Annotated in this window: 225 protein-coding genes, 7 tRNA genes, 1 other RNA gene and 4 pseudogenes (2 of these 237 cut by a window edge); 111 read left to right on the forward strand and 126 right to left on the reverse strand. The window is 68.9% G+C overall.

All coding sequences use genetic code 11. The features are described 5' to 3' along the window. The 3 genes from topA to cspA all read right to left on the reverse strand — a co-directional run. A protein-coding gene (gene topA, locus AC5Y2S_RS02615) for a type I DNA topoisomerase (RefSeq protein ID WP_499953609.1) crosses the window boundary here: on the reverse strand, positions 1-1157 show its 5' portion. It extends 1645 nt beyond the left edge of the window; the window shows 1157 of its 2802 coding nt (coding positions 1-1157); the start codon lies at positions 1155-1157; the stop codon falls past the left edge of the window. 192 nt (positions 1158-1349) lie between these two features. Further along, on the reverse strand, positions 1350-1943 hold the full coding sequence (locus AC5Y2S_RS02620; protein ID WP_499953610.1) for a hypothetical protein: 594 nt from the start codon (positions 1941-1943) through the stop codon (positions 1350-1352). A gap of 124 nt (positions 1944-2067) precedes the next feature. Next, positions 2068-2271 carry a cold shock protein CspA gene (gene cspA / locus AC5Y2S_RS02625; RefSeq protein WP_007166602.1) on the reverse strand — a complete coding sequence of 68 codons (204 nt, stop codon included), beginning with the start codon at positions 2269-2271 and terminating at the stop codon, positions 2068-2070. 258 nt (positions 2272-2529) lie between these two features. Here cspA and AC5Y2S_RS02630 point away from each other — a divergent pair, with 258 nt between their 5' ends. The 4 genes and pseudogenes from AC5Y2S_RS02630 (at position 2530) to AC5Y2S_RS02645 (ending at position 9196) form a co-directional block, all read left to right on the forward strand. Continuing rightward, positions 2530-4857: a DEAD/DEAH box helicase gene (locus AC5Y2S_RS02630; RefSeq protein ID WP_499953611.1), complete on the forward strand. Its 2328-nt coding sequence runs from the start codon at positions 2530-2532 to the stop codon at positions 4855-4857. A 186-nt stretch (positions 4858-5043) separates the two neighbouring features. Continuing rightward, positions 5044-5928, forward strand: a pseudogene (locus AC5Y2S_RS02635) (PE family protein); the annotation flags it as partial. Between the two features lie 369 nt (positions 5929-6297). After that, positions 6298-7338 (forward strand): PAS domain-containing protein, encoded by a 1041-nt coding sequence (locus AC5Y2S_RS02640; RefSeq protein WP_499953612.1) that lies wholly within the window; start codon positions 6298-6300, stop codon positions 7336-7338. A 196-nt stretch (positions 7339-7534) separates the two neighbouring features. After that, complete coding sequence (locus AC5Y2S_RS02645) at positions 7535-9196, forward strand: PE family protein (RefSeq protein WP_499953614.1); 1662 nt, start codon at positions 7535-7537, stop codon at positions 9194-9196. Here AC5Y2S_RS02645 and AC5Y2S_RS02650 read toward each other — a convergent pair. From AC5Y2S_RS02650 to ssd, 7 genes and pseudogenes are all read right to left on the reverse strand, one after another. Beyond that, a complete protein-coding gene (locus AC5Y2S_RS02650) occupies positions 9193-9483 on the reverse strand; it encodes an Rv3654c family TadE-like protein (RefSeq protein ID WP_499953615.1) in 291 nt (96 codons plus the stop codon). The two genes, AC5Y2S_RS02645 and AC5Y2S_RS02650, sit on opposite strands and share 4 nt — an antisense overlap. 31 nt (positions 9484-9514) lie before the next feature. Further along, positions 9515-9790: a TadE family type IV pilus minor pilin gene (locus tag AC5Y2S_RS02655; RefSeq protein WP_499954336.1), complete on the reverse strand. Its 276-nt coding sequence runs from the start codon at positions 9788-9790 to the stop codon at positions 9515-9517. Between the two features lie 50 nt (positions 9791-9840). After that, on the reverse strand, positions 9841-10041 hold the full coding sequence (locus AC5Y2S_RS02660) for a DUF4244 domain-containing protein (RefSeq protein WP_499953617.1): 201 nt from the start codon (positions 10039-10041) through the stop codon (positions 9841-9843). An 18-nt stretch (positions 10042-10059) separates the two neighbouring features. Beyond that, entirely contained in the window at positions 10060-10653 is a 594-nt protein-coding gene (locus AC5Y2S_RS02665) for a type II secretion system F family protein (protein WP_499953618.1), read from the reverse strand. Beyond that, positions 10650-11406: pseudogene (locus AC5Y2S_RS02670) on the reverse strand (type II secretion system F family protein). Before AC5Y2S_RS02670 ends, AC5Y2S_RS02665 begins: the two are co-directional and overlap by 4 nt. Beyond that, positions 11403-12566, reverse strand: coding sequence for a TadA family conjugal transfer-associated ATPase (locus AC5Y2S_RS02675; RefSeq protein ID WP_499953620.1), 1164 nt, complete (start codon positions 12564-12566; stop codon positions 11403-11405). Before AC5Y2S_RS02675 ends, AC5Y2S_RS02670 begins: the two are co-directional and overlap by 4 nt. After that, on the reverse strand, positions 12563-13603 hold the full coding sequence (gene ssd / locus AC5Y2S_RS02680; protein ID WP_499954338.1) for a septum site-determining protein Ssd: 1041 nt from the start codon (positions 13601-13603) through the stop codon (positions 12563-12565). The genes AC5Y2S_RS02675 and ssd overlap by 4 nt, the downstream gene beginning before the upstream one ends. Positions 13604-14094: 491 nt before the next feature. Between ssd and AC5Y2S_RS02685 the strand changes: the two genes are divergently transcribed. Continuing rightward, entirely contained in the window at positions 14095-14952 is an 858-nt protein-coding gene (locus AC5Y2S_RS02685; protein WP_499953621.1) for an HAD-IB family hydrolase, read from the forward strand. 430 nt (positions 14953-15382) lie between these two features. Here AC5Y2S_RS02685 and AC5Y2S_RS02690 read toward each other — a convergent pair whose 3' ends face one another. Genes AC5Y2S_RS02690 through AC5Y2S_RS02710 form a run of 5 tightly spaced genes read right to left on the reverse strand, consistent with a single transcriptional unit; the run spans position 15383 to position 21186 of the window. Next, a complete protein-coding gene (locus tag AC5Y2S_RS02690) occupies positions 15383-16141 on the reverse strand; it encodes an oxidoreductase (RefSeq protein WP_499953622.1) in 759 nt (252 codons plus the stop codon). A gap of 34 nt (positions 16142-16175) precedes the next feature. Further along, positions 16176-17789: a dipeptide ABC transporter ATP-binding protein gene (locus AC5Y2S_RS02695; protein ID WP_499953623.1), complete on the reverse strand. Its 1614-nt coding sequence runs from the start codon at positions 17787-17789 to the stop codon at positions 16176-16178. Further along, positions 17786-18649, reverse strand: a complete 864-nt coding sequence (locus AC5Y2S_RS02700; RefSeq protein ID WP_499953625.1) for an ABC transporter permease — start codon at positions 18647-18649, stop codon at positions 17786-17788. Before AC5Y2S_RS02700 ends, AC5Y2S_RS02695 begins: the two co-directional genes overlap by 4 nt. Continuing rightward, the gene (locus tag AC5Y2S_RS02705; RefSeq protein WP_499953626.1) at positions 18642-19568 is read right to left on the reverse strand and encodes an ABC transporter permease; all 927 of its coding nucleotides are present in this window, start codon (positions 19566-19568) and stop codon (positions 18642-18644) included. The genes AC5Y2S_RS02700 and AC5Y2S_RS02705 overlap by 8 nt, the downstream gene beginning before the upstream one ends. A gap of 1 nt (position 19569) precedes the next feature. Continuing rightward, positions 19570-21186 carry a peptide ABC transporter substrate-binding protein gene (locus AC5Y2S_RS02710; protein ID WP_499953628.1) on the reverse strand — a complete coding sequence of 539 codons (1617 nt, stop codon included), beginning with the start codon at positions 21184-21186 and terminating at the stop codon, positions 19570-19572. Positions 21187-21282: 96 nt separating this feature from the next. Here AC5Y2S_RS02710 and AC5Y2S_RS02715 point away from each other — a divergent pair, with 96 nt between their 5' ends. Continuing rightward, positions 21283-21972, forward strand: a complete 690-nt coding sequence (locus tag AC5Y2S_RS02715; protein WP_499953629.1) for an LppU/SCO3897 family protein — start codon at positions 21283-21285, stop codon at positions 21970-21972. A 6-nt stretch (positions 21973-21978) separates the two neighbouring features. Here the strand turns inward: AC5Y2S_RS02715 and AC5Y2S_RS02720 are convergent, their stop codons facing one another. After that, on the reverse strand, positions 21979-22443 hold the full coding sequence (locus AC5Y2S_RS02720; protein ID WP_499954339.1) for a DUF4232 domain-containing protein: 465 nt from the start codon (positions 22441-22443) through the stop codon (positions 21979-21981). Between the two features lie 186 nt (positions 22444-22629). On the opposite strand from AC5Y2S_RS02720, the gene acs reads away from it, so the two are divergent. Further along, complete coding sequence (acs, locus tag AC5Y2S_RS02725; RefSeq protein WP_499953631.1) at positions 22630-24579, forward strand: acetate--CoA ligase; 1950 nt, start codon at positions 22630-22632, stop codon at positions 24577-24579. A gap of 10 nt (positions 24580-24589) precedes the next feature. On the opposite strand, the gene AC5Y2S_RS02730 is transcribed toward acs, so the two are convergent. Continuing rightward, complete coding sequence (locus tag AC5Y2S_RS02730; RefSeq protein WP_499953632.1) at positions 24590-25285, reverse strand: S1 family peptidase; 696 nt, start codon at positions 25283-25285, stop codon at positions 24590-24592. Between the two features lie 184 nt (positions 25286-25469). Between AC5Y2S_RS02730 and AC5Y2S_RS02735 the strand changes: the two genes are divergently transcribed. Further along, positions 25470-26000 (forward strand): phage holin family protein, encoded by a 531-nt coding sequence (locus AC5Y2S_RS02735; RefSeq protein WP_499953634.1) that lies wholly within the window; start codon positions 25470-25472, stop codon positions 25998-26000. Next, the gene (locus AC5Y2S_RS02740) at positions 26001-26978 is read left to right on the forward strand and encodes an alpha/beta fold hydrolase (RefSeq protein ID WP_499953635.1); all 978 of its coding nucleotides are present in this window, start codon (positions 26001-26003) and stop codon (positions 26976-26978) included. On the opposite strand, the gene marP is transcribed toward AC5Y2S_RS02740, so the two are convergent. The 4 genes from marP to nth are packed head-to-tail and all read right to left on the reverse strand — an operon-like array spanning position 26971 to position 30339. Beyond that, a complete protein-coding gene (marP, locus tag AC5Y2S_RS02745; RefSeq protein WP_499907613.1) occupies positions 26971-28164 on the reverse strand; it encodes an acid resistance serine protease MarP in 1194 nt (397 codons plus the stop codon). The two genes, AC5Y2S_RS02740 and marP, sit on opposite strands and share 8 nt — an antisense overlap. 11 nt (positions 28165-28175) lie before the next feature. Then, positions 28176-28973, reverse strand: a complete 798-nt coding sequence (locus AC5Y2S_RS02750; RefSeq protein WP_499953637.1) for an NUDIX hydrolase — start codon at positions 28971-28973, stop codon at positions 28176-28178. 29 nt (positions 28974-29002) lie between these two features. After that, positions 29003-29641 (reverse strand): TlpA family protein disulfide reductase, encoded by a 639-nt coding sequence (locus tag AC5Y2S_RS02755; RefSeq protein ID WP_499953638.1) that lies wholly within the window; start codon positions 29639-29641, stop codon positions 29003-29005. Between the two features lie 17 nt (positions 29642-29658). Next, positions 29659-30339: an endonuclease III gene (nth, locus tag AC5Y2S_RS02760; protein WP_499953640.1), complete on the reverse strand. Its 681-nt coding sequence runs from the start codon at positions 30337-30339 to the stop codon at positions 29659-29661. A gap of 161 nt (positions 30340-30500) precedes the next feature. Between nth and AC5Y2S_RS02765 the strand changes: the two genes are divergently transcribed. Both AC5Y2S_RS02765 and crp read left to right on the forward strand, forming a co-directional pair. Next, positions 30501-30896, forward strand: a complete 396-nt coding sequence (locus AC5Y2S_RS02765) for a hypothetical protein (protein WP_499953641.1) — start codon at positions 30501-30503, stop codon at positions 30894-30896. A 96-nt stretch (positions 30897-30992) separates the two neighbouring features. Further along, entirely contained in the window at positions 30993-31667 is a 675-nt protein-coding gene (gene crp / locus AC5Y2S_RS02770; protein ID WP_036465140.1) for a cAMP-activated global transcriptional regulator CRP, read from the forward strand. Positions 31668-31762: 95 nt separating this feature from the next. Here the strand turns inward: crp and AC5Y2S_RS02775 are convergent, their stop codons facing one another. From AC5Y2S_RS02775 to sp36, 3 genes are read right to left on the reverse strand one after another with little or no spacing between them, the layout of a single operon-like run. Beyond that, positions 31763-32557 (reverse strand): MBL fold metallo-hydrolase, encoded by a 795-nt coding sequence (locus tag AC5Y2S_RS02775; protein WP_499953643.1) that lies wholly within the window; start codon positions 32555-32557, stop codon positions 31763-31765. A 5-nt stretch (positions 32558-32562) separates the two neighbouring features. Beyond that, a complete protein-coding gene (locus AC5Y2S_RS02780; protein ID WP_499953645.1) occupies positions 32563-33018 on the reverse strand; it encodes a RidA family protein in 456 nt (151 codons plus the stop codon). 2 nt (positions 33019-33020) lie between these two features. Next, the gene (gene sp36 / locus AC5Y2S_RS02785) at positions 33021-33182 is read right to left on the reverse strand and encodes a Sp36 family protein (protein ID WP_007166633.1); all 162 of its coding nucleotides are present in this window, start codon (positions 33180-33182) and stop codon (positions 33021-33023) included. A gap of 77 nt (positions 33183-33259) precedes the next feature. Between sp36 and bagA the strand changes: the two genes are divergently transcribed. Together bagA and bagB are read left to right on the forward strand one after the other, a co-directional pair. Continuing rightward, positions 33260-34282: an ATPase BagA gene (gene bagA, locus AC5Y2S_RS02790; protein ID WP_499905069.1), complete on the forward strand. Its 1023-nt coding sequence runs from the start codon at positions 33260-33262 to the stop codon at positions 34280-34282. Then, positions 34279-35433, forward strand: coding sequence for an ATPase BagB (gene bagB / locus AC5Y2S_RS02795; RefSeq protein ID WP_499953646.1), 1155 nt, complete (start codon positions 34279-34281; stop codon positions 35431-35433). The genes bagA and bagB overlap by 4 nt, the downstream gene beginning before the upstream one ends. A gap of 358 nt (positions 35434-35791) precedes the next feature. On the opposite strand, the gene AC5Y2S_RS02800 is transcribed toward bagB, so the two are convergent. After that, positions 35792-36142, reverse strand: a complete 351-nt coding sequence (locus AC5Y2S_RS02800) for a WhiB family transcriptional regulator (RefSeq protein ID WP_499881476.1) — start codon at positions 36140-36142, stop codon at positions 35792-35794. 360 nt (positions 36143-36502) lie between these two features. On the opposite strand from AC5Y2S_RS02800, the gene ponA2 reads away from it, so the two are divergent. The 5 genes from ponA2 (at position 36503) to AC5Y2S_RS02825 (ending at position 42505) form a co-directional block, all read left to right on the forward strand. Continuing rightward, positions 36503-38929, forward strand: a complete 2427-nt coding sequence (gene ponA2, locus AC5Y2S_RS02805; protein WP_499953648.1) for a transglycosylase/D,D-transpeptidase PonA2 — start codon at positions 36503-36505, stop codon at positions 38927-38929. A gap of 138 nt (positions 38930-39067) precedes the next feature. After that, entirely contained in the window at positions 39068-40015 is a 948-nt protein-coding gene (locus AC5Y2S_RS02810; RefSeq protein WP_499954341.1) for a metallophosphoesterase, read from the forward strand. Further along, positions 40012-41124 carry an L-cysteine desulfhydrase Cds1 gene (gene cds1 / locus AC5Y2S_RS02815; protein ID WP_499953649.1) on the forward strand — a complete coding sequence of 371 codons (1113 nt, stop codon included), beginning with the start codon at positions 40012-40014 and terminating at the stop codon, positions 41122-41124. The genes AC5Y2S_RS02810 and cds1 overlap by 4 nt, the downstream gene beginning before the upstream one ends. A 53-nt stretch (positions 41125-41177) precedes the next feature. Further along, positions 41178-41251 (forward strand) — tRNA-Pro (locus AC5Y2S_RS02820). Positions 41252-41485: 234 nt separating this feature from the next. Continuing rightward, complete coding sequence (locus tag AC5Y2S_RS02825; RefSeq protein WP_499953651.1) at positions 41486-42505, forward strand: hypothetical protein; 1020 nt, start codon at positions 41486-41488, stop codon at positions 42503-42505. A 219-nt stretch (positions 42506-42724) separates the two neighbouring features. Here the strand turns inward: AC5Y2S_RS02825 and AC5Y2S_RS02830 are convergent, their stop codons facing one another. From AC5Y2S_RS02830 to AC5Y2S_RS02850, 5 genes are all read right to left on the reverse strand, one after another. Next, the gene (locus AC5Y2S_RS02830; protein ID WP_499953652.1) at positions 42725-43297 is read right to left on the reverse strand and encodes a restriction endonuclease; all 573 of its coding nucleotides are present in this window, start codon (positions 43295-43297) and stop codon (positions 42725-42727) included. Between the two features lie 61 nt (positions 43298-43358). Further along, on the reverse strand, positions 43359-44642 hold the full coding sequence (locus AC5Y2S_RS02835; RefSeq protein WP_499953653.1) for a cytochrome P450: 1284 nt from the start codon (positions 44640-44642) through the stop codon (positions 43359-43361). Between the two features lie 92 nt (positions 44643-44734). Continuing rightward, a complete protein-coding gene (locus AC5Y2S_RS02840) occupies positions 44735-45031 on the reverse strand; it encodes a DUF4193 domain-containing protein (protein WP_499953655.1) in 297 nt (98 codons plus the stop codon). A gap of 126 nt (positions 45032-45157) precedes the next feature. Beyond that, positions 45158-45430: a hypothetical protein gene (locus tag AC5Y2S_RS02845; protein WP_499953656.1), complete on the reverse strand. Its 273-nt coding sequence runs from the start codon at positions 45428-45430 to the stop codon at positions 45158-45160. Between the two features lie 64 nt (positions 45431-45494). After that, the gene (locus tag AC5Y2S_RS02850; protein WP_499953657.1) at positions 45495-45806 is read right to left on the reverse strand and encodes a hypothetical protein; all 312 of its coding nucleotides are present in this window, start codon (positions 45804-45806) and stop codon (positions 45495-45497) included. Positions 45807-45949: 143 nt separating this feature from the next. Between AC5Y2S_RS02850 and AC5Y2S_RS02855 the strand changes: the two genes are divergently transcribed. Further along, positions 45950-46642 carry an HAD family hydrolase gene (locus AC5Y2S_RS02855; RefSeq protein ID WP_499953659.1) on the forward strand — a complete coding sequence of 231 codons (693 nt, stop codon included), beginning with the start codon at positions 45950-45952 and terminating at the stop codon, positions 46640-46642. Here AC5Y2S_RS02855 and AC5Y2S_RS02860 read toward each other — a convergent pair. Beyond that, positions 46610-47116 (reverse strand): DUF6328 family protein, encoded by a 507-nt coding sequence (locus AC5Y2S_RS02860; protein WP_499953660.1) that lies wholly within the window; start codon positions 47114-47116, stop codon positions 46610-46612. The genes AC5Y2S_RS02855 and AC5Y2S_RS02860 overlap by 33 nt on opposite strands. Before the next feature lie 111 nt (positions 47117-47227). Then, positions 47228-47596 carry an STAS domain-containing protein gene (locus AC5Y2S_RS02865; protein ID WP_499953661.1) on the reverse strand — a complete coding sequence of 123 codons (369 nt, stop codon included), beginning with the start codon at positions 47594-47596 and terminating at the stop codon, positions 47228-47230. Positions 47597-47750: 154 nt separating this feature from the next. On the opposite strand from AC5Y2S_RS02865, the gene AC5Y2S_RS02870 reads away from it, so the two are divergent. The 6 genes from AC5Y2S_RS02870 to AC5Y2S_RS02895 are packed head-to-tail and all read left to right on the forward strand — an operon-like array spanning position 47751 to position 53351. Continuing rightward, positions 47751-48644 carry an STAS domain-containing protein gene (locus AC5Y2S_RS02870; RefSeq protein WP_499905086.1) on the forward strand — a complete coding sequence of 298 codons (894 nt, stop codon included), beginning with the start codon at positions 47751-47753 and terminating at the stop codon, positions 48642-48644. A 22-nt stretch (positions 48645-48666) separates the two neighbouring features. Then, a complete protein-coding gene (locus tag AC5Y2S_RS02875) occupies positions 48667-49056 on the forward strand; it encodes an STAS domain-containing protein (protein ID WP_066938003.1) in 390 nt (129 codons plus the stop codon). Then, positions 49046-49456, forward strand: a complete 411-nt coding sequence (locus AC5Y2S_RS02880) for an anti-sigma regulatory factor (protein WP_499905706.1) — start codon at positions 49046-49048, stop codon at positions 49454-49456. Before AC5Y2S_RS02875 ends, AC5Y2S_RS02880 begins: the two co-directional genes overlap by 11 nt. 46 nt (positions 49457-49502) lie before the next feature. Then, positions 49503-50075: a SpoIIE family protein phosphatase gene (locus AC5Y2S_RS02885; protein WP_499954343.1), complete on the forward strand. Its 573-nt coding sequence runs from the start codon at positions 49503-49505 to the stop codon at positions 50073-50075. Then, the gene (locus AC5Y2S_RS02890) at positions 50072-52288 is read left to right on the forward strand and encodes a SpoIIE family protein phosphatase (RefSeq protein WP_499953663.1); all 2217 of its coding nucleotides are present in this window, start codon (positions 50072-50074) and stop codon (positions 52286-52288) included. Before AC5Y2S_RS02885 ends, AC5Y2S_RS02890 begins: the two co-directional genes overlap by 4 nt. Before the next feature lie 43 nt (positions 52289-52331). Next, positions 52332-53351, forward strand: coding sequence for an iron-containing redox enzyme family protein (locus AC5Y2S_RS02895; RefSeq protein ID WP_499953664.1), 1020 nt, complete (start codon positions 52332-52334; stop codon positions 53349-53351). Here the strand turns inward: AC5Y2S_RS02895 and AC5Y2S_RS02900 are convergent. The 8 genes from AC5Y2S_RS02900 to selD form a co-directional block, all read right to left on the reverse strand. Beyond that, positions 53348-53548 carry a CDGSH iron-sulfur domain-containing protein gene (locus AC5Y2S_RS02900; RefSeq protein WP_499953665.1) on the reverse strand — a complete coding sequence of 67 codons (201 nt, stop codon included), beginning with the start codon at positions 53546-53548 and terminating at the stop codon, positions 53348-53350. The two genes, AC5Y2S_RS02895 and AC5Y2S_RS02900, sit on opposite strands and share 4 nt — an antisense overlap. After that, positions 53545-54228 carry a HemK2/MTQ2 family protein methyltransferase gene (locus AC5Y2S_RS02905; protein WP_499954345.1) on the reverse strand — a complete coding sequence of 228 codons (684 nt, stop codon included), beginning with the start codon at positions 54226-54228 and terminating at the stop codon, positions 53545-53547. Before AC5Y2S_RS02905 ends, AC5Y2S_RS02900 begins: the two co-directional genes overlap by 4 nt. A 109-nt stretch (positions 54229-54337) precedes the next feature. Beyond that, positions 54338-54892, reverse strand: coding sequence for a type 1 glutamine amidotransferase domain-containing protein (locus AC5Y2S_RS02910; RefSeq protein ID WP_499953667.1), 555 nt, complete (start codon positions 54890-54892; stop codon positions 54338-54340). Positions 54893-55071: 179 nt separating this feature from the next. After that, entirely contained in the window at positions 55072-56058 is a 987-nt protein-coding gene (locus AC5Y2S_RS02915) for an LLM class F420-dependent oxidoreductase (protein WP_499953668.1), read from the reverse strand. A gap of 95 nt (positions 56059-56153) precedes the next feature. Continuing rightward, a complete protein-coding gene (nrfD, locus tag AC5Y2S_RS02920) occupies positions 56154-57239 on the reverse strand; it encodes an NrfD/PsrC family molybdoenzyme membrane anchor subunit (protein ID WP_499953669.1) in 1086 nt (361 codons plus the stop codon). Next, positions 57236-58198 (reverse strand): 4Fe-4S dicluster domain-containing protein, encoded by a 963-nt coding sequence (locus AC5Y2S_RS02925; protein ID WP_499953671.1) that lies wholly within the window; start codon positions 58196-58198, stop codon positions 57236-57238. The genes nrfD and AC5Y2S_RS02925 overlap by 4 nt, the downstream gene beginning before the upstream one ends. Then, positions 58173-61478, reverse strand: a complete 3306-nt coding sequence (fdh, locus tag AC5Y2S_RS02930) for a formate dehydrogenase (RefSeq protein ID WP_499954347.1) — start codon at positions 61476-61478, stop codon at positions 58173-58175. Before fdh ends, AC5Y2S_RS02925 begins: the two co-directional genes overlap by 26 nt. Positions 61479-61535: 57 nt before the next feature. Then, entirely contained in the window at positions 61536-62528 is a 993-nt protein-coding gene (selD, locus tag AC5Y2S_RS02935) for a selenide, water dikinase SelD (protein ID WP_499953672.1), read from the reverse strand. Positions 62529-62627: 99 nt separating this feature from the next. Here selD and AC5Y2S_RS02940 point away from each other — a divergent pair, with 99 nt between their 5' ends. From AC5Y2S_RS02940 to AC5Y2S_RS02955, 4 genes are all read left to right on the forward strand, one after another. Next, complete coding sequence (locus AC5Y2S_RS02940; RefSeq protein ID WP_499953673.1) at positions 62628-63812, forward strand: RNA-guided endonuclease InsQ/TnpB family protein; 1185 nt, start codon at positions 62628-62630, stop codon at positions 63810-63812. A 68-nt stretch (positions 63813-63880) separates the two neighbouring features. Continuing rightward, positions 63881-63975: transfer RNA gene (locus AC5Y2S_RS02945), tRNA-Sec, on the forward strand. Positions 63976-63993: 18 nt separating this feature from the next. After that, entirely contained in the window at positions 63994-65283 is a 1290-nt protein-coding gene (selA, locus tag AC5Y2S_RS02950; protein WP_499953674.1) for an L-seryl-tRNA(Sec) selenium transferase, read from the forward strand. Beyond that, the gene (locus tag AC5Y2S_RS02955; RefSeq protein ID WP_499953676.1) at positions 65271-66965 is read left to right on the forward strand and encodes a SelB domain-containing protein; all 1695 of its coding nucleotides are present in this window, start codon (positions 65271-65273) and stop codon (positions 66963-66965) included. Before selA ends, AC5Y2S_RS02955 begins: the two co-directional genes overlap by 13 nt. Before the next feature lie 12 nt (positions 66966-66977). Here the strand turns inward: AC5Y2S_RS02955 and AC5Y2S_RS02960 are convergent, their stop codons facing one another. Continuing rightward, complete coding sequence (locus AC5Y2S_RS02960; protein WP_499953677.1) at positions 66978-69158, reverse strand: FUSC family protein; 2181 nt, start codon at positions 69156-69158, stop codon at positions 66978-66980. 97 nt (positions 69159-69255) lie between these two features. After that, positions 69256-69720 carry a GatB/YqeY domain-containing protein gene (locus tag AC5Y2S_RS02965; protein WP_499953678.1) on the reverse strand — a complete coding sequence of 155 codons (465 nt, stop codon included), beginning with the start codon at positions 69718-69720 and terminating at the stop codon, positions 69256-69258. A 142-nt stretch (positions 69721-69862) separates the two neighbouring features. Between AC5Y2S_RS02965 and AC5Y2S_RS02970 the strand changes: the two genes are divergently transcribed. Genes AC5Y2S_RS02970 through AC5Y2S_RS02990 form a run of 5 tightly spaced genes read left to right on the forward strand, consistent with a single transcriptional unit; the run spans position 69863 to position 75184 of the window. Next, on the forward strand, positions 69863-71095 hold the full coding sequence (locus tag AC5Y2S_RS02970; RefSeq protein WP_499953680.1) for a DUF7847 domain-containing protein: 1233 nt from the start codon (positions 69863-69865) through the stop codon (positions 71093-71095). A 12-nt stretch (positions 71096-71107) separates the two neighbouring features. Beyond that, entirely contained in the window at positions 71108-71761 is a 654-nt protein-coding gene (locus tag AC5Y2S_RS02975) for a DUF4129 domain-containing protein (protein WP_499953681.1), read from the forward strand. Further along, positions 71758-72897: a DUF4350 domain-containing protein gene (locus tag AC5Y2S_RS02980; RefSeq protein ID WP_499953683.1), complete on the forward strand. Its 1140-nt coding sequence runs from the start codon at positions 71758-71760 to the stop codon at positions 72895-72897. Before AC5Y2S_RS02975 ends, AC5Y2S_RS02980 begins: the two co-directional genes overlap by 4 nt. Then, positions 72792-73862: an AAA family ATPase gene (locus AC5Y2S_RS02985; RefSeq protein WP_499954349.1), complete on the forward strand. Its 1071-nt coding sequence runs from the start codon at positions 72792-72794 to the stop codon at positions 73860-73862. The genes AC5Y2S_RS02980 and AC5Y2S_RS02985 overlap by 106 nt, the downstream gene beginning before the upstream one ends. Beyond that, positions 73862-75184, forward strand: coding sequence for a DUF58 domain-containing protein (locus tag AC5Y2S_RS02990; RefSeq protein WP_499953685.1), 1323 nt, complete (start codon positions 73862-73864; stop codon positions 75182-75184). Before AC5Y2S_RS02985 ends, AC5Y2S_RS02990 begins: the two co-directional genes overlap by 1 nt. 10 nt (positions 75185-75194) lie before the next feature. Here AC5Y2S_RS02990 and AC5Y2S_RS02995 read toward each other — a convergent pair whose 3' ends face one another. Continuing rightward, entirely contained in the window at positions 75195-76187 is a 993-nt protein-coding gene (locus AC5Y2S_RS02995; protein WP_499953687.1) for a stage II sporulation protein M, read from the reverse strand. Positions 76188-76223: 36 nt separating this feature from the next. On the opposite strand from AC5Y2S_RS02995, the gene AC5Y2S_RS03000 reads away from it, so the two are divergent. Then, a complete protein-coding gene (locus AC5Y2S_RS03000; protein ID WP_499953688.1) occupies positions 76224-77090 on the forward strand; it encodes an RDD family protein in 867 nt (288 codons plus the stop codon). Here the strand turns inward: AC5Y2S_RS03000 and AC5Y2S_RS03005 are convergent. Then, positions 77087-77476, reverse strand: coding sequence for a hypothetical protein (locus AC5Y2S_RS03005; protein ID WP_499953689.1), 390 nt, complete (start codon positions 77474-77476; stop codon positions 77087-77089). The genes AC5Y2S_RS03000 and AC5Y2S_RS03005 overlap by 4 nt on opposite strands. A 211-nt stretch (positions 77477-77687) precedes the next feature. Between AC5Y2S_RS03005 and AC5Y2S_RS03010 the strand changes: the two genes are divergently transcribed. Next, complete coding sequence (locus AC5Y2S_RS03010) at positions 77688-78389, forward strand: PadR family transcriptional regulator (RefSeq protein ID WP_499905116.1); 702 nt, start codon at positions 77688-77690, stop codon at positions 78387-78389. Between the two features lie 86 nt (positions 78390-78475). Here AC5Y2S_RS03010 and glpK read toward each other — a convergent pair whose 3' ends face one another. Further along, positions 78476-80002, reverse strand: a complete 1527-nt coding sequence (gene glpK / locus AC5Y2S_RS03015) for a glycerol kinase GlpK (RefSeq protein WP_499953690.1) — start codon at positions 80000-80002, stop codon at positions 78476-78478. A 124-nt stretch (positions 80003-80126) separates the two neighbouring features. Here glpK and AC5Y2S_RS03020 point away from each other — a divergent pair, with 124 nt between their 5' ends. Both AC5Y2S_RS03020 and AC5Y2S_RS03025 read left to right on the forward strand, forming a co-directional pair. Continuing rightward, on the forward strand, positions 80127-81599 hold the full coding sequence (locus tag AC5Y2S_RS03020; RefSeq protein WP_499953692.1) for a glutamate-cysteine ligase family protein: 1473 nt from the start codon (positions 80127-80129) through the stop codon (positions 81597-81599). 7 nt (positions 81600-81606) lie between these two features. Beyond that, entirely contained in the window at positions 81607-82284 is a 678-nt protein-coding gene (locus tag AC5Y2S_RS03025) for a class I SAM-dependent methyltransferase (RefSeq protein ID WP_499953693.1), read from the forward strand. A 9-nt stretch (positions 82285-82293) separates the two neighbouring features. Here AC5Y2S_RS03025 and AC5Y2S_RS03030 read toward each other — a convergent pair whose 3' ends face one another. From AC5Y2S_RS03030 to AC5Y2S_RS03095, 14 genes are all read right to left on the reverse strand, one after another. Continuing rightward, positions 82294-83682: a PE family protein gene (locus AC5Y2S_RS03030; protein WP_499953694.1), complete on the reverse strand. Its 1389-nt coding sequence runs from the start codon at positions 83680-83682 to the stop codon at positions 82294-82296. A 264-nt stretch (positions 83683-83946) separates the two neighbouring features. Then, a complete protein-coding gene (egtE, locus tag AC5Y2S_RS03035) occupies positions 83947-85077 on the reverse strand; it encodes an ergothioneine biosynthesis PLP-dependent enzyme EgtE (protein ID WP_499953695.1) in 1131 nt (376 codons plus the stop codon). After that, positions 85074-86039, reverse strand: a complete 966-nt coding sequence (gene egtD, locus AC5Y2S_RS03040; RefSeq protein WP_499953697.1) for an L-histidine N(alpha)-methyltransferase — start codon at positions 86037-86039, stop codon at positions 85074-85076. Before egtD ends, egtE begins: the two co-directional genes overlap by 4 nt. Continuing rightward, positions 86036-86734, reverse strand: a complete 699-nt coding sequence (egtC, locus tag AC5Y2S_RS03045) for an ergothioneine biosynthesis protein EgtC (protein WP_499953698.1) — start codon at positions 86732-86734, stop codon at positions 86036-86038. Before egtC ends, egtD begins: the two co-directional genes overlap by 4 nt. Beyond that, on the reverse strand, positions 86734-88029 hold the full coding sequence (gene egtB / locus AC5Y2S_RS03050; protein WP_499953699.1) for an ergothioneine biosynthesis protein EgtB: 1296 nt from the start codon (positions 88027-88029) through the stop codon (positions 86734-86736). The genes egtC and egtB overlap by 1 nt, the downstream gene beginning before the upstream one ends. Continuing rightward, a complete protein-coding gene (gene egtA / locus AC5Y2S_RS03055) occupies positions 88026-89294 on the reverse strand; it encodes an ergothioneine biosynthesis glutamate--cysteine ligase EgtA (RefSeq protein ID WP_499953701.1) in 1269 nt (422 codons plus the stop codon). Before egtA ends, egtB begins: the two co-directional genes overlap by 4 nt. Positions 89295-89436: 142 nt before the next feature. Next, entirely contained in the window at positions 89437-90084 is a 648-nt protein-coding gene (locus AC5Y2S_RS03060) for a sensor domain-containing protein (protein ID WP_499954351.1), read from the reverse strand. Positions 90085-90223: 139 nt separating this feature from the next. Continuing rightward, complete coding sequence (locus tag AC5Y2S_RS03065; protein ID WP_499953703.1) at positions 90224-90643, reverse strand: hypothetical protein; 420 nt, start codon at positions 90641-90643, stop codon at positions 90224-90226. Positions 90644-90770: 127 nt separating this feature from the next. Continuing rightward, complete coding sequence (locus AC5Y2S_RS03070; RefSeq protein ID WP_499953704.1) at positions 90771-91154, reverse strand: hypothetical protein; 384 nt, start codon at positions 91152-91154, stop codon at positions 90771-90773. Between the two features lie 282 nt (positions 91155-91436). After that, on the reverse strand, positions 91437-92534 hold the full coding sequence (locus tag AC5Y2S_RS03075) for a DUF4185 domain-containing protein (RefSeq protein ID WP_499954353.1): 1098 nt from the start codon (positions 92532-92534) through the stop codon (positions 91437-91439). 37 nt (positions 92535-92571) lie between these two features. After that, positions 92572-93606 carry an aspartate-semialdehyde dehydrogenase gene (locus AC5Y2S_RS03080; RefSeq protein ID WP_499953705.1) on the reverse strand — a complete coding sequence of 345 codons (1035 nt, stop codon included), beginning with the start codon at positions 93604-93606 and terminating at the stop codon, positions 92572-92574. Further along, on the reverse strand, positions 93607-94872 hold the full coding sequence (locus AC5Y2S_RS03085) for an aspartate kinase (RefSeq protein ID WP_499953706.1): 1266 nt from the start codon (positions 94870-94872) through the stop codon (positions 93607-93609). Between the two features lie 85 nt (positions 94873-94957). Further along, a complete protein-coding gene (locus tag AC5Y2S_RS03090; RefSeq protein WP_499953708.1) occupies positions 94958-95971 on the reverse strand; it encodes a hypothetical protein in 1014 nt (337 codons plus the stop codon). 32 nt (positions 95972-96003) lie between these two features. Then, entirely contained in the window at positions 96004-96846 is an 843-nt protein-coding gene (locus tag AC5Y2S_RS03095) for a C1 family peptidase (protein WP_499953709.1), read from the reverse strand. Positions 96847-96912: 66 nt separating this feature from the next. Between AC5Y2S_RS03095 and AC5Y2S_RS03100 the strand changes: the two genes are divergently transcribed. Both AC5Y2S_RS03100 and leuA read left to right on the forward strand, forming a co-directional pair. Next, positions 96913-97422, forward strand: a complete 510-nt coding sequence (locus AC5Y2S_RS03100) for a DUF4185 domain-containing protein (protein ID WP_499953710.1) — start codon at positions 96913-96915, stop codon at positions 97420-97422. A 76-nt stretch (positions 97423-97498) separates the two neighbouring features. Further along, a complete protein-coding gene (gene leuA, locus AC5Y2S_RS03105) occupies positions 97499-99304 on the forward strand; it encodes a 2-isopropylmalate synthase (protein ID WP_499953712.1) in 1806 nt (601 codons plus the stop codon). A gap of 55 nt (positions 99305-99359) precedes the next feature. Here leuA and AC5Y2S_RS03110 read toward each other — a convergent pair whose 3' ends face one another. From AC5Y2S_RS03110 to AC5Y2S_RS03120, 3 genes are read right to left on the reverse strand one after another with little or no spacing between them, the layout of a single operon-like run. Continuing rightward, positions 99360-99923: a TetR/AcrR family transcriptional regulator gene (locus AC5Y2S_RS03110; RefSeq protein ID WP_499953713.1), complete on the reverse strand. Its 564-nt coding sequence runs from the start codon at positions 99921-99923 to the stop codon at positions 99360-99362. After that, positions 99923-100372, reverse strand: coding sequence for a hypothetical protein (locus AC5Y2S_RS03115; protein WP_499953714.1), 450 nt, complete (start codon positions 100370-100372; stop codon positions 99923-99925). The genes AC5Y2S_RS03110 and AC5Y2S_RS03115 overlap by 1 nt, the downstream gene beginning before the upstream one ends. Positions 100373-100418: 46 nt before the next feature. Next, the gene (locus tag AC5Y2S_RS03120) at positions 100419-101411 is read right to left on the reverse strand and encodes a DEDDh family exonuclease (protein WP_499954355.1); all 993 of its coding nucleotides are present in this window, start codon (positions 101409-101411) and stop codon (positions 100419-100421) included. A gap of 79 nt (positions 101412-101490) precedes the next feature. On the opposite strand from AC5Y2S_RS03120, the gene AC5Y2S_RS03125 reads away from it, so the two are divergent. The 3 genes from AC5Y2S_RS03125 (at position 101491) to AC5Y2S_RS03135 (ending at position 104195) form a co-directional block, all read left to right on the forward strand. Next, positions 101491-102720, forward strand: a complete 1230-nt coding sequence (locus tag AC5Y2S_RS03125) for a MurT ligase domain-containing protein (RefSeq protein WP_499953715.1) — start codon at positions 101491-101493, stop codon at positions 102718-102720. Continuing rightward, positions 102713-103417 (forward strand): type 1 glutamine amidotransferase, encoded by a 705-nt coding sequence (locus AC5Y2S_RS03130; protein ID WP_499953717.1) that lies wholly within the window; start codon positions 102713-102715, stop codon positions 103415-103417. The genes AC5Y2S_RS03125 and AC5Y2S_RS03130 overlap by 8 nt, the downstream gene beginning before the upstream one ends. 124 nt (positions 103418-103541) lie before the next feature. Continuing rightward, a complete protein-coding gene (locus tag AC5Y2S_RS03135; RefSeq protein ID WP_499953718.1) occupies positions 103542-104195 on the forward strand; it encodes a C39 family peptidase in 654 nt (217 codons plus the stop codon). 3 nt (positions 104196-104198) lie between these two features. Here the strand turns inward: AC5Y2S_RS03135 and recR are convergent, their stop codons facing one another. Next, a complete protein-coding gene (gene recR, locus AC5Y2S_RS03140; protein WP_499953719.1) occupies positions 104199-104810 on the reverse strand; it encodes a recombination mediator RecR in 612 nt (203 codons plus the stop codon). 12 nt (positions 104811-104822) lie between these two features. After that, entirely contained in the window at positions 104823-105173 is a 351-nt protein-coding gene (locus AC5Y2S_RS03145) for a YbaB/EbfC family nucleoid-associated protein (protein WP_499953720.1), read from the reverse strand. A gap of 98 nt (positions 105174-105271) precedes the next feature. Here AC5Y2S_RS03145 and AC5Y2S_RS03150 point away from each other — a divergent pair, with 98 nt between their 5' ends. Next, entirely contained in the window at positions 105272-106033 is a 762-nt protein-coding gene (locus tag AC5Y2S_RS03150; RefSeq protein WP_499905150.1) for an Rv3717 family N-acetylmuramoyl-L-alanine amidase, read from the forward strand. Here the strand turns inward: AC5Y2S_RS03150 and AC5Y2S_RS03155 are convergent. Beyond that, positions 106030-106467: an SRPBCC family protein gene (locus AC5Y2S_RS03155; RefSeq protein ID WP_499953722.1), complete on the reverse strand. Its 438-nt coding sequence runs from the start codon at positions 106465-106467 to the stop codon at positions 106030-106032. The genes AC5Y2S_RS03150 and AC5Y2S_RS03155 overlap by 4 nt on opposite strands. 127 nt (positions 106468-106594) lie before the next feature. Between AC5Y2S_RS03155 and AC5Y2S_RS03160 the strand changes: the two genes are divergently transcribed. Next, positions 106595-107938 carry an FAD-binding oxidoreductase gene (locus AC5Y2S_RS03160; protein ID WP_499953723.1) on the forward strand — a complete coding sequence of 448 codons (1344 nt, stop codon included), beginning with the start codon at positions 106595-106597 and terminating at the stop codon, positions 107936-107938. After that, the gene (locus AC5Y2S_RS03165; RefSeq protein ID WP_499953725.1) at positions 107935-109245 is read left to right on the forward strand and encodes a class I SAM-dependent methyltransferase; all 1311 of its coding nucleotides are present in this window, start codon (positions 107935-107937) and stop codon (positions 109243-109245) included. Before AC5Y2S_RS03160 ends, AC5Y2S_RS03165 begins: the two co-directional genes overlap by 4 nt. A 7-nt stretch (positions 109246-109252) precedes the next feature. Here the strand turns inward: AC5Y2S_RS03165 and AC5Y2S_RS03170 are convergent, their stop codons facing one another. From AC5Y2S_RS03170 to ffs, 3 genes are all read right to left on the reverse strand, one after another. Continuing rightward, entirely contained in the window at positions 109253-111049 is a 1797-nt protein-coding gene (locus AC5Y2S_RS03170; RefSeq protein ID WP_499953726.1) for a DNA polymerase III subunits gamma/tau, read from the reverse strand. Positions 111050-111176: 127 nt separating this feature from the next. Continuing rightward, positions 111177-112472, reverse strand: a complete 1296-nt coding sequence (locus AC5Y2S_RS03175; RefSeq protein WP_499953727.1) for an aspartate aminotransferase type Ic — start codon at positions 112470-112472, stop codon at positions 111177-111179. Between the two features lie 93 nt (positions 112473-112565). Continuing rightward, positions 112566-112662: signal recognition particle sRNA small type (ffs, locus tag AC5Y2S_RS03180), an RNA gene on the reverse strand. 66 nt (positions 112663-112728) lie between these two features. Here ffs and AC5Y2S_RS03185 point away from each other — a divergent pair. Next, positions 112729-112817, forward strand: a tRNA-Ser gene (locus tag AC5Y2S_RS03185). 102 nt (positions 112818-112919) lie between these two features. Beyond that, positions 112920-113708, forward strand: coding sequence for a lipid uptake coordinator LucA (gene lucA, locus AC5Y2S_RS03190; RefSeq protein ID WP_499953729.1), 789 nt, complete (start codon positions 112920-112922; stop codon positions 113706-113708). 19 nt (positions 113709-113727) lie between these two features. On the opposite strand, the gene AC5Y2S_RS03195 is transcribed toward lucA, so the two are convergent. Beyond that, positions 113728-114468: an enoyl-CoA hydratase/isomerase family protein gene (locus AC5Y2S_RS03195; RefSeq protein ID WP_499953730.1), complete on the reverse strand. Its 741-nt coding sequence runs from the start codon at positions 114466-114468 to the stop codon at positions 113728-113730. After that, positions 114465-114839, reverse strand: coding sequence for a hypothetical protein (locus tag AC5Y2S_RS03200; RefSeq protein ID WP_499953731.1), 375 nt, complete (start codon positions 114837-114839; stop codon positions 114465-114467). The genes AC5Y2S_RS03195 and AC5Y2S_RS03200 overlap by 4 nt, the downstream gene beginning before the upstream one ends. Before the next feature lie 119 nt (positions 114840-114958). Between AC5Y2S_RS03200 and AC5Y2S_RS03205 the strand changes: the two genes are divergently transcribed. The 3 genes from AC5Y2S_RS03205 to AC5Y2S_RS03215 all read left to right on the forward strand — a co-directional run bounded on the left by AC5Y2S_RS03205 (position 114959) and on the right by AC5Y2S_RS03215 (position 118640). Continuing rightward, positions 114959-115465, forward strand: a complete 507-nt coding sequence (locus AC5Y2S_RS03205) for a lipoprotein LpqH (protein ID WP_499954357.1) — start codon at positions 114959-114961, stop codon at positions 115463-115465. Positions 115466-115560: 95 nt separating this feature from the next. After that, entirely contained in the window at positions 115561-117297 is a 1737-nt protein-coding gene (locus AC5Y2S_RS03210) for a hypothetical protein (protein WP_499953733.1), read from the forward strand. Continuing rightward, entirely contained in the window at positions 117294-118640 is a 1347-nt protein-coding gene (locus AC5Y2S_RS03215; RefSeq protein ID WP_499953734.1) for a CHAT domain-containing protein, read from the forward strand. Before AC5Y2S_RS03210 ends, AC5Y2S_RS03215 begins: the two co-directional genes overlap by 4 nt. A gap of 3 nt (positions 118641-118643) precedes the next feature. Here AC5Y2S_RS03215 and AC5Y2S_RS03220 read toward each other — a convergent pair whose 3' ends face one another. After that, a complete protein-coding gene (locus AC5Y2S_RS03220; protein ID WP_499953735.1) occupies positions 118644-118997 on the reverse strand; it encodes a hypothetical protein in 354 nt (117 codons plus the stop codon). A gap of 44 nt (positions 118998-119041) precedes the next feature. Between AC5Y2S_RS03220 and AC5Y2S_RS03225 the strand changes: the two genes are divergently transcribed. The 4 genes from AC5Y2S_RS03225 (at position 119042) to AC5Y2S_RS03240 (ending at position 124913) form a co-directional block, all read left to right on the forward strand. Beyond that, positions 119042-120364, forward strand: a complete 1323-nt coding sequence (locus AC5Y2S_RS03225) for a hypothetical protein (RefSeq protein ID WP_499953737.1) — start codon at positions 119042-119044, stop codon at positions 120362-120364. Continuing rightward, a complete protein-coding gene (locus AC5Y2S_RS03230) occupies positions 120361-121506 on the forward strand; it encodes a hypothetical protein (RefSeq protein ID WP_499953738.1) in 1146 nt (381 codons plus the stop codon). The genes AC5Y2S_RS03225 and AC5Y2S_RS03230 overlap by 4 nt, the downstream gene beginning before the upstream one ends. A 37-nt stretch (positions 121507-121543) precedes the next feature. Beyond that, a complete protein-coding gene (locus AC5Y2S_RS03235) occupies positions 121544-122599 on the forward strand; it encodes an NAD(P)H-dependent amine dehydrogenase family protein (protein WP_499953739.1) in 1056 nt (351 codons plus the stop codon). A 169-nt stretch (positions 122600-122768) separates the two neighbouring features. Then, positions 122769-124913, forward strand: a complete 2145-nt coding sequence (locus AC5Y2S_RS03240; RefSeq protein ID WP_499953740.1) for a PPE family protein — start codon at positions 122769-122771, stop codon at positions 124911-124913. Between the two features lie 4 nt (positions 124914-124917). Here AC5Y2S_RS03240 and lipL read toward each other — a convergent pair whose 3' ends face one another. Next, a complete protein-coding gene (gene lipL / locus AC5Y2S_RS03245; protein WP_499954359.1) occupies positions 124918-126207 on the reverse strand; it encodes an esterase/beta-lactamase LipL in 1290 nt (429 codons plus the stop codon). Between the two features lie 263 nt (positions 126208-126470). Here lipL and AC5Y2S_RS03250 point away from each other — a divergent pair, with 263 nt between their 5' ends. The 4 genes from AC5Y2S_RS03250 (at position 126471) to AC5Y2S_RS03265 (ending at position 129673) form a co-directional block, all read left to right on the forward strand. Then, the gene (locus tag AC5Y2S_RS03250; RefSeq protein WP_499905169.1) at positions 126471-126644 is read left to right on the forward strand and encodes a CsbD family protein; all 174 of its coding nucleotides are present in this window, start codon (positions 126471-126473) and stop codon (positions 126642-126644) included. Between the two features lie 86 nt (positions 126645-126730). Further along, the gene (locus tag AC5Y2S_RS03255; protein WP_499953741.1) at positions 126731-127414 is read left to right on the forward strand and encodes a cutinase family protein; all 684 of its coding nucleotides are present in this window, start codon (positions 126731-126733) and stop codon (positions 127412-127414) included. Between the two features lie 19 nt (positions 127415-127433). Then, positions 127434-128420, forward strand: coding sequence for an SDR family NAD(P)-dependent oxidoreductase (locus tag AC5Y2S_RS03260; RefSeq protein WP_499953742.1), 987 nt, complete (start codon positions 127434-127436; stop codon positions 128418-128420). 89 nt (positions 128421-128509) lie between these two features. After that, entirely contained in the window at positions 128510-129673 is a 1164-nt protein-coding gene (locus AC5Y2S_RS03265; RefSeq protein ID WP_499953743.1) for a zinc-binding dehydrogenase, read from the forward strand. Here AC5Y2S_RS03265 and AC5Y2S_RS03270 read toward each other — a convergent pair. Together AC5Y2S_RS03270 and AC5Y2S_RS03275 are read right to left on the reverse strand one after the other, a co-directional pair. Then, positions 129657-130043 carry a PPOX class F420-dependent oxidoreductase gene (locus AC5Y2S_RS03270; protein WP_499953744.1) on the reverse strand — a complete coding sequence of 129 codons (387 nt, stop codon included), beginning with the start codon at positions 130041-130043 and terminating at the stop codon, positions 129657-129659. The two genes, AC5Y2S_RS03265 and AC5Y2S_RS03270, sit on opposite strands and share 17 nt — an antisense overlap. A 12-nt stretch (positions 130044-130055) precedes the next feature. Further along, complete coding sequence (locus AC5Y2S_RS03275; protein ID WP_499953746.1) at positions 130056-130760, reverse strand: SDR family NAD(P)-dependent oxidoreductase; 705 nt, start codon at positions 130758-130760, stop codon at positions 130056-130058. Positions 130761-130930: 170 nt separating this feature from the next. Here AC5Y2S_RS03275 and AC5Y2S_RS03280 point away from each other — a divergent pair, with 170 nt between their 5' ends. After that, the gene (locus AC5Y2S_RS03280) at positions 130931-131485 is read left to right on the forward strand and encodes a TetR/AcrR family transcriptional regulator (RefSeq protein ID WP_499954361.1); all 555 of its coding nucleotides are present in this window, start codon (positions 130931-130933) and stop codon (positions 131483-131485) included. A gap of 1 nt (position 131486) precedes the next feature. On the opposite strand, the gene AC5Y2S_RS03285 is transcribed toward AC5Y2S_RS03280, so the two are convergent. From AC5Y2S_RS03285 to AC5Y2S_RS03295, 3 genes are all read right to left on the reverse strand, one after another. Beyond that, a complete protein-coding gene (locus tag AC5Y2S_RS03285; RefSeq protein ID WP_499953747.1) occupies positions 131487-132689 on the reverse strand; it encodes a cytochrome P450 in 1203 nt (400 codons plus the stop codon). Positions 132690-132699: 10 nt separating this feature from the next. After that, positions 132700-133533 (reverse strand): mycofactocin-coupled SDR family oxidoreductase, encoded by an 834-nt coding sequence (locus AC5Y2S_RS03290; RefSeq protein WP_499953748.1) that lies wholly within the window; start codon positions 133531-133533, stop codon positions 132700-132702. A 78-nt stretch (positions 133534-133611) separates the two neighbouring features. Beyond that, on the reverse strand, positions 133612-133890 hold the full coding sequence (locus AC5Y2S_RS03295; protein WP_499953750.1) for a hypothetical protein: 279 nt from the start codon (positions 133888-133890) through the stop codon (positions 133612-133614). A 217-nt stretch (positions 133891-134107) separates the two neighbouring features. On the opposite strand from AC5Y2S_RS03295, the gene lysA reads away from it, so the two are divergent. The 4 genes from lysA to AC5Y2S_RS03315 all read left to right on the forward strand — a co-directional run bounded on the left by lysA (position 134108) and on the right by AC5Y2S_RS03315 (position 138893). Next, positions 134108-135445: a diaminopimelate decarboxylase gene (lysA, locus tag AC5Y2S_RS03300; protein WP_499953751.1), complete on the forward strand. Its 1338-nt coding sequence runs from the start codon at positions 134108-134110 to the stop codon at positions 135443-135445. 11 nt (positions 135446-135456) lie between these two features. Then, complete coding sequence (locus AC5Y2S_RS03305; RefSeq protein ID WP_499954363.1) at positions 135457-136263, forward strand: rhomboid-like protein; 807 nt, start codon at positions 135457-135459, stop codon at positions 136261-136263. A 111-nt stretch (positions 136264-136374) separates the two neighbouring features. Next, complete coding sequence (locus tag AC5Y2S_RS03310; protein ID WP_499953752.1) at positions 136375-138162, forward strand: PE family protein; 1788 nt, start codon at positions 136375-136377, stop codon at positions 138160-138162. Between the two features lie 236 nt (positions 138163-138398). Further along, complete coding sequence (locus AC5Y2S_RS03315; protein ID WP_499953754.1) at positions 138399-138893, forward strand: hypothetical protein; 495 nt, start codon at positions 138399-138401, stop codon at positions 138891-138893. A gap of 85 nt (positions 138894-138978) precedes the next feature. On the opposite strand, the gene AC5Y2S_RS03320 is transcribed toward AC5Y2S_RS03315, so the two are convergent. The 4 genes and pseudogenes from AC5Y2S_RS03320 to ligD all read right to left on the reverse strand — a co-directional run bounded on the left by AC5Y2S_RS03320 (position 138979) and on the right by ligD (position 142363). Next, positions 138979-139437, reverse strand: a complete 459-nt coding sequence (locus tag AC5Y2S_RS03320) for a universal stress protein (RefSeq protein WP_499953755.1) — start codon at positions 139435-139437, stop codon at positions 138979-138981. Between the two features lie 94 nt (positions 139438-139531). Then, a pseudogene (locus tag AC5Y2S_RS03325) lies at positions 139532-139609 on the reverse strand (hypothetical protein); the annotation flags it as partial. A gap of 223 nt (positions 139610-139832) precedes the next feature. Beyond that, the gene (locus tag AC5Y2S_RS03330) at positions 139833-141197 is read right to left on the reverse strand and encodes a PE family protein (RefSeq protein WP_499953757.1); all 1365 of its coding nucleotides are present in this window, start codon (positions 141195-141197) and stop codon (positions 139833-139835) included. 125 nt (positions 141198-141322) lie between these two features. Next, the gene (ligD, locus tag AC5Y2S_RS03335) at positions 141323-142363 is read right to left on the reverse strand and encodes a non-homologous end-joining DNA ligase (protein ID WP_499953758.1); all 1041 of its coding nucleotides are present in this window, start codon (positions 142361-142363) and stop codon (positions 141323-141325) included. Between the two features lie 25 nt (positions 142364-142388). Between ligD and AC5Y2S_RS03340 the strand changes: the two genes are divergently transcribed. Next, complete coding sequence (locus AC5Y2S_RS03340; RefSeq protein WP_499953759.1) at positions 142389-143471, forward strand: ATP-dependent DNA ligase; 1083 nt, start codon at positions 142389-142391, stop codon at positions 143469-143471. On the opposite strand, the gene AC5Y2S_RS03345 is transcribed toward AC5Y2S_RS03340, so the two are convergent. Further along, positions 143462-143875, reverse strand: a complete 414-nt coding sequence (locus AC5Y2S_RS03345; RefSeq protein ID WP_499953761.1) for a hypothetical protein — start codon at positions 143873-143875, stop codon at positions 143462-143464. The two genes, AC5Y2S_RS03340 and AC5Y2S_RS03345, sit on opposite strands and share 10 nt — an antisense overlap. Positions 143876-143964: 89 nt before the next feature. After that, positions 143965-144294 carry a hypothetical protein gene (locus tag AC5Y2S_RS03350; RefSeq protein WP_499953762.1) on the reverse strand — a complete coding sequence of 110 codons (330 nt, stop codon included), beginning with the start codon at positions 144292-144294 and terminating at the stop codon, positions 143965-143967. Between the two features lie 85 nt (positions 144295-144379). Here AC5Y2S_RS03350 and AC5Y2S_RS03355 point away from each other — a divergent pair, with 85 nt between their 5' ends. From AC5Y2S_RS03355 to AC5Y2S_RS03365, 3 genes are all read left to right on the forward strand, one after another. After that, positions 144380-144829, forward strand: coding sequence for a hypothetical protein (locus AC5Y2S_RS03355; RefSeq protein WP_499953763.1), 450 nt, complete (start codon positions 144380-144382; stop codon positions 144827-144829). A 40-nt stretch (positions 144830-144869) separates the two neighbouring features. Continuing rightward, the gene (locus AC5Y2S_RS03360) at positions 144870-145238 is read left to right on the forward strand and encodes a hypothetical protein (RefSeq protein ID WP_499953764.1); all 369 of its coding nucleotides are present in this window, start codon (positions 144870-144872) and stop codon (positions 145236-145238) included. Between the two features lie 117 nt (positions 145239-145355). Then, a complete protein-coding gene (locus AC5Y2S_RS03365; protein ID WP_499953766.1) occupies positions 145356-145514 on the forward strand; it encodes a hypothetical protein in 159 nt (52 codons plus the stop codon). Positions 145515-145667: 153 nt separating this feature from the next. On the opposite strand, the gene AC5Y2S_RS03370 is transcribed toward AC5Y2S_RS03365, so the two are convergent. From AC5Y2S_RS03370 to AC5Y2S_RS03390, 5 genes are read right to left on the reverse strand one after another with little or no spacing between them, the layout of a single operon-like run. Next, positions 145668-146897: a cytochrome P450 gene (locus AC5Y2S_RS03370; RefSeq protein WP_499953767.1), complete on the reverse strand. Its 1230-nt coding sequence runs from the start codon at positions 146895-146897 to the stop codon at positions 145668-145670. A 32-nt stretch (positions 146898-146929) separates the two neighbouring features. Beyond that, complete coding sequence (locus AC5Y2S_RS03375; RefSeq protein WP_499953768.1) at positions 146930-147835, reverse strand: haloalkane dehalogenase; 906 nt, start codon at positions 147833-147835, stop codon at positions 146930-146932. Between the two features lies 1 nt (position 147836). Continuing rightward, a complete protein-coding gene (locus AC5Y2S_RS03380) occupies positions 147837-148322 on the reverse strand; it encodes an NUDIX hydrolase (RefSeq protein ID WP_499953770.1) in 486 nt (161 codons plus the stop codon). Between the two features lie 6 nt (positions 148323-148328). Further along, positions 148329-149687, reverse strand: coding sequence for a WS/DGAT/MGAT family O-acyltransferase (locus AC5Y2S_RS03385; RefSeq protein WP_499905202.1), 1359 nt, complete (start codon positions 149685-149687; stop codon positions 148329-148331). 41 nt (positions 149688-149728) lie between these two features. Next, entirely contained in the window at positions 149729-150805 is a 1077-nt protein-coding gene (locus tag AC5Y2S_RS03390) for an SDR family oxidoreductase (protein WP_499953772.1), read from the reverse strand. Between the two features lie 153 nt (positions 150806-150958). Between AC5Y2S_RS03390 and AC5Y2S_RS03395 the strand changes: the two genes are divergently transcribed. Then, entirely contained in the window at positions 150959-151750 is a 792-nt protein-coding gene (locus tag AC5Y2S_RS03395; RefSeq protein ID WP_499953773.1) for a lysophospholipid acyltransferase family protein, read from the forward strand. Here the strand turns inward: AC5Y2S_RS03395 and AC5Y2S_RS03400 are convergent. Continuing rightward, the gene (locus tag AC5Y2S_RS03400) at positions 151747-152127 is read right to left on the reverse strand and encodes a DUF1330 domain-containing protein (protein ID WP_499953774.1); all 381 of its coding nucleotides are present in this window, start codon (positions 152125-152127) and stop codon (positions 151747-151749) included. The two genes, AC5Y2S_RS03395 and AC5Y2S_RS03400, sit on opposite strands and share 4 nt — an antisense overlap. A gap of 111 nt (positions 152128-152238) precedes the next feature. Between AC5Y2S_RS03400 and AC5Y2S_RS03405 the strand changes: the two genes are divergently transcribed. Then, entirely contained in the window at positions 152239-153330 is a 1092-nt protein-coding gene (locus tag AC5Y2S_RS03405) for an AraC family transcriptional regulator (protein ID WP_499953775.1), read from the forward strand. On the opposite strand, the gene AC5Y2S_RS03410 is transcribed toward AC5Y2S_RS03405, so the two are convergent. The 3 genes from AC5Y2S_RS03410 to AC5Y2S_RS03420 form a co-directional block, all read right to left on the reverse strand. After that, on the reverse strand, positions 153234-154727 hold the full coding sequence (locus tag AC5Y2S_RS03410) for a flavin-containing monooxygenase (protein ID WP_499953776.1): 1494 nt from the start codon (positions 154725-154727) through the stop codon (positions 153234-153236). The genes AC5Y2S_RS03405 and AC5Y2S_RS03410 overlap by 97 nt on opposite strands. A 92-nt stretch (positions 154728-154819) precedes the next feature. Next, complete coding sequence (locus tag AC5Y2S_RS03415) at positions 154820-155245, reverse strand: hypothetical protein (RefSeq protein ID WP_499953778.1); 426 nt, start codon at positions 155243-155245, stop codon at positions 154820-154822. 156 nt (positions 155246-155401) lie between these two features. Beyond that, positions 155402-156259 carry an SDR family NAD(P)-dependent oxidoreductase gene (locus tag AC5Y2S_RS03420; protein WP_499954365.1) on the reverse strand — a complete coding sequence of 286 codons (858 nt, stop codon included), beginning with the start codon at positions 156257-156259 and terminating at the stop codon, positions 155402-155404. Positions 156260-156352: 93 nt separating this feature from the next. Here AC5Y2S_RS03420 and AC5Y2S_RS03425 point away from each other — a divergent pair, with 93 nt between their 5' ends. Genes AC5Y2S_RS03425 through AC5Y2S_RS03445 form a run of 5 tightly spaced genes read left to right on the forward strand, consistent with a single transcriptional unit; the run spans position 156353 to position 160392 of the window. Then, complete coding sequence (locus AC5Y2S_RS03425; RefSeq protein ID WP_499953780.1) at positions 156353-157423, forward strand: NAD(P)H-dependent amine dehydrogenase family protein; 1071 nt, start codon at positions 156353-156355, stop codon at positions 157421-157423. Further along, positions 157420-157914: a VOC family protein gene (locus AC5Y2S_RS03430; protein ID WP_499953782.1), complete on the forward strand. Its 495-nt coding sequence runs from the start codon at positions 157420-157422 to the stop codon at positions 157912-157914. The genes AC5Y2S_RS03425 and AC5Y2S_RS03430 overlap by 4 nt, the downstream gene beginning before the upstream one ends. Beyond that, positions 157911-158684, forward strand: a complete 774-nt coding sequence (locus tag AC5Y2S_RS03435) for an SDR family NAD(P)-dependent oxidoreductase (protein ID WP_499953784.1) — start codon at positions 157911-157913, stop codon at positions 158682-158684. Before AC5Y2S_RS03430 ends, AC5Y2S_RS03435 begins: the two co-directional genes overlap by 4 nt. Continuing rightward, positions 158681-159286: a TetR/AcrR family transcriptional regulator gene (locus AC5Y2S_RS03440; RefSeq protein ID WP_499953786.1), complete on the forward strand. Its 606-nt coding sequence runs from the start codon at positions 158681-158683 to the stop codon at positions 159284-159286. The genes AC5Y2S_RS03435 and AC5Y2S_RS03440 overlap by 4 nt, the downstream gene beginning before the upstream one ends. After that, positions 159283-160392, forward strand: coding sequence for an NAD(P)H-dependent amine dehydrogenase family protein (locus tag AC5Y2S_RS03445; RefSeq protein ID WP_499953787.1), 1110 nt, complete (start codon positions 159283-159285; stop codon positions 160390-160392). Before AC5Y2S_RS03440 ends, AC5Y2S_RS03445 begins: the two co-directional genes overlap by 4 nt. Positions 160393-160409: 17 nt before the next feature. On the opposite strand, the gene AC5Y2S_RS03450 is transcribed toward AC5Y2S_RS03445, so the two are convergent. From AC5Y2S_RS03450 to AC5Y2S_RS03480, 7 genes are all read right to left on the reverse strand, one after another. Continuing rightward, on the reverse strand, positions 160410-161873 hold the full coding sequence (locus tag AC5Y2S_RS03450) for a hypothetical protein (RefSeq protein ID WP_499953789.1): 1464 nt from the start codon (positions 161871-161873) through the stop codon (positions 160410-160412). Between the two features lie 134 nt (positions 161874-162007). Next, a complete protein-coding gene (locus AC5Y2S_RS03455; RefSeq protein WP_499953791.1) occupies positions 162008-162979 on the reverse strand; it encodes an LLM class flavin-dependent oxidoreductase in 972 nt (323 codons plus the stop codon). A gap of 1 nt (position 162980) precedes the next feature. Continuing rightward, positions 162981-163460, reverse strand: coding sequence for a VOC family protein (locus tag AC5Y2S_RS03460; RefSeq protein WP_499953793.1), 480 nt, complete (start codon positions 163458-163460; stop codon positions 162981-162983). A gap of 16 nt (positions 163461-163476) precedes the next feature. Further along, positions 163477-164226 (reverse strand): SDR family NAD(P)-dependent oxidoreductase, encoded by a 750-nt coding sequence (locus AC5Y2S_RS03465; protein ID WP_499953795.1) that lies wholly within the window; start codon positions 164224-164226, stop codon positions 163477-163479. Further along, a complete protein-coding gene (locus tag AC5Y2S_RS03470) occupies positions 164223-165458 on the reverse strand; it encodes an MBL fold metallo-hydrolase (protein WP_499953797.1) in 1236 nt (411 codons plus the stop codon). The genes AC5Y2S_RS03465 and AC5Y2S_RS03470 overlap by 4 nt, the downstream gene beginning before the upstream one ends. A gap of 14 nt (positions 165459-165472) precedes the next feature. Then, the gene (locus AC5Y2S_RS03475) at positions 165473-166750 is read right to left on the reverse strand and encodes a sulfotransferase family protein (RefSeq protein ID WP_499953799.1); all 1278 of its coding nucleotides are present in this window, start codon (positions 166748-166750) and stop codon (positions 165473-165475) included. Between the two features lie 55 nt (positions 166751-166805). Beyond that, positions 166806-167192 carry a DUF2237 family protein gene (locus AC5Y2S_RS03480; RefSeq protein ID WP_499905227.1) on the reverse strand — a complete coding sequence of 129 codons (387 nt, stop codon included), beginning with the start codon at positions 167190-167192 and terminating at the stop codon, positions 166806-166808. Between the two features lie 314 nt (positions 167193-167506). Between AC5Y2S_RS03480 and AC5Y2S_RS03485 the strand changes: the two genes are divergently transcribed. The 3 genes from AC5Y2S_RS03485 to AC5Y2S_RS03495 all read left to right on the forward strand — a co-directional run bounded on the left by AC5Y2S_RS03485 (position 167507) and on the right by AC5Y2S_RS03495 (position 169435). Continuing rightward, positions 167507-167782: a hypothetical protein gene (locus AC5Y2S_RS03485; RefSeq protein ID WP_499953800.1), complete on the forward strand. Its 276-nt coding sequence runs from the start codon at positions 167507-167509 to the stop codon at positions 167780-167782. After that, positions 167682-168068 carry a hypothetical protein gene (locus tag AC5Y2S_RS03490; protein ID WP_499953802.1) on the forward strand — a complete coding sequence of 129 codons (387 nt, stop codon included), beginning with the start codon at positions 167682-167684 and terminating at the stop codon, positions 168066-168068. The genes AC5Y2S_RS03485 and AC5Y2S_RS03490 overlap by 101 nt, the downstream gene beginning before the upstream one ends. A 206-nt stretch (positions 168069-168274) precedes the next feature. Beyond that, positions 168275-169435: a glycoside hydrolase 5 family protein gene (locus AC5Y2S_RS03495; RefSeq protein WP_499953804.1), complete on the forward strand. Its 1161-nt coding sequence runs from the start codon at positions 168275-168277 to the stop codon at positions 169433-169435. A gap of 27 nt (positions 169436-169462) precedes the next feature. Here AC5Y2S_RS03495 and AC5Y2S_RS03500 read toward each other — a convergent pair. The 5 genes and pseudogenes from AC5Y2S_RS03500 to AC5Y2S_RS03520 all read right to left on the reverse strand — a co-directional run. After that, a pseudogene (locus tag AC5Y2S_RS03500) lies at positions 169463-169918 on the reverse strand (arsenate reductase ArsC); the annotation flags it as partial. A gap of 463 nt (positions 169919-170381) precedes the next feature. Next, entirely contained in the window at positions 170382-172976 is a 2595-nt protein-coding gene (locus tag AC5Y2S_RS03505) for a PE domain-containing protein (RefSeq protein WP_499953805.1), read from the reverse strand. A 314-nt stretch (positions 172977-173290) separates the two neighbouring features. Then, positions 173291-173380: transfer RNA gene (locus AC5Y2S_RS03510), tRNA-Ser, on the reverse strand. A gap of 29 nt (positions 173381-173409) precedes the next feature. Then, positions 173410-173868 (reverse strand): nucleoside deaminase, encoded by a 459-nt coding sequence (locus AC5Y2S_RS03515; RefSeq protein ID WP_499954367.1) that lies wholly within the window; start codon positions 173866-173868, stop codon positions 173410-173412. Next, positions 173868-174389 carry a tRNA adenosine deaminase-associated protein gene (locus AC5Y2S_RS03520; RefSeq protein WP_499953806.1) on the reverse strand — a complete coding sequence of 174 codons (522 nt, stop codon included), beginning with the start codon at positions 174387-174389 and terminating at the stop codon, positions 173868-173870. Before AC5Y2S_RS03520 ends, AC5Y2S_RS03515 begins: the two co-directional genes overlap by 1 nt. Positions 174390-174503: 114 nt before the next feature. Here AC5Y2S_RS03520 and AC5Y2S_RS03525 point away from each other — a divergent pair, with 114 nt between their 5' ends. After that, positions 174504-175442 (forward strand): prephenate dehydrogenase, encoded by a 939-nt coding sequence (locus tag AC5Y2S_RS03525; RefSeq protein ID WP_499954369.1) that lies wholly within the window; start codon positions 174504-174506, stop codon positions 175440-175442. On the opposite strand, the gene AC5Y2S_RS03530 is transcribed toward AC5Y2S_RS03525, so the two are convergent. Genes AC5Y2S_RS03530 through AC5Y2S_RS03550 form a run of 5 tightly spaced genes read right to left on the reverse strand, consistent with a single transcriptional unit; the run spans position 175405 to position 179452 of the window. Further along, positions 175405-176001, reverse strand: a complete 597-nt coding sequence (locus tag AC5Y2S_RS03530; protein ID WP_499953808.1) for a putative glycolipid-binding domain-containing protein — start codon at positions 175999-176001, stop codon at positions 175405-175407. The genes AC5Y2S_RS03525 and AC5Y2S_RS03530 overlap by 38 nt on opposite strands. Before the next feature lie 4 nt (positions 176002-176005). Continuing rightward, positions 176006-176752 (reverse strand): ABC transporter permease, encoded by a 747-nt coding sequence (locus AC5Y2S_RS03535; RefSeq protein WP_499953810.1) that lies wholly within the window; start codon positions 176750-176752, stop codon positions 176006-176008. After that, positions 176749-177435, reverse strand: coding sequence for an ABC transporter permease (locus tag AC5Y2S_RS03540; RefSeq protein ID WP_499953812.1), 687 nt, complete (start codon positions 177433-177435; stop codon positions 176749-176751). The genes AC5Y2S_RS03535 and AC5Y2S_RS03540 overlap by 4 nt, the downstream gene beginning before the upstream one ends. Before the next feature lie 2 nt (positions 177436-177437). Continuing rightward, entirely contained in the window at positions 177438-178529 is a 1092-nt protein-coding gene (locus AC5Y2S_RS03545) for an ABC transporter ATP-binding protein (protein ID WP_499953813.1), read from the reverse strand. Beyond that, positions 178526-179452, reverse strand: a complete 927-nt coding sequence (locus AC5Y2S_RS03550) for an ABC transporter substrate-binding protein (protein WP_499953814.1) — start codon at positions 179450-179452, stop codon at positions 178526-178528. The genes AC5Y2S_RS03545 and AC5Y2S_RS03550 overlap by 4 nt, the downstream gene beginning before the upstream one ends. 103 nt (positions 179453-179555) lie before the next feature. Between AC5Y2S_RS03550 and AC5Y2S_RS03555 the strand changes: the two genes are divergently transcribed. Next, on the forward strand, positions 179556-179909 hold the full coding sequence (locus AC5Y2S_RS03555) for a LapA family protein (protein WP_499953816.1): 354 nt from the start codon (positions 179556-179558) through the stop codon (positions 179907-179909). Positions 179910-180010: 101 nt separating this feature from the next. Here the strand turns inward: AC5Y2S_RS03555 and AC5Y2S_RS03560 are convergent, their stop codons facing one another. After that, the gene (locus tag AC5Y2S_RS03560; RefSeq protein WP_499953817.1) at positions 180011-181057 is read right to left on the reverse strand and encodes a phosphotransferase family protein; all 1047 of its coding nucleotides are present in this window, start codon (positions 181055-181057) and stop codon (positions 180011-180013) included. A gap of 35 nt (positions 181058-181092) precedes the next feature. Further along, the gene (locus AC5Y2S_RS03565; protein WP_499953819.1) at positions 181093-181701 is read right to left on the reverse strand and encodes a histidine phosphatase family protein; all 609 of its coding nucleotides are present in this window, start codon (positions 181699-181701) and stop codon (positions 181093-181095) included. Between the two features lie 77 nt (positions 181702-181778). On the opposite strand from AC5Y2S_RS03565, the gene AC5Y2S_RS03570 reads away from it, so the two are divergent. The 6 genes from AC5Y2S_RS03570 (at position 181779) to AC5Y2S_RS03595 (ending at position 187191) form a co-directional block, all read left to right on the forward strand. Then, positions 181779-182447, forward strand: coding sequence for a class I SAM-dependent methyltransferase (locus tag AC5Y2S_RS03570; protein ID WP_499953820.1), 669 nt, complete (start codon positions 181779-181781; stop codon positions 182445-182447). 70 nt (positions 182448-182517) lie between these two features. Continuing rightward, positions 182518-183549, forward strand: a complete 1032-nt coding sequence (locus AC5Y2S_RS03575; protein ID WP_499953821.1) for a phosphotransferase family protein — start codon at positions 182518-182520, stop codon at positions 183547-183549. Position 183550: 1 nt separating this feature from the next. Then, the gene (locus tag AC5Y2S_RS03580; RefSeq protein ID WP_499953822.1) at positions 183551-184315 is read left to right on the forward strand and encodes an SDR family NAD(P)-dependent oxidoreductase; all 765 of its coding nucleotides are present in this window, start codon (positions 183551-183553) and stop codon (positions 184313-184315) included. Between the two features lie 20 nt (positions 184316-184335). Then, positions 184336-185619: an acyl-CoA dehydrogenase family protein gene (locus AC5Y2S_RS03585; RefSeq protein ID WP_499953824.1), complete on the forward strand. Its 1284-nt coding sequence runs from the start codon at positions 184336-184338 to the stop codon at positions 185617-185619. Continuing rightward, entirely contained in the window at positions 185600-186220 is a 621-nt protein-coding gene (locus AC5Y2S_RS03590) for a TetR/AcrR family transcriptional regulator (protein WP_499953825.1), read from the forward strand. Before AC5Y2S_RS03585 ends, AC5Y2S_RS03590 begins: the two co-directional genes overlap by 20 nt. Next, the gene (locus AC5Y2S_RS03595) at positions 186220-187191 is read left to right on the forward strand and encodes an NADPH:quinone oxidoreductase family protein (protein WP_499953827.1); all 972 of its coding nucleotides are present in this window, start codon (positions 186220-186222) and stop codon (positions 187189-187191) included. The genes AC5Y2S_RS03590 and AC5Y2S_RS03595 overlap by 1 nt, the downstream gene beginning before the upstream one ends. Before the next feature lie 3 nt (positions 187192-187194). On the opposite strand, the gene AC5Y2S_RS03600 is transcribed toward AC5Y2S_RS03595, so the two are convergent. Then, positions 187195-189069 (reverse strand): alkyl/aryl-sulfatase, encoded by a 1875-nt coding sequence (locus AC5Y2S_RS03600; RefSeq protein ID WP_499953829.1) that lies wholly within the window; start codon positions 189067-189069, stop codon positions 187195-187197. A gap of 172 nt (positions 189070-189241) precedes the next feature. Between AC5Y2S_RS03600 and AC5Y2S_RS03605 the strand changes: the two genes are divergently transcribed. Then, complete coding sequence (locus AC5Y2S_RS03605; protein ID WP_499953830.1) at positions 189242-189715, forward strand: lipoprotein LpqH; 474 nt, start codon at positions 189242-189244, stop codon at positions 189713-189715. Here the strand turns inward: AC5Y2S_RS03605 and AC5Y2S_RS03610 are convergent. The 5 genes from AC5Y2S_RS03610 to AC5Y2S_RS03630 form a co-directional block, all read right to left on the reverse strand. After that, positions 189712-191226: a sensor histidine kinase gene (locus AC5Y2S_RS03610; RefSeq protein ID WP_499953832.1), complete on the reverse strand. Its 1515-nt coding sequence runs from the start codon at positions 191224-191226 to the stop codon at positions 189712-189714. The genes AC5Y2S_RS03605 and AC5Y2S_RS03610 overlap by 4 nt on opposite strands. After that, complete coding sequence (tcrX, locus tag AC5Y2S_RS03615; RefSeq protein WP_499878882.1) at positions 191204-191908, reverse strand: two-component system response regulator TcrX; 705 nt, start codon at positions 191906-191908, stop codon at positions 191204-191206. The genes AC5Y2S_RS03610 and tcrX overlap by 23 nt, the downstream gene beginning before the upstream one ends. Positions 191909-192056: 148 nt before the next feature. After that, positions 192057-192212 carry a hypothetical protein gene (locus AC5Y2S_RS03620; protein ID WP_499878122.1) on the reverse strand — a complete coding sequence of 52 codons (156 nt, stop codon included), beginning with the start codon at positions 192210-192212 and terminating at the stop codon, positions 192057-192059. Between the two features lie 35 nt (positions 192213-192247). Continuing rightward, positions 192248-192493, reverse strand: coding sequence for a hypothetical protein (locus tag AC5Y2S_RS03625; protein ID WP_499878123.1), 246 nt, complete (start codon positions 192491-192493; stop codon positions 192248-192250). Positions 192494-192579: 86 nt separating this feature from the next. Then, the gene (locus tag AC5Y2S_RS03630; RefSeq protein WP_499953833.1) at positions 192580-192993 is read right to left on the reverse strand and encodes an MmcQ/YjbR family DNA-binding protein; all 414 of its coding nucleotides are present in this window, start codon (positions 192991-192993) and stop codon (positions 192580-192582) included. A 99-nt stretch (positions 192994-193092) separates the two neighbouring features. On the opposite strand from AC5Y2S_RS03630, the gene AC5Y2S_RS03635 reads away from it, so the two are divergent. After that, positions 193093-193926 (forward strand): hypothetical protein, encoded by an 834-nt coding sequence (locus tag AC5Y2S_RS03635; protein WP_499953834.1) that lies wholly within the window; start codon positions 193093-193095, stop codon positions 193924-193926. Between the two features lie 12 nt (positions 193927-193938). On the opposite strand, the gene AC5Y2S_RS03640 is transcribed toward AC5Y2S_RS03635, so the two are convergent. Beyond that, a complete protein-coding gene (locus AC5Y2S_RS03640; protein ID WP_499953836.1) occupies positions 193939-194883 on the reverse strand; it encodes a class I SAM-dependent methyltransferase in 945 nt (314 codons plus the stop codon). A 103-nt stretch (positions 194884-194986) separates the two neighbouring features. On the opposite strand from AC5Y2S_RS03640, the gene AC5Y2S_RS03645 reads away from it, so the two are divergent. Genes AC5Y2S_RS03645 through AC5Y2S_RS03665 form a run of 5 tightly spaced genes read left to right on the forward strand, consistent with a single transcriptional unit; the run spans position 194987 to position 198160 of the window. Next, on the forward strand, positions 194987-195334 hold the full coding sequence (locus AC5Y2S_RS03645; protein WP_499953837.1) for a nuclear transport factor 2 family protein: 348 nt from the start codon (positions 194987-194989) through the stop codon (positions 195332-195334). 38 nt (positions 195335-195372) lie between these two features. Next, positions 195373-196371, forward strand: coding sequence for a phosphotransferase family protein (locus AC5Y2S_RS03650; protein ID WP_499954371.1), 999 nt, complete (start codon positions 195373-195375; stop codon positions 196369-196371). Positions 196372-196390: 19 nt separating this feature from the next. Beyond that, entirely contained in the window at positions 196391-196915 is a 525-nt protein-coding gene (locus AC5Y2S_RS03655; protein WP_499953838.1) for a hypothetical protein, read from the forward strand. Positions 196916-196953: 38 nt separating this feature from the next. After that, a complete protein-coding gene (locus AC5Y2S_RS03660; protein ID WP_499953840.1) occupies positions 196954-197574 on the forward strand; it encodes an Rv1289 family protein in 621 nt (206 codons plus the stop codon). 43 nt (positions 197575-197617) lie between these two features. Further along, positions 197618-198160, forward strand: a complete 543-nt coding sequence (locus tag AC5Y2S_RS03665) for a GNAT family N-acetyltransferase (protein ID WP_499953841.1) — start codon at positions 197618-197620, stop codon at positions 198158-198160. A gap of 21 nt (positions 198161-198181) precedes the next feature. Here the strand turns inward: AC5Y2S_RS03665 and AC5Y2S_RS03670 are convergent, their stop codons facing one another. The 4 genes from AC5Y2S_RS03670 to AC5Y2S_RS03685 all read right to left on the reverse strand — a co-directional run bounded on the left by AC5Y2S_RS03670 (position 198182) and on the right by AC5Y2S_RS03685 (position 200019). Then, positions 198182-198346: a hypothetical protein gene (locus AC5Y2S_RS03670; protein WP_499953842.1), complete on the reverse strand. Its 165-nt coding sequence runs from the start codon at positions 198344-198346 to the stop codon at positions 198182-198184. A gap of 863 nt (positions 198347-199209) precedes the next feature. Further along, complete coding sequence (locus AC5Y2S_RS03675; RefSeq protein ID WP_499954373.1) at positions 199210-199548, reverse strand: hypothetical protein; 339 nt, start codon at positions 199546-199548, stop codon at positions 199210-199212. A 286-nt stretch (positions 199549-199834) separates the two neighbouring features. Then, positions 199835-199907: transfer RNA gene (locus AC5Y2S_RS03680), tRNA-Arg, on the reverse strand. A gap of 20 nt (positions 199908-199927) precedes the next feature. Beyond that, positions 199928-200019 (reverse strand) — tRNA-Ser (locus AC5Y2S_RS03685). An 89-nt stretch (positions 200020-200108) separates the two neighbouring features. Here AC5Y2S_RS03685 and AC5Y2S_RS03690 point away from each other — a divergent pair. Then, positions 200109-201185 (forward strand): aromatic amino acid aminotransferase, encoded by a 1077-nt coding sequence (locus AC5Y2S_RS03690; RefSeq protein WP_499953844.1) that lies wholly within the window; start codon positions 200109-200111, stop codon positions 201183-201185. Beyond that, complete coding sequence (locus AC5Y2S_RS03695) at positions 201182-201643, forward strand: DUF4334 domain-containing protein (RefSeq protein WP_499953846.1); 462 nt, start codon at positions 201182-201184, stop codon at positions 201641-201643. The genes AC5Y2S_RS03690 and AC5Y2S_RS03695 overlap by 4 nt, the downstream gene beginning before the upstream one ends. A 12-nt stretch (positions 201644-201655) precedes the next feature. On the opposite strand, the gene AC5Y2S_RS03700 is transcribed toward AC5Y2S_RS03695, so the two are convergent. Next, positions 201656-202240: a TIGR03086 family metal-binding protein gene (locus AC5Y2S_RS03700; RefSeq protein ID WP_499953847.1), complete on the reverse strand. Its 585-nt coding sequence runs from the start codon at positions 202238-202240 to the stop codon at positions 201656-201658. 23 nt (positions 202241-202263) lie between these two features. Here AC5Y2S_RS03700 and AC5Y2S_RS03705 point away from each other — a divergent pair, with 23 nt between their 5' ends. Then, a complete protein-coding gene (locus AC5Y2S_RS03705) occupies positions 202264-203088 on the forward strand; it encodes a crotonase/enoyl-CoA hydratase family protein (protein WP_499953848.1) in 825 nt (274 codons plus the stop codon). A gap of 25 nt (positions 203089-203113) precedes the next feature. Further along, a complete protein-coding gene (gene lipE, locus AC5Y2S_RS03710) occupies positions 203114-204349 on the forward strand; it encodes a lipase LipE (RefSeq protein ID WP_499953850.1) in 1236 nt (411 codons plus the stop codon). Positions 204350-204353: 4 nt separating this feature from the next. On the opposite strand, the gene AC5Y2S_RS03715 is transcribed toward lipE, so the two are convergent. Then, positions 204354-204443, reverse strand: a tRNA-Ser gene (locus AC5Y2S_RS03715). Positions 204444-204480: 37 nt separating this feature from the next. Here AC5Y2S_RS03715 and AC5Y2S_RS03720 point away from each other — a divergent pair. Beyond that, positions 204481-205449: an NAD(P)H-quinone oxidoreductase gene (locus AC5Y2S_RS03720; RefSeq protein ID WP_499953851.1), complete on the forward strand. Its 969-nt coding sequence runs from the start codon at positions 204481-204483 to the stop codon at positions 205447-205449. Positions 205450-205562: 113 nt separating this feature from the next. Here AC5Y2S_RS03720 and AC5Y2S_RS03725 read toward each other — a convergent pair whose 3' ends face one another. Next, the gene (locus tag AC5Y2S_RS03725; protein WP_499953852.1) at positions 205563-206759 is read right to left on the reverse strand and encodes a cysteine desulfurase-like protein; all 1197 of its coding nucleotides are present in this window, start codon (positions 206757-206759) and stop codon (positions 205563-205565) included. Positions 206760-206881: 122 nt separating this feature from the next. Between AC5Y2S_RS03725 and AC5Y2S_RS03730 the strand changes: the two genes are divergently transcribed. The 6 genes from AC5Y2S_RS03730 to AC5Y2S_RS03755 all read left to right on the forward strand — a co-directional run bounded on the left by AC5Y2S_RS03730 (position 206882) and on the right by AC5Y2S_RS03755 (position 212444). Continuing rightward, positions 206882-208852 (forward strand): DUF6541 family protein, encoded by a 1971-nt coding sequence (locus AC5Y2S_RS03730; RefSeq protein WP_499953854.1) that lies wholly within the window; start codon positions 206882-206884, stop codon positions 208850-208852. Positions 208853-208864: 12 nt separating this feature from the next. Then, a complete protein-coding gene (locus tag AC5Y2S_RS03735; RefSeq protein WP_499953855.1) occupies positions 208865-209419 on the forward strand; it encodes a bacterial proteasome activator family protein in 555 nt (184 codons plus the stop codon). Positions 209420-209429: 10 nt separating this feature from the next. Next, positions 209430-210227, forward strand: coding sequence for a galactan export ABC transporter ATP-binding subunit Wzt/RfbE (gene wzt, locus AC5Y2S_RS03740; protein WP_499953856.1), 798 nt, complete (start codon positions 209430-209432; stop codon positions 210225-210227). After that, positions 210224-211132 (forward strand): galactofuranosyltransferase GlfT1, encoded by a 909-nt coding sequence (gene glfT1, locus AC5Y2S_RS03745; RefSeq protein ID WP_499953858.1) that lies wholly within the window; start codon positions 210224-210226, stop codon positions 211130-211132. The genes wzt and glfT1 overlap by 4 nt, the downstream gene beginning before the upstream one ends. After that, the gene (gene wzm / locus AC5Y2S_RS03750) at positions 211129-211959 is read left to right on the forward strand and encodes a galactan export ABC transporter permease subunit Wzm/RfbD (RefSeq protein WP_499953859.1); all 831 of its coding nucleotides are present in this window, start codon (positions 211129-211131) and stop codon (positions 211957-211959) included. The genes glfT1 and wzm overlap by 4 nt, the downstream gene beginning before the upstream one ends. A gap of 155 nt (positions 211960-212114) precedes the next feature. After that, positions 212115-212444 (forward strand): hypothetical protein, encoded by a 330-nt coding sequence (locus AC5Y2S_RS03755; protein ID WP_499953860.1) that lies wholly within the window; start codon positions 212115-212117, stop codon positions 212442-212444. Between the two features lie 25 nt (positions 212445-212469). Here the strand turns inward: AC5Y2S_RS03755 and AC5Y2S_RS03760 are convergent, their stop codons facing one another. Then, positions 212470-213222 carry an SHOCT domain-containing protein gene (locus tag AC5Y2S_RS03760; RefSeq protein WP_499953861.1) on the reverse strand — a complete coding sequence of 251 codons (753 nt, stop codon included), beginning with the start codon at positions 213220-213222 and terminating at the stop codon, positions 212470-212472. A 135-nt stretch (positions 213223-213357) separates the two neighbouring features. On the opposite strand from AC5Y2S_RS03760, the gene AC5Y2S_RS03765 reads away from it, so the two are divergent. From AC5Y2S_RS03765 to AC5Y2S_RS03795, 7 genes are all read left to right on the forward strand, one after another. After that, positions 213358-213897, forward strand: coding sequence for a 6-carboxytetrahydropterin synthase (locus AC5Y2S_RS03765; RefSeq protein ID WP_499953863.1), 540 nt, complete (start codon positions 213358-213360; stop codon positions 213895-213897). Positions 213898-214076: 179 nt separating this feature from the next. Continuing rightward, entirely contained in the window at positions 214077-214556 is a 480-nt protein-coding gene (locus tag AC5Y2S_RS03770; protein WP_499953864.1) for a GreA/GreB family elongation factor, read from the forward strand. 104 nt (positions 214557-214660) lie between these two features. Further along, complete coding sequence (locus AC5Y2S_RS03775; protein ID WP_499954375.1) at positions 214661-215026, forward strand: GtrA family protein; 366 nt, start codon at positions 214661-214663, stop codon at positions 215024-215026. A gap of 30 nt (positions 215027-215056) precedes the next feature. Next, positions 215057-216412: a decaprenylphosphoryl-beta-D-ribose oxidase gene (gene dprE1, locus AC5Y2S_RS03780; RefSeq protein WP_499953866.1), complete on the forward strand. Its 1356-nt coding sequence runs from the start codon at positions 215057-215059 to the stop codon at positions 216410-216412. Further along, positions 216413-217177, forward strand: a complete 765-nt coding sequence (dprE2, locus tag AC5Y2S_RS03785; RefSeq protein WP_499953867.1) for a decaprenylphospho-beta-D-erythro-pentofuranosid-2-ulose 2-reductase — start codon at positions 216413-216415, stop codon at positions 217175-217177. A 2-nt stretch (positions 217178-217179) separates the two neighbouring features. Continuing rightward, on the forward strand, positions 217180-219048 hold the full coding sequence (locus tag AC5Y2S_RS03790) for a galactan 5-O-arabinofuranosyltransferase (protein WP_499953868.1): 1869 nt from the start codon (positions 217180-217182) through the stop codon (positions 219046-219048). After that, positions 219048-222313, forward strand: partial view of an arabinosyltransferase domain-containing protein gene (locus AC5Y2S_RS03795; RefSeq protein ID WP_499953870.1) — the 5' portion only. Its footprint extends 1 nt past the window's final position; the window shows 3266 of its 3267 coding nt (coding positions 1-3266); its start codon is at positions 219048-219050; the stop codon is cut by the window's right edge — 2 of its three bases fall inside, at positions 222312-222313. The genes AC5Y2S_RS03790 and AC5Y2S_RS03795 overlap by 1 nt, the downstream gene beginning before the upstream one ends.

The following is a 222313-nucleotide window of genomic DNA, read 5'->3' on the forward strand; positions in this document are numbered from 1 at the left end:
TGGGCGTTCTTCACCTTGCGGGTGTACTGGCGCGGTGACGGCGAGACGTACTCCTCGCCGTAGAGCTGACGCGCCTGGTTGCGCGCCGCGCCGATCGCCGACTCCGACAGCGTCGTCGAGTCGGTGCGCATATAAGTGATGTAGCCGTTCTCGTAGAGGCGCTGCGCGATGCTCATCGTGCGCTCGGACGAGAACCGCAGCTTGCGGCCGGCCTCCTGCTGCAGCGTCGACGTCATGAACGGCGCGTACGGGCGACGGGTGTAGGGCTTCTCCTCCACCGACGTCACCGACAGCTGCGCGCCCCGCAGCCCGGTGGCCAGCTCCGTCGCGGCGGCCTCGTCCAGGATGACGACCTCGTTCGCCTTGCGCAGCTGGCCCAGCGAGTCGAAATCGCGGCCGGTCGCGACGCGCAAGCCGTCCACGTTGGCCAACCGCGCGGTGAAGGTCGGCGGCTGGGCCTGCGGGTCGGAGATGCTGGCGTCCAGCTGGGCGACGATGTCCCAGTACGACGCGCTGCGGAACGCCATCCGGTCGCGCTCCCGCTGCACGATGATGCGGGTGGCCACCGACTGCACGCGGCCCGCCGACAGCTTGGGCGCGACCTTCTTCCACAGCACCGGGCTGACCTCGTAGCCGTACAGCCGGTCCAGGATGCGGCGCGTCTCCTGGGCGTCGACCAGATCGATGTCCAGGTCGCGAGGATTTTCGGCGGCCTCCAGGATCGCCGGCTCCGTGATCTCGTGAAACACCATCCGCTTGACCGGGATGTTCGGCTTCAGGGTTTCCAGCAAGTGCCACGCGATGGCTTCGCCCTCGCGGTCACCATCCGTGGCCAGGTAGAGCTCGTCGACGTCCTTGAGCAGGCCCTTCAGCTCGCTGACGGTGTGCTTCTTCTCCGGGCTGATGATGTAGAGCGGCTCGAAGTCGGCGTCGACGTTGACGCCGAGCCGGGCCCACGGCTCGGACTTGAACTTGGCGGGCACGTCGGCCGCCGCGCGGGGCAGGTCGCGGATGTGGCCTCGGGAGGACTCGACGATATAGCTGGAACCCAGGTAACCGGCCAGTTTGCGCGCCTTGGTGGGCGACTCGACGATGACGAGTCGCCTACGGATCCCATTTCCACCGCTGACGCGGTCCTTTAGCTTCGGGTCAGCCAACTGCGCTTACGCTCCATCCCTTATCTCGGCCCCTTGCGAGACCGCCCTGCAGGAAGGATGACAGGCCAGCGTCCGAAATTCCGGTGAAATCAGGTACGCGAGCGTTCCTTCGCTTCAGGGCATCTGACAATTTCGCACCCTCGGGCGGGCCTGCGCAAACCGGCTTCCCCAAAAACGGGTCCTAAACCCCCGCTAGACGCGGGGCCACAGCGACAACGCGTCCGCGGCGTCCGGCGGTTCCCCCACGTTCTCTACCAGGCGCGACAGCCTGCGCCGGCCGCTGATTCGAAGCGCCGGACGGCCGCCGCGCGTCCCGATCAGGGTCGGCGCGATCCCGACGCGCATCAGCGCCGACGCCAGCGGGGAATGGGTGTCGGGCGCGTGCGGGTCCAGGCCCAGTAGATAGTGGTCGCCCTCCGGGCTGCCGGCCGCCAGCGTCCACGCCCGCAACTCTCGTGGCCCGGGCAGCCAGCGCGGGGGCACCGTCTTGACCGCGCCCCGGGTCCATTCGGCGGCGAGCGTGATCAAAGCGGGGGTCACGGCCGTCCTCACCAAGGGGGTGTCCTCGTCGGTGCGGCCAATCTCGGGCGTCAGACCCGCCTCGCGAATCATCTCGGCCAGCGCGCTGGCCCGCCACGGCTGGTCCACGACCACCGAAAGGCGGGCACCCTGGCTTTCAGACGAAGCCCCGACCACGACGATCTGGCCGGAGGACGCCAGCACCCCCGAGAGATCGGCGACCGCAGGCGGCACCGACTCCGCTGTGAAGAAGGAAAGCTGGCTCACGCCAACGACAGTAGGCCAGGTCGACCGTCCTCGCCTTCAGGCGCTCTAAACGGAAAGCGAAAACCCCCCGGCGAGTTCCGCTGAGCGGAGTTGCGCGGGGGGTTTCGTGGAGAAGCTGCTCGTCTCAGACGGAGCGGACTCCGGTGGCCTGGGGGCCCTTAGGGCTGTGGCCGATCTCGAACTCGACCTTCTGGTTTTCTTCGAGGGTGCGGAAGCCCGAACCCTGGATCTCCGTGTAGTGGACAAAAACATCTGCGGAACCGTCTTCGGGCGCAATGAACCCGAATCCCTTCTCCGCGTTGAACCACTTCACAGTTCCCTGTGGCATCTCTCGATCTTTCCTTTTCTTATGGGTGCGGGGCACCGCCTTTCGATGCCCCGGGCCAGCTGCGACCGCCATACCTCGCGTAGTCGCCGGAACTTCACCCGACCGATAACCTCGCAGGAACCGCGGCCGCAACGTTGTTCCTGCGAAAGTTTTACACGAACACAGAAGCTGCGACCGCAATCAGTCAACCATGTTCATCGCGTCCGCGACAGACTTGCGTCTTAACGGATCCTTAGTCGGATGCTTGGAGGGTGCCACGTGGCGAGTTTCGGCGCCGACCTGCTGGCCGTCGCGCTCGCCGGAACCGCGGCGAACGAGCGCCCGCTGCGCCACGTCGCCGAGCTGCCCGCGCGCACCGGCCAACCCCACGGCTGGCCCCAGTGGGCCGAGCCCGAGGTGGTTCGCGCGTTCGCCGAGCGGGGCGTCGAAGCGCCGTGGTCACACCAGTTCCAGGCCGCGGAACTGGCCCACGCCGGCCGCCACGTGGTGATCAGCACCGGCACCGCGTCGGGCAAGTCGTTGGCCTATCAGCTTCCCGTCCTCAACGCGCTGGCGACGGACCCGCGGGCCCGGGTGCTCTACCTGTCGCCGACCAAGGCGCTGGGCCACGACCAGTTGCGCACGGCGCATGCGCTGACCGCCGCCGTTCCCCGGCTGCGCGAGCCGGGTTTCGGGGTCGCGCCCACCGCCTACGACGGCGACAGCCCGGCCGAGGTGCGACGCTTCGCGCGCGAACGCTCGCGATGGCTTTTTTCCAACCCCGACATGATCCATCTGTCGATCCTGCGCAACCACGCCCGCTGGGCCGTCCTGTTGCGGGGCCTTCGCTTCGTGATCGTTGACGAATGCCATTACTACCGTGGGGTTTTCGGTTCGAACGTGGCGATGGTCCTGCGCCGGCTGTTGCGGCTGTGCGAGCGCTACTCGTCGGCGCCCACCGTCGTCTTCGCCAGTGCCACGACCGATTCGCCGGGCGCGACGGCCGCCGAGCTCATCGGCCGTCCGGTCGCGGAGGTCACCGAGGACGGCTCGCCGCAGGGGGCGCGGACCGTGGCATTGTGGGAACCCGCGTTGCGGACCGATCTGACCGGTGAGAATGGTGCGCCGGTGAGGCGGTCCGCCGGCGCCGAGGCGGCGCGGGTGATGGCCGACCTGATAGCCGAGGGCGCGCAAACGCTGACGTTCGTCCGCTCGCGCCGCGCCGCCGAGCTGACCGCGCTGGGTGCGCGGGCGCGGCTCGAGGATGTCGCCCCGGACCTGTCAGAGAAAGTGGCGTCGTACCGGGCCGGTTATCTCGCCGAGGACCGCACCGCGCTGGAGCGCGCCCTGGCCGAGGGCCGGCTGCGCGGCCTGGCCACCACCAACGCGCTGGAGCTCGGCGTGGACATCGCCGGACTGGACGCGGTGGTGCTCGCCGGTTTCCCTGGGACGGTCGCGTCGTTCTGGCAGCAGGCCGGCCGGTCGGGCCGACGGGGCCAGGGTGCGCTGGTCGTCCTGATCGCCCGCGACGATCCCCTGGACACCTACCTGGTCCACCACCCGGCGGCGCTGCTGGACAAGCCGGTCGAGCGGGTCGTCATCGACCCCGCCAACCCCTACATTCTCGGACCCCAACTACTTTGCGCGGCAACCGAAATGCCGCTGGATGAAACCGAGATCCGGGATTTCGGCGCCATCGAGGTGGCCCAGGGCCTGGTCGACGACGGGTTGCTGCGGCGGCGCAACGACAAGTACTTTCCCGCGGCCGGGATACAACCGCACGGGGCGGTGGACATCCGCGGGTCGGCGGGCGGCCAGATCGTCATCGTCGAGGCGGACACCGGGCGGCTGCTGGGCAGCGCCGGGGTCGATCGGGCCCCGGCCACGGTGCATCCCGGCGCGGTGTACCTACACCAGGGCGATACCTACGTCGTCGACTCCCTGGACACCGAGGACGGGATCGCGTTCGTGCATGCAGAGGATCCCGGGTATGCGACTTTCGCGCGCGAGCTCACCGACATCGTGGTCACCGGCAGCGGCGAGCGGTTGACCTTCGGGCCCGTCACCCTGGGCCTGGTGCCCGTCCGGGTCACCCATCGGGTGGTGGGCTACCTGCGTCGCCGGATGTCCGGGGAGGTGATCGACTTCATCGAGCTGGACATGCCCGAGCACGTGCTGCCCACCACCGCCGCCATGTACACCATTTCGCCGGATGCGTTGCTGCGCAACGGTATCGAGGCGCCGCGCGTTCCGGGGTCGCTGCACGCCGCCGAGCACGCGGCCATCGGCCTGCTGCCCCTGGTGGCCAGCTGCGACCGCGGCGACATCGGCGGCCTGTCCACCGCGATCGGTCCCGACGGGCTGCCCACCGTCTTCGTCTACGACGGCTACCCGGGCGGGGCGGGATTCGCCGAACGCGGATTCCGCCGGGCCCGCACCTGGTTGGGCGCGACGGCCGCCGCGATCGAGGCGTGCGAATGCCCGAGCGGATGCCCCTCGTGCGTGCAGTCCCCCAAATGCGGCAACGGCAACGATCCACTCGACAAGGCCGGGGCCGTACTTGTGCTGCGGCTGGTGCTCGCGGAATTGGGTGGCGAATCACCCTAAGAAGATCCGGTAGACGGCCGTCGGGTGGTTGGGGTCGGCGCCGCGCTAACCGGTCGGACGGCTTGGCATCGGGACTGGCCGCAGAGTTCCATCAGGCCAGCCATACGACCAGGCCAGCGGGTACGCTCCTACACAACCCGTCGCCGTCGGGCCCCGCACGTTAGGCAACCATTCGGGAGGTGCCCGATGTCGTTCGTCGCAGCAACGCCGGAGGCGGTGGCCGCGGCAGCCGCAGACCTGGCCAGTATCGGTTCGAACTTTCGCGAGGCCACCGCAAGCGCGGCGGCGCCCACGACAACGGTGCTGGCAGCCGCCGAGGACGAGGTGTCACTCGCTGTTGCGGCGCTGTTCGGCGCTAGTGGTGAGCAGTATCAGGCGTTGAGCGCCCGCTTCGCGGCGTTTCACGACCAATTCGTAGGGGGGTTGAGCGGCGGCGCCGCGGCATACTCGAGCGCTGAGGCCACCAACGAGGGGCTGTTAAACGTCCTCGCGGACGACTTTCTCTCCGTGATCAACGCCCCAACCGAAGCGTTGCTGGGGCGTCCGCTGATCGGCAACGGCGCCGACGGGGCGGCCGGCACCGGACAAAACGGCGGGGCCGGGGGAATCCTGTTCGGCAATGGCGGCAAAGGGGGATCGGGTACTGATGGCCTGGCCGGCGGCAACGGTGGACCCGCGGGTTTGTGGGGCAACGGCGGGACCGGCGGCCGGGGCGGCCCGACAATAGCCGCAGGGGCCAACGGCGGGGCTGGGGGCACCGGCGGGACCGGCGGGTGGCTGTTCGGCGCCGGGGGTGCCGGCGGTGCCGGCGGTGTTTCACTGCTTGCCAACGGCGGGTCCGGTGGCGCGGGTGGGGCCGCCCTATTGTTCGGCCACGGTGGAGCCGGCGGTGCCGGAGGAGCCGGTTCAGTCCAGGTAGTCGGCCCGATCGGCGGGGCAGGCGGAGCCGGCGGCAACGCCGGCCTGCTGATCGGTGACGGGGGTAACGGCGGTAACGGTGGGGCCGTCGGTGGCAGCGGTGGCCCTGGCGGCAAGCATGGGCTGCTGATCGGCCATGACGGGGCCAATGGGTAGTAAAGGGGTCGCCCCGGCGTGACAGGGCCTGGGCCCGCCACGCCGGGAGGGTTCCTGGACCCGGTGGGCTGCCGCTGGGGCTGAACGGGATTGACGTGTTGCCGTAGCGAATACACCGCGCGCTGGCAGGCGCATACTTAGTTGGGCGCGAATCACGCCAAGCAATACCGGGACGGCGACCGACCCCTCAACGGTCGACCTCCACGAACGTGCGTCGTGACGGGCGCCATTCCTCACTGCTGAGGAAACTTCAACGTACCACCGCGCCGCGCCGCAAATGGGCGGAAAATGCGATCTGTTCGCAATCCCGTCGGCGCCGGTCGAGCATCGCCATAACCGGCCGTCGCACCGCCGTAAAATGCGCACATGGCCCACGACTGGTTGCTCGTGGAGACGTTGGGGGGCGAGCCCGCCGTCGTGGCGCAGGGTCGCCAACTCAAAAACCTCATCCCGATCACGACATTCCTGCGCCGCAGCCCGCATCTCGCCGCCGTGCGGACCGCGATCGCCGAGTCGGTGCAGACCGGCCAGAGCCTGACCAGCATCACCACCAAGCGCGACCGCGTCATCCGCACCGAGCCGGTGATGATGTCCGACGGCCAGATCCACGGCGTGCACGTGTGGACCGGGCCGGCCGACGCCGACCCGTCCGAGCGGCCGATCCCCGGCCCGCTGAAGTGGGACCTCACCCTCGGGGTGGCCACCGATACCCGGGAGTCGCTGACCAATAGCGGCAAGAATCCCGACGTCGAAGTGACCTTCGGCAGGGCCTTCGCCGAAGACCTCCCCTCGCGCGAGCTCAACCCGAACGAAACGAAAGTGCTCGCCATGGCGGTCCGGGCCAAACCCGACCAAACCATCTGCAGCACATGGGATCTCACCGATTGGCAGGGCAATCCGATTCGGATCGGCTTTGTCGCGCGCACCATGGTGGAACCCGGGCCGGACGGCCGCGACCACCTGGTCGCCCGGGCGATGAACTGGCGATCGGAACTCAAGGGCCCGGTGGTATCCACCGACGATCTCGCACAACGGATCCTCAACGGACTGGCCCAGGCCGGAGTCCACCGGGCCCTCGTCGACCTGCAGAACTGGGCCCTGCTGAAATGGCTCGACGAGCCTTGCCCGTTCTACGACTGGCGGGGCCTCAGCACGGACAGGCCGAAGGTCCATCCGGACGACGAGCACCTAAAGTCCGCCATGACAAAGGAATTCGTTGACGGCCCCACGAGTCGGGTGCTGCGCATGCGGGGCCACGACGACGAGTGGGTGCCCGTGCACGTCACGGTCAACAGGGTGGAACTCGAACCGGACACCTTCGCCGGACTGGTCTCGCTGCGACTTCCGACCGAGGCAGAAGTAGCCGCCGCGCGACTACCAAACGCCGGGAATACCACCACCGCCTGATCATCCCGGCATGTCCGGCGGCCGTCCCGGGGAACACCGACCGACAAACTCCCGTGGAAGTCGCCGAAAATACCTTTGCGAACCACGGAATAATGCTTCGCGGACCGCCATAGAATGCGATCGTGCCGACCGTATGAGTCGGCGACGCCGACAGGTCGGCATGGCTTATGAGTCATGACGTACCTAGAGGTGTGACATGTCGTTCGTAATCGCGGCGCCCGAGGCGCTCGCGGCAGCGGCCGCGGATTTGACGAGTATCGGTTCGACGATCGGTGCGGCCAGTGCGGCTGCGACCGGACCCACGACAGCATTGGTGCCCGCCGCCGCCGACGAGGTGTCCACGGCCATCGCGGCGGCTTTCGGGGCCTACAGCCAGGGCTATCAGGCCCTCAATGCGCAGGCGGAGGCGTTTCATCAGCAGTTCGTCCAGGCCCTGACCGCGGGGGCCGCCGCGTACGCGGCCACCGAAGCCGCCAATACGTCGCCCATCCAGCAGCTGCTCAACCTGGTGAACGAGCCTTTCCAGGCCGTGCTCGGGCGCCCACTGATCGGCAACGGCGCGAACGGGGCACCCGGGACCGGGGCGCCCGGCGGGGCCGGCGGGATCTTGCTCGGCAACGGTGGAGCCGGGGGGTCCGGAGCGTCCGGCCTGCCCGGCGGGAATGGTGGGCCGGCCGGGCTGTTCGGGATCGGCGGGGCCGGCGGGACCGGCGGAGGCTCGACTACGGCAACCGGCGGGAGCGGTGGGGCGGGCGGGACCGGCGGCCTGTTGTTCGGCGCCGGCGGCGCAGGTGGGACAGGTGGGTTCGGCATCAACGGCGGCGCCGGTGGCACTGGCGGCGCGGGCGGGCTGTTCGCCGTCGGCGGGGCCGGCGGGCTCGGCGGGTTGGGCGGCGGCACGGGCGGCGCCGGCGGCGCTGGCGGGCTCGGCGGGTTCGGCGCCCGCGGCGGGGTCGGCGGAGCCGGCGGAACGGGCTTTGCCGGCGGGGCCGGCGGGACCGGCGGGGCCGGCGGACTATTGGCCGCCGGTGGGGCCGGCGGCGCCGGCGGGGTCGGTAACCCCTCCATTGGGCTCGGCGGGGACGGCGGAGCCGGTGGGGTCGGCGGGGTGTTCGGCGCCGGTGGCGTCGGCGGAGCCGGTGGGTCCGGCGGCATCGGCGGGGGCGCCGGCGGGTCCGGCGGAGCCGGCGGGTTCGGCGCCGCAGGCGGGGTGGGCGGTGCCGGCGGGGCCGGCGCGGTTGGCGGCGCGTTCGGGGGGCTTGGCGGGGCCGGCGGGGCCGGTGGACTGTTCGGCGCGGGCGGCGCCGGCGGCACCGGCGGCGGCGCCGACGTCGTCGGCGGGATTGGCGGCCGTGGTGGGTTTGGCGGGGCCGGCGGGCTCCTTGCCGCGGGCGGTGCGGGCGGGGCCGGCGGGTTCGGCGGATTCAACGGGGGACTCGGCGGCGCGGGTGGAAACGCCGGCATGCTCGGCGGTAGCGGCGGGGCCGGCGGTACGGGCGGCACCTGCTTGTCCGGCACGGCCGGGGCCGGCGGCGCAGGCGGCAACGCGGGCATGCTCTACGGCAACGGCGGCGCCGGGGGCGCCGGCGGCACCAACCGATCCGGCAGCCCCGGCGGCACCGGAGGTGCGGGCGGCAACGCCGGGTTGATCGGCAACGGCGGCGACGGCGGCGTCGGCGGTGACAGCGGGTCGGCCACCGGCACCGGCGGTCCGGGAGGGGCGGGCGGCAACGCCGGGTTGATCGGCAACGGCGGTAACGGCGGCAACGGCGGGATCAGCCTCAACCCCGGTGCCGGCGGAACCGGCGGCATCGGCGGCCTGCTGCTCGGGCTCGACGGGTTGAACGGGTTGCCTTAGGCGACCGGTCCCGCCCGCGCGGCGGCCCGCGCCGCCCCGGCGAAAGCGACACGCACGTCGACGGTTACCACGACGTCGAGATCGTCCACCGCGCAACGCGCGTCGTCGACTCGCATCTCGCGGGCCACGACCGTCGCGCGGGCGCACGCCGCCGCGGCGCCTTGGGGTAGCCCGGCCGCCGCGGCCAGTGCGGCCAAGTCCGCCGCGGCCTGCGCGCGATGGCGTGCCACCACGACCGAGCCGAGGTAGGCGCCCGCCCCGGCGACCGACAGCAGCACCGCCACCATCGCGGCGGCCAGTACCGTCGCCGATCCCCGCTCATCGGCCGGGTTCGGCCGCCGAGACCGCCCTGGCCCCAATGTCCAGCGAAGGCAACATTTTCGAGTGCGCGACGACGGTGGCGACGAGGAAATCGCCGTCGCGACGCACCTGGACCCGCGACCCGAGGGGCGCGATCCGGCGCGCGGTGTCGAGCGCCGAACGTTCGTCTCCGCGCGCGGCCAGCCGGGCCGCCTCGCGGGCGGCGTCGACGCAGCGCACCTGCATCGACACCGCGGTGACCCCCGCCAGGCACAGCGCCAGCACGACGACCAGCGTGGCGATCGCCAGCGCCGCCTCGACGGTGCTCGCGCCGGCACAGCCCGCTAGACCTTGGTGTTGAGCGCGCGACCGATGATGTTGGTCAACGCCGAGACGATCGAGTCGCCCGTGACCACGGTGTAGAGGATCGCGCCGAAAGCGGCCGCGGCAATCGTGCCAATGGCGTATTCGACCGTGGACATGCCCGACTCGTCGGTCGCCAGCACGGCCAGCCGCGCCAACAACGCACGAAACCTCTTGATCATCAATGTGTTTCCTTCCTTTCACAGCAGACCCGATTGCAAGACGTCGCCGGCCAGCCCCGCGACCACCGGGACGATGCCCAGGCACACAAACGCCGGCAAGAAACACAGACCGAGCGGCCCGGCGATCAGCACCCCGGCCCGCTCGGCGGCCGCGGTCGCCGCGTGCGCGGCCTCGTGGCGGGATTGGTCGGCCAATTCGGCGACGCCGCGGGCCAGCGCCGCGCCCGAGGACGCCGAACGGCGCGCCAGCCGCAGCAGCGCGTCGATGTGCGCATCGAGCGGGCCCGCCCGCGGATCCGGCGAAACCGACCACGCCACAGCGGGATCCGCGCCCAGCGCCAACAGGTCGGCGGCGCGGCGCAACACCGCGGCCAGCCTCGGCGGTGCGGACGGGGCGGTCGCCGCGGCGGCCGTCGACACCGCCATGCCCGCTTCCAGGCACACGGCCAAAACGTCGAGGCTGGAGGCGACCGCCAGCGGGTCCGCGCCGTGCCGCGGCCGCGGCACCTTCCGCCGACAAGCGGCCGCCCGGAGTCCGGCACGCGCCCGGACCACCGACGGGCCGGGGCCGATCCACAGCGCCACGGCCAGCAGCACCGCCGAGATGATCATGCGCCGAGCCGATCGGTGATCCGGTCCGACCACAGCAGCCCACCGCAGGCCAACACCGAGCCGACCAGCAGCAGCCAGCCCCCGGCGTGCCCGCCCAGCAGGAAGCTCAGCGGTCGCGCCCCGATCAGTTGACCCAGCAGCACACCCAGCACCGGAACGCCCGCCAGAATCGTCGCCGTGGCGCGCGCCCCGGCCATGCCGGAAGCCACTCGGGCCGAAAAGCGTTGCCGCTCGGCGATATCGCGCTGCGCGGCGCGCATCAGGGTGGCGATCGCCAGCCCCTGGTCACTGGCCAGCTGCCAGCACACCGCGAGCCGCTCCCACTGCGCCGGCAGCGCCGACGATCCCGCCGCGGCGCGCAGGCCCGCAGTGACGTCGGCGCCCAATCTGGCCCGCGCCGAAACCGCCCGCAACGCGGAACGCGCGCACCGGGTGCGAGCCCACCCGCAACTCGCCGACCAGTACGTCGAGGGCGGTTTCCAGGGTTCGGCCTTCGTCCACGGCCCGCCGGATCCGGCGGCGACGACGGTAACGCAGGCTCGCGGTCGCGCCCACCACCCCCGCGGCGAGGACCGCCGTCCAGGGCAGCAGGACCGCGGCCGCGATGAGCCCGCAGGCGACACAAGCCACCGCGCCCCGGGCAGCCAGGGGCCGGCGAACCCGCACCGGCGCGCGCAACCTGCGCCGCGGCGACGACGGAAACACCAGCAGCGCAAGCGATAACAGCAGCGCCGAAACCGCGAGGCCGTTCATCCCGGCATCCGGCCGCGCAGCAGACGGTGCAGATCGCCCGCATCGTCGCTCATGCCCCGATCCGCGTGCCACACGGTGACCGCCCGCACCTGCCCGTCGACCTGGCGCAGCACGGCTATCTCGCCGAGCCGGCGGCGACCGGTCCGGTCCCGCGCGACGTGGAGCAGCACCTGCACCGCCGCGGCGAGCTGACTGTGCAGTGCGGCCCGGCCCAGGCCGCCGAGGGCGCCCAGCGCCTCCAGCCGGGCGGGAACCTCGCCCGGATTGTTGGCGTGCACGGTGCCCGCGCCGCCGTCGTGCCCGGTGTTCAGCGCCGCCAGCAAATCGACCACTTCGGCGCCCCTGACCTCACCGACCACGATGCGGTCGGGCCGCATCCGCAACGCCTGCCGGACGAGTTCACGCACTGGGACCTCGCCGACGCCTTCGACGTTGGGGCAGCGCGCGACGAGCTTGACCAAATGCGGATGCCGGGGCGCCAACTCGGCGGCATCCTCGACGCACACGATCCGCTCGGTGGCGGGCACGGCGCCCAGCATCGCGGCGAGCAGGGTCGTCTTCCCCGCGCCGGTGCCGCCGCTCACCAGGAACGCCAACCGGGCGGCGATGATGTCGCCGATCAGCGCGGCGGCCCGGGGTTCGATCGCGCCGGCCGCGGTCAGGGCGGCCATATCCTGGGTGGCCGGACGCAACACGCGCAGCGACAAGCAGGTGCCGCCGGCCGCCACGGGCGGCAGCACGGCATGCAACCGCACCGCGAACCCTCCGGCGCCGATGCCGGTCAGCTGCCCGTCCACCCAGGGCTGCGCGTCGTCGAGGCGCCGACCGGCGGCCAACGCCAGACGTTGGGCCAGACGCCGCACCGCCGACTCGTCGGCGAAACGAATGCCACTGCGCCGCAGACCGTTTCCGTCGTCGACCCAGACCGCGTCGGGGGCGGTGACCAGGACGTCGGTGGTGCCGTCCGCGCACAACAGCGGTTCGAGGATGCCGGCACCGGTCAGCTCGGTTTCCAGCACCCGCAGGTTGGCGAGGACCTCGGTGTCGCCGAGCATCCCGCCGGACTCGGCCCGGATCGCGGCGGCCACCACGCTGGGTCGCAGCGGGACGGACTCGGCGGCCAGCCGTTCGCGCACCCGCTCGATCAGCGACCCGCTCATGCCACCCGGCCCGTCCGCCCCACCGGCAGGACGGCCAGCACCCGGCGGGCGGCCGCGGTGAGCGGTCCGCGCCGGCCCAGCCGCAGGCCCCCGCGCTCCAGCTGCCGGACCAGTTGCGGCTCGGCTTTGATCGACGCGAGCAGCGGCAGGCCGGTGACATCGGCGACCTCGGCCGCCCGTAACCCGCCTGGCGACGGGCCCCGCACGACCAACCCGAGATTGGGATTGGTCGCGGCGAGCGCCGGTCCCATGGCCGCGGTCGCCGCGCACGCCCGCACGTCGCACCGGGTGACCACGACGACGAGGTCGGCGGCGTCCAGCGCGGCGTGCGTCGCATCGGTGAGGCGGCGGGGAAGATCGCAGACCACGGTGACGCCACCGCGGCGCCCGGCATCGACAACGGCGTCCACCGCCGCTCCGCCCAACTCGTATCCGCGGCGAGTGCCGGAAAGCACGCTGATTCCGCCATGCCGCGGCAGCGCCTCGCGCACGGCCGGCCAGTTGAGCCGCCCGCCCTGCAGCGCCAGATCGGGCCAGCGCACACCGGGTGCGCTCTCGCCGCCCACCAGCAAATCGATGCCGCCGCCCCACGGGTCGAGGTCTACCAGCAGGGCGTCGCCGGCGGCCTGCGTCATGGCGACCGCGAGCACCGACGCGCCGGCCCCGCCGCAGCCCCCGATGACGGCGACGACGTCACCGCGCTGGCCGTCATCGCGGGCGGCTTCGCCGGCCTCGGCGAGCTCGTGGATCAACTCACGTTCGTTGTCGGGCAGTTTTAGAACGTGTTCGGCGCCGACCGCGACGGCCGCCGCCCAGGTCGACGTCGCGGGTGCGGCGATCGTCAGCACGCTCACGTGGGTGCGCCTCGGCAGCGCCGCCCGCCCGCACCGCTCCGCCGCGGCCTCGTCCAGCACCACCGCCGCGGCCGCCGACCAAGCCTTGCGGCCCACCGCGGAGCCGCCGGCGTGAACCACCCGGATCCCGACCGCGGCGGCCACCCGATCCAGTTCGTCGCGCAACTCCGCATCCGCCAGCACCGCCAGCACGCCCGAAGAACCCGCCGCTTTCGGGCGGATGGTGCTCGTCACCAACCCACCTTGCGGGGCCGTGACCTTGGCACACCAGTCCCAAAGCCGGATTTGTGGATAGAGACGCCAGTGTGTACAAACGCGTCGCCCGGGAGCTCAGCCTCGGCGCTCGGGACTCCTTCCCGCAACGCCCGGCGACCGGTGGATCGACGCCCGATGGTGGCGGGAAAACTTACCCCAGAAAAGGGACGACCCCCGCCAGGGGGGGAGGAGGCGAGGGTCGTCGTGTATCAGCCCCGGGGGGTCGGGCTGATGCACCCTCGGCTCAGGCCGAGTAATGCTTACTATACACATGACAGTCGGGACTAACGCAAGTAGTTGTTCGATCGAAAGGTACGTTGAGCCGCAAAAATACCGACGGTATGTTCTTGGCCCCGTCATGAGCGCCGTTTTGGGCCCAACGCCGGGGCGCCGCCGGATCGCCGACCTATGCTGGATCGGTGACCGTCTCCGACTCGGCCGCGCGGCAGCAAACCTCACCGGAAACACCTGCAACCCCAGCTCCTCGCGCGCGCACTGCCGCCTTCTTCGACCTGGACAAAACCATCATCGCCAAGTCCAGCACGCTCGCTTTCAGCAAACCCTTCTTCAACCAGGGTCTGCTCAACCGCCGCGCCGTGCTCAAGTCCAGCTACGCCCAGTTCATCTACCTGCTCTCCGGCGCTGATCATGACCAGATGGACCGGATGCGCATCCACATGACGAACATGGTCGCCGGTTGGGACGTCGAACAGGTCAAGTCGATCGTCAGCGAGACGCTGCACGACATCGTCACCCCGCTGGTGTTCGCGGAAGCCGCGGACCTCATCGCGGCCCACAAACTGTGCGGCCGCGACGTGGTTGTGGTCTCGGCGTCCGGCGAAGAGATCGTGGCGCCCATCGCCCGTGCGCTCGGTGCCACGCATGCGATGGCGACCCGGATGGTCGTCGACGACGGCAAGTACTCCGGCGAGATCGCGTTCTACTGCTACGGCGAAGGCAAGGTGCAAGCGATCCGCGAGCTGGCCGCCCGCGAGGGCTACCCGCTGGAACACTGCTACGCCTACTCCGACTCGATCACCGACCTGCCGATGCTCGAGACCGTCGGCCACCCCAGCGTGGTCAATCCCGACCGCGCCTTGCGCAAAGAGGCCGGCGAGCGCGGCTGGCCCGTGTTGATGTTTTCCCGCCCGGTGTCGTTGCGCGACCGGATCCCGGCGCCGTCGGGCGCCGCGATCGCGACCACCGCCGCGGTGGGCGTCACGGCGCTCGCCGCCGGCGCGGTCACCTACTCTTTGCTGCGCCGCTTCGCCTTTTAGCCGCGCAGCAAACATGCAATTCGCGCAATAGATTTTTGCTTCGCAATTAGGCCTTGATGTGCTAGAGGTCTAGTAGTACAAAGGAACCACGGAAGCCCGATGAGGCCAAGGTCGATCCGGAAGAGAAGGATCGTTCTCCCGAACCGGGCGCCCAGCACGGAACCCGGCACCCACGCGGAGTCATAGCCGCGATAATGGCAGAAGTGTTGCGGGCCTGCGTAATTGCGAGAAGTGAAAAGCATCGACGGCCCTTTGGGTGGGGTTGCAGCCGGAAACATCGCAAGATCGCCGAGGCCAACCCACGCAGCCCAGAAATGCACGCTTGGTAACCGAGCTCCGTGCTAGCGGGCGGCGGACCGAATAATTCGGGACGTCGCCCGCTTTACATTTGTGAAACAAATTCCCGGACGCCGATTTTGGTGTCCGCCGGCTACCGATTCTGCAGCGATTCGGCGATCGACAAAGCCTCCTGCGCGCCGGCCTGCAGCGCCCGGCAACACAGCACCAGCCAGGCGCCGACACCGTCCGGGGTGCCGTCGGCGAACCCGCGCGCGGCGTCGCGGTAATCCGCCGGCTGCCGCATCCAGCTCACCTCGGGTACCCCCAACCCGTGCGGGTCCAGCCCGCTGGCGATCGTCACCAGCCGCGACACCGCCCGGGCCACCACGCCGTCGGCGCTGCCAAACGGCTTGAGCGTCAGCAACTCTCCATGCGCGACGGCGGCCACCACCGGCGCCGGGGCGGACGTGCGGCCGGTCACCAACCCCGCCAGCAACTCCAGCCGCGGCCCGACGTCGGCGTCGGCCCGCGGGCGCCCGAGCCGATCGTCGTCGACCTGGTCGGCTGCCGCGAGCATGTGCAGACGGGCCAGCGCCTGCAGCGGCGCCCGCTGCCAGATCCCGACCAGCGGCCCTCCCCCGCCCTCCAGCGCCTGGGCCACCCGCAGCGCTCCGCCGAACACCGGCTCGCTCACCTGCGCGGCGTCCGCCAAATCGTCCAGCCGCACGGGACCGCCGTCGAGGACCGAGGACGCGCGCGCCGCCCGCAACGCCGCTTCGGCCGCGGTCACCGTCCAGCGACGCAGATTGGCCGGGTGGCGATGCGCGCGGCCGAGCGCCTCGCGGGCCCGGTCGCTGGCCTCGGCGACGCCGGGCAGCTCCAGCAGCGGGGCCAGAGGGTCTGCCGTCACAGCTTGCCAACCTATCGGGGCGGCCCGAACGCGCTCACGCCGGACGGGGAATGGCCTCCAGCAACCGGCGGGTGTACTCGTGGCCGGGCCGCGTGAACAACTCCTCGGTGGGCGCCTGCTCCACCACTCGGCCGGCCCGCATCACCAGGACGTCGTCGGCGATCTGCCTAATCACCGCCAGGTCGTGGCTGATGAACAGGTAGGTCAGGCCCATTTCGGCCTGCAGCTGGGCCAGCAGGTCCAGTAGCTGCGCCTGCACGAGCACGTCGAGCGCCGACACCGCCTCGTCGCAGACCAGCACCTCGGGCCGCAGCGCCAGCGCCCGGGCGATCGCCACCCGCTGCCGTTGCCCGCCCGACAGTTCACGGGGCAGGCGGCGCAACACCGACGACGGCAGCGCGACGTGGTCGACGAGCTCGCGCACCGCCCGCTCGCGCTGCTTGCGGTCGCCGACCCGGTGAATGCGCAGCGGCTCCTCGATGGCGCGAAACACCGAATACATGGGATCGAGGCTGCTGTAAGGGTTTTGGAACACCGGTTGCACGCGCCGGCGAAACGCCAGCGCCTCGTCCCGGCCCAACCCGTCGTCGATCCGGGTGCCGTCGAAGACCACCGTGCCCGACGTGGGTCGCAGCAGACCCAACACCATCCGCGCCAGCGTCGACTTGCCCGAACCCGACTCGCCGGCGATCGCCAGGGTGCTCGCGCGGCGCAACCGAAACGACACCGCGTCGACGGCGCGAAACTCCGCGCGCCGCCAGGGCGCCCCGTGCGAGTCCCGGTAGACCTTGGTCAACTCCGACACGACGAGGATGTCCTCGGCGGGCTCCTTCGCGGCAGGCGTGCGGGCCCGGGACGGGCCGGGTCCCAATGACGGGGCGGCGGCTACCAGCCGTCGGGTGTACTCGTGGCGCGGCCGGGACAGGATCGCTTGCGCGGCACCGGATTCCACCACCACGCCGCGATGGACGACGATCACCGTCTCGGCCCGTTCGGCGGCGAGCGCCAGGTCGTGGGTGATCAGCAGCAGCGCGGTGCCGAGTTGGTCGGTGAGCCCCTGCAGATGGTCGAGCACCTGCCGCTGCACGGTGACGTCCAGCGCCGACGTCGGCTCGTCCGCGATCAGCAGCTTGGGGCGTCCGGCCAGCCCGATGGCGATCAGCGCGCGCTGGCACATGCCGCCGGACAGCTGGTGGGGATATCGGCCGGCCTGTTTGGCCGGATCCGGCATGCCCGCCTCGGCCAGCAGGTCGACGGCGCGGCGCCGCGCGTCGCGGGTATCTGTGTTCGCCCGCAACGCTTCTGAGATCTGGAACCCCACCTTCCAGACCGGGTTGAGGTTGGTCATCGGGTCCTGGGGCACGTAGCCGATTTCGCGGCCCCTGATCGACCGCAGCAGCCGGCGGTCGGCGCCGGTGATGTCGCGGCCGTCGAACACGATGCGGCCGGCCGAGATTCGGCCGCCGGGCGGCAGCAGCCCGAGGACCGCGGCGGCCGTGGTGGATTTCCCGGATCCCGACTCGCCGACCACCGCGACGGTCTGCCCGCGCAGCACGGTCAGGTCCACGCCGCACACCGCGGGGGCGTTCGCGCCGAACCTGACCTCCAGGCCCTCCACCGACAGCAGCGGCGCGCCGTGGGTGCTCATGCGCGGTACGCCCGCGACGCCGGATCCAGGGCGTCGCGCAGCGCGTCGCCCATCATCATGAACGCGAGCACCGTGATCGCCAGCGCGCCGGCCGGATAGAACAGGATCGGGGAGCCGGAGCGCAGCCGGCTCTGCGCCAGGTTGATGTCGCCGCCCCACGACACCACGGTCGTCGGCAGCCCGACCCCGAGGTAGGACAGCGTCGCCTCGGTGACGATGAAGATGCCCAGGGCGATGGTCCCCACCGCGATCACCGGGCCCAGGGCGTTGGGCACCGCATGGCGCAGCAAGATCTGAAACCTGCTCAACCCCAAGGCTTTCGCGGCCAGCACATAATCACTGGCGCGAACCTCGAGCACCGCACCGCGGGCGATCCTGGCCACCTGCGGCCAACCGAACAGGGCCAGGATGGCGATCACCGTCCACACCGTGCGGTGGTGCAGGACCTGCATCAGCACGATGGCGGCCAACAGCAGCGGCAATCCGAAGAACACGTCGGTGACCCGGGAGACCACCGCGTCGACCCAGCCGCCGTAGAAGCCGGCCAGCGCGCCCACCGCCCCCCCGACGACGAACACCACCAGCGTCGCGCCCAGCCCAACGGAGATCGAGGCCCGCGCCCCGTAGACGGTGCGCGCGTAGATGTCGTGGCCCTGCAGATCGGTGCCGAACCAGTGCGCCGACGACGGCCCGAGCAGGCTCTGGGCGGGATCGGCATAGCTGGGATCGACGCCGGTGAACCACGCCGGAAACGCCGCCACGACAACGACGAACAGGATCAGTGCACCGGCGGCGAAGAACTTTGGCCGCCGGCGCAGCTTGCGCCAGGTCTCACCCCAGAAACCCGAGTGCTCAGCCATAGCGGATCCGGGGGTCCAGGGCCGCGTACAGCAGGTCCACCAGCAGATTGGCAACCAGATAGATTCCCACCAGCACCGTCACGATCGACACCACCGTCGGCGCCTCCTGCCGGGTGACCGCCTGATACAGCACACCGCCGACGCCGTGGATGTTGAAGATGCCCTCGGTCACGATGGCCCCGCCCATCAACGCGCCCAGATCCGCGCCCAGAAAAGTCACCACCGGGATCAGCGAGTTTCGCAAGATGTGCACCGTCACCACCCGGGGCCGCGACAACCCCTTGGCGGTGGCGGTGCGGACGTAGTCCGCGTGTGCGTTTGCGGCCACCGAGGAACGGGTCAACCGCACCACGTAGGCGAATGACACGGCGCCCAACACGATCCCGGGCAATAGCAGTCGCCCGAATGTCGCCCGCTCGCCGACGGTTACCGGCGCGATCCCCAGCCACACGCCGAACACAAACTGCGCCAGAAAGCCCAGTACGAAAATTGGGATCGCGATGACGATCAGCCCGGCGATGAGCACCGTGGCGTCGAAAATGCCCCCCTGACGCAAGCCTGCGATCACACCGAACCCGATCCCCAGCACCGCCTCCACCGCCAGGGCGATCAGCGCCAGCCGGATGGTCACCGGAAAGGCGTGTGCCAGAACCGAACTGACCGGCAAACCGGAATAGGCGCGCCCCAGGTCGCCGCGAAAGATGCCGCCGAGGTAGCGCAGGTACTGGACCAGGAAGGGATCGTCGAGGTGGTAGCGGGCGCGCAGTGCGGCGGCCACCGCGGGAGTGAGCGGACGATCCCCGGCGATCGCGGCCACCGGGTCACCCGGCAGCAGGAAGACCATGCCGTAGATCAGCAGCGTGGCGCCGAGGAAAACCGGCACCATCACGGCGATTCGGCGCGCTATGTACCAACCCATGTCAGGCCTTGACGATGTTCTCGTAGTCGGGCAGCCCGTTCCATGTCACCGTGACGCCCCGTACCGCCGGCGACCATCCCACCACGGCGATGTAATACCAGAGCGGCACGGCAGGCATGTCGTGCAGCAGGATTCGCTGCGCGGCGTTGGCCAGCACGTCCGCCTCCTGCAGGCCGGGCGCGGCCTCGGCGGCGGCCAGCGAGGCATCGAACTCCCGGCTGGAGTATCCGACGTCGTTGGATCCCGCACCGGTCGCGTACAGTGGGGCGAGGAACTCGATCATCGACGGATAGTCCCCGATCCAGCCCGCACGGAACGCGGTGTCGATCTGGCGGTTGGTGATCAGGGTGCGGTATCCCGCGAAGGTGGGGTGCGGCGCGCCGGCCGCGTCGATGCCCAGCACGTTCTTGATGCTGTTGGCGACCGCGTCCACCCATTCCTGATGGCCGCTGTCGGCGTTGTAGGCGATCAGGTAGCGGCCGCTCCACGGCGAGATCGCATTGGCCTGCGCCCAGAGCTGCCGGGCCCGGTCGGGATTGAAGTCCAACGCGTCGTTGCCCGGGATGTTCGGATCAAACCCCGGCAGGGACCGGGCGGTGAAATCGCGCGCCGGGCTGCGGGTTCCGTTGAAGATCTGCTGACAGATCTGCGGACGGTTGATGGCCGCCGACAACGCCAACCGGCGCAGCCGGCCCTCCTCACCGCCGAAATGCGGCAGCCGCAGCGGCGTGTCGAGCGACTGGCTCACCGCGACGGGACCGCTGGCGAAGTTACCGCCCAGGTCACGCTTGTAGATCGTCAGCGCGCTCGACGGAATCGTGTCCAGGACATCGAGATTGCCGGACAACAGGTCTGCGTAGGCGGTGTCCAGGTTGCCGTAGAACTCGAACCTCAGGCCCTTGTTGTGCGGCTTGCGGTTGCCGTGGTAACCCGGGTTGGGCCTCAGGTCGATCTTCACGTTGTGTTCCCAGGCCGGCCCGTCGGGTCCATCGGAAAGCTGGTACGGGCCGTCTCCGACCGGGTTGCGACCGAACGCCGCCATATCCCGAAATGCCCCGTCCGGCAACGGATAAAACGCGCTGTGGCCCAGCCGCAGCGTGAAGTCGACGGTGGGCGCCTTGAGCCGCACGGTGAATTCGAGATCATTGACCACCCGCAGCCCGGACATGCTGGTGCGCTTTGGCTCACCACCGGAAACCTCGTCGAACCCGTCGATCGGGCTGAAAAAGTCCTGCTGCAGTTGGGCATTGGTGCTCAGCGCCCCGTAGTTCCACGCGTCGACGAACGAGCGGGCCGTCACCGGCGAGCCGTCGGTGAACTTCCAGCCCGGTTTGAGCAGGATCCGGTAGTTGACGTTGTCGGTCGTCTCGATCGACTGCGCCACCTCCGGCGAAGGCTTGCCGGCCGCATCGTAGGACACCAGGCCGGCGAACAATCGATCGAGGATCCGCCCGCCCAGGCTGTCGTTGGTGCCGGTCGGAATCAACGGGTTCGGTGGCTCCCCGCTGTTGACCACCACCAGATCGGGGCTGAGCATGCCGCCCCCGCAGCCGGCCAGCGTCCCGGCCGCCAGCATTCCGGCGGCCAGGACGGCCAGCGCGGCAAGCATCCGACGCATGCCAGCGACCATAAGGCCTGCGACGCCGCCGACCGAACGGGCGCGCCTGGTCGGCGATCGGGAAGTCCCGCAACGCGTCGCCGCTAGGATGGCCCTGTGACCTCGCACGAAGTCGGCGTTCAGGTCGGATATCTGGCGGCGATCTTCGGCGTTCCGATTATCGGGGTGGCCTGTCTCATCATCGGATTGCGCCTGCGCAACGCGCGGGCGGTCACCAGCGGCACACCCAGTTCGCCGCGGCCCCGACCCACCAGGTGGGCCACCACGCTGATCGTCGTCGGCGCCGTCCTGCTTACTCTGGGCGCGCTGGGCATCGCGGGAAATCTCGTGCGACTGAACAAGCGGAGCCTGTTCGACACCGACAAGTCCATGCCGGTGGGCCAGTGCATCGACCAAAATGCTTTTCTTGCACGGTCTTTCAGCTCGAGCCCGGCCAACGACTGCGCCAACCCGGCGAAGACCTACCAACTGGCCTTCAAAGGTGCCCCCTCGGCGAACTGCCCGGACGGCAAACGCGATAACTCCGTCTATAGCCGCTACACCGACGACTCCGCCATCCTGTGCTTCGCGCTCAACCTCCAGCAGGGCCGCTGCTACCAACTGACCAACGGATCCCAAAACCTGACGCTGCGGCCGGACGACTGCGGCGAGCCCCAGCCGTCGCTGGACAGGGTCGTCCAGCGCATCGACGGCAGCACGGACACCACCCGATGCGCGCCCGGCGACAAGGCCATCGCCTACCCGGCCCCACCGCGCGTGTACTGCCTGGCACGCGCCGACGCCTAAGCGCGATCAGCCCGCGGTGACGGGATGGACCTCCAGCCGGCACGCGTCGATGGTGGCCGGCACGGTGAACACCTGCGTGATGGCCGGCGGACTGACGGCCAGGTCCGTGTAGCCGGGGCACGGGCTGCCGTCGGCGTCGACGGCCATGCCCTCCACGACCGCCTGGCCCTGAGTCGACAGCGACAGCGTGACGGTCGGCGGGACGTCGACGCCGGCGGGCAGCCCGCCCAGATACCCCCGCGGCGTCTGCTGGGCGTGGATGAGCGGCCCGCCGCTGCCCGAATCGACACCGGGGTAGCCGGTGAGCGTGCACGGGTCCGCCCCGCCGGCCAGCGCGAACAGCAGTGTCACGCCGCGATGGCCGACCGCGGCCTGCGTCGGGGAGGCGCTGACGGCGACCTGTTCCGACCAGCACGGCGTCGGCTGGTCGATGGCGTCGGACGGCTCGGCCCACGCAGCTGGCATCAGCATCCCCGTCGCCGCGTAAGCCGTTGCGGCCGCGGCGAAGCTGAGCGCGAGTCGGCGCGCCTGCGGTCCCGGCACATCGGTGATTATCCGGCATGCGGCCGTGTTTGACCCCGGATCGGGCAGCGGCTTTTCACCTGGAAGGTCTAGGCTCACTGACGGTTGACGCGCCTCGACGCTAGGAGGAAACCAGTGACCGCCACCCACACCGAGGGCCCGACGTCGTATCCGCCGTCGGCGCAGTTCGCCGAGCAGGCCAACGCGGGTGAGGAGCTGTACCGCGAGGCTGAGCGGGACCGGCTGGCGTTTTGGGCCAAGCAGGCCGAGCGGCTGTCCTGGTCGACGCCGTTCACGCAGGTTTTGGACTGGTCGGAGGCGCCCTTCGCCAAATGGTTCGCCGACGGGAAGCTCAACGTCGCCTACAACTGCGTGGACCGCCATGTGGAGGCCGGCCTCGGGGATCGCGTCGCGATTCACTGGGAGGGCGAACCGGGCGACAGCCGCAGCCTGACCTACGCCGACCTGCAGGCCGAGGTGTGCAAGGCGGCCAACGCGCTGACCGACCTCGGTCTGGTCGCCGGCGACCGCGTCGCAATCTATATGCCCTTGATTCCCGAGGCCGTCGTCGCGATGCTCGCCTGTGCCCGGCTGGGCGTCATGCACAGCGTCGTGTTCGCCGGGTTCACCGCGAAGGCGTTGCGGGCCCGGATCGCCGACGCGCAGGCCAAGCTGGTGATCACCAGCGACGGGCAGTTCCGCCGCGGCAAGCCGGCCCCGCTCAAGGAGGCGGCCGACGAGGCCGTCTCGGACCCCGACAGCCCCGTCGAGCGCGTTCTGGTGGTGCGGCGCACCGGAATTGACGTGTCGTGGAACGACGAGCGCGACCTGTGGTGGCACGACGCGGTCGACTCGGCGTCACCCGAACACACCCCGCAGCCGTTCGACGCCGAGCAGCCGCTGTTCCTGCTGTACACCTCGGGAACCACCGGCAAGCCCAAGGGCATCGTGCACACCAGCGGCGGCTACCTGACCCAGTGCTCCTACACGCACCACTACGTGTTCGACATCAAGCCCGAAACCGATGTCTATTGGTGCACCGCCGACATCGGCTGGGTGACCGGGCACAGCTACGGCGTCTACGGTCCGCTGTCCAACGGGGTCACCGAGGTCCTCTACGAGGGCACGCCCGACTCGCCGACCCAGCACCGGCATTTCGAGATCATCGAAAAGCACGGCGTGACAATCTATTACACCGCCCCCACGCTCATCCGCACCTTTATGAAGTGGGGCCGCGAGATTCCCGACGCGCACGACCTGTCCAGCCTGCGACTGCTCGGCACGGTGGGCGAGCCGATCAACCCCGAGGCGTGGCGCTGGTACCGCACCGTGATCGGCGCCGACAGCCTCCCGATCGTGGACACCTGGTGGCAGACCGAAACGGGCGCCGCGATGATCTCCCCGCTGCCCGGAGTCACCGCGGCCAAACCGGGTTCGGCGATGAGGGCGTTGCCGGGCATCTCCGCGAGCATCGTCGATGACCACGGCGATCACCTGACACCCACCATCCATCACGGCGAACACGTCAGCGGCTACCTGATCCTGGACCAGCCGTGGCCCTCGATGCTGCGCGGCATCTGGGGCGATCCGGAGCGCTACGTCGAGACCTATTGGTCCCGGTTCGCCGAGCAGGGCTGGTATTTCGCCGGCGACAGCGCCTATTACGACCGTGACGGCGCCATCTGGGTGGTGGGCCGCATCGACGACGTGATGAACGTGTCGGGGCACCGGCTCTCGAGCGCCGAACTGGAGTCGGCGCTCGTCGGCCACCACGGGGTGGCCGAGGCCGCGGTGGTCGCGAAGGCCGACGAGACCACGGGCCAGGCAGTCTGCGCGTTCGTCGTCTTGTGCGCCGAGTACGAAGTGCATGACGGAATCGTCGACGAGCTGCGCGCCGAGGTGGCCAAGGAGATCTCCCCCATCGCCAAGCCGCGGGAGATCCACGTGGTGCCCGAGCTGCCCAAGACGCGCAGCGGCAAGATCATGCGCCGGCTGCTGCGCGACGTCGCCGAAAACCGCGAGTTGGGTGACACCTCGACGCTGCTGGATCCCGGTGTGTTCGACGCGATCCGGAGCGCGAAGTAGGTAGGCCCACTCAGCCCGGCAGTGGCACGAACCCCGCGCCGGCGCGGTGCTTGGCGTTGATGTCGGCGAGGTCGGCGTTGATCGACATCACCACCGCCGGGGTGTGCAGCGGGATGTATTTGATGATGCACGACGGCAGGTTGTCGCTGAACGCCCCGTGAATCATGCCGACCAGCAGGTTGTTGACGGTCACCGGCGCCCCGGAGTCTCCGGGTTGGCCGCACACCTGCATCACGATGGTGCCCGGGTCCTGGCCCGGCCCCCAGGTGACCCCGCAGGAATTGCCGGTCGTGCGGCCCTGCTTGCACGCGACCTGCCCGAACGTCGGGTCCGGGCCGATGCCGCTGATCACAAAGCCGTTGTAGTTGGCCACCGGGGCCACCTTCGCGGGATCGAACTTGATCACCGCGTAGTCCAAAACGTCGTTGCCCGCGACCATCACGCCCACCGGGCCCCGATCCTGGGCGGCTTCCGCCGCGACCTGCGCGCCGGGACCCCCGCAGTGCGCCGAAGTGAAGCCGATCAGCTCGCCGGCGGCGTCGGTGCCGATTGTCGTCAGGGTGCACATCGTGTCCCCGTTGATGACGATGCCGGCCCCGCCGCCCATCGGGATCCGGTCGTCGGCGCCCGCCTCGGCGGGGACGCTCATCAGGGCGACAAGCACGGCCACCATCGCCGCCCGGTAGCAACGGTAGGCCGTCTGCAATGCAATACCCCCATCGAGCGGTCGGACATCCTGAGTGGCCTGGTCAGTCTAGTCGGCCAGGGTGGCGGATTCGCCAGCGACGACGACGCGGCCGGGCCCCCTGCCGCGGCGCTTCAGCTGGCCTCGTCTGGCACCGCACCGCATGGCAACATGAACCGCGACGAGAGAACCGAGAGGACGGTCCGTGAGCAAAGACGATCGCAACAACGGTGTGCCCAGCACGCTGACCACGATTCCGTTGGCCGACCCGCACGCCAAGCCGGCCGAGCCGTCGATCGGTGACCTGATCAAAGACGCCACAACCCAGATGTCCACCCTGGTCCGCGCCGAGGTCGAACTCGCCCGTTCGGAGATCACCCGGGACGTCAAGAAGGGCCTGACCGGCAGCGTTTACTTCATTGCCGCGCTGGTGGTGCTGTTCTACTCCACGTTCTTCTTCTTTTTCTTCCTCGCCGAGCTGCTCGACGACTGGCTGTGGCGCTGGGTGGCGTTCCTGATCGTGTTCGGGATCATGGTGGTCGTCGGCGCCGTCCTGGGATTGCTGGGCTTCCTGAAGGTCCGGCGCATCCGCGGCCCGCGGCAGACCATCGAATCGGTCAAGGAGACGCGCACCGCGCTGACCCCCGGGCACGACAAGGCCGCCACCGGCGCGAAGGAACTCACCGAGTCCGGCGGCGGCAGGCACGAAAAACCCGCGGATCCCTCGGGTTGGTAGATGCCGGCACCAGATCCGTCGGTCACCCGCATCGACGGGCCGTGGCGCCACCTGGACGTGCACGCCAACGGCATCCGATTCCACGTCGTCGAAGCCCTGCCCGACGGGCAGGGTGACGGCGTTCCGCCCGCGCAGCCGGCCACCGCGCGGCCGCTGGTGATGCTGCTGCACGGTTTCGGGTCGTTCTGGTGGTCCTGGCGCCATCAGCTGCGCGGGCTGACCGGCGCGCGCGTGGTGGCGGTCGACCTGCGCGGCTACGGCGGCAGCGACAAGCCGCCCCGCGGCTACGACGGCTGGACGCTCGCCGGTGACACCGCCGGGCTGATTCGCGCGCTGGGGCACTCGTCGGCGACGCTGGTCGGCCACGCCGACGGCGGGCTGGCCTGCTGGGCCACCGCGCTGCTGCATTCGCGACTGGTGCGCGCCATCGCGCTGATCAGCTCGCCGCACCCGGCGGCGTTGCGGCGGTCCACGTTGACGCGGCGCGACCAGGGTTACGCGCTGCTGCCGACGTTGCTGGCCTACCAGCTGCCCATCTGGCCGGAGCGGCTGCTGACCCGGCACAACGCCGCGGAGATCGAGCGCCTGGTCCGGAGCCGAAGCTGCCCCAAATGGGTTGCCTCCGAGGATTTTTCACAGGCGATCCGGCACATGCGGACGGCCATTCGGATCCCGGCGGCCGCGCACTCCGCGCTGGAATACCAGCGCTGGGCGGTGCGCAGCCAGCTGCGCGGCGAAGGTCGGCGGTTCATGAAATCGATGTCACAGCAACTCGGCATGCCGCTGCTACACCTGCGCGGTGACGCCGATCCCTACGTACTTGCCGACCCGGTGGACCGCACCCGGCGTTACGCGGCCCACGGTCGCTACGTATCCATCACCGGCGCAGGCCATTTCAGTCACGAAGAGGCGCCGGAGGAAATCAACCGGCACCTGATGCGGTTCTTCGAGCAGGTGTACGGGAACCCCGTCAGCTGACGCAGGACCCGGTGGCGACCTGCTGGGTGTCGCCGATCTTGGAGAGCTGACTGGACACCTCGTCGGCGGTCAGCACGAAGCCGGTGTCGGGGTCGTCGACCGCGGCGCCGAACACGACACCAAGCACGTGACCGTTGAGGTCGATCAGCGGACCGCCGGAATTGCCTTGCTCCACACTGGCTCTGATGGTGTACACGTCGCGGGTGACCGGCGCCGGATCCCGGTAGATGTCGGGACCGCTGAGCCTGATCGCCTCGCGGATCCTGGCCGGGGTCGCGGTGAAGTTTCCGCCGCCCGGATAGCCCAGCACCACAACGCTTTCGCCGCTCTTGGCCTCGCCCTGGGCAAAGGCCAACGGCGCCGCCGGCAGGTTCGGGACGGCGAGGATCGCGATGTCGACCGACGGGTCGTAGGACACCACGGTGGCATCGAGGGGGTTGCCGCTGGCGTAGATCTGGACGCTGTTGGACCCGGCCACCACGTGCGCGTTGGTCATCACCCGGTCGGGCGCGATCACGAATCCGCTGCCCTCCAACACCTTTTGGCAGCTCGGCGCGAGGCTGCGCACCTTTACCACGCTCGGCGCGGCGGTCGTCACCACCGGGTTGGTGGCCAGGGCGGGGTCCGGCGACGCAACCGGAATCACCGGGGTGCGGCTGAACGGCTCGAGCACCGCGGGCAGCCCGGAGGTGTTCAACAGCGCCGAGAGACGCTTGGGCACCGTCTTGAGCCAGGGCGGCGCGACCTCGTTGACCTGCGCGAGCACCCGCGAACCCCGGACCGCGGCGGCCAGTTCGGGTTGATCCTTGGACTGGGTCAGCGGGGTGGCCAGCAGCCACGCCGCGGTCAGCACCACCACCAGCTGGACGCCCACGCCGATGACCGAGTCGATGGTTCGGATTGCGCGGCTGTGGATCGCGCCGCGGACGGCCCGCCCCAGCACCACCCCGGCGACCTCGCCGACGACCACCAGCGCGAGGATCAGGAACAGCGCGGTGAACAGTTTGGCGCGGGGCGCGGCGATGTGGCTGACGATGTGGGGCGCCAGCAGCACGCCCGCGATGGCCCCGAGCAACACGCCGACAAACGACAGCAGGGAGCCCAGCGCCCCCGAGCGCCAGCCGGAGATGGCCGCGATGAAAGCGACCGCCAGCACGGCGATGTCCAGCCACTGCGACGGGGTCATCGAGTTCATGTTCATCGGGCGCCGCCCTCGTCGCCGACCAGCACCATCGCCTCGTCCAGCTCGAGGATGTTGGTGGTGTCCCAGGGCCGGGCCCAGCCGGCCACGTCGAGCACCGCGGAAATGACCTGGCCGGTGAAGCCCCACACCAGCATCTGGTTCAACAGAAACGCCGGCCCGGCCCAGCGGCGGCCGAGGTTGCCTCGGTACACCATCAGCCGGTTGTCCGGATTGATGAAGGCGCGCACCGGAACCCGCGACACGATCGCGGTTTCGGTCTCGTCGACGACGGCCACCGGCCCCGGGTCCGGCGAGTACGCCAACACGGGCACGACGTGGAACCGGGACGGCGCGATGAACGTCCGTTCCATCGTGGCCAGTGGATGCAGCCGGCTGACGTCGATCCCGGTTTCCTCCTGCGCCTCCCGCAGCGCGGTGGCCACCGGACCGTCATCGGCGGGATCCGAGGCGCCGCCGGGAAAGGCCGCCTGGCCGGCGTGGTGGCGCAATGTCGAGGCCCGCACGGTCAGCAACAGATCGGCGTCGTCGGGCACACCACCGTCGGCCGGGCCGGACTCGGGACCGGAGAACAACACCAGAACGGCGGCCTCGCGGTCGTCCCCGAGCAACGACCCCATCGACGCCGCGGCCTTGGATGCGGTCACCATCGCCAGTACGCCGGCCGGCAGCCGATGCCGGTACGCCTCGGGGATCTGGCCCACGTTGTTCACCAGTGGGCGCAACCAGGGCGGCGACAAGTCGGGTATCAGCGGAATGGTCCCCCGCGAGCGGGGAAGGCCCCCAGAACCCACGGGCGCCTCCCTCGGTCCAGTCAATCTGCCTATCCCGCGTCGTTTCCGACCGCAGCTGCGATCTCGTCGGCACTGGCGAAAGGTCGCGGCAGCATCTGCGCAACGCTACCGTCCGGCCGGAGGACGACCGTCGCAGGCATCACATTTACCACACGCAGCGCGGCCGCGACCCGACGACGGCCGTCCTGCAGGGTGGGCAGCCGAACCCCTAACTCCGCCAACCGCAGTAGCGCGGCCGTCTCGTTCTCGTCCTGGTGGACGGTCACCACCATCACGTCCGACCCGACCCGACGCTGATACTCGGCCATCGCGGGAAGTTCGGCCGCGCACGGCGCGCACCAATACGCCCAGAGATTGAGGACCACCCGGTGCCCGGCCAGCGCGCGCGCGACGTCGACGGCCGAACCGTCGGCGGCGCATTCCACCGTCACGCCGCGCAGCGCCTCCGGGCCGGGACCCGCGCCGGAAGCCGGGCACGGCGGCAGATTGGCGCGCTCGCGGGGACCCGCGAGCGCGGCGGGTGTGTCGGCGTCGCGGTGCTCCCGGGGAGCGGGCGCCTGCGTCGTCGCGGTCGGTGTCGAGTTGTCGCGCAACTGGGCCACCAGCGCCGCGCCCAGCGCCGCCACCACTGCCAGGATCGCGATGGTCCACCGGGTTGTCCGGGTCAACGTCGCGCGCCCCGGTATTACAGCCCCGCCAGGGCCAGCAGGTGCTCGGTTTCCGGGCCCTGGACGAGGGGCGCGGCGAGCAGCGGTTCGGTGGGACCCAGCCCGAAGGACGGGCAGTCCTTGGCGAGGATGCAGGCTCCGCACGCCGGTTTGCGGGCGTGGCACACTCGGCGCCCATGGAAGATGACGCGGTGGCTCAGCATGGTCCACTCCCGGCGTTCGATCAGCTCGCCGACCGCGTGCTCGATCTTGACCGGATCCTTTTCAATGGTCCACCGCCACCTGTGCACCAACCGTGAGAAATGGGTGTCGACGGTGATTCCCGGGATGTCGAAGGCGTTGCCCAGGATGACGTTGGCGGTCTTGCGGCCCACGCCGGGCAGGGTGACCAGTTCGGCCATGGTTGACGGGACCTCCCCGTCGAACCGTTCGACCAGGGCCTGCCCCAGCCCGATCAGCGACGACGCCTTGTTCCGGAAGAAACCGGTGGGACGGATGAGGTTTTCCAGCTCGGCGCGGTCGGCTTGCGCATAATCCAGCGCGGAGCGGTATCGCTTGAACAACGCCGGCGTGGTGAGGTTGACCCGCTTGTCGGTGCTCTGCGCCGAGAGGATGGTGGCCACCGTCAGCTCCAGCGGCGTCGTGAAGTCCAGCTCGCAGTGGGCGTCCGGAAAGGCTTGCGCCAGTGCGCGATTCATCCGCCGCGCCCGTCGCACCAACCCGACTCGCGTTTCTTTCGACCAGCTATCGTCGACGACACCGTCTGAAGCGGAGGGCGTTGACTTCGAGCGCCCGGATGCCTTTGCCGCTGTCACCTACGACAGAGTACTGATTTCGTGATCTGGCTGAGACCTAAGCCATGTTTACTCTCCTTGTGTCATGGTTGCTGGTGGCGTGCGTTCCCGGGCTTTTGATGCTCGTGACGTTCGGTCTGGGGCGGCTGGAATCCGAGCTCGCCCACGACAACGTCTCAGTCACCGATGTCGACGAATTCCTTGAGTATGCGGAGGCCGTCGACGTGCATACGCTGGCCCGCGAGGGCATGCCCGAGGCGCTGGAATACCTGCATCGGCGCCAGGCCCTGCGGCCGGTGGATGCACCGCCGGTGCGCGCGGCGATCGGACCCCGGCACGCCAAGCCGGTGTTTGCCACCGCCCTCGGTGACCGCGACGAGGCCGGTCTGCCGACGCGGATGGGGGCCCATTCGCATGTCAATCCGCAATTTGGGGGGACTAGACACGTCAATCGTGTGTAGCGTGGCACGTTGGACACAATTGGCCTACCTCTAGACTTGCGTCACACGAGCAGGGTTGGCCTGCCCGTATCACAATTGGAAGCTGAAGAGGCAACGGTGGACGAGATCCTGGCAAGAGCAGGAATCTTCCAAGGGGTTGAGCCCGGCGCGGTCACCGCGCTGACCAAGCAATTGCAACCCGTCGACTTCCCGCGCGGGCACACGGTTTTCGCCGAGGGGGAACCGGGCGACCGGCTGTACATCATCGTTTCGGGGAAGGTCAAAATCGGCCGGCGGTCGCCGGACGGCCGTGAGAATCTGCTGACGATCATGGGCCCGTCGGACATGTTCGGCGAATTGTCAATCTTCGACCCGGGGCCGCGGACTTCCAGCGCGACCACCATCACCGAAGTTCGAGCGGTGTCTATGGACCGCGACGCGCTGCGGGCGTGGATCGCGGACCGCCCGGAAATCGCCGAACAATTGCTGCGGGTACTCGCCCGACGGCTGCGGCGGACCAATAACAACCTCGCCGACCTGATCTTCACCGACGTGCCCGGCCGGGTGGCCAAGCAGCTGCTGCAGCTGGCCCAGCGTTTCGGCACCCAGGAGGGCGGCGCGATGCGGGTCACCCACGACCTCACGCAAGAGGAGATCGCCCAACTGGTGGGCGCTTCGCGGGAAACCGTCAACAAGGCCCTGGCGGATTTCGCCCACCGCGGCTGGATCCGTCTGGAGGGCAAGAGCGTGCTGATCTCGGACTCCGAGAGGCTCGCCCGCCGCGCCCGCTAGTCCGCTAGCCGTGTTCGCCGGGCCCTGCCCGGCCACCAGACGCAGAATCGCACTGTTGCCGCCTTTGGCGTGCGAGTCTGTGTCTGCTCGCGGTTTCAGTCGCGACGCAGGTAGTCCAGTTGCGCCTGCACCGACCATTCGGCCACATCCCAGAGCTTCTCGTCGACGTCGACATAGACGTATTCGACGATCTCGCGCGTGGTGGCCTCGTTACCGAGATCCCACAGCGCGGCACGCACCTGCTCCAGACGTTCGTGCCGGTGCGTGAGGTAGCCGGACGCGACGGATTCCAGGTCGGCCAGCTGCGGTCCGTGTCCCGGCAGCACCGTGCGCCGGCCCAAACCGCGTAGCCGCCGCAGCGATTCCAGGTAGTCGGCCAGGCTGCCGTCCTCCTTGTCGATGACGGTGGTGCCGCGGCCCAGCACGGTGTCCGCGGTCAGCACGGCGTCATCGAGCAGGAATGACAGCGAGTCGGCGGTGTGGCCGGGTGTCGCCATGACTTTGATCTTGAGGCCGGCCGCGTCGATGACCTCGCCGTCGGTGAGGTGACCGCCGAGGCCGCGCAGGAATCCGCTGCCCGCGGACCGGACCGTCGCCCCGGTCAGCTCCACCAGCTTGTCGATGCCGTCGGTGTGGTCGGGGTGCCGGTGGCTGATCAGGACCAGCGCGACGCGGCCCAGCGCCGCGATCCGGGCGATGTGCCCGTCGTCGTCGGGGCCCGGATCCACGATCACCAGCTCGTCGCTGCGCGGACCGCGCAGCACCCAGGTGTTGGTGCCCTCCAGCGTCATCAGGCCGGGGTTGTCGGCCAAGAGGACCGAGGCAGTGTCGGTGACCGCCCGCAACATGCCGTACGCGGGATGGGTCAACGACTCAGCGGTCTCGGTCACGGCCGTCAGCCGACCTCCACGATCAGCTCCACTTCCACCGGCGCGTCCAGCGGCAGCTCGGAGACGCCGACCGCCGACCGCGCGTGCGCGCCTTGGTCACCGAACACCTCGCCGAGCAGGTCGGACGCCCCGTTGATGACGCTTGGCTGGCCGTTGAAACCCGAAGCCGATGCGACGAACCCGACGACCTTGACCACCCGCGCGACGGTGTCGATGCCCACCAGCGAATGCACCGCGGCCAGCGCGTTGAGCGCGCACATCCGGGCCAGCGACTTGGCGTCCTCGGGGCTGACATCGGCGCCGACCTTGCCGGTCCGCGGGAGCTTGCCGCCCTCCATCGGTAGCTGGCCCGACGTGTAGACCAGGTTGCCGACCCGCACCGCGGGAACGTACGAGGCCAGCGGCGCAACCACCTCCGGCAGCGTGAGGCCGAGCTGCCCGAGCCGGGCGGACGCGCTCATCTCTACTTGGGGCGCTTCAGGTACGCGACGTGCTGCTCGCCGGTGGGTCCGGGCAGTACGGACACCAACTCCCAGCCGTCGGCGCCCCACTGGTCGAGGATCTGTTTGGTGGCGTGCGTCAGCAGCGGGACAGTGACGTATTCCCATGCGGTGGGTTGGCTCATGACGCGAGCTTATCGGTCGGCCGTCAACGGCTCTGGCCAGCCCAAGTGCGGTGCGGCGGTCGGGCTAGCATGCGAAGGTGGCATCCACTGAAAGCGGCGGTAGTTCCGTCGGTTGGCCCGCGCGCCTGTCGAAGGCGCGCCTACATTTCGTAACCGGCAAAGGCGGGACGGGTAAGTCGACGGTCGCGGCCGCGCTCGCCCTGACGCTGGCGGCGGGCGGCCGTAAGGTCCTCCTCGTCGAAGTCGAAGGCCGCCAAGGGATTGCGCAACTTTTCGACGTCCCGCCGCTGCCCTACGAGGAGGTCAAGATCGCCACCGCCGAGCGCGGCGGGCAGGTCAACGCGCTGGCCATCGACATCGAGGCCGCGTTCCTGGAATACCTGGACATGTTCTACAACCTGGGCATCGCGGGCCGCGCGATGCGCCGTATCGGCGCCATCGAGTTCGCGACGACGATCGCGCCCGGTCTGCGCGACGTGCTGCTCACCGGCAAGATCAAGGAGTCGGTGGTGCGCCTCGACAAGGGGGCCAAGAACCCGGTCTACGACGCGGTGGTCGTCGACGCGCCGCCGACGGGCCGCATCGCGCGCTTCCTCGATGTCACCAAGGCGGTGTCCGACCTGGCCAAGGGCGGACCGGTGCACTCGCAATCCGAGGGTGTGGTGAGGCTGCTGCACTCCGATCAGACCGCCATCCATTTGGTCACGCTGCTGGAGGCGCTGCCGGTGCAGGAAACGCTCGAAGCCATCGAGGAGCTCGCCGAGATGGAACTGCCGATCGGGAGCGTGATCGTGAACCGCAACATCCCCTCGTTCCTCGAGCCGCGCGATCTGGCGAAGGCCGCCGAGGGGGACGTTGACGCGGACTCCGTGCGGGCCGGCCTTCAGATGGCCGGAATCAAGCTCAGCGACACCGACTTCGCGGGCCTGCTCACCGAAACCATTCAGCACGCGACCCGGATCGCCGCACGCGCCGAGACGGCGCAACAACTCGACGCGCTGAAGGTTCCGCGGCTGGAACTGCCGGCGATTTCCGACGGCATCGACCTCGGCAGCCTATATGAGCTGTCGGAAACGCTTGCGCAGCAGGGGGTCCGATGAGCGTCACAGCGAAAACCCTTGATATGGCCGCCATCCTGGCCGACCGGTCCAACCGGGTGGTCGTGTGCTGCGGCGCCGGCGGGGTCGGCAAAACGACCACCGCGGCCGCCATGGCGATGCGCGCCGCCGAATATGGCCGCACCGTATGTGTTTTGACGATCGACCCGGCCAAGCGCCTGGCACAGGCGCTCGGGGTCAACGACCTGGGCAACGCCCCGCAGCGGGTGCCCTTGGCGCCCGAGGTATCCGGCGAGCTGCACGCCATGATGCTCGACATGCGCCGCACCTTCGACGAGATGGTGATGCAGTACTCCGGCCCCGAGCGGGCAGAGGCGTTGCTGAACAACCAGTTCTACCAGACGGTCGCGACGTCGCTTGCCGGCACGCAGGAGTACATGGCGATGGAGAAGCTCGGCCAATTGCTGAGCCAGGACCGCTGGGACCTCATCGTGGTGGACACCCCGCCGTCGCGCAACGCGCTGGACTTCCTGGATGCGCCGAAACGGTTGGGCAGCTTCATGGATAGCCGGCTGTGGCGGCTGCTGCTCGCACCCGGCCGCGGCATCGGCCGATTAGTCACCGGCGCAATGGGTTTGGCGATGAAGGGCATGTCCACGATCATGGGCTCTCAATTGCTCAGCGACATCGGTTCATTCGTGCAGTCACTGGAATCGACCTTCGGCGGTTGGCGGGAAAAGGCCGACCGCACCTACTCACTGTTGAAGCGGCGCGGCACACAGTTCGTCGTGGTGTCGGCCGCCGAGCCCGACGCGCTGCGCGAGGCGGCCTTCTTCGTCGACCGGCTGTCGCAGGAGGGCATGCCGCTCGCGGGGCTGGTGCTGAACCGCACCCACCCGACGCTGTGCTCCCTGCCGGTCGAGCGGGCGATCGACGGCAGCGAGACGCTGGACGCGCTCGATTCCGAGGCCGCCGCGCTGGCTTCCTCCGTGCTGAAGATCCATGCCGACCGTGCGCAGACCGCCAAACGGGAAATCAGGCTGCTCTCGCGCTTCACCGGGGCCCACCCGCACGTGCCGGTCGTCGGGGTTCCGTCGCTGCCGTTCGACGTTTCGGACCTGGACGCGCTGCGGGCGCTCGCCGATCAGATCACCGCCGTCGGCGACGACGCGGCCCGCGCAGCGGGGCGCTGAGAAGCCGGCGCATCCGAACCCCCGTCGGCGACGAGGCGGCCCGCGCTGGCGGGCGCTGAGAACGCTCCGTGAGCGCCCGCCGAGCGAATCAATTTCTTGAGCACCCGCCAGTCAGGCGCTCGCAGACGCTATTCGACACGTGCCAGCGTTGGTCGAAACCGGCCGATGCGTCGCTGTCGAATTGCTATTGGGCACAAGCCAGCTCGCGGTCGACACGAGCCAGAGCTATATTGAACACACGTTGACCAAGAGGTCCGATTAGAGCGGTAACAGTTTCGTAATCATGAAAACAGTTACTTTCAGGACCGTTAGTTCGCTTGCGCCCGGAATTGCCTGACGCATTCGTATAATAATCCGGTCAGCCGACGCTGCGGCCGCGGCGCTTCTCGAAGAAGTCCTGCCAGGAGATGACCTCGGGATGCTGCTTGAGCAGGGCCCGGCGCTGGCGCTCGGTCATCCCGCCCCATACCCCGAACTCGACTTTGTTGTCCAACGCGTCCGCCCCGCACTCCTGCATCACCGGGCAGTGGCGGCAGATCACCGCCGCCTTGCGCTGGGCGGCACCCCGAACAAACAGTTCGTCGGGGTCAGTGGTCCGACATAGCGCCTTTGAAACCCATGCGATCCGTTCCTCGGCGTCAACACTGTGTAATACGCCCTGAGCAGCCGCGATGTTCGTTCGACGCGCGGCTGGCCGTGAACCTGACACGAGCTGTTCCCTTCCTTCCGACCGCCAGTCGCGGCCGCCCTCCTCGGGTGCAGACCCTGCTGCGATCTACGCCACACCATGCAAATCGGTGTTATCTGAATCTCACCGTGTGTCTAAGTTAGGTGGTCAGGTGGCAATTGCGCAACAGTCTCATAACGCTTTTTTTGGGACGGGCGTGCAGTCTTGCCGAAAAGCATAAACCCGAGCGCGGCACCGCGCACTTTACCCTGGTGCCTCACCAGTGACGGCGGCGATAATTTTTTACCATCCCTCATGGTAAGTTCGCTGGTCACGGTGTGGGAGGGCCTTTGGTCATCGCACGGCCTGGCCAGGTGACCCGGGGCGGCTACCCTAGTACGCATGTCAGACCGTCCCCCGGCCGTTCTCACGGTTCTCAAGCTCGCGGGGTGCTGTTTGTTGGCCAGCGTCGTCGCCACGGCCCTGATGTTTCCGCTCGCCGGTGGAATCGGGCTGATGTCCAATCGGGCCTCTGAGGTCGTCGCCAACGGGTCCGCCCAGCTGACGCAGGGCGAGGTTCCCGCGGTGTCGACGATGGTCGACAAGAAGGGCAACGTCATCGCGTGGCTGTACTCTCAGCGCCGCTTCGAGGTGCCCACCGACAAGATCGCCAACACCATGAAACTGGCGATCGTCTCGATCGAGGACAAGCGCTTCGCCGACCACAACGGGGTGGACTGGAAGGGCACGCTGACGGGGCTGGCCGGATACGCCTCCGGCGACGTGGACACCCGGGGCGGCTCGACCATCGAGCAGCAGTACATCAAGAACTACCAACTGCTGGTGACCGCCCAGACCGATGCCGAGAAGCGCGCGGCGGTGGAAACCACCCCGGCGCGCAAGCTGCGCGAGATCCGGATGGCGCTCACGCTGGACAAGACCTTCACCAAACCGGAGATCCTGACGCGCTACCTGAACCTGGTGTCGTTCGGTAACGGCTCGTTCGGCGTGCAGGACGCGGCCCAGACCTACTTCGGCATCAACGCGTCGGACCTGAACTGGCAGCAGGCGGCCCTGCTCGCGGGCATGGTGCAGTCGACCAGCGCGCTCAACCCGTACACCAACCCCGATGGCGCCCTGGCCCGACGGAACCTGGTCCTCGACACCATGATCGAGAACCTGCCCCAGGAGGCCGACGCCCTGCGCGCCGCCAAGGCCACACCGCTGGGCGTGCTGCCCCAACCCAACGAACTGCCCCGCGGCTGCATCGCGGCCGGCGACCGCGCCTTCTTCTGCGACTATGTCCAGGAGTACCTGTCCCGCGCCGGGATCAGTAAGGAACAGGTGGCCAAGGGCGGCTACCTGATCCGCACCACGTTGGACCCGGACGTGCAGATCCCGGTCAAGGCGGCCATCGACAAGTACGCCAGCCCGACCCTGCCGGGCATCTCGAGCGTGATGAGCGTGATCGAGCCGGGCAAGACGTCCCACCACGTGATGGCGATGGCCAGCAACCGCACCTATGGCCTGAACCTCGACGCCGGCGAGACGATGCGACCGCAACCGTTCTCCCTCGTCGGCGACGGCGCCGGGTCGGTCTTCAAGATCTTCACCACCGCCGCCGCGCTGGACATGGGCATGGGCATCAACGCCACGCTCGAGGTTCCGGGCCGGTTCCAGGCCAAGGGCATGGGAAGCGGTGGCGCCAAGGGCTGCCCGAAGGACACCTGGTGCGTGGTCAACGCAGGTAACTACCGGGGCTCCATGAACGTGACCGACGCGCTGGCCACCTCGCCCAACACCGCGTTCGCCAAGTTGATCCAGCAGGTGGGCGTCAGCCGCACGGTGGACATGGCGATCAAGCTGGGGCTGCGGTCCTACGCCGATCCGGGTACCGCGCGCGACTACAACCGCGACAGCAACGAGAGCCTGGCCGACTTCGTCAAACGGCAGAACATCGGCTCGTTCACCCTCGGCCCGATCGAGGTGAACGCGCTGGAGTTGTCCAACGTCGCGGCCACCCTGGCCTCCGGCGGCGTGTGGTGCCCCCCGAACCCGATCGACAAGTTGATCGACCGCAACGGCAACGAGGTCTCCGTGACGACCGAGACCTGCGATCAGGTGGTGCCCGAGGGGCTGGCCAACACGATGGCCAACGCGATGAGCAAGGACGCCGTGGGCAGCGGCACGGCGGCGGGCTCGGCCGGCGCGGCGGGCTGGGACCTGCCGGTGTCGGGCAAGACCGGCACCACCGAGGCCCACCGCTCGTCCGGCTTCGTGGGATTCACCAGCCACTACGCGGCCGCCAACTACATCTACGACGATTCACCCAATCCGACGGATTTGTGCTCCGCCCCGCTGCGTCACTGCGGCGAGGGGGACCTCTACGGCGGTAACGAGCCGGCGCGCACCTGGTTCACCGCGATGAAACCGATCGCGACCAGCTTCGGCGAGGTGAAGCTGCCGCCGACCGATCCGCGCTACGTCGAGGGTTCCCCCGCTTCGCGGGTGCCCGCCGTCACCGGCCTGGACGTCGACGCGGCCCGCCAGCGCATCAAGGAGGCCGGGTTCCCGGTCGCGGACCAGACCAACTCCGTGAACAGCACCGCGAAGCTGGGCGAGGTGGTCGGGACGTCGCCGTCCGGCCAGACGATTCCGGGGTCGATCATCACGATCCAGGTCAGCAACGGCATCCCGCCGGCGCCGCCCCCGCCGCCCGAGGGCGCGCCGCCGGTGGTGGGGTCGCAGGTGGTCGAGATTCCGGGCCTGCCGCCGATCACGATTCCGCTGCTGGCGCCACCGCCGCCGCCCGGGGCGCCCCCTCCATAGGGGCCCGCATAACCGTGTTGTGGCGCAAGCTATACGCGCCGAGACCGCAACCGGCAGTAGGCTTCCTGCATGGCTGACGTTCGCCCGACTGCCCCGCTTCTCCTCGGTCCGCTACGCGGACCGCATCGTCGCGGGGCGATGCCCGTCCTGATGCGCACCGGCGCCGTCGCGGTCGGCTCGACCCTGGCCGGCATCGGTTATGCCGCGCTCGTCGAGCGCAACGCGTTCGTCCTGCGCGAGATAACCATGCCCGTCCTGAGCCCGGGCTCCACGCCGCTGCGGGTGCTGCACATCAGCGATCTCCACATGCTGCCCAACCAGCACCGCAAACAGGCCTGGCTGCGCGAGCTGGCGGCCTGGGAGCCCGACCTGGTCGTCAACACCGGCGACAACCTGGCGCATCCCAAGGCGGTGCCCGCGGTGGTGCAGACCCTGGGCGACCTGCTGTCGCGGCCAGGCGTCTTCGTCTTCGGCAGCAACGACTACTTCGGGCCCCGCCTGAAGAACCCGCTGAACTACCTGACCAACCCGTCGCACCGGGTCCGCGGCGAGCCGCTGCCCTGGCAGGACCTGCGGGCGGCGTTCACCGAGCGCGGCTGGCTCGACCTGACGCACACCCGCCGCGAGTTCGAGGTGGCCGGGCTGCACATCGCCGCCGCGGGCGTGGACGACCCGCATATCGACCGCGACCGCTACGACGCGATCGCGGGGCCGGCCAGCCCGGCCGCGAACCTCCGGCTCGGTTTGACGCACTCGCCCGAACCCCGGGTGCTGGATCGCTTCGCCGCCGACGGCTACCAGCTGGTGATGGCCGGGCACACACACGGCGGCCAGCTGTGTCTGCCGTTCTACGGCGCCCTGGTGACCAACTGCGGCCTGGACCGCTCGCGGGCCAAGGGGCCATCGCGCTGGGGCGCGAACATGGCGCTGCACGTCTCCGCCGGGATCGGCACGTCGCCCTTTGCGCCCGTGCGGTTCTGCTGCCGGCCCGAGGCGACCCTGCTGACGCTGATCGCCAGCCCGATGGGCGACCGCGATTCCACCAGCGACCTGAGCCGTTCGCAGCCGACCGCTTCGGTGCGTTGAGTCACCGGACCCGGATCGCGGTCCGCACCCTGCCACGAAGCTGGACCGACGACGCGATCCGGCTGATCCAGGCCGACGCGCGCCGCAGCGCCGACACCCACCTGCTGCGCTACCCGCTGCCGTCGGCCTGGGGTGGTGACGCCGACGTCGCGCTGTACCTCAAGGACGAGAGCACGCACATCACCGGCAGCCTCAAGCACCGGCTGGCGCGCTCGCTGTTCCTGTACGCGCTGTGCAACGGGTGGATCGGCGAGGGCACCACGGTCGTTGAGGCCTCCTCGGGTTCGACGGCGGTGTCGGAGGCCTACTTCGCGGCCCTGCTGGGGCTGCCGTTCGTCGCCGTCATGCCCGCGTCGACCAGCGCCTCCAAGGTCGCGCTGATCGAATCACAAGGCGGCCGTTGCCATTTCGTGACGGACTCGAGCCAGGTGTACGCCGAGGCGGAGCGCGTCGCCCAGGACACGGGCGGGCACTACCTCGACCAGTTCACCAACGCCGAGCGCGCCACCGACTGGCGCGGCAACAACAACATCGCCGAATCGATCTACGAGCAGATGCGCGACGAGCGACACCCCGTCCCGCAGTGGATCGTGGTCGGTGCGGGCACCGGCGGCACCAGCGCGACCATCGGCCGCTACATCCGCTATCGGCGGCACGCGACCCGGCTGTGCGTCGTTGATCCAGAGAACTCCGCCTTCTTTCCCGCCTACGCCGAGGACCGCCACGACATCGTGATGTCCGTCTCCTCGCGGATCGAGGGCATCGGCCGCCCGCGGGTCGAGCCGTCGTTTCTGCCCGGCGTCGTCGACCGCATGGTCGCGGTGCCCGACGCGGCGTCGATCGCGGCCGCCCGCCACGTCAGCGCCGTCCTGGGACGGCGGGTGGGGCCGTCGACGGGCACCAACCTGTGGGGCGCCTTCGGCCTGCTCGCCGAGATGGTCTCTCAGGGCCGCAGCGGCTCGGTGGTCACCCTGCTGGCCGACAGCGGCGACCGCTACACCGACACCTATTTCAGCGACGAGTGGGTCAGCGCGCAGGGGCTCGATCCGGCCGGGGCGGCCGAGGCGCTGGGCGAATTCGAGCGCAGCTGCGCGTGGTCGAGCCCATAGCCTGCGGTTTGGCGAGTCGGCGGGGCGGTGCGATACGCTGTCGTGGCTTCAAGCGGGGTGTGGCGCAGCTTGGTAGCGCGCTTCGTTCGGGACGAAGAGGCCGTGGGTTCGAATCCCGCCACCCCGACTGTTACTGGCCATCCGGCGTCAGCCTGAGCCACCACTCGATTCGCGAACGCGATATCGGATGCGCTATCGCATTTGAAAGTGCAGAGCACCCACCGGCGCTCATTCCCGTGCATCCGAGTAGCCGGCTACTCTATCGGCCGCGCATTTTTGGGTGAAGTATTCGTGAGGTCGGCGCCAACGGCCTGACCGCATGGCGACCGTCGGCTGCCACCTGAGCGGAAGGGATGGCGTCATGGGTTTGGATGAGCATTGCCGGAACGCGAAGTCCATATGGAGCGTGATTGTCGCCGCTCCAGCCGACGCCGCATTTGCGGGTCTGCTGACCGGCTTTATGATTTCCGCCATTGCCTTCTTGCTGGGCAGAGAACGGCAAGAGGACAAAATCCTTCACGCCGTTGCGCTATTTGCGCCCGGGTTGCTGGTTTTGGCGCTTGCCTGCAATCAGTTTGTCGGCATCGCGGCGGTAGCCCCGAATATGGGAAAGGACGCTGACCCGCAAACCACGCCGGAAGTTGTGTGCAGCGTTGCGTGGACCCAAGGGATGACGGCGCAGGGAATGCTGGGCGTTGGCTTCGTTGTCGCGGTCGCCGGGCTGGTCTGGATGATGGCTCACGCCGTGGACGGAAACATTGGCCGCGACACCCCGGAACGCGGCGGCCACGACCGCAGAACCCTAATCCATCTCGGCAACTTCCTAGTGTTCGTCGCCATTGCCACCGTATCGCTGCTGTTGATGAACGGCTCGCTCGGTTACTACGACATGATGGGCACCGTCGGCGTCCATCCACCGCGGCACTTGACGGCCGTGATTTGGTGGACGTTCGGGTCAGCGATGGTTGTTGACGCCGCGGTAATCTCCGTCAGGACCGTGGCATATTACCGCGTTCGGCATAAAAGAATCCATGGAGAGTGGAGTGACCGCGGCGAGTCCAAACGGGCGCGAATCTTGCGGCGCGGTTCCGTTATTCTCGTCGTGGTGTTAACGGCCGGAATGGCTTTGGTGGCGCCTTTACACGCCGGACTGGTCGCTCAAGAACACTCCGCGCCCGGCGGCGTAGCGGCATTCTTTGCGGTGGCCCTCGGCATGTTCCTTCCGTTCGTGATTTTCCTGTTTATTTCCGCTTCGGTGCCGGGACCCGACTTCTGGTACTGGGACATAATCTTTGATACCAAGGGAAGACGCGCAGCCACCGCCTCGAAACGCCGCAGCCGCCAGCCGGTTTCGGCCGCCACGAGTCGCCACGCAGTTTGATCTGACGCTCGACTCAGGGGAGAGCCCGTTGCACTCGTGCACAGCCTGGTCTCGACCCCCGGCGGAGGCCAACGTGCTCGCCGCCGCATACATGACACCGGTGCCGAATGGCGCTCACGCCAAGCGGTTTCGCGTCAAACCCGGGCTGCTGCGGCACAACCTGCCGGCCGACCTGGCGGCGGCCACCCTCTACGATCCCGACCAGCAGCACAAAGATTCTCACCGCCGACGATCGGCCCGCGCCCAGATCTGGACCTGCTCGCGCCCGACGAGGCGGCACCGGTGGGTGGTCGCCAGCTGGCGGGCCGCCTTGGTGAACCCCTGATTGGTCACCACGACCGTTTGGTTGCACCGGTGCTGCCGCGCGCCGGCCACCACCTGTTGGACCGCGGCCACCCCGACGGCCTTCGCCTGCCGCTTGCACTGGACCGCCATGCACGCGCCGTCCCGCTTCGCGATCAGGTCCACACCGTAATCACCAGTCGTGGCGGTGTGCGCGACGCTCCAGCCCACGGTCCGAAGCTGCGCCGCAACGAATTCCTCGAATTCGACGCCCGACATTTCATCGATGGCCGCCAGGTCCGACGCCGCGTACCGCAGGTCGCGCCTGAGCTGCCGCCCGACGCTGTAGCGGTCGCGCCGAACGCCGAGCCACAACAGGCCGACGACGGTCAGCGCGAGGCCGACCAGACCGGCCGAAAATCCCGCGTGGACGCTGCCGGTGGCCCGCTGGGTGAAATACCAAGGGGCAGCGAACCCCAGCAGGAGCAAGGACCCGGCGATTAGCTGCATGACTCCTCACGGTGGCGATGCGGACTCGTGTGATGAAAACGTAGCGGAGGGCTACGACAATTCAGCGGAGGCGAAACCGAACCCTGGTGCCGTGGCGCGGTGCGAGCATGATGGAGCGCCGCACGATCCGCTCCGGTTCCTCGTCGACGGCGCTGAACTCCCCTTCGCGCAGTAGCGTGTGCAGCACCGTGATCAGCTCGCGCATCGAGAACGCAGCGCCCAGACAACGTTTCACGCCGCCGCCGAACGGGACCCACGCGTAGGTCTCGGGTCGGGTGCCGAGGAATCTCTCCGGGCGGAACTCGTTGGGGAACTCGTAGGTGTGGGGGTTGCGGTTGATCGCGATGATGTGGACGACGATCCGCGTGCCCGCCTCGACGAGGTAGCCGCCGATCGGAAACGGCTGCGCCGCAACGCGGGCCGTGAACGGGGCCGGCGGCCGGACCCGCAGCGTCTCGTGGATCACCGCGGTCGTGAAGGCTTCCTCCCCGCTCAGGGCTTCGTCACGCACTCGCTCTAATGCATCGGGGTGGTGCAGAAGCAGGTCGAAGATCCAGGCCAGCGTCGTCGCGGTGGTCTCGTGACCCGCCAGCGTCAGGGTAATCAGGTCGTCGCGAATCTCGCTGTCCGACAGCTGTTCTCCATCGTCGCCGCGCGCGCACATCAGCAACGAGAGGATGCCGGGTTGCTCGCCCAGGCTCGGGTCTGCTCGCCGCCGCTCGATGAGCGGCATGACGACATCGTCGATCTCGCGGTCGGCCCGCGTCCGCTGCGGCCAGACTCGCAACGCCCCCAGGTGGCGCAGCGCGTATCGGGCCGTCAATTGCTCAGAGACGCCGAGGTTCAGCAAGCGCTCGAAGGGCCGGCCAAGCCGGTGCACCTCGTCGGGATCGTCGACGCCGAAGGTGACCCTGACGATCACGTCCAGCGTCAGCGCCCGCGCCGCCCTGAGCATTTCGAAGGGGCGCTCAACGGGCCAGCTGTGCATCGCCGCGCGGGCGGAGTTCTGCATGATCGGCACGTAACCGCTCAGCGCCGCGCCGTGCAGCGGGGGCGTCAAGAGTTTGCGCCGCCGCAGATGCTCGGGTTCCTCCTGCACGAACATCGACCCGGAGCCATAGATGGCCGCCGCCGGTCCCACGCCCTCGCCGCCGAGCAGCACGTCCGGCGGCGCGGTGAAGACTTGCTTGACCAGCTCGGGGTCGGACACGATCGCCACGTCGCCGAGGCTGAGGACCGGCATCGTCATGATCGGTCCGTATCGGCGGATCAACCGCAGCATCCGCCGTTCGCCGCCCACGAGATAGGCGATCGCATACGCCGCGGCGAACGCCGGTCGAAGCATGCGCGGAGCCGGCAGGCCGGGCGGACGGCTCAAGGGCACGCTGACGACAGAAACACGGCGGGCCTAGTTGGTCAAGGCCGCCCGCGCCGCCGTTACGCGCAGTCGGCGCAGACCGGAAGACCGGAGCTCGAGGCGCGCAACCGGCTGCGGTGCTGCACTAAAAAGCAGCTCGAACAAGTGAACTCGTCGGAGCGCTGGGGTATCACCGTCACCGACAGTTCTTCGCCGGAGAGATCCGCGCCGGGCAGCTCGAAGAGGACCACATCGTTGGGGTCCTCGTCGACAACCGCGGTGGGTGCTCCGGCGGTCGCGAGTTCGCGTAGGGCGGATGCATCCGGGGTCTCGACGTCGGATGCGCGGCGTGCGTCGTAATCGCTTGCGGTCGTCATAGGTGTTCCTTCCTGCTGAACGACGGGCGCACGCACTTGCCTGTACTCACCCGTGGCTCAGTCGATACCCCGCTCGGATGCTGATCACACCTAATCCGCCCAAAAAGATGTCCATTGCGGGCCGGCTCAGCAGGCGATCGGCGCCTTGGCGTGCGCGGCGGAGCCGTCGGCCCTCGGGCCGTGCAGAAACAATGCGACGTTGAAGGCCCGGCGCTGACTCCGTGACACCCAAGCCAGGCCGAACCACGGCGCCGCGACGGCGAGAAGCAGCGCGACGACCGCCGGCCCCACATGCCCGGTCAACAGGGCGATTACGCCGACCGCCAGGCCGACCGCCCAGATGCCGGCGGCCACCAGTCCCGGGATGCTGGGACGTGCTTGACGGGACGTGTCGAGCATGGGCCACTTTTACCCGGTCAGGCCGAAAATTAAACATTTCGGTTTCGTCTCGCCCGGGCAACGGTCAGCTGCTGGGCGGGGGCGCGGGCTGGTCGGAATTCCTTGCCTGCCAGCGCACTTCGGCGGCGCGCACTCTGCGGTGGGTCTGCGACAGCCAGGCGACGCGCGCGGCATCCGACACGGCGGCCAGCGGCACCACGACCGACCCGATCAGGACGTGCCCGGCCGCGAGCGCGCACAAGCCGATGGCCAGGGCGACCACCGCCAGGGCCGCCCACGCGAGGCCGGGCGCATTGGCGCCGTGCGTGAGCGATTCACCGGCGTGCCGCCGAGAAGTACGGTGGTGGTCAACCGGGTCAGTTTTCGGGGTGTCCAACTTCCCTCCTCATGAAAAAGCTTGGACGGCAGGGCGGTTCGTAAGGTAGACCGCACCGAAGGCTCGCCTGCGTCTACCCGCCGCCCCGAGCGGCCAAACGACGCCGGAGTGTCAGCGGGTCCCCGCGCGGGTATGCGGCGCGAATGCACAGAGCGCCCGCCGTCCTGTTCGACGTGGACGGAACCCTGGTGGACTCCAACTATCTGCACGTCTATGCCTGGCAGCGCGCGTTCGACGCCGAAGGCGTGCCCGTCGCGGCGTGGCAGATCCACCGCTGCATCGGCATGGACGGCGACACGTTGGTGCGCACGTTGTCCAACGACGCGCCCGAGCACGTGCAGGACCGGCTCAGCGACGGGCACAGCCGCCACTATCGAGAGGTCACCCCGCTGCTGGCACCGTTGCCCGGGGCGCGCGAGCTGCTGCGCCGCGTCGCCGGCCTCGGGCTGCAAGTGGTGCTGGCCACCTCGGCGCCCGACGACGAACTCGAGGTCCTGCTCAAGACGCTCGACTGCGATGACGTCATCGCCTTGAAGACGTCGTCACGCGACGTCGACACCGCCAAGCCGGACCCCGGCATCGTGCAGGTGGCGCTGGACCGGGCCGGCGTGGACCCCGAGCACGCCGTGTTCGTCGGCGACGCCGTGTGGGACGCCCACGCCGCCGCGGCCGCGGGACTGCCGTGCATCGGACTGCTGAGCGGCGGCATCTCGCGCGCCGAATTGGAGTCGGCCGGCGCGTCACCGATTTTCACCGATCCCCAGGATCTCCTCGACCATCTCGAATCCACTCGAATCGGCGCACTACATACCGCGAGTGCGCAGCAACAGCGGTAAGACCCACCAAAAGAACGCAAACAACGCCAACGCACAAACTCCCGCAATGAGACTGGCGCTACGTCCGGCGACCGAGTCGAAAACGATGATCGTCACCCCGGTCAGGGCCGTGCCGAGCAGGGCCAGGCCGGCGTACGCGCATCGGTGCGCCGCCGACACCAGGACCTGGAGGCGATGCCGCCGGAACAGCAGCCGGTGAATGCCGACCGGGGCGACGAGTAGCACCGTCGCGCCCACCGAACAACCGACCGTCGCCAAGTACGCGACCCGCATCGGTTCGTCGAGGACGTCGAAGCGTTGCTGGAACGGCAGCGTCAGCAGGAAACCGGTCAGCAGCTGCACGCCGGTCTGCACCACGCGCAGCTCCTGCAGCAGGCTGTTCCAATTGCGGTCCAGCCGCTCGATTTCGGTCTCGCCGCGCTCACTGCGATCCCACTGCTGGTCATCTTCGGGATGATCGACGTCGTCACCCATAGCACCGATCATTCCACCGGACGCGTTATTTAAGTCCCGGCTACCTACCCGAAGGGCGCGCACTTCTGGCAAAACTTCGCGCTGATGGGATCGATCCCCTCGGCGGGCGCGTCAGCGGTTGACGTTGCCGTCCCGGACGGCGGTCAACGCGTCGTCCAGCGTCGGGTACAGCGGGAAGGTCTTGTCCAGGCCGGTGAGGTGGATCGGTCTCCTGGTCGCCGGCCCGCGCGCGACGACGCCGAACTCGGTGGATTTGCCGAGTTTTTCGTACGTCGCGGCCAGGATCTTCAGCCCGACCGAGCCCAGGAATTCCACCGCGGAAAGGTCTATGACCAGTGCCGTCGGACCGTCCGCGATGACGGCGCTGATGGCCTGCTCGAGCGCCGGAGCGGTGACCAGATCGATTTCGCCGCTGACGCTGACCACGGACACACCATCGTGGTCGGTAACCAGCGTGGTAATCGAATCAGGAGCTGACAATGGCCATCCTTTGTCCGGGCCTTGAGTGTGGTGCAAGCCTAGCCTGCCATGCGAACCGCGAGAAGAATATGCCCTCGACACCTGCGACGCGATTGCCCAGGCTAGTCTCCCCATAGACATACTGCGGGGCGCGACGCGGCACACGGGAGGCCAGATGTCAGATTCGCCGTTGGATCTCGGAACCACCAGCACCGCCGCGCAGACGGTCAGCGAGGGCCTGTTGCCCCAGCTGGTCCAGCACCTGCGGCAGAACCGCACCGTTTTGCGCGAGGAATGGGCCCGCAGGATCACCGAGGCCGAACTTCTCACCGCGATGACGCCCGAGGAACTCTTCTCCGAGGCGACCGCCGTCTACGACAACTACGTCGAGGTGCTCGAGACCGGTAGCGTCGAGGCGCTGCAGGCGTACGCCCGCGACCTGTCGGAGCGCATCATTCCCCGAGGCGTGGAAACAGACGAGGTGCTCGGCATCGTGCTGCTGCTGCGTGACGTGCTGGCCCGCTCCCTGTTCGAGAAGTACCAGGCCGAGTTCGAGATGCTGAACCGGGTGCTGGACGCCTACGAGCCGGCGGCCAACCGCATCGCCAACACCGTGGGCGTGTCCTTCGTCCAGGAACGCGAACGCATCATCCGCCAGCAGCAGGAGGCCATCCGCGAGCTCTCCACGCCGGTGCTGCAAGTGCGCGAGCAGCTGCTGATCCTGCCCATCATCGGTGTGCTCGACAGCCAGCGGGCCCGCCAGGTCACCGAACAGCTGCTGCGCGCGATCCGCGCGAACCGCGCGAAGGTGGTCGTCATCGACATCACCGGTGTGCCGACCATCGACTCCACCGTGGCCAACCACCTGGTGCAGACGGTCGACGCCTCAGGCCTGATGGGCGCCAGCGTCATCATCACCGGCCTGTCCTCCGAAATCGCGCTGACCCTGGTCACCATCGGGCTTGACCTGTCGAAGATGAACGCCGTCGGCGACCTGCAGGGCGGCATCGAAGAGGCCGAACGCCTGCTCGGTTACGAAGTCACACGCACCGGCGAACAGACCGGATAACCACCATTAGCACGAGCACCGCATGCCAGTACCGATTCTGAAACAGGGCGCGATTCTGATCGCTTCGGTGCAGTCGGCGCTCACCGACTCCGACGCCGAACGTCTCCGCTTCGATCTGATGGAACGGGTCAGCAGGTTCCGCGCCCAGGGAATCATCGTCGATGTCACCGCCATCGACGTGATGGACTCGTTCGCCGCCCGCTCGCTGCGGACCATCGCCCACATGACCCGGCTGCGCGGCGCGGACACCGTGATCGTGGGTCTGCAACCGGAGGTGGCCTTCGCGATGGTGCAACTGGGCCTGGCGTTCGACGATATGAACACCGCACTGGATCTCGAAGAGGGCCTCGCACTGCTGAATCGCCAAGGCGGAGTGGGGAAGTCGACGATCGGGCGCGATGGTGGCGGGTGACATCGTCGTCGACATTCACAGCTCCGACGACATCGTCGCCGCCCGCAAGGCCGGACATCAGCTCGCACTCGATCTCGGATTCTCGCTGACCGACGTCACCATGATCGCCACGGCGATCTCCGAAATCGCCCGAAACATCACCAGCTACGCGGGGCGCGGCGCCGTCCGGATCACGGTGGCCGACCGGGAGGGGCGCCGGGCCCTGGTGGTGCGCGCCGAGGACGACGGACCCGGCATCGCCGACATCGAGCGCGCGATGGAGGACGGGTACTCAACCGGACGCGGGCTGGGGATGGGCCTGCCCGGCGCCCGCCGCCTGATGGACCGGCTGGTCGTGGACTCGAAACTCGGTCGCGGGACGGTCATCGAGATGTGGAAGTGGGTTCCCGCCCGTGCATGAGAACGGCCGGCTGGGTCCGATCGAGTGGGCAAGGGCGGGGCGCCCTCTGCCCGGCGAGTACACGTCCGGCGACCAGGGCATCGCGATCGGCATCGACGATGCCGCCGCGCTGTTCGGCGTGGTGGACGGCCTCGGGCACGGCCCGGATGCCGCGGCCGCCGCGCTGCGCGCCGTCGACACGGTCAAGCGCTCCAGTGCCGAGCGGCTGGAAGTCTTGGTCCAGCTCTGCCATCGCATGTTGGACGGCACGAGGGGAGTCGCGATGACGCTGGCGCGGGTGGACTTTGCGGCCGGGACGCTGTCGTGGACGGGCGTCGGCAACGTCACCGCCGAGCTGGTGGCCAAGGCGCCGACCGGGCTACAAGTCCGATCCAGCGCGCGCCTCACCGGGGGCATCGTCGGCTACCGGATGCCGGAAATCAGGCCCGCCCAGGTGGTTCCGATCCGCCCCGGTGACCTGCTCGTGATGAGCACCGACGGCATCGCCGAGGATTACCTGGACCACATCGACTTCGCGGCCACCGCGGTGGTCATCGCCGAAGGACTCCTGGGCAAGCACGCCAAGGAGACCGATGACGCCATGGTGCTGGCCGCTCGTCACCGGGGAGCCTCGAAATGAGCGGCAACCACGACTTTCACGCCGAGTACACCGTCGCGCTGCACGGCTACCTGGACGCGCGCGATGAGGACACCCTGGCCGTCGGCCACGAGCTCGGACGGCGCGCGCTGCAGGAAGACATCAGCGTGCTCGAAATCATCGAGCACCACTTCCGATTGGTCCAGGCGCTCGCCGAGCATTCGTCGGTCCACCGGCCCACCGCGCTCGAATTCCTGCTGCAGACGCTAGCCCCCCTGGACGTCGCGACTCGCGGATTCCTCGATGGCACACGGCGTTTCGCGCAGGAGCGGGCGCGCGCCGAGGGGCTGGCCGATCGCGACAGGTTCCGCACCGCACTGGTGAATTCGCTGCAGGAGGGCTTCTTCGTCGCCGATCACGAGGGCGCGGTGATCGAGATGAACAGCGCCTTGATCGAGATCCTCGGCTATCCCGCCGACGGGCTGCCATATCGGTGGCCGCACCCCTGGCTGGTCGACAAGAAGACCGCGCGCGAGCAGCAAGCACTCGTCCGCTCCAACGGCAGCGCCCAGTACGAAACTCCGATCCGGCATCGCGACGGACACCTCGCGTGGGTGATGGTCAGCATCAGCGCGGTCAGCGAGGTCGGCAACGACCGGGACGTCTACGTGGGCACCATCCGCGACATCACCGCGGAGCGGGCCTTTGCGGCCCGGGAGAGTGCGGTACTGCGGCTCGCGACGGCGGTAGCGGTGGCCAAGAGCGTCGACGAGCTGCTGGCCATCACCCTGGACGAATGCCGGGCGGCGATCGATGTCCAGCGGGTGATCGCCGTCTCGTGGCCGGGGGCCGGGGGCGAACCGACCGTCCAGGTTGCCGGCGATCCTCCCGAATCCTCCTGGCGCGAACTGGATCCCTGGCTGCGTAATACCTTCCAGGATGCCCGCCATCAGCTGCCGCTGACGGCCAAGACGGTCGATCGGCCCGAAAATCCTGGCAAGGCAGAGGGATTGGTGGCGGTGCTGTCCAACACCGGAGACCTCGCGCTGTGGCTGGAGCTGCGCACGCCCCGGTGGGTCAGCGCCGAGGACAGGCTGCTGGTCACGGTGCTCATCGGCCACCTGAGCCTGGCGATGCAGCACGTGCGCCAGTTCGAGAGCGCCCGCGAAACCTCGCTGACCCTGCAGCGCGCCATGCTACCCACCGTCCAGCCGCCCGCCGGCTTCGCCGTCTGCTACGAGCCCGCCGTGCCGCCCTTGGAAATCGGCGGCGACTGGTATGACGTGCTGCCGATCGGCGGCAACCGCATCGGCATCGTCGTCGGCGACTGCGTCGGGCGCGGCTTGCCGGCGGCCGCGGTGATGGGCCAGCTGCGCAGCTCGGCGCGCGCGCTGTTGATCAACGGCGCCCAACCGGCGCTGGTGCTCGAACAACTCGACCTCGCGGCGTCGCTCATCCCGAATGCCTACTGCACCACGGTCTTTCTCGCGATCCTGGATACCGAAACCGGCGTGCTGGAATACAGCAATGCCGGCCACATGCCCGCGATGGTCGCCGGTCCGCGGCCCGCGACCACGACCGTGGTGACCGACGCCGCCTCGGTACCGCTCGCGGTGCGCCGGGAGGAGCCGCGGCCGCAAGCCTCGCGGGTGCTGCCGGCGGGCTCGACGCTGATGCTGTACACGGACGGCCTGGTCGAGCGGAAACACGAGTCGATCGACATCGGAATCGCCCGCGCCGCAGACATTTTGCTCGATACGACGAACCTGCCCCTGGAGGCCGTCGCGCAGACGGTAGTCCGCGCGCTGGCGCCCCCGTCGGGCTATGACGACGACGTCGCGATGGTGATATACCGGCACCGGCCGACGCGGTTCCGACTCGAAAACGAGGCAGTCGCCGGGCAATTGGTCGACGTCCGGCATCGGCTGGCCACCTGGCTGCGCGCCGCCGAGATCCCGGAGGCGCTGGCCGCCGACATCGTGCTGGTCGTCAACGAAGCGTGCACCAACTGCGTCGAGCACGCCTACCGCGGACACCAGGTCGGCACGATGTTGCTCGAGGCGGAAGTGACCGATGGCCACGTCGGGACGCGGATCACCGACGCGGGTTCGTGGAAGACGCCGGCCGCCGAGCCGGGCAACAGCGGTCGCGGCCTGGTGTTGATGCGGGCCCTCAGCGACACGATGGAAGTGCACAGCAGCCCGGAGGGCACGACCGTCGGCACCACGTTCCGAATTCCCGAGCGCACCAGCTGACGGGCCGCCGTTTGCCCGGCCCGATTCTCGGGTAGTCATCGGCGTGACTCGCGCATCAATCACGGTCGAGCCCGCCCTGCCCGCGGCGCATGGACCGCTGTCGACGGCAGTCCGCCGCGCGCTGTCAGGGCCACCCGCACACGACAGCCTGATGCGCATCGGCGCGTCCGTGCGGGACTCCGACCCGTTCGGCCTCGACCTGCAGCTAGCGCTGTGCATGTGCTACGAGCTGCACTACCGGGGTTTCGCGGGCGTCGATCCCGCCTGGGAGTGGAACCCCGCGCTGCTGCGGTTGCGCGCCGAGCTGGAACGCGGGTTCCTGGCAGGAGTGCGACGCGACGTCGGCCCCATCGACCCCGGGCAGACCGCGCAAGCCGAAATGGAGGCGATTTCCGTCGAGCCCGCCGATGGTGACGGGCCGTCGTATTTCCTGCGCGACAAGGGAAGCTGGCAGCAGATGCGCCAATATTTCGTGCACCGGTCGCTGTATCACCTCAAAGAGGGCGACCCGCACGCGTGGGCGATCCCGCGGCTGATGGGCACCGCCAAAGCCGCATTCGTGGCCGTCGAGTTCGACGAGTACGGCGCCGGCCAGGGCCCGCGCCTGCACCAGCAGCTCTTCGCGGACCTGTTGACGGCGGCCGGGCTGGACGCGACCTATCTCGGCTACCTCGACGCCGTCCCCGCCGAGGCGCTGGCCGTCGTGAATCTCATGTCGCTGTTCGGGCTGCACCGTCGCTTGCGGGGCGCCGCGATCGGGCATTTCGCCTCGACGGAGATCACCTCACCGCCCGGGTCGCGGCGAATGGTGCAAGCCTTGGAGAGGATGGTCGCGCCGCCGGCCTGCATCGGCTTCTACAGCGAGCACGTCGAAGCCGACGCCGTCCACGAACAGGTGGTGCGCATCGACGTCGTGGGCGACCTCGTGGACCGGGAACCGCACCTCGACCCGGACGTCGTCTTCGGGATCCGCGCGCACGCCGCGGTGGAAAACCGCTTGGCGGACAAGCTCATCGAGGCGTGGAAGCAGGGCCGCACGTCGCTGCGCAGGCCCGTGGACTAGGCCTGCTTCTGCTTCTTGACGCCCCGGCATCGGCGATGGCTGGTGTCGCACAACGGATAGTCGTCGCTGCGCCGGCAGGTGCAGATCGCCACCATGAAGCGGTCCGACTCGACGACGTCGCCGCCGGGGGTTTCCACCCGCACCGGCCCGGAAACCAGTACAGGCCCGCCGGCCACCACCTGCACCCGCGTGGTCATGGCTTGTCCGCCCGGATCACCACGAGTTCCTCTTCGCGGCGCCCAAACGGGATGCGCCCGGTGTCCTCCAGCCAGTTGGCCCGCGCCGACATGACGGGACCGAACGGAATCCATTTGGACGCTATGACTTCGGCCCTCAGGCCGGCCCATTTCAAGCGGTCCAGGGATTGCTGGACGCCGGCGATCGCCGAGTGCACGAGCAGCAGGGAACCGCCGTCGCACAGCAACTTTGGCGCCGATTCGCACAGCGGGTCCAGCACCAGCCGCCCGTCGGGACCCGCGTCCCAGGCCCACGAGGGTTCGGTGCTCACGCGGGCCGGCTCGCGGTCGGGCGGGGCCGGGACATAAGGCGGATTGGCCACCACCACGTCGAACGGCGCCCAGTCGACGGCCTCGGTCCAAGTCCCCTTGCGGACGTCCACCTCCACGCCGGCCAGAGCGGCGTTGCCGCGCGAACAACGCACCGCGTGGGGGCAGGTGTCGCAGGCGGTCACGCTGGCACAGCCCATCTCGGCCGCGGCGATCGCGACGAATCCACTGCCCGTGCAAAGGTCGAGAACCCGCCGTCCCGGAATGAGCGCCGTGTGGTGCATCGCGTCGACCAGCAACCGGGAATCCTCCTGGGGCTGATACACGTTATGCGCGACCGAGATCGCCGGTTCTGGATAGATCGTTGTCAACGTGGGCCTTTCGGTCATCCTGGCAGAGATCGCCGCGGCGAGCACGGCCTGACCTGTGTAATGCCCGCAACCTTGCGGGTTAAACGGTGCGGTCGCGGATCAGCGGCGGCTATCCGCCAGCGCCGTGGGCGAATTGCTTGACGATGGTGTCGCAGAACGCCGGCAGGTCCGACGGCGAGCGGCTGGTGATCAGGTTGCCGTCGACCACCACCTCTTCGTCCACCACGTGCGCGCCCGCGTTGCGCAAGTCGGTGCGGATGCTGGGATACGAGGTCAGCGTGCGCCCCACGGCCACGCCGGCCTCCACCAGCGTCCACGGCCCGTGACAGATCGCGGCGACCGGCTTGCCGGAGACGACGAAGTCGCGGACGAACTTGACCGCGGCGTCGTCGAGACGCAGTTTGTCCGGGTTCACCGTGCCGCCGGGGAGTACCAAGCCGACGAAATCGCCGACCGACGCCTCCGACACCGCGCGGTCGACGGCGAAAGTGCCTGCGGGCTCGAGATCGTGGTTGCGGGCCTGGATTTCGCCCGGCTTCAGCGACAGCACCTCGACCTGGGCGCCGGCCTGCTCCAGGGCGGCGCGAGGCTGTTCTAGCTCAACCTTCTCGACGCCGTCGGCCGCCAGGATGGCAATCTTTGTCCCTTGCAACTCATTTGACATCGCGCTACCTCCTTTACCGTCGACTTCCTTCCTGCCGAGCGCGCGCAGGCACAAAACGGCTGCTGCACAGCGTGTTTGCGGGCCCCCGTCCGCCCGTGTTGGTCCGATCAACTCCCGGTGGTTGCCCGAGGCCCACGTTGGCACTCGGATACCCCGCCAGGAACGGCCCAAACTTGTCGTCAACCGGACGCGTCGCGCAGCGCGTCGAGCAAAGGCTGGGCGGCTTCCTTGAGGAAGAGCTCCTGCGTCTCGCCGCCGATCTGGACGAGCGCGATGTCGGTGAACCCCGCTTCCCAGTAGGGCCGGACGGCCTCGACGATCGCGTCCAGGTCGGGCCCACACGGGATGGCGTCGGCGACATCTTCGGGTCGCACGAATTGGGTCGCGCCGGCGAAGCCGGCCGGGGTGGGCAGGTCGGCGTTGACCTTCCAGCCGCCGCCGAACCAGCGGAACTGGTCGTGCGCGCGCCGGATGGCGGCGTCGCGGTCCGGGTCCCAGGCCACCGGGATTTGGCCGACCACCCGCCCGCCCCCGGCGAGGTTGGCGGCCTGGCGGGCGGCGTGCCACTCGCGGACGAGTTCCCCGTCGGGTTCCACGGCGATCAGGTGTTCGGCCAGCTTGGCGAACTTGTCGACGCCCTTCGCGCCGGACATCGCCACCCCGATGGCGACCGGAACCTCGGGCAGGTCCCACAGCCGCGCCGAGTCCACCTGGAAGTGCTCGCCGCTGAAGTTCACCAGTTGGCCGCCGAAAAGCTCGCGAATGATCTTGATGGCTTCGCGCAGCATGTCCTGCCGGCGCTCGACGGTCGGCCAGCCCCTTCCGACGACGTGTTCGTTGAGGTTCTCGCCGCTGCCCAGGCCGAGGGTGAACCGGCCGTCGGACAGGATCTGCACGGTGGCGGCCTGCTGCGCGACGATCGCGGGGTGATACCGCATCGTCGGGCAGGTCACGTAGGTGTAGAGGTCCACCCGTTCCGTGCCGTGCGCCACCGCACCCAGCACCGCCCAGGCGTTCGGCGCGTGTCCCTGCGAGGTCAGCCAGGGCGAGAAATGGTCACTGCACACCTCGAAGTCGAACCCACGATCTTCGGCCGAAATTGCATGCCGCACAAGGTCTTTGGGTCCACTCTGCTCGGTCATCAAAGTGTAGCCAAAATTCGTCATAGCGAAGGGGGTACCCGGTCCGTCGGGGGCGTAACGCCAGGGCGAAAAATCGGACTGAAAATCGCCCTCTCGTTACGCCCGCGGACCGTGAACGGCTAGTCCGCGGTGGTGATGGAGTCCCCGGTGACTCCGGCCGCCCGGCGCACCGCCAGCCTGCGCTTCTGCGGCTCGATCGTGTAGCGGGGATCGCGGGTCGACTCCAGCCCCGCCTCGAAGAAACCGAACCGCAGCATGGCCGACGCCGTCAGCAGCGCCACCCCGGACAGGGCGGCGACGCCGCGGTTCCGCCCGCCGAGCAACGCGCCCAAACCGCCTGCGGCGGCGAGCCATTCGCTGCCCGCCAGCAACCGGCCGGGCCTGCCGTGGTGCAGCGGTTCCCTGGTCACCGGGTCCATCCGGTGTTCGGTGAACCTGGCGGAGACCAGATCGCTCACCGCGCCGATGACGGCCAGCCTGCGGGCGGGCCCGGCCTCGGCGACCGGGGTGGTGATCATCGCCAATCCCGATGCGGCCAGGCTCGCCGAACTGGCGAACACGAACGGCAGGTCCCGATAGGCGGCGTTCCACGTCGGGGTGGCGGTGTCGCTGAGCAGCACCGCGGTGTAGACGGCAAGCGGCGGCGCGAGGACCGCGGCTTCCAGCCCGGCCGGTCCCTCGACGGCGCGCAGGACGGGCCGCAACGGGCCCAGCGGGATTCGCGCGCCTGTCATCCGGTCGATCTCGGAGACCGCGGCGACGCCGATCCCGGCGCTGAAGAGGCTCAGAATCCACGACCCGACGCTCATCGGCGAAGTCAGCTTGATCGTGCGCAGCATGTTGACGAACCGCTCGGGCCGGCCGAGGTCCTTCACCAGCGCGACCGCGCCCAGCATCACCGCGATCAGGGCGGACAGCCTGGTATTGCGGCGCAACTTGGCCCGACCGGTGAGCTGGGCGCCGGCCGCCAGCAGGCCCGACCCACCGGCGACGCCGCCCAGGAACAGGTATGCCGCCACTTCGTGTCCCCAGGGCGCGGGCTTGACCACCGGACGCCCGTAGTAGGAGCCGAACTCCGCTTCGGGGACCATCGGCATCTCGCGCGAGCCGTCGGCACCGCCCTTGCGCCCCTTGCCTTTCCCGTTGCGACGCCGGCCGCCGGTTGGCTCGGGCGGGCGCACGCTGTCGAATTCCGAGGTGGTCACTTGGTCCTCCAGAACGCCAGCACCGCGGCGCCGAACATGCCGGCCGCGGCCAGGCCGGCCCGTTTGAACATCTGCGGCAGGTCGGCTGTGCACACCCGCGGGTCGGGCGGCAGGCCGTAGACCTCCGGCTCGTCGAGCAACAAGAAGATCGAACCGGTGCCGCCCACCCCGTCGTGCTCATTGGCGCCGTAGAGGCGGGCCTCCGTCAGCCCCTGTGCGTGCAGCGCGGCGACCCGCTCCCGCGCCTTGACCACCAGGTCGTCGTGGTCGCCGAACTTGATCGACGTCGTCGGGCAGGTCTGGGCGCACGCCGGTGTCTGGTCCTCGACGAGGCGGTCGTAGCACAGCGTGCACTTCTGGGCCACCCCGGTGACGGGCTGCTCGCCCGGGGAGCCCGGTCGCTGCGCCGGCGTCGTGTACGTGCCGTCGCTGCGACGCTCGACCACGCCGAACGGGCACCCGGCGACGCAGGTTCCGCAGCCGTTGCAGACGTCGTCCTGCACGACGACGGTGCCGAACTCGGTGCGGAACAACGCGCCCGTCGGGCAGACGTCCAGGCACCCGGCATGCGTGCAGTGCTTGCACACGTCCGACGACATCAGCCAGCGGAACTCCGGGGTGTCCGGCGGGGTGGTGTCCGGGGGCGCGGGGGCGGCGGGCATGCCCAAATCGATTAGGGCGCGGCCGGATTCGCGCGCCTCCTCGATGCGGTCGCGGCCCTGCTCGACGAACGCCACGTGCCGCCACGTGCTGGCGCCCAACGCGCCGGTGTTGTCGTAGGACGAGCCCAGCAACGCCAGCTCACCATCCTGCGGGTTGCGGTTCCATTCCTTGCACGCCACCTCGCAGGCCTTGCACCCGATGCAGATCGAGGTGTCGGTGAAAAATCCCTTGCGCGGCTTGCGATCCGCCCATCCCGCGTCGCTGGCCGGGTCAGTCGGTCCGCTCAGCTGGCCCATCGGCTCCCCCTTCCCAGACGCCGTCGCTGACGGCCACATTGCCGGTCTCGGCGGTGGCGCCCGAGCGAGACTGGTATTCGGCGATCAGGCGCAGCAGTTCCTCGCCCTGGGGCCGGCGGCCGGGTTGGATGTCGCACGACCCGGCCTTCGATTCCTGGATCTGCACGTTGGGATCCAGTGTCACGCCGAGCAGGTCGTTGGCCGCGTCCCCGCTGACCACGGCGTCGCTGCCGACGCCCCAGTGGTACGGCAACCCGATCTGGTGCACCGTGTGTCCGCCGATGACCAGCGGGGCCATCCGCTCGGTGACCAGCACCCGGGCCTCGATCGCCGCGCGCGGCGAGACGATCGTGGCCCACCCGTACGGCTCGAGGCCGCGCTCGGCCGCCAGCTCCGGGGACACCTCGCAGAACATCTCCGGCTGCAGCTCCGACAGGTAGGGCAGCCACCGGCTCATGCCGCCCGCGGTGTGGTGCTCGGTGAGCCGGTAGGTGGTGAACACGTACGGGTACACGTCGGCCCCGGGTTCCCCGGCGCTGGGCGCGCTCAGATTGTCCTTGCGCGGGAACGTGATTCGCGCCGGGTTTCGCTGCTGGGGGTACAGCGCGTTGGCGACCGGCGACTCCTGCGGTTCGTAGTGCGTGGGCAGCGGCCCGTCCAGCACGCCCTTCGGCGCGAACAGCCAGCCCTTGCCGTCGGCCTGCATGATGAACGGGTCGTCGCCGGCCAGCGCGTCGGGGCCGCCGACGTCGGGGTCGGGCCGGGCGCCCGGCGCCCGGTCGGCGACGAAGTCGGGCACGTCATATCCAACCCATCGACCCATCCGCTCGTCCCACCAGACGTATCGCTTGCGCTCGCTCCACGGCCTGCCGTCCGGGTCGGCGGACGCGCGGTTGTAGAGGATCCGCCGGTCCGCGGGCCACGCCCAGCCCCACTCCGATTGGCTGGGCGACTCACCGCCGTGCGGCACCCGGCGCGCGGCCTGGTTGGTGGCGTTCGCGTACACCCCGGTGTAGATCCAGCAGCCGGCCGCGGTCGACCCGTCGGCGCGCAACTCGGTGTACGACGACAGGGGATCACCTGAGCCGACGTGATATCCGTTGATTTCGGCCAGCACCGCCTCGCCGTCGGGGTCGCCGTGCTCGTCGGTCGGGTAGTCCCACGTCAGGTCCAGCAGCGGCCGGTCCCGCTCGTCGGTCGAGCCGGCCAGGCGCTGCCTGATGCGCTTGCCCAGCTCGTAGAAGAAGGCCAATTCGCTTTGGCAGTCGCCGGGCGGCTCGACCGCCTTGTGGCGCCACTGCAGCAGTCGCTGCGTCTGCGTGAAAGACCCCGCCTTCTCCACGTGCGTCGCCGCGGGCAGGAAGAACACCTCGGTCTCGATGTCCTCGGTTTTCAGCTCGCCGGAGGCGATTTCGGGGCCGTCCTTCCACCAGGTGGCCGACTCGATCAGGTTGAGGTCGCGGACCACCAGCCACTTGAGGTGGGACATGCCCATGCGCTGCATCCTGCCGTGCGCCGAACCGACGGCCGGATTCTGGCCCAGCAGGAAGTAGCCCTCCACCTCGTCGGCCAGCATCGCGGTGACGGTCTGGTAGGTGCCGTGCGGGCCGGTCAGGCGCGGCAGGTAGTCGTAGGCCCAGTCGTTGTCCGCGCGGGCCGCGTCGCCCCACCACGCCTTGAGCAGGCTGATCGCGTAGGTGTCGGCGTTGGCCCAAAAGCCTTTCTGCCGTTTGGATCCCACCACGTCGAGGTAGGCCCGGAAGGTGTCGTGCGTCCCCGCCTTGGGCATCGGCAGGTATCCCGGCAACAGGTTGAACAGCGTGGGAATGTCGGTGGAGCCCTGGATGCTGGCGTGACCCCGCAACGCCATGATGCCGCTGCCCGGCCGGCCCACGTTGCCCATCAGCAGCTGCAAAATGGTTGCGGTACGGATGAATTGGGCCCCGAGGGTGTGCTGTGTCCACCCGACGGCGTATGCGAAGCAGGTGGTGCGCTCGCGCCCGGAGTTCTCGACGATGGAGCGCGCGAGGTAGTCGAAATCCTCGGCGCCGATGCCGCAGACGTCCCTGACCATCTCCGGGGTGTAGCGCGCGTAGTGCCGCTTGAGAATCTGGAACACCGTCCGCGGATGCGCCAGGGTTTCGTCACGCTTCACCCGCGCGTGCGCGAGCGGTGGACCGCCGCTGCCGTGCTCGTCGCCCGCCGCGCTTTCCGAGGCGGTGGCGCCGTGCGGGTGGCCGCCGCCCGCGGACTCGACCTGACCATTACCTGGTTCGTCGTACGCCCACGTCGACGTGTCGTACTGCCCGGTCTCGGGATCGAAACCGGAGAACAGGCCGCCGAGATCCTCGGTGTCCCGGAAGTTTTCGTTGATCAGCGTGGCCGCGTTGGTGTACGCGAGGACGTAGTCCCTGAACCACAGGTCGTTGGCGAGCACGTGGTTGATCAGCGCGCCGAGCAGGACCACATCCGAGCCGGCCCGGATCGGGATGTGCCGGTCCGACACCGCCGAGGTGCGGGTGAAGCGCGGGTCGACGTGGATCACGCGGGCGCCCCGGGCCCTGGCCTCCTCCACCCACTGGAACCCGACCGGATGGCACTCGGCCATGTTCGATCCCTGGATGATGATGCAATCGGCGTTGGCCATGTCTTGCAGTGATTGGGTGGCGCCGCCGCGCCCGAAGGAGGTCCCCAGACCGGGAACCGTTGAGCTGTGTCAAATGCGAGCTTGGTTCTCGATCTGGATCGCGCCGGCGGCCGTGAAGAGCTTCTTGATGAGATAGTTCTCTTCGTTGTCCAGCGTTGCGCCACCCAACGAGGCGATGCCCATGGTGCGGCGCAGCAACTGCCCCTTCTTGTCGATGTCCTGCCAGGTGTGGCGGCGGGACTCCAGGAAGCGGTCGGCGATCATGTCGATCGCGGTGTTCAGTTCGAGCGGCTGCCATTCGGTGGCTCGCGGCGCGCGGTACAGCACCTTCAGTTGCCGGCCGGGCGAATTGACGAGCTGCTCGCTGGCGGAGCCCTTGGGGCACAGCCGCCCTCGCGAGATCGGCGAGTCGGGGTCGCCCTCGATCTGGACCACCCGCTCGTCCTTGACGTACACCCGCTGCCCGCAGCCGACGGCGCAGTACGGGCACACGCTCTGCACCACCCGGTCGGCGGTGGCGGTGCGCGGGGCGATGGCGCGGGTGTGCTTGGAGGTCACCGCCGACCCGCGACCGAGCTTGTCCCCCGAACGCAGCTGACGCACGACGGGCCACTCCAGGAAAAGCTTGCGCATCGTCTTTTTTGGGGCCATGCCCCTAAGCCTAGTGCGCGCGGCCGAAACCCCGCCCGCTCAGCGGACCACGATCGTGTGCTCGCCGCGGGGCACCAGCTCCCCGATGACCGGTGCGCCGGGAATCTCGCCGGCGATCAGCAAACCGCCCGAGGTTTGCGCGTCGGCGAGCAGCAGGGCCTCTTCCTCGCCGACCGCGGACAGGTCGACGTGCGGCGCCACCCAGTCGAGGTTTCGCCGCGTGCCGCCGCTGACGTACCCGGCCGCCAGCGCCTCCCGCGCGCCATCCAGGTAGGGCACCGCCGCCGCGTCGATCACCGCGGTGACGCCGCTGGCCCGCGCCATCTTGTGCAGATGCCCCAGTAGGCCGAAACCTGTTACGTCCGTTGCGCATTCGACGCCCGCCGCCAGCGCCGCGGCGGCCGCATCGGCGTTGAGCGTGGTCATCGCGTCGATCGCCTGCTCGAAGCGCTCGCCAGTGGCCTTGTGCCGGCTGTTCAGCACGCCGATGCCCAGCGGCTTGGTCAGCGACAGCGGCCTGCCGGGTTTGCCGGAGTCGTTGCGCAGCAACCGGTTCGGGTCCGCGATCCCGGTGACGGCCAGCCCGTATTTGGGTTCCGGGTCGTCGACACTGTGTCCGCCGGCGAGGTGGCAGCCGGCGAGGCCGCACACGTCCATGCCGCCGCGCAGCGTCTCGGCCGCCAGCTCGAACGGCAGCAGGTCGCGGGGCCAGCCCAGCAGGTTCACCGCGACCACCGGGCGCCCGCCCATCGCGTACACGTCGGACAGCGCGTTGGTGGCCGCGATGCGGCCCCAGTCGTAGGCGTCGTCGACCACCGGGGTGAAGAAGTCCGTCGTCGCGATCAGCGCCGTGCCGTTCTCGAGACGCACCGCGGCCGCGTCGTCGCCGTGCTCCAGCCCGACCAGCAATTCGCCGAGCGGGTCGCGCGGGGCGGCCGACCCGAGTCCCCGCACGACGTCCTCGAGTTCGCCGGGCGGGATCTTGCACGCGCAGCCGCCGCCGTGGGCGTACTGGGTCAGTCGATAGCTCATCAGTTTGGCGGCGGGGAACCCCCCGGCTTCAGCCGTGGCATCGAGACGCCGCGTCCCTCCTTTCGACAGGTTGTCGGTAGTGCTCCCTAGGTTATTGATGTGTGCAGGTTTCGGTTGCTTCCCAGCTCTGAGCAGGCGGCAGCGTTGGCCGAGCATTGTCGTCATGCCCGGTTTGTCTGGAATCTTGCTGTGGAGCAGCAGCAGCACTGGCAGCGAGGCCGCCGAGCACCCGACTATAACGAGCAGTGTGCCCAGTTGACAGCAGCGCGCGCCGAATACGAGTGGCTGGCCGCCGGATCGCAAACCGTGCAGCAGCAGGCGTTGCGCGACTTCGCCCAAGCGATGCGCAACTTCTTCGCCGGCACTCACCGGCGTCCCACGTGGCGTAAGGCCGGTACGCATGAAGGATTCCGGCAGGTCGGACTCAAATTGAGCCATATCGAGCGGTTGAGCCGCCGTTACGGGCAGGTGTGGGTACCGAAGATTGGGTGGGTGCGATTCCGGTGGACCCGCGCCATTCCCGCCTCGGTGAAGTCGTACCGGGTCACGCTGGATCGATCAGGGCGCTGGCACATCGCTTTTGCCGCCATCCCCGAACCTGTCCCGGGGCCGAACGACGGCAGCATCGTTGGTGTGGATCGCGGGGTGGCGGTATCGGTTGCGCTGTCGAGCGGAGAGCTGCTGCGCGTTCCCGACCTTCGTGTGGGCGAGGCCAAGCGGCTTCGGCGATTGCAACAACGTCTGGCCCGGGCGCAGCGCGGATCGAATCGCCGGGCGCGAACCAAGCGCGCGATTGCGCGGTTGCGGGCCCGCGACGCCGATCGCCGTCGTGACTGGGTGGAAAAGACCACCACCGAGTTGGCGCGCCGCTTTGACACCATCCGAGTCGAGGGTTTGAACGTGCGGGCGATGACCCGCTCGGCACGCGGCACCCGAGACTGTCCAGGCACCCATGTGGCGCAGAAACGGGGCCTCAACCACGAGATCAGCCGCCAAGGGTGGGGGCTACTGGTGGCCCGGCTCAAGCACAAGGCCTCGGGGCGCCTCGAATTCGTCCCGGCAGCGTATACGTCGCAACGATGCTCCCACTGCGGGCACGTCGCCCCGGAAAACCGCAAGAGCCAAGCGGTCTTCCAGTGCGTCGCCTGCGATGCGGGACCGTGCAACGCTGACGTCAACGCCGCACGCAACATCGCCGCCGGACGGGCGGTGACAGCACGGGGAGACCTCGGCACCAGCCAGTCTGCGAACCGTGAACCTCAACTCTGTTCTCCTGCCACCTAGGTGCAACCGGGTTGGAATCCACCGGCTCAAGCCCGGGGGAGGATGTCAAAATTGTCGGCATGGTCCGAGGAGGCGTGTCCGGTCTGGTGACCGGCGCGGTCTTCAAAACCGTCGAACGGCAGACGCTGCCGCTGGCGGGTTCGATTCCCGTCCGCCTCCGCCATACTCCTTCGGACCTGACATGAGCGACGCACGCCGGCGGGTGCCGGGCACCGACGTCCTGCTCGCCGATCCGCGCCTGGTCGAAGCGCAGCAGGTGCTGGGCCGCGCACTGGTGAAGTCGGTGATCGTCGAGGCCCAACGGCGGGCCCGCGCCGGGGAGATCGAGCCCGAGCGCGTCGCCGAGCACGCGGTCGCCGCGCTGCCCGCCACCGCGTCGAGCCTGCGGCCCGTCGTCAACGCCACCGGGGTCGTCGTGCACACCAACCTGGGCCGGGCGCCGCTGTCGCGGGCCGCGGTGGACGCGGTGGTCGCCGCGGCCGGCACGACGGACGTCGAGTTCGACCTGGCGACGGGCCGGCGCGCGCGCCGCGGCCGGGGGGCGCTGGCCGCGCTGGCCGCGGCGGTGCCCACCGCGGGCGGCGTGCACGTGGTCAACAACAACGCCGCCGCGCTGCTGCTCACCGCCCTGACGCTGGCCCCCGGCAAGGAAATCGTGCTCAGCCGCGGCGAGCTGGTCGAAATCGGCGACGGGTTCCGCATCCCCGAGCTGCTGGCGTCCACCGGTTCGCGGCTGCGCGAGGTCGGCACCACCAACCGCACCAGCCTGCGCGACTACGCCGACGCGATCGGGCCCGACACCGGTTTCGTGCTCAAGGTGCACCCGTCCAACTTCCACGTCACCGGGTTCACGTCGGCCGTCGACGTCGCGGAGCTGGCGAATCTCGGCGTGCCGCTGGTGGTCGACATCGGCTCCGGGCTGCTGGCGCCGCACCCGCTGCTGCCCGACGAGCCCGACGCCACGTCGATGCTGCGCGACGGCGCCAGCCTGGTAACCGCGAGCGGCGACAAACTGCTCGGCGGTCCGCAGGCCGGCCTGCTGTTCGGCGACGGCGAGCTCATCGAGCGGCTGCGCCGCCACCCCGCCGCGCGCGCCCTGCGCGTGGACAAGCTCACCCTCGCCGCGCTGGAGGCGACGCTGACCGGCCCGCCGCCGCCGGTGGCCCAGGCGCTGGGCGCCGACGTGGCGCGGCTGCGGGCCCGCGCGGCATCCCTCGCCGCCCAGCTGCCCGACCACATCGGAGCAATGGCGGTCGACTGCGTCGCCGCGGTCGGCGGCGGGGGTGCGCCGGGCGTCGAGTTGCCCAGCGCCGCGGTGAGCCTGCCCGAGTCCTACGCCGCCGCGCTGCGCGCCGGCAGCCCGCCGGTCGTCGGCCGCCTGGAATCCGGCCGCTGCCTGCTCGACCTGCGCACGGTGGCGCCCGAGGACGACGGGCTGCTGGCGGCGGCGGTGCGGGCGTGTTCGTCGTAGCCACCGCCGGCCATGTCGACCACGGCAAGTCGACCCTGCTGCACCGGCTCACCGGCATGTGGCCCGACCGGCTCGCCGAGGAGCGGCGCCGGGGCCTGACCATCGACCTCGGCTTCGCGTGGACCGAGATTGGCGGCCGTCAAGTCGCGTTCGTCGACGTGCCCGGCCACGAACGGTTCGTCGCGAACATGCTCGCGGGCGTCGGCCCGGTACCGGCCGTCTTGTTCGTCGTCGCCGCCACCGAGGGCTGGATGCCGCAGTCCGAGGAGCACCTGTCGGCGCTCGACGCCCTCGGGGTCCGGCACGGGCTGCTGGTCATCAGCAAGGCCGACCTCGCCGATCCCGGCCCGGCCATCGAGCGGGCGCGCGAACGCTTCGCCGCCACCTCGCTCGGCGACGTGCCCGTCGCGGTCGCCACCGACCTCGAGCGGGTGCGCGCGGGGCTGGCGGCGCTGATCGACCGGCTGCCGCCGCCGGACCTCGACGCCGACGTGCGGCTTTGGGTCGACCGGTCGTTCACCGTCCGCGGCGCCGGCACGGTGGTGACCGGAACGCTGGCGGCCGGCACCATCCGGGTAGGCGACGAGTTGGAACACGCCGGCCGGCGCGTCACGGTTCGCGGGCTGCAATCGCTGGGCCGCGAGGAGACCGCGGTCGGCGGGGTGGCGCGCGTCGCGCTGAACCTGCGCGGCGTGGACCGCCACGACATCGGCCGCGGGGACACCGTTCGCACGCCGGGCGTGTGGCTGGACACCGCGGAGATCGACGTCGGGCTGCGCTCGGCCGGCGCGCTGCACCGCCAGCTGGTGCTGCACGTCGGGTCGGCCGCCGTGCCGGTCCAGGTGCGCCAGCTGGGGACCGCCGCGGCGCGGCTGCGCCTGGCGGGGCCGCTGCCGCTGCGCGTCGGAGACGTCGGGCTGCTGCGCGATCCCGGTGAGCACCGGATCGCGGCGGGCATCGAGGTGCTCGACGTCCGGCCGCCCGGGCTGCGCCGTCGGGGCGCTGCGCGGGACCGCGCCGCCGAGCTGGCGACCGGCCGGGCCCGTCCCCCCGACTGCGCGCGGGCGGGCGAACTGCGCGCCATGGGCCTGCCGGCGCGAGGGCAGCGCGTGGGCGACTGGGTGGTGGACCCGCAGTGGTGGGCGGAGCGGCGCGACCGCGCGACCGCGGCGGTGCGGCAGTGGGCGGACGACCACGAAGTCGCGGCGGGCATGCCGCTCGAGACGCTGCGGCAACGCGCCGGGCTGCCCGCCGCGGAACTGCTGCCGCCGCTGCTCGCCGGGACCGGCCTCGAGGTGTCCGACGGGCTGGTCCGCCCGCCGGGAGCGGGCCTGCCGGCCCGCGTTGACAAGGCGGTGCGCGCGATCGAGGAATGGCTGGCCGCCGAGCCTTTCCGCGCGCCGGAGGCCGACGAACTGGCCGACCTCAAGCTCGGCCCCCGTGAACTGGCCGCCGCCGTGCGCGCCGGGCGCCTGACCCGGATCGCCGACGGCGTGGTGCTGGGTCCCGACGCGTTCGACCGGGCGGCCGGCGTCCTGGCCAAGCTGCCGCAGCCGTTCACCGTCAGCGAGGCCCGCCGCGCGCTGGGCACCACCCGCCGGGTCGCCGTGCCATTGCTCGAGCGGCTCGACGACCGGCGCGTCACCAGACGGGCAAGCGACGGCACCCGGACGATGGCCTGATCCGGCCGCGAATCACTTGACGGCGGAAGTCGTTGCGGAAGAGCTACTTTCGTATTCGATAGCCGAAACCAGCTCGAGTTGGGCGAGGTTGGCCGCCACCGTGACGAGCGGCTGCGCGGCGTCGGCCGCCTCGTCCTGCCCGCCCGCTTCCGCGCGCAGCGCCCGTACGAATTCCGCGGCCATCTGACGGCCCGTCGCGGTGTCGCGCCCGGAGATCTGGTTGGCGGCGAACTCCAGGTGGGCGTCCAGCAACGCCCGGGTGGACGGGTAGGCCCCGGCCGGCGGCAGCGTCCTGATGTCGGCGATGATGTCCGCCGTCAGCCGCACCCAGGTGGCCCGGTTCGCCGCCCTCACCACCGGGCTGCGCAGGTTGGCCCCGTTGCCGGTCTCCGAAAGGTAGTGGCGCACAGCGTCATCGACCTTCCGGCTACCCACCACCGCATCCTGGCTCAGGGCGGCGAGGTAGGCGTCGTCGGCCTCGTCGGGCCCCTCCGGGCGGGTGTGGGTGACGCGCAGCACGGCGGCCTGGAGATAGCGCACGTTCACGTCGCGCGCGGCGTCGATCAGGGCGGACACCGCGGCCGTCGCCCCCCTGGGCCACAGCAACAGCGACACTCCCATGCCCACCGCCGCGCCCACCGCGACGTCTTCGACGCGAACCAGCCCGATGCGCCAGCCGGTGGGGATCGTCAGGCCGAGGATGACCAGCAGGTTCAGCGCGCCCATCGCCTGCGCGGCGGTCAGGGAAACGAAACGCGGCAGGTAGGTCGCGCCGAACACCGTCGCCGGCATCAGCAGCCACAGCACCACCGGTTCGGCGCCGACGGCGGCGAGCAACAATCCGCCCACGATGATGCCCAAAGCCGTGCCCACCACGGCCTGCACGACCCTGGTTCGGGTGCACAGCGCGCTGCTGCTGAGCACCAACATCGTTCCCAGCACGACCCAGAAGCCACGGTCGAGCAGGTGCAGATGGGTGACGGCGACGGCCAGCGCCAACCCGACGCCCATGCGCAGTCCGTTGTGCGCCGCCACGGAACGGGTGGTCAGAAACGAGGTGACAATCGCCGTGCCGGCGACGGTTTCCGGCGACAGCCGGTCGGCGAAGCCGGTGGGCGGCAATTGCAGGCCGAGCGCCCGCGCCCACACCGGTCGGGCATCGGCCGTCGCGGCGGCGGCGATGACCCGGCCGGTCAGGCTGACGGTCGCCGCGACCACCCGGCAGGTCAGCAGCCGTTCGCCGATCCCGGCCGCCGCCGCGTCGTCCGGGGCGTCCAGAATCAGCACCACGTCGTCGCGATAGGCGCCCCGCGCGTGCGAGCGCAATTCGGGTAGCGCCCGGTCGAGCGCGGCACGAGTGGCGACGAGTTGGCCCGACTGCGAGACGTCGAGCAGGCGGGCGCAGCAGCGTAGGACGTCGACGGCCGTCGGCTGCACCGACCCCAGCGTCGACCCCGCGTCGTCGTTGACGAGGTGGACCGCCAGTTCGAGAAAGTCGACGAGGCGCACCAGCGCGCGGCTTCCCGCGCTCAGGCCGACCGGCCGGAAGTTGGCGGCCATGAAATTGGTCCGCAGCGCGTCCATCGCCTCGGACACCTCCGCGGCCGAGCCGACACCCTCGATCCGATCGGCCAGCGTCGCACACACTTTCGCGGCCCGGCGACGCAGTTCGCCGTATTGCCGCGGGGGAAGGAGAAACAGGGCCGCCGGCACACACAGCGCCAGCGCGATCACCCAGCCCAGCAGCCGCTCGTGGATCGGGCCGCCCGGCGTGCAGACCGGCCAGATGTAGAACAACAGGGTCGCGCGCTGGCCGGCCGACATCGTCGCGCTGAGCATGCCGGCCAGAACCACCGCCACACCGAGCAAAAACATCAGCGTCACCGCCAGCCAGGCCACGGGTGCCACCAGCGTGCCGACGGTGATCAGGAGGAAACCGTTGACGGCCAAACCGAGGTAGGCCACCGCGCGCTGCGGGCGGTTGCCCGGAAATTCGGTGACCACCAGCAGCCAGAAGGCACCGAGCAACGCATAGAGCGGCACCACCTTGCCGCCCACGACGACGAAGGCGAACCCGGCCGTGAACGGCACCATGATCGCCGCGCGCACGGCGCGGCGCAGCGCGTCGCGCTCCGGATCCTTGGTGCGCAGCACCTCAAAGGCGCGCCGGACCGGCGAGATCCGGGTCAGCATGACTGGATGATAGGGCCGTTGCCCGGCGGCGGTCGCGCCGAAACGGTGGGCGCCCCGCTCGGTCGCCCGATCCCCGAGTGGCACAGGCCGATTCGGCCTACAGGCGCTCCCTCACCGCGGTCGACAACCGCGCGCCGTCGGCCTTGCCGGCCGCGATCGCGGTGGCCGCCTTCATCACCATCCCCATCTGCTTGGGGCCCGGCCGCTCGCCGATCTCCTCGGCGACCTGGGCGATCGCGGTATCGGCGACGTCGGCCAGCTCGGCCTCGGTGAGCGGCGTGGGCAGGTACTCGTCGATGATCCGCGCCTCGGCGTGCTCGTTGGCGGCGAGTTCGCCGCGACCGTTCTGGGTGTAGATTTCGGCCGCCTCGGCGCGCTTGCGCGATTCGCGGGCCAGCACTTTGATGACGTCGTCGTCGGTGAGCTCGCGCGCCTGCTTGCCGGACACCTCCTCGGTCTGGATCGCGGCCAGCAGCATGCGCAGGGTCGCGGTTCGCAACTTGTCCTGGGCCTTCATCGCCTGGGTGAGGTCGGTCCGCAGCCGGGATTTCAGTTCCGCCATGGCCCAGACGCTACGCGCCGTGGCGCCGGTCAAGATTGAGAAATGCCCGGACCGCCGACAGGATGGAGCCCATGACGAATGACGGGCCCGGCCGCAAACCCGGTTATGCAGGCCTGAACGGCCTTGAAGGCCGTAACAAACGGTGAACGCGCCCCCGCCGCCCGGTTATCCGGCGTACCCCCCGCCCGGCCAATACGCGCCCGCCAGCTACCCGCCCGTCGCGTATGGCCCCCCACCGGGATACGGCGCGCCACCGCCCGGCTACGGCCCGCCGCCCGGATACGGCGCGCCACCGCCGGGATACGGCCCACCGCCCGGATACGGCCCACCGCCCGGATACGGCCCGCCGCCCGGATACGGCCCGCCGCCGGGATACGGCCCGCCGCAGTTGGTACCCGGGGCGCTCAAGCCGGGGATCATCCCGCTGCGGCCCCTGACCCTCAGCGACATCTTCAACGGCGCGGTCGGGTTCATCCGGGCCAACCCCAGGGCGACGCTGGGACTGACCGCGATAGTGGTCGTGGTCATGCAGCTCATCTCCATGCTCGCGGCGTTCGGCCCGCTGGCCGCCTACGGCAGGATCACCGTCGCGCGCTCCAGCGAGCTCAGCGGCGGCGTCGTCGGCGCGTGGCTGGGCTCGATGGCGGCGGGGATGGTGGTCACCTGGCTCGGCGGGATGCTGCTGTCCGGCATGCTCACCGTCATCGTCGGGCGCGCGGTGTTCGGATCCCCGATCACGATCGGTGAAACCTGGGTCAAGATTCGGGGGCGGCTGCTCTCGTTGCTCGGGCTGGCGCTGCTGGAAGGCGTAGCCGTGTCGGCCATTTTCGGGCTGGTGGCGGTGATCATCGCGCTGTTGGCGGTCGCCGGCGCCCCGGCGCTGGCGGTCCTCTTCGGCCTCCCACTGGTGCTCGCGGCGATCGTGGCGCTGGTCTACCTCTACACCATGGTGTTGTTCGCGCCGGTGCTGATCGTGCTGGAGCGGCTGCCCGTCATGGAGGCGATCACCCGATCGTTCCGGCTGGTCCGAAGCGGCTTCTGGCGAGTGCTGGGGATCCGGACGCTCACGTTCATCGTCGCGTCGTTCATCGGCAACGCCGTCGCGCTGCCGTTCAGCATCGTCGGCCAAATATTTCTCATCAGCGGCGGCGCCCCGTCCACCGGGGGGCTGCTGCTGAGCAGCGCGATCGCGTCGGTCGGGTCGGCCATCGGCCAGATCATCATCGCCCCGTTCAACGCCGGCGTCATCACGCTGCTCTACACCGACCGCCGCATGCGGGCCGAGGCGTTCGACCTGGTGCTGCAGACCGGCGCCGCCGGCGGAACCTACGCGGGCGCGTCCACCGACAACCTCTGGCTGACCCGGCCGGTTTAGGATCAGCGGACAGTGCCTTCCATCGACATCGACCGTGATGCCGCGCATCAGGCCGCACAGGTCGAGCTGGGCAAACCGATCTACTCGAAAGGTTCGGCCGCCCAACAATTCGCCGAGTGGGTCAACGAACTGATCTACCGGCTGCTGGAGAAGACCGCCTCGATACCGGGCGGCTGGTTCACCACCAGCGTGCTGCTCATCCTGCTCGCGGTTGCGGTCGTCGTCGCCGTCCGCATCGCACGACGCACCATGCGCACCAACCGCGGCGGCGACTACCAGCTGTTCGAGGCCGCCCAGCTCACTGCGGCGCAGCATCGTGCCACCGCGGAAAGCTACGCCGCGCAAGGGGATTGGGCGGCGGCGATCCGGCACCGGCTGCGCGCCGTCGCCCGCCAGCTCGAGGAGACCGGGGTGCTGGAACCGGCACCGGGCCGCACCGCCAACGAGCTGGCCTCCGACGCCGGCGCGGCGCTGCCGCACCTGGGCAGCGAACTATCCGAGGCCGCAACGGCATTCAACGATGTGACCTACGGCGAGCGACCCGGAACCGAGGCCGCCTATCGAATGATCGCCGCCCTCGACGACCACCTGCGCTCGCGCTCGGCCGCCGCGGCGCCGGCGGCGGGCCGGACCGAGGCCACCGACTCCTGGGCACAGGTCCGATGACGGCAACGCATCCGGCGGCGGCGCCGGCGCAGCGGTGGCGAACGTGGGCGTGGGCGGTCCTCACCATCGTCGCGCTCGCCGTCATCGCCGGGATCGGCGCCTACCTGACCGCACCGCGGCCCGGCGCCCGGATGGATCCGAAATCGACCGAGCCGGACGGGGCGCGCGCCCTGGTGACGCTGCTGCGCGACGGCGGAGTCGAGGTGGTGGTGGCCGACACCGTCGCCGACGTCGAGCGCGCGGCGCGGCCGGGCACGCAGATCCTGTTGGCGCAGAGCCAATACCTCACGGACACCGCGCTGCTGGACCGGCTGGGCAACGCCCCCGGCGATCTGCTGCTGGTAGAGCCGACGGTGCGCGCGCGGGAGGCGCTGATGCCGGGGGTGCGCATGTCGGCCGGCAGTACGTCATTCGACAAGAGCCCGAATTGCTCGCTGCGAGAGGCGAATCGCGCCGGAACGGTGCGGTTCGGGCCCAGCGAAACCTATCGTGCCACCGACCGCCGGGACATGACGAGCTGCTACGACGGGGTACTCGTCCGGTACCGGGAGGACGGGCGGACCGTCACGGCGGTCGGCAGCACCGACTTCATGACCAACGGGAGCCTGCTGCAGGCGGGGAACGCCGCGCTGGCGATGAACCTTGCGGGCGCGCGGCCCCGGCTCATCTGGTACGCGCCCCACCGCTTCGAGGGCGAAACATCCTCCCCCGCATCGATTTCGGATTTGATCCCGGAAAACGTGACCTGGATCGTCTGGCAGCTGTGTCTGGTCGTGCTCCTCGTCGCCCTGTGGAAGGGCCGCCGGCCGGGACCGCTGGTGGCCGAGGAACTGCCCGTCGTGGTGCGCGCGTCGGAGACCGTCGAGGGCCGCGGCCGGCTCTACCGGTCCCATCGGGCCCGCGACCGCGCCGCCGCGGCGTTGCGCACCGCCACGGTGCAGCGGCTGCTGCCCCGGCTCGGCCTCGGCCCGGGAGCGCCGGCGCCCGCGGTGGTCCAGACCGTGGCCCGACGCAGCGGCGCGGACCCGGGATTCGTTTCCTACCAGCTGTTCGGGCCACCGCCGGCCACCGACCACGACCTGCTACAACTTGCCCGTGCGCTCGACGACATCGAAAGGCAGGTCACACGAACGTGACGCAAACACAAATCCCCGGCGCTGAGTCGGCGCGCGAGTCGCTGCTGGCGTTGCGGACCGAGCTCGCCAAGGCAGTCGTCGGGCAGGAGGGAGTGGTCAGCGGCCTGGTGATCGCGCTGTTGTGCCGCGGTCACGTGCTGCTGGAAGGCGTTCCGGGAGTGGCGAAGACGCTGCTGGTGCGGGCGATGTCGGCCGCGCTGCAGCTGGAGTTCAAGCGGGTACAGTTCACCCCCGACCTGATGCCCGGCGACGTAACCGGCTCGCTGGTCTACGACGCGCGCACCGCCGCCTTCGTGTTCCGGCCGGGTCCGGTGTTCACCAACCTGCTGCTGGCCGACGAGATCAACCGCACCCCGCCGAAGACTCAGGCCGCGCTGCTCGAGGCGATGGAGGAGCGTCAGGTCAGCGTCGAAGGCGAGGCCAAACCGCTGCCCGACCCGTTCATCGTCGCCGCGACCCAGAACCCGGTCGAATACGAGGGCACCTACCAACTGCCCGAGGCCCAGCTGGATCGGTTCCTGCTCAAACTGAACGTGACGCTGCCGTCGCGCGACGCCGAGATCGCCATCCTCGGCCGGCACGCGCACGGCTTCGATCCCCGCGACCTGTCGGAGATCAACCCGGTGGCCGGGCCGGACGAGCTCGCGGCCGGGCGCAAGGCGGTGCAACAGGTCCTGGTCGCCGACGAGGTGCTGGGCTACATCGTCGACATCGTCGGGGCCACCCGCTCCTCGCCCGCCCTGCAGCTGGGTGTGTCGCCGCGCGGGGCCACCGCGCTGCTGGGCACCGCGCGGTCGTGGGCGTGGCTGTCGGGCCGCAACTACGTCACCCCCGACGACGTCAAGGCCATGGCCCGTCCGACGTTGCGACACCGGGTGATGCTGCGGCCCGAGGCCGAGCTGGAAGGGGCGACGCCCGACGGCGTGCTCGACGGAATCCTGGCGTCGGTGCCGGTGCCCCGCTAGTGATCGTGACCGGACGCACCGGGCTGCTGGCGCTGATCGGCGTCCTGCCCATCGCGGTATCACCTTGGCCCACAAGGGCTTTCGTGATACTGCTGGCGTTGCTGGTGGCCTTGGTGGTGGTCGACGCCGCGCTGGCGGCCAGCCCCCGCGCGTTGCGTTATACCCGGTCACCGGACTGCTCGGCCCGGCTCGCGCAGCCGGTGACGATCGGCCTACAGGTGCACAACGGCGGCCGCCGGCGGTTCCGCGGACAGGTCCGCGACGCGTGGCCACCCAGCGCGTGCGCCGAGCCGCGCATTCACGCCGTCAACATCCCGGCCGGGCAGGCGCATCCGCTCGAGACCCGGCTGCGCCCGGTTCGTCGCGGCGATCAGCGCGCGGCCGCGGTCACGGCGCGATCGATCGGGCCGCTGGGGCTGGCCGGACGGCAGGGTTCACGGCCGGTGCCGGGTCAGGTCCGCGTATTGCCGCCGTTCCTGTCGCGCAAGCACCTGCCGTCGCGGCTCGCCAAGCTGCGTGAGATCGACGGCCTCCTGCCGACGCTGATCCGCGGGCAGGGAACCGAATTCGATTCGCTGCGTGAGTATGTCGTCGGAGACGACGTGCGCTCGATCGACTGGCGCGCGTCCGCCCGGCGTGCCGACGTGGTGGTCCGCACCTGGCGACCCGAACGCGACCGGCGCGTGGTGATTGCGCTCGACACGGGCCGCACCGCAGCGGGTCGCGTCGGCGTCGACCCGACCGCCTCCGACCCGGCGGGGTGGCCCCGGCTGGACTGGGCGATGGACGCCGCGCTGCTGCTGGCCGCGCTCGCGTCGCGGGCAGGCGATCACGTCGACTTCCTCGCCCACGACCGGGTGAGCCGGGCCGGCGTGTTCGGCGCGTCGCGCACCGAGCTGCTCGCCCAGCTGGTCGACGCGATGGCCCCGCTGCAGCCGGCGCTCATCGAATCCGATTGGCGCGCAATGGTTGCCACCATCCTGCGGCGCACCCGGCGGCGGTCGCTGGTGGTGCTGCTGACCGACCTCAACGCGACCGCCCTGGACGAGGGCCTGCTGCCGGTGCTGCCGCAGCTGTCGGCCAAACACCACGTGATGATCGCCGCCGTCGGCGACCCGCGCGTCGACCAGATGGCCGCCGGGCGCTCGGACCCGGCCGCCGTCTACGACGCGGCGGCCGCCGAACGGTCCCGCAACGACCGCGGCGCGATCGCGACGCGGCTGCGGCGCGGCGGCGTGGAGGTCGTCGACGCCCCGCCGACCGAGATCGCGCCCGCGCTCGCCGACTGCTATCTGGCGATGAAAGCGACGGGGCGGCTGTAACTTTCGCGGCTCAGCCGGTGGGCACCACGTCGGGTGCGTCTTCGGTGTCGCCGGTCTCGCCGGCCTTCGCCGCGCGCCGGCCGAAATACACGATGTAGGACAGGAATGCGGCCTCGGCGATGATCCCGATGCCCACCCGGACGAAGGTCGGCAGCGGTGACGGCGTAACCAGCGCTTCGATCAGCCCCGAGACCAGCAACACACCCACCAGCCCGACGGCGACCGAGACGACGCCGCGGCCCTGTTCGGCGAGGACCTGTCCGCGGGGCCGGTCGCCCGGCGAAATCACCGACCAGCCCAGCCTCATCCCCGTTGCGCCCGCGAGGAATACCGCCGTCAGCTCCAGCAACCCGTGCGGGATCAGCAGGCCCAACAGGATGCCGCCCTTGCCGGCCTGAAACATCAGCCCGGCGATCAGCCCGAGGTTGGCGGCGTTGTTGAACAGGATGATCGGGATCGGCAGCCCCAACACGACGGACATGGCGATGCACTGCGCGGACACCCAGGAGTTGTTGACCCAGACCTGCAGGGCGAACGCGGCGGCGGGGTGCTCGCTGTAGTACGACGCGACATCGTGGTTGACCAATTCGTCGATGTCACTTGGCGTTCCGAGGGCGGACTGCACCTCCGGGTTGCCGGCCACCCACATCGCGATGATGACCACGACGGCGAAAAACGCGACCGCCGTGCCCAACCACCACCGCCAGGTGCGATACGCGACCACCGGGAACGACACGGTCCAGAAGCGGACGAACGTGCTGCTCAGCGGGGCATGCGCGCCGGTCACGACGGAGCGGGCGCGCGCGACCAGGCTCGACAGCCGGCCGATCAGCAGCGAATCCGAGGACGCCGACCGCAGCATCGATAGGTGGGTGGAGACCCGCTGGTAAAGCTCGACGAGTTCGTCGACCTCGCCGCCGGTCAGTGACCGGCGTCTCTTGACCAACTGGTCGAGGCGGTCCCACGTACCGCGATGGGTCAGCACGAATGCGTCGACGTCCACCCTGCGCAGCCTAATCGGCCTGTACCGTTCGGTGTTATGTCGGAGGTGGTGACCGGGGACGCCGTGGTGCTCGACGTGCAGATCGCCCAGTTGCCGGTGCGGGCGGCCAGCGCGCTCATCGACATAGCGGTGATCTTCATCTGCTACGTGCTCGGCCTGATGTTGTGGGCGGCCACCCTGACCCAGTTCGATACCGCGCTGAGCACGGCCGTCCTGCTGATCTTCACGGTGCTGGTGGTCGTCGGCTACCCGTTGGCGTTCGAAACCGCCACGCGGGGAAGGTCGGTGGGCAAGATCGCGATGGGCCTGCGGGTGGTGTCCGAGGACGGCGGCCCAGAACGCTTCCGGCAGGCGCTGTTTCGAGCGCTGGCGTCGGTGGTGGAGATTTGGATGCTCGCGGGTAGTCCCGCGGTCATCTGCAGCATCTTCTCCCCCAAGGGCAAGCGCATCGGCGACGTCTTCGCCGGCACCGTCGTGGTCAGCGAGCGCGGCCCCCGGCTGAGCCCGCCGCCGGTGATGCCACCGTCGCTGGCGTGGTGGGCGTCCTCGCTGCAGCTGTCGGGACTGGGCGCCGGGCAGGCCGAGGTCGCGCGGCAGTTCCTGTCCCGCGCACCGCAACTCGACGGTCAGCTGCGCCTACAGATGGCCTACCGGATCGCCGGCGACGTCGTGTCGCGCATCGCACCGCCGCCGCCGCCCGCCGCCCCGCCGGAGCTGGTGCTCGCGGCGGTACTCGCCGAGCGCCACCGCCGCGAACTGGCGCGGCTGCAACCCCAACCGCCCACCATGCCCCCCGCGGGCCCGTGGCCACCGCCGGCCCCGCCGCCCCCGCCGTGGCCGCAGCAACCCCAACAGCAACCGGCCCCGGAACCGGATCCCGGCGGCTTCGCGCCGCCGGGCTAGCCCGAAACGGCCGCCGCCATCAGCGCGACGTCGGCGACCAGCAGCGCCCAACCGACCAGCGGAACCGCGATGCCGCCGCGGCGCTTTGCGGTGAAGAACGAGATGACCAGGACGACGACCGCCACCACGGGCGCGCCGTAGAACGCGACACCGAAGTCGATGCCGCCGTGCCCCAGATTGGGGCAACTGCGGTCGCTGCACCCATCGGTGCTCATCACCGCACCGAGCGCGAAGAGCATCACGATGGCCGCGGCCGGCACCGTCGCCAGCGCCAACCCCCAGTTCACCCACGGCCATGCGCCGCGGCCCCGGGCGTCGTCGCCCCGGGTGGGCCCGGCCGCGCTCTGCGTTCCGCCGCCGACCGTCAGGTTGTTGTTAGCGTTCATCCCCCAGTTCCTACCCGCCGCCCGCGGGATGCAAACCGCTCGTCGCCAACGGCGTGAAATCGGCTTTCCCCAGTTCAACGCGATTTCGGTGCGCCTTGAAAGTGCCTAGACGGAATATCCCGTTGCATCACGTTAGTTTACGATATATCGTGATATTCCGTAGCGCGCGACCGGCGCGTTACCCACAAAACATTGAGAGGAACTACCAACCATGAGTAACCCATTCACTCCCCCCGAGGGACCCTTCGTGGGCCGGCCCGGCTTCGGCTTCGGCCCCGGCCCGGTGGACCGGCGCGCCCTGCACGACGCCAGGCGCCAGGCCCGGCGGGAATTCCGCGAACACCTCCGCGACCACGCCGGCGACCACTTCGGCCCCGGTTTCGGGCCGGGCTTCGGTCCCGGGTTCGGCCCGGGCTTCGGCTTCGGGTTCGGCCCGGGTGGGCGGCGCGGCGGACGGCGTCGTGGCGGCTCCGGCCGCGGACGCCGCGGCGACGTGCGCGCGGCCATCCTGGCCCTGCTGGCCGAGCGGCCGATGCACGGCTACGAGATGATCCAGCAGATCGCCGAGCGCAGCAACGGGATCTGGCGGCCCAGCCCCGGGTCGGTGTACCCGACGCTGCAGCTGTTGGACGATGAAGGCCTGATCAACGCGAGCGAAACCGACGGCAGCAAAAAGCTTTTCGAGCTGACCGACGAGGGACGCGCTGCGGCGGAGAAGATCGAGACCAAGCCCTGGGACGAGATCGCCGAGGGCGCCGACCCGGGTGCGGTCAACCTGCGCGCGGCCATCGGCCAGTTGTTCGGTGCGGTCGCGCAATCCGCGCACACCGCCACCGAGGAGCAGCAGCAGCGCATCGTCGAGATCATCAACAACGCCCGCCGCGAGGTCTACGGCATCCTCGGCGAGGACTGAGGTCCCTTTTTCCGCCGCGAGCGTGCGCAGAATGCCAGTCGAAGCGGCGTGCCGCCGTCCAGACACGCACGCTCGCGGTGGGAAAGCTAGTTCACATCGACCCAATCCAGGGTCCGCTGCACCGCCTTGCGCCAACCCGCGTATCCCGCTTCGCGCTGCTCGTCGTCCCACGTCGGCGTCCAGCGCTTGTCCTCCTGCCAGTTCGCCCGCAGATCCGACGGATCGGCCCAGAACCCGACGGCCAGGCCCGCCGCGTAGGCGGCCCCGAGCGCGGTCGTCTCGGCGACCACCGGCCGCACCACGTCCACACCCAGCACATCGGCCTGGATCTGCATGCACAGCTCGTTGCCGGTGATGCCACCGTCGACCTTCAGCACCTCAAGGCGCACACCGGAATCCGCCTTCATCGCGTCCACCACGTCGCGGCTCTGATAGCAGATCGCCTCCAGCGTGGCGCGCGCCAGGTGCGCGTTGGTGTTGAACCGTGACAGCCCAACGATCGCGCCACGGGCGTCGGATCGCCAGTAGGGGGCGAACAACCCGGAAAACGCCGGGACGAAGTAGACCCCGCCGTTGTCGGGAACCTGACGGGCCAGCGACTCGCTCTGCGCGGCACCGCTGATGATGCCGAGCTGGTCGCGCAGCCACTGCACCGCCGAGCCCGTGACCGCGATCGAACCCTCAAGCGCGTACACGGGTTTGGCGTCGCCGAACTGATAGCAGACCGTGGTCAGCAGGCCGTTCTTCGACCGCACGATCGCCTCGCCGGTGTTGAGCAGCAGGAAATTGCCGGTGCCGTAGGTGTTTTTTGCCTCGCCCTCGGCGAGGCACACCTGACCGACCATCGCCGCGTGCTGGTCACCGAGGACCCCCGTGATCGGCACCTCGCCGCCCAACGGCCCGGTTTCCAGCGTCACACCGAAGGGCTGCAGGGGCGAGGACGCCGCGATCGCCGGCAGCATCGCACGGGGGACGCCGAAGAACGACAACAGCTCGTCGTCCCAGTCGAGGGTTTCCAGGTTCATCAGCATGGTCCGGCTGGCGTTGGTCACGTCGGTGGCGTGCGCCCCGCCCCGCGGGCCCCCGGTGAGATTCCACAACACCCAGGTGTCGGCGGTGCCGAACAGGGCGTCACCGCGTTCGGCGGCCTCGCGGACCCCGTCGACGTTTTCCAGGATCCATCGCAGCTTGCCGCCGGAGAAATAGGTCGCCGGCGGCAGGCCGGCCTTGCGGCGAATCACGTCGCCGTGGCCGTCTCGCTCCAGCGCGGACGCGATCCGGTCGGTGCGGGTGTCCTGCCAGACGATCGCGTTGTAGTAGGGCCGGCCGGTCCGCTTGTCCCATACCAGCGTGGTTTCGCGCTGGTTCGTAATCCCCAGGGCCGCCAGGTGTTTCGGCGTCAGCTTGGCCCGGTTCAATACCGACATCAGCACCGACGACGTGCGCTCCCAGATCTCCACCGGGTCGTGCTCGACCCAGCCGGCGCGGGGCAGGATCTGCTCGTGTTCGAGCTGATGGCGGGCCACTTCGGCGCCGTCGTGATCGAAAATCATGCAGCGGGTGCTGGTGGTGCCCTGATCGATTGCGGCTACGAATTCAGCGGACTCGGCCAACTAGCTCTCCTCCACCCGTGATTGAGACTCCTACGTCCATGATGGTCTACCCACCCGGCCGCCGTCAGCACTGGTCAGCCTGTCGCCCTTGCGTTGCCGCCGGTAAACCTGTTGCATCGGCGTTGTGGGCGAAGAGGTCAAGCGCACCACGTATGACCGCGCGCAACGCTCGGAATACCGGCGCAAGTTGCGGTTGTGCCTGAACGTCTTCGAGACGATGCTCGCCCAGTCGCGCTTCGATTCCGACCGGCCGCTCACCGGCATGGAGATCGAGTGCAACCTCGTCGACGCGGACTACCAGCCGGCCATGTCCAACCGATCGGTGCTGGAGGCCATCGCCGATCCCGCTTTCCAGACCGAATTGGGTGCCTACAACATCGAATTCAACGTCCCACCGCGCCCGCTGCCGGGGCACACGGGGCTCGACCTCGAGGCCGAGGTGCGGGCCAGCCTGAATGACGCCGAGGCCAAGGCCGACTCGGGCGGCGCGCACATCGTGATGATCGGCATCCTGCCCACGCTGATGCCCGAACACCTCGCCGAGGGGTGGATGAGCGAGTCGACGCGCTATGCCGCCCTCAACGACTCGATCTTTTCCGCCCGCGGCGAGGACATCCCGATCGACATCTCCGGCCCGGAGCCGCTGAGCTGGAACGCCGCCACCATCGCGCCCGAATCCGCTTGCACCAGCATGCAATTGCACCTGCAGCTCGCCCCCGCGGAGTTCGCCGCCAACTGGAACGCGGCCCAGATCCTCGCGGGCCCGCAGCTGGCGCTGGGGGCCAACTCGCCGTACTTTTTCGGTCACCAGCTGTGGTCGGAGACCCGGATCGAAGTGTTCGCCCAGTCCACCGACACGCGTCCCGAGGAGCTCAAGGCCCAGGGCGTGCGGCCGCGGGTGTGGTTCGGCGAACGCTGGATCACCTCCGTGCTGGACCTGTTCGGAGAGAACATCCAATATTTCCCGTCGCTGCTGCCCGAGGTGTCCGACGAGGACCCGGTCGCCGAGCTGGCCGCGGGACGCACCCCGCACCTGCCCGAACTGCGCCTGCACAACGGCACCGTGTACCGGTGGAACCGGCCCGTGTACGACGTGGTCGACGGGCGCGCGCATCTGCGGTTGGAGAACCGGGTGCTGCCGGCCGGACCGACCGTCATCGACATGCTGGGGAACGCCGCCTTCTACTACGGCGCGCTGCGCGGCCTGTCGGAAGACGAGGACCCGCTCTGGAACAGGATGGGTTTTCTTGTGGCACGCGAGAATTTCCTCGAGGCGGCGCGCCACGGCATGGACGCCCGACTGCTCTGGCCCGGCATGGGCAAGGTGTCGGCGCGGGAGCTGGTGCTCGACACCTTGCTGCCGATCGCCGACGAGGGACTGCGCCGCTGGGGCGTCGACGCCGAGGTGCGCGACCGGTTCCTGGGTGTCATCGAGGGACGCGCCCGGGCCGGCCGCAACGGGGCCGGCTGGCAGGTGTCCACCGTGCGTACGCTGGAGGACGGCGGCATGAGCCGGCCCACGGCGCTCGCCGAAATGCTCCGGCGGTATTGCGAACACATGCATACCAACGAGCCGGTGCATACCTGGGATCGATAGGGGAACCATGTCATCCGACATCATGGACTGGGACGGTGCGTACCGCGAGGAGGGCGAATTCCAGGGGCCACCGCCGTGGAACATCGGTGAGCCGCAGCCGGAATTGGCCGCGCTGATCGCGGCCGGAAAGTTTCGCAGCGACGTGCTGGACGCCGGGTGCGGGGTCGCCGAGCTGTCGCTGGCGCTGGCCGCGCAGGGCTACACCGTGGTCGGCATCGACCTCACGCCGACCGCCGTCGCCGCCGCCACCAAGGCGGCCGCCGACCGGGGCCTGACCACCGCCACCTTCGTGCAGGCCGACATCACGTCCTTCACCGGCTACGACGGACGCTTCGCCACGATCGCGGACTCGACGCTGTTTCATTCGCTGCCGGTGGAGGGCCGAGACGGATACCTGCGCTCGGTCCATCGCGCGGCGGCCCCGGGCGCGAGCTATTTCGTGCTGGTGTTCGCCAAGGGCGCCTTCCCCGCCGAGATGGAGCCCAAGCCGAACGAGGTCGACGAGGACGAGTTGCGTGCCGCGGTGAGCAGGTACTGGGAGATCGACGAGATCCGGCCCGCCTTCATCCACGCGAACATCCCGGCACTGGCCGACGCGCCGTTCGAATTTCCGCCGCACGACCGCGACGAGAAGGGGCGGATGAAGTTGCCGGCCTTCCTGCTGTCGGCGCACAAGGCCGGCTGAGGTATCGGGTCAGGGGCCCGTGCCCAGCAGGCTGGCCGCGACGTCGTTCATGATCGAGATGAAGTTGCTCGCGTCGACGGTCAGTCCGTTCGGCCAGGTGGGGATCGGCGGGATCGTGAACTGGTACTGCTGGACGGGCGCCACGGTGATGTTGGGGACGTTGATGTCGGGCAGGCTGAAGCCGCCGACGCCGACCTGCGGGATGGTCAGCGGAGCGGTAGCGAACGCCGGCCAGCTGACCTGCGGCAGCGTGAAACCGCCGACACCGATCGGCGGGATGGTCAGCGGCGCGGTAGCGAACGCCGGCCAGCTGACCTGCGGCAGGGTGAAACCGCCGACGGCAATCGGTGGGACCGTGATCGACGGGATGCTGAAGCCCGAAAGCCCGATGGACGGGAACACGTAGTTGCCGCCGCTCGGGTTGCTGATGCTCAGGATCGGCAGGGTGAGTGGCCCGACCTGAATGCTGGGGATGCCGAATTGCGTGATGAAGCCCGGCGTGTTGAAGCCGAGTGATGGCGCTAAATCGAACGATTGGAGATTGATGTTGTAGTTCGGGAAAAGAATGTTCCCGGTTGTGAGGGTGACTACAGTCTGGCCGCCACCCGGAACGTTGATATCCGGAACCTGTATCTGGGGAAGATCGATTCTGGGAACGGTTACCGAAGGCAGGCTCCAGCCCGACACCTGGACCAGGGGCGTCTGGAACGGCGGTATCGTCACCGCGGGCAGGTTGATCGGCGGCACCGTAATGGCGGGTGTCGTGATCTGCGGCAGGTTGAACGCACCCACGGTGATGTTGGCGGGCGTCGTCCCGGCCGGGATGTTGATGGACGGTATCGACAGCTGGGGCAAGTTGAACGGACTCACCGTGAGATTCGCGAGCGTGGCGCCGGCCGGAATGTTCACCGGCGGGATCGTGATCTGGGGCAGATTGAAGGGGGCGACGCTTATCGGGGGTATGTGCGTGGCCGGCAGGATGGCCCCGGGTGTGCTGATGGTGAACTGGATGCCGGCGGTCCCGATGTTGATGTCAAGCAGGCCGTTGAACAGGTTGAAGGTTCGGTAGGTCGCGGCGGGTACGGCCGCCGCCACGGCTGCGGGGGCCGCCTGCCCTGCGTTAGCGGCCTCGGCACTGACATATGCCGCCGCACCCGCGGTCAGCAGGCTTTCGAACTCCGCGTGGAACGCCTGTGCTTGAGCGTTGAGAGCTTGAAATTGCTGGCCGGCGCTGCCGAAGAGCAACGCGATCGCGCTCGATACCTCGTCGCCGGCGGCGGTCGCGATCCCGGTGGTGGGGCCCGCGGTCGCGGCGGCCTGGGTCAGCGAGGCACGAATCCCCGCCAGGTCCCGGGCCGCGCCCTGCACCGCTTCCGGCACGGTGATCACAAACGCCATCTCCATCTCCTTTCACGCACGCCGCAAACGGGGCCACCGAGCCGAATGAGGTTGCGGCCGAAACAAATTCGCCGGGCAACATGGAGAAATTCATCCCGCACCTCTTCCCACCGGCTGCATCGTCGACGGCGAGCCCTTGCAGGTCCCGATCCCTGATTCGCCGCGCGCTACAGAAGCCAAAAGGTACTCCACACATGCCCAATAAGAACAGGCCTTCTCATACGTCCGGTCAAAATTGGAGTCGAAATTGACGAGTCCGGTATTTCAGCTGGTTGCCGCGGTGGCCGCGATCAGCGCCTCGGCGAAGGTCTCCAGGTCGTCGGCGGTGGTGTCCACGTGGGGCGAGATCCGCAGCACCGGGGCGGACAGTTCGCGCGGCGCGCGCGCCACCCCGGCGTAAGTCGTCACGATCCGTCGCTCGGCGAGCAGCCACGCCCGCACCGCTTCGGGGTCGACGCCGTCGACGGGGGCCAGCGTCGTGATGGCGCTGGGCTCCTCGGCCTCCTCGACCACCAACCAGCCGTCGACATCGCTCAGCAGGCTCCGGGCGGTCGCGCCCAGCTCGGCCAGCCGGGCACGCACAGATTCCGCCCCGGCTGCCAGGTGCTCCCCCACGGCAACCGAAAAGCCCACCCGCGCGGCGACATTGGCCTCGCCGAAGCCGAGTTGCTGCGCCACCGACAGCTGCGACGCCCACTGCGGCGCCGGCAGTCGCGGCACCAGCCGATCCATCAGCCCGGGCCGGGCGGCCAGGACACCGACGCCACGCGGTCCGGCGATCCACTTGCGCGACGACGAATACATGGCGTCGGCCCCCACCGCGCAGTCGATGTGGCCGAGCGCCTGTGCGGCGTCGACCACCAGCGGCAGGCTCAGCTGACGGCACAACTTGGCCACCATGGCAAGCGGTTGCACCACGCCCCGGTGGCTGGCCAGCGGGGTGAGATGCACCAAATCCGGTGGGTCGCTTTCGAGTTCGAAAGCCGCCTCGTCCAGCGCCAGCCTGCCGTCGTCCAGGGTCGGCAACGTGCGCACCTCGAACCCGTAGGCGGCCATCACGGCCAGGTTGGGGCCGTACTCGCCGGGCAGGCAGGCCAGCGTGCGCCGGTCGGCCGGCCAAGCGCCCAGCAGCAGATCGAGCGCGTGCAGGGAGCCGGTGGTGAACACCACCTCGGCGTCGGGCGTGCCGCACAGCGTCGCGACCGCGGCGCGTCCGGCCTCGAGCACCGGGGCGGCCGCCTCCGCCGCGACGTACCCGCCGACCTCGGCCTCGTGCAGCGCATGCTTGGCGGCCGCATCCAGGGCCGCGAAGCTCTGGCGCGAGCAGGCGGCGCTGTCCAGGTGCAGCCCGGCCACGGGCGGGCGGGCCGCCCGCCATCGGTCGGCCAGGCTCACTTAACCGCCAGCGACAGCCCGAAGTCGCCCGCGGCGTCGGTCCACCACCGAATGCGGCGCAGCCCTGCGGCGGCCAACTCGGCGCTCACGCCGCCCGGGCGGAACTTGCACGACACCTCCGTGAGCATTTCCTCGCCGTCCGCGAAATCGACGGTCAATTCGAGCGCGCCGACTTGCACCCGCTGGCGCCGGCCGGACCGCAGCCACATTTCGATGCGCTCCTCTTCGGTGTTCCACCGCGCCACATGCCGGTAGGCCTCGATGTCGAAGTCGGCGTCGAGTTGGCGGTTGATCACCGCGAGCACGTTTCGGTTGAACCGCGCCGTCACCCCGGCGGCGTCGTCGTAGGCACGGACCAGCCGGTCGGCGTCCTTGACCAGGTCGGTGCCCAGCAACAGGCTGTCCCCCGGCCGCATCACCCCGGACAGCGTGGCGAGGAACTGCGCGCGCGGCTCGGGCGTCAGGTTGCCGATGGTCGACCCCAGGAACACGAACAGTCGCCGCCCGCCGTCGGGTATCTCCGTCAGGTGCTCCTCGAAATCCCCGCAGACCGCGCTGATTTCGACGCCCGGGTACTCGCGCTGGATGGCGGTCGCGGTCGCCGACAGCACGCCGGCGTCGACGTCGAACGGCACGAACCCGCGCAGCGAGCCCCGGTCGCGCAGCGCGTCCAACAGCCGCCGGGTCTTCTCCGACGTCCCGGCGCCCAATTCGACCAGCGTGTCGGCCTCGCTGGCGGCCGCTACCTCGCCCGACCGGGCCCGCAGGATCTCGGCCTCCGCGCGGGTAGGGTAGTACTCCGGCAGCCGGGTGATCTGGTCGAACAGGTCGCTGCCCACCGAGTCGTAGAACCACTTGGGCGGCAACGCCTTCGGTGTCTGCTGCAGGCCATCGAGCACGTCGCGGCGCAGCGCGTGGTACGCCGAGTCGGCGGCGAGGTGGTTGGACAGCGACAGCGTCATGAAGAGCCTTTCGAATTGAGGGGCGTCAGCGTGACCCCCCGCTCGGTGACCTCAACCAGGTGCCGGTCCGGCACGTCCTGCCAGTCGGGCGCATCGTCGTACGGTTCGCTGGCCAGCACCACGCCGTCGTCGCGGCGCAGGAGGAACAGGGTGTCGCCCCAGGCGGTCGCCAGCAGCCGAGAGCCGTTGGCGGCCAACACGTTCAGCCGCGCCAAGGGGTCGGCCGCCCCGATTTCGGCGACGGTATCGGCCAGAGCGTCCAGCCCGCGCTCGAAAATGGTGGCCGCGAGGATGGCGCTGTCGCAAGCCGATTCGGCCGACGAGGCGAGCGGCAGCACCGTGCGGTCGACGATTCCGTTGTGCGACAACAACCAGCGGCCGTCGGTGAACGGCGCCGTCGCGCTGGCCTCGATCGGCATGCCCACGGTCGCCGAGCGCACCGCGGCCACCACGCAGTGGCTGTGCAGCGCCGGCGCCACCGAATCGAACGACGCGTCGCCCCACAGCGGCGCCGGGCTGCGCCAGCGCCGGGGCACGTCGCCGTCGAAAAACCCGATGCCCCAACCGTCGGCGTTCATCAGGCCGTGCTTCTGGCGGCGCGGGGCATACGACTGCACCCGCAGCCCGCACGGCGGGTCCAGCACCAGCGAGGACACGCTCACGTCGGCGCCGAGCCAGCCCAGGTGTCGGCACATCAGTCGGTCACGTCCCAGGCCAAGCGGACACCGGAGAAGATCTGACGCCGGATCGGGTGGTCCCAATTGCGGAAGCTCGGCCGCACGATCCCCGGCTCCACGGCCCACGAGCCGCCGCGCAGCACCCGGTAGTCGCCGTCGAAGAACGGCCGTGAGTAGCGCTCGTAGATCATCGGGACGAACCCCGGCCACGGCCGCAGCGGCGAGGCGGTCCACTCCCAGACGTCGCCGAGCATCTGCTCGGCCCCGTAGGCCGAAGCGCCGGCGGGATACGCGCCGACGGGCGCGGGCCGCAGCGCGGTGCCGCCCAGGTTGGCCAGGTCGTCGGACGGTTGCCGTTCCCCCCACGGGTAGCGGCGCCGGGCGTCGGCCGCCGGATCCCACGCGCAGGCCTTCTCCCACTCGATCTCGGTGGGCAGCCGGGCGCCGGCCCAGGCCGCATAGGCCTCGGCCTCGAAGTAGGTGACGTGCTGCACCGGCTCGTCGGCGGGGATGTCCTCGATGTAGCCGAACCGCGCGCGGGTTCGGCCGTCCGAACTCCAGAACTGCGGCCCGGTCAGACCCGCGGTCTGGCGGTGCTGCCAGCCGCGCTCGGACCACCACCGCGGCTGGTCGTAGCCGCCGTCGTCGATGAACGCTCGCCACTCGCCGTTGGTGACCGGGACCCGCCCGATCCGGAAGGCCCGCACGTCGACGACGTGGGCGGGGCGCTCGTTGTCGAGCGAGTACGGTTCGCTCGCGGCGTCCACACCCAGCACGAACGGGCCGCCGGGGACCAGCACCGACGTTCCCGCCAGCCCGGGCCGGCCGGCGGGCAGGGCCGGGACGTCGCGCAGCAGCGGCGCGCCGGTGCGCAGGTTGAGCGCCTGCAGCATGGTCTCGTCGTGCTGGTTTTCGTGGCTGACCACCATCCCGAAGGTGAACGCCGCTTCCGCGCCGGCGGGGTCGTCGGGCAGGGCGTCCAGGGCGTCCAGCGCGGCGGACCGCACGGTGCGGCAGTAGGACCGCGCGCGCTCGGGCGACAGCAGCGGCAACTCGACGCGACTGGCCCGGGAGTGTTCGAAAGCGTCGTAGAGGCCCTCGACGGCCGGCGGCAGGATCCCCGGCCGGGACGGATCACCGCCCCGCAGCAACCAGAACTCTTCCTGCTGACCGATGTGCGCGAGGTCCCACACCAGCGGGCTCATCAACGGGTCGAACTGCCGCCACAGTTCGGCGTCGTCGAACTCGACCAGCCGCAGCGTCCGCGTCCGCGCCCGCGCCAAATCGTCGGCCAGCTTTTCCCGAGAAGTCACGGGCCCCCTTGCGGCCAGCGCGCGGCCCTCGAGACCGTCGCCTCGATGCCGTGCTCGATCACCTCGTCGGAGAAGTCGTCGCCGGGACATCGGCCCCGCTCGACTCCGCTGACCAACAGTTGCATCGCGTCGGCCAGCTCCGCCGGCGCCCGCTCGACGGCGATGGCCACGCATTTGTTCGCCGCCGCGTAGAGCCGCCGGTCGCGCAGGCCCACCCGCGCCGCGGTGTCCCATGCGGTGGCGACCGGTTCGACGGCCTCGGCCGCGATGTCGGCGGCCACCGGGTCGTCGAGCAGCGCCACCAACGTGAACACCACGGCGGGCCACAGGGCGTCCGGCACGCTGTCGAGGTAGCGGATCTCCAGCCACTGTCTCGGCCGCACCGGCGGGAACAGCGTGGTCAGGTGGTATTCCAGGTCGGCGAGCGTCGGGCGCCGGTCACCGAGCAACGCCCGGCCGTCCACCCAGTCGGCGAAGGGCACCCACTGCGTGACGGCCGTCGCGTCCGGGTTGTGCACCAGCATCACCGGGGCCTTGAGCGCGTAGCGCGCCCAGTCGGTGCCAGGGTCGTCGCCGCTGGCCCCCAGGATGGGCCCGCAACGGGCCGAGTCCATGTCCCCCCACACCCGCTGCCGGGTGGAGACCCAACCGGTGAACTCGCCGCCCAGCATCGGGGAGTTGGCGGCGATCGCGATCATCGTGGGCCCCAGCGCGTGCGCCAGCCGGACCCGCGCCGCCCAGCCGTCCCGAGGCCCGGCGTCGACGTTGACCTGGATCGACGCGGTCGACGTCATCATCGCCGCGCCCGCCTCGCCTGAGCGGCTGGAGCGGAAGAACTGTTCCATCGCCTGGTAACGCGCACCGGGGTTGATGCGCTTCGGCGGCCGCAGCGGATCCGCCCCGAGGAAAACCAGGCCCAGCCCGGCGTCGGCGAAAGCCGACCGCAGCACGGCCTGGTCCCGGTTCATCGCATCGATCGAGGCCAGCACCCCGTCCGCCGGCGGCCCGGACAGTTCGACGGCTCCGCCGGGTTCCACCGTGACGGCGCTGCCGCCCGGCAGGGTGGGGAGTAGCCGGAGAACGGCCGCGATTTCGTCCCAGCGCGGCCTGCGGTGCGGGTCGGCCTGGTCGTGGCAGTGGCCCTCCAGCTCGAGACCGATGCTCCTCAGCGGGGCATCGACGAGGCAGCCGTCGGCGATGTATTCAGCGGCAGCCGCAGCGTCGGCCATCTCGGCTTGGGCGGTGCTGGCCGGGGCGAACGTCATATCACGATCCCTCCAGGCTGCGCCGCTTGTTGCGTAGTCAACGGAAAATTCAACGCCACTACTTCATCTTGCAGACCGCACCGACATATTCCCGTCTTGCCGGACTTTTCCACGACCGACCACCCGAAAATTCGGACCCACGCTACTGACCCAGCGCGTTCTGCATGGCCCCGGCCAGCACGTTGACCGCAGGTCCCGCGTTGCCAGATTGGCAGACCTTGGCCTGCAACAACACGTTTTCGCGCAGCCTGGTTTGATCGAAGCACCGACGGTCGGTGCCCGCCTCCTGCTTCGTCCAGTTCGCGTCCGCGCCCGTCGCCGGGCCGCCGTCGAACGACCAAACCTGCGTGCTCCCGTTGTCCAAGTGCATCGCGGTCGTCTGGCCCGAGCAGCCGACGGTCCGGTCCACCACGCGATGGAAGGCCCGCGCCGCGGCGTCGCTGCTGGCGAATACGCCGACGGCCTGCTTGACCAAGTGGGTCTGATCGCTGGCCGACGTCTGGGTGGTCGCCCCGTTGAACGACGCCAGATCCGGGTCGTCGAAGACCTCGGGCAGCCCGATGTCGGCCCAGTTGTTGCACACCGCAACGTCGACCGAATAGCCCTGGAACGGCTGCGTGAACACCGACTCCCAGCCCATCGGCCCGCCGACGATGTTGCCGACCGATCCCTTCGCAAGGACCGCGTAGTTCACCACCCCGGGCTCCGACGGGTGCGCGACCGCCGCGGGGACACCCAACGCTCCCCCGACCGCCACCCCGATGGTCATCACCGCCGCGCGGATGCGCATGGTCATGGGTTTCGATCATGCCAGGGCGGCCGCCGGCCTCCAACGTCGAGTTGTGGGGCGAAATTGCGCCAAAACCGCCCAACAACTCGACGTTGGGCCAGGCCATTCAGCTATCAGCGCAACAACTTTCGCTAGGCGGCTACGGGCGCGGATTGCCCGGCGTGTTCGGTGCCGGCGCCGGAGCGCTGGGCGTCGGTGTCTGGCTGGGGCCCCCGGGACCGCCCGGACCGAAGCCCGGCGGCGGACCCCACGGGCCGCCCATGCCCGGACCCCACGGCCCGCCGTACTGCCACGGTCCGCCACCCGGTCCGCCGGGGCCGCCGGGACCGTAGGGGCCGTACATCATGCCGTGATGGTGCTTGTAGTAGTGCCAGTGGTGGCCGATTCCCACGACCATGGCACCGGCGAAAAAGACGGTCGAAAGGATGAAGACGATCCCGGCGACGATCACCACCCACGCGGCGGCGACATATACCCGGGGAGGCTTGACCGGCGCGTACGCAGGCGGGGCCGCGGCGACGGGCGTCGGTTGCGTTGACGGTTCGGGTGTTTGGGTCATGCCTTGAATACTGCCCCCGTCGCCGACCGCGAGAACAGGTCCGAGACACAAATGTTGCTGTGAATCGAGCGGCCCGGCGCTCATGTGAGCGCCGGGCCAGCGGATGTGGGTTTAACGACCCGCGGGACTACGGGGTCCGCGAGGGTGCGACCGACGACGGAATCTGGCTGGGTCCCGGGGCGCCGGGGGTCGCCGAAGCGGGTCCGCCGCCCTGAATCGCCGCCGGTGGTCCGGCCGGTCCACCGGGTCCGCCCGGGCCGCCGGGGCCGAAGCGGTGTGGATGCATGAACGCCGCGTGGTGCTTGTGGTGGTGCATGCCGCCGTGGCCGTGTCCAAGCGCCATCCCGGTGAAGAAGATCACCGAGATGATGAACACGACTCCGGCGACGATGGCGACCCATGCCGCGGCGAGGAAGACCCGAGGGGTCCGGTAGAGCGCCGGCGCTGCCGCCGGCGCGGGTTCAGTTGCGGTAGCGGTCCGCACGGTTGGGGTGTCAGATGTTTCACTCATGAGACAAATGATGCGTGCGTTAAGAGTAGTTGTGGCTATGCGTTGGTTAAGTAGCAGCTATGAGCTGAAACCCCGCCTCACCTGGCAAAATCGCGGCGCCGCTACCCTAACCGACCTCGGCGCGGCGCCGATTCGGGTCGTTGAACGCCGGTACCGACTCGGGCAACATCATGGCGGCCGCGCTGCTGGCGTGGGCCGTTCTGGCTCCACCGGCCTTCCCGTGGCTGGGCGTCATGCTCGAACAACGCAAGCGGCGATGACGGGGCGCGAAACCGCCTCTGATTAGGGCTTGAACGGGTTGACCGCGAACTGGATCACCCGGTACGGGGCGCGCGCACGGGCGCGGGTGTCCCATTGGCTGACAAAGATGCGCAGCTCATCGAGTGTGGACCCGGGCGAGATGTACCCGCCGTACGGCTGCGCGAGCCGGTTGTCGTAGACGGGCGGCAGGCTTTCGGCCGGATCGGGCCACTCGTCGTGCTGCACCACCGTCGTCACGGGCGCGCCGCCCAGCGACGTCGGGTCGTCGGCCACCCGGACCTCCATGTTGCCGGTGCTGGCGTTGAAGTAGGACAGCACCGCCTTGCCGTCGATCTGCCTGATGGACATCTCGCCCACCTGATCGGGCCACAGGGGTGTCGGCGGCCTGCCCCAGCCGCCGTCGGGCCCGGACGCCCAGCCCTGCCACCGGGATCGGTCGATGAATGTCTGCGGCGTCGCCCGGTACAGCAGCACGGGATCTCGCCGCGTGAAGCTGTTCGCGACGATGTACACCCAGCCGCCCGGCGAGTCCGGGGTGGGGATCGGGTCGTAGTAGCCGCTGATCTGCGACTGTCGCCCACCCTGATAGGAGCCGTCGCGGCGGGTCCCGGCGACGGTCTGCCAGCTGCCGCGCGCGGGTTCGGCCATCACCAACCGGGAGCTTTGCGGCTCAAGGTTTTTCGTCGTCGTGACCATCAGGTAGTTGCGCCGGTTGACCTGCACCACGCCGGCCGGCAGCTGAGAATCCCCGGGCGGCGTGGGGTCGGCCAGCAGCGGCTTCCCGATTCCGGTGACCCCGGTGTAGCGCACCCCGGCGGGGTCGTCGACCGACGCGGCGTCGACGTGCAGCGCGATCGGCGAGTACCAGCCGCCGAACCCGACGCCCTGGCCGGCGAAGCTGTCGCCGCAGACCTGCAACAGCTCGGTGGGGAACTCGACGAACTCACACAGGTCCGTCGCACCGATGCCGTAGTCACCCGTCGGGGTTCCGGTGCCGGCCGTCGGTCCGATGCGCACCACTTGGCCCGGCGCCAGCGGCTGCAGGACGGGCTCCGGCGCCGGCGCCGGCGGGTCGGCGGACGCATGCCAAACAGGCTGGGGCGCAACCAAACACAAAATACTTAGCAGGGCGACCCGGGCCGAGCTCACCCGGGAACTATAGTTCCGCGGCCAGCAGCTCGGCGATCTGGATGGTGTTCAGCGCGGCCCCCTTGCGCAGGTTGTCCCCCGACACGAACAGCGCCAGGCCACGCCCGTCGGGGACGCCCGGGTCGGTGCGGATCCGGCCGACCAGCGATTCGTCGACACCGGCAGCGGCCAGCGGCGTCGGCACCTCGACCACCTTGACGCCCGGGGCACCGTCGAGCAGCTCGCGGGCGCGCTCGGGCGAGAGCGGCCGGGCGAATTCGGCGTTGATCGACAGCGAGTGCCCGGTGAACACCGGAACCCGCACGCAGGTGCCGCTGACCAACAGGTCGGGGATGCCGAGGATCTTGCGGCTCTCGAAGCGCAGCTTCGCGTCCTCGTCGGTCTCGCCGGAACCGTCGTCCAACAGCGATCCCGCGAGCGGCAGCACGTTGAACGCGATCGGCGCGACATACGTCTTTGGCGCCGGGAAGTCGAGTGCGCCGCCGTCGTACACCAGCTCCTCGGCGCCGTCGATGACGGCGCGCGCCTGGGTCGCCAATTCCTCGACGCCGGCCAAGCCGCTGCCCGAGACCGCCTGATAGGTCGAGGTCACCATGCGCACCAGTTGCGCCTCGTCGTGCAGCACCTTGAGCACCGGCATCGCGGCCATCGTGGTGCAGTTCGGGTTGGCGATGATGCCCTTCGGTCGGCGGTGCGCGTCGCGCGTGAAGTTGACCTCGGACACCACCAACGGCACGTCGGGATCCTTGCGCCAGGCCGACGAGTTGTCGATCACCGTGACCCCGGCCGCGGCGAACCGCGGCGCCTGCACCAGCGACATCGTCTTGCCGGCCGAGAAAAGCGCGATGTCCAGCCCGGACGGGTCCGCCGTCGCGGCGTCTTCGACCTCGATCTCCTGGCCGCGGAACTCCAACTTGCGGCCCTGCGAGCGCGCGGACGCGAAGAACCGCACGGTGCTCGCCGGGAAGTCGCGCTCGTCGAGCAGCCGGCGCATCACCTGGCCCACCTGACCGGTGGCCCCCACTACCCCGATGGCAACCATCTACCTACCCGTCCCCGCATATACCGTCGCCGACTCGTCGCCGCCGAGATCGAACGCCTCGTGCAACGCCACGACGGCCTTGTCTAGTTCGGTGTCGCGGCACAGCACCGAGATCCGGATCTCGGAGGTGGAGATCAACTCGATGTTGACGCCGACGGCGGCCAGCGCCTCGCAGAAGGTCGCGGTGACGCCCGGGTGGCTGCGCATCCCCGCCCCGATCAGCGACACCTTGCCGATGTGGTCGTCGTAGAGCAGCTGGGTGAAGCCGATCTCGTCTTGCAGCGCGGCCAGCTTCTCCACCGCGGTCGGTCCGCTGTCGCGCGAGCAGGTGAAGGTGATGTCGGTCTTGCCGTCTTCGACCTTGGACACGTTCTGCAGCACCATGTCGATGTTCACGTCGGCGTCGGCGACGGCGCGGAAAACCCGCGCGGCATAGCCGGGTATGTCGGGTAGCCCGACGATGGTCACCTTGGCCTCGCTGCGGTCGTGCGCGACGCCGGTCAGGATGGGGTCTTCCATGGCAATGTCCTTGATCGATCCGGTAACAACGGTGCCCGGCCTGTCCGAGTACGACGAGCGGACGTGCACCGGAATGTCGTAGCGGCGAGCGTATTCCACGCAGCGCAGCATCAGCACCTTGGCGCCGCAGGCCGCCATCTCGAGCATCTCCTCGAACGTCACACTGTCCAGCCTGCGGGCGTTGTGCACGATCCTCGGGTCCGCGCTGAAGATGCCGTCCACGTCGGTGTAGATCTCGCAGACGTCGGCGCCGAGGGCGGCGGCCAGGGCGATCGCGGTGGTGTCCGAACCCCCGCGGCCGAGCGTGGTGACGTCGCGGGTGTCCTGGCTGACCCCCTGGAAGCCGGCGACCAAGACGATGCGGCCTTCGTCGAGCGCGGTCCGCAGCCGCCCCGGGGTCACCTCGATGATCTTCGCGTTGCCGTGCGTGCCGGTGGTGATCACGCCGGCCTGCGAACCGGTGAACGAGCGGGCCTGCGCGCCGAGCGATTCGATCGCCATGGCCACCAACGCGTTGGAGATGCGTTCACCGGCGGTCAGCAGCATGTCGAGCTCCCGCGGCGGCGGGGCCGGGCAGACCTGCTGGGCCAGGTCCAGCAGGTCGTCGGTGGTGTCGCCCATCGCGGAAACCACCACCACGACGTCGTTGCCCTGCTTCTTGGTCGCGACGATGCGCTCCGCGACGCGGCGGATCCGGTCGGCGTCCGCCACCGACGATCCGCCGTATTTCTGCACGACGAGCGCCACTGTTGTTCTTTCGGTCCTCGGGGTATAGGTCCACAACAGAATACGTGTGACGCCGAATCGTTTTTTGTGGCCGCCGACCGCCCGCTCAGTTCATGTTGGCGATGACGGCCCACGTCGCGATGGCCGACCCGACCGAGGTCCAGTAGCCGTAGCGCTGGTAGATCTGATTGGCCCAGCGCGCCTGGGCGCGCAGGTCGCCGATGTCCGAGGAGACCTGCGGGTCGCTGGCGTTGCGGATCGAACACCACGCCGGCGGGTCCGCCAGGCCGGAAAGGGCCAGCGGCAACGTCGCGTCGTCCATCTCTTCGGTTCGCGCGTCCGGGTAGTTGCGGACGATGCCGTACGAGTCGTCGGTGTTGGCGAAGCCGAAGTAGTCGACGGTTTCCACACCGCCCACCGCCGCGCCGAAGGTCAGCGCCGGCGGGCGGGTGGCCTGCGGCTGCAGCCGCCCGGCGTTGGGCGCCACCAGCGTGTCGAAGGCGGCCGCGTGTCCGCCGCCCTGCACCGGCGAGCCCGTGAACAACTGCTGGGCCCACGGCTTGCTCTTGAAGTCCTTGGTGCAGTTGAACTTCGCGTTGGTGACGACGAAGACGTCGCCGAGCTGGGTGGCCGTCCCGATGCCGCCGGCGGTCCCGGTGGTGATGACCAGCTTGGGCTTGGCCTCGCTCACCATTCGCCGCCACAGCGCCACCAGCGGCGCCGAGACGCTGTCGGTGGCCAGGTGCAGCTCCGACTTCACCGCCAGCACCTCGACATGGCCGATCCCGACTCGGGCCACATAGGCCAGGCAGCCGGCATCGCGAGCCGGCGAGCGCCAGGTGAGCTGGGGCTCGAAGCTCGGCCACCCGTGGGCGTAGGGCTTCCAGCTGCGGCTGGGCATGCCCGGGGTGAGCACGTCGGCGAGGGCCTGGGCCTCCGCCACCGTCCAGGTCACCACCAGGACGTCGCAGGACGGCAGCGGCTGGTTCGCGGCCCGGTCGTACGGGGTCGCGATGGGCCCCAGCCCGTCCGGCCACGGGATCGGGTCGGGCGCCTCGTGGGGTGCCTCGTACGTGATGCGCTCGAGAAGCAGATCGTTGTTGAGCTGCGCGATCGACATGGCCATGGTTCCCTTCCAGGTGCCGTGGGGCGCTACGACGAGACCATCTGGATCGCCCAGAAATCGCTCGCCAGCTTCACGTGGCTGATCGGCGAAGCATCCGAGCTGACCTTCGACCCGGTCAGGTACTCGTACGGCATGTAGAAGTAGCCGTGGTCGCCCCACGAGGGGCCCCACGAGTTGCGAATAATCAAGCGGCTCTTGGGATCCGAGTAGCCGACCGCGAGAACGGCGTGGCCGCCGACGACCGGGTCACCTTGTTTGGGCATCGGCATCACGCCCGTCTCGGCGACGGCCTGCGATTCGAAACTCTGGTGCACGGTGAACCCGAACACGACCGCCAGATTCGAGGCGATCGCATCCTTGAGGTCCCCCAGCGTGTGGATCGCCTCGTACTGCACGGCCTTGTCCTTCTGCGCGGCGACATAGCAGCGCCGCGGCGGCTTGACCGTGAACACCCCGATGTCGTACGGCCACAGCGTCTCCGGGCAGACGCCCTCGCGGTTGACCACCTTGATGCCGTCCCTGATCACCGCGCCCGCGTCGCTGGCCACCGTGCCCTCGAGGGCGCGTTCGTTGTAGTAGATGAACAACCGCGAAGGGATGAAATCGGGCAAACCCTGCCGGTCCCGCTCGTACTCCATCGCGGCGGCGATGGCATTTCCGGTGCACGACCCGAGCTGGCCCTGGTCGTAGACCTGCGGCATCGACGGACGCAGGTCGTACTCGGGCGGCGGCGCGGCCTTGAGCCGGGCCGTGTAGAGCATGTCGCGGGCATCCGGGAGCTGTGGACGCCACCCGAATCCGCGAACATGGCTCCAGTCCTGTTCTCGCCCATTGCTTTTGACATGCCGTGGCTCTTGCAGAGTGGTCATCGGATCCTCCTGAGGTGGGGTGGTAGCTGAGACCGTAGGCGCGGGGATCCGGGGAAGGGATGCGTAGTGCGCTACCCCATTCCTGCCCGAGGGTCAGGTCGCCGGCGAAAACATAGGTCCTGGGGCAACGCACCCACGCCCATCACACCCCCGGCCGAGACCTGGGGCGAGCTGGCGTTGCGCAGGCTCGAGACCGGCACCTGGATCCTGGGCGGCTTCCTGTCATCCGGCTACGCGCTGGGGTACCGGACGATCGACCCCCCGACCGCCAACCTTTACGAGGCCGAGGTCCAAACGCCCGTGGTCGGGACGAGCTGGGATGCCCAGGACCTTCCGAACAATCGGGTCGCCCAGCTGTACGGCGGATACATCCTTCCGTTCTCGCGGCTGGACGTTCAGGGCGGTGTCGGGCTGGTGGTGTCCCAGTGGGACACCGCGACGGGCTGGCCGTACCGGACGATGCAGTTCCGGGTGACGCTCAAGGACACCAGCACTGGTTTTGGCGCCCGGCCTCGGCGCGGTAGAGTGCACAACGTGCAGCGGGTGCTCCTCCTCGGACGCCGCGACGGGGTCTGATCAAGACCGGCTTCCCGTCGCGGGAGTTCGCGATGCGCCGGTCTGAGGTTCCTTCTCATCCCCCGGAGCAATTATCGTGACCCATCCAGATTCGCCCGACGCCTACAAGTCGGCGCGCACCATCGTCAAACCCGCGGGCCCGCCCGGGCCCGAACAACCCGCGTGGAATCCCCAGCGCGGTTCGTCGATGCCGATCAACCGGTACCGTCCCTTCGCCGAGGAAGTCGAGCCCGTCCGCGTGGCCGACCGCACCTGGCCGGACCGGGTCACCACCCGGGCCCCGCTCTGGTGCGCCGTGGATCTGCGCGACGGCAACCAGGCGCTGATCGACCCGATGAGCCCGGCCCGCAAGCGCCGCATGTTCGACCTGCTGGTGCGGATGGGCTACAAGGAGATCGAGGTCGGATTCCCGTCGGCCAGCCAGACCGACTTCGACTTCGTCCGCGAGATCATCACCGACGGCGCCATCCCCGACGACGTCACGATCCAGGTGCTGACCCAGTGCCGCCCGGAGCTGATCGAGCGCACCTTCCAGGCGTGTGAGGGCGCGCCGCGGGCGATCGTGCACTTCTACAACTCGACGTCGATCCTGCAGCGCCGCGTGGTGTTTCGCGCCGACCGGGCCGCCGTGCAGGCCATCGCGACCGACGGCGCGCGCAAGTGCGTCGAGGAGGCCGCCAAGCACCCGGGCACGCAGTGGCGCTTCGAGTACTCACCGGAGTCCTACACCGGCACCGAGCTGGAGTACGCCAGGCAGGTGTGCGACGCCGTCGGCGAGATCATTGCTCCGACGCCGGACAACCCGATCATCTTCAACCTGCCCGCCACCGTGGAGATGGCCACGCCGAACGTCTACGCCGACTCGATCGAGTGGATGAGCCGCAACCTGGCCAACCGGGAGTCGGTGATCCTGAGCCTGCATCCGCACAACGACCGCGGAACCGCCGTCGCCGCAGCCGAATTGGGCTATCAGGCGGGCGCGGACCGGATCGAGGGCTGCCTGTTCGGCAACGGGGAGCGCACCGGCAACGTGTGCCTGGTGACGCTGGGGCTCAACCTCTTCTCCCGCGGCGTGGACCCGCAGATCGACTTCTCGAACATCGACGAGATCCGTCGCACCGTCGAGTACTGCAACCAGCTGCCCGTGCCCGAGCGTCACCCCTACGGCGGTGACCTCGTCTACACCGCGTTCTCCGGCAGCCACCAGGACGCCATCAACAAGGGCCTCGACCAGATGAAGATCGACGCGGACGAAGCGGATTCCGACGTCGAGGACATGCTCTGGCAGGTTCCGTATCTGCCGATCGACCCCAAGGACGTCGGACGCACCTACGAGGCGGTGATCCGGGTCAACTCGCAGTCCGGCAAGGGCGGGGTGGCCTACATCATGAAGGCCGACCACGGCCTGGCGCTGCCGCGCCGGCTGCAGATCGAGTTCTCGCAGGTGATCCAGAAGATCACCGACGGGGAGGGTGGCGAGGTCTCGCCGAAGGAGATGTGGGACGCGTTCTCCGAGGAGTACCTGGCCCCGATCTGGCCGCTGGAGCGGATCAAGCAGCGGGTCGACGCCTCGGAGGAAGACGGCGGCAGCACCACGATCACCACCACCGTCAAGGTCAACGGGGAGGAGACCGAGATCGTCGGCGTCGGCAACGGGCCGCTCGCGGCCTTCGTGCACGCGCTGGGAAGCGTCGGGTTCGACGTCGCCGTGCTGGACTACTCCGAGCACGCGATGAGCTCCGGGGACGACGCGCAGGCCGCCGCGTATGTGGAGGCTTCGGTGGACGGCAGGACCGTGTGGGGCGTAGGGATCGCGCCGTCGATCACGACCGCGTCGCTGCGGGCGGTGGTGTCGGCGGTGAACCGGGCGTCGCGGGCCTAGTGCCGATCGCAAGCGCGGCGCTGGCGCCGGGCGCCGCGGGTCGGCACCATTGGGCCTAGGCGTCGAAGAACGCGCGCAGCAGGCGGTCGACCAACCCCGCCGGGTTGTCGTCGCCCGGGATCGTGAGGTTGCTGAACACGTAGCCGTTGAGCAGCCGGCTCAGCTCCTCCATCTGCCACGGCTCCGGGGTGAAGCCCGCCGCCTCGAAGATGAGGGTCGCGGACTTCACCGCGGCGGCCTGCAGGTCCTTGAGGAACGGCCGCAGCTCCGGGCGGCGCGTGCCCTCCATGAACAGCTCGAACCGGGCCAGCGTGTAGCGGCGGACCTGCTCGTCGGGGTCGGACAGCATCCGCGTCAGCAGCGCCTTGATGCCGTCGCGGGTGAGCGAGCCGACTGCGGCCTGTAAGGCCTCGACGCGCTGCCAGTGCAGGTCCACGGTGCGCGCCGCGGTGGCTTCGAGCAGCGCCTGGCGCGTGCGGAAGTAATTCGACGTGGTGCCCGCGGGCAGGCCCGCGCGCTCGTCGACCTGGCGATGCGTCAGACCCCCCACGCCGGTGTCGGCGAGGATGCCGATGGCGGCGTCGAGGAGCTGCGCGCGGCGTTCGGGGTTGGGCGGCATCAGTCTTTGTAGCGCAGCCGCCAGAACATCGTCAGGAAGGCGGGGTAGACCACGATCAGCAACAGGTAGCTGAACCACATCCCAAACCACATGTAGAGCGAAAGATCCTCGGTCACGTACGAGCAATAGATATGCAGTGGCACGCTGCCGGCGATGTACACGAGCGACGCGATGAAGAACGCCCGATGCGGCTTGTTGGCGAACCGCACGCGACGCCACACCAGGATGCCGGTGACGGCCGCATACGTCATCGGGACGAGCAGGATCCGGTCGGTCGTCAGGGTCAGCGCGTATTTCAAGGTGAGGTCGTCGCCGAAGATCACCCGGTAGAGGTGGATGAGCACACCGAGCGAGATGGTCAGCATGGCCGCCGGGCGGAAGAAGTACCCGTGCCGGCGGTACGCCGCCCACCAGGACCTTCGCTGTACTACATCCGTAGTGGTTGCCATGCCGCATGACGGTACTACTACGGGTGTAGTGATGCAAGGGGTTCGCTCAGAACAGCGCAAGCTGCGGGTGCGCCGTGTTGACGTCGGTGAATTCCTCCATGCTGGTGCCGCCGGCGACCGCGCCTACACAATCCATGAACTGCGCGTCGGACACCACCGGCACCCCGAGCTGTCGGGCGTGATAGCCCTTGCCCTGCTCGGGCGCGGCGTCGTTGCAGACCACCAGCGAGGTCTCGCCGTCCACGACGTCGCTGTAGGCCAGCCCGGCGTGCAGGATCCGCTCGACCAGCTCCTCGTGAGTGCGGGCCACCTCGGCGGCCAGCGCCACCCGCATGCCCTGGACCAGCGGCCGGCCGCGGACGTACGGCCCCGGGTTGAGATAGGGGCACGGCATTCGGGAGGCCAGCACCTTGAGCGGGCGCAGCTCGTCGTGGGTGACCCGCCCGTTGGGCCATTGGCGCCGGGTCACCGGGCGCACCGGCAGCCAGACGTCACGTTCGCGCGCCCGCTCGAGCGCCGACTCCAGCACGCCGGTCAGCACCATTGCGTCGTCGAAGGCGTCGTGCGGCCGCTCCTGGATCACGCCCCAGTGCGCCGCGAGCGTCTCCAGCCGCAGATTGTCGACCCCGAGGTCCAGCCGGCGCGCCAGCTCGACCGTGCACATGACGTGGTCGATGGGCAGCTCCGCCTCGGCGAGCTCGGCCTCGGCCGCCAGGAACGAGTAGTCGAAGGCGACGTTGTGCGCCACCAGCGTGCGGCCCCGCAGCACCTCGACAAGGTCGCCGACGATGTCGCCGAACTGCGGCTGGTCCTCCAGCATTGCGGGGGTGAGGCCGTGGACGTGGGTGGGGCCGGGGTCCACCCCGGGATTGAGCAGGCTGACCACGGATTGCTCGACCCGGCCGTGCGCGTCGAGGCCGAGCGCGGCGATGCTGATGATCCGCGCCTGACCCGGCCGAAACCCCGAGGTCTCGACGTCGATAACTGCCCAACCCCCGACCGGCTCGCTGGCCGGCCGCCCCCAGGACACCCGGTTCATGAACGACAGGATGACACGGCGGACCGACATCACCTGGTTGCTCAGGCCCCGTGTCGCAAACGCCCTTAAACTCTGCCGGGTGATCACCACCCGTGCGCGCCTGGCCCTCGCCGCGGGAGCGAGCGCGCGGTGGGCATCGCGGGTCACCGGGCGTGGGGCCGGGGCCATGATCGGCGGCCTGGTCGCGATGACGCTGGACCGCTCGGTGCTGCGCCAGCTGGGTGCCGGGCGGCGCACCGTCATCGTCACCGGCACCAACGGCAAGTCGACCACCACACGGATGACGGCGGCCGCGCTCGCGACCCTGGGCCCGGTGGCCACCAACGCCGAGGGCGCCAACATGGACGCCGGCCTGGTGGCCGCGCTGGCCGCCGACCGCGAGGCCGGGCTGGCCGCCCTGGAGGTCGACGAGATGCACGTGCCGCACGTCGCCGATGCGGTGGAACCCAGCGTCATCGTGCTGCTCAACCTGTCGCGCGACCAGCTGGACCGGGTCGGCGAGATCAACGTGATCGAACGCACGCTGCGGGCCGGCCTGGCCCGGCACCCGAACGCGCTCGTGGTCGCCAACTGCGACGACGTGCTGATGACCTCCGCGGCCTACGACAGCCCCAACGTGGTGTGGGTGGCCGCGGGCGGGGCGTGGGCGAACGACTCCGTCAGCTGCCCGCGCAGCGGCGAGGTCATCGTCCGGGACAAGGGGCACTGGTACTCCACCGGCGCCGACTTCAAGCGGCCCAGCCCGCAATGGTGGTTCGACGACGACACGTTGCACGGTCCCGACGGCCTGGCCGTGCCCATGCGGTTGGCACTGCCGGGCGCGGTCAACCGCGGCAACGCCGCCCAGGCCGTCGCCGCCGCCGTCGCGCTGGGCGCCGACCCCGCGCGGGCGGTGGCGGCCGTCTCTCAGGTCGACGAGGTCGCGGGACGCTACCGCAGCGTCCGCGTCGGCGAGCACGAAGCGCGGATCCTGCTGGCCAAGAATCCCGCCGGCTGGCAGGAGGCGCTGTCGATGGTGGACAAACACGCGGCCGGGGTGGTGATCGCGGTCAACGGGCAGGTGCCCGACGGCGAGGACCTGTCCTGGCTGTGGGACGTGCGGTTCGAGCACTTCGAAAACACACCGGTCGTCGCGGCCGGCGAACGCGGCACCGACCTGGCGGTGCGCCTCGGGTACGCGGGCGTCAAGCACACGCTCGTGCACGACACCATGGCGGCCATCGCCTCGTGCCCGCCCGGGCGCGTCGAAGTCGTCGCCAACTACACCGCCTTCCTGCAGCTGCAACGAGCATTGGCGCGCCATGCCTGACTCGACCGTGCGGATCGGGCTGGTGCTGCCCGACGTGATGGGCACCTACGGCGACGGCGGCAACGCCCTGGTGCTGCGCCAACGCCTGCGGCTGCGGGGTATGGCCGCCGAGATCATCGAGATCACGCTGGCCGATCCGGTGCCCGAGTCGCTGGACCTGTACACGCTCGGCGGCGCCGAGGACTACGCGCAGAGGCTGGCGACCAAGCACCTGATCAAGCACCCGGGTCTGCAGCGCGCGGCGGACCGGGGCGCTCCGGTGCTGGCGATCTGCGCGGCCATCCAGGTGCTCGGGCACTGGTACGAGACGTCGGCCGGGGAACGGGTTGACGGCGTGGGCATGCTGGACCTGACCACCTCGCCGCAAGACAAGCGCACCATCGGCGAGCTGGTGAGCGAGCCGTTGCCGGCCGGGTTGACCCAACCGCTCACCGGCTTCGAAAACCACCGCGGCGGAACGGTTTTGGGGCCCGCGGCGTCACCGTTGGGCGCGGTGGTCAAGGGCGCGGGCAACCGGGCGGGCGACGGCGTTGACGGCGCGGTGCAGGGCAGCGTGGTCGCGACCTATATGCACGGGCCGTGCCTGGCCCGCAACCCGGAGCTGGCCGACCTGTTGCTGGGCAAGGTGGTGGGCGAGCTGCCGCCGCTGCAGCTGCCCGAGGTTGATCTGCTGCGCCGCGAGCGGCTGCGCGCCTGAGGCCCTTTGCTTCGCGGTTTATGTCTCGCGGGGCGCCGCCGCTTGCGCGCCAAGAATCCTTCAAGGATCCGTCTAGGGCCGCCACCCAGCCTTTTCTCGAAGCCCTACCGAGAAAAGGAACCCCATGCGCAACACGAGAGCCAGGGTCGCCGGCGCCGCGCGCATCGTCGGCCTCGCGGCCCTGCTGAGCGCGGCCGCCGGCTCGATGATCGCGTTCGCGGGGACGGCCGACGCGGCCCCCGCCCCGCGCCACGAGGGGATGCACGGCGACCCGGCCGCCGCCGCGCCGTACTGGCGCTACCAGCAGCAGGACCTCGATTGCGGCGAGATGGCGGTCGCCGACGTGGTCGGACAGATCACCGGCCGCGAGCCCTCCGAGGACGAGGTCACCGGCGCGGCCGGAAACATCCCGAGCGTGAGCCACCCCGGCCCCATCTACCAGCCCGGCGGCAAGACCAAGAACTCGGACCTGCCGGTGCTGCTGGCGCACTACGGCATCGCGGCCGACGCGGTGCACACCAACGTCGGCTCCCTCGAGCAGGATCTGGACCAGGGGCGCAGGGTGATCGTCGGGCTCAACGACAGGGTCATCTGGAACGACCCCGGCGACCGCAGCGTGGAAAACCACTTCGTCGTCGTCATCGGCATCGACACCCAGGCAAATCTGGTGCACCTCAACGACAGTGGCATCAGGGCCGGCCGCGACGAGCAGGTCTCCATCGCCACTTTCGAAGCCGCGTGGAACACCAGCGATAACTTCGCCGTCGTGACCAGGTGATCGTCAGACCATCGCCCGACGGCCGGTGAGCGCGCGGCCCAGGGTCAGCTCATCGGCGAACTCCAGGTCGCCGCCCATCGGCAGCCCCGACGCGATGCGCGTCACCGTCAGGCCGGGGATGTCGCGCAGCATCCGAACCAGGTAGGTGGCGGTCGCCTCGCCCTCGGTGTTGGGGTCAGTGGCGATGATCACCTCGGCGATGTCGACATCGTCGACGCGCTCACCGATGCGCGTCAGCAGCTCGCGGATGCGCAGCTGCTCCGGACCCACCCCGGACAACGGATCGAGCGCGCCGCCGAGCACGTGGTAGCGGCCGCGGAATTCACGAGTGCGCTCGACGGCCTGGATGTCCTTCGGTTCCTCGACGACGCACACCACAGACGCATCTCGACGGGTATCAGAACAAATTCTGCAGCGCTCGTCGTCGGAGACGTTGCCGCACACCGCGCAGAACCGCACGCCGTCGCGGACCTTCGCCAGCACCGCGGTCAGCCGGTCGATGTCGGGCGGCTCGACCGACAACAGGTAGAACGCGATGCGCTGCGCGCTCTTGGGCCCGATGCCCGGCAGCTTGCCCAGCTCGTCGATCAGGTCCTGGACGGGTCCCTCAAACATGTCGGTATGGCGTCACAGCCCCGGCAGCTGGGTGGGCGGCGCCGGCGGTTTGGCGGGGGCGACCATGCCGCCGGCCAGCGCGCCCAGCCGCTCCTGCGCCATCTTGGTGACCTGCGCCGAGGCGTGACCCATGGCGCCGACGATCAGGTCCTGCAGGGTCTCGATATCCGCGGGGTCGACGACCTTGGGGTCGATCTGCACGCCGACCACCTCGCCGCTGCCTTTGACGGTCACCTTGACCAGGCCGCCACCGGCCTCACCGTGCACCTCGGAGTTGGCGAGCTGTTGCTGGGCTTCCAATAGCTTTTGCTGCATCTGCTGCGCCTGGGCGAGCAGTTGCGACATGTCGCCTCCGGGTTGCATGACAATCCCCTCGCGTCTTGGTCTCGAGTTGGTTTCGCCTGCGGGTGTCGGGCGATTCGGAACACCCAGCGTAGACCGCGCGACGCTACCTTTGCGCGGTGGACCTACGACTGAGCAGGCGTGTCGGAATCAAATTGGCGGTCGGCGTGCTGGTTGCCGCCTCGACGGCGATCATGCCGACGGCGACCGCCGTACCGTCCAATATCGCCGGCATGGTCGTTTTCATCGACCCGGGCCACAACGGCTCGAACGACGCGTCGATCTCCCGCCAGGTGCCCACCGGACGCGGCGGCACGAAGGACTGCCAGGCCAGCGGGACGTCGACCAACAGCGGGTACGGGGAGCACACGTTCACCTGGGACACCGCGCTGCGAGTCCGCGCCGAGCTGAACGCCCTGGGCGTGCGCACCGCCCTGTCGCGCGGTGACGACACGGGGCTGGGTCCGTGCGTCGACGCGCGCGCAAACATGGCCAATTCGTTGCACCCCAACGCGATCCTGAGCATCCACGCCGACGGCGGCCCGCCATCCGGGCGGGGCTTTCACGTCAACTACTCGGCGCCGCCGCTGAACCCGGCGCAGGCCGGGCCGTCGGTGCAGTACGCCCGAATCATGCGCGACCAGTTGCAGGCCTCGGGCATTCCGCCGGCCAACTACATCGGCCAGGACGGTCTGTACGGGCGCTCGGACCTCGCCGGCCTGAACCTGGCGCAGTACCCGTCGATCCTCGTCGAATGCGGGAACATGAAGAACCCGGTGGATTCGGCGTTGATGGAGTCGGCCGACGGCCGGCAGAAATACGCCGACGCGCTGGTCCGCGGCGTCGCGGGCTTCCTGGCCACCCAGGGCCAGGCGCGCTAGCCTTCCAGTTCCTTCTTCAGGTTCGCCAACACCTCGGACTGAATCCTCTTCAGCCCCAACGGCGCAAAGGTTTTCTCGAAGAACCCCTTGACGCCGCCCGCGCCGTTCCAGGTGGTCTTCACCGTGACGCTGGACCCCGGTCCGGCCGGAGCCACCGTCCAGTTGATGACCATGGACGAGTTCGCATCCTTCTCGATGACGGTGTGGCCGGCGACGTCGACGTCGACCTGCACGTCGCGCACCCGCGACTTGGTGGCCTGCAGCTTCCACTTGGCGACGGTGCCGGCACCCTGGCCGCCCTGCACCACCTGGTACCCGCTGTACTGCGGGGACAGGATCTTTGGGCGCACCTTCTGGTAGTCCGCGACCGCGGCAAGGGTGGCCTCTGGCCCGACGTTGATCAAGATCGTACTGGCTGCGCTCACCTGGCCCATCAGGCCCGACTCCTCCGTTGATGCCGCCCGCGCGCGGGTGCACGGGCTGTTTTCGAAGACTAGGGTATATGTGGTGCCTGTCCCTGGATCTGCACTCTCGGCTCACGCAGCGGGCGTCGATCGGTTGATGGCGAGTTATCGATCCATCCCCGCAACGTCCGCCGTCCGGCTCGCCAAGCCCACCTCAAACTTGTTCCGCGCCCGCACCAAACGCGATAGCCGCGGCCTGGACACCTCCGGTTTGACCGGCGTTCTCTCGGTCGATCCCGAAACCCGGACGGCCGACGTCGCCGGCATGTGCACCTACGAGGATCTGGTGGCCGCGACCCTGCCGTATGGCCTTTCGCCACTGGTGGTTCCGCAATTGAAGACCATCACCCTCGGCGGCGCGGTCAGCGGCCTGGGCATCGAGTCGGCGTCGTTTCGCAACGGCCTGCCGCACGAATCGGTGCTGGAGATGGACATCCTCACCGGCGCCGGCGAATTGCTCACCGCGTCCCGCACCCAGCATCCCGACCTGTTCCGCGCCTTCCCGAATTCCTATGGCACACTGGGTTATTCGACTCGACTTCGGATCGAGCTGGAACCCGTCGCGCCGTTCGTGGCGCTACGGCACATCCGCTTCCGCTCGCTGCCCGACCTGGTCGCGGCGATGGAACGCATCGTCGATACCGGTGGGCAGGGCGGCACCCCGGTGGACTACCTGGACGGCGTGGTGTTCAGCGCCGACGAAAGTTACCTGTGCGTGGGCCGACGGACCGCCACGCCGGGTCCGGTCGGCGACTATACCGGGAAAAACATTTACTACCAATCGATTCGGCACGACGCGGCAGGGGTGGAAGCCACCAAGGACGATCGGCTGACGATCCACGACTACCTGTGGCGCTGGGACACCGACTGGTTCTGGTGCTCACGCGCGTTCGGCGCGCAGAACCCGCGGGTGCGGCGCTGGTGGCCGCGCCGGTACCGACGCAGCAGCTTCTACTGGAAGCTCGTCGCCCTGGACCAGCGTTTCGGCATCGCCGACCGGATCGAGCAACGCAACGGCCGTCCGCCGCGCGAACGCGTCGTGCAGGACGTCGAGGTTCCGGTCGAACGGACCTGCGGGTTCCTGGAGTGGTTCCTGGACAACGTGCCCATCACCCCGATCTGGCTGTGCCCGCTGCGGTTGCGCGACCACGAGGGCTGGCCGCTGTATCCGATGCGGCCGGACCACACATACGTCAACATAGGGTTCTGGTCCTCGGTGCCGGCCGGCCCCGGGGGAAGCTCGGCGGGGGTGACAAACCGTGCCATCGAGGCCAAGGTCAGCGAGCTCGACGGCCACAAGTCGCTGTACTCGGACTCCTTCTACACCCGCGAGGAGTTTGACGAACTCTACGGCGGGGAGACCTACAACACCGTGAAAAAGACCTACGATCCCGACTCGCGTCTTTTGGACCTGTACGCAAAGGCGGTGCAACGGCGATGACGACCACCAAAGAGCCCCACCACACCACGACCGGCAAGCTCAGCATGGCGGAGATCCTGGAGATCTTCGCCGCGACCGGGCGCCACCCACTGAAGTTCACCGCGTACGACGGCAGCACCGCCGGCAGCGAGGACGCCGAGCTGGGCCTGGACCTGTGTTCGCCGCGCGGCGCCACTTATCTGGCCACCGCCCCCGGCGAACTCGGCCTCGCCCGCGCCTACGTCTCGGGTGACCTGCAGACATACGGCGTGCATCCCGGCGATCCGTACCAGTTACTCAAGACGCTGACCGACCGCGTCGACTTCAAGCGGCCGTCCGCGCGGGTGCTCGCCAACGTCGTCCGCTCGCTGGGCTTCGAGCATTTGCTGCCCGTGGCCCCGCCGCCGGAGGAGGCGCCGCCGCGGTGGCGGCGGGTCGCCGCCGGCGTCATGCATAGCAAGACCCGGGACGCCGAGGCCATCCACCACCACTACGACGTCTCCAACACCTTCTACGAATGGGTGCTCGGCCCGTCGATGACCTACACATGTGCCGTCTATCCGCACGCCGACGCGACGCTGGAGGAGGCCCAGGACAACAAGTACCGCCTGATCTTCGAAAAGCTGCGGCTGCGGGAGGGCGACCGGCTACTCGACGTCGGTTGCGGCTGGGGCGGCATGGTGCGCTACGCGGCGCGCCGCGGTGTCCGTGCGATCGGCGCCACCCTGTCGGCCGAGCAGGCGAAGTGGGCGCGGCAGGCGATCGAGGACGAGGGCCTGGCGGACCTCGCCGAGGTGCGCCACTCCGACTACCGCGACGTCGGCGAGGACGCATTCGACGCCGTCTCATCCATCGGCCTGACCGAGCACATCGGTGTCAGGAACTACCCCGCGTACTTCGGCTTCTTGAAGTCCAAGCTGCGCACCGGTGGCCTGCTGCTCAATCACTGCATCACCCGACACGACAACAAGGCGACCTCCTTCGCCGGCGGGTTCACCGACCGTTACGTGTTCCCGGACGGCGAGCTGACCGGCTCGGGCCGCATCGTCACCGACATCCAGGACGCCGGTTTCGAGGTGTTGCACGAGGAGAACTTCCGGCATCACTACGCGATGACGCTGCGCGACTGGTGCCGCAACCTCGTCGACCACTGGGACGAAGGGGTTGCCGAGGTCGGGTTGGCGACGGCCAAGGTGTGGGGCCTGTACATGGCGGCCTCACGAGTTGCCTTCGAGCAGAACAACCTTCAGCTGCACCACGTGCTGGCGGCCAACGTCGACGCCCGCGGCGACGACGACCTGCCGCTGCGGCCGTGGTGGACGCCTTAGTTCCGGCCTAGGCGCCGTCGATCCGGCGCGCGCCGAGCTCGTTCTGCAGCAGCTCGAGCGCGGCCTCTTCCGGGTCGCGCCGCGGCCCCGCCTCGCTGCGGCCGGCCTCGGCGAGCATGTGCTCCTCTTCGTCTCGCTGGGCAGAATTCGCGTCGGCGGGCTCGTCCGGGGGCGCTTCCTGCCTGGGGGCGGGCGCGGTGGTCGGCCCGGGTTCGGCCGCACCGACCTCGCAGCGCACCCGCCAGCTCACCCCCAGCGCGTCCTTGAGCGCCTCGGCGATCACGTCGGCGTTGCGCTGTTCGGACAGTCGCTTGGCCAGCGGCGCAGACGCGTGGGTCAGCACCAGCGTGTTGTCCTCCAGCGCGCGGACGGTGGCGCCCGCCAGCATCACCTCGGTGGTGCGGGAACGCTGGCGCACCTTGTCGCGCACCGTCGGCCACATGGTCCGCACCGCCGACGCATTGAGTTCGCCCGGGGCAGCGGCGGATTCCGGCTCGGGCGCGGGCGGCGGAGCCGGCTCGGGAGTGGGCTCGGGTTTCGGCTCGGGTTTCGGCTCGGGTTTCGGCTCGGGTTTCGGCTGAGGCCTGGAAAAGGCCGCCCGCCGCGGCGGGGGGCTCGGCTCGGCGGTGGCCTCCGACGCCGGGATGGAGACGCTCAGCCGGGTCTCGATCCGCTCTACGCGCTGCAGCAGTGCCGACTCGGCGTCGCTGGCCGAGGGCAGCAGCAGCCGCGCGCAGATCACTTCGAGCAGCAGGCGCGGCGCCGTCGCCCCGCGCATCTCCCCCAGCCCGGCCTGCACGACCTCGGCGTAGCGGGTCAGCGTCGCGGGCCCTATTCGCACCGCCTGCTCGCGCATCCGGTCCAGCACGTCCTCGGGCGCATCCACCACGCCGCGGCTCACCGCATCCGGAACCGCTTGCAGCACAATGAGATCGCGGAAACGCTCCAACAGATCGGTGGCGAAGCGCCGCGGGTCATGCCCGGCGTCGATCACCGATTCGACCGCGCCGAACAACGCGGCGGCATCGGCGGCGGCCAGCGCGTCGACGGCGTCGTCGATCAGTGCGACGTCAGTGGCGCCCAGCAGGCCCAGCGCCCGTTGATAGGTCACGTGATTGCCCTCGGCCCCGGCCAGCAACTGATCCAACACCGAGAGCGTGTCGCGCGGCGAGCCGCCGCCGGCGCGGATCACCAGCGGATACACCGCGTCGTCGACGACGACGCCCTCCTGCTCGCAGATCCGCCCGACCAGCGCCCGCATGGTCTTCGGCGGCAGCAGCCGGAATGGGTAGTGGTGCGTGCGCGACCGGATCGTCGGCAGCACCTTCTCCGGCTCGGTGGTGGCGAAGATGAAGATGAGGTGCTCGGGCGGTTCCTCCACGATCTTGAGCAGCGCGTTGAACCCGGCGGTCGTCACCATGTGCGCCTCGTCGACGATGAACACCCGGTAGCGCGACTGGGCGGGGGCGTAGAACGCGCGGTCGCGCAGCTCACGGGTGTCGTCCACGCCACCGTGGCTGGCGGCGTCGAGCTCGACCACGTCGATGCTGCCCGGCGCGTTGGGCGCCAGCGCGACGCAGGACTCGCACACCCCGCACGGGGTGGCCGTCGGGCCCTGCGCGCAGTTCAACGACCGGGCCAGGATGCGCGCCGACGACGTCTTTCCGCAGCCGCGCGGCCCGGAGAACAAGTAGGCGTGGTTGATTCGGCCGGCTTCCAGGGCGATGGACAGCGGCTCGGTGACGTGCTCCTGCCCCACTACTTCGGCGAAGGTTGCCGGTCGGTATTTGCGGTAGAGGGCCACGGTCAGCAGGCTACCGGCGCGCGCCGACTAAAGCCCGGGCGGCGTCGAGTGTGCATCGGCGGCATCGCGTGTGCGGCCAGGGAGAGATTTCGTCGGAATTTCCGCCGTCACTACACAGCGAAAGCCGTCAGCTCACGCTCGACGGGGAGGAGACCAGCATCGACTCGGTGGCCGCCAGCAGCGCGCAGGTCGCCAGCCCGTCGACCGCATCACGCAGGTTCGGCAGCGACGGGAACGTCGGCGCGATGCGGATGTTCTTGTCGTCCGGATCCTTGCGGTACGGGAACGACGCGCCCGCCTCGGTCACCGCGATGCCCGCGTCCTTGGCCAGGGCGACGGTCCGTCGCGCCGTGCCGGGCAGCACGTCGAGGCTGATGAAGTAGCCGCCCTTGGGGTCGGTCCACGACGCGATCTTCGAGTCGCTCAGCCGCTGATCGAGGATCTCGAGCGTCAGCGCGAATTTGGGCGCCAGGATCTGCTGGTGGCGCAGCATCTGCAGGCGAACGCCGTCGGCGTCGCCGAAGAAGCGCAGGTGCCGCAGCTGGTTCACCTTGTCCGGGCCGATCGATTTCTTGCCTGCGTACTGCAGGTACCAGGCGATATTGCCCAGCGAGCCGCCCAGGAAGCTGACCCCGGCGCCGGCGAAGGTGATCTTCGAGGTGGACGCGAAGACGTACGGCCGGTTGGGGTTGCCGGCCGCGGCCGCCAGACCGAGCACGTCGACCTGCCGGATGAAATCGTGCGTCAGGGTGTGCACCGCGTACGCGTTGTCCCAGAACAGCCGGAAGTCGGGCGCCGCGGTCCGCATCTGCACCAGCCGGCGAACCGTCTCCCAGGAGTAGGTGACTCCGGTGGGGTTGCCGAACACGGGCACCGCCCACATCCCCTTGATCGCGGGGTCGACGGCGACCAGCTCCTCGATCAGGTCGACGTCCGGGCCCTCGGGCAGCATCGGGACCGGGATCATCTCGACGCCCATCGTCTCGGTGATGGCGAAGTGCCGGTCGTAGCCGGGCACCGGGCACAGGAACTTGACGCTCGCCTCGTCCTTCCAGGGCCGCGGCGAGTCCACGCCGCCGTACAACATCGAGAACGCGACGAGATCGTGCATCAGCTCGAGGCTGGAGTTGTTGCCGGCGATCAGGTTCTGCACGGGGATGCCGAGCAGCTCCCCGAAGATGGCCCGCAGTTCCGGCAGGCCGTGCAGGCCGCCGTAGTTGCGGGTATCGGTGCCCTCGGCGTCGCGGTAATCGTCGCCGGGCAGGCTCAGCAGCTGGTTGGACAGGTCGAGCTGTTCGGGCGAGGGCTTGCCACGGGTCAGATCCAAAGCCAGCTTCTTGCCCTGCAACTCCGCATAATCCTGCTGGTTGCGCGCGTGCACTGCGGTCAGTTCGTCAGGGCTCAGGGAATCGAACGACGCCATAGCTATGCGGGCCCTTTCGCGGTCCGACCGGGGGTGGGTCACGTGGCGATCGCAAACGCGGCAAAGCCGGTTGCAGCGGGTCGCCACCTATCTACATAGGGGACCCCGCGCACCCGACAGAGCCCATTGACCCTTGCTGCCTTCCGGCCCTGGGGGAGTTCACAGGATAGACGCCGCGCGGGGTCCTCCGCCGAGTCTAGTACCCGGCCGGAAGCAACCGGCGGCGGCCGCGCGCCACTCGGTTACCATGGCCCACGGAGGATTCGCCTAGTGGCCTATGGCGCTCGCCTGGAACGCGGGTTGGGTTAACAGCCCTCGCGGGTTCAAATCCCGCATCCTCCGCCACCGGTCGTCCTCGGTCGAGGCGCGACCACGCACGGGGTTGTTTGGAATCGCTTTGACCGGCCTTTAGGCTGGCTTGGGCTCACCCGCAGCATGAGGAGGCGTATGGGGCGCAAGGTCGCCATACCGTGGCACGCGTCGTTTTCGGTCGCTGCCGGCGTCCTCTACTTCTTTTTCGTGCTGCCCCGCTGGCCTGAGCTGATGGGCGACACCACGCATTCGGTGGGGACGACGCTTCGGATCGTGACGGGTGTGCTGATCGCCCTGGCCGCGCTGCCCGTGGTGTTCACCCAGTTGCGCACCCGCAAGCCGGAGCTGGGGACGCCGCAGTTGGCGCTGTCCATCAGGCTGTGGTCGATCGTGGCCCACGTGCTGTCCGGTGTGCTGATCATCGGGACGGCGATCAGCGAGATCTGGCTCAGCCTGGACCACGCGGGTCCGTGGTTGTTCGCGATTTACGGGGCCGCCGCCGCGATCGGCGTCATCGGCATCTTCGCCTTCTACCTGTCGTTCATCGCCGAGTTGCCGCCGCCGCCGCCAAAACCGATCAAGCCGAAGAAGGCCAAGGAGCCCAAGAAGCGGGGCCTGCGCCGCAAGAAGGCGGACGAGGCCGACGAAGTGGCTGACGAGGCCGAAGCCGACGAGACCGAAGAGGCCGAAGACACCGACGAAGCCGAAGAGCCGGAAGCGGCAGAAGAGCCCGTCGAGGCCATCGCCGAATCCGAATCGGCCGCCGAGGCCGGCGAGGACACCAAGGACACCGAGGAAGCGCCGGCGGAAGCCGAGGACGCTGAGGAGCCCCGGGGCGGCTTGCAAAACCGCCGCCCGACCGGCAAGGGCTCGCACCGGATGCGGCGCAGGCGCACCCGCGGCGGCGTCGCGCTCGACGAGTGATTCGCCTGCTAAGTCAGCTTCAGCGGCGCCGCAGGCTCTCGACGTAGGCGGCGAGGCGCCGCTGCGTCTCGGCGGCGCCCCACAACTGTCGGACCTCGCTGTCGACCAGGGCGCCCTCGCGCATCCGCGCCAGGGTGGGGGCCCGCAACTGGGCCTTCGTGTGGCGATACGCCTCGGCCGCGATGCCGGCGAGGTCGGACGCTTCCGCCACCGCCGCCCCGACGAGGTCGTCGGCGACGACGCGGTGGGCGAGCCCGTTGGCGATGGCCTCGTCGCCGCGGTAGACGCCGCCGCCGAGCAGCACGTCCTCGGCGCGATCGCCGCATGCGTAGCGCATCACCTCGAGCGCGGCGACCGGAAACGGCACCCCGACCCGGACCTCGGACGCCCCGATCTGCGCTTCGGGGCTGATCAGCCGGCGGTCGCAGGCGCAGGCCAGCACGCACCCGCCCGCGATGGCGGCCCCGTTGATCGCGGCCACCGTGGGGCCGGGGTAGCAGAACATCGCCTCGAACGCCTCGGACAGCGCCGGGATCAGCCGGTCGGTGTAGCCGGCGCCGCCCTCCACCACCCGGTTGAGGTCGACCCCGGCGCTGAACGCGCGGCCGGCGCCGGTGACCACGAGGGCGCCGCCGCCGGAATGCTGCAGCTGCCCGAGCGCCTCGGTCAGCTCCTTCAGCAGCTCGACGTCCTGGGCGTTGACGCGCCCCGACGAAAGGGTCAGTACCTGGACCGCGCCGGCGGCTTCGATCTCGATCACGGTGAAACGATAACGACGGGGATGTCGGTGTTCTCGTCGGTGTGATAGCTCGCGCACACCCGGTGGTAGCCGTCGGCGATCTGCAGCGGGATACCCGAAGTGAAGTCGCCACGCACCAGCAGAATCGGGGACAGCGCCTGCCCCTTCTTGATCTTGGACAGGTCGGCGGCGACGTGCGGGTTGTCGTCGGGCAGCAGACCCAGCCGCGCCGCCCGCAGGATGTCTTTGGCCTTCTTGTGGCTGACGACTCCGGCCTTGAGTTTCTCGGCCAACTGGTTGGCGGTGCCCGGCTCCGCGAGCAGGGCGAGGTAGTCGGCCGCCGCCGGGAAGTCGTGCGCCTCAGGCTGTTCCAGCCATTTCACGCTCGCCATTGCGCGTCTCCCTTCGTGGGCCGTGTCGAGGCAGCCTACCGGCTGAGCTTCGAAATTGGGATCGGTAGCAACGCGGCAGGTCTGTACTTGCGCCCATGACGACGCCACTGGGGCGGCGCATGAAGGAAGGAAATGCAGTGAAACGTCTTCTCGTGGGAGCGATTGGAACCCTCGGTGTCGCGTCTGCGCTGGTGGGCTGCTCGAGCGGCGGACACTCAGCCAGCCCGGCGTCCAGCACCGCGCCCAGTGCCTCCACCGGCACCGGCACCAACGCGCAGGTCAAGGTGGGTGGCACCGACCTGCCCGGCCTGAACCCGTCCGCGGTGACCTGCGTCCGGACCGGCGGCAAGATCGACATCGGCAGCGGCACCACCAGTGGGCCCCAGCAGGCGCTGGCCGTGGTGATGACCGACGCGAACCCCCCGTCGGTCGAGTCGTTGGCGCTCTTCGTCGACGGCAACGCCCTGTCGGTCAGCAACGGCATGGGCGCGAAGGTCGGCTCGGCCAACGTGGCGGTGGACGGCAAGACCTACACCATCACCGGCCAGGCGCAGGGCGCCGACATGAAGAACCCGATGGCCGGCATGATCACCAAGGACTTCAGCATCAAGGTGACTTGCGGTTGATCGATCGAACACCGCGGCGGCGGGCGTGCCTTCACTCACACGCCCGCCGCTACGGTTCCTCGCCACGTCCACGGCGGCGGACTTATGATGCAGCCGTGTCGATCCCCGGCGAATTGGAGAACGCCCGCCGGTTGGCGTTTGCCGCCGACGAAACCCGGGCGCGCGATCTGCTGCTGTCGCTGACACCGCAGATCGAGCGGGAAGACCGGGACGATCTGATGCTGGAAGCCCTTGCACAGCTCGGTGAGATCTACCTGGCGCGCGGAGCGAATGGCGGCGTGCGCGAGTCGATCCGGCGCATCCGCGACTGCCTGGCCGTCTACGAGGGAATCGCCGCGGGCACCATGCCGGAGGCCGCCGCACGGGTGCGGATGTCCGACGCCGAGGTGGCGCACATGATCGTGCGGTACTCGCGGCGGGCGCAGTTTCTGGACACGGGCCTGGCCGCGGCCCTCGGCGATCACGAGGGCGCCGCCGCGGCGCTGGATGCGCTGGCGGCCGCGGACCCCGCGAACGATTTCGCCGACCTCGCCGACGAGCACGGCTACCTCGTAACGCGCGCGCAAACGCTGTGCGCGAGCGCGCTCTGCGACGACGACCTGCACGTGCAGTCGGTTCCGTTGTGGGAGCAGATACTCGCCGTGCTAAAGGACCCCGACCGCCTGAGCGGTGACAGCCCGTTCGGCGACTATCTCCGGGTCGCGGCGGCCACCGAGTACGGCAGGTTCTGCGTCGAGACGGGGCGACTGGCCGAGGCGGAACCCTGGCTGCGCCGCGCGGGAGCCCGCGCGCAGGCGAACGGCTGGGAATTGGCAGCGGCCAGAACACAATTGGAACGCGCGGCGGCCTGCTGGGCATCGGCCGATCACGCCGGCACCGAGAAACTGGTCTCGGAGGCATACCCCGTGATCGCGCGCTACGACCGGGCGCACGACGTCGCCCGGTGCTGGCTGTACATGGGATTCACCCGGCTGGGATCCGGTGCCCTGCAGGCGGCCGACGAGTGCTGGGAGCAGGCCGAGCGGCACTGGCGCGAGCTCGGCAAGCCGCTGTATCTACACCGTATTCTGTTGCAACGCAGCTGGATCGCGATCTTCTGGAGTAAGTTCGCCGACGCGGTCGAACTGATCGCCGAGGCGCGCGAACTGCTCGACTCGTCGCCGCGCAGCAGTTGGCTGCAGTACGCCCAGCTCGACAACCACCTCGGCACGGTGTGGCGCGCGGATGCGTTGGCGGACCTCGGCTTCGACAGCTCGGGCGACCCCGACGAGACGCTGGAGGAAACCGAGGCGCGCCAGGCCGAGGGCCTCGGCATCCTCAAGGGCGAGATCGGCACCCCGGAATACTGGCGCGGGATGAGCAAGCTCGAACAGGCGGCGGAGCTCAAGGTGCCGGCCGCGCTCGCGGTCGACTCGGTGCGGTATTCGATCGCCGACGGCGACGCGAGATCGCGCTGGGCGACCAGCGTTTCGGCGCCCATCCTGGCCGGGGCCTTCGCCGTCGCGTGGGAATGGGAGAACACCGAGCTGATCAGCGAACTGGTCGAATATCACAGCGCCCGAGGAACTTTCGACATGGAGCCGGAGCGCGCCAAGATCGGTGAGTGGGCGTCCACCGCGGCCCCACCGGTGCTCATCGAGGACGGCCAGGCGCTGGCCGCGGCCGGCCCGCCGGCGGGCGGTGGCCGTTCGCTCACGCGGTTGGGCCCGTTGCCGCCGCTGCAGATGCAGCCGGACGCCGCTCCGATCATGAGCCACTATCGCGAACTGGCGCTGCAGCGCTACGGCCGCGAGGTCACCGCCGGCGAACCCGCCTGGTCCACTTGGCCATGAGCGATACGGGCCGGCCGACTCTGGTTCTGCGGTTCGCCGACGTCGGGATCGTCACGTACGCGAGTTTGCGGGTGGTCGGTCAGCCGTCCCGGACCGTCAACTGGGTGGTGGAGGAGCCGATCCTGCTGGCCGCCCTACAGGAGTTGGTCGGTGCCTTGCCCGAGCCGCGCGGCACCGAGAGCCGCCGCGACGCGATCGAGCGGGCGCTGACGACGGGGCCGTTCGCGGCCCCGGACACCGAGCTGACGATGGCCTACATCCTGGGTGTGCTGCTAATCGGCGCGTCCGGCTGGCAGCTGTTGACGGAGTGCGTGGCGACCCCGCGCGCGGTGTTGTTCGTCTCGCCGAGCTCCCGGCTGGCGCGCGTGCCGTGGGGCCTGCTGGCGGTGCCGAAATCGGGGCCGAGCAAGGAAGAACTCGTGCGGGCCCGCCAGGACGCCATCACCGCCAGCGGCCGGGTGGCCGCCCAGATCCCCTGGCAGCTCGACGATATCGACGCCCGCACCGATGGCCACCGGCTGATGGAACTGGTCGACGTGCTGATGGCGGTGCCGCCCAACATCGTGCACTCGCCGCGGGCGCCGGCCGGGTGGGAGGCCCGGCGGGACGGGCCGCCGGTGCTGGTCCTCGACCCCCGGGTGCCCGGGCAGCGCCCGGACTCCGCGCTCGGCTCGGTGCTGGGCAGGCCCTCGGCGGAAACCCCACTGGCGCAACACTTCGCCGGGCTGATGAAGCGCCGGCCGGTGCTGCCGGACGTCGACGACGCGGTCGAACTGTTCCGCCGCCAGGACGCCGACCGCGTCTGGCTGGCCAAGCAGCTGGCGCAATCCCCGAGCCGGCTCATGTACGTCGGACACGCCAGTTCGGCGCACGGCCAAGCCGACCGCGCGGCGTTGCACCTGGCCTGTACGGCCGAGATTCCCGGGGACGCCGAGGCAATCGGCGACCATCGCCCGCTGACCGCGTCGGACGTGATCTCCTTGCAACTGCCGCTTCCCCCGCGGGTCGCCCTGCTGGCCTGCGGATCCGGCGGGGACTATCAATTTGACGAGGCGACCGGCCTGGTGGCGGCGATGGTGCTGGGTGGCGCCCAGCTGGTCAGCGCCACGTTGTGGTCGCTGCCCACCTCCGCGGCCTATCGACTGTTCGCGGGCCACGAATCCGGCGACCCGATGGCCGACGCCGTTGTCGCCGTGGACGACGCGCACGACGGCGACGACGCGGGGTGCGCGGTCAACCGTTGGCAGCGCGCGCAGATGCGCCGCTGGCGTGACGGCGTCCTCACCGCCAGCCCGCTGTATTGGGGCGCCATGGTCAGTTTCGCGGTGGACGGCGCGCGATAGCGATCAAATCGACGCCAGCCAGGACGCATTGACGGCCATCACGTCGTCGGGCAGCGAAAGCTCCTCGCGGGCAGCGGGATCGAACGCCACCAACACGACCAGGCCGGGGCGAAGCATCGACACGTCGGCGTCGTCGCCGCAGTGTGCCAACTTTCCGATGAACGTCTCACCGGACACGGCCACCACCTCGATGAAAACCTGGCGCTCGTCGCCTACGGTGCGCACGGTGCCGACCCCGACGGTTGGTCCCGCCGCGTTCCGGCGCCGGGCGAACCGGAGCCCGAGGGCCCCCAACAGCAACATGATCAGCTTGTTCATGCCACCAGGCTCTAACGGCCAAGCGGCTACCGAACCCAACTTTTCGGCTGCCGATATTTTTCAAAAGCCCCTATCCTGTCCAGGTGAGCGCGGATTCGCAGGTCGTGACTGTCGCCGCCGTGGGCCACCCGCGCCGGTCGGTGATCGAGGCGGCGTGGCGCGCGATCGGCCCCGGCGTCGAGGTGCTCAGCAGCGACGACGGCGGACCCTTGAGCCGGACCGTCAAGCGCATCATCGACCCGCTGGTGCTCCGGCTGCGATCCAATCCCCAGTATTCGGCCCCCGTCGTCGCACCGGAGACCGCGGCGGCGATGCACGAGCTCATCGTCGGCAGCGCGCGCGAACTGCGTTCCGCCGCAGCGTGGTTCGATACCCTCAAGCTCGAGCGCCGCAGGCAGCGCATCCGCACCGGCAACGCCCAGGAACTATACTTCCCGGTCTGCTTCGAGCTGGCGGTGACGAAAGGCCCACCGGCGCCGCAGGATAGCGAGACGGCGGCCGCGGTGCTGCGCGACATTCACCAGGGCCGCGACCGCACCGCGATCGAGGTGCTGCACCAGTACGTGGCGAGCCCCGACGTGGTGGCCGGGCTGGCCGCTCAGCTCGACCGCAGCTGGCGCGACGTGCGTCCCGCGGAAACGGACCGGACCGGGGCGTTTTTCGCCGAGCTCGGCACGGTGCTGGGGCCGGCCAACAGCCACCGGGCCGCGGCGGCGCGGGAGCGGGTCTGGTCGGCCGTGATCGCCGACGCCACGCCGTACAACCTGGGCGCCCTGGCCCGCGTCGAGGCCGCCGAGCTGCCGTGGTCGATCGTCGGGTTGGGCCTGAGTTCGGTTCAGCCACAACGGCAACCACCGATCGCGGCCGGTCCCGACAGCGATCGCCCGCTGGATCGCACCGTGGTCGACCGGGTACGCGCGACGCTGCGGCGCGCGCTGGACCGCGACGCGCTGCCCGACATCCCGCTGCTGTGCGAGGAGGAGGTGGATCGGGCCGCGGCGCCCTGGGGGCTGCTGTCCGAGGACAAACAGGCGACCCTGGTGGCCGGCATCGAGGTCGCCGTCGAGCTGGCGCCGCTCGACCCCTCCGTCTCCAGCCGCTACGCGCTGGCGGCCCAGATCCAGGCGCGGCTGCGCAAGGAGGCCTACGTGCTGCACGCCCGGCGCTACCTCGCCGAGGGCGGCCCGATCCACCCGCGCCAGCGGCAGGTGGTCGATGACCTCGCCGCGTACGCCCAGCCGTACCTGAGCCGGCTGTGGGCGCGGCTGCACGGGCGCGACGTCTGGCAGGAGCCGTGCGACGACGTCGACGAGGTGCGCTCGCTGCTGGAGGGCGTCGCGCGGTCGGTGAGCCTGGACCATCGGCAACGCATCAAGGCGATGCTGGAATTGCAGGTGGCCGGATGAGATTGGTCGCCGATTCCGGACTGTGGAGCACCGGTCCCGCCACCGCCGATTCGCCGCTGGCCGCGGTGCTGGAGGTCAGCGGCGGCGTGCTGTCGTGGACGATCGACGAACCAACCGGCGACGCAGCGCCGTCGGAGGCTCGGATCACCTTCACCGACTTGTCACGCGCCGACTGGCTTTGGCGTGTGCTGGGCGAATCCGGGCACGTCGCCCTTGCGGCCGCACTCGACGGCGCGGACGACGACTCGCACGCCATCGAGCTCGCCGGGGTCGACATCGTGCCGGGCTCGGTCGATCCGCTGCGACGGCTCGCCATCGGGCATTGGCTGCGGCGGTGGTGGCCGGCCAGTCGCCTCGACGGCATCGCCGGCCTCGATCGTGCGCTGCTCGACGTCGAGGTCGCGCTGCTGACCTCGGGCGCGCAGGGTTTCTTCACCGACGACACGCTCGATTCCGACGTGGTGGGGCTGCTGGCACCGCACGGCCCCGCCCTGCTCGCACACCTGCGCGACGGCGACCCGCGGATCCGCGATTTGGTGCGGGCCGCCGCCGGGCTGGCCGAGGAGGTCGGTGTGGACGGCGACGGCTGGCCGGAACTGTATGCGGCGCTGGACGATCCGGGCACGGAGCTCAGCGTCGGTAGCGGGCGCCGCGACGACTACGCGCTGGCCGCCGGCGCCGACGCGGCTCCGCGCGGCGCGGTCCCGATCGCCCGCGGCGTCGCGTCCATCGGCTGGGGCGCGGTTCCGCCCGGAATCTTCGACGCGGGCGAGCAAACGGTCGACTGGACCGTCCAGATGGCCGACGCGGCGGTGGTCGCCGTCGTGCGGGCCGCCGTCATCGGCCCGGACCCGGCCACCGGCATCGCGGTGCGACTGCGGTCCGGGGACGTCAGCGACAGCGGCGCCCTGGACGCCCACGGCGGCGCGGTCCTGCCGCTCGTCGACGGCGACCAGCGCCCGGTGACGGAGGCGGCCGCCTGGGACCACGATTGGTCGGCCACGTCGGTGACCGTCGGCGCCCAGGTGTCGGAGGCCCGCGAGACCCGGGAGCGGGTTCGCCGGTGGGCCAGGGCCCGGCTGGACCGGCCGCCGCACGACGCGTTCCTGGCGGAGATCCTGGCCGGCGAATCCGACTACTGAGCTTCTCGGCGGCCCCGCCAGTCCCTATGCTGAGCGAGTGCCAAACAACTATCGGGTCGTCCAGTGGAACACCGGAAACGTCGGCAAGAGCTCGCTGCAGTCGATCGCCGACAATCCCATGCTCGAACTCGTGGGCTGCTACGCCTGGTCGCAAGACAAGGTCGGTCGCGACGCCGGTGAACTCGTCGGCATCGCGCCGCTGGGCGTGAGCGCCACCAACGACGTCGACGCGCTGCTCGCCCTGAAACCCGACTGCGTCGTCTACAACCCCATGTGGATCAACGTCGACGAACTGGTCCGCATCCTGTCCGCCGGCGTCAATGTGGTGACGACGGCGTCGTTCATCACCGGAGCCAACCTGGGCGAGGGCCGCGACCGGATCGTCGAGGCCTGCCAGAAGGGCGGCTCGACGATGTTCGGCTCCGGGGTCAGCCCGGGCTTCGCCGAGCTATTGGCCATCGTCTCGGCGATGGTGTGCAACCGGATCGACAAGGTCTCGGTCATCGAGGCGGCGGACACCACGTTCTACGACTCGCCCGACACCGAGAGGCCGGTCGGCTTCGGCCAGCCGATCGACCACCCGGAGTTGGCGGAGATGGCGGAGAAGGGGACAGCCATTTTCGGCGAGGCCGTGCGGCTGGTGGCCGACGCGCTCGGCGTCGAGCTCAACGAGGTGCGCTGCGTGGCCGAATTCGCCCAGACCACAGCCGATCTCGAGATGGCGTCCTGGACGATTCCGGCCGGATGCGTCGCGGGCGTCTACATCAGCTGGCGCGGCGTCGTCGGCGACAAGACGCTGATCGACCTCAACGTCCGGTGGCGCAAGGGACAGACACTCGAGCCCGACTGGAAGATCGACCAGGACGGCTGGGTCATCCAGATCGACGGGCAGCCAACGGTGACAACCAAAGTCGGCTTCCTACCGCCCCCGTACTTCCAGGCCGAGACGATCGCCGACTTCATGGCGCTCGGGCACATCATGACGGCGCTGCCCGTCATCAACGCGATCCCGGCGGTCGTCGCCGCCCCGCCGGGCATCGTCACCTACACCGATCTGCCGCTGACGCTTCCCAGGGGCTTCGCCAAGGTGTAATCGGGCGAAAGGCCCACGCAGGATTTGAGTTTGGATCGAATTGGCGAAAACCACCACATTCGAACGGTCTGCTCGTATAGTCTCCCTCGTTCCGCTGCGGGGGCGGGCGCTGTGAGGTGGGCATAGCGCGCACCTCGCGCAGCTCCCTGCCCTGAAAGGGACTGCGGCGATGAACTTTTCGATATTCCCCCCGGAGATCAATTCCTCGCTGATATTCAGCGGCGCTGGATCGGGTCCAATGTTGGCCGCGGCGACCGCGTGGGACGGGCTGGCCGCTGAGTTGGGGTCGGCGGCCGACTCTTTCTCGGCGGTGACCAACGGCCTGGCGGGCCAGGCGTGGCAGGGCCCGGCATCGGCGGCGATGGTGGCCGCCGCGGTTCCCTATTCGGGATGGTTGAACGCGGCGGCGACCCAGGCGCAGAATGCGTCCGCACAGGCCAAGGCGGTGGCAAGCGCGTTCGAATCCGCGCTGGCGTCCACGGTGCATCCCGTGCTCGTCGCCGCCAACCGCAACCAGCTGGTGCAGCTGATCCGCTCAAATCTGTTGGGCTTCAACGCCCCAGCGATCGCCGCGGTCGAGGGCCAATACGAACAGATGTGGGCCGCCGACGTGGCCGCGATGGTCGGCTATCACGGCGGGGCGTCGGCGGCGGCCGCGCAGTTGGCGTCGCTCCCGCAGCTCCTGCAGAGCCTGCCCGCCGCGGCCACCCAGGCGGCGGCGGTCGCCGTATCCGACAATCCCATGGTCGCCGCCGTCAGGTCGGCGTGTGACGGGTCGGTGCGCAACGTGCAGATCCTTCGCAACGCCGCGGCCAGCAAGGTCGACGGCAGCGTCCGCACGCTCACCAGCACCGTGGGCGCGGCTGGGGCCGCGGCCGCCCCGGGGTTCAACCTCGGCCTCGGCAACATCGGCAGCAACAACCTGGGCGGCGGCAACACCGGGAACACCAACCTCGGCAACGGCAACCTCGGCGACACCAACCTAGGCAGCGGCAACGTCGGCAACCTCAACCTGGGCGGTGGCAATTTCGGCAACCAAAACCTCGGCAGCGGAAACACCGGCAACCTCAACCTGGGCAGCGGCAACTTCGGCAACCAAAACTTCGGGAGCGGAAACACCGGGGCCGGCAACTTCGGCAGCGGCAACAACGGCAACGGCAACTACGGCAACGGCAACCTGGGGAACCAGAACTACGGCAGTGGGAACAACGGCAACGCCAACTATGGGTTCGGCAACTTCGGCAGCAACAACATCGGCTTCGGGAACTCGGGCCCCGGCGGCACCGCGGGCAACGGCAACATCGGCGCCGGGAACACGGGGAACAACAACGTCGGCTTCGGGCTCACCGGCAACAACGAGATCGGCGTCGGGAACACCTATTTCAACACCGCGACCAACCAGTTCAACTTCGGCGGCCTGAACTCCGGCAGCGGCAACATCGGCCTGTTCAACTCGGGCACCAACAACGTCGGCTTCTTCAACTCCGGCGACGGAAACTTCGGCATCGGCAACTCGGGTGTCACCGACACCGGCCTGTTCAACTCGGGTCACGTCGACACCGGCATCGGGAACGCGGGCGGTCTCGACATGGGGTTCGGCAACTCGGGCGCGAACACGTTCACCGGTAACAACCTGGGCATCGGCAACTCCGGCCAAAACAACTTCGGCGTTGGCAACGCGGGCGCCCTGAACGCCGGCATGGGGAACTCCGGCTCGGAGAACATGGGCATGTTCAACTCGGGCGTCGGTAACACCGGCAACTTCGATGCCGGGGTCGACAACACGGGCGACGGCAACGGGGGCGACTTCAACACCGGCTACGGGAATTCGGGTTTGGTCAATACGGGCATGTTCAATTCGGGAACGCTCACTACGGGTGTCGGCAGCGCAGCCAATCTGTCCGGGGTCGTTAGCAACTCGGGCTTCGGCAACACCGGCACGGACAACTCGGGCTTCTTCAACAGCACCTCCGGCGGCTTGAGCTCGGGTTTCTTCAATTCGGGTTCGGGCGGCTTCACTTCGGGCTTCATGAATTCGGGTAGCGCCAACGGCGACGTGGGCTTCCTCAACTCGGGAAGTAACCCCTCGATCGGTTTTATGAACTCGGGCGGTGGCTTTGACGTCGGCTTCTTCAACTCGGGTCCGGGCGACTTCAACGTGGGCATCGGGAACATGAATAATGCGTCCTTCGACACCGGCTTCTTCAACTCCGGCGCCACGTTCAGCACCGGCCTGGCGAACATGGTCGGCGCGTTCTTGAGCTCGGGCGCGTTCAACATGACGGCCAACCAGTCCGGCTTCTTCGGTTTCTGAGCGCCTAACCGCTGGACGCGATGACCCGACGCCTCGCGGCCTTGTACGCCGCGCCGAGCGCCGGCACCTCGAGCGGACCCTGATGGCGGGCGGCCTCGATGGCGTTGCGCAGCGGGCTGGCCAGTCCCGCAAAGGATCCCATGTCGAACAGCAACGGCGTCAAGAGCCGGTTGTGGACGAACCCGAAGGCGCTGCCGGATTCGGGGTCGGCCCAGCCGAGGGTTCCGCCCAGACCCACGTGGCCGAAACCCTTGAGCAGGCCGGGCACCGGAGACTCGTGGTAGCCCAGGTGAAAAGGCATGGGCACCACCATGTTTGCGTCCGGCCACTTGCGTCGCGCCTGCCCCGCCAGGCCACCCGCCAACTCCTCGGACAGATATTTCTTGCCGTCCATCCGGCCGCCATTGGCCAGCGCGGCGTACATCTTGGCCAACCCGCGGCCGGTCACCACGCCGTTGGCCGCCGGCACCTCGCCGTCCAGGAATCCGGTGTCCCCCTTGATGAGGGATATGACGCCGGGGAAATACATCGCGCCCAGGGCACCGGAGAACGGCAGGCCGGCCAGCTTCGGTGCGATGAAGTTGAACACCGGGGCGCGCAGCCTGCCCTGCGGTATCAGGATCTGGGCCGCCTTGGTCGGCGCCCCTTCGGGCGGGCGGCCCAGGTGCAGGCCGTCGGTGTTGAGCGGGCGCGCGACTTCCTGGCGGATCAGCTCTCGCATGCCCTTGCCGGTCACCGCCCGGGCCAGGCCGGAGAGCAGCCAGCCGTAGGTCAGCGCGTGGTAGGCCTGCACGCCGCGCAGATGATCGACGGGCGCGGCGGCCAGTCGTTCCTCCATGAGCGCGTGGTCCATCAGCTCCGTCTTGGTGACGCCGCGCAGGTGCGACAACCCCGATCGATGCCGCAGGACGTCGCGGACCGTGATGTCGGCCTTCCCGTTGGCCGCGAATTCGGGCCAGTATTCGGCGACCGGATCGTCGTAGGACAACAGGCCCCGATCGGCCAGTCGGTGGATCACGGTCGACGCGACGCCCTTGGTTGCCGAGAACACCATCGCGCCCGTGTCGGCGGTCCAGCGCTCGGTGCCGGCCCGGTCCGACCAGCCCGTCCAGACGTCGACGACGGGCACGCCGTCGATGTAGACGGCCAGCGCCCCGCCGCCGAAGCGGCGGCCGGGGAACAGCCGCGAGAACAGCCCGACCACGTTCGCGAAATGGGGGTCGGCGGCACCGGACACGCCGCGCGGCAAGCCGTCGTCGGTCACCAGCAGGGTCGATCCGCGGCGCGATGCCATCACGGCATCAAGCTATCAGCCGGCAAAAGCGCCGAAACAGCTCAATCCGGGGGGTGGTGGGGTTGTTCGCCTGGCGGTTGGTCCGGGTGTGGGGTGTTCAACCACTTCCTGAGCCGAAAAAGCTGATTGACCACCATGCCGATGCCCAACAACATGAGTGTGGCCACGATCGCCACCACCACTGCGGTCCCCACAACGTCCATGATGACAGGCGGGACGACCTGCGGTTTCGATATGGCCTGCCGCGGGGTAGCCACAATCCCATGAGCGCTACAGACAAGGCAAAGAACAAGATCGAGGACCTGGGCGGCCGGGCCAAGGAAGCCATTGGCCGGGCCACCGGGGACGACCAGACCCGCGACGAAGGCCGGGCCGATCGGGCGAAGTCGAGCCTGAAGGACGCCGGCGAGAAGGTGAAGGACGCCTTCAAGAGGTAATCGATCGCCGACCGGTCTGGCAATCCACGGCCTTCGTGGCGTCGAATGACAGGTAGAGGACACCGATGAGACGAAGGTCTACGAACATGCGCCGATTCACGACATCCCTGGGAGTGGCGGCGCTGTGTGCCGCCTTCGCGCTGCTGGGCTCCCCCGCGCCCGCGTCGTCGGCCGACCCGTGCCCCGACGTGGAGGTGGTGTTCGCCCGCGGTTCCGGCGAGCCGCCCGGTGTCGGCGGCATCGGCGGATCGTTCGTCGATGCGCTGCGCGGGCAGATCGGCGGCCGGTCACTCGGGGTCTATCCGGTCAATTACCCCGCCAGCACCGACTTTTCCAACAGCGATTTCCCGCTGACCGTCATCGACGGCATCCGTGACGCGGGGTCGCACATCGAGTCGATGGCGACGAACTGCCCCAAGACCCGCGAGGTTCTCGGCGGGTATTCCCAGGGGGCGGCGGTGGCCGGTTTCGTCACCTCAGCGGCCGTACCGCCGGGCGTACCGGCGTCGATGGTGCCCCAGCCCATGCCGAGGGAGGTCGCGAACCATGTCGCCGCCGTCACGCTGTTCGGGACGCCGTCGGGTCCGTGGCTGCAGAAGTACGGCGCACCGGTGATCGCCATCGGCCCGCTGTATCAGCCCAAAACCCTCGAATTGTGCGCGCCCGGCGACGGGATCTGCGGTAACGGCACCGACGCCTTCGCGCACGTGTCCTATTCGGTGAACGGGATGACGGACCAAGCGGCGACCTACGCCGCGAGCCATCTGTAGCCCCGTGCAGAATCGCAGCATGCATGTTCTGGTCACGGGCGGCACGGGATTCGTCGGCGGTTGGACCGCCAAGGTCATCGCGGACGCCGGGCACTCCATCCGGTTCCTGGTTCGCAATCCCGATCGGCTGAAGACGTCCGTCGCCAAGTTGGGCGTCGACGTCTCGGACTTCGCCGTCGGCGACATCACCGACCGCGTGTCGGTGCGCGAGGCGCTGCGCGGCTGCGACGCCGTCGTGCACAGCGCCGCCCTGGTGGCGACCGACCCGCGCCAGACCAAAGAGATGCTGACGACGAACATGCAGGGCGCGCAGAACGTCCTCGGCCAGTCCGTCGAGCTGGGTCTGGATCCGATCATTCATGTCTCGAGCTTCACGGCGCTGTTCCATCCCGGCCTGGAAACGCTCACCGCGGACCTGCCGGTGGTCGGCGGGGCCGACGGCTACGGAACGTCCAAGGCGCAGGTGGAAATCTATGCGCGCGGGCTGCAGGACGCCGGCGCACCCGTCAACATCACCTATCCCGGCATGGTCCTCGGCCCGCCGGTCGGCGATCAGTTCGGTGAGGCCGGCGAGGGCGTCAGGGCGGCGGTTCAGATGCACGCGATACCGGGGCGCAGCGCGGCATGGTTGGTCGTCGACGTTCGCGATCTGGCCGCGCTGCACGCCGCGCTCTTGGAGCCGGGGCGCGGGCCGCGCCGCTACACCGCGGGCGGGCATCGGGTTCCGGTGGCCGAGCTCGCGAGCATGCTCGGTGAGGTCGCCGGGACCACGATGGTGGCGGTTCCCATCCCGGACTCCGCGCTGCGCGTGGCCGGGGCGGTACTGGACCGGGCGGGCCGGTTTCTGCCGTTCGAGACGCCGTTCACGTCGGCGGGCATGCAGTACTACACGCAGATGCCGGCGTCGGACGACTCGCCCAGCGAGCGAGAACTCGGCATCACCTATCGGGACCCGCGCGACACCGTGGCCGACACCTTCGAGGCCCTGCGTAGCGCCGGCTCTTAGGGCCCCGCGAAAGTGCAACTACCGACGGGTCCACTCGGGAAACGCGTCGCCCATTGCACTTTCGCGATCGCCCGAGGACTATCCGAAGCATGAAGAGCGTCACGTGCACCAATGCAAAGCTCGAAGTCGTCGACGCCCCGACCCCGACCCCGGCGAAGGGCCAGTTGCTCATCGAGGTGCTGCGGTGTGGCATCTGCGGGTCCGACTTGCATGCGCGCCACCACTGCGACGAACTGGCCGACGTGATGGCCGAATCTGGGTACGACGCGTTCATGCGATCGAACCAGCACGTGGTGTTCGGTCACGAATTCTGTGGCGAGGTGCTCGATTACGGGCCCGGCACCCGCAAGGCTCCGCGGACCGGCACCCGCGTCGTCGCCTTGCCGCTGCTGCGCCGTGGCAAGGAGGTGCACGGGATCGGGCTGTCGACCATGGCCCCGGGCGCCTACGCCGAGCGGCTCCTCGTCGAGCAGTCGCTGACGTTGCCCGTCCCCAACGGGCTGGCGCCCGAGGTGGCCGCCTTGACCGAGCCGATGGCCGTCGGCTGGCACGCGGTGCGGCGCGGCGAGGTCGGCAAGGGTGACGTCGCTATCGTGATCGGCTGCGGGCCAATCGGTCTCGCGGTGATCTGCATGCTCAAGGCGCACGGTGTGCGCACCGTGATCGCCAGCGACTTCTCGCCCGGCCGGCGCGCGCTGGCGACAGCCTGCGGCGCCGACACCGTCGTCGATCCCGCGCAGGACTCCCCCTACACGACGGACGCGAGCGGCAAACACCTGCAAGGCATCCTCGAGGCGTTCGATCTGGCGGTCGGCACCATTGAGAAGCTGCAACGGCTGCGGCTGCCCTGGTGGCACGTGTGGCGCGCCGCCGAAGCCGCCGGCGCCACGACGCCGAAGCACCCCATCATCTTCGAATGTGTCGGCGTCCCAGGCATTATCGACGGCATCATCGCGGGAGCGCCGCTGTTTTCGCGCATCGTCGTGGTCGGCGTCTGCATGGGCTCGGACCACATCCGCCCGGCGATGGCGATCAACAAGGAGACCGACCTTCGGTTCGTGCTCGGCTACACCCCGCTGGAGTTCCGCGACACGCTGCACATGCTCGCCGACGGCAAGGTCAACGTCGCCCCGTTGATCACCGGGACGGTGGGGCTGCCCGGCGTCGCGGCCGCGTTCGACGCGCTCGGCGATCCCGAGGCGCACGCGAAGATCCTGATCGACCCCAAGAGCGACGCTAAGCAGCCGGGGTGATCTCCAGCCCGACGTGCACCTTGTCGACGCCGCCGCGCACGATCGAGTGCGCATAGAACCACCAGGCGTGGTACCAGTACCGCTTGAGCACGGCGTTGTAGACCCGCTGCGTTTCGGATTTCGGCAGCACCCGGGCAACCCCTTCGACCGGTTCGCCCTTGGGCTTGCCGAGTGCGGTGCTGCGAGCGATCGTCACCCGGGGCGTGTTGTTGATCCGCTTCACCTTCCACGACCCGTCGTCGGTGATGACCAGCAGCTTGTCGCCGTCCGGCACTCCCCAGATCGCCGTGGGTTTGGGGCGGCCGTCCTTGGTGAAGGTGGTCAGGAGCAGGTACTTGGACATGATCACGTCCTGAAAACTGGGAGCCACACCTCATGCTTATCAGGTGTTGCGACCGCCGTTGACCCCCAATATCTGACCGGTGATGTAGCCGGCCTCGTCGGACACGAAGAACGCGCACGCCGCCGCGATGTCCTCGGGCCTGCCCACCCGGCGCACCGGCGTGCGTGCGATGTGGTCCTCAACGGTGCCGCCGAGCAGCTGGCGCCGCTCGGCGCTGCGCAGCATCGGGGTGTCGACGAACCCCGGCGGCACCGCGTTGACGGTGATCCCGCTCGGACCGTATTCGAGGGCCAGCGATTTGGTCAGGCCGTTGACCGCGGACTTGGCCGCCACATAGTGGGCCATGAACGGCTGGCCGGAATGCGTGCTCGACGAGGAGATGTTGACGATGCGCCCCCATCCCGCCTCGACCATGTCCGGGAGCACGGCCTGAATGGTGTGGAACACACCATTCAGGTTGACGTCGATCACCTTCGACCACGCCTCGAAGGACATGTCCAGGAACTTCTTGAAGCCTTCCACGCCGGCCGCGTTGACCAGCACCAGGATTGGGCCGAGCGCGTCGCGGATGGCCGCCACCGCGGCGTCGACCTGCGCGCGGTCGGTGACGTCCGCGACGTAACCGAAGCCGTCGCCGGTGGGCGACAAGTCGATGACGGCCACCCGGAATCCGTCGCTGCGCAATCGCTCCGCGACCGCGCGGCCAATCCCGGAGGCGCCGCCGGTCACCACCGCCGTCTTCACCCGCGCCCACCCGCCTTCCTGAGCGATCGCCCAGCACGTGGGCTCGACACTGCCTATCACCCCTCCGCGAGGTCGGTCAAGTGGTCCCCCGGTCATCGCGGCGGCCGGTTGATTTTTGGCGATCGCCCAATTTAGGGTCGGGGATGGCCAGGGACTCCACAACTCGGGACATGCTGATCGACGCGACGAGTCGGATCATGGTCGACGAGGGTTACGCCGCCGCTACGTCGCGGCGGGTGGCGGCCGAAGCCGGCGTCAAACCGGCCCTGGTGCACTACTACTTCCCCACGATGGACGAGCTGTACCTCGACGTGTTCCGGCGCGGGGCCGCCGCCTACCTGGAACGGCAGAGCCAAGCGCTGGCCTCCGACCGGCCGCTGCACGCCTTCTGGCAGACGCTCATCGAACCCAAGGACGCCCGGCTGCTGCTGGAGTTCATGGGACTTGCCAACCACCGCAAGGAGATCCGGGCGGAGATCTCCGCGTGGCAGGAGCGGTGGCGCGAGCAGCAGATCACCGCGCTGAACTTCATCGTCCGCGAACACGGCTATGACACAAGCGAATTCCCGCCCGCCGGTATCGCGGTCGTCATCGCCGCGGTCGGGCGCACGCTGATCCTCGAGCAGACTCTCGGCACCAAAGGCGGTCACGAAGAGGCCATCGAGCTGGTCAACCGGTTCCTGGATCGGTTCGAGATGCCGACGCCGAAGAAGCCGCGCGGCTGACCTAGGGCAGTACGACCCGCAGGCGCTCCCAGCCGCGCACGGTCGACGTCGACGCCAATTGCGCCGTGTCGTAGTCGATGTCCCACTCGGGCCACCGGTTGAGGATCTCGTCCAGCGCGACGCGGCCCTCGAGGCGCGCGAGGTTCGCACCCAGGCAGTAGTGCACACCTTTGCCGAAGGTGATGTGCGAGATGTTGTCGCGGCGGATGTTGAACGTGTCCGGATCCTGGTAGCGGCGATGATCACGATTGGCGGCGCCGAACAGCAGGAGCATGGCGCTGCCGGCCGGGACGGTCCTGCCGTAGCATTCGAAATCCTTTGCCATCCAACGGGCGACGTGTGGGCCGGTGGGCTCGAACCGCAGCGTCTCGTCGACGGTCCGGGTCAGCAGCGACCGGTCTTGGTAAACCTCCCGGCGCTGGTCCGGGTGCTCGGCGAGCACCTTGGCCAGCCAGCCGATCAGCCGGCCCGTCGTCTCGTTGCCGGCGCCCGCGACCACCTGGGTGTAGTGCAGCACCTCCTTGCGCGTCAGCTTTCGGTGCACCCCGTGCTCGTCGTCGAACTCGACGTTGAGCAGCGTGGTCATCAGGTCGTCCGACGGGTTCTTGGAACGCCATTCGACGTAGTCCGCGTAGATCCGGCCGTCGGCGATCGAGTCGGCGTCGGCGACCTTCATCGGGGTCCCCGGTTTGGTGCGCAGGTTGGCGTCGTTGGCGTCGCGGACCGAAACCTGTTCGGACTCAGGGATTCCCAGCAGCATGCCGATTACCCGCATCGGCATCATCGACGCGAGTTCGGCGATGATGTCGAATCCCCCCGACCCGACCAGCGGGTCCAGGCACCGCACGCAGTACCGCCGGATCTGGTCCTCGAGCTCGGCCATCCGGCGCGGCGTGAACACCCGCGACATCAGGCCGCGCAGCCGCGTGTGTTCGGGCGGATCCTGGAACATCATGACGCCGCCGGGCATGTCGAATTTCGACTGGATCAGCTCCAGGATGTCGCTTCTCCTGTTGGAGAACGTCTCCCAGTTAGCCAGCGCCCGTTCGACGTCGGAATGCCGTGATATCGCCCAGAAGTCGTACCGCTCGTTGTAGTAGATCGGCGCCTCTTCGCGCAGCCGCGCGTAGGTCGGGTACGGATCGGCGATGATGCCGGTGTCGTAGGGGTCGTAGTAGACGTCGGTGTCGCTGGTGACGGTCATCGATGCTTCCTCACTTCAGGCAGCTGCCGGCATCCACCGGCAGCGCGACGCCGGTGATGTAGCGCGCTTCGTCGGAGGCCAAAAACAGCACGGCGTTGCTGATGTCTTCGGGGGTCACCCAGGGGATCGGCAAGTAGTGGAAGCTCTGACACACCGGCGCCAGGTCGTCGGGCCCCGGGTTCTCCAGCTCCGGCCGAAAGGCGCGGTAGGTCGCCTCGTTCATCAGCAGCGGCGAATTCACGTGCGTCGGAAGGACGGCGTTGACCCTGACCATGCGCTGGCCCAATTCGACCGCGAACGAGCGCATCAACCCGATCACACCGTGCTTGGCCGCGACGTAATGCCCGACGTGCGGATACGCCTTGTTGCCGGCCACCGACGACGTCAAAACGATCGAGCCGCCGCGGCCGCCATCGAGAACGTGCGGGACGCCGGCCTTCACCGTCTTCCACACTCCGCTGAGGTTGACGTCGATCATCTCCTGCCACAGCGCCTCGTCGGTCTTGTGCAGCTTGCCCGCCGTGGTGCCGATGCCGGCGTTGGCGACGATGGCGTCCAGGCGCCCCAGCTGTTCGACCCCGCTGTCGACGGCGGCGCGCAACGCGTCGAAATCGCGAACGTCGACTTCGGCGGTGACGACGCGGCCACCGGCGTCCTTCACCAATCCCGCCGTCTCGTCGAGGTCTTCGGGCGTCGCCCCGTCGGCCGGCGAGGCCTCGAACTTGCGGCAGATGTCGACGGCGATGATGTCGGCGCCCTCCCGCGCGAGCCGGACGGCGTGGCTCCGGCCCTGCCCGCGCGCGGCGCCGGTCACGAACGCGACCTTGCCCTCCATCCGGCCCATTGCCACCTCGATCCCGATATTTGGGCGATCGCCCAAATTTGGGCGCACGCCATGTGTAGCAGCCCCGGGAGGCGCTCGTCAAGGGCGTATCGCGGCATCGATCAGCGTGGCGGCGGCGGCCCGGGCGTGGACCACCGGCGCGGTGTCGTTCAGCGACGTCGCCATCGCCGCGGCGCCCTCGAACAGCACGGCCAGCTGCTGGCCGAGCAGGTGCGGATCGGCGGCACCCGCCTGCTGCGCCACGGCGATGAGGCGGCGGGTGAACTCCTGCTTGTGCACCCGCACGATCTCGTCCGCGCTCGGCAGCGACCCGGCGGATTCCACGGCCGCGTTGTGAAAGGGGCCGAGAAACCGCAACTTCCGCTGCGTATCCCTATCGGTGACGCCGCGCGGGCATTGCTGTCTTCCCGTCACGCGGCGCCCGACGACGTTCCCTTCATCCCGGCGGATTATTTCGCCTAGTCGGACCCCGGTCGCCGGCCCGCCGTGATGATTCCGTGAAGATTAATCACACGCGTGTGAAAGCTTCGTTAAGAAGGCGGCATAGCCCGCTTTGCGCCTGCACCGTGGAAGCATGACGCTGTCCGAGCTGCTTTCGTCGCAGCGGCGCGAGGTGCGACCGCACCTCGACCGCGCGATCTGGCCGCTGAGCAGCTCCGTCGACGAAACGGGCCGATTGTGCATCGGCGGGTTGGCGGTCAGCGAGCTCGCGGCCGAGTTCGGCACGCCGGCCTACGTGCTCGACGAGGAGGACTTCCGGGCCCGCATCCGGGGTTATCGCGCGGCGCTGCCCGGTGTCGAGCTGATCTACGCCGGCCGGGCCCTGCTCAGTGCGGCCGTCGCGGGGTGGGCCGCCGAGGAGGGCGCCGGCGTGGAGGTCTGCTCGGGCGGCGAACTGGCCACCGCCCTGACCGGCGAGGTGCCGCCGTCGAACATCCTCCTCAACGGCACCGCCAAGAGCGCCGCGGAACTCGACGACGCGGTCGCGGCCGGGGTGGGCCGAATCGTGATCGACACCCCGAACGAGATCGCGCTGCTCGCCGGGCGGGTGCGCCGTCGTCAACGCGTGCTGATCCGGGTGATCCCTGACATCGACGCCGGCGACCAGAGATTCGGCTTCGCCCTGGCGGGCGGCCAGGCGGCGGGTGCGGTCAAGCGCCTCCTGGGCGAGCCGTGGCTCGACCTGGTCGGGCTGCAGTGCCAACTGGGTTCGCAGCTGGCCGACGCCGCCCTGTACGGCGCGGCCATCCGGCAGGTTCTGGCGTTGATGGCGGAGGTCCGCGATCGCCATCACGTCGTGCTGACCGAACTCAGCCTCGGCGGCGGACATGCGGTTCCCTACCGGAGCGGCGAACCCGCCTTCAACCCGCGCGCATTCGGCACGGTCATCGACGCCGCGCTCCAATCCGCTTGCGCCCAATACGATTATCCGCGACCACGGATCATCATCGGGCCGGGCCGCGCGATCGCGGCGCGCGCGGGGATGACGCTGTTCCGGGTGGTCGCCGTCAAGCGCAGGCCCGACGGGCACACCCTCGTCGCGGTGGACGGCGGGATGAGCGACAACCCCCGGATGGCTCCCGCCGGCGCGAAATACACGGTGGCACTTGCCAACCGGCAGCCGTCGACGACCACCGCCCCGGTCACGGTGGTGGGCCGGTACTGCGAGGCCGGCGACGAGATCGCTCGCGACGTCGAGCTGCCCGTCGACATCCATCCCGGCGATCTGCTGGCGGTGGCCTGTACCGGCGCCTATCACTACTCGATGGGATCGAGTTGCAGCGTGGTGGGACGCCCGCCGCTGGTCGCGGTCACCGCGGGCCGGGCGCGCGAACTGGTGCGCCGCGAAACCACCGCAGACCTGCTCGGCCGGGACCGGGGCTGGTCGGGCCATTCGGATCGAGGCGAATAGCCGTGGCCACCATGACTATTCGCGACAGCACCGAGCGTTGGGCAGCGCGGACCCTGTCGGGCGCGGCGTCGGTGCGCATCACCGCGGCGTATGCCGTCGCCCTGGTCGCGGTGTCGCTCATGCTGACCGCGCTCGGTCCGCACGCCCGCGAGGTCGCCGTGAGCCGCATGAGCACCAACCTGCACAATTTGGCACACGGCCGCCTCAGCACGCTGATCGGCAGCGCGTTCGTCGACGACGGCGGCGAGATCTGCGCCTGCCTGCCCGGACTCGTCTGCCTGCTGGCTTTGGGCGAATTGATCTGGCGCGGCAGGGGTTTGATCATCGCGTTCGCCGTCGGTCATATCGGCGCCACCCTCCTCGTGGCGGCCGGGCTGGTCGTCGCGGTGGAGGTCGGCTGGCTGCCGTTCTCCATTGCGCACGCGAGCGACGTGGGAGTCAGCTACGGCGCGGTTTGTGTCCTCGGCGCTCTGACGGCCTCCATCCCGTCGCGCTGGCGACCCTCGTGGGTCGGGTGGTGGCTCGGGATCGCGCTGATGGCGGCCGCGGGAGCGGACTTCACCGCCGTCGGCCACGTCCTCGCGCTGCTGCTCGGCATCGGTCTGTCCTATCGGCTGCCTGCGACGGCCGCCTGGACCCCCACGCGCGTCGCCTTGCTGATCGGCGGCGCCGCGTTGGGGTACTTCATGCTGTCCGGGTCATCGCCGGTGACCACGGTCGCCGGTTTTGCCGGGATGCTGGCCGCGCTTCTCACCGCCCGGGTATCGCGGCCGAGCAACGAGGCCTCGCGGTCGGAATTCGTCCCGCAGCCTGTTTAGGCGCGGTACTGCTCGTGGCAACGGTGCGAATGCATCGCCAGGGATGGCGGTCGGGCGGGTCCGTCGATACGATCTGATTTGCCCGGGGGTCGCGACGGTAGGTGGATAGCGATGTCGTACCTGGTAGCAGCCCCCGACGTTTTCGCAACGGCAGCATCCGACTTGGCCAGTCTGGGTTCGGCCATGACCGCAGCGAGTGCCTCCGCGGCAGCCCCGACTACCGGGCTATTGGCCGCGGGCGCGGACGAGGTGTCGGCGGCGGTGGCATCGCTGCTTTCCGGGCACGGGCAGGAATTTCAACAGGTGAGCGCTGCGGCGGCCGCGTTTCACGCTCAGTTCGTCCAGGCGTTGACCGCAGCCGGAGGTGCCTACACGGCCGCCGAGGCCGCAAACGCCTCACCGCTGCAGACCGTTTGGCAAGACGTGCGCGGGGTCATCAACACGCCCACCGAGCTGCTGCTGGGAACCCCGTTGATCGGCAAGGGCACCGATGGCGCGCCGGGGACAGGGCAGAACGGCGGGCCGGGCGGGCTGTTGTTCGGGCCCGGCGGCGACGGCGGGTCCGGCGCGCCCGGGCAGCCCGGCGGGCGCGGCGGCAACGCCTGGTTCTTCGGTAACGGCGGTCACGGCGGGGCCGGCGGACAGGGCACCACCGGCGCCACCGGCATCGCCGGCAGCCCCGACCCCGCCAAAATCAACGGCGGCACCGGCGGCAATGGCGGAGCGGGCGGGTCCGGCGGCACCGGCGGCATGATCTTCGGCAACGGCGGCACCGGCGGGGCCGGCGGCATCGGCGGGACGGGCGGCACCGGCGGGCACGGTATCGACGGCAACGCGGGCTCTCTCAACGGCGGCACCGGCACCGATGGCGGCCAGGGCGGCAACGGCGGGGCCGGTGGGGCCGGCGGCCTAGCCGGGGCCCTCGGTCATGCCGGGGCCAACGGCAGCGGCGGCACCGGCGGCACCGGCGGCCAGGGCGGCCAAGGCGGCCTCGGCGCCGACATTTCCAGCACCGGTGTCGCCGGCAACGGCGGCGGCGGCGGCAACGGCGGCGCCGCCGGTCTGGGTGGCAACGGCGCCACCGCGGGCACCGGCGGCGCGGGCGGCGACGGCGGCCACGGCGGCAACGCCACCCTTACCACCGGCGTCGACGGCGGCGTCATCGGCGGCGACGGCGGCAACGGTGGCGGCGGCGGCGCCGGCGCCATCGGCGGCAACGGCGGCAACGGCGGAAGCGCGGGCGGCGCCGTCACCACCCTCACCAGCGCCGTCAATGCTTTCGCCATCGGCGGGGGCGGTGGCAGTGGGGGCGCCGGCGGCGGGGTTCTCACCTCATCCTCCGGCGTAGGCGGCACCGGGGGATCCGGCGGCGGCGCCCAGATCGTCGGCAGTGGTGGCCTGCAAGCCTTCGGCGGGAGCGGTGGCTCTGGCGGCGGCACCCCAGGCGGCATAGGCGGCTTCGGCGGAGCCGGTGGCGGTGGCGCCGCCAGTCAGATCGGTGGCGGTGTAGACGTCACCGGCGCTACCGGCGCCAGCGCCGGCGGCGGCGCCGGCGGGGGCGGCGGCGGCAACGCCAGCTACTTCGGCGCCTCGGGCACCATCGACGCCGCCGGCGGCGGCGGAGGCGGAGGGGGAGCCGGATTCACCGGCGGCACGGGCGGCCGCGGCGGCGACGGCGGCGACGTTGCCGGCTTCGGCCACGGCCTCGGCGGTGCCGGTGGCACCGCCGGCAACCCCGGTAGCCCCGGCGGCACCGGCAGTGGAGGCGGCGGCAACACCGGCACCGGCGGTACCGGCGGCACCGCTGGCAGCGGCGGTGGTGGCGGTGGCGGCGGCGTCACCGTCGCGGGCTCCGGCCTCGGCAATGCCACAGGCGGCCACGGCGGTTCGGGCGGCTAGCACCGGCCCGACATCACTTCGGCTTGAGGTCCGTATCCCGGCTCGGCTGAACGCGTTTCGGCTCGCCCGGCATCTTCGGGGTGCAATAGCGTTGAGCGTTGTCCTGGGCAGCAGAAACGCAGGCCGGTGAGTTGCGCTGCGCGCGATGTTATCGGGCGAATTTTCGCCGTTTACGAAACGGCCAGCCCTCACCACCACGACTAACCACCCCCACGTCCCGCTACGTCCGCGTCCCAGTGGTCGGCGAGAAAACCGCCGAGACCCGTAGTGGCATTCAACAATTCGACGGCCCTGTCGTCCGGCTACGACAGCCCGTTCATTCCGTTCAGGCCGAACAACAGCCCGCCGGCGCCACCGGAACCGAAGAGCAGACCGCCGCTGCCGCCGTTGCCGCCGACGCCGCCGTTCCCAGGGCTGAACGCGTTTCGGCTCGCGACCGGCTGCGGTTGTCCCGGGGGCGCTCACCGACGGCGCTTAGTACCGCACAACGGAGCTTTGTGATCAGGATCTCTAGTGAATGCCAGTTGGGCGGAGATCAATTCGAAAGCATAAACCGTTCCTTTCAACCAAGGACCGGAAAAGATCGGAGCCCTGAAATGAACATCCACGCCACGCCCGACCGGATCGACTATCAGCTGACCCGCGCGTTCGTCGCCATAGAGCTACAAAGCCAAGACAGGATCGACCAAGCCGTAGACCGGCTGGCGATCAGCCTGCTCGTGCAAGCCTGACCGTGAGCACGCAAACCGCCGTCATTACCCTGCAATGGCACATCTAACAGAGCAGATGCGCACTACGCGCTTTTCTGACGGTGCCTCAGTCGGTGGTGTGGACGATCAGCACGTCGGTCTTGGCCCTGCGGGAGACTTCGGATGGGACTGCTCCCAGCAGCCGCCCGGCGACCTTGCTGAGCCCGACGTTGCCGACGACCAGCAGGTCAGCATGGACCTCCTCGGCCAGATGCACGAGCGCGTCGACCGGATGGCCGACGATCGCCTCCTTCACAACGTTGTTGGCCCCGGCTTTGTACGCCCGCTCGCTCGCGTCCCGCAGGATCTCGCGGAAGGGGGTTTCGCGCTGCGTCCGGTAGTCCGCGCCGTGGTCGCTTCCCGGCGGGATTGCGTAGCGACCCTTTTCCTCGCGGACGGGGGCATGGGCCGTAGCGACAATCAATTTCGCGCCCTGATCCGCAGCGATCGCCGCTGCGCGGTCCACCGCAAACATCGACGTGTAAGAGCCATCGGTGCCGACCACGATGGTCTGATAGCCGGTCATTTCCACCAGTGTAGGGCCGACGAGATCAAGCGCAATGCGCCCGGCGGTTAAGTTGATAACCGGGTGTCGGGGAAGCCGCCAGCAGTCCGACTATTCACTTCGGCTTGTTTTTCCTAGTTAGATCCGTATCCCGGCTCGGCTGAACACGTTTCGGCTCGCCCGGCATCTTCGGGGTGCAATAGCGTTGAGCGTTGTCCTGGGCAGCAGAAAACCAGGCCGGTGAGTTGCGCCGCGCGCGGCGTTATCGGGCGAATTTTCGCCGTTTACGAAACGGCCAGCCCTCACCACCACGACTAACCACCCCCACGTCCCGCTACGTCCGCGTTCCAGTGGTCGGCGAGAAAACCGCCGAGACCCGTAGTGGCATTCAACAATTCGACGGCCCTGTCGTCCGGCTACGACAACCCGTTCATTCCGTTCAGGCCGAACAACAGCCCGCCGGTGCCGCCCTGGCCCCCGGCGCCCGTCGGCGCGCCGGACCCGCCGTTACCGCCGTTACCGCCGTCTCCTATCAAGACGGCGTTGCCGCCCTTGCCCCCGGTGCCGCCGGGATTCAAGGAATTGCCGCCGGTGCCGCCGACGCCACCGTCGCCGTAGAGGAGGCCACCATTGCCGCCAACACCGCCATTGCCCCCGGCCCCGAGGCCGAACCCGCCGAAGCCGCCGGCGCCACCGGAGCCGGCCAGCACGCCGCCGGCCCCGCCGAACCCGCCAGCGCCACCGAGTCCGCCGCCGGGCGTGAGGGGGCTGCCGCCGCCGACGCCGCCCGTCCCTCCCATACCGCCGGAACCGAAGAGCAGGCCGCCGTTGCCGCCGTTCCCGCCGTTGCCGCCGTCCCCCACCGAAGCGACGACCGCGGAGCCGGCGCCGCCGGTGCCCCCGAGCCCGCCGGAGCCGACGAGGAGGCCACCATTGCCGCCAACACCGCCGGCCCCGCCGGTGCCGGCAAGCGCGAACCCGCCGGTGCCCCCGGTGCCCCCGGTGCCGAACACACCGCCGGCGCCGCCGACCCCGCCGCTGCCGTTGACAAGCTGCGTGATGCCGCCGGTGCCCCCGGTACCGCCGTGGCCGAACAGACCGGCAGCCCCGCCCGCGCCGCCCATCCCGCCATTGCCCGCCCCTTCGTTCCCCCCGGTTCCCCCCGCACCGCCGTGGCCGAACAGCAGCCCGCCGGCCCCGCCGTTACCGCCAGCGGTCCCGGACACCGCGCCGCCGGCGCCGGCTCCGCCGGGGCCACCGTTGCCGATCAGCCCGGCCGCCCCGCCGCTACCGCCGTTCTGACCGAACGCGCCTGACCCGCCGGCCCCGCCGTCGCCGTACAAGATCCCTCCAGGCCCACCGGGCAGCCCGCTGCCCGGGGCGGCGTTGGCGCCGTTGCCGACCAGCGGGCGCCCCAACAACGCCAGGAAAGGCGCATTGACCACGTCGAGCAGATCCTGCTCTGCCGTCTGCGCCGGATTGGCGACAAACGCCGCGACATTGGCGGCCTCCGCGCTGGCGTAGGACCCCGCACCCGCGCTCAACGCCCGCACAAACTGGTCATGAAACGCCGCCGCCCGCGCACCGAGTGCCTGAAAGCCCTGACCGTGGGCGGAAAACACCGCCGCAATGGCCGCCGACACCTCATCCTCGGCCGCGACCAGAATCCCCGTCGTTGGGGCCGCCGCGGCGGATTTCGCCGCGTCGAGCATCGAACCGATATTCGCCAGATCCGTTGCCGCCGCCGTCACCCATTCCGGCGTCGCGATCACTAACGACATGGGACACCTCCCACGCGTCATGACCGATGCGTCATGGCGACCCGGCATCGTCTGGCCTGCATCGGGTCACGCGCAGAGTTAAAGCCTATCGCTGCAGAGGCAGCCGATACCGGGTTTTGCACCCATCACTTCGATTTGTTTTTCCTGGTCAGATCCGTATCCCGGCTCGGCTGAACCCTCTTCGGTTCGCCCGGCATCTTGGGATAGTTCGGCGGATACGGCATGTCGCCCAGCCCTCGCCCTTCGTCCGCCGTGGCCATCTCCAGCAAGGCCGCGATCGACTGAGGCACGTCGTCCATGCCCGCCCACGGGTCTTCCCGGCGCGCCACGAAATCCGGCACCGTAGCCATCGTGTAGTCGTCGGGATCGGCACCGGCGAGTTCGTCCCACGTCAGCGGCGTCGACACCGTCGCGATCGGCGTGCGCCGCACCGAATACGGCGACGCCATGGTGCGGTCGCGGGCGTTCTGGTTGAAGTCGATGAAGATCCGCTCGCCCCGTTCTTCCTTCCACCACGACGTGGTCACCGCGTCGGGGGCGCGCCGTTCCACTTCGCGGCCCAGTGCGATGCCGGCCCGGCGCACTTCGACGAAGTCCCAGTCGGTGGCGATGCGCAGGAAGACGTGCACCCCGCGTCCCCCGGACGTCTTCGGGTACCCGACCAGACCGAGTTCGTCGAGCAGCGGACGCAGCACGTCGACGGCAACCGACCGCGCCTGTGGAAAACCGGTGCCCGGCTGGGGATCCAGGTCGATCCGCAACTCGTCGGGATGGTCGGTGTCGGGGCAGCGCACCTGCCAGGGATGCAGCGTGACGGTGCCCATCTGTGCGGCCCACACGATCGCCGACGGATGGGTCACCTTCAGCGCGTCGGCGGTGCGCCCCGACGGGAACGTCACCCGGCAGGTCTCCAGGTAGTCGGGGTGGTGCTGCGGCACCCGCTTCTGGTAGATCTCCTCGCCGTCGATGCCGTCCGGGAAGCGCTGCAGATGGGTGGGCCGGTCGCGCAGCGCGGTCAGCATCGGTCCGCCGCCCACGGCCAGGTAGTACTCGACCAGCCGCCGCTTGGTCCCGTGCGACCCGAGCGCGGGGAAGTACACCTTGTCGGGGTTGGTCACCCGCACCGCGATGCCGTCGACGTCGATTTCCTCCGCTGCAGCCGCCACATCCTGATTCCAGCACAATGACCTCATGCAGTTGCCCGTCATGCCGCCGGTGTCGCCGATGCTGGCCAAGCCGGTGCGGTCGATGCCGCCGGACGCGTCGTATGAGCCCAAATGGGACGGCTTCAGGTCCATCTGTTTCCGTGACCGCGACGAGGTCGAACTCGGCAGCCGCAACGAGCGCCCGATGACGCGCTACTTCCCCGAGCTGGTCGCGGCCGCCAAGGCGGAGCTACCGGAGCGCTGCGTGATCGACGGCGAGATCGTCGTCGCCACCGGCCACGGCCTGGACTTCGAGGCGCTGCAACAACGGATCCACCCGGCCGACTCGCGGGTGCGGATGCTCGCCGAGAAGACACCGGCGTCCTTCATCGCGTTCGACCTGCTGGCCCTGGGAGACGACGACTACACCGCGCGCCCGTTCAGCGAGCGGCGCGCGGCCCTCGTCGACGCCCTGGCGGACTCCGGGCCGTCGATCCACGTCACGCCGGCGACCACGGACATGGCAATGGCGCAGCGCTGGTTCGAGGAGTTCGAGGGCGCCGGCCTCGACGGCGTCATCGCCAAGCCGCTGGGCATCACCTATCAGCCGGACAAGCGCGTCATGTTCAAGGTCAAACACGAGCGGACCGCCGACTGCGTGGTCGCCGGCTACCGGGTGCACAAGTCCGGCGGTGACGCGATCGGCTCGCTTTTGCTCGGGCTCTACACCGACGACGGCCAGCTCGCGTCGGTCGGCGTGATCGGCGCCTTCCCGATGGCCGAACGGCGACGGCTGTTCGCCGAATTGCAGCCGCTGGTCACCACCTTCGAGGACCACCCCTGGAACTGGGCCGCGCACGAGGCCGGCGAACGCACCCCACGCAAGAACGAATTCTCGCGCTGGAACGCCGGCAAGGACCTCTCGTTCGTGCCGCTACGGCCCGAGCGGGTGGTCGAGGTGCGCTACGACCACATGGAGGGCCCGCGGTTCCGCCACACCGCCCAGTTCAGCCGCTGGCGCCCCGACCGCGACCCGCGTTCGTGCACCTACTCGCAACTCGAACAGCCGGTCACCTTCAAACTGGGCGACATCGTGCCCGGCCTGGGGCCGGGCTCCGATCACGCGTGAGGGCAGAACATCCCGAGGATCTGCTGGCAGTTGTCCTTGTTTATCAGGCCCGGTGGCGCCGGCGGGGGCGGCGGCGGCGGATTTTCTCCGTCCCAGATGTTTTGGGCGACATTCCCCTGCCCGAAGTACACGTAGTAGTAGGTGTGGCAGATGTTGTTGTCCCAGATCACCGGGTTGGTGACGTGGTTGCCGGTCGGCGGCAGCGGTTGCCCCGGGCACCAGTGGCACGGCCCCTGCGGGTGGTCCTCCGGGCAACCCGGCCAGGCATTCAGCGGCGCGGGAGCGGGATGGGCCGACGCGGTTCCCACGGTCAGGCCCAAACCGGCAACGCTGAGGCCGCCGGCCACCAGCGCGGTGGTCGCCAGCCGAGCGATGCGCCCCGTCGTGGAACGAACGTTGTTCATCGTTGTCCTTTCCGGTGATTGCGGTCCTGGTGGGCCGCGTTGCTGTGCAAAGTCGACATCGCCCGCGTCGCTACCGGTCCCAATTTCGGCTACGGGCACATGAATGAGATCGGTGGACACCCTCGAGGTGTGATCGCTTCCGGCGGCGGGTTATCGCCGTCCCAAATCGAAATGGGCCGGCCCTGGCTGGTCACGTTGCCCATCCCGTAATTGGTGGGGTACCAGGTGTGGCAGACGTTCCAATCCCAGTCGATCAGGCCGTTGACCACATAGGGCATGTTCTTCGGATTCCCCGGGCACCAACGGTGTGGGCCGTCGGCGTGGGCGGTGCCCGCGCCCAGCCCGAGCCCGGCCGCCGCCAGCCCACCCGAAAGCAGCGCGCCGGCAAAAATCGCTTTCAGGGTGCGGGTGTTATCCATAGGGGGTTCCTTTCGCCGCTATGGGCCGTAAGGTATCGCCCCCTACTTGCGAAATTCTTGCGATTACGACCACTAAGCTGTCGTGATGCTGAATGTCGCCGCGCTGTTCGTGGCCGGTACCGCCGCCCTCGACGAGACCGGTGCGATCTATGCCACCCGCGTGCCTACGACGGGCTTTCAGGTCGCGCAAATCCCTTTGACGGCAAAGGTTCCGGTCGTCCTGGTGGTGCACGCGCGCTGCGGCGGTGACTACGACGCGGAACTGCATGTCGTGTGCAAAGACCCGACGGGGGTGCCGCGCGGCAGCCTCCAGGGATCTTGGCACTGGCCGGACGAAGCCGGTAAACCGTCGAAGTACCGTTGCTTTACCCAAGACCTCGTCATCTCCGTCGAAGCGGAAGGCGAGTACACAATCGGCGCCTATTACGACCCGCACGGCAAAATCGAGATGGCCACACCGATACCGATTTCGATTTCGTTGGTCGCGGCAAATCCGGGCGGCGATGGCGGGGGCGGCACCAACCCCGAAGGCTAGGCGGCGTTTATCCGGGCCCGGGAGCGGGCACGCGAAAAAGATGTCAGTAACAGCATTCAAGGATCTTCCGCTGGCCGATCGCGACCGCAAGTGGGACGGTGGCGCCGCCGAAAAGCGGGTGCGCAAGTGGGCCGGCGCGGAGGACAAGCCGAACCAGAAATACCGGGACGCCCACATCTGGTACGACAGCGACAAGAAGGACAACTTCACCGGCTACAAGCTGCTGTTCGCCGACGTGATCGACGGCAAACTCCAGGCGGTACCGCGGGGAGTGATGATCGCCGGCGCGATCATGGACGGTGCGCGCGGCGGCATCGACCTGCCGAAGGCCGACGTCGACCGCGTCAAGAGCCACCTGGCGAAGTACTACCGCAAAATGGACGAGAACGCGCCGTGGGAACGCGGCTGAACTCACCGGCCGCGGCGGTTGCCAGTGAGCAGGTTGTAGCAAGTCGATCATCGCGGGCAGCGTTGCCGCAACAGCGGTTTCGTACGGTGATGGCATGCTAGGACAAGAATCACCCCGATGACGTGGTACTGCTGGGCCACCCAGGCAATCATGGTCATAGCCCTTACCGCACGTCACCTGAAATCGCACGGGACGGAAAACAACCCGTCCGTCCCCGCCTGGCCCGTGGTGCGCAGCGGGATCAACGACGAGACGTACCGCCAGCGCATCATGTGACCGTTCGGCGAGAGGGCATTCAGGACTTTCGGTGTGCAATGGCGGTTTTCAGCGTGAGTTCAGGGCGGGATTTCGGCGGTCTGTCCGCCCAGAACTCACGCACGACGCCCACGACTCACACTCGACGTCCGAGCGCCGTGGACCAGGCGCGAACTAGACGGCAACCATCAGCTCCGAGAGGCCGCGCAACGTGACGTTCGCCTTGTATTGCGGCTCGCCGGCCAGTTGCGCGTTCGGGAAGCGCGCGGTCACCGCCGACAAGGCGACGCCGGCTTCCAGTCGCGCCAGCGGCGCACCCAGGCAGTAGTGGATGCCGCGGCCAAAACCCAAGTGCCGCAAGGTCCCTCGATCCGGATCGAAGGTGTCGGGCCGGTCGAATTCGGCGGGATCGCGCTGGGCCGCGCCCAGCAGGACCATCATGATGTCGCCCGCCGCCACGTCGAGGTCCCCGATCGTCATGTCCGCGAGGGCGACTCGCCCGGCCAGTTGCACCGGCGGGTCGTAACGCAGAGTCTCCTCGACGATCGCCGGCGCCCGGCCGGCGTCGGCACCCAGCGCGGACCAGTGAACGGGGTTGCGCAGCATGGCCAGGACGGCGTTCCCGATCAGGTTCACCGTGGTCTCGTGTCCCGCGATCAGCAGCAGATTGCAGGTCGAGACGATCTCCTCCTCGGTCAGCTGATCGCCGGACTCCTCCACCGCGATCAAGCCCGACAGCAGGTCGTCGCCGGGCTCGGATCGGCGCCGGTCGACCAGCTCGTGGAGGTATCCGCGCAGCCGCTTCACCGCCTCCATCCGCTCGTTCATCACGTCCGGCGGCACGCCGGTGAGCGTCGAGAACGGGTCCAGCGCCTGCGCCAGCACCGCCGACGCGCGGCTGAATAGCGGCTCGTCGTCCAGCGGCACTCCGAGCAGTCGGCAGATCACCGCCACCGGCAGCGGGTAGGCGAAATCGTCGACGACGTCGAACTCACCCTGCTCTGCGATCCGATCGAGCAGCCCGTCCACCAGCGCGGTGATCTCCGGATGCAGGCCGCTCACCACTTTCGGCGCGAACGCCTTGCTGACCAGCTTGCGCAGCCGGGTGTGGTCGGGCGGATCGAGGAACAAAAATCCCGGCGGGAACGTCCGGGGCTGCACCACACCCGCCTCGAGCTGGCGCTTGGTGACCGTCGAGTTCGCGTTGCTGCTGCTCGACGACGGGTGCCGCAAAACCTCGTCGCAGTCCCGGTACGCCGAGAAGACGGCGAGCGTCGTCTCCGGCAGCACGATCGGTCCGTGGTCGCGAAACTGCGCAAACAGCCGGTAGGGGTCGGCGCGGTTGGCCGGGTCGAGCAGCTGCAGCAGCAGCGCCTGCGATTCGGCCTGGGCGGCGGTCGTCATGCCCACATTCTGCCCGCGCCGCGCGGGGCGGCTCAGCGGCGCAGGAACTCGACGATGTGGTTGGCGAGTTCCTCGCCGGCGTCCTCCTGCAGAAAGTGGCCGGCCCCGGCGATCGTCGGGTGATCGATGCCCTGCGCGCCGCGCATCTCGCGCTGGAAGATCGCGGCCATCGGCCCGGTGATGGGATCGCTGTCGCTGAACGCGACAAGCATGGGCGTCGGGCTCACGGACAGCTTGGCCCACGCCGCCTTGTTGGCCGGCGCCGCGGGATCGTCCGGTGAGGTGGGCACCAGGCCGGGCATGGCGCGCGGCCCGGCGCAATACTGGTCGTCCGGGAACGGTGCGTCGTAGCCCGCGCGCACCTCGCCGCTCAGCTCCTGGCGGCACCCGCCCTGCACGAACCAGCCGATGTTCAGATTCGGTGCGGTGGTGATGGCCTCGCGGAAGCGCCACCACACGTCGGCCATCGGCTGCTCGCCGTTCGGCAGCCCGGTGTTGGCGACCACCAGCCGGGCGAACCGTTCGGGGTGCTCGGCCGCCAGCCGCAAGCCGATCAATCCGCCCCAGTCCTGGCCGACCAGGGTCACGTTGCGCAGGTCGAGGACGTCGAAGGCCACGGTGCGCATCCATTCGACATGGCGCGCGTAGCTGTGGTCCTCGCGGCGGGTCGGCTTGTCCGAACGGCCGAACCCGACCAGGTCGGGGCAGACGACGCGATGCCCGGCGGCAGCCAGGATCGGGATCATCTTGCGGTACAGGTAGGACCACGACGGCTCGCCGTGCAGCATCAAAACCGGGTCGGCGCCTTGCGGGCCGTCCTCCACCCAGGCGACGCGCAGCGTCCCGCCGTCGCCGTCGGCGATCTCGCAATAGCTTGGGGCATAAGGAAAGTCGGGCAGGTCGTCGAACCGCTCATCGGGTGTGCGCAGGGTTTGCATGTCAGTCCCCCTCGGTTAGGCCCGCCACTGCCGGATCTGCCATCAATCGATCGAGAAACGGGCGCTGCCCCTTGAGCAGCTTGGTGCGCGCCTGCGCCACCGGAAACCAGCCGACCCGGTCGACCTCGGGGAACTCCCGCATCCGGCCCGAGCCTTTCGGCCACTCGATCTGGAAGGTGTTGCTGTGCGCGTCGGCGACGTCGAGGTCTCCCCCGACCGCGAACGCCGTGACGACCTTGCCGCTGGGCTGTTTCAGCGCGCCGAAGTCGAGCCGCGGTCCGGCGGGCACCGAGAGCCCGAGCTCCTCGGAGAACTCACGCTGCGCGACCGCCCAGGGGTCCTCGCCGTCGGCGTACTCGCCCTTGGGTATCGACCAGGATCCCTCGTCTTTGCGGGCCCAGAACGGACCGCCGGGATGCGCGATCAGAACTTCGACGACGCCGTCACGCGCCCGGTACAAGAGCACACCCGCACTGAGCGTGGGCACGGGCGGTCAGACCCCGACGGCGCGTTCCAGGTCCTTCAGCGACGACTCCAGGTGCGTGAGGAGGTGCTGCAGGTGCGGGACGCTGCGACGGCATCCGACCAGACCGAAGTCGAGGTTTCCCGCGTTGTTCACCAGGGTGATGTTCAGCGCCTGCCCGTCCGGGATGGCCGACAGCGGGTAGCTGCCGTCGAGGCGCGCGCCGCCGTAGTACATCGGCTCCGCCAGCCCCGGGACGTTCGAAATGACGATGTTGAACGGCGGCGGGGTGGACGAGATGAAACCCGGGACGCCGGCCAACGTCAGCGGCGCCATGTACAGCGCCGACAGCGCGAGCACCTGCAGCCGCGGAAGTTCGGCGAAAACCTTCTTGTTGGCGCGCATCGATTGGCTGATCACTTCGATCCGCGTCGCCGGATCCTCGACGTCGGTGGCGAGGTTGCACAGGATGCTGCCGACCATGTTGCCGCCGGCGTCGGCCTCCTCCTTGGAGCGAAGGCTCACCGGCACCATCGCGATCAGCGGGGCCTCCGGCAGCGCGTTCTGCTCGAGCAGGTAATAGCGCAGCGCACCCGAGCACATCGCCAGGACGGCGTCGTTGAAGCTCACCCCGGCGGCCCTCTTGACGCTCAGGACCCGATCGGCCGGCCAGGACTGGGCGGCGCAGCGGCGCGCACCGCCGACCTTGACGTTGAACATGGTGTGCGGGGCCGCCATCGGCAGGGTCAACTGCTGCTCGATCAGGGCGGCACGGGCCAGCTTCACCGTCGACGGGGCAAGTGCCGCAACGGATCCCGCCGCCTTGACCAGCGAGCTCAACGGGGACGAAGCGGCCGGCTTGGGGCGCGGTCGCCGGGGCAGGCTCCACATCGCGCGCACCTCGCGGTCGTCCGGGTCGACCGACAGCGTGCGCTGCATCAGCTTCATCGCCGAAATGCCGTCGATCAGCGCGTGATGCATCTTGCTGTACAAGGCAAACCGGCCGTCGTCGAGCCCCTCCACCACATACAGCTCCCACAGCGGGCGGTGGCGATCGAGCAGGCTGGTGTGCAGCCTCGAGGCCAGCTCGAGCAATTCGCGGACGCGCCGGGGAGAGGCCAGCGCCGAGCGCCGGACGTGGTAGTCGACGTCGATCTCGTCGTCGACGGCCCACGCCATGGGGGTGATTCCGCCCATGACCGTCGCGGGGTGCTTGCGGAACGTGGGCTGGAATTCGTCGTTGGCGATCAGGGCGTCGGTGAACTCACGGACGAATTCCGGTCCGGCGCCCTCGGGTGGCTTGAACAACGACAGGCCCCCCACGTGCATGGGGTGCTCGCGCGTTTCCGCGAACAGAAATACGCCGTCGGCGGGGGCCATCATTTCCATCCACCCATTAGACCGCGAACAGCGCGGGACGCGAAGGGCTCTTAGAACATCGCCGCCGAGCCGACTTCGGGATGGGCGCGCATGTACTCGACCAGCCGATCGACGTAGCTTCCGAACGCGGGCGCCTCGATGCCGCTGCCCTCGAGGTCGGCGCGGCAATGCTCGGTCAGGTACGTGGTGGGGTGCGCGAAGTAGTCGACCGCCTCGGGCGGGATCCGCATCAAGCGGTAGAGCCCCGGAACGTGCGCCAGGGAGGCCTTGGCCAGGCTGCGCGGCAACGGGACCTTGACGAGTTCCTTGCCGGTTGCCTCGGCCAGGGTCCTCGTCATCTCGTCGACGGTGAGCGGTCGCGGATCCGCCAGCTGGTAGGTCCGGCCCTCGGAAACCGGGAGTCCGCTCAGATATCCCGCCGCGTCGATGACGAAGTCGCGAGGGACCACGTTCACTCGAGTTGCGGTCGGGTCGCCCACCATTGGCACGATCGCGCGCCGACCCTGTCGCAACAGCCACTGCATGATGAAGTACGGCCCGTCGAACTTCTGCGTCTCACCGGTGCGGCTGTCGCCGACGACGATCGCGGGGCGATAGATCGTCGCCGGCATGCCCGCGGACATGTGCCAGCGGACATCCGCCTCGGCGAGATTCTTCGTCTCCTCGTAGAAGTTGTTGAACGGCGCACCGACTTCGAGGTCGTCTTCGCCGAATGGCCCGGCATAGCGACCGCTGACGTAACACGTGCTGAAGTAGTGCAGGCGCGTCAACATGGGGCAGCGCTCAAGGGCCTCCAGGACGTTTCGGGTGCCGTCAACGTTGACCCGGACCGCCACGTCGCGGGGCACGGTCAGGTCGTACGCGGCGGCCAGGTGCCACGCCTCGGTGACCCCGGTAAGGGCGCCCGCGGCGAGGCCCAGCCCCGGCCGGGTGATGTCGCCCTCGACCACCTGGATCCGGCCCTCCAGGAACGGGTCGGCGGCGCTGAGCTCGCCCACCCGTCGCTCCGCGAGCGTGGCGAACTTGGGCTGCACCAGACAGATCGCCGAACTGTCAACGCGTTTGAGGATGCTCGGCAGCAGCGCGCTGCCGAGAAACCCGGGAAACCCCGTCATCAATACCGTCATCGCTGCACCTCGCCTGCCACGTTAGCGATGACCGGCGGCGTTCAAACGGGTCTTTAGTCCCCACCATGCGGGGATTGCGGCACTGCGCAGTCATCGCCGGCTGCGGGAGGATGACGGGACTGGAATAGGGCGCAATAGTCGGCGGGTGACGACATGACACATCCCGAAACCGCGAAGTGGGACCCCACCTTCACCGAGCTGCTGATCAACGCGGTGAATCCGGTCATCAAACGCTGGTTCCGCCCGGAAGTTCGGGGCCTGGAAAACTTCCCGTCGGCGGGCGGCGCTCTGCTGGTGTCCAACCATTCCGGCGGTGTGCTGACGCCCGATTGGAACGTGCTGGCGCCGGCCCTCTACGGCAGGTTCGGCTACGACCGCCCGCTGTACACCGTGGCCCACTATGGCGTGTTCTTCACGCCCTTCCGCGCGGCGCTGGGACGCCTCGGCGTTATCCATGCCACCCGGGAAAACGCAGGCGAAGCGTTACGTTCGGGCGCCGTCGTGCTGGCGTTTCCGGGCGGCGACTACGACGCGTTCCGTCCGACGCTGAGGCAGAACGTCATCGACTTCGGCGGCCGCACCGGATACGTGCGGACCGCCCTGGAAGCCGGCGTGCCGATCGTGCCGGCGGTGTCGATCGGCGGGCAGGAGACCCAGCTCTTCCTCACGCGCGGCAATTGGCTGGCGAAGAGGTTGGGGCTCAAGCGCTTTCGGATCGAGATCCTCCCGGTCACGATCGGCTTCCCCTTCGGCATGTCGTTGTTCTTCCCGGCCAACGTGCCGCTACCCGCCAAGATCGTCTATCAGTTGCTGGAGCCCATCGACATCGCCGAGCGGTTCGGCGAGGAGCCCGACGTCGACGAGGTCGACGCCTACGTGCGCTCGGTCATGCAGGCCGCGCTCGATCGACTGGGGCGCGAGCGCCGCATCCCCGTCCTGGGTTAGGCGACCGACCACGCGGAGGTGGCGATGAGGTCCCCGCGCTCCAACCCTGCCGCGCGATGCTCGTGCACTTTGGCGTACTCGGGCGTCGTGACCATGTCGATGAACGCCTGCGGCGTCGGGTACTCGACGATGAGAATCGCGTCCCACCAAGGTCGTTCGCCGTCACCGATGACGATCGCCGGTGCCGTGCCTGCGTAACGGACGGTGGCGCCGACGCGTTCGAGGTGCGGCGCCACTTCCCGCCCGTATTGCAGGTACGACTCCAGGCCGCCCGCGGTCTTGAACTTCAACAGGTTGACCATCAGCACGGGCGCGTCGGCGGGCCTGGCCGCGAGCGCCGCGAACTGCTCGGGGGTCGGCTCCAGCGAGCTGCTCATGTGAATCTCCTTGCATCGATTCGGCTGTGATGCTGGCACTCCCTGAACCATCCCTCACCGACGGACCCGTGTCTTGACATCTCGCGACAGCATTTTGACAATTCAAGACACATGTCTGTGGTACGCGGGACCGCGCTCTCGAACTATCGGGGCCTCGTCGCCGAATTGGGCGGCGACCCCGCGAGCCTGCTGCGCGCGGCGGGTGTCCGCGGCCAGGACGCGGGCAATTACGACTCGTTCATCTCCTACCGCGCCGCGATACAGGCGATCGAGTCGGCCGCCCAGGCGACGAACACGCCGGACTTCGGGCGACGGCTGGCGCAGCGGCAGGGCATCGAAATTCTGGGGCCGGTCGGCGTGGCGGCCCGCACCGCCGCCACAGTGGCGGACGCCCTGGAAATCTTCGGCACGTATATGGCGGCCTACAGCCCCGTGATCGCCATTCGCGTCGCGCCGCTCGCCGATCCCCAGCGGTCGTTCCTGACGCTCGAATTCCTGTTGGACAACCCGCCGCCGCACCCGCAGACCACGGAGCTGTCGCTGGGCGTCTCGCTGAGGGTGTTCCGCCTCCTCATGGGTGATGATTACGCCCCATTGAAGGTCCATGTGCCGCACGATCCGCTCACGCCCAAGGCCGACTACGTGCGGTATTTCGGCTGCACGCCCGAGTTCGCCACTCGGGCAGCGGGTTTCACGGTTCGCACCGCCGACCTGCACCGGCCCCTGCACCGCGATGACATCGCGCATCGGGCCGTCGTCGATTACCTCAACGACATCACCCCGCGAGACGCCGGGATTGTGGAATCGGTGCGCATCATCGTTCGTCAACTGCTGCCGACCGGGACGGCCACGCTCGAGCTGGTCGCCGGCCAGTTCAATATGCACCCAAAAACGCTGCAGCGCAGGCTCGCCGAGGAGGACACCACGTTCGCGGCGCTGGTGGACCAGGTCCGCAGGGACGCCGCCGATCGCTACCTACGCGGCACCGGCATCAGCCTCACACACCTGGCGCGCGAGCTGGGCTACGCCGAGCAGAGCGTGCTGACCCGCTCGTGCAAGCGCTGGTTCGGGATGGGGCCGGCCGCTTACCGCAAGGCGGACTGCGGTTATCCGGCGAGCGCCGGCTCAGGCGCGCCGACCGCCACCGGGTTGGCGAAGCACAGGTTGGCGTCGTCGACCGGACCCTCGCGCAGCGTCTTGTAGTCGCCGAGGTAATCCATGGAGGTTCGCCACGGGCCCTCGGCGCCCTGGCGGGGGAATTGGTCGACGGATCGCTTGACGTAGCCGGCGGTGACTTCCAGGAGCGGCTTGGTCGGCATGGACCCGGGAAGCCGCGGGTAGCAGACGGTGTGGCCGTGCGCGTCCATGTGGGCGAGCAGCCGGCAGAAGTGCTCGCATATCAGCCCGACCTTGAGCGTCCACGACGAGTTGGTGTAGCCGAACACGTAGGCGAAGTTGGGGACGTCGCTGAGCAGGAAGCCCTTGAACGCCACCTTGTGCGGCACGTCGACGGGGACACCGTCCACCGAGAAGCTGATCCCGCCGAAGGCCAGCAGGTTCAGCCCGGTGGCGGTGACGATGATGTCGGCTTCCAGTTCACGCCCGGACCGCAGCCGAATCCCCCGCTCGGTGAAGGTCTCGATCTGCTCGGTGACCACCGAGGCGCGGCCCTCGCGGATGGCCTTGAACATGTCGGCGTCGGGTACCGCGCACAGCCGCTGGTCCCACGGGTTGTAGGCAGGCCGGAAGTGCTCGTCGACCGGGTAGCCCGCCGGCAGTTGCCTGGCGTTGAGGTGGCGGATCAGCCGGCGTGCGGCACTCGGGTATTGCTGGCAGAACCGCCAGACGAGCCGTTGCTTGGCGACGTTCTTGCGCCGGGTGATCGCGTAGGCCCGGTCGCGGCCGACCAGCTTGGGCAGGGTGTTGGCGATGCGGTCCTCCGACGGCACCGGCACGATGTAGGTCGGCGAGCGCTGCAGCATGGTCACGTGCCCGGCGGTCTCGGCCATGGCGGGCACCAGCGTGACCGCGGTCGCGCCGCTGCCGATGATCACCACCCGCTTGCCGCGGTAGTCCAGGTCCTCGGGCCAGTGCTGCGGGTGCACGATCTGTCCCGTGAACCGCTCCCGCCCCCGGAATTCCGGGGTGAACCCCTGCTCGTAGCGGTAGTAGCCGCTGGCGCAGAAGAACCACCCACAGCTCATCGTGATGCGTGCGCCCGCGCGCTCGATCTCGACCACCCAGCGCGCGTCGTCGGTGGACCACGCGGCGCTGATCACCCTGTGACCGAAGCGGATCGACTCACGGATTCCGTTCTCGGCGACCGTCTCGCGAAGGTAGGCCATGATCGCGTCGGCGCTCGCGATCGCCTTTTCGTTCTCCCACGCCTTGAACTCGTAGCTGAACGTGTGCAGGTCGGAGTCGGAGCGAATTCCCGGGTACCGGAACAGGTCCCACGTCCCGCCGATCTCGTCGCGGGCCTCGAGAATCGTGAACGTCTTGCCCGGCTGCATCGTCCGCAGGTAGTAGGCGGCGCCGATGCCCGAGATGCCGGCGCCGATGATCAACACGTCGACGTGTTCGATGCTGGTGGAGTTCATGCACCTCAGAGTGCGACAGCACAGGCACCCGAGTATTGACACCGGAGGACAAGATTTTGACTTTTCAGGACAGCGTGTCGGGCCACGCGCTGTCAGACTGGCAAGATCCCGATGTCCGAAATGGTGAAACCGCGCCCCGAAATGACCTTGCACGTGACGCCGCTGGCTTCCGATCGGCAGCTAAAGGGGCCCATCCAAGCGGTTTGGCCATAGGGCAGGGTGGGCGTGCCCTCGCCCGCGTTGCCGAGGCAAGAGTCCCCCGCACACCTCTTGAACATGCCGTCAGTCGACATCCGCACGGACTGCGGCGGATCGTCGGACTGGCAGTAGGTTTCATCGGGAATGCCGTTGCCGCGTTGGTAGCTCAGCTCGCAACTGATGTTGCCTGACGGAGACAAGAACGCGCACCACGTCTGTGTGCAGACCGGATTGTCCGCAGCGGCCCGAGGCGCCCCGACGCACCCGACCACGGCGAATCCGAGCGCGGCGCCCATTGCGACGGCGACTGTCCGATGCACGATGCCTCCCCGGGGCTCTCCGAGCCGTTGGCGTGTCCGCAACGTAGCAGACCGACGCTGGTCGAGGTAGGCGATTTCTCCGGAATTCCGACTGTGCATTTTGCGACGCAACACGCCGACGAAGCGTCGTGTGATGCACAGTCGACGCGCCCGGCGCTACAGCAGATCGGTGATGGTCTTCAGGCCCGCGTCGTAGAGCACGCCCGGCAGCATGCCGCCGTCGCATTCGATGGTGGTGCCGTTGACGAAGTCCACGTCGCCGCCGGCCAGGAACACACAGACGCGGCCCACCTCCGCGGGCTCCCCGGCGCGGCGCAACGGCACCGCGGCGAAGTACTTTTCGCCGGTCGGATCGTCCTTGGGCAGCACGAACGACCGGAAGTTCTCCGTCATGGTCGGGCCCAGCGCGACGCAGTTGACCCGAACCTTCGGCCCCCACTCCTCGGCCAGCGACCGGGTGAGCTGGTTCAGCCCGCTCTTGGCCGCGCCATAGGAGACCAGCGTCGGAGATCCGGCCGGGTGTCCCGCGCCGCTGGAGATGTTGATGACGCAGCCCACGCCGTCCTGGGTGCGCATCTGCCGGTAGGCGCGGATCGCGAACCACAGCGGGCTGATGAGGTTCATCTGCACCGCGAACGCGTGAAACAGCGCCGTGCGCTCGTACTCGTCGTCGCTGCCCGGCGCGCCCTGAATGCGCGAGACCAGCGCGGGAATGCTTTCGGCGTGCGGCGCGGGCACCGTGCCGCCGGCGTTGTTCACCAGGATGTCGATGCGTCCGTGGGTGGCGACGACATCGGCGACGAACGAGTCGATCGCGCGGTAATCGCCTTGATCGCAGACTTTTTGGGAAGCACGGCCCGCCCAATCGTCGTCGATGTCCGGGATGTTGTCCAGCGGCGAGCGCGAGCAGCCGATGACCGTGGCGCCGGCGCGCAGCAGTTCGTGCGCGATGCCGACGCCCACGCCGCGGCTGGTCCCGGTGACGATGGCGATCTTGCCGTCGAGTACGCCCATCGCCCGCCTTCCCATGCTCATTGACAGTGACTGTCAGCGGGTCATACTGTGCCATTTCAGCCGTTGGCGTGTAAAGCACTCGGGAGGTCACAGGTGAGCATTCGTGTCATCCAATGGGCGACCGGGGGCGTCGGCAAGGCCGCCATCGCGTGCGTGGTGAACCATCCGCAGCTCGAACTCGTCGGGTGCTGGGTGCACAGCGCCGGCAAGGACGGCGTCGACGTCGGCGAGATCATCGGGTCCTCGCCCCTGGGGGTCACGGCGACCACCAAGGTCGACGACGTGCTGGCCCTCGACGCGGATTGCGTCGTCTACAGCCCCCTGATCCCAAACGACGACGAGGTCATCGCGATTCTGCGGTCCGGCAAGAACGTGGTGACCCCGGTCGGCTGGGTCTACCCCGACCCGGGCAACCCGCGCCACCAAGCCGTCGCCGACGCCGCGCTCGAAAGCGGTGTGACCCTGCACGGTTCGGGAATCCACCCCGGCGGCATCACCGAGCGATTCCCGCTGATGTTGTCCTCGCTGTCCTCGGCGGTCACCCACGTGCGCGCCGAGGAGTTCTCCGACATCCGCACCTACAACGCGCCGGACGTCGTGCGCCACATCATGGGATTCGGTGGCACCCCCGAGGAGGCCATGCAGGGGCCCATGGCCAGCCTGCTCGAGGCGGGTTTCAAGCAGTCGGTGCGAATGGTGGCCGAGCACATGGGATTTCGCATCGAGCCGAACATCAGGACGATCCAGGACGTCGCGGTGGCGACCGCCGACATCGACTACGCGCCGTTTCCCCTCACCCCGGGGACGGTGGCCGCACGCCGGTTCCGCTGGCAGGCCCTCGTCGACGGCGAGCCGGTCATCACCGCCGCGGTCAACTGGCTGATGGGCGAGGAAAACCTGGACCCGGCCTGGGATTTCGGTGGGCGCGGCGAGCGCTTCGAGGTCGAGATCACCGGCGACCCGAGCGTGAGCCTCACGTTCAAGGGACTGCAACCCGAGACGATCGCCGAAGGGCTGGTGAAGAATCCGGGCGTGGTGGCCACGGCCAACCACTGCGTCAACGCCATTCCCGACGTCTGCGCCGCGGGGCCGGGCATCAAAACCTACCTGGATCTGCCGCTGTTCGCGGGGCGCCCCGCTCCCAATCTCGCGGAAAAGCCGTGACCTCGCTCACCGACGTGTCGTTCTGTCACCTCGTCATCGGCGTGACCGACATGGACCGCTCGCTGGCGTTCTACCGCGACACGCTCGGCATGGACGTCGTCTTCGAAACCCTGATCTCGGGCGAGCCCTTCGATGCGGCCCTGCACGCCAAGCGGAAGCAGGAGGGCCGGGTGGTGGGCGGCCTGCTGGGCGGGCTGATGGTCGAGCTGCTCTCACTCGGGACCGAACCCGACGCCGAGAAGCAGCGGCGCGGCATCACCGGCATCCACAACGTGTCGCTGCGGGTGCCCAATCTCGACGACGCCCATCGCCAGATTGCCACCGCCGGCTACCCGCCCGACCAGGAGCCGTTCGAAATAGGCGGGGTGCGAATGTTTTTCGTCAAGGACCCGGACGGGACACCGGTCGAGTTCATCGAGCTGCCCGACGGCGCGCGCAGCACCTACGAAATGCATCGCGGCGTTGCGCTCCAGTTGGGGCCGGCGCGATGAGCTATTCGCACCCCGACTCGATGCGCGGCCACGTCGCGATCGTCACCGGCGCCGCGCAGGGCGTCGGCAAGGGCATCGCCGCCGCCCTGCTGGAACGCGGCGCGTCGGTGCTGCTGGTCGACATCCAGGACGAGGGCCTGAACGCGACGGCCACCGAGCTCAGGGAGCTGGGGCGCGTCGAACACCTCGTCGCCGACTTGCGCGACCCGGCAACCGCGCAGCGAACGGTGGCGGCCGCGGTCGAGGCGTTCGGCACCGTGCACGGCCTGGTGAACAACGCCATCGCCACCAACGAGCCCAAGCGATTCGTCGACATCACCACCGAGGACCTGGCGCTCGGGTACGACGTCGGGCCCCGCGCCACCTTCCTGCTGATGCAGGCCGTGTACCCGCTGATGGTCGAAGCGGGCGGCGGGTCGATCGTCAACCTCGGCTCGGGCACCGGCACCGGCGGCGAACCCAAGTGGGGCGGTTACGCCGCCGCCAAGGAGGGCATCCGCGGGCTGTCGAAGGTCGCCGCGCTGGAGTGGGGGCGGGACAACATTCGGGTCAACGTCATCTGCCCATTTGCCGAGTCCGACGGTGTCAAAGCGTGGAAGCAGTTCGCGCCCAACGACTACGCGAAGGCGGTGGGACGCGTCCCGATGAAGCGCATCGGCGACGTCCGCACCGACGTGGGCGCGCTGGTGGCGTTCCTGCTCGGCACCGACGCCACGTTCATCACCGGCCAGACGATCCAAGTCGACGGCGGGATCGGCTGCTTCCGTTGAGTCAGTCGTTGCGGGAACGGCAGCGCGCCCAGATCCGGGCCGACATCAGGCGCGCCGCGTTCCGGCTATTCATCGAGCGCGGCTACGACGCCGTGACGACGGAGGAAATCGCCTCGGCCGCAGGCGTTTCGCCGCGCACCTTCTTCCGGCACGTGCCGACCAAGGAGGAACTGCTACTGGCACCGCTGCGCCACGGTGGCGCCGCGATCGTCAGCCTCCTCGAGGAGCGGCCCGCCACCGAATCCCCCGACGTCGCGTTGGTCAACGCCATCGTCTTCCGGACTCGGTCGTTCGACCCGGCCGACTGCGAGGAGTGGCGCGAGGCGCTGCTGGTGGCGCCGGGTCTGCTCGACAAGGTCACGCTGCACACACCCGCCGACAAGGAGCGGGCGACGAAGCTGATCGCCGAACGGATGGGTACCAATCCCGACACCGACATCCGGCCCGCCCTGCTGGTCCAACTCGGCTTCGCCGCGGGGGATTTCGCGTTTCAACGGTGGGTGCGTCAGTCGACCAAGAGGCCGCGCCCGCTCGACCGCTACGTCACCGACGCCGTCGAGGCCATCAAGAGCCCGCACTGGAGAAGGAAGCCGAAATCGTGAACGACACGTACAAGGTCGCGGTCTGGGCCACCGGCGGGGTGGGAAGGTACGCGATCCGAACCATCACCGACCGCGCCAACCTCGAGCTCGTCGGGGTATGGGTGCACTCGGACAGCAAGAACGGCAAGGATGCCGGCGAGCTCGCCGGCATCGACCCGGTCGGCGTGGCCGCCACTCAGGACGAGTCGGTGATCCTGGGCGGCGACGCGGACTGCGTCGTCTACGCGGCGCCGGCGCCACCCCGGATGAAGGAGGCGATCGGTGACCTGTGCCGAATCCTGGCCGCCGGAAAGAACGTGGTGACGACCGCGATACCGGGATTGGTGTACCCGCGCGGCTCGCTGCCCGCCAAGGTGACCGACGCGATCCGCGGCGCGGCCGAATCCGGTGGCAGTTCGTTGTTCTCCAGCGGCATCGAGCCGGGGTTCGGCGCCGACCTGTTCCCCATCGCGCTGATGTCGATGTCGCACAAGGTGTATTCGGTGCGCGGCATCGAAATCACCAACTACTCCGAATACCCGGCCGAATACGACATGCGGGAGCTGTTCGGCTTCGGCCAGCCCCTCGATTACCAGGGCGGGTTGATGATGCCCGGCGTGCTGCGCTGGGGCTGGGGCGCCGCCGTCACCATGGTCGCCGATGCGCTCGGGGTGGAACTCGACGACGTCCGTGAGACGTGCGAGTTCCTGCCCACGCCTCGCGAAATCCCCACCGCGTTCGGGCTTGTCGAGGCGGGCACGGTCGGCGCCACCCGGGCCCGTTGCATCGGCGTCGTCGACGGCGTCGACGTCATCACCATCGAGCACGTCGACCGCATCGCCGACGACCTGGCCCCGGACTGGCCGAAGGGCCGAACCGGCGGAACCGACGGCATCTGGCGCGTCATCATCGACGGCGAACCGAGCTTCGACGCCGAGTTCGAGGTGGGGCATCGACCCGGCGACAGCCACAACGATCACGGCCTGCTGGCCACCGGGATGCGCGCGGTCAACGCCATCCCCTGGGTCTGCGCCGCCGAGCCCGGAATCGTTGACGCGCTCCACCTTCCGCTCACGTCCCCGGTGGGAGCGCTGCACCCGCACCGCGACGGGATCTCCGCCTTCTGAAAACCCCTCCGGGTTCCTCAGAAGCTGTCGTTGCCCCCGCCGGAGTCGAACCCACCGCCGAAATCCGATCCGCCGGAGTCGAACCCACCGCCGGAGTCCCAGCCGCCCGAATCGAACCCGCCGAATCCGACGTCGCCGCCGCCGGAGTACGAGTCGCCGCCGAAGCCGGTGTCGCCGCCACCGGAGTCCTGGTAGTTGCCGTCGAAGCCGACATCGCCCTGCTGGCTGTCGTAGCCGCTGTCGTAGCCGCCCTGGGTGCCGTCGTAGCCCGAATTGGCCAGGGCCGAATCCCGCCCGTCCTCAAACCCGCGGTCGTAGCTGCCGCCCCAGTGGTCGTCCAGCATGGCGTCGATCAGCAGGACATCGGCGATGGCCCAGCCCCAGCCCGGACCCCAGAACGCGTACGGGTAGTAGCCGGGGTAGAAGAACATCCCGTTGTAGTAGCCGCCGGGATAGTAGTTCGCGTAGCCGGGCTGCGGGGTGGTGCTGTAGTTGTTGTTGTTGATCGTCACGACCTGCCCGGTGTCCGGGTTCCTCGCCTGCACCGTGGCCTGCTTACGGTCCCCGGGCGGCACCGAGGTCACGGCGCTCACATTCGGGATTGCCGCCGGGTTCAGTTTGCGGTTGGCCTTACCGACGGTGGATTGCGCGGCCCGCAGGTGCGCCCGCGCCGAGGTGTAGTCACCCGCCTGGTAGGCCTTGCGGGCGTCGGACAGGCTGGAGTTCGCCTTCAACGATTCGGCGCTGACGTCTACGTCGGCATTGTTGATCACCGCGCTATCGAGGTCGGCGACCTCGGATTCGACGGCGATCAATTGTTCCTTGATCCACTCCCGCGCCTCGGCGTCCTTGCGGCGCTTGCGGTTTCGGCTCACCGCGAACCAGATCGCCAGCACCACGCCGACGAAGGTCAGCAACAGCCACAGCCAGGTCCAGCTGGTGTGCTTCGCGGTCCCGACGGGGGAGGTCGTCGCCGGCCCGCCCGACGCGACGCTCACACCGGCCAGCTTGCCGACGAACTCACGGGTCGCGCCGTCGGGGTCGTTGCGGTGGGCCCGGGCCGACTGGTCCAGGAAGGTGTTGACGCTGTCCGCGACCTCCCGCGGCACGTTGTAGGCCCGCACGTGGTAGCCCCTGGCGTCGATCACCAGGATGACGCCGCTGAACCCGGGATCGCGGCCCAGGATGACGTTGTGAATGGCGTCCGCCGTCGTCACACCGGTCTGGGCGGGGGCCACCGCGGCCACCCAGAGCCGGGGCGACGAGCTCCACGACCACATGGTGGTCAGGATCTGATCGTTCAGCTTGTCGGGGTCCTGCAGCGGCGGTCGGGCCGCCGGGTCGGCCACCACATGCGTCTGCGCATTGAAGCGTTCCACCACCCGATCGGTGTAGGCGTCGGCCCGCGCCGACGGCGCGAGCAGCATCGCCAGCGCCCAGATGAACGGGATCACAAGGATCCGGCCGATTCGTCGAGTCACTTTTCTCCTGACCTTGTCCTGTGCTGATCGAACCACACGACCGCACGCCGACGCCGCGCGATTCACGACGAGCTGAATCGGCACAGGAGTCGATCCCACCGGGGCCGGATACGCCTCCGTATTCGGGCCGGCAATCAGGTGAGCGCGGGCAGGACCTTGTCGGTGAGCAGCTGGACCGACTTCCATGCTTCGTCGACGGGCATGCCCCCCACCAGCGGGTGCATGACCAACGGCCCGAAGTCCTCGGCCTCGCGCACCTCGGCGATCAGCTGATCGGGCGTGAGGAAGCGGTACCGTCCCGACGCCCTGACCTCGTCGAGCGTCCGGACCCCGGGCAGGTGCATCAGCGAACGCTGATCCGCCGACCATCCGCCGTAAGTGACCGCTTCCCAAAGGATGTGGTCGCCGAGCTCCGCCCAGGCGCGATCCGGGTCCTCATGCAGGAAGATCATCCCGCGGTTGATCGCCCCGGGCATCACGACGAGTGGCTTGAGGCCGACCTCGGCGCACAGGTCGCGATAGTAGGCGGCGATGTCGGGCAGGTGGTCGGCGAGGCTGAGCGGGAGCCGAAACCGGGCCGCGCGCCGCGCCGTCACGCGCGAACCGCCGCCGACGAACAACGGCGGATGCGGCCTGGTCCAGGTGCCGCTGCAGACTTCCGCGTCCGCGCCGTCTCCGGACCACACGGACAGCATCCGCTCGACCAGGCCGTCCATCAGCTCGCCGCGGCGTCCGAAATCGACTCCGAGGGACTCATATTCGACCGTGCGATAGCCCAGGCCCACCGTGGTGAGCAGCCGGCCACGGCTCATGTTGTCGACGAGCGCGATGTCCTCGGCGAGCCGGACGGGATTCCACAGCGGTCCCAGCGCGCAGTCGACGCTGGCGATCAACGTGGTGGTTCGGGCGAGGAACATCGACGCGGCCATGATCGGGTTGCAGCTCCACCCGTGCCCGGTCGCGTGATGCTCGTCGACGCTGATCGAGGTGATGCCGTGGGACTCGCCCCACTGCGCCAACTCGAGCGCGGCGGACAGCAGACCGGCCTGGGTGCGCGGATCCCCCTGCGGCGAAGCGAAATTGAAGCGCAGCACGGTCAGCAGCACGTCATGCCTCCGCTGGTCCCGCCATCGACTGCAGGAATGCCGGGAAGTCGGGGAAAAGCGCGCGGTCGACGATCTCGATGCGGGTGCCGGAAGCGTCGGTGAAGTAGGCGAACAGCGCAAGATCGGACCCGGGCGTATCGGCGGTCATCTCGAGGGTGAAGCCGTTGGCCTCCAGAGCCCGGGCGCTCTCGGCCAAATCATCGCTGAAGTAGCCGAGGTGATGGACGGCGTTGCCCGGCGCCGCGGTCCACGGGCTGCCGGGAACCTCCTGCACGAGTTCGACGTGGGGGCTTTGCAGGGAGTAGACGATCGTCGAGGTCAATTCGCGGACGCCGGAGGCGGTGCGAAAGGGCAGCGTGTAGCTCATCGGGTTGATCCACCGGTAGCCGGCCAGCGCGCTCAGCCTGGCCATCGCCGCGTCGAGGTCGGGCACGACGATGCCGGTGTGGTAGAAGTCCTGCGGGTGCAAAGCGAATGTCATTGTCAGCCCCTTGCTTTCAGACGCAGTCCGACGCGCCGTCGACGACGAAGAGCGCGCCGCTGGTGTAGCTGCTTTGCTCGGTGCACAAGAAGGCCACCGTCGGGGCGATCTCCCCGACGGACCCGAAGCGGTGCAACGGGATGTGGGCCAGCTCGGATTCGACCAGCTCGGCCGCGCCGTGCATGGGCGCGGTCATCGGGGTGTCGATCGTACCCGGCGCCACCGCGTTCACCCGGATTCCCTTGCCCGCCCACTTCACCGCGAGATTTCGTGTGATGCAGACGACTCCGGCTTTCGCGGCGCCGTAGCCGGGGACCAGCGGGACGGCGCGCAGCGCGGACATCGACGCCACGTTCACCACGCTGGCGCCCCCGGCGGCGGCCGACGACTTCAGCGCCGGGTACAACGCCACCGTCAGCCGGTACGGGCCGATCAGGTTGAGAGCGACCGACGCGTCAAACCCGTCTGGCTTAGACTCGTCAAGGCCACCGGGGAAATTCGCGCCCGCGTTGTTCACCAGGACGTCGAGGCGCGCGAACGCCTGCGCCAGCGAGTCCACCGATTCGGGGTCGGTGATGCGCAACTGTCGATACGCCATGCCCGACAGGTCCGTGTCGTAGTCCGCTGCCGCGGGTTTGGTCCCGGTGATGGTGACCTCGGCTCCCGCGTCGCGGAACAGCGTCGCGGTGGCATGGCCGATTCCGCTGGTGCCGCCGGTGACCAAGACCTCGGTCCCGGTGAAGTCGAAGCTGACTCGCGCCGTCATGTGTTCCTCGCTAGTTGGTTTCGAAGCCAGGCACTTTCCCAGAAGTTGGTGCTGTTGGCCAGCAGCGTCTCATGAGCCCTGTTGAACACGTCGCGGGCCCCGGCATGCTCGTGGGTAACCAGCTCGGCGAGGTGGATGGCGTGCAGCGGCCTCCCCGCATCGAGGTGCTCGCGCGCCCTGTCCACCAGCGCGTCGGCGCCGGCCAGCTCCACCACGTCGGCGGCGACGGCGTCGAAACCGACCGGATAGAGCTCGGTGGTCGATCGGTGGTGGAACCAGCCCGAGTAGTTCTCCCACACGGCGCGCACATCCCAGTCGACCTTTCCGTAGCCTTGGCCGACTTCGCATTCCGGGGGCAGGGTGACCTCGCGCATCAGGGTGCGGACATCCTTGCCCGCGTTCATCCCGGCGACGGTCTGGTCGTGGATGTATTGGATCGCGTCACGCAGGCGGGTCAATTCGGCACTGATGAGCTGTCGCCCGGCGATCGGCTCGAAGTGACCGGTCACCAGGAGATCGGGCTCCAGATCGCGCACCCGCTCGACCGACGCGATGGCGGTCAGGGCGTCGCGGTACCGGTCGCCGCGCATGGTGACCAGGTTGGGAATGTGGCCAAATATCGGGCCAAAGGTGTTTCCGCACAGGCAGATCCGCTCGTCCGGCAGCCACACCACCAGCGAGTCGGTGGTCTCACCGCCGGGCACCGCGATCAACTCCAGGCGTCGCCCGCCGAGCTCCAGGGTCAGGGTGTCCTCGAAGTCGAGGTCGACGGCGGGGACGCTCTGGGCGGCCAGCCGCTTGGTGCCGAGACGACGCTGGATGTCTTGGATTCCCGACGCCAGCGTGTGCTGGAAGGCGAAGGCGCTGCGCGCCGCGCGGTACGGGATCAGCCGTTCGTTGTCGTCGCGCCACGCCGTCCAGTTCGCTTGTGCGACAACCGTTGTATCGGGGTCGCGCACGCTGTCCAGGCCGCCGACGTGGTCGACGTGGCCCTGCGTGAAGATGATGTAGCGCACCGGCGAAGGGTCGACGGCGTCGAAGTTGGCGCGGTGCACCGGCCCCTCGAAGCCCATGCCGGTGTTGACGATGACCCGCCCCTCGGCGGTGGTCAGCAGGTAGGCGTTCGACAGGCCCGGCGAGCACCACAGTCCCGGGGCTATCGGCATGGCCTCCGCCGCGGCGGCCGGGCGCAGGGCATCTGCGCCGGGCCTGCTGCGATAGACCGGTTCCATCGCAAATGTCTCCTTCATTCGGGGTGGACGTCGAACCTGTCGAAATAGAACCCGAAGCGCCCGCGGAGTTCGTCGGGCGAGATGCCGAAGTGCCGTTGCAGCGCATAGCGGACGCGGCCGTGCTTGCCGCGCGGATTGCCGTCCAGATAATTCTGCAGCCGACCGCGCACCTTGGGCGTCAGTTCGACTCCCCCGCGCTGGTAAAGCTGCTCCAGCAGCGGCATTTCGTTGCCGTTGAGGTGGTGGAAGCTGATGTCGATGCTGCGTTCGGCCGGAACGAGGTCGCGGTCGCGCACGCACGCGCCGAGCAGCCGCTGCACGCGGTCGCTCCAGTAGTCCAGCAGCCATTCGGGGTCGATGCTGGTCCGGCGCAGCCGGTCGGAGTAGGCCATCATCGTGATGGCCGACTGGACCACGGCGACGGGATCGCGATGGGTGAATGCCACCGTCGCGTCGGGGAAGGTCGCCATCAGCGGGCCCAGCTGCTCGCAGTGCTGCGGGCTCTTGAGCACCCAGGTCCGCGGACCGCGCAGGAACGTCAGCGCCTGCAGGACCTTCTTCAGGTAGGCGTAGTGCCGGGTCTGGTCGAGCTCGAGGTAGTAGTCGCGCCAATCCGGCACGCGCGCATGCCATTCCAGAACGTAGGCGGCCAGGTCGAGGTCGAGGAGTTCGACCTCCTCCTCGATCGCCTCGGGGAAGCGGTCGTGCATGGCGGCCACCACCGGGGCGCTGGCCATGAGCGCGTCGTGCTCGGCCTTGGCGCGCGCGTAGCGGGGGTCGACCCCGGAGATGTCGGGGCCCTGGCCGGGCGCGGGGATCGGTTCCTGGCTCTCCCAGTAGGGCAGCGCGCGCCGGCGCGGGTCGGCGGCGATGAGGTTGACCAGGTGCGTGGTTCCGGATCGCGGCATCCCGACCACGATGAAGGGCTGCTCGATCGGGATCGACTCGATTTCGGGGTAGCGCTTGATGAGGTCGGTCAGCGACAGCCGGTTGCGCACCAGGCGGACCACCCGTTGCCGCAGCGTGTTGCGAGTGAGCTGAGTCAGGCCCTCGTCGGCCTCGATCGCGGCCACGTGCGCGGTCAGCCGGTCGCCGAACCCGTCGGTGTCGCCCAGGTCGTCGGCACCCGCTTGCTCGACGGCTTCGCCCAGCATCCGGTCGACATCGAACTCGACGCGCTTGGCCTCGGTGAATTCCAGAATCTGGTGCTGGATGTCGGTCAGCCGGGGCGACGTCAGGTCGTCGAAGTCGAGATCGCCCACGTCGGTGATGCCGAGGTCCGCCGAACCCACGCGACCGCCTCCTCGACATCGACTGCGTCGAAGTTACCGCAGCACGCCGGGAGTTCTACAGGTTCGCCAGGTCGTCGGGAACGTCGACCTTGTGTTCCTGCAGCGCCTCCAGGGGCACCACCTCGAGCGTGCGCTCGTGGGTGGACGCCAGCACCACGGGCGCGGCGCACCCGTCGTTATGGGCGCGAAGCCAGTTCAGCGCGGTGACGCACCAGCGATCGCCGGGCAGCAGGCCGGGGAAGCGGTGCTCGGGAACCGGCGTCAGCAAGTCGTTACCGATGGAGCGCTGATGTTCCAGGAATTCAGCGGTCATCACCGCGCAGACCGTGTGCCGACCGATGTCTTCTGAGCCGGTCGAGCAACAGCCGTCGCGGTAGAAACCTGTAAGCGGGTCAGTGCCGCACGGTTCCAGCGGGCCGCCGAGCACGTTGCGATCAGGCACCGGTTAAGTATCGCGCCCCCGGACGCAAAATTTGTAGTCACTTTCGCCATCCGCGCCGGGCTTTTTTCCGGGCCGCCGGGAACCTGTGGACGGAGCGCCCGGGGACCCCTTCGGCGACCCGGCCTGGGGTTCGCGGCAGCAGCCGGGCTACGGGCCGCCGCCGGGCGGCCCGACTTATCCGCCCCATTCGGGCTATCCGGGCTATCCGGGGTACGGGGTCGATCCTCAAGCACCATTCGGGCGCGATCCCGTAACGGGGTACCGCTGTCGGACAAGTCCGCCACCACGGCCGGCTTCTGCAATTGTTCCTGGGCTTGTTCGGCATCGGCCGCTTCTATATCGACTCGACCCAGATTGCGATCGCGCAATTGTGTGGGCCTTTGTCGACGCGATCACGATGTTCACCGGCGGCGTCAAGGACAATGACGGCCGCAAGTTGCGTTAGTCATTCGGCCCGCGATCGGCCACGCTGCGCGGTAGGTTCTGCCTGTGAAACTTACCGGGGCTTTCCTGGCAGAAGCGGCCGCGACCATCGACAACAAGCTCAACGTGCAAGGCGGCGTGCTTTCCAAATTCACGGTCGGGCCTGACCGGTATGCCCGGTTCGTTCTCGTGGTGCTGACGCTGGCCGAAAGCGGGGATTCGGACCGGCGAGTCGACGTCGAGATCAAGCCCCCGACACTCGACGCAGCGCAATACAAATGGTTCGACGCGCCCGAAGCCGCCGTCGGGGAATTCCCGGGGTTCGCCTTCTTCGAAATCGAGGCACGGCTGCCCGTCGACGGCCGCTGGACGATCGAGGTCAGTTGCGGCGATTCGTCGGTCTCGTTACCGCTCGTCGTGGATGGGTGGGCGCCGCCGTCCCTTGACATTTGAGCAAGCTCGTTTTCACGTCCCGCGTAATGATGTTGCACGCCAAGGGATTCCGCCAGGCCGGGGCCGCCGGCCCACGGTGACCCCCGACCGAGCGCGCGAATGCCGGTAGGTCACAACAAGATAACAATTTCCGAAGCGCCGAGAAGCTGCCGCGACGCGCTGGCCAAATACCGGGTACCGGGCCCCCGGAAATTTATCGTCATTTTGTGCACCGTCGTACGGCCTTGAAGCTCCCATTGCTGCTGGCGGCGGGCACGGCCCTGGCGCATGCGCCTCGCGCGTCCGCGGACCCGGCGCCGCGCTCCTCCGGAGAGATAACCCGGTGGTCGCCCGACCGGGCCAACCGCTGGTATCAAGCGCAGGGATGGCTGGTCGGCGCCAACTACATCACTTCGAACGCCATCAATCAGCTGGAGATGTTCCAGCCCGGCACGTACGACCTTCGGCGCATCAACACCGAGCTGAGCTGGGCCCGGGCGTACGGCTTCAACAGCGTGCGGGTCTTCCTGCACGACCAGCTGTGGGCCCAGGACGCCCGGGGCTTTCACACCCGCCTCGCGCAGTTTGTCAGCGTCGCCGCGAGTCACGGCATCAGGCCGCTGTTCGTGTTCTTCGACTCCTGCTGGGATCCGTTCCCCAAACTCGGTCCGCAGCGCGCACCGCGGCCCGGCGTCCACAACTCGGGGTGGGTGCAGAGCCCCGGCGCGGAGCGCCTCGGCGACCCCGCCTACACCCAGGTCCTGCACGACTACGTGACGAGCGTATTGACCCAATTTCGTAGCGACAACCGGGTTTTGGGTTGGGACCTCTGGAACGAACCCGACAATCCCGCGCGCGTGTACGCCAAAGTCGAACGGAAAGACAAGCTGGACCGGGTCGCGGAGCTGCTCCCCCAGGTGTTCCGCTGGGCCCGTTCGGTCGATCCCAGCCAACCGCTCACGAGCGGGGTTTGGCGCGGCGCCGACCAGGGCGAGCGCGGCGGCGCCAGCGCCATCAGCGACATCCAGCTGAACAACGCCGACGTGATCACCTTCCACTCGTACGCCGAGCCCGCGGGCTTCGATGCGCGGGTCGCCGAGCTCGCGCCGATGGGCCGCCCGATCATCTGCACCGAGTACATGGCCCGGCCGCAAGGCAGCACGATCGAGTCGATCCTGCCCATCGCGAAGCGCCGGAACGTCGGCGCCTTCAACTGGGGGCTGGTCGCCGGCAAGACCCAGACCTACTTCCCGTGGGACTCGTGGGATCACCCGTACGCGGCGCCGCCGAAGGTGTGGTTCCACGACCTGCTGCAACCCGACGGCCGGCCGTATCGGGACAGCGAATTTCAGACCGCCCGCAGCCTGGGCGGTGGGGCGCCCACGTAAGGCGCTCCGAACTCCGCTAAGCGGTGATCACAGGGTGCTGGTCGTGGGAAGGAGTTCCGCGATGAGTGCGTGGACGTGCTTGACGATGTCGTCGCGGATCGCACGAACGATGTCGGGGGGTTGGCCTTCCGGGTCCTCGAGTTTCCAGTCGCGGTAGGTGATTCCGGGGAAGTGGGGGCTGAGGTCGCCGCAACCCATGGTGATCACGATGTCGCCGGCCCGCACGTCGCCGGGGGTGAGGAGTTTGGGGGCTGCCGCGGTGATGTCAATGCCGATTTCAGCCATCGCTGCGACGGCGGCGGGGCTGGTCACCAAGGCGGGTTGGGTTCCGGCGGAGCGCACTTCGATGCGATCACCGGCGAGGTGCGTGAGCAGCGCGGCGGCCATTTGAGAGCGGCCGGTGTTGTGTACACAGACGAACAAAACACTAGGTTTGGCTCTCATCCGCGCGGGCTCCGGGACGGCGCGATCCGTGAAAAGCGCACCGCGAAGTCATGGAATTTTTTTTTTGCTTCGAGATTTACCCATTTTGTGCCCAACCATCGCCCACTCAGCAGCGCTGGGGCGCTAAGGAGGCGCCTTACCTGCGGATATTATTCTTTCCTTGGCGGTGGCGGAGGGATTTGAACCCTCGGCTTACCGCAGGTAAGAACGTCAGAATGCCGTTGACCTGCGGATTAAGGTGGGGTGCGATTCTTTGGCATTGCCCGGTTTCGTGCCCAACGGTGCCCAGAATGGGCCCAGTCGGCCCGGGTGAATCACCGCCGCCCCTGCTTTGTCTGATATACCCGCGGCACCGACAGACCGGCCGCCTCGGCGAGCTGCTCCGCCCGGAGCCCTTGTTCGAAGCCATCGCGGGTCAGGCGGCGCAACTCCGCGTCGGCGTCGTCGAAGGCCGCCTGGCGCCGTGCAGAGGACTTAGTGGACCCCGCCGCCTACCCGTTCACTAGGGGCGGGCTTCGAAACTGATCATCCCGGGGGAGCCTCCCGGGCCGTACGAGATGTAGCAGAAGTTCTCAAGGAAAGGCCAAAGCCCACTGTTGATGAAACTAAGGCTGCTGCTGTCGACGACAGTCGGGGCGCCAGGGACAATTTGAGTACCGGCGAAGCCAAAAGCACCCGAGAATAGGCTAATTGCCGAAGGGTTATTGGGTACCGCAAAAAGTGCATCAAACCCTTGCGTAGTCACGTACCACTGTGTGTCATTTAGCGTTCCTGTCGGGTAGGGGGAGCTGTAATAGATAGGGGTGCCGTCGACTGGACTATAGGTAAGTGCCTGGTTTGGCATGAGACTTTGCGGGAAAAATCCCCACCCCCCGCCTGAGTCGAACAAAACACTAGTTGTCACATCTCCCGTGCTAGGAACATCGGGGTACGGCCCGTAGACATATGGATCTCCCTGCGGGTTAAGTCCGGGTAGAAACATATCGAATTTCAAATTCTGGCTGTAAATGGGTAATGTCACAATATTGGGGTCGATGGCTGCATACGGGTTGGCGCCGAACACTAGGTAGCCGGTGCCAGGACCGTAAGGGGGGACGATTAGCACGCCCTTATCGTATTCGGAGTTCTGGAATTGGGATGTCGCAATAGGATACGCGGGGGTGCTAGTGCCTGTGCCGTGTCCGATACCTAGAATAGGGATCACCGTCTTACTCATATTCGCCGGTGTGATTATTGCACCGCCAATGTGTCCGCCGGTGACGACAAAGACATCGGTCGGCTCGGTGGTAATCCCCCCGAAAGTCACCGTCGTTTTATACTCCGAGACATCGTATGCCGTACCTCCGGAAAGAGTGGTTCCGTATTGGAAAGTGGTGGTAAGGATTGGATTGCCGAGCAACGCCATATTCACGTCGGTTTCAGGCACTATGAGGGCACTCGATCCGGTGTCCACTACGGCTTGCACCGTTGTTCCGCCGGGGCCCACGGAGACATTGGTCCACAGGTCGGGTTGCCCGCGCCAGTCAGGCTTCAGGACCAACGGATCGAAGTTCGCCGGTAAGCCACTGCCGCCGCTGGCCCCGTTTTGGCCACCTGGACCGCCCGCGTTGCCGCCGCTTCCGGGGGTCCCGCCGAAGCCAGGACTGCCCCCATTGCCGCCGTTACCGCCCGCGCCGGTGGGACCGCCTGGCCCGCCGTCACCGCCGGTGCCGCCGTTGGCCCCGGGCGCGTTGGCGTTACCACCGTTGCCGCCGGTACCGCCAGTGCCGCTATCAGCGCCGGCCCCGCCAGTTCCCCCGTGGCCGCCATTGCCGCCCAGCGGGCCACCGGCACCGCCGCCACCGCCATGGCCGCCGTCGCCGACGCCGTCGTGCGCGGCACCGCCGGCCCCACCGGTCCCACCGGTGCCGTACAGGCCGCCGGGCCCTCCTTGGCCACCGTCACCGCCGGGCGTGCCGGGAGCCGCGTTGATATCGCTGGCCGCGTCGTAGCCGGCCCCCCCCTTCCCGCCGTCACCCCCGCTGATCACCGCCGAACCGGCCGCCCCCTGGGCACCCGCGCTCGCCCCAGGCCCGCCCGCCGCGCCGCCCACACCGCCGGCACCCGGCGCGCCCGGGTTACCGCCCATACCGCCATCGCCGCCCGCACCCAAGTTGCCGCCCGAACCAGCCACGCCACTGACCCCCGCCGCACCCACACCCCCGGTGCCACCCGCGCCGGCGTTGCCGCCCACACCCCCGGCCCCACCATCACCATTGGCGCCCGCATGCCCACCAAAAGCCGAACCCGCACCGCCGGCTCCGCCTATCCCGCCGGCCCCGCCGCTACCGCCATCACCACCGTTACCGGCATAACCGCCGACGCCGTTGCTAACACCGGCCGCTCCGATATTCCCCGTGATGCCGACCCCACCGGCACCTCCTACACCGCCTACACCGCCGGGCCCGCCAGCCCCCCCATTGCCGAACAGATAGCCGCCGTGGCCCCCAGCCCCGCCGGCACCCCCTGTGCCGCCGGTCGTCCCGAGGCCGCCCGCCGCACCTAGGACGCCGGAAAGACCCGTCCCGCCGGTCCCGCCCCTACCGCCGTTACCAAACATCCCAGCGTTCCCGCCGTTGCCGCCAGGTTGCCCCGGCGCACCGGAGCCACCATCACCACCGTTGCCGTACAACCAGCCGCCGTCGCCGCCGGTTTGCCCCGTCCCCGGGGCGCCATTGGCGCCATTGCCGATCAGCGGGCGACCCGTCAGCATCTTCACTGGAGAGAACTGGGTTAAGGTTTGGGCCTCCTGGACCAGCGCATCCAAGGGCGACGCATTGGCCGCCTCGGCTGCCACATACGCGTTACCCGCCTCAGCCAAAGCCACCGCGAACTGGTCGTGGAACGCGGTCGCCTGGGCGCTCATCGCCTGAAACACTTCGGCGTGCCCACCAAAAAGTGCTGTAACCGCCGCCGAAACCTCATCAGCGGCCGGTGCCGCGATCTCCGTCGTCTGGCTGGCCGCCGCCGCAGTCGCGCTCCGCAGCGCATCGCTCAACTTCTCCAAGTTCCCACTCGCCGTTGCCACAAGGTCCGGTGCGATGCTCAGCGACGACATAGTGGACTCTCCTGTCGAACAGTCCCCCGTCATCCTGGCGGTAACTCAGATCGCAGCACTTTACTATGCGAATGATTTGAGTTTCAATAGTCCGCCTCGGCCGGATCACGGTTGGCGAACTCGCGCCAGCATGGCTGGCTCGCAAGCAATCCGACGTCGCACCGTCGAATTACCGCACACTTGACTCCGCGTGGCGGATTCATGTCAAACCGGCGTGGGGAGGCGCTTGATTTGAAGCGTGCCCAAACCGCGCCCAACTGGCGCGGCGGGAGCTTGAAATAGCGCTCTTTCCTGCAATGGCAGGCTTATTACTTTGGCGGTGGCGGAGGGATTTGAACCCTCGGACGGTTTTAGCCGTCACACGCTTTCGAGGCGTGCTCCTTAGGCCGCTCGGACACGCCACCGCCAGGCAGCTTACCGAACCCCCGGCCACTCACCCCAATCGCTGGCGGGCGAAGAAGGCCTCCAGCGGCGCGGCGCACTCCCGCGCGAGCACGCCACCACGCACCTCCGGGCGATGGTTGAGCCGACGGTCGCGGACCACGTCCCACAGCGACCCGACGGCTCCCGTCTTAGGCTCCCACGCCCCGAACACCAGCCGCGCGACGCGGGCCAGAACCAGCGCGCCCGCGCACATGGTGCACGGCTCGACCGTCACCGCCAGCGTGGCCCCCTCCAGCCGCCACCCGTCGCCGAGCACGCCGGCGGCCGCCCGCATCGCCAGGATTTCCGCGTGCGCGGTCGGATCCCCAAGGGCCTCACGGGCATTCACCGCCCGGGCGAGCTCCGTCCCGTCGGCGCCGACCACCACCGCACCGATCGGCACGTCGCGCGGACCCGCCGTCGCGGCGACCTTCAGCGCGGCACGGATCAGGTCTTCGTCCTCGGGGATCACCGACCGAGATTGTCGATCACCGCCGACAGCTGGTCGGCGAAGCCCATCTCGCGGGCGATGCGGCCCAATTGCTCGTCGGCGTACAGGTCGGTCTCGTCGAGGATGACGCCCAGCACCGCCTCGGGCAGTCCGACGTCGGATAGCAACCCCAGGTCGCCCTCTTCGAACGGGTCCGCGTCCTCGAGGTCCTCGGGATCGATGTCGGCGTCGAGGTTGTCCAGCACCTCGGCGGCGATGTCGTAGTCCAGCGCGGCGGTGGCGTCCGAGAGCAGCAACCGGGTCCCCGACGGGCCGGGGCGCACGATGACGAAGAACTCGTCGTCGACGTCGAGCAGCCCGAACACGGCGCCCGAGCTGCGCAGCTCACGCAGCTCCGTCTCGGCGGTCTGCAGGCTCGTCAGCGACTTGGCACCCATGGGGTAACAGCGCCACTTGCCCTCTTCTCGCACGACCGCGACGCCGAAGCCATCCGGTGTGTCCGCGGACGGGCCTTGCGCTGGCGCCCGCTGTGCTCCCATGGGCGCCTACGCTAGTCGCTGACCAGGCCACCTGACCAGATGGAACACCGCCGCCCGGCAAAAGTGTGCAAACCTAAGACGGTGGCCCACCCCGGATCCAAGACTCCCGTCTGCGTGATCGGGCTGGGCCTGATCGGCGGCTCCATCATGCGGGCCGCCACCGCGGCCGGCCGCGAAGTGTTCGGCTACAACCGATCGGTCGAGGGCGCGCAGGCGGCCACCGCCGACGGCTTCGACGCCAGCACCGACCTCACCAAGACCCTGACCCGGGCCGCCGACGCCGGCGCGCTGATCGTCCTGGCCGTGCCGATGCCGGCGCTGGCCGGCATGCTCGCTCACGTCGGCGAGCTCGCCCCGCACTGCCCGCTGACCGACGTCACCAGCGTCAAGAGCGCGGTCGTCAACGAGGTCGCCGCGGCCGGCCTGCTGGAACGCTTCGTCGGCGGTCACCCGATGACGGGCACCGCCGACTCGGGCTGGGCCGCCGGCTACGCCGGTCTGTTCACCAGGGCCCCGTGGGTGATCAGCGTGGACGACCACGTCGATCCGGTCGTGTGGTCCATGGTGATGACGCTGGCGCTGGACTGCGGCGCGCTGGTGGTCCCGGCGAAATCGGACGAGCACGACGCCGCGGCGGCCGCCATCTCACACCTGCCCCACCTGCTGGCCGAGGCGCTGGCGGTGACCGCGGGCGAGGTCCCGCTGGCGTTCGCGCTGGCGGCCGGCTCGTTCCGGGACGGCACCCGGGTGGCCGGGACCGCCCCCGACCTGGTCCGGGCGATGTGCGAGGGCAACTCCGAGCAGCTGCTCCCGGCCGTCGATCAGGTCATCGAGTTGCTGCGCCGCGCCCGCGAGTCGCTGGCCAGCCACAACTCGCTGGCCGACCTCATCGACGCGGGCCACGCCGCGCGCACCCGGTACGACAGCTTCCCGCGCTCCGACATCTTTACCATCGTCATCGGCGAGGAGAAATGGCGCGAGGAACTGGCCGCCGCGGGCCGCGCGGGCGGGGTGATCAGATCCGCTCTGCCAAGCTTGGATAGTCCACGATGAAGCCGTCCTCGTCGACGCTCACGGTGGTGTCGGCGACGGGAGAGCGCAACTTGATTCCGTCGAGACGGCCCTCGCTGGTGTAGCTCACGGTCGCCGCGGTGACGGACATGTCCGGCACGTTCACGTAGACCATCGGCAGCGTCACCATGTCCGCGCGTTCGTGCAGCGCGAGGCGCCGGATCGGCAGCGCGTTGAAGAACGGGCTGAACACCACGTCGACGTCGAGCGCGCCGTTGTATCCGGCGCGCCGCTCGCCCTGGTGGTCGGTGATCAGCCACATGTTTTCCTCGTCGCGGGCAATGGATAGCACGCGCTCGCGTTCGGCCAGCGTCACGGTCAGGCCGAGCCGCTTGGTGGCGCCGGTCTCGTCGGTCTGCAGGTCGTAATAGGCACCGAACGCCGGGTTGGTCGGGGTGGCGGCGGCCACGATGCGCCCGTTAGCCCTCATCCGCTTGTTGGACAGCTGGATTCGTACCGATTCCATGCGCGAGATGTCCTGCGCGCGCCAGGTCAACATCGCCTGCCATACGCGCCGGGGGTCAGAGGGGGCTGCGTTCACGCTTCTACCGTAAAACTTGTCCACCGACGGCGGCAGGTTTGTCGACAAGTGCGGTGGGCGTCACGCGGTCGCGCCGACGCACGGGCCGATGCAACCGGCCGGTACCGGGCGCCGACGCCCACACCGCCAGCGCCAACAGGCCGTCGAGGATCAGCGCCAACGCGGCCACCATCAGCGCGCCGACCAGCGCGAGCTGGAACTGCCGTTCCTTGATCCCGTCGATCAGGTACCGGCCCAGGCCGCCGAGACTCGCGTAGGCGGCGACGGTTGCGGTGGCGACCACCTGCAGGGTCGCGCTGCGCAGCCCGCCCAGGATCAGCGGCAGCGCGTTGGGGATCTCCGCGCGCAGCAGCACCTGCGCCTCCGTCATGCCCATCGCGCGGGCGGCATCGACGACCGTGGGCTCGACGTTGGCGATGCCCGCATAGGTGCCGGCCAACAGCGACGGGACGCCCAGCAACATCAGGGCGACCAGCGGCGGCCCCAAACCCAGGCCGAACAGCAGCACGCCCAGCAGCAGCACACCCAGCGTGGGCAGGGCGCGCAGTCCGTTGACGGCGCCGACCACCAGCAGCGTGCCGCGGCCGGTGTGACCGATGATCAGCCCGATCGGGACGGCGATCAGCGCTGACGCGCCCACCGCGATCGCGGTGTATTCCAGATGCTCCAGGATCCGCGCCGCCAGCCCGACGGGACCGGCCCAGTTGTCCGCGGTCAGGAGGTAGGAGAGGGCCTGCTGCACAAAGCTCATCGCGCTCCGCCCACCACCGGGGCCACCACCGACCGGCGGCGCGGGGTGCGCCCGGCCCGTTCCCACGGCGTGGCCAGCCGGCCCGCCACGACGATGAGCGCGTCGATCGCGATCGCCAGCACGAACAGCGCGATGATGCCGGCGACGATCTGATCGCTCTTGTCGGTCTGGTACCCCTCGGTGAACCAGGTGCCCAGGCCGCCGATGCCGATCACCGAACCGACCGAGACCATCGCGATGTTCGTCACCACCACCACGCGCAGCCCGGCGACGAGCACCGGAATGGACAGCGGCAGTTCGACTCTCAGCATCCGCTTGAGCCCCGGGTAGCCGATGGCGGTCGCGGCGTCGCTTATCTGGGCGGGCACCGCGTCCAGCGCCTCGAGCACCGCCCGCACCAACAGCGCGGCGGTGTAGGCCGTCAGCGCCACCATGACGTTGGCCTCGTCGAGGATCCGGGTTCCGATGATCGTCGGCAACACCACGAACAGCGCCAGCGACGGGATGGTGAACACCACGCTGGCCGTCGCCGTCGTCAGGCGCCGGGCAATCGGCGCGCGCTGCACCAGCACGCCCAGCGGCACCGCGATCGCCAGCCCGATCACGACCGGCACCAACGACAGCCGCAGGTGGACCACGGTCAGGGCCCAGGCGTCGTCCAGGTGGGTGAGTAGGTAGTGCATGCCTAGGCCCTTCGCCGGGCTTCCACCACGGCCAGCACGTCGGCGGCCAGCACGCCGCCGATGAGCTTGCCCCCGTCGTCGACGGCCACCCCCAGGCCCGACGGCGACGAGAGCGCGGCGTCGAGCGCGTGGCTGAGGTTGCCGTCGGGGCGGAATACTGACCCGACGCCGCCCATGCTGTCGGGCAGCGACGCGCCCGCGCGGTGCTTGCGCAGGCCTTCGGCGTCGATCCAGCCCACCGGGGCACCGGCCGCGTCGACGACCACGGCCCAGCCGGCGGGTAGGCCGGCCTCGGGGAGGCTGGACTCCGCGATCCGCTCGATGTCGTGCAACGGCAACCCGTCCGCGCCCATCAGCTGCAACCATCGGTAGCCACGGCCGAGACCGATGAACCGGGCGACGAATTCGTTGGCCGGGCGCGACAGCAGTTGTGCGGGTTCGTCGTACTGCTGCAGCACGCCGTCGGAGAACACCGCTATCCGTTCGCCGAGGCGCAGCGCCTCGTCGATGTCGTGCGTGACGAACACGGTGGTCTTGTGCAATTCGCTTTGCAGACGCAGTATTTCGTTCTGCAGCTCGTGGCGCACCACCGGGTCGACGGCGGAGAACGGCTCGTCCATCAACAGGATCGGCGGGTCCGCGGCGAGCGCGCGCGCCACGCCGACGCGCTGTTGTTCGCCGCCGGAGAGCTGCGCCGGGTAGCGGGTGGCGATCTTGGCGTCCAACCCGACGCGCTCGAGCACCCCGTAGGCGACCTTGCGGGCGTCCCGGCGGGACCGGCCCTTGAGCACCGGAACCGTTGCTATGTTGTCGATTACGCGCTGATGCGGCATCAGCCCGGCGTGCTGGATGACGTAGCCGATCCCCAGGCGCAGCCGCACTGGGTTGACGGTCGAGACGTCCGCCCCGTTGACGGTTATCCTGCCGGAGGTCGGTTCGATCATCCGGTTGATCATCCGCAACGCCGTGGTCTTGCCGCTGCCCGAAGAACCTACGAATACCGTCAATTCGCCGTTGGGTACCACCAGACTCAGCCGGTCGACCGCGGTCGTCCCGTCGGCGAACACCTTGCTGACATTGTCGAATACGATCAACGCGGTTGGCCGATCGGGCGATTGAAGCCGTTGTCGCGCACCCAGTTTCGCGCCGCCTGGTTGGGGTCGATGCCGGAATTGCCCGATACCGCGGCGTTCAAGCCGGCCAAGCCGGCGGTGGTCAGCTTCGCCGAGACCGCGTCCAGCACGTCCTTGAGATGGTCCGATTTCTTCTGCGAATTCACCAGCGGCACAATGTTGCCGGCCAGGAAGTTGTGCTGCGGGTCCTCGAGCGCCACCAGATGATTCTGCAGCATCGCCGGCGAGGTGCTGAAGATGTTCGCGGCCGTCACCTTGCCCTCCACCAACGCGCGCACGGTGACCGCGCCGCCGCCGTCGTTGATCGCGACGAAGTTGCCCGGGGCGATGTTGAGTCCGTACTTCTGTCGCAGACCCGGCAACCCGGACGGGCGCGTCTCGAACGCCGAGGGCGCCCCGAACCGCACGTCCGGCGAGTGCGCCGCCAGGTCGCCGATCGTCTTGAGGTTCCAGTCGCGGGCCGTGCCACTGGTGACGGTGACCGTGTCGGTGTCCGAAGCCGGCGACGGCGTCAGGATGGACAGGTCACCGGGCAGCTTCTTGTAGAGCTCCAGCTCGACGTCGTCGAGCATGGTCGCGGTGGAGTCGGGCGCGAAGTACAGCAGCAGGTTGCCGATGTATTCGGGCACCAAGTCGATGGAATGATCCTTCAGCGCAGGCACGTACGTCTCCCTGCTGCCGATGCCCATACGCCGACCGATCTCGAAGCCGTTGGCCTGCAACGCTTCCGCGTAGATCTCAGCGACGATCTCCGATTCGGGAAAGTCACCGGAACCGACCACGATGGATCTCGGGCTGCGCGTCTGCGCCCCCAGCGGATCGGAGTTGCTGCACGCCGCGACCAGGCATATCGCGGCCAGCAGCGCCGCCGCCCGCGTCCTCATACCGCCGACACTAACGGCAGAAGCGCTGCGGCGCTGAGGGGTCGCACGGGTGGTTTTGGGTGGATTTGTTTCAATCTGCGCAGGATGGGACAAAGATGACAGTATGAGCGGCCAAATCCCTGCCACGCCTCCCCCGCCTCCCCCGCCGCCGCCGGATCGACAACACGGCGCGATAGCCAAGGAACCGGCCATCGGGTTCACCCGCGCCGGCGCCCTGTGGACGTCCCTGATCGCCGGGTTCCTGATCCTGATCCTTTTGCTGATCTTCATCGCTCAGAACACGGATTCGGCGGCGTTTGCGTTCTTGGGCTGGCGCTGGAGCCTGCCGCTGGGCGTGGCCATCCTGCTGTCGGCGGTGGTGGGCGGCCTGATCACCGTGGCGGCCGGCACCGCGCGGATCATTCAGCTGCGCCGCGCGGCGAAGAAGCATCACGCGGCCGCGCACTCGACACCCTGAGGGCCCGCGCGTGTGAATCGTGGGCATTTTCGTGTGAACGCTGGGCGGGAAGATCGCCGAATTCCCTCCGCTGGTACACACTCAAAACCCTGGCTGCACACTCAGCCGGGCAGCTTGGCGAGCTCCGCGAGGCCGCGGGAGATCAGCGGCGCGACCACCTCGGGCGTGTGCTCGGATTCTTTCCCGCTGGCCAGGTCCGACATGCGCCGGCGGAAGTCGATGCCGGCGGCGATGATGGCCAGCTTGAAATAGGCCAGCGCCATGTAGAACTCCCAATGCGCCAGCGGCAGCCCGGCCACCAGCGAGTAGCGGTCGGCCAGCTCGTCGGCCGTCGGCAACAGCGGCGACGTCCACGCGGCCTGCGCGTTGACGATCAGGTCGAGCGCCGGGTCGCGGTAGACGCACATCAGCGCGGCATCGGACAGCGGGTCCCCGAGGGTCGAGAGCTCCCAGTCCACGACCGCGCGGACCTTCGTCGGGTCGTCGGCGTCGAGGATGGTGTTGTCGATCCGGTAGTCGCCGTGCACGATCGAGGTCCGGCTCTGCTGCGGGATAGATTGGCTCAGGCCCGAATGCAGGCGTTCCACGTCGGCGTCGCGGTGGTCGTCGGGCAGCCGCACCAGCTCCCACTGCGAACCCCAGCGCCGCACCTGGCGCTCCAGGTAACCGCTGGGCTTGCCAAAGTCGGCCAGTCCCACGGCATTCGGGTCGACGCTGTGGAGATCGACGAGCACCCGGATCAGCGAGTCGACGCAGGCGTCGATGACGGTGTGACTGAACGCTTCGAGCTGCGCGCGCCGCCGCACCACCTGACCGGCAACGAATTCGACGATCTGAAACGGCGCGCCCAACACCGAGTCGTCCTCGCACAGCGCGATCGTGCGCGCCACCGGAACGGGCGTCTCCTGCAGCGCGGCGACGACCTTGTATTCGCGGGCCATGTCGTGGGCCGAGGGTGTCAGGCCGTGCAGCGGCGGGCGCCGCACCAGCCAGCTGGTCGCGTCGTCGTACACCCGGAACGTCAGATTCGAGCGGCCGCCGGAGATGAACTCGCCCCGCAGCTCGCCGTCGCGGCCTATCCCGAGCGAACGCAAGTACCGGTCCAGCGAGACCAGGTCGAGCCCGTCGAGTCGGTCAACTGAAGTCACTCGAACTTGTTTACCACCGCTGATGTCGGTCACCTTCACCACCGCTGGTTTCTAGGAAGCAGGTCCCACACGTGTTCGACCGTGTTGATCCCGGCCACCGTCGCCTGACCGGTCCGCGAGAACAGCAGCCGGGTCACCGAGGCGTAGTCGACGGGGAAGGACAACAACCGCCTCGTGCCCAGGATCTCGTGCAGCAGGACGTTGATCACCCCGCCATGGCTGAACACCACGACCGTGTCCTCCGGGTCGGCGGCGGCGACGAGGTCGTCGACCCCCGCGCGGACGCGCGCGCGAAACGCGTCCTCGTCGACCGCGCTGGGCAGATGCCCCTCGGCCAGGCGGGCCCATTCCTCCGGCCGTTCCGCCTTGATCTGCTCGACGGGGATGTAGACCGGAAGGTCGCGGTCGTATTCGGCGAATCGGTCGTCGATCTCGACAGGCAGCCGGCGGGTGGCCGCCACGGGTTCGGCGGTCTGGACGGCGCGCCGCTGCGGGCTGCTCACCACCCGCGCGATGGGAAACCGCGCGAGCGCGTCGGGCAGGCGCTCGACCTGCGCCCACCCCTGCTCGGACAGGTCCGGGTCGGAGCCCTCGCCGTGTTCGCTGCGCAGCGGTAACGCGTGCCGGACCAGCAGCACTTGCATGTTTGTTCCCGTCGTCGGATGGTGGGCAGCGCCCAGTTTCTCATCGCGCCCCACGACGCCGGCCTCGAGGAGGAAAGATGACACAACCGCAGATGGATTGGGACGCCGCATACCGGCAAGAGACTCCGCCGCCGTGGAGCATCGGCCGGCCGCAGCCCGAGCTGGCGGCGCTGATCGACGAAGGCAAGATCCGCAGCGACGTCCTCGACTCCGGCTGCGGGCACGCCGCCCTGTCGCTCGCCCTCGCCGCGCGCGGCCACACCGTCGTGGGCCTGGACGCCAGCGCTACCGCGGTCGAGGCCGCGACCGCCGCGGCCGCCGAACAAGGCCTGACGACAGCGACTTTCGCGCAGGCCGACGTCACCAGCTTCGGGGGCTACGACGGTCGCTTTTCCACCATCCTGGACAGCGGCCTGTTCCACGCGCTGCCGCCGGAGCGCCGCCAGGACTACCTGCGGTCGATCTTCCGGGCCGCGGCGCCGGGAGCCGCGCTTTACATCCTGGCGTTCGCCGCGGGGGCCCTGGGCCCGCAGAGCGCCGACCGGCCCGGCCCGCGCGGCTTCACCGAGATCGAGCTGCGCGACGCGGTCGCGGAGCTCTGGCACGTCGACGACATCCGCCCGGCCAAGCTCTACGGCAACGCCGGCGTGCTCGCGGCTTCCGGTGACCCGTTGCCCGACGTCGAACACGACGGCGAGGGCCACTTCATGGCGCCGGGCTTCCTGCTGAGCGCCCACAAGCCCTGATAACAGCCGCGGGCTTCCGGCCACCCGCGGAGAATGCTATTCTCCGCACGGAGATTGGGGTGTGCAGCCTATGACCAGTGTCAGCGAGACCCAACTGGACCCGAGCGTCCTCGCCCGTTGGCTGGATGCGAGCGGCGCGCCGGGCGCCGGCGAGCAACCGGTGCTGGAGCAGCTCAAAGGCGGCTCCCAGAACACCCTGTACCTGATCGAGCGCGGCGGCGAGCGCATGGTGCTGCGGATGCCGGGCGCCCGCGCCGACGCGGCCCGCATCGACGGCTTGCTCCGCGAGATCCGGTTGGTCCGCGCGCTGGCGGGCACCGACGTGCCACACGCGGCGCTGATCGCCGCCGACGACACCGGCAACGTGCTGGGCATGCCGTTCTACGTGATGCAGGCGATCGACGGGTGGAGCCCGATGGACGGCGGGTGGCAGGCGCCATTCGACACCGACCTGGAGGCCCGCCGCGGGTTGGCGTTCCAGTTGGTCGAGGGCGCCGCCAAGCTGGGTCGGGTGGACTGGCGCGCGCAAGGACTCGAGGGCTTCGGTCGCCCGGACGGATTCCACGAACGACAGGTCGATCGCTGGCTGAAGTTCCTCGACGCCTACAAGGTGCGCGAGTTGCCCGGACTGCACGAGGCCGCCGACTGGCTGCGCGACAACCGGCCCTCCCACTACAAGCCGGGCATCATGCACGGCGACTACCAGTTCGCCAATGTGATGTTCGCGCATGGGGCGCCGGCGCGGCTGGCCGCGATCGTGGACTGGGAGATGACGACGGTCGGCGATCCGCTGCTGGATCTCGCGTGGGCGCTGCTGGGCTACGACGGCGAGGAGCCCAGCACCGACGGCTTTTACCTGGACATGCGCGGCATGCCGAGGCGCAGCGAATTGCTCGAGCACTACGAGAAGATCAGCGGGCTGTCCACCGAGAACATCGACTATTACCTGGTGCTGGCCAACTGGAAGCTCGGCATCGTGCTGGAGAAGACCTATGCGGCGGGGGTCAAGACCGGAAAGGTCGACCCGACCATTCAGGATACATTCGGGGCGATGATCCCGCGGCTGATCGCCACCGCTGCCGAGCTCGCCGGGGCGCGCTGAAATGGGCTACGCGGAGCAGCTTTTCGACCTCACCGATCGCGTCGTGCTGATCACCGGCGGCAGCCGCGGACTGGGACGCGAGATGGCGTTCGCCGTCGCCCACTGCGGCGCCGACGTGGTGATCGCCAGCCGCAACATGGACAACTGCGTGTCCACCGCCAAGGAGATCGAGGCCGAGACCGGCCGCTCCGCCATGCCCTATCAGGTGCATGTGGGGCGCTGGGACCAGCTCGACGGCCTGGTCGAGGCCACCTACGAGCGGTTCGGCAAGGTCGACGTGCTGATCAACAACGCGGGCATGTCGCCGCTGTACGACAAACTGACCGACGTCACCGAGAAGCTCTTCGACGCGGTGCTCAACCTGAACCTCAAGGGGCCCTTCCGGTTATCGGCATTGGTGGGCGAGCGGATGGTCGCGGCGGGGCGCGGGTCCATCATCAACGTGAGCACGGCGGGATCGTTGCGCCCGGCCCCGGACATCGTTCCCTACGCCTCGGCCAAGGCGGGCCTGAACGCCATGACCGAAGCGTTGGCCAAGGCGTTCGGGCCGGACGTGCGGGTCAACACCCTGATGGCGGGGCCGTTCCTGACCGACGTGAGCAAGGCGTGGAACCTCGAGGCGGCCGAGAGCAAGCCGTTCAGGCATCTGGCGTTGCAGCGCGCCGGCGACCCGCGCGAAATCGTCGGGGCCGCACTATTTCTGGCGTCCGACGCCTCCAGTTTCACCACCGGTTCGATCCTGCGGGCCGACGGCGGAATCCCTTAAAAGCGATTAGGAGCATTCGAATGTCTTGGGACTTCTCCACCGAACCGGAGTTCGAAAAGAAGCTGGACTGGGTCCGCGAGTTCGTGCGCGAGGAGGTGGAACCCCTCGAGGTGCTGTTCCCCGGCTGCGAATTCCTGCCGCTCAATGACGAGCGCCGCCGCATCGTCGATCCGCTCAAGCAGCAGGTTCGCGACAATGGCCTGTGGGCACCGCATTTGGGGCCCGAACTCGGCGGGCAGGGGTTCGGGGCGGTCAAGCTCACGCTGATCAACGAGATCCTCGGCCGCAGCCCGTGGGCGCCGATCGTGTTCGGGACGCAGGCGCCCGACACCGGCAACGCGGAGATCATCGCCCGCTTCGGAACGCAGGACCAAAAGGACCGCTACCTGGCCGGGCTGCTGTCCGGGGAGATCTTTTCCTGCTTCTCGATGACCGAGCCGCAGGGCGGCGCGGACCCGCGGGTCTTCACCACCCGAGCGGTCCGCGACGGCGACGACTGGATCATCACCGGGCGAAAGTACTTCTCCTCCAACGCGTCCGTCGCCTCGTTCTTCATCGTCGTCGCAATCACCAACCCCGATGTGCCCGTCCACCAGGGTGCCTCGACGTTCCTGATCCCGGCCGGCACCCCGGGCCTGAACGTGGAGGCCAACCACCACCTCGTCGGCGCGGACCCGCACGAGCCCGGGCATTCCCTGGTTCGCTACGACGGCGTGCGGGTGCCTTCCGACGCGCTGCTCGGCGAACCCGGTCAGGGCTTCCTGATCTTGCAGACCCGCCTCGCCGGCGGGCGTCTCCACCACGCGATGCGCTCGATCGGGATGGCGCAGCGTGCCGTCGACATGATGTCCCGGCGGGCGAAAAGCCGCTTCACCCAAGGCAGCTCCCTGGCCGACAAGCAATTGGTGCAGGAGTTCGTCGCCGACTCCTACACCGAATTGATTCCCTTCCGGCTGACCGTCCTGCACGCCGCCTGGCTCATAGATAGCGGCGACGAGCGCGCCGCGCGGGCCGAGATCGCCGCCTGCAAGATCCTGGCGTCGCAGGTACTCAAATCGATTGCGCTGCGAGCGATTCAGGTCCATGGCGCCCTGGGTCTCACCGACCAGCTGCCGCTGGTCAACGTGCTGCTCGGCGGCATCGCGCTCGGGCTGGCCGACGGTCCCACCGAGGCGCACAAGGTGAACCTGGCGCGGATGCTGCTCAAGGGCTACGAGGCCGAAGAGGGCGACTGGCCGAGCGAGATGCTGGATGTCCGGCGCGAGGCGGCCCGCGCCAAATACGGTGAGCTCGTTGACCAGTAGCCGGGTCACCGCGGCGGTCGAGCGCGCCCTGGACGACCGGCAGCGCGAGGCGACCGAGGAGGTCGAACGCATCCTGGCCGCGGCGGTGCGGGTGATGGAACGCGTGGCGCCCGAGGAGCCGCGGGTCAGCGACATCGTCGCCGAGGCCGGCTCGTCGAACAAGGCGTTCTACCGGTATTTCGCCGGCAAGGACGACCTCATCCTCGCGGTCATGGAACGCGGCGTGGCGATTGTCGTGTCCTACCTGCAGCACCAGATGGCCAAGGAATCCAAGCCGCAGGACCAGATCGCGCGCTGGATCGAGGGCACGCTGGCACAGGTCGCCGACCCGCAGCTGATCCGCAAGAGCCGCGCGGCGGCCGGTCAGATGTCACCCGCCAACTGGCGCGCCGTCGACCAGGAGATGATGGGCCCCCTGCGGGAGCTGCTGGTCGACCCGGTCACCGAGCTGGGCAGCGCCGACGTCGACCGCGACGTCGAGGCGGTGTTCTGTTGCACGGCGGCGACGATGCGGCGATACGTGGGGTCGGCCGACCGGCCGGGTCGCGACGATATCGCACACGTCGTCCGGTTTTGCTTGCGCGGCTTGGGGGTCGAGTGATGCGCGCCGCGGTCTGCCGTTCCTACGGTACGCCGGAAGAGTTGGTCATCGACGACGTCCCCGATCCCGTTCCCGGGCCCGGCCAGCTGGTGGTTCGGGTGCACGCCGCAGCGGTCAACTTCCCGGACGTACTGTTGATCGCCGGCAAATACCAGATCAAGATTCCGGTGCCGTTCATTCCGGGCAGCGAGCTGGCCGGTGAGGTGCTGGCGGTCGGCGACGGCAGCCCGTTTCGCCCGGGGCAGCGGGTCTGCGCGACCACCCCGACCGGTGCGTTCGCCGAGCAGGCGCTGCTCGACTCGGCGTCAGCCACGCTCATCCCCGACGGCGCCGACTTCGCGTCGGCCGCGGCGTTCGGCGTCACCTACCGCACCGCGTATCACGCGCTGCGGTCGATTGCCGAAGTGGCGCAGGGTGATTGGGTGGTCGTGCTGGGCGCCGCCGGCGGCGTGGGGCTGGCGGCCGTCGACCTTGCGGTGGCCATGGGGGCGCGGGTGCTTGCGGCCGCGTCCAGCCCGGAAAAGCTCGAGCTGTGCCGGCAGCGCGGCGCCGAGGCCACCGTCGACTACGACCGCGAAGACCTGAAGACGCGCATCCGCGAGCTCACCGGCGACGCCGCCCGGGCAGTGCTCGACCCCGTCGGCGGGCCGTATGCGGAGCCCGCGCTGCGGGGCCTGGCCCGCGGGGGCACCTTCATCACCCTCGGCTACGCCTCGGGCACCATCCCGTCCATCCCGCTGAACCTGGTCCTGCTCAAGGGGATAACCGTGCGCGGCATGGAGATCCGCACCTTCATGGGTGACCGGCCCGACGACGCGGCGCGCGACATGCGGGAGCTGACGGCGATGTTCGCCGCCGGCACCATCCGGCCCTACATCGGGGCGCGGTTCCCCTTGTCCGAAACCGCGGCCGCGTTGCGGCATGTGGCCGAGCGGAAGGTGCTGGGCAAGGTCGTCATCGACGTCTGCTGAGGGCTACGGCGTCACGATGTTGAAGGCCGGGTCGGGCCGGTCGAGCGCACCGAGAAAGGCCTGCAGCGCCGATTGGTCCCCCGATACTTCCAGCCCGGGCGAGGAGAAATCACCCGTCGCCGCGGCCAGCAACCGTAACTTGCTGGCCGCCTTGACCGTAACGGTCGCCGTCGCCGGGTCGGCCGCCACTCGGCGGTACACGAGCACGCCGTTGCGCAGGCTGAGCCGGTAGTTGGTGGCCGCGTCGGCGAAGCTGATGTCCACGGCGATGTCAAGGTCCCAGCTGCGCGGGCCGTTGACGGCGATGGCGAGGCTGTCGAAGATCTGCTCCGGCGTCAGCTGGGAAAGCATTGTCGGAGAGGCGACTTGGACCGAGGTGCCGAAATTGCCGTCGCGCAGTTCGGCGGCCCCGCTCAAGAAGAAGTTGCGCCACGTGGCGTTCTCGGCGCCGTAGGCCAGCTGTTCCAGCGTGTCGGAGTACAGCGCGCGGGCGGCCGCGTGCCCGCTGTCAGTGAAGACGGCGTGATCAAGCAGCGTTGCCGCCCAACGGAAGTCACCCGAGTCGAACGCCGCCTGAGCGAGCTCGACGACCCGGTCGACGCCGCCCATCGCGTCGACGTAGCGGGGGGCGATCGCCTCCGGCGGATGCGGCCATAGCCGCCCGGGGTTGCCGTCGAACCAGCCCATGTAGCGCTGGTAGACCGCCTTCACGTTGTGGCTCACCGAGCCGTAATACCCATGGGTGTGCCACGCCCGCTCCAGGGCGGGCGGCATCCGAAACGCCTCGGCGATCTCGGCGCCGGTGTGTCCCTGGTTGAGCAGCCGCAGCGTCTGGTCGTGCAGGTAGGCGTACAGATCGCGTTGCAGCGAAAGGAATTCGACGATGGCCTCCCGGCCCCAGGTGGGCCAGTGGTGGGAGGCGAACACGACGTCCGCGCGATCGGCGAAGGTGTCGATGGCCTCGGTGAGGTAGCCCGACCAGGCGTGCGGGTCACGCACCAGCGCGCCGCGCAGGGTCAACAGGTTGTGCAGGTTGTGGGTGGCGTTCTCGGCCATGCACAGCGCGCGGAACCGCGGGAAATAGAAGTGCATTTCGGCCGGCGCCTCGGTGCCGGGCGCCATCTGGAACTCGATCTCCACGCCGTCGATGGTGTGCCGCTCGCCGGTCTCGCGGATGTCGAGGGTCGGCACGATGATGCCGATCTCGCCGGTGGACGCGGCCTGACCCAGCCCACAACCCACGTGGCCCCGTGGTCCGCGCTCCAGCATGGAGCCGTACATATAGGTCGCGCGGCGGGTCATCGCCGGGCCCGCATAGACGTTCTCCTGCACGGCGTGCGCGGTGAAGCCTTCCGGCGCCAGCACCGCCACCGCGCCGCTGTCCACGGCCGCCTGCGAGGTGACACCGAGCACGCCGCCGAAGTGATCGACGTGGCTGTGGGTGTAGATCACCGCGACGACGGGACGATCCCCGCCGCGGTGGGTGCGATACAGCGTCAGCGCCGCCGCCGCGACCTCGGTGGAGATCAGCGGGTCGATGACGATGACGCCGGTGTCGCCCTCGACGAAGGTGACGTTCGAGATGTCCAGGCCGCGGACCTGGTAGATGCCCGGCACCACCTCGTAGAGGCCCTGCTTGGCGGCCAGGGTCGACTGGCGCCACAGGCTCGGGTGCACGGACGCCGGCGCGTCACCCCCGAGGAAGGAGTAGGCGTCGTTGTCCCACACCACGCGGCCGTCGGCCGCCTTGATGACGCACGGGGACAGGGCCGCGATGAAGCCGCGATCGGCGCTCTCGAAGTCCCTCGTGTCCTCGAACGGCAGGGCGTGTTCGCGATGGGCCGACTCGATGACGGCGGCCGGGGGCTTATGGTCCACGGCAACACAGTGCCATCAATGCGCCCTTCGGAGGAAGGACGCGTGCGGAGCTGGCGGGTTAACCGAAGCGAAACAATTTCGGCCAACCTCTTTCCTGCGGCTCGGCAAACCCGCATACTGCCTTGACGGTTCTTAATGTGGAGAACCGCAACGATCGGGCAAAGGAGAACAGGTGAAGCGTGGACTGACTGTCGCGGTGGCCGGAGCGGCGATTTTGGCCGCGGGCATTTCCGGGTGTTCGAGCAACAAGTCGAGCACGAGCGGTAGTGCGAACGGCACGTCGGTTGCGGTTGCCACCCCGGGAAGCGGTGCGGCTGCGCCGACGGTGATCATCGACGGCAAGAACCAGAACGTGACCGGCTCCGTCGTGTGCACGACGGTCGGCGGCAACACCACCATCGCGGTCGGTGGTGCTGCGACCGGCATCTCCGTCGTGCTCAGCGGTGACAACACGGTGAAGTCCGTCGGGCTCGGCAACGTCAACGGCGTGACGCTCGCGTACGCGCAGGGCTCCGGCCAGGGCAACGCATCGGCGACCAAGAACGGCAACACCTACAAGGTGACCGGCACCGCCACCGGGGTCGACATGGCCAACCCGATGCAACCGGTGAACAAGCCGTTCGAAATCGACGTGACTTGCTCCTAACTCAGTGATGCGGGCGGTTGCCACCCGTTGAGTGGCAACCGCACCGTGAACTCGGTGTGACCGGGTGCGCTGTCGACCGTGATGGTCCCGTTGTGCGCCTTGACGACAGCGGAGACGATCGCCAATCCCAGCCCGGTGCTGCCGCCTTTGCGCGAGCGCGAGGAATCGCCGCGGGCGAACCGCTCGAACACCTCGGACTGCAGCCCCGCCGGGATGCCGGGGCCGTTGTCGATGACCTGCAGCACGGTCTGCGTCGGTTCGCTGCTCAACCGGGTGGTCACGACGGTGCCGGGCGCGGTGTGCACGCGCGCGTTGGCCAGCAAGTTCGTCAGCACCTGCTGCAGGCGCGCCGCGTCACCGGTGACGACCACCGGCTCCTCGGGCAGGTCCAGCTCCCACTGGTGCTCCGGCCCGGCGACGTGCGCGTCGCTGACGGCGTCGACCGCCAGGCGCGACAGGTCCACCGCTTGCCGCTCCAGCGGCCGCCCGGAGTCCAGGCGGGCGAGCAACAGCAGGTCCTCGACGAGGCGGGTGATCCGCTCGGTCTCGGAAGCCACCCGGCTCATCGCGTGCGCGACCGCCTCGCGGTCGTCGCCCATGCGCTGCGTGAGCTCGGTGTAGCCGCGGATCGCCGCCAGCGGCGTGCGCAGTTCGTGGCTGGCGTCGGCAACGAACTGGCGCACCCGGGTCTCGCTGGCCTGCCGCGCCGACAGCGCGGCCGCGATATGGTCGAGCATCCGGTTCAGCGCCGAGCCGAGTTGGCCCACCTCGGTGGCGGGGTTCGCGTCGGACTCGGCCACCCGCACCGGCAACTCGACCTCGCCGCGGTCCAACGGGAGTTCGACCACCTCGCTCGCGGTTTGCGCCACGCGGCGCAGCGGGGCCAGCGCCCGCCGGATGATGACGACGCCGGCGCTGGTCGCGGCGACCAGCGCGATCACCGTGACGATCCCGAGGATGACCAGCATCCGGATCATGGTGGCGTCGATGTTCGACATCGACAGGCCGGTGACGATGACGTCCCCGCCGCTGCGGCTCGGGGCGGCCACCACGCGGTATCGACCGAGTCCGTCGAGGTCGAGCGTCACCGCCCTGCGGCTGCCGGCGATGTGTTCCAGTTGCGTCTGCGCGGCCGGGGTCAACGCGGCGCGGGCGCCGTCGCTCGTCAGGTATCCGGCGTCGACGATCTTGCCGTCGGTGATCACCGCGGCGACCATGCCGGCCGGCTGGCCCGGGGCATCCAGGAACCGCGGGCCGGGGCCCGGCCGCGGATAGAAGTGCGACTCGTGTCGCCAGCCCGGGCGTTTCGGTTCGGGGTACATCAGCGCCGAACGGTAGGAAGTTCCGGCGAGCTGCCCGTCGAGCTGCGCGACGAGGTGGTGCAGCAGCGCCAGTTCGGTCGCCGCGGTGATGCCGATGCAAACCACGGCGAGCATGACGATCTGGCCGACCAGCAGCCGGAGCCGAAGTGACCAGACCCGCCGCGTCCTAGCGGGCCGGCTTGAGGACATAGCCCGCGCCGCGCAGCGTGTGGATCATGGGTTCACGACCGTTGTCGATCTTCTTGCGCAGGTAGGAAATGTAGAGCTCGACGATGTTCGATCGCCCGCCGAAGTCGTAACTCCACACCCGGTCCAGGATCTGAGCCTTGCTCAGCACCCGCTTGGAGTTGCGCATCATGAACCGCAACAGCTCGAACTCGGTGGAGGTCAACGAGATTGGTTCGCCCGCGCGGCTCACCTCGTGGCTGTCCTCGTCCAGCACCAAGTCGCCGACCACCAGCTGCGCCCCGCTGTCGACGGTGGTCACCCCGGTGCGACGAAGAAGCGCCCGCAGCCGCAGTACCACCTCTTCGATGCTGAAGGGTTTGGTCACATAGTCGTCGCCGCCCGCGGTCAGGCCCGCGATGCGGTCTTCCACCGCGTCCTTGGCCGTCAGCAGCAGCACCGGCAGCTGCGGATTGTCCTCGCGCAGTTTGTGCAGCACGTCCAGGCCGCTCATGTCGGGGAGCATCACGTCGAGGACGACCACATCGGGCCGCTGGGCCCGGGCCGCCGCGATGGCCGACGATCCGTCGCCCGCGGTGGAGATCGTCCAGCCCTCGTATCGCAGGGCCATGGACACCATTTCGGCCAACACCGCTTCGTCGTCGACGACGAGCACATTGATCGGGTTGCCGTCCGCACGGCACATGACAACCCGCTCTACCGAGGCTCGGGACTGCGTCACAGCTTCCAGTATCCGCACCCAACTGAGCCGACGCTATGCCGTTCCTTTGTGTGGCCTGTGAAAAGATCGCGTGACTGGCGAGCAGTCACGCGATCCGCGATCCCGGGGATGGTTAGTACCAATACCGCCTGCCCGCGACCGGTCGGCCGACGGACCCGAGGATCCACAACACTGCGCCGATGACCAGCACGACGATGCCGATCTCCCATAGCAGCGGGAGGCTGAACACAAATCCGAGAATGAGTAGCACTATGCCGAGGATGATCATGACAACTTCCTTTTGTGAGGGGTCTTAGGCCACTTCTAGACCACTGCTAGACCACTGGGCATTGAACTTGGCTGCGGGACATGGCAATCCTTGACTTTCGGATTCACGCCCGCGTAATTCAGGGGACCGGCGATTACCGTCAGCGCGATGTTTCCCGCAGTGACACAATTCGTTGCGCCGCCCTTGAAGTAGTCGCGCTGGAACGCCGCGAAAACCCCGATGAGCAGCCAGATCAGGACAACCGCGCCGATCACTCCGCGACCACCCATGGTGACCTCCATTTTGTTCGAGAAAATTTCTCGTGCGCCTAGCGTTACCCGTTGCACCCATGTCTAAACGTGGCCCACAGTGCCGCTTTCGGGGCCCGTTACTGCGAATGCGCCGCGAGCCAGACCTCCGCCCGCTTCCTCGACGCACGTGAAAGCCACGCGTCCTGGATCAGCTCGGCCAGTTCCGTCGTCGTGATCTCCGCCAGTCGGCCGGCCCGCACCAGGACCGAGGGATGCCCGTCGAAATGGCTGGTCGTGAAGAACGGCGACGCGGGATCCTGGACGAGCGCGAGCTTGTCGCTTTCCGACTCCACCCAGAGCATGATCACGTCGGCATAGCGTTCGCCGGTGTCCGGGTCCGTCGCGTCGGGCTGCGGAGTGCGGAAGAACACGAACGACTTTCCGCCCACCTGATAGATGGGGTTGCCCTTAGGGCCTTCCATGCGCTTGACGTGTGGCATCGACGCGGCGATCCGATGCACGTCGCTCACCCGGGCCGGCCGATCAGCCATAACCGCGAGGTTACCGCGATGGGTAGCATGGCGAGCGGGGTTGCGGTGAAGGGGGATTGAGATGGGTTGCTCTCGGCAGAGCTCCCGAGGCGCGGCGCCGTGACCGACACCCTGTTCGCGGACGTCTCGGAATTCCAAGTGCCCGTGGACGATTCCTATCCGTACCGGGTGCTTTCCATCCGCGTCTGCGACGGCACCTATCGAGATCACAACTTCGCGGCCAACTACGGATGGCTGCGCGGCGCGTTGGACAGCGGACGCCTGACGTTCGGGATCGTGTACACCTACGTGCGGCCCAACTGGCTGGACAACGCCGACACCGTGCGCTCGATGATCGATGCCGCCGGCGGGTTGCACCCACGGGTCGCGCTCATGCTCGACGTCGAAGCCGGCGGCAACCCGCCCGGCGACGGCTCGAGCTGGATCAACAGCCTGTACTGGAACCTGGCCGACTACGCCGGCTCACCCGCGCGGATCATCGGATACGCCAACGCTTATGACTTCTCCAACATGTGGCGGACGCGGCCCGCGGGCCTGCGGGTCATCGGCGCCGGCTATGGCTCCAACCCGAACCTGCCGGGTCAAGTCGCGCACCAGTACACCGACGGTACGGGCTTCAGCCCCAACCTGCCGCAGGGGTGTCCCCCCTTTGGCAATTGCGACATGAACTCCGCCGACGGGCTGACACCGCAAGAATTTGCCGCCGCGTGCGGCATCGGTACGAACGGAGGATGGTTGATGGCGCTCACCGACGACGAGCAAGCCGAGCTGCTGAGCAAGGTCCGCGACATCTGGGACCAGCTGCGGGGGCCCGGTGGCGCGGGCTGGCCGCAGCTCGGCCAGAACAGCCAGGGCCAGGACCTGACACCGGTCGACGCGATCGCGGCGATCAAGCAAGACGTCCAAGCATCGAAACAGGCAGCGACCCAATAAGGTTCGCTGCGCTCAATCCGCTCGCCGCTGCGCCGACACGTACAGGGTTGGCGGCATCGCGTTTTCGGTGCCCTGCGGAATGCTGCGGTCGTAGCGGGCCATCAGCTCCGCGAAGGTCACCGCCGACACATCCCAGCCGTGCTCGCGCAGCCAGCCGTCGACGGGCGTGCGCTCCTCGGCGTACCAGAGGTCGTCGAAGTCGGTGACCTCCGTGTCGACCAGCCGCGCGGCCGCGGCGCGCATGCGCTGCATGTCCTCGCGCTGCCGGCGAACGAGGTCGGGGTCGGTGAAGCCGGCGCCGGGCACGTTGGAAGCGAGCCAACTGCCCGGCGCGCTGAGCGCATGGATGCGCTCGAACAGCAGGTCCTGCGCCTGCGCGGGCAGATAACGGACAAGGCCCTCGGCCGACCAGACCGCCGGCCGTGACGCGTCGAACCCCGCCTCCTGCAACGCCTTTGGCCAATCCTGGCGCAGGTCGATCGCCACGTTGACCAGCTCCGCGTTCGGCTGCGCGCCGTGTTCGCGCAGCGTCTTGGATTTGAATTCCAGCACCTTGGGCTGGTCCAGCTCATAGACGACGGTGCCGTCGGGCCACGGCAGCCGCCAGGTGCGGGCGTCCAGGCCGGCGGCCAGAATCACCACCTGGCGAACGCCGGCGTCGGCCGCTCCCAGGAAGAATTCGTCGAAAAACGCTGTGCGCGTGGCCATGAAGTCGACCATCAATTGGATTCGGCTCCGCACCTCCGGTTCCAGCTCGACCGCCTTGGCCAGCAGCTTAGGGTCGGCGTAGATGCTCCACATTCCCTCGCCCGCCGCGTCGACGAACACCCGCGCGAATGGGTCGTTGATGAGCGGGTTCTCGCTCGCGGTCTCGGCGGCCCGGGCCGCGGCGACGCCCAGCGCGGTGGCTCCCACGCTTTGGGTGATGTCCCAGGAATCGTTGTCGGTGCGCGGCATAGCGGTTTCCCTCCCAAGCCCGAAGTCCGTTAGTTGTCCACACTATTGTTCCAGGGCTCCGGCGGCGGCGGGCGCGAGCCGCCGGTGACCTACGCTTCATCCCATGACCCGTACGCCGCAGGAGATATTTGCCCACCACGGGCAGGCGCTCGGCGCAGGCAACCTGGACGAGATCGTCGTCGACTACACCGAGGATGCCGTGCTCATCACCCCGGCCGGCGCGGCCCGCGGCAGGGACGGCGTCCGCGGCGCCTTCGCGAAGCTGCTCGACGATCTGCCCGATGCGGCGTGGGACCTCAAGAACCAGGTCTTCGAGGGCGACGTGCTGTTCCTCGAGTGGGCGGCCGATTCGCGGCTCAACCGGGTCGATGACGGCGTCGATACCTTCGTGTTCCGCGACGGCATGATCTGGGCCCAGACCGTCCACTACACCCTGCGGCCCAAGGGCTGAACGTGGACCCCGTCGACTTCGAGGCCGTAGCGGCATGGATGTCCGAGCAGGGGCTCGGCGAGGGTCCGCTCGAGGACGTCGTCAACGTCACCGGTGGAACGCAGAACGTCATGCTGCGATTCACCCGGGCCGGTCGCCCCTATGTGCTGCGGCGTGGACCGCGGCACCTGCGTCCCCGCAGCAACAGCGTGATCCTGCGCGAGACGAAAGTCCTTGCGGCGCTGGCCGGCTCCGATGTACCGCACCCGCACCTGATCGCCACCTGCGACGACACCCGCGTGCTCGGCGACGCCGTCTTCTACCTGATGGAGCCGGTCGACGGGTTCAACGCCGGCGAGGGACTGCCGCCCTTGCACGCCGGCGACGCGAGCGTGCGGTACGGCATGGGCCTGTCGATGGCAGACGCCCTGGCCAGGCTGGGCGCCGTTGACCATGTCGCCGCCGGCCTCGCCGACTTCGGCAAGCCGGACGGCTTCCTGGAACGTCAGGTGCCGCGCTGGCTTTCCGAGCTGGACTCCTACAGCGAGTACGAGGGCTACCCCGGGCCCGACATCCCGGGCATCGCAGAAGTGTCCACCTGGCTGGAGCGCCGCCGACCGACGAGCTGGAGCCCCGGCATCATGCACGGCGACTACCACGCCGCCAACGTCATGTTTTCCCGCACCGGACCCGAGGTGGTCGCCATCGTCGACTGGGAGATGTGCACGATCGGTGACCCCCTGCTTGACCTCGGCTGGTTGCTGGCGACCTGGCGCCAGCCCGACGGGTCCAGCGTGTTCAGCCACGCCTTGGGCGGACAGGACGGGCTGGCCAGCACCGACGACCTGTTCCAGCGGTACGCCGCCAACACCACCCGCGACCTTTCGAACATCACCTGGTACACGGTGCTGGCGTGCTTCAAGCTCGGCATCGTCATCGAGGGCACGCTGGCGCGGGCCTGCGCGGGCAAGGCCGAAAAGGAAGTCGGCGACCAACTCCACGCGGCCACGGTGCACCTGTTCGAGCGGGCGCTGACGCTTATCGGCGGCGAATCCTGACGCACTAACATCTCCCTTCGTGCCGCCCTACCCCGAGAACCCCGACTTCTACTCCGAGCCGACCCAGGCCGCCTACGGCGGTTACTACGACGAGCCGGCGGCCCCGCCGCCCGAGCCCCCGACTCCCTGGTATCGCCGTCCGGCGGCGCTGGTCGCGGCCGGCGCTCTCGGGGTGATCGTGCTCGGCCTCGCGGCGTACGCGGTGGTCAAGCTGGTCGCCGGATCGCCGTCGCCGGCCCCCACCGCCACGACCACACCCGCTCCGACGACCACCAGCGCTCCACCGGTGACCACCACCACGGAGCCGCCGCGCCACCACGGGGGCGGAGGCGGCGCGCCGACCCAGACCGTCACCGAGACCGCCCCGCCGCCGAGTACGGACACGGGAACCCCGAGCACGGACACGGGCACCCCGAGCACCGACACTCCGACGACGACGGTCCCGCCGAGCACGGTCACCGTGTCCCCGAGCACCGAAACCAGCACGGTCACCCAGACCGTGACCATCCCGCCGCGTCGGCTGCCGTTCCAACCGCGCCCATAACCGGGACACCTTGGGAGCCCGCCGGTTAGCCTCTAAGCGTGGACGTCGGGGATTCGGTCAGGCGCTCGCTCGACCACTGGGAACACCGCGAGTGGGACACGGCGATGCTGCACGCCTGCAACGCCGTCGACGGAACCTCGAAGAAGCGCTATCCGCAGGAGGGCGTCGCGACCCGGTTCAAGCGCACGATCCGGGACGCGCTGGACATCTTCCAGGTGATGGCGGCGCCGGGTATCGACTTCGAGCAGAGCCGCTTCCCCATCGCGGCGAAGTCGGATATGCCCGACGGCCGCCCCGACATCGCCGACGTCCTGTACGGCGTCCACCGCTGGAGCCACGGTCACGACGACGAACTGCCCGAGGGTTTCGAGCTGACCCCGCACGGGCCGCGCCCCGCGGGAGTGCAGATCTGGCGAACCGGGAAGATCCAGCTTCCCGCCTCGGCGGCGATCGGCCTGTTGGCGGTCGCGGTGTTCGCACCCGAGAACAAAGGCGAGGCCATCCCGGACGGCTACCAGCTCAGCTGGTACCAGTACGTCTTTCACATCGGCATGTGGTGGGGGTGGCAAGACCACTTCCGCGAGATCATCGCCACCGCCCAGATCCCGCGGACGACTCTCGACTTCGCCGAGTCCTGGGACGACTGGTCGCCGGTTTAAAGCCGAAGCCGCCCTGCGGCTTTGACGATGGAAGACTGCTGGCATGCAATCAATCGTGCGTCCGGCTTCCGCTCAGGACGCGGGCGCGTGCGTTGCGATTTACCGCCCGTACGTGCTGGAGACGGCGATCAGCTGGGAACTCGAAGTCCCGGCCGTAACCGAGATGGCCGCGCGGATCACCTCGGCCCGCGAGAACCACGAATGGCTCGTCCTCGAACGCGACGATCGGGTCATCGGCTTCGCGTACGGGCACGCGCTCAATCGCATGCCTTCGCACCGGTGGTCGGTCGAGACCGGAATCTACGTCCACCCCGACCATCAGCGCGCCGGCGGCGGCCGCGCGCTCTACACGCAGCTACTGCGCCGGCTCGTCGAGCGCGGCCATCGCCAAGCCCTCGCCGGCATCACGCAACCCAACGAGGCCAGCAACGCGTTCCATCGATCCTTCGGGTTCGAGCAGGCCGGGCTGTACCGGCGCGTCGAATGGAAGCACGGCCGCTGGCACGACGTCGCGTGGATGCAACTGGACCTGGTCAGCTCGGACGATCCGGCCAATCAGGAAGCACCGCCCGGCCCGATCGTCTGAGTCGGGGCGGATGTCCGTTGTTTAGGGGCTAACGGCCGCCGGCACCGCCGCCGAGGCGGCCACCCGCGCCACCGCCAACACGGCCGCCGGCACCGCCGCCGAGGCGGCCACCCGCGCCACCGCCAACGCGGCCACCGGCACCGCCACCCACGCGGCCACCCGCACCGCCACCGATTCCTTGCGCAAAGCTGCTCGTGATCATGCGCCGGAGGTTATCGCCGAACATTCGCGACCACAACCAACTCCGGCTGAACTGTTCGGCTACGGCGAGCGCCTCTAGTCGGGCCGAGCGGGAGCCGCCGAGCTTTCACTCCTCGTTCCAGGCGATGTTGTGGAGCCTCATAGCTTCCAGAAGCGACGGGTCGCCTGGAGTGATAGGCCGCGCGTCGTGATCCGTGACCTGTGCTGGCCATGCATCACCTGTGTCGCGTTCGTAGACCGCCCACAGCGGGAGGTAATCACCATGCCGCGATTGGTACTCGATGCCGTCGGCCGGTTGGCCTGCCATTCCGGTCTACGTATAAATCCATGCCGAAATTGCTTGAGTGAGTTCGCGCTTCCCGTCACGAATGGCCGAAGCATCGAGGTCGCTGCAGCCACAATCCTTTGCGAGGAGGAGAAAGTCCCTTCGCTTTCTCGACGTAGATAGCGTCTCGGGATCCGCTGGCAAAGCATAAGACCCGGAAACCCTTCCCGAGCAGATCAGCCTCTCGTCACACCAGGAACGGTCGAGCTCACCGGGCGGCACCGGGCCCTCGTCGCCTTCCTCTTCGACGATTTCAGCTATCTCCGCGGCTAGTTCCCCGTCCGGGCGAAAGGGGGCGAGCACCTCGAGGTAGCAAGCCAATTCAGACGATCCGAGGTAGAGCGTGCGCCAGATGCCCGCAGGTCGTCCCACCTGCCGCTGAAACGGCCTTTGTCGGCGTATTCCCAAGGGGTCCAATGCCAAGGCTCCGGCTTGTAGCCAACGCGGTATACGCCCCGGCGATCAAGGCATGAACAGTGCACTGAACCAAACGGCGTAGACAACAACGCCGGGCCGGGAGTCATTACCCGACGGCTGAGAATTGCCGTGCGGCGGCAATGACGCGCGCACCATCAGCTTCCAAGTCTCCATCCCTCAAAACCCGAGCCGGGGAACGGTCATCGAGGAAGGGGTTGAGTCCTTGGAACCATGCCTGGGCCACCTTCTTGCTGTCGCGTTCGTTAACCATGCAGGCAGCGCGATACGCGACCCGCAGGCGCTCGGCATCAGTCGGGTTCGCGATTTCGCGAGTGCCTTCGGCCCATTGCCGAACGGCGCGGGTTTCCTTGACTCTTGCCAGGTAGGCGACCAGTTTCGCCCCAAGCAAGTCCCTTAGCGCGGTCACGAGTTCGGCCGTGTTCATCATCATCGACGCGTTGTAGGCGCTCAGGTCAGGTCTAGAGGCCGTTCTAGCTGCTGGCATCGCCATCTTCTCCGCCCTTCTGCTGAAACCATGGTATATCACAGTCCATACAACAGCCGGGACCACAGTCCTTATCACAGGCTCTTTCACAGACATAGTGTGAGGGTTCTATCGCGAGTAGCCGATCTGGGCGACCTGCCGGTCCGATGTGTGGCAACGGGAAGTGTCAGGAAAAGTATGGGGACGAGCGTGCCGCGAGGGGGTTGCTGCGCTCTCTGCAAGTGAGCGCGCCCGAAGGGATTCGAACCCCCAACCTTCTGATCCGTAGTCAGATGCTCTATCCGTTGAGCTACGGGCGCCTGTCTTCAGTTGTCACGCGTGGCGGAGGCGAGAGGATTTGAACCTCCGGTCCCCTTTGAGGGGGACAACTCATTAGCAGTGAGCCCCATTCGGCCGCTCTGGCACGCCTCCATCGGACTTCCTGAGGGTACCCGAACCCCTTCAGCCGTCCCCGAACCGCCGGAGGCATAGCGTACACAGCGCCGACATATGCTGTCGAAGTGACCGCCCGCCTGCGCCCCGAGCTGGCGGGACTTCCCGTCTACGTTCCCGGCAAGACGGTGCCGGGTTCGATCAAACTGGCCAGCAACGAGACGGTGCACGGCCCGCTACCGAGCGTCCGCGCGGCGATCGAACGGGCCACCGACCGCATTCACCGCTATCCCGACAGCGCCAACCTTCAGCTCAAGGCGGCGCTGGCCAAGCACCTCAGCTCGGCGAGCTCCGCGGATTTCGCGCCCGAGCAGGTCGCGGTCAGCTGCGGTTCGGTGAGTCTGTGCCAGCAGGTCATCCAGATCACCGCCGCCGCGGGCGACGAAGTGGTGATGGGGTGGCACAGCTTCGAGCTTTACCCGCCCATGACTCAGGTGGCCGGCGCCCTCGCCGTCAAGGTGCCCCTGACCGACCACACCTTCGATCTGTACGCGATGCTCGCCGCGGTGACCGAGCGCACCCGGCTGATCTTCGTGTGCAACCCCAACAACCCGACGTCGACGGTCGTCAACCCGGACGCGCTGGCCCGTTTCGTCGAGGCCGTCCCGCCCCACATCCTGATCGCCATCGACGAGGCCTACGTCGAGTACATCCGCGACGGCATGCTGCCCGACAGCCTGCAGTTCGCCCGCACCCGCAGCAATGTCGTTGTGCTGCGGACCTTTTCGAAGGCCTACGGGCTGGCGGGCCTGCGCGTCGGCTACGCCGTCGGGCACCCCGACCTGATCACCGCGCTGGACCAGGTCTATGTGCCGTTCGCGGTGACGAGCATTTCGCAGGCCGCCGCCATCGCCTCGCTGGACGCCGCCGACGAGTTGCTCGCCCGCACCGACGCCGTGGTCGCCGAGCGCGCCCGCGTCAGCGCCGGCCTCCGCGACGCCGGGTTCGCCCTGCCACCGTCGCAGGCCAACTTCGTCTGGCTGCCCCTCGGCACGCGCACCCAGGACTTCGTGGCCCGGGCCGCCGAGGCACGCATCGTGGTCCGCCCGTTCGCACCGGACGGCGTGCGGGTCAGCATCGGGGCGCCGGAGGAAAACGACGCGCTGCTACGGTTTGCCCGCGACTGGATCAAGGAGAGCCAATGAGCCTGGCCCGCAAGAAGTTCACCGAATTCAAGGAGCGCTCCGGCGAGATCGCCGATGCCGAGCTCGACGAATTCTGGGCGACCCTGCCCCCGGCGACCATCGACGAGATGATGGGCGAATGGAAGGGCGGCGAGTTCGTCACCGGCCACAAGATGAACGGCCAGCTGGAGAAGGCCGGCTGGTTCGGCAAGACGTTCAAATCTGCCGCCGACGTGCAGCCGCTGGTGTGCCTGGACGCCGACGGGAACAAGTTCTCGAACAAGGCGATGGGCAAGGGCGAGGCCAGCCTGTGGCTAGAGGAGTTCCGCGGCGAAGTCACCGCGACCATGGTCTACGACGGCCAGCCGGTGCACGACCACTTCAAAAAGATCGACGACGACGCCGTGATGGGCATCATGAACGGCAAGGGCGTGCTGGACGGCGGGCGGTACTACTACTTCTACCTCGAGCGGGTCTAGGGAACACGCGGGCTAGCCGGCCGGGTCGCGGCCGGTGAACGCGATCAGCTGCTCGAGGGCCCCGGCGTCGGCGGGCACGTCGACGGGCTCATCGAACCCGGCGCGGCTGCGTTGCTCCGGGCGGATGATCTGGTGCGCGAGCCCCAGCACGTATTCGGCCAACGGTTCCGGGGCGTCGACGTCGTGCCCCACCGCCTTGGCGTAATCCCATGCGTGGACCAGGAATTCGAGCGACAGGATGCCGCAGGCGCCGCGGGCCGGCATCTCGCCCTTGCCGAACGGCACGGTGCCGTCCAGGCCGTGGCGATGCCAGGCGTCCAGGGCGGGGCGCGCCGCGGCCACGATCTGCCGCTCCACCGAATCGCCCTCGTCGCGCGCGGGAATTTCCGCGCCCACCATGCCCCCGAGCCCCTTGATCGAGGTCAGCAGGTGCTCGGTCAGCCCCGTCACGTCGAACTCCCGGCACGGCGTGCGCCGGGTCAGGTCGTCGGTCGAGATGGGGTGCAGGACGCGCTGCAGCACGCCCAGCGTGTCCTCGGCGCTGTGCAGCTCGTCGGTGGGTGGGGAATGAGGTCCGGGTCGCAAGTCAGGAGCCATATTTGCCACGCTACGGTCTCGCTATGGGCGAAACATACGAATCCGTCACCATCGCAACCAAAGACCACGTCGCACAGGTGACGCTGATCGGCCCAGGCAAGGGCAACGCCATGGGGCCGGCGTTCTGGTCGGAGATGCCGGAGGTGTTCGCGGGGCTGGACGCCGACCCCGACGTGCGGGCCATCATCATCACCGGATCGGGCAGGAACTTCAGCTACGGCCTGGACGTGCCCGCGATGGGCGGTTCGTTCACCCCGCTGTTGTCCGGCGACGCGCTGGCCGGCCCCCGCGCGGTGTTCCACCGCGAGGTCAAGCGCATGCAGGGCGCGATCAGCGCCGTCGCCGACTGCCGCACCCCCACCATCGCGTCGGTGCACGGCTGGTGCATCGGCGGCGGCGTCGACCTGATCTCCGCTGTCGACATCCGCTACGCCAGCGCCGACGCCAAGTTCTCGGTGCGTGAGGTCAAGCTCGCAATCGTGGCCGACGTCGGCAGCCTCGCCCGGCTGCCGATGATCCTCAACGACGGGCACCTGCGCGAGCTCGCGCTGACCGGCAAGGACATCGACGCGGCCCGCGCCGAGAAGATCGGCTTGGTCAACGACGTGTACGACGACGCCGACGCGACGCTGGCGGCCGCCCACGCCACCGCGGCCGAGATCGCCGCCAATCCGCCGCTGACCGTGCACGGCGTCAAGGACGTCCTCGACCAGCAGCGCTTCGCCGCCGTCTCGGACAGCCTGCGGTACGTCGCCGCCTGGAACGCTGCCTTCCTGCCGTCCAAGGACCTGACCGAGGGCATCGCTGCGACGTTCGCCAAGCGTCCGCCGCAGTTCACCGGGGAGTAGCGCGCGTTTGGCTACTCTCGCTGAAGTGACACCCGACGGAAAGATCCGCGTCCCGGCCGACCTGGACTCCGTGACGGCCGTCGGCGCGGAGGACCACTCCGAGATCGACAGCGCGGCCGTCGAACGGATCTGGCGGGCCGCGCGGCACTGGTATGCGGGCGGCATGCACCCGGCGATCCAGGTCTGCATCCGCCAGCACGGGCGCGTCGTGCTCAACCGCGCGATCGGCCACGGCTGGGGCAACGCGCCCACCGATCCGCCCGACGCCGAGAAGATCCCCGTCACCACCGATACGCCGTACTGCGTGTACTCGGCGGCCAAGGGCATCACCGCGACCGTCGTGCACATGCTGGTCGAACAGGGGCAGTTCTCGCTCGACGACCGGGTCTGCGAGTACATCCCCAGCTACACCAGCCACGGCAAGCACCGCACCACGATCCGGCACGTGCTGACCCACAGCGCGGGCGTCCCGTTTCCCACCGGTCCGCGGCCGGACCTCAAGCGCGCGGACGACCACGAGTACGCGCAGGAACAGCTCGGCAAGCTGCGGCCGCTGTACCGGCCGGGACTGGTGCACATCTATCACGCGCTCACCTGGGGACCGCTGATGCGCGAAATCGTCTACGCCGCCACCGGTAAAGACATTCGCGAAATCCTGGCCACCGAGATTCTTGACCCGCTGGGCTTCCGCTGGACCAACTTCGGGGTCGCGAAGCAGGACATCCCGTTGGTCGCGCCCAGCCACGCCACCGGCAGGCCCCTGCCGCCGGTGATCGCGGCGATCTTCCGGAAAGCGATCGGCGGAACCGTGCACGAGATCATCCCGTACACGAACTCCCCGGCGTTTCTGTCCACGGTGGTCCCGTCGTCCAACACCATCTCGACCGCGAACGAGCTGTCGCGCTTCGCCGAGATCTGGCGTCGCGGAGGCGAACTCGACGGCGTGCGGATCATCAGCCCGGAGCGAATGTACGGCGCGGTCCAGGAGTGCCGGCGGCTGAGGCCCGATTTCGCCCTGGGTCTGCAGCCGGCTCGCTGGGGCACCGGGTACATGTTGGGAACGAAGCGGTTCGGACCGTTCGGGCGCAACGCGCCGAGGGCGTTCGGCAACCTCGGCCTGGCCAACATCGCGATGTGGGCCGACCCCGAGCGCGGTCTCGCCGCCGGCGTGATCAGCAGCGGCAAGCCCGGCCGGGATCCGGAGATCCGCCGGTACGCCGCCCTGATGGACACCATCGCCGCGGAGATGCGCACCGGTTAATGACTGGCGGTGGCGGAGGGATTTGAACCCCCGGACGGTTTTAGCCGTCTCTCGCTTTCAAGGCGAGTGCATTAGGCCGCTCTGCCACGCCACCGCTGATAAGGGTAGCGGGGGCCGGTAGCGTGGCCGTCATGCGCGCGATTGTCGCCGAATCCCCCGATCAATTGTCCTGGCAAGAGGTGCCCGACGTCGCCGCCGGGCCCGGCGAGGTGCTGATCAAGGTGGCCGCGGCCGGCGTCAACCGCGCGGACGTGCTGCAGGCCGCCGGTAAGTACCCGCCACCGCCCGGGGCCAGCGAAATCATCGGCATGGAGGTGTCCGGCATCGTCGCCGACGCGGGCGAGGGCGTCGCGGATTGGCCTGCGGGACAAGAGGTTTGCGCGCTGCTGGCCGGGGGCGGCTACGCCGAATACGTCGCCGTGCCCGCCGGCCAGGTGATGCCCGTCCCCGACGGGGTGGACCTGGTGGATGCCGCCGGCTTGCCGGAGGTGGCGTGCACGGTGTGGTCGAACCTGGTGATGGTTGCGCACCTGGGCAAGGGGCAGCTGCTGCTGATGCACGGCGGCGCGAGCGGCATCGGCACCCACGCGATCCAGGTCGCCCGTGCGCTGGGCGCCCGGGTGGCCGTCACCGCCGGGTCGGCGGAGAAGCTCGAGTTCTGCCGGCAGCTGGGCGCCGAGATCACCATCAACTACCGCGACGAGGACTTCGTGGCGCGTCTGCAGGAAAACGGCGGCGCCGACGTGATTTTCGACATCATGGGCGCCGCGTACCTGGACCGCAACATCGACGCCCTGGCCACCGACGGGCAGCTGGTCATCATCGGCATGCAGGGCGGGATCAAGGGCGAGCTCAATATCGCCAAGCTGTTGATGAAGCGGGCGCGGGTGATCGGCACCACGCTGCGGGCCCGGCCGGTCACCGGACCGAACAGCAAGACCGAGATCGTGCAGGCGGTGACGGGGTCGGTGTGGCCGATGGTCGCCGAGGGCCGGGTCCGGCCGATCATCGGCGCGCGCATGCCCATCCAGCGGGCCGGTGAGGCGCACCACCAGTTGGTGGCCGGCAAGGTGACCGGAAAGATCGTGCTGACTGTCTAGTCAGGGCATTGCGTGTGAGTCCAGGGCACTGCGTGTGCTCTCACGGCGGCGACACGCCGCCGAGGGCCGCCCAGAATGCACACGAAAAGCCCTGAGTGCACACGAAAAGCCAGTCAGCCCAGCGACGCCAGCGCGCGCACCAGCTGGTCGACCTCGGCCGTCGTCGAGTAATGCGCCAGGCCGACGGTGACGGCGCCGCCCACGTCGTTGACGCCCAGCACGTCCAGCGCGCGGGAGCTCTCGTTCGTGATGGCGAGAATGCCGTTGTCCGCCAAGCGCTGCACCACGCGTTCGGCGGGCACGTCCTGCAGGGCGAAGCTGACCACCGGTATCCGCGCCTCGGGGCGGCCGATCACCATCACCAGCGGCAGCGACCGCAACGACACCATCAGGTAGTCGAAGACCCGGTTGAGATACGCGGTGGCCGACTGCGTCGACACCGACAGGCGTTCGCGCCGGCTGCCGCGGGCCGACTCGTCGAGGGACGCGAGGTACTCGATGCTGGCGACCAACCCGCCCAGCAGGCCGAACTGATGAGCACCGACCTCGAGGCGCGCCGGGCCGGCGGCCTGTGGATCGGAGGACACCGCGCTGAACGAGTTGATCAGCGCCGGATCGCGAAACACCATCGCGCCGATCGGGGGACCGCCCCACGCCAGCGCGTTCACCGCCACGATGTCCGCGTCGGTCTCCTTGACGTCGAGCAATCGGTACGGCGCGGCCGCGGAATGGTCGACCACCACCAGCCCGCCCACGTCGTGCACCAGCTTGGTCATCGCCCGCAGATCGGTGACGGTGCCCAGTGTCGCCGAGGCCGACGCGACGGCGACCAGCCGCGTCGATTTCCCGATCAGGCTCTCCCACTGCCACGTCGGCAGCTCGCCGGTCTCGATGTCGATCTCGGCCCATTTCACCTTGGCGCCGTAGCGGTGCGCCGCGCGCAGCCACGGGGCGATGTTGGCCTCGTCGTCGAGCCGGCTGACGATCACCTCGTAGCCCAGCCCGGCCCGTGACGACGAAGCCTCGGCCAGCGAGGACAACAGGATGGCGCGATCGGCGCCCAGCACGACGCCCGCCGGGTCGGCGTTGAACAGGTCGGCGACGGCCGCGCGCGCGGCCTCCAGCACGGCGGCGCTGCGCCGCGCCGACGGGTGCGCCCCCACGGTGGTGGTGCCGGACCGGCGAAACGCCGTCGACACCGTCGTCGCCACCGAATCCGGGATGAGCATGCCGACCGGCGCGTCGAAGTGCACCCACCCGTCACCCAGCGACGGATGCAGTCCGCGCACCCGGGCGACGTCGTAAGCCATGACAGCCACCTTAGAGCTTCCGCAATTTCGCGAAAATTGTGACGGTAGCGGGTGCCCCTTCGGCAATCCAAGCCGGATGGTGGCTTGGCGAGCCGAGTCACCCGGGCAGCCATACTAGTCCAGTGGGCCTTTGGACCGGAACGCTGATCGCACTGTTCTTGCTGATCGCGCCGGGTGTGATCGTCGCGCGCATCACCCAGCTGACCTGGCCGGTGGCCATCGCGGTGGGCCCTGCGCTGACGTACGGCGTTGTGGCGCTGGCGATTATCCCCCTCGGTGCGCTCGGGATCCCGTGGAACGGATGGACCGCGCTCGCCGCGCTGGGGGTGGTGTGCGTGGTGGCGACGGCCTTGCAGCTGGCGCTCGCCCGCTTCCGTGACACCGAGGCGGAAGCGCGCGGCGTCAGCCGCTGGCCCGCGGTGACGGTGGCCGCGGGCGTGCTGCTGGGCGCGGCGCTGATCATGTGGGCCGGCTATCGCGGCCTCACGCACTGGCAGTCCATCCCGAGCACCTGGGACGCGGTCTGGCACGCCAACGAGGTCCGGTTCATCCTCGACACCGGCCAGGCGTCGTCGACGCACATGGGCGAGCTCCGCAACGTCGAGACCCACCAACCGCTGTACTACCCGTCGGTGTTCCATGCTCTGACGGCGGTCTACTGCCAGCTCACCGGCGCGGCGCCCACCACCGGCTACACCCTGAACTCGCTGGCCGCCTCGGTCTGGCTGTTTCCGTCCAGCGCGGCCACCTTCACCTGGTTCCTGCTGCGCCCCGTCAGCAGCCAATGGCGCGCGGCCAGCGTGTCCGCCACCGCCGCCGCGCTGTCGGCGTCGTTCACGTCGGTGCCGTATGTCGAGTTCGGCGTCGCGGCGATGCCCAACCTGGCCGCCTACGGCGTCGCGATCCCGACGTTCGTGCTGATCGCCTCGACGTTGCGGCACCGCGACCGCATTCCGGCGGCCGTGCTGGCGCTGGTCGGCGTCCTGTCGGTGCACCTGACCGGGGGGTTCATCGTCATCCTGTTCCTGCTGGCGTGGTGGCTCCTGGACGCGCTGTGGCACCCGGTGCGCGGCCGCCTCACCGACGTGCTGACCCTGGCCGCCGTGGCTGTGCCCACCGCCGCGATCCTGGCGCCGCAATTCATCGGCGTGCTGCGGCAGGCCGACATCATCGCCGGCCACGCGTTCCCCAGCTTCAAGAGCGTGAAGCAGGGCGTCATCGACGCGCTGCTGCTGCACACCCGCCACCTCAACGACTTCCCGACCCAGTACAGCCTCGTCGTGCTGGCGGCCATCGGCATGGCGATCCTGCTGTACAAGCGGATCTGGTGGCCGCCCGCCGTCTGGGTGGTGCTGACCGTGGCGACCATCTACTCCGGCGCGCCGTTTCGCAATCCCCTCGGCCGCGCCATCGAGGAGTTCAGCCAGTTCTTCTACAACGATCCGCGCCGGCTGTCGGCGGTGGTGACGATGCTGGTGACGCCGATGGCGGGGATCGCGCTGTTCGCGATCGTCGTGGGCGGCGTCGCCGTCGTCAAACGGCTCACCGACCAGTACAAGCGGTTGCCCAACCCGGTCTGGACCGCGGCCACGGTGGTCCTGCTGGTGGCGGCGGTCCTGGTCGCCGGCCGGCAATACCTGTATCGGCATTTGGTGCTGTTCGGCGACAAGTACGACTCGGTGATCATCGACCAACGCGACCTGATGGCGATGGCCTACCTGGCCAAGCAGCCGGGGGCCCACGACACCGTGATCGGCAACTCCAACGTCGACGGCACCGCGTGGATGTACGCGGTGGCCGACCTGCACCCGTTGTGGACCCACTACGACTTCCCGCAGCAGACCGGTCCGGGCTACTACCGCTACATCTTCTGGAGCTCCGCGCGTAAGGGCGATTCCGACCCGAAGGTCGTCGAGGCGATCAAAGCGCTCAATATCAGGTACATCCTGACCAGCGCGCCCAACGTCAGAGGGTTTGCCACACCAGAAGGGCTAGTGTCTCTGGATAGGTCGAAGTCGTGGACGATGATCTACGACAATGGCGGGGCTCGAATCTACGAGTGGCGCGACGACGCCGCGGCACCGCACCCCTAGACGCACAAGAGGATGGTGAATGGATTGACTAACGGCAACGACGGCAACGACGGCAACGACGGCCCGGACGCCGACGGCATCGAGGTGATCGGCGGCGTCGACCCGCGGATCATGGCGCTCCGCGAGTCCGACGACGACTCGGACGAGCGCTCGCTGACCGACCTGGTCGAGCAGCCCGCCAAGGTGATGCGGATCGGCACGATGATCAAGCAACTGCTCGAGGAGGTGCGCGCCGCACCGCTGGACGAGGCCAGCCGCAACCGGCTGCGCGACATCCACGCGACCAGCATCCGCGAGCTCGAAGACGGCCTGGCGCCGGAACTGCGGGAGGAGCTCGATCGGCTCACCCTGCCGTTCAACGAGGACGCCGCGCCGTCGGACGCCGAGTTGCGCATCGCCCAGGCGCAGCTGGTCGGCTGGCTGGAAGGGCTGTTCCACGGCATCCAGACCGCGCTGTTCGCCCAGCAGATGGCCGCGCGTGCCCAACTGGAGCAGATGCGCCAGGGCGCGCTTCCGCCGGGCATCAGGTCGGGCCAAACCGGGTCCGGCCACGGGCAGTATCTGTAAGCAGACAGAGGTGGCGGGCCCTGATATCGAGACGCGCGACGCGTGGGTGGAATTTCCCATCTTCGACGCCAAGTCGCGGTCGTTGAAGAAGGCGTTCCTGGGCAAGGCGGGCGGCACGATCGGTCGTAACAGTTCCAACGTGGTGGTCGTCGAGGCGTTGCGCGACATCACCATGAAGCTCGAGTTGGGCGACCGGGTGGGGCTCGTCGGCCACAACGGTGCCGGGAAATCGACTCTGCTGCGCCTACTTTCGGGCATCTACGAGCCCACCCGCGGGTGGGCGAGGGTCACCGGCCGGGTGGCGCCGGTCTTCGACCTCGGGGTCGGCATGGACCCGGAGATCTCGGGCTACGAGAACATCATCATCCGCGGCCTGTTTCTCGGGCAGACCCGCAAGCAGATGTTGGCCAAGGTCGACGAGATCGCCGAGTTCACCGAGCTGGGCGACTACCTGTCGATGCCGCTGCGCACCTACTCCACCGGGATGCGGGTCCGGCTGGCGATGGGCGTGGTCACCAGCATCGACCCCGAGATCCTGCTACTGGACGAGGGCATCGGCGCGGTGGACGCCGACTTCCTGAAGAAGGCGCAGACCCGGCTGCAGCGCCTGGTGGAGCGCTCCGGAATCCTGGTGTTCGCAAGCCATTCCAACGAGTTCCTGGCCCGGCTGTGCAAGACCGCGATGTGGATCGACCACGGCGTCATCCGCATGTCGGGCGGCATCGAGGACGTGGTGCGCGCGTACGAGGGCGAGGACGCGGCGCGGCACGTGCGCGAGGTGCTGGCCGAGACCGCCGGGCAGCCATGAGCGAGACGATCTTCGCCGTCGTGGTCACCCACCGGCGACCCGACGAGCTGGCCAAATCGCTGGATGTGCTCAGCACGCAAACCCGCTTGCCCGATCACCTGATCGTGGTCGACAACGACGGTGACGGCCGGGTCCGTGATCTGGTTGCCGGCCAACCCATTTCGACGACCTACTTGAGCTCGCGCCGAAACCTCGGCGGGGCCGGCGGTTTCGCACTGGGCATGCTGCACGCGCTGGCGCAGGGCGCCGACTGGGTGTGGCTCGCCGACGACGACGGGCGACCCCAGGACTCGCACGTGCTGGCGACGCTGCTGGCCTGCGCCGAGAAATACGGCTTGGCCGAGGTGTCGCCGATGGTGTGCAACATGGACGACCCGCAGCGGCTGGCCTTTCCGTTGCGTCGCGGGCTGGTATGGCGCAGGCGCGCAAGCGAATTGCGTACCGAGGAGGGGCAGGATCTGCTGCGCGGGATCGCGTCGTTGTTCAACGGCGCGCTGTTCAAGGCGTCGACGCTGGAGTCGATCGGCGTGCCGGACCTGCGGCTGTTCGTTCGTGGCGACGAGGTGGAAATGCACCGCCGGCTGGTTCGCTCCGGCCTGCCGTTCGGAACCTGCCTCGACGCGGTCTACCTGCATCCGTGCGGATCCGACGAGTTCAAGCCGATCCTGGGCGGCCGGATGCACACGCAGTATCCCGACGACGCCACCAAGCGGTTCTTCACCTACCGCAACCGCGGCTACCTGATGGCGCAGCCGGGCCTGCGCAAGCTCCTGTTCCAGGAGTGGGTCCGATTCGGCTGGTTCTTCCTGGTGACCCGCCGCGACCCCAAGGGCCTGTCTGATTGGATTCGATTGCGCCGCTTGGGGCGTCGGGAGCGCTTCGGCAAACCGGGAGGAACCGCGTGACGTTCATCGACGCCGCCGCGCAGTCGCGGACCTTCACCCGCGCCCGCAACGACCTGGTCGCCGGCTTCCGGCGGCACGAGCTGTGGCTGCACCTGGGCTGGCAGGACATCAAGCAGCGCTACCGCCGCTCGGTGCTGGGACCTTTCTGGATCACCATCGCGACCGGAACGACGGCCGTGGCGATGGGCGGCCTGTATTCGAAACTTTTCCACCTGGATCTGGCGGTGCACCTGCCCTACGTCACCCTCGGGCTGATCATCTGGAACCTCATCAACGCCTCGATCCTGGAGGGCGCCGACGTGTTCGTCGCCAACGAGGGGCTGATCAAGCAACTGCCCACGCCGCTCTCGGTGCACGTCTACCGGCTGGTGTGGCGGCAGATGCTGTTGTTCGCGCACAACATCGTGATCTACGTCGTCGTCGCGATCATCTTTCCCAAGCCGTGGTCGTGGGCCGACCTCTCGGTCATCCCGGCGCTGGCGCTGATCGTGCTCAATTCCATTTGGGTGTCGCTGTGTTTCGGCATCCTGGCGACCCGGTACCGCGACATCGGCCCGTTGCTGTTCTCGGTCGTGCAGTTGCTGTTCTTCATGACGCCGATCATCTGGAACGACGACACGCTGCGGGCGCAGGGCGCCGGGCACTGGGCGAGCATCGTCGAACTCAACCCGCTGCTGCACTACCTCGACATCGTTCGCGCCCCGCTGCTGGGCTCCCACCAGGAACTGCGGCACTGGGTGGTGGTCCTGGTGCTGACGGTCGTCGGGTGGCTGCTGGCGGCCTTCGGAATGCGGCAGTATCGCGCCCGGGTGCCGTACTGGGTCTAGCGGGCAAAATGCCGGCCCGCGAATTTCCGCAATTCGCCGCCGCTCCTCACGGGCGCGAGTTAACTATCCATTCTTGCGATCGGTAGGCGACTGCCCGGCATTTACTGACGGCGCGAACGTCGCGTCTGGCCAAGCGGAAGGAAGGGCATCGGGACATGAACACCAAGGTTCACCGCATCAAGCGGGCGGGGGCCGGCGCGCTGCTGTCGGGTGGCACCGCGCTCGCCGCCCTTGGGCTCGCCACGGGGACGGCCCACGCCTTCACCTATCCGAAATCGATATGCAACTACCACGCGTGCAGCTACATCTGGTGCCCTGACATGCCGTTGCCGCAGCCCAGCGGCGGGACGCCGGACTGGGACATGAACGCTTGCCACCACTTCATGTTCGGCATCATGAGCCCGAATTCCCAACCGTGGGTGAGCAACGGCGGAGCCAACCGGCAAGTCGCTCCTATGCTCATCGAGGGCGACCCGGGTCCGTAAACCATCATCGCCAAGCGCCGGCGCTTCATATCTCGGCGATAATCTGCTCCCGCTTGGCCGCGTATTCAGCGTCGGAGATCGCACCCGAGGCGCGCAGCGTCTCCAGCTCCTGCAGGCGCTGGGCGGCCGACGGTTGCGCCGGCGCGAACGGCGCGCCGCCGGCCATGCCGCCCGTGATCTTGCCCCCGGTGATCACCGTCGGGGTGGTCGGGCGCAACTCGTCGATCACGCGCTGGCTGGGAGCGTCCCGCGCGACCATGAACTTGTGCGGGAACCCCGCGCCCGGATTGTTGCGCGCCGCAGCCGACAGGTACCGGTTCCCGCCACCTTCGATCGGCAGAAAGAGGATCAGCATTTGACGATCGTCGGGCACCCCCATGCTGCGTTGCATCTGCGGAGTACCGAAGCTGGCGCGAAAGCCGCGGTCCCAGGTTTTGAGGATCTTGCCCGGGACGAGCTGCCCCCCGTCGCGTCTGTCCTCGAGCGCATACACGTGGGTCCCTGCGATGGCGAGGATGAAGCTGTCCGGTAGGCCGGCCATCTCCATGTACTTCGCCATCCCGCCGACGTTCGTCATGGTGGGCATCGCCCGACTCATCTTCCGGCTCACGCGCATCCCCCAGCGGGTGACCGCGCCGACACCGACCGCCTCGGCCGTCATGGCGTCCGTCACCTGCTCGCACCGTGTCGCTGCCACCACAGCCTCGGGAACGACCGATGCGGCGACGGTCGCGGCCTGCTGGTTGATCAACAGTTCTTCCGCGGATAACGCCTTCATCTCGACTCCTGTGGTACGCCCCGATCAGCGAATGGTCTCACGCAGAAGTCACGCGGCGGCCGGAATCGACGACGCCCGCTGACGCGCCAAGGATCTTTCAAGGATCCGTCAAGGCGGCGACCCGACGCTGCACTCATGAGTCACATTGCCATCGACGACGACGTGTACGTCGCCACCATTCATCGCGCCGACACCCCGATCGGCAGGGCCGCGCGGTTCCACATGCGCAAGCTCTTCGACGAGCTGCCGTGCTGCCATCGCTCGTGGGCCAACCGGGGCAAGCGTTTCTTCCTGCACGGCTACGAACGGAGCTTCCAGGTCGAGTTCGCTTGCGCCGAGACCGAACCCGGCACCGGCCTGGTGGTCGACGGCAGCGCCGTTGCCGAAGTCCGGACGGCGCTGCGATACCAGTTCGACCACACCACCCTGATCGCACAGGACGACCCGCAGCGCGACCTGTTCGAACTGCTGGCCGGGCGGGGGGTCGTCGATCTGCGCATCATGGACAACACCGGCATGGAGGGTTCGGCGGCCTGGGTGTTCGAGACCGCGGAGCGGATCGTCGCGCTCGCGACCGGCGGCCGGGTGTGGGTGTCCGCGGTTGAGGCGCGCGAGAGCCGCAACAACGTGGTCACCCTTACGGCCGGCCCGGTGACGGCAGGAGGCTGGGCCTAGCGCGCAGACCGCGCGCCGACAAAGTTCACCAGCAAACGGGGATAGATTCGCCGCACTACTGGGTATGTGTACAACAACCAAGTTTCCTTGCGCGTAAGGTGGCGGCTGCCCAGGTGGTGGTGCAACACTGTAGCGCTACAGGTCAGCAAGTGACGGCAGACAGGATCGGGTCGACTGACGTGAGCAAAAAAGCCAAGTCGGCGGCGGATGAGGCGCGGGAAAACCTCGCCGCGGAGCTGGACCGCCTAAAGCAGCGGCGTGATCGCCTGGAGGTCGAGGTCAAAAACGACCGCGGCATGGTCGGCGACCACGGAGACGCGGCAGAGGCGATACAACGCGCCGACGAGCTCGTCGTCCTCGCCGACCGGATCAACGAACTGGACCGGCGCCTGCGGAGCGGACCGTCGCACTCGGACGACTCCGAGACGCTGCCCGGGGGCACCGAGGTCACGCTGCGGTTCCCGGACGGGGAAGTCGTCACCATGCACGTGATTTCCATCGTCGAGGAGACCCCGATCGGCCGCGAGGCCGAGACGCTGACCGCGCGCAGCCCGTTGGGACAGGCCCTGGCGGGGCGCAAGGCCGGCGACACGGTGACCTACACGACGCCGCAAGGCGAAAACCAGGTCGAGCTCATCGCGGTGAAGCTGCCCCGCTAACTCTCGATGCCGGCGGCGCCGGCCCCGATAGACTCGCCGCAATGATCCCCCCAGAACCTGGCGCCGTTCCCGCGCGCCCACACCTGGGTCTGACGACACAGGTGATGCGTTTCGTCGTAACCGGCGGTCTGGCGGGGATCGTCGACTTCGGCCTCTACCTGGTGCTCTACCAGGTGGTGGGGCTGCAGGTCGACCTGTCGAAAGCAACCAGTTTCATCGTCGGCACCATCACCGCCTACCTGATCAACCGGCGCTGGACGTTTCAGGCGGCGCCGAGCACCGCCCGCTTCGTCGCCGTCATGGTGCTCTACGCCGTCACCTTCTCGGTGCAGGTCGGGCTCAACCACCTCAGCCTCGCGCTTCTGCACTACCGGAGCTGGGCCATACCCGTCGCGTTCGTGATCGCGCAGGGCACGGCGACGGTGATCAACTTCATCGTGCAGCGAGCCGTTATCTTCCGCATCCGCTGACCGACCTGGCAAGCGGTACCCTCTTTGACGATGTTGACGACCAAACGGCTCACCGGCTGGGGCCGCACGGCTCCCTCCGTGGCGACGGTGCTTTCCACGCCGGACCCGGAAGAGATCGCCAAAGCCGTGGCCAACGGGGGTGACCGCGGCGTGATCGCCCGCGGGCTGGGCCGTTCCTACGGCGACAACGCCCAAAACGGCGGCGGCCTGGTGATCGACATGACCGCGCTGAACCGCATTCACTCGATCGACGCCGACAGCGCGCTGGTCGATCTCGATGCCGGGGTCAATCTCGACCAGCTGATGCGGGCCGCGCTCCCGTTCGGATTGTGGGTACCGGTGCTGCCGGGCACCCGGCAGGTGACCATCGGCGGCGCGATCGCCTGCGACATCCACGGCAAGAACCATCACAGCGCGGGCAGCTTCGGCAACCACGTGCGCAGCATGGACCTGCTGACCGCCGACGGCCAGGTGCGCCACCTCACTCCGACCGGTACGGATTCCGAACTGTTCTGGGCCACGGTCGGGGGGAACGGCCTCACCGGAATCATCCTTCGGGTCAGCGTCGAGATGACGCCGACGGAGACCGCCTATTTCATCGCCGACGGCGACGTCACCGCCAGCCTGGACGAGACGATCGCGTTCCACAGCGACGGCAGCGAGTCCAACTACACCTATTCCAGCGCTTGGTTCGATGCGATCAGCGCGCCACCGAAACTCGGGCGCGCGGCGATTTCGCGCGGCTCGCTTGCCAAGCTCGACCAGTTGCCGCCGAAGCTACGCCGCGATCCGCTGAAATTCGATGCGCCGCAACTTCTTACGTTTCCCGACGTGTTCCCGAACGGGTTGGCCAACAAGTACACCTTCGGGCCGATCGGCGAGTTGTGGTACCGCAAGTCCGGCACCTACCGCGGCAAGATTCAGAACCTGACGCAGTTCTACCACCCGCTTGACATGTTCGGCGAATGGAACCGCGCCTACGGCCCAGCCGGTTTCGGCCAGTACCAATTCGTCGTGCCCACCACCGCCGTCGAGGAGTTCAAGAACATCATCCGCGACATCCAAAGGTCCGGGCACTACTCGTTTCTCAATGTGTTCAAGCTGTTCGGCCCCGGCAACAAGGCGCCGCTGAGCTTCCCCATCCCGGGCTGGAACGTGTGCGTCGACTTCCCCATCAAACCGGGACTCAACGAGTTCCTCAACGAACTCGACCGCCGGGTCCTGGAATTCGGCGGCCGGGTCTATACCGCCAAGGATTCGCGCGTCACCGCCGAAACCTTTCACGCCATGTACCCGCGCATCGACGAGTGGATCGCCGTGCGCCGCAAGGTCGATCCCCTGCGGGTGTTCGCCTCCGACATGGCCCGACGCTTGGAGTTGTTGTAAATGGTGCTCGACGCCGTGGGAAATCCGCAGACCATCCTGCTGCTCGGTGGCACCTCCGAGATCGGGCTGGCCATCTGCGAACGCTACCTGCAGAACGCGCACGCGCGAATCATCCTGGCGGCCATGCCCAATGACCCCGGGCGCGACGACGCGGTGGCCCAGATGAAGGCCGCAGGCGCGCGGTCGGTGGAGCTGATCGACTTCGAGGCCACCGATCCCGACAGCCACCCGAAGATGATCGACCAGGCGTTCAATGCCGGCGACGTCGACGTGGCCATCGTGGCGTTCGGCATCCTCGGCGACGCCGAGGAGCTGTGGCAAAACCAGCACAAGGCCGTGCTGGCCGCCGAAATCAACTACACCGCGGCCGTTTCCGTGGGCGTGCTGCTGGGCGAGAAGATGCGCGCGCAAGGCTTCGGCCAGATCATCGCGATGAGCTCGGCCGCCGGGGAGCGGGTGCGGCGGTCCAACTTCGTCTACGGCTCGACCAAGGCGGGTCTGGACGGCTTCTATCTGGGCCTGGGCGAGGCGTTGCGCGAGTACGGGGTCCGCGTGCTGGTGATCCGCCCGGGCCAGGTGCGTACCCGGATGAGCGCGCACGTCAAGGAGGCGCCGCTCACGGTCGACAAGGAGTACGTCGCCAACCTCGCGGTGACCGCGTCCGCAAAAGGTAAGGAATTGGTTTGGGCGCCAGCGGCATTCAGGTACGTGATGATGGTGTTGCGGCACATCCCGCGGAGCATCTTCCGCAAGCTGCCAATCTAGCCATGCGCAACGCGCTGGCCGGCCTGGGCCAGATGGCCGCCGCGGTGGCGGTCGCCGTCGCAGTGGCGGTGCCGTCGCTGATCGCGATCGCCGGCGTGCAATGGCCGGCCTTCCCGTCGTCGAACCAGCTGCACGCGCTGACCACCGTCGGGCAGGTCGGCTGCCTGGCCGGGCTGGTCGCCGTCGGCTGGGCATGGCGGCGCGGACGTCATCGGATGCTCGTCCAGCTGGGTGGGCTGGTCTTCGTCTCGGCCTTCACGGTCGTGACGCTCGGCATGCCGCTGGGGGCGACCAAGCTGTATCTGTTCGGCATCTCGGTGGACCAGCAGTTCCGCACCGAATACGTGACCCGGCTCGCGGACAGCCCGGCCCTGCACGACATGACCTACCTCGGGCTGCCGACGTTCTATCCGCCGGGCTGGTTCTGGATCGCCGGGCGCGTCGCGGCGCTGACGGGCATGCCGGCCTGGGAGATGTACAAGCCGTGGGCGATCACCTCGATCACCATCGCGGTGGCCGTCGCGCTCGTGCTGTGGTGGCGGATGATCCGCTTCGAGTACGCGCTGATCGTCACGACCGCGACCGCGGCGGTGACGCTGGCCTACAGCTCGCCGGAGCCCTACTCCGCGATGATCACGGTGCTGCTGCCGCCAGTGCTGGTGCTGACGTGGTCGGGGTTGCGCGCGGGCGAGCGGGGCGGCCAAGGCTGGGCCGCGGTCGTCGGCGCCGGACTGTTCCTCGGCTGGGCGGCCACCTGGTACACGCTGCTGTTCGGCTTCAGCGCGTTCACCGTCCTGCTGATGGCGGTGCTGCTGGCCGGCGCGCGCTGGCGGCGCGGCGGCTTCGCGGCCGCGCTCGACCCGCTGCGCCGGCTCGCCGTGATCGCGGCCATCGCGGCGGCCATCGCCAGCACCACCTGGCTGCCGTTCCTGCTGCGCGCGGCGAGCAGCCCGGTCAGCAACGGCGGCAGCGCCTTCCACTACCTGCCGGCCGACGGCGCCGTGCTGACCTTCCCGATGCTGCAGTTCTCGCTGCTGGGCGCGGTCTGCATGCTGGGCGCCCTGTGGCTGGTGGTGCGCGCGCGGTCGTCGGTGCGGGCGGGCGCCCTGGCCATCGGCGTGCTCGCCGTGTACCTGTGGTCGCTGCTGTCGATGCTGACCACGCTGGCGCGCACCACGCTGTTGTCGTTCCGGCTGCAGCCCACGCTGACCGTGCTGCTGGTCGCCGCCGGCGCATTCGGGTTCGTGGAAGCCGTCAAACACCTTGCGCCACGGAGCCGCGCGATAGCTCCGGTGGCCGGCGCGATCGGCCTGGCCGCCGCGATCGCGTTCAGCCAGGACATCCCCGACGTGCTGCGGCCGGACCTCACCATCGCCTACACGGACACCGACGGCCACGGTCAGCGCGGCGATCGCCGCCCGCCGAGCTCCGAGAAGTTCTACGCCGAGATCGACGCGGCCATCCTGAAGGTGACCGGCAAGCCCCGCGACCAGATCGTGGTGATGACCGCCGACTACAGCTTCCTGTCGTACTACCCCTACTGGGGATTCCAGGGGCTGACGTCGCATTACGCCAACCCGCTGGCGCAGTTCGACCTGCGGGCCGCGCAGATCGAGAAGTGGTCCAAGCTCAAGACCCCCGACGAGTTCATCCACGCGCTCGACACCTCGCCGTGGCCCCCGCCGACCGTGTTTCTGATGCGCCGCGGCGCGAACAGCACCTACACGTTGCGGTTGGCGCAGGACGTCTACCCGAACCAGCCCAATGTCCGCCGGTACACCGTGGGCCTGCCGGCGGCGCTATTCGCCGATCCTCGTTTCGCCGTCGACACCGTCGGCCCCTTCGTGCTGGCCGTCCGCAAGCCGAGCTGATGGCCACCGAAACCCCGGCTGACTTGGCCGCACAACTACCATCTACCCCCGTGGAGGACGCGGGAGGTAACCACCGGATCGCCCGGCTTGTCGCTATCGTCGCCGGTCTGCTGGGCGCCCTGCTGGCGATCGCCACCCCGGTGCTGCCGGTCAACCAGACCACCGCCCAACTGAACTGGCCGCAGAACGGCACATTCGGCAGCGTCGACGCGCCGCTGATCAGTTATGTGGCAACGGATTTGAACGTCGCCGTGCCGTGTCAGGCGGCCGCCGGGCTGGCCGGCCCGCAGAACGCCGGCAAGACGGTGCTGCTGTCGACCGTGCCCAAGCAGGCCCCCAAGGCCGTCGACCGCGGACTGCTGATCCAGCGCGCCAACGACTATCTGGTGCTGGTAGTGCGCAACGTCGCGGTGGTCACCGCCCCGCTGAGCCAGGTGCTCAGCCCGGCCTGCCAGCGGCTGACCTTCACCGCACACGCCGACCGCGTCACCGCCGAGTTCGTCGGACTGACCCAGGGGCCCAACGCCGAGCATCCCGGCGCGCCGCTGCGCGGTGAGAAAAGCGGCTACGACTTCCGGCCGCAGATCGTCGGCGTGTTCACCGATCTCGCCGGACCGGCGCCGCCCGGCCTGAGCTTCTCGGCCACCGTCGACACCCGCTACAGCAGCAGCCCCACCCAGCTGAAGATGGCGGCGATGATCCTGGGGGTGGTGCTGACCGCCGCCGCCCTGGTGGCGCTGCACGTCCTCGACACCGCCGACGGCACCCGGCACCGACGCTTCCTGCCCGCCCGCTGGTGGTCGATCGGCGGCCTGGACGCGCTCGTCATCGCGGTGCTGACGTGGTGGCATTTCGTCGGCGCCAACACCTCCGACGACGGCTACATCCTGACCATGGCCCGGGTGTCCGAACACGCCGGCTACATGGCCAACTACTACCGCTGGTTGGGCACGCCCGAGGCCCCGTTCGGCTGGTACTACGACCTGCTGGCGGTGTGGGCCCATGTCAGCACCACCAGCATCTGGATGCGGTTGCCCACCCTGGCGATGGCGCTGACGTGCTGGTGGGCGATCAGCCGCGAGGTCATGCCCCGCCTGGGTCACGCCGTGAAGACCAACCGGGCGGCGGCGTGGACGGCCGCGGGGCTGTTCCTGGCGACCTGGTTGCCGCTGGACAACGGGCTTCGCCCCGAACCGATCATCGCCCTGGGCATCCTGCTCACCTGGTGCTCGGTGGAACGGGCGGTGGCCACCAACCGGCTGCTGCCGGTGGCGATCGCGTGCATCATCGGCGCGCTGACGTTGTTCTCCGGTCCGACGGGCATCGCCTCGATCGGCGCGCTGCTGGTCGCGATCGGGCCGCTGCGCACCATCATCCACCGGCGATCCAGACAGTTCGGGGTGCTGCCGCTGGTGGCGCCCCTGCTGGCCGCGGCCACCGTCACCGTGATCCTGATCTTCCGTGACCAGACCCTGGCCGGCGAAACGCAGGCGACCGCGCTCAAGCGCGCGCTCGGACCGAGCCTGAGCTGGTTCGACGAACACCTGCGCTACGAGCGGCTGTTCATGGCCAGCCCCGACGGGTCGGTCGCCCGCCGATTCGCCGTGCTGGCCCTGGTTTTGGCGCTGGCGATAACCGTCGCAATGTCGTTGCGCAAGGGCCGAATTCCCGGCACGGCGGCCGGGCCGAGCCGCCGGATCGTCGGGATCACCATCATCTCCTTCGTCGCGATGATGTTCACCCCCACCAAATGGACCCACCACTTCGGGGTGTTCGCCGGGCTGGCCGGGCCGCTGGGCGCGCTGGCGGCGGTTGCCGTGACCTCCGTGGCCATGCGATCCCGGCGCAACCGTACGGTATACGCCGCCGTGGTGGTGTTCCTGTTGGCGTTGTCGTTCGCCAGCGTCAACGGCTGGTGGTACGTGTCGAACTTCGGTGTGCCGTGGTCGAATTCGTTCCCGGCGTGGCATTACGCCTTTGCCACGGCCCTGCTCGGGCTGGCGCTGTTGGTGCTGCTGCTGGCGGCGTGGTTCCACTTCGTCAACCCCGACAACGGGCCACCCAAGACCCGCTACGGCGCACGCGTGGCCGGAATCGTCCAGTCCCCCTTGGCAATTGCGGCGTGGATCCTGGTGGTGTTCGAGGTGGCCTCGCTGACGCTCGCGATGATCGACCAGTACCCGGCGTGGTCGGTCGGCCGCTCCAACCTCGAGGCGCTGACCGGAAAGTCCTGCGGGCTGGCCGAAGACGTGCTGGTGGAGCAGGACCCCAACGCCGGCATGCTGACCCCGGTGGGCGCGTCGGTAGGGGACGCGCTGGGAGCGGGCCTGTCGGAGGCCTTCACCCCCAACGGCATTCCGGCCGACGTGCGCGCCGACCCGGTGATGGAACGTCCCGGCGACCGCAGCTTCATCAACGAGGACAGGCTGACCACCGGCGCCGAGCCCGGCACCGAGGGCGGCACCAACCCGGCGCCGGGAATCAACGGGTCGGTCGCCCAGCTGCCCTATAACCTCGACCCGGCCCGCACACCGGTGCTCGGCAGCTGGCGCGCGGGCATCCAGGTTCCGGCCCACCTGCGCTCGGGCTGGTATCGGCTGCCCGCCCGCGACAGGGCGCGGCCGCTGCTGGTGGTCAGCGCGGCGGGCCGCTTCGACCCCCGCGAGGTCCAGGTGCAGTGGGCCACCGACGACGAAGCCGCCGGCGGGCACCCTGGCGGGTCGTTCCAGTTGTCGGACGTCGGCGCCTCCCCGGCCTGGCGCAACCTGCGGCTGCCGCTGTCGGCCATCCCGAGCGCCGCCACCCAGATCCGCCTGGTCGCCGACGACGAAGACCTGGCGCCGCAGCACTGGATCGCGCTGACGCCCCCGCGGATCCCGCAGCTGCGCACGCTGCAGGACGTCGTCGGGTCCAAAGACCCGGTGTTCCTGGATTGGCTTGTCGGCCTGGCGTTTCCGTGTCAGCGCCCGTTCGGCCACCAGAACGGCGTCGACGAAACGCCGAAGTGGCGCATCCTGCCGGACCGTTTCGGCGCCGAGGCCAACTCACCGGTGATGGACAACAACGGCGGCGGCCCGTTGGGCGTCACCGAGTTGCTGGTGAAGGCGACCACGATGGCGACGTACCTGAAGGACGACTGGTCGCGCGACTGGGGTTCGCTGCAACGCTTGACGCCCTACTACCCCGACGCCCAGCCCGCACGGTTGCAGCTCGGCATCGCCACGCGCAGCGGCCTGTGGAACCCGGCGCCGCTGCGCCGCACGTA

This window comes from Mycobacterium sp. NGS69, from assembly GCF_059812165.1.

Excerpts from the sequence above, each read along its gene's own strand:
- AC5Y2S_RS03345 (WP_499953761.1), bottom strand. The coding sequence starts at position 143,875 with ATGAACAACGTTCGTTCCACGACGGGGCGCATCGCTCGGCTGGCGACC.
- glfT1 (WP_499953858.1), top strand. The coding sequence starts at position 210,224 with ATGAGCGAGACGATCTTCGCCGTCGTGGTCACCCACCGGCGACCCGAC.
- AC5Y2S_RS03145 (WP_499953720.1), bottom strand. The coding sequence starts at position 105,173 with ATGCAACCCGGAGGCGACATGTCGCAACTGCTCGCCCAGGCGCAGCAG.
- AC5Y2S_RS03365 (WP_499953766.1), top strand. The coding sequence starts at position 145,356 with ATGACGTGGTACTGCTGGGCCACCCAGGCAATCATGGTCATAGCCCTT.
- AC5Y2S_RS03230 (WP_499953738.1), top strand. The coding sequence starts at position 120,361 with ATGAGATTGGTCGCCGATTCCGGACTGTGGAGCACCGGTCCCGCCACC.
- AC5Y2S_RS02960 (WP_499953677.1), bottom strand. The coding sequence starts at position 69,158 with ATGCTGACCCGGATCTCGCCGGTCCGGCGCGCCTTTGAGGTGCTGCGC.
- AC5Y2S_RS03790 (WP_499953868.1), top strand. The coding sequence starts at position 217,180 with ATGCGCAACGCGCTGGCCGGCCTGGGCCAGATGGCCGCCGCGGTGGCG.
- AC5Y2S_RS03155 (WP_499953722.1), bottom strand. The coding sequence starts at position 106,467 with ATGGGCCAGGTGAGCGCAGCCAGTACGATCTTGATCAACGTCGGGCCA.
- AC5Y2S_RS03255 (WP_499953741.1), top strand. The coding sequence starts at position 126,731 with ATGCGCCGATTCACGACATCCCTGGGAGTGGCGGCGCTGTGTGCCGCC.
- AC5Y2S_RS03700 (WP_499953847.1), bottom strand. The coding sequence starts at position 202,240 with ATGGCTCCTGACTTGCGACCCGGACCTCATTCCCCACCCACCGACGAG.
- AC5Y2S_RS03565 (WP_499953819.1), bottom strand. The coding sequence starts at position 181,701 with ATGCAAGTGCTGCTGGTCCGGCACGCGTTACCGCTGCGCAGCGAACAC.
- AC5Y2S_RS03395 (WP_499953773.1), top strand. The coding sequence starts at position 150,959 with ATGACACATCCCGAAACCGCGAAGTGGGACCCCACCTTCACCGAGCTG.
- sp36 (WP_007166633.1), bottom strand. The coding sequence starts at position 33,182 with ATGAGCCAACCCACCGCATGGGAATACGTCACTGTCCCGCTGCTGACG.
- AC5Y2S_RS03175 (WP_499953727.1), bottom strand. The coding sequence starts at position 112,472 with ATGGCGTCGTTCGATTCCCTGAGCCCTGACGAACTGACCGCAGTGCAC.
- AC5Y2S_RS03240 (WP_499953740.1), top strand. The coding sequence starts at position 122,769 with ATGAACTTTTCGATATTCCCCCCGGAGATCAATTCCTCGCTGATATTC.
- AC5Y2S_RS03405 (WP_499953775.1), top strand. The coding sequence starts at position 152,239 with ATGTCTGTGGTACGCGGGACCGCGCTCTCGAACTATCGGGGCCTCGTC.
- AC5Y2S_RS02840 (WP_499953655.1), bottom strand. The coding sequence starts at position 45,031 with ATGACGACCGCAAGCGATTACGACGCACGCCGCGCATCCGACGTCGAG.
- AC5Y2S_RS03585 (WP_499953824.1), top strand. The coding sequence starts at position 184,336 with ATGTCTTGGGACTTCTCCACCGAACCGGAGTTCGAAAAGAAGCTGGAC.
- AC5Y2S_RS03755 (WP_499953860.1), top strand. The coding sequence starts at position 212,115 with ATGAACACCAAGGTTCACCGCATCAAGCGGGCGGGGGCCGGCGCGCTG.
- AC5Y2S_RS02700 (WP_499953625.1), bottom strand. The coding sequence starts at position 18,649 with ATGGCTGAGCACTCGGGTTTCTGGGGTGAGACCTGGCGCAAGCTGCGC.
- AC5Y2S_RS03595 (WP_499953827.1), top strand. The coding sequence starts at position 186,220 with ATGCGCGCCGCGGTCTGCCGTTCCTACGGTACGCCGGAAGAGTTGGTC.
- AC5Y2S_RS03030 (WP_499953694.1), bottom strand. The coding sequence starts at position 83,682 with ATGGCGTTTGTGATCACCGTGCCGGAAGCGGTGCAGGGCGCGGCCCGG.
- AC5Y2S_RS02835 (WP_499953653.1), bottom strand. The coding sequence starts at position 44,642 with ATGCTTCGACCGGCGTTCGCCGCGGCGTATGCGATCGCCTATCTCGTG.
- AC5Y2S_RS02645 (WP_499953614.1), top strand. The coding sequence starts at position 7,535 with ATGTCGTTCGTAATCGCGGCGCCCGAGGCGCTCGCGGCAGCGGCCGCG.
- dprE2 (WP_499953867.1), top strand. The coding sequence starts at position 216,413 with ATGGTGCTCGACGCCGTGGGAAATCCGCAGACCATCCTGCTGCTCGGT.
- AC5Y2S_RS03130 (WP_499953717.1), top strand. The coding sequence starts at position 102,713 with ATGCCTGACTCGACCGTGCGGATCGGGCTGGTGCTGCCCGACGTGATG.
- AC5Y2S_RS02830 (WP_499953652.1), bottom strand. The coding sequence starts at position 43,297 with ATGCAGCTAATCGCCGGGTCCTTGCTCCTGCTGGGGTTCGCTGCCCCT.
- AC5Y2S_RS03465 (WP_499953795.1), bottom strand. The coding sequence starts at position 164,226 with ATGACGGCGCGAGTCAGCTTCGACTTCACCGGGACCGAGGTCTTGGTC.
- AC5Y2S_RS03115 (WP_499953714.1), bottom strand. The coding sequence starts at position 100,372 with ATGGCAACCACTACGGATGTAGTACAGCGAAGGTCCTGGTGGGCGGCG.
- AC5Y2S_RS03620 (WP_499878122.1), bottom strand. The coding sequence starts at position 192,212 with ATGATCATCCTCGGCATAGTGCTACTCATTCTCGGATTTGTGTTCAGC.
- AC5Y2S_RS03310 (WP_499953752.1), top strand. The coding sequence starts at position 136,375 with ATGTCGTACCTGGTAGCAGCCCCCGACGTTTTCGCAACGGCAGCATCC.
- AC5Y2S_RS03695 (WP_499953846.1), top strand. The coding sequence starts at position 201,182 with ATGAGCCTGGCCCGCAAGAAGTTCACCGAATTCAAGGAGCGCTCCGGC.
- AC5Y2S_RS03215 (WP_499953734.1), top strand. The coding sequence starts at position 117,294 with ATGAGCGATACGGGCCGGCCGACTCTGGTTCTGCGGTTCGCCGACGTC.
- AC5Y2S_RS02675 (WP_499953620.1), bottom strand. The coding sequence starts at position 12,566 with ATGAGCGGGTCGCTGATCGAGCGGGTGCGCGAACGGCTGGCCGCCGAG.
- AC5Y2S_RS02640 (WP_499953612.1), top strand. The coding sequence starts at position 6,298 with ATGGCCCACGACTGGTTGCTCGTGGAGACGTTGGGGGGCGAGCCCGCC.
- AC5Y2S_RS03390 (WP_499953772.1), bottom strand. The coding sequence starts at position 150,805 with ATGACGGTATTGATGACGGGGTTTCCCGGGTTTCTCGGCAGCGCGCTG.
- AC5Y2S_RS02845 (WP_499953656.1), bottom strand. The coding sequence starts at position 45,430 with ATGCTCGACACGTCCCGTCAAGCACGTCCCAGCATCCCGGGACTGGTG.
- AC5Y2S_RS03370 (WP_499953767.1), bottom strand. The coding sequence starts at position 146,897 with ATGACGACCGCCGCCCAGGCCGAATCGCAGGCGCTGCTGCTGCAGCTG.
- AC5Y2S_RS02705 (WP_499953626.1), bottom strand. The coding sequence starts at position 19,568 with ATGGGTTGGTACATAGCGCGCCGAATCGCCGTGATGGTGCCGGTTTTC.
- AC5Y2S_RS03555 (WP_499953816.1), top strand. The coding sequence starts at position 179,556 with ATGAGCGGCCAAATCCCTGCCACGCCTCCCCCGCCTCCCCCGCCGCCG.
- egtA (WP_499953701.1), bottom strand. The coding sequence starts at position 89,294 with ATGACGTTCGCCCCGGCCAGCACCGCCCAAGCCGAGATGGCCGACGCT.
- recR (WP_499953719.1), bottom strand. The coding sequence starts at position 104,810 with ATGTTTGAGGGACCCGTCCAGGACCTGATCGACGAGCTGGGCAAGCTG.
- AC5Y2S_RS03265 (WP_499953743.1), top strand. The coding sequence starts at position 128,510 with ATGAAGAGCGTCACGTGCACCAATGCAAAGCTCGAAGTCGTCGACGCC.
- AC5Y2S_RS02825 (WP_499953651.1), top strand. The coding sequence starts at position 41,486 with ATGGGTTTGGATGAGCATTGCCGGAACGCGAAGTCCATATGGAGCGTG.
- AC5Y2S_RS03305 (WP_499954363.1), top strand. The coding sequence starts at position 135,457 with ATGACTATTCGCGACAGCACCGAGCGTTGGGCAGCGCGGACCCTGTCG.
- AC5Y2S_RS02980 (WP_499953683.1), top strand. The coding sequence starts at position 71,758 with ATGACGGCAACGCATCCGGCGGCGGCGCCGGCGCAGCGGTGGCGAACG.
- AC5Y2S_RS03720 (WP_499953851.1), top strand. The coding sequence starts at position 204,481 with ATGCGCGCGATTGTCGCCGAATCCCCCGATCAATTGTCCTGGCAAGAG.
- AC5Y2S_RS03630 (WP_499953833.1), bottom strand. The coding sequence starts at position 192,993 with ATGGCTGATCGGCCGGCCCGGGTGAGCGACGTGCATCGGATCGCCGCG.
- AC5Y2S_RS03575 (WP_499953821.1), top strand. The coding sequence starts at position 182,518 with ATGACCAGTGTCAGCGAGACCCAACTGGACCCGAGCGTCCTCGCCCGT.
- AC5Y2S_RS03120 (WP_499954355.1), bottom strand. The coding sequence starts at position 101,411 with ATGAACCGGGTGTCCTGGGGGCGGCCGGCCAGCGAGCCGGTCGGGGGT.
- AC5Y2S_RS02870 (WP_499905086.1), top strand. The coding sequence starts at position 47,751 with ATGTCAGATTCGCCGTTGGATCTCGGAACCACCAGCACCGCCGCGCAG.
- AC5Y2S_RS03285 (WP_499953747.1), bottom strand. The coding sequence starts at position 132,689 with ATGACCGTCACCAGCGACACCGACGTCTACTACGACCCCTACGACACC.
- AC5Y2S_RS03010 (WP_499905116.1), top strand. The coding sequence starts at position 77,688 with ATGAGTAACCCATTCACTCCCCCCGAGGGACCCTTCGTGGGCCGGCCC.
- AC5Y2S_RS03260 (WP_499953742.1), top strand. The coding sequence starts at position 127,434 with ATGCATGTTCTGGTCACGGGCGGCACGGGATTCGTCGGCGGTTGGACC.
- AC5Y2S_RS03625 (WP_499878123.1), bottom strand. The coding sequence starts at position 192,493 with ATGGAGGTCACCATGGGTGGTCGCGGAGTGATCGGCGCGGTTGTCCTG.
- AC5Y2S_RS03610 (WP_499953832.1), bottom strand. The coding sequence starts at position 191,226 with ATGTCCTCAAGCCGGCCCGCTAGGACGCGGCGGGTCTGGTCACTTCGG.
- AC5Y2S_RS03725 (WP_499953852.1), bottom strand. The coding sequence starts at position 206,759 with ATGGCTTACGACGTCGCCCGGGTGCGCGGACTGCATCCGTCGCTGGGT.
- AC5Y2S_RS03570 (WP_499953820.1), top strand. The coding sequence starts at position 181,779 with ATGACACAACCGCAGATGGATTGGGACGCCGCATACCGGCAAGAGACT.
- AC5Y2S_RS03400 (WP_499953774.1), bottom strand. The coding sequence starts at position 152,127 with ATGAGCAGCTCGCTGGAGCCGACCCCCGAGCAGTTCGCGGCGCTCGCG.
- AC5Y2S_RS03760 (WP_499953861.1), bottom strand. The coding sequence starts at position 213,222 with ATGAAGGCGTTATCCGCGGAAGAACTGTTGATCAACCAGCAGGCCGCG.
- AC5Y2S_RS03160 (WP_499953723.1), top strand. The coding sequence starts at position 106,595 with ATGGCGAGTTATCGATCCATCCCCGCAACGTCCGCCGTCCGGCTCGCC.
- AC5Y2S_RS02810 (WP_499954341.1), top strand. The coding sequence starts at position 39,068 with ATGCCCGTCCTGATGCGCACCGGCGCCGTCGCGGTCGGCTCGACCCTG.
- AC5Y2S_RS03080 (WP_499953705.1), bottom strand. The coding sequence starts at position 93,606 with ATGGTTGCCATCGGGGTAGTGGGGGCCACCGGTCAGGTGGGCCAGGTG.
- AC5Y2S_RS03420 (WP_499954365.1), bottom strand. The coding sequence starts at position 156,259 with ATGGGCGTACTCGACGGCAAGATCGCCATCGTCACCGGGACCAGCCGC.
- AC5Y2S_RS03135 (WP_499953718.1), top strand. The coding sequence starts at position 103,542 with ATGCGCAACACGAGAGCCAGGGTCGCCGGCGCCGCGCGCATCGTCGGC.
- AC5Y2S_RS03640 (WP_499953836.1), bottom strand. The coding sequence starts at position 194,883 with ATGCCGCGCACCGACAACGATTCCTGGGACATCACCCAAAGCGTGGGA.
- AC5Y2S_RS03470 (WP_499953797.1), bottom strand. The coding sequence starts at position 165,458 with ATGGAACCGGTCTATCGCAGCAGGCCCGGCGCAGATGCCCTGCGCCCG.
- cspA (WP_007166602.1), bottom strand. The coding sequence starts at position 2,271 with ATGCCACAGGGAACTGTGAAGTGGTTCAACGCGGAGAAGGGATTCGGG.
- AC5Y2S_RS02650 (WP_499953615.1), bottom strand. The coding sequence starts at position 9,483 with ATGGTGGCGGTGCTGCTGTCGGTCGCCGGGGCGGGCGCCTACCTCGGC.
- AC5Y2S_RS03765 (WP_499953863.1), top strand. The coding sequence starts at position 213,358 with ATGAGTCACATTGCCATCGACGACGACGTGTACGTCGCCACCATTCAT.
- AC5Y2S_RS02890 (WP_499953663.1), top strand. The coding sequence starts at position 50,072 with ATGAGCGGCAACCACGACTTTCACGCCGAGTACACCGTCGCGCTGCAC.
- AC5Y2S_RS02855 (WP_499953659.1), top strand. The coding sequence starts at position 45,950 with ATGCACAGAGCGCCCGCCGTCCTGTTCGACGTGGACGGAACCCTGGTG.
- AC5Y2S_RS03355 (WP_499953763.1), top strand. The coding sequence starts at position 144,380 with ATGCTGAATGTCGCCGCGCTGTTCGTGGCCGGTACCGCCGCCCTCGAC.
- AC5Y2S_RS03435 (WP_499953784.1), top strand. The coding sequence starts at position 157,911 with ATGAGCTATTCGCACCCCGACTCGATGCGCGGCCACGTCGCGATCGTC.
- ponA2 (WP_499953648.1), top strand. The coding sequence starts at position 36,503 with ATGTCAGACCGTCCCCCGGCCGTTCTCACGGTTCTCAAGCTCGCGGGG.
- AC5Y2S_RS03005 (WP_499953689.1), bottom strand. The coding sequence starts at position 77,476 with ATGAACGCTAACAACAACCTGACGGTCGGCGGCGGAACGCAGAGCGCG.
- AC5Y2S_RS03580 (WP_499953822.1), top strand. The coding sequence starts at position 183,551 with ATGGGCTACGCGGAGCAGCTTTTCGACCTCACCGATCGCGTCGTGCTG.
- AC5Y2S_RS02910 (WP_499953667.1), bottom strand. The coding sequence starts at position 54,892 with ATGTCAAATGAGTTGCAAGGGACAAAGATTGCCATCCTGGCGGCCGAC.
- AC5Y2S_RS02665 (WP_499953618.1), bottom strand. The coding sequence starts at position 10,653 with ATGATCATCTCGGCGGTGCTGCTGGCCGTGGCGCTGTGGATCGGCCCC.
- AC5Y2S_RS02710 (WP_499953628.1), bottom strand. The coding sequence starts at position 21,186 with ATGCGTCGGATGCTTGCCGCGCTGGCCGTCCTGGCCGCCGGAATGCTG.
- AC5Y2S_RS03460 (WP_499953793.1), bottom strand. The coding sequence starts at position 163,460 with ATGACATTCGCTTTGCACCCGCAGGACTTCTACCACACCGGCATCGTC.
- AC5Y2S_RS03535 (WP_499953810.1), bottom strand. The coding sequence starts at position 176,752 with ATGAGCTTTGTGCAGCAGGCCCTCTCCTACCTCCTGACCGCGGACAAC.
- AC5Y2S_RS03735 (WP_499953855.1), top strand. The coding sequence starts at position 208,865 with ATGGTGAATGGATTGACTAACGGCAACGACGGCAACGACGGCAACGAC.
- AC5Y2S_RS02965 (WP_499953678.1), bottom strand. The coding sequence starts at position 69,720 with ATGGCGGAACTGAAATCCCGGCTGCGGACCGACCTCACCCAGGCGATG.
- lipL (WP_499954359.1), bottom strand. The coding sequence starts at position 126,207 with ATGGCATCGCGCCGCGGATCGACCCTGCTGGTGACCGACGACGGCTTG.
- AC5Y2S_RS02660 (WP_499953617.1), bottom strand. The coding sequence starts at position 10,041 with ATGATCAAGAGGTTTCGTGCGTTGTTGGCGCGGCTGGCCGTGCTGGCG.
- AC5Y2S_RS03360 (WP_499953764.1), top strand. The coding sequence starts at position 144,870 with ATGTCAGTAACAGCATTCAAGGATCTTCCGCTGGCCGATCGCGACCGC.
- AC5Y2S_RS03340 (WP_499953759.1), top strand. The coding sequence starts at position 142,389 with ATGCAGTTGCCCGTCATGCCGCCGGTGTCGCCGATGCTGGCCAAGCCG.
- AC5Y2S_RS03650 (WP_499954371.1), top strand. The coding sequence starts at position 195,373 with ATGTCCGAGCAGGGGCTCGGCGAGGGTCCGCTCGAGGACGTCGTCAAC.
- AC5Y2S_RS03330 (WP_499953757.1), bottom strand. The coding sequence starts at position 141,197 with ATGTCGTTAGTGATCGCGACGCCGGAATGGGTGACGGCGGCGGCAACG.
- marP (WP_499907613.1), bottom strand. The coding sequence starts at position 28,164 with ATGACCCCGTCGCAGTGGCTGGACATCGCCGTGCTGGCGGTCGCTTTC.
- AC5Y2S_RS03090 (WP_499953708.1), bottom strand. The coding sequence starts at position 95,971 with ATGTCGATCGCGCAGCTCAACAACGATCTGCTTCTCGAGCGCATCACG.
- AC5Y2S_RS03205 (WP_499954357.1), top strand. The coding sequence starts at position 114,959 with ATGAAGGAAGGAAATGCAGTGAAACGTCTTCTCGTGGGAGCGATTGGA.
- lysA (WP_499953751.1), top strand. The coding sequence starts at position 134,108 with ATGACGCTGTCCGAGCTGCTTTCGTCGCAGCGGCGCGAGGTGCGACCG.
- AC5Y2S_RS02900 (WP_499953665.1), bottom strand. The coding sequence starts at position 53,548 with ATGACCACGCGGGTGCAGGTGGTGGCCGGCGGGCCTGTACTGGTTTCC.
- lucA (WP_499953729.1), top strand. The coding sequence starts at position 112,920 with ATGGGGCGCAAGGTCGCCATACCGTGGCACGCGTCGTTTTCGGTCGCT.
- AC5Y2S_RS03410 (WP_499953776.1), bottom strand. The coding sequence starts at position 154,727 with ATGAACTCCACCAGCATCGAACACGTCGACGTGTTGATCATCGGCGCC.
- AC5Y2S_RS03065 (WP_499953703.1), bottom strand. The coding sequence starts at position 90,643 with ATGACCCAAACACCCGAACCGTCAACGCAACCGACGCCCGTCGCCGCG.
- AC5Y2S_RS03665 (WP_499953841.1), top strand. The coding sequence starts at position 197,618 with ATGCAATCAATCGTGCGTCCGGCTTCCGCTCAGGACGCGGGCGCGTGC.
- AC5Y2S_RS02875 (WP_066938003.1), top strand. The coding sequence starts at position 48,667 with ATGCCAGTACCGATTCTGAAACAGGGCGCGATTCTGATCGCTTCGGTG.
- AC5Y2S_RS02695 (WP_499953623.1), bottom strand. The coding sequence starts at position 17,789 with ATGAGCACCCACGGCGCGCCGCTGCTGTCGGTGGAGGGCCTGGAGGTC.
- AC5Y2S_RS02925 (WP_499953671.1), bottom strand. The coding sequence starts at position 58,198 with ATGGGCCAGCTGAGCGGACCGACTGACCCGGCCAGCGACGCGGGATGG.
- AC5Y2S_RS03520 (WP_499953806.1), bottom strand. The coding sequence starts at position 174,389 with ATGGGAGCACAGCGGGCGCCAGCGCAAGGCCCGTCCGCGGACACACCG.
- AC5Y2S_RS03350 (WP_499953762.1), bottom strand. The coding sequence starts at position 144,294 with ATGGATAACACCCGCACCCTGAAAGCGATTTTTGCCGGCGCGCTGCTT.
- egtD (WP_499953697.1), bottom strand. The coding sequence starts at position 86,039 with ATGACGCTGTCGCTGTCCAACCACCTCGCCGCCGACTCGGCGTACCAC.
- AC5Y2S_RS03280 (WP_499954361.1), top strand. The coding sequence starts at position 130,931 with ATGCTGATCGACGCGACGAGTCGGATCATGGTCGACGAGGGTTACGCC.
- AC5Y2S_RS03540 (WP_499953812.1), bottom strand. The coding sequence starts at position 177,435 with ATGCACTACCTACTCACCCACCTGGACGACGCCTGGGCCCTGACCGTG.
- AC5Y2S_RS02915 (WP_499953668.1), bottom strand. The coding sequence starts at position 56,058 with ATGACGAATTTTGGCTACACTTTGATGACCGAGCAGAGTGGACCCAAA.
- AC5Y2S_RS02720 (WP_499954339.1), bottom strand. The coding sequence starts at position 22,443 with ATGCTGATGCCAGCTGCGTGGGCCGAGCCGTCCGACGCCATCGACCAG.
- AC5Y2S_RS03290 (WP_499953748.1), bottom strand. The coding sequence starts at position 133,533 with ATGGGCCGGATGGAGGGCAAGGTCGCGTTCGTGACCGGCGCCGCGCGC.
- AC5Y2S_RS02740 (WP_499953635.1), top strand. The coding sequence starts at position 26,001 with ATGCCGGCACCAGATCCGTCGGTCACCCGCATCGACGGGCCGTGGCGC.
- AC5Y2S_RS02765 (WP_499953641.1), top strand. The coding sequence starts at position 30,501 with ATGTTTACTCTCCTTGTGTCATGGTTGCTGGTGGCGTGCGTTCCCGGG.
- bagB (WP_499953646.1), top strand. The coding sequence starts at position 34,279 with ATGAGCGTCACAGCGAAAACCCTTGATATGGCCGCCATCCTGGCCGAC.
- AC5Y2S_RS03675 (WP_499954373.1), bottom strand. The coding sequence starts at position 199,548 with ATGAACACGGCCGAACTCGTGACCGCGCTAAGGGACTTGCTTGGGGCG.
- AC5Y2S_RS03505 (WP_499953805.1), bottom strand. The coding sequence starts at position 172,976 with ATGTCGTCGCTGAGCATCGCACCGGACCTTGTGGCAACGGCGAGTGGG.
- AC5Y2S_RS03375 (WP_499953768.1), bottom strand. The coding sequence starts at position 147,835 with ATGCAAACCCTGCGCACACCCGATGAGCGGTTCGACGACCTGCCCGAC.
- AC5Y2S_RS03705 (WP_499953848.1), top strand. The coding sequence starts at position 202,264 with ATGGGCGAAACATACGAATCCGTCACCATCGCAACCAAAGACCACGTC.
- selD (WP_499953672.1), bottom strand. The coding sequence starts at position 62,528 with ATGAGCTATCGACTGACCCAGTACGCCCACGGCGGCGGCTGCGCGTGC.
- AC5Y2S_RS03070 (WP_499953704.1), bottom strand. The coding sequence starts at position 91,154 with ATGAGTGAAACATCTGACACCCCAACCGTGCGGACCGCTACCGCAACT.
- selA (WP_499953674.1), top strand. The coding sequence starts at position 63,994 with ATGAGCGACGCACGCCGGCGGGTGCCGGGCACCGACGTCCTGCTCGCC.
- AC5Y2S_RS03775 (WP_499954375.1), top strand. The coding sequence starts at position 214,661 with ATGCGTTTCGTCGTAACCGGCGGTCTGGCGGGGATCGTCGACTTCGGC.
- AC5Y2S_RS03550 (WP_499953814.1), bottom strand. The coding sequence starts at position 179,452 with ATGAGGACGCGGGCGGCGGCGCTGCTGGCCGCGATATGCCTGGTCGCG.
- AC5Y2S_RS03110 (WP_499953713.1), bottom strand. The coding sequence starts at position 99,923 with ATGCCGCCCAACCCCGAACGCCGCGCGCAGCTCCTCGACGCCGCCATC.
- AC5Y2S_RS03320 (WP_499953755.1), bottom strand. The coding sequence starts at position 139,437 with ATGACCGGCTATCAGACCATCGTGGTCGGCACCGATGGCTCTTACACG.
- tcrX (WP_499878882.1), bottom strand. The coding sequence starts at position 191,908 with ATGTGCCGTGCGGACGGCAACCCGATCAATGTGCTCGTCGTCGACGAC.
- AC5Y2S_RS03165 (WP_499953725.1), top strand. The coding sequence starts at position 107,935 with ATGACGACCACCAAAGAGCCCCACCACACCACGACCGGCAAGCTCAGC.
- AC5Y2S_RS03025 (WP_499953693.1), top strand. The coding sequence starts at position 81,607 with ATGTCATCCGACATCATGGACTGGGACGGTGCGTACCGCGAGGAGGGC.
- AC5Y2S_RS03000 (WP_499953688.1), top strand. The coding sequence starts at position 76,224 with ATGTCGGAGGTGGTGACCGGGGACGCCGTGGTGCTCGACGTGCAGATC.
- egtC (WP_499953698.1), bottom strand. The coding sequence starts at position 86,734 with ATGTGCCGACACCTGGGCTGGCTCGGCGCCGACGTGAGCGTGTCCTCG.
- AC5Y2S_RS03250 (WP_499905169.1), top strand. The coding sequence starts at position 126,471 with ATGAGCGCTACAGACAAGGCAAAGAACAAGATCGAGGACCTGGGCGGC.
- nth (WP_499953640.1), bottom strand. The coding sequence starts at position 30,339 with ATGAATCGCGCACTGGCGCAAGCCTTTCCGGACGCCCACTGCGAGCTG.
- AC5Y2S_RS03200 (WP_499953731.1), bottom strand. The coding sequence starts at position 114,839 with ATGGCGAGCGTGAAATGGCTGGAACAGCCTGAGGCGCACGACTTCCCG.
- AC5Y2S_RS03385 (WP_499905202.1), bottom strand. The coding sequence starts at position 149,687 with ATGGAAATGATGGCCCCCGCCGACGGCGTATTTCTGTTCGCGGAAACG.
- AC5Y2S_RS02780 (WP_499953645.1), bottom strand. The coding sequence starts at position 33,018 with ATGAGCGCGTCCGCCCGGCTCGGGCAGCTCGGCCTCACGCTGCCGGAG.
- AC5Y2S_RS03095 (WP_499953709.1), bottom strand. The coding sequence starts at position 96,846 with ATGACCACTCTGCAAGAGCCACGGCATGTCAAAAGCAATGGGCGAGAA.
- AC5Y2S_RS02860 (WP_499953660.1), bottom strand. The coding sequence starts at position 47,116 with ATGGGTGACGACGTCGATCATCCCGAAGATGACCAGCAGTGGGATCGC.
- AC5Y2S_RS03060 (WP_499954351.1), bottom strand. The coding sequence starts at position 90,084 with ATGCGCATCCGCGCGGCGGTGATGACCATCGGGGTGGCGGTCGGGGGA.
- dprE1 (WP_499953866.1), top strand. The coding sequence starts at position 215,057 with ATGTTGACGACCAAACGGCTCACCGGCTGGGGCCGCACGGCTCCCTCC.
- AC5Y2S_RS03645 (WP_499953837.1), top strand. The coding sequence starts at position 194,987 with ATGACCCGTACGCCGCAGGAGATATTTGCCCACCACGGGCAGGCGCTC.